The organism is Micromonospora sp. WMMD956 (assembly GCF_029626125.1).
In the GTDB taxonomy this organism is placed as follows: Bacteria; Actinomycetota; Actinomycetes; order Mycobacteriales; family Micromonosporaceae; genus Micromonospora; species Micromonospora carbonacea.
In genome coordinates this window covers 2647154-2875874 of the sequence record NZ_JARUBI010000005.1, presented here as the reverse complement: position 1 = coordinate 2875874, position 228721 = coordinate 2647154, and the positions used below count along the sequence as shown (strand labels likewise).

203 protein-coding genes, 4 tRNA genes, 3 pseudogenes and 1 riboswitch are annotated in these 228721 nt (G+C 74.0%); of the genes and pseudogenes, 82 read left to right on the top strand and 128 right to left on the bottom strand.

Translation table 11 applies throughout. From position 1 onward, the window contains the following. Positions 1–52 precede the first annotated feature (52 nt). Positions 53–487: a hypothetical protein gene (locus tag O7628_RS13250; protein ID WP_141723826.1), complete on the top strand. Its 435-nt coding sequence runs from the start codon at positions 53–55 to the stop codon at positions 485–487. A 42-nt stretch (positions 488–529) separates the two neighbouring features. Here O7628_RS13250 and O7628_RS13245 read toward each other — a convergent pair whose 3' ends face one another. Beyond that, the gene (locus O7628_RS13245) at positions 530–919 is read right to left on the bottom strand and encodes a hypothetical protein (RefSeq protein WP_074475577.1); all 390 of its coding nucleotides are present in this window, start codon (positions 917–919) and stop codon (positions 530–532) included. Between the two features lie 169 nt (positions 920–1088). Between O7628_RS13245 and O7628_RS13240 the strand changes: the two genes are divergently transcribed. Further along, entirely contained in the window at positions 1089–2432 is a 1344-nt protein-coding gene (locus O7628_RS13240) for an ABC transporter substrate-binding protein (protein WP_278130695.1), read from the top strand. Between the two features lie 90 nt (positions 2433–2522). Here O7628_RS13240 and O7628_RS13235 read toward each other — a convergent pair whose 3' ends face one another. Continuing rightward, the gene (locus O7628_RS13235; protein ID WP_278130693.1) at positions 2523–3266 is read right to left on the bottom strand and encodes an enoyl-CoA hydratase/isomerase family protein; all 744 of its coding nucleotides are present in this window, start codon (positions 3264–3266) and stop codon (positions 2523–2525) included. Continuing rightward, complete coding sequence (locus O7628_RS13230; RefSeq protein ID WP_278130691.1) at positions 3263–4120, bottom strand: 3-hydroxyacyl-CoA dehydrogenase family protein; 858 nt, start codon at positions 4118–4120, stop codon at positions 3263–3265. The genes O7628_RS13235 and O7628_RS13230 overlap by 4 nt, the downstream gene beginning before the upstream one ends. A gap of 161 nt (positions 4121–4281) precedes the next feature. On the opposite strand from O7628_RS13230, the gene O7628_RS13225 reads away from it, so the two are divergent. Next, positions 4282–4569: a hypothetical protein gene (locus tag O7628_RS13225; RefSeq protein ID WP_043961229.1), complete on the top strand. Its 288-nt coding sequence runs from the start codon at positions 4282–4284 to the stop codon at positions 4567–4569. Between the two features lie 60 nt (positions 4570–4629). On the opposite strand, the gene O7628_RS13220 is transcribed toward O7628_RS13225, so the two are convergent. Beyond that, positions 4630–5409, bottom strand: coding sequence for a methyltransferase domain-containing protein (locus O7628_RS13220; RefSeq protein WP_278130689.1), 780 nt, complete (start codon positions 5407–5409; stop codon positions 4630–4632). Between the two features lie 53 nt (positions 5410–5462). Between O7628_RS13220 and O7628_RS13215 the strand changes: the two genes are divergently transcribed. Next, positions 5463–5873: a PPOX class F420-dependent oxidoreductase gene (locus tag O7628_RS13215; protein ID WP_278130672.1), complete on the top strand. Its 411-nt coding sequence runs from the start codon at positions 5463–5465 to the stop codon at positions 5871–5873. A 72-nt stretch (positions 5874–5945) separates the two neighbouring features. Here the strand turns inward: O7628_RS13215 and O7628_RS13210 are convergent, their stop codons facing one another. Together O7628_RS13210 and O7628_RS13205 are read right to left on the bottom strand one after the other, a co-directional pair. Beyond that, positions 5946–6155, bottom strand: a complete 210-nt coding sequence (locus O7628_RS13210) for a BldC family transcriptional regulator (RefSeq protein ID WP_007073996.1) — start codon at positions 6153–6155, stop codon at positions 5946–5948. A 286-nt stretch (positions 6156–6441) separates the two neighbouring features. After that, positions 6442–7281 (bottom strand): hypothetical protein, encoded by an 840-nt coding sequence (locus O7628_RS13205; protein ID WP_278130669.1) that lies wholly within the window; start codon positions 7279–7281, stop codon positions 6442–6444. 206 nt (positions 7282–7487) lie between these two features. Between O7628_RS13205 and O7628_RS13200 the strand changes: the two genes are divergently transcribed. Both O7628_RS13200 and O7628_RS13195 read left to right on the top strand, forming a co-directional pair. Beyond that, positions 7488–8570: a Glu/Leu/Phe/Val dehydrogenase dimerization domain-containing protein gene (locus O7628_RS13200; RefSeq protein WP_278130667.1), complete on the top strand. Its 1083-nt coding sequence runs from the start codon at positions 7488–7490 to the stop codon at positions 8568–8570. A gap of 420 nt (positions 8571–8990) precedes the next feature. After that, positions 8991–9206 carry a DUF3073 domain-containing protein gene (locus O7628_RS13195; protein ID WP_036373645.1) on the top strand — a complete coding sequence of 72 codons (216 nt, stop codon included), beginning with the start codon at positions 8991–8993 and terminating at the stop codon, positions 9204–9206. 144 nt (positions 9207–9350) lie between these two features. Here O7628_RS13195 and amcA read toward each other — a convergent pair whose 3' ends face one another. The 5 genes from amcA to O7628_RS13170 form a co-directional block, all read right to left on the bottom strand. Beyond that, the gene (gene amcA / locus O7628_RS13190; RefSeq protein WP_074475586.1) at positions 9351–9587 is read right to left on the bottom strand and encodes a multiple cyclophane-containing RiPP AmcA; all 237 of its coding nucleotides are present in this window, start codon (positions 9585–9587) and stop codon (positions 9351–9353) included. Next, a complete protein-coding gene (amcB, locus tag O7628_RS13185; RefSeq protein WP_347405234.1) occupies positions 9556–10662 on the bottom strand; it encodes a cyclophane-forming radical SAM peptide maturase AmcB in 1107 nt (368 codons plus the stop codon). Before amcB ends, amcA begins: the two co-directional genes overlap by 32 nt. Positions 10663–10793: 131 nt before the next feature. Next, positions 10794–11948, bottom strand: a complete 1155-nt coding sequence (gene purM, locus O7628_RS13180; protein ID WP_074475588.1) for a phosphoribosylformylglycinamidine cyclo-ligase — start codon at positions 11946–11948, stop codon at positions 10794–10796. A gap of 65 nt (positions 11949–12013) precedes the next feature. Next, positions 12014–13552 carry an amidophosphoribosyltransferase gene (gene purF / locus O7628_RS13175; protein ID WP_278130659.1) on the bottom strand — a complete coding sequence of 513 codons (1539 nt, stop codon included), beginning with the start codon at positions 13550–13552 and terminating at the stop codon, positions 12014–12016. A 158-nt stretch (positions 13553–13710) separates the two neighbouring features. Beyond that, positions 13711–14076 carry a sterol carrier family protein gene (locus O7628_RS13170; RefSeq protein ID WP_043961208.1) on the bottom strand — a complete coding sequence of 122 codons (366 nt, stop codon included), beginning with the start codon at positions 14074–14076 and terminating at the stop codon, positions 13711–13713. A gap of 160 nt (positions 14077–14236) precedes the next feature. Between O7628_RS13170 and O7628_RS13165 the strand changes: the two genes are divergently transcribed. Continuing rightward, complete coding sequence (locus tag O7628_RS13165; RefSeq protein WP_278130655.1) at positions 14237–16432, top strand: carboxypeptidase regulatory-like domain-containing protein; 2196 nt, start codon at positions 14237–14239, stop codon at positions 16430–16432. 150 nt (positions 16433–16582) lie between these two features. Here O7628_RS13165 and O7628_RS13160 read toward each other — a convergent pair whose 3' ends face one another. The 4 genes from O7628_RS13160 to purS form a co-directional block, all read right to left on the bottom strand. Further along, positions 16583–17344, bottom strand: coding sequence for a 2-phosphosulfolactate phosphatase (locus O7628_RS13160; RefSeq protein WP_278130653.1), 762 nt, complete (start codon positions 17342–17344; stop codon positions 16583–16585). Between the two features lie 3 nt (positions 17345–17347). Beyond that, the gene (gene purL / locus O7628_RS13155) at positions 17348–20248 is read right to left on the bottom strand and encodes a phosphoribosylformylglycinamidine synthase subunit PurL (RefSeq protein WP_278130651.1); all 2901 of its coding nucleotides are present in this window, start codon (positions 20246–20248) and stop codon (positions 17348–17350) included. Positions 20249–20312: 64 nt separating this feature from the next. Beyond that, positions 20313–20996 (bottom strand): phosphoribosylformylglycinamidine synthase subunit PurQ, encoded by a 684-nt coding sequence (gene purQ / locus O7628_RS13150; protein ID WP_043961201.1) that lies wholly within the window; start codon positions 20994–20996, stop codon positions 20313–20315. After that, complete coding sequence (purS, locus tag O7628_RS13145; protein WP_043961200.1) at positions 20993–21256, bottom strand: phosphoribosylformylglycinamidine synthase subunit PurS; 264 nt, start codon at positions 21254–21256, stop codon at positions 20993–20995. The genes purQ and purS overlap by 4 nt, the downstream gene beginning before the upstream one ends. Positions 21257–21622: 366 nt before the next feature. On the opposite strand from purS, the gene O7628_RS13140 reads away from it, so the two are divergent. Next, positions 21623–22306 carry a DUF1986 domain-containing protein gene (locus O7628_RS13140; protein ID WP_278130648.1) on the top strand — a complete coding sequence of 228 codons (684 nt, stop codon included), beginning with the start codon at positions 21623–21625 and terminating at the stop codon, positions 22304–22306. A 24-nt stretch (positions 22307–22330) separates the two neighbouring features. Beyond that, positions 22331–22896 (top strand): annotated as a pseudogene (locus tag O7628_RS13135) (YbjQ family protein). Between the two features lie 149 nt (positions 22897–23045). Here O7628_RS13135 and purB read toward each other — a convergent pair. The 6 genes from purB to O7628_RS13105 all read right to left on the bottom strand — a co-directional run bounded on the left by purB (position 23046) and on the right by O7628_RS13105 (position 30778). Next, positions 23046–24470 (bottom strand): adenylosuccinate lyase, encoded by a 1425-nt coding sequence (purB, locus tag O7628_RS13130; protein ID WP_278130645.1) that lies wholly within the window; start codon positions 24468–24470, stop codon positions 23046–23048. Between the two features lie 84 nt (positions 24471–24554). Then, positions 24555–25220 (bottom strand): hypothetical protein, encoded by a 666-nt coding sequence (locus O7628_RS13125; protein ID WP_278130644.1) that lies wholly within the window; start codon positions 25218–25220, stop codon positions 24555–24557. Between the two features lie 76 nt (positions 25221–25296). Then, entirely contained in the window at positions 25297–25782 is a 486-nt protein-coding gene (locus tag O7628_RS13120) for a hypothetical protein (RefSeq protein WP_278130642.1), read from the bottom strand. A gap of 97 nt (positions 25783–25879) precedes the next feature. Beyond that, the gene (locus O7628_RS13115) at positions 25880–28264 is read right to left on the bottom strand and encodes a hypothetical protein (RefSeq protein ID WP_278130640.1); all 2385 of its coding nucleotides are present in this window, start codon (positions 28262–28264) and stop codon (positions 25880–25882) included. Beyond that, positions 28257–29312, bottom strand: a complete 1056-nt coding sequence (locus O7628_RS13110) for a glycosyltransferase family 2 protein (protein WP_278130638.1) — start codon at positions 29310–29312, stop codon at positions 28257–28259. The genes O7628_RS13115 and O7628_RS13110 overlap by 8 nt, the downstream gene beginning before the upstream one ends. A gap of 173 nt (positions 29313–29485) precedes the next feature. Next, complete coding sequence (locus O7628_RS13105) at positions 29486–30778, bottom strand: acetyl-CoA C-acetyltransferase (RefSeq protein ID WP_278130636.1); 1293 nt, start codon at positions 30776–30778, stop codon at positions 29486–29488. 56 nt (positions 30779–30834) lie between these two features. Between O7628_RS13105 and O7628_RS13100 the strand changes: the two genes are divergently transcribed. From O7628_RS13100 to O7628_RS13070, 7 genes are all read left to right on the top strand, one after another. Beyond that, positions 30835–32190 carry a 3-oxoacyl-ACP reductase gene (locus tag O7628_RS13100; protein ID WP_278130634.1) on the top strand — a complete coding sequence of 452 codons (1356 nt, stop codon included), beginning with the start codon at positions 30835–30837 and terminating at the stop codon, positions 32188–32190. Continuing rightward, positions 32190–33071 (top strand): MaoC/PaaZ C-terminal domain-containing protein, encoded by an 882-nt coding sequence (locus tag O7628_RS13095; RefSeq protein ID WP_278130633.1) that lies wholly within the window; start codon positions 32190–32192, stop codon positions 33069–33071. The genes O7628_RS13100 and O7628_RS13095 overlap by 1 nt, the downstream gene beginning before the upstream one ends. Positions 33072–33192: 121 nt before the next feature. Then, positions 33193–33945: an NUDIX domain-containing protein gene (locus tag O7628_RS13090; RefSeq protein ID WP_278130631.1), complete on the top strand. Its 753-nt coding sequence runs from the start codon at positions 33193–33195 to the stop codon at positions 33943–33945. After that, on the top strand, positions 33942–34928 hold the full coding sequence (locus tag O7628_RS13085) for a serine/threonine protein kinase (RefSeq protein WP_178062819.1): 987 nt from the start codon (positions 33942–33944) through the stop codon (positions 34926–34928). Before O7628_RS13090 ends, O7628_RS13085 begins: the two co-directional genes overlap by 4 nt. A 10-nt stretch (positions 34929–34938) precedes the next feature. Beyond that, positions 34939–35901: a hypothetical protein gene (locus tag O7628_RS13080; protein WP_278130629.1), complete on the top strand. Its 963-nt coding sequence runs from the start codon at positions 34939–34941 to the stop codon at positions 35899–35901. Beyond that, positions 35898–37151, top strand: coding sequence for an adenylosuccinate synthetase (locus O7628_RS13075; RefSeq protein WP_278130628.1), 1254 nt, complete (start codon positions 35898–35900; stop codon positions 37149–37151). The genes O7628_RS13080 and O7628_RS13075 overlap by 4 nt, the downstream gene beginning before the upstream one ends. A 42-nt stretch (positions 37152–37193) precedes the next feature. Then, on the top strand, positions 37194–37811 hold the full coding sequence (locus O7628_RS13070; RefSeq protein WP_278130625.1) for a DedA family protein: 618 nt from the start codon (positions 37194–37196) through the stop codon (positions 37809–37811). 72 nt (positions 37812–37883) lie between these two features. On the opposite strand, the gene O7628_RS13065 is transcribed toward O7628_RS13070, so the two are convergent. Together O7628_RS13065 and O7628_RS13060 are read right to left on the bottom strand one after the other, a co-directional pair. Then, entirely contained in the window at positions 37884–39110 is a 1227-nt protein-coding gene (locus tag O7628_RS13065; protein ID WP_278130623.1) for a hypothetical protein, read from the bottom strand. A gap of 94 nt (positions 39111–39204) precedes the next feature. After that, positions 39205–39840, bottom strand: coding sequence for a TetR/AcrR family transcriptional regulator (locus tag O7628_RS13060; protein ID WP_178062815.1), 636 nt, complete (start codon positions 39838–39840; stop codon positions 39205–39207). Positions 39841–39913: 73 nt separating this feature from the next. On the opposite strand from O7628_RS13060, the gene O7628_RS13055 reads away from it, so the two are divergent. From O7628_RS13055 to O7628_RS13045, 3 genes are all read left to right on the top strand, one after another. After that, positions 39914–40366, top strand: coding sequence for an SCP2 sterol-binding domain-containing protein (locus O7628_RS13055; RefSeq protein WP_278130622.1), 453 nt, complete (start codon positions 39914–39916; stop codon positions 40364–40366). 2 nt (positions 40367–40368) lie between these two features. Next, complete coding sequence (locus O7628_RS13050; RefSeq protein WP_278130620.1) at positions 40369–41583, top strand: acyl-CoA dehydrogenase family protein; 1215 nt, start codon at positions 40369–40371, stop codon at positions 41581–41583. Positions 41584–41718: 135 nt separating this feature from the next. Further along, a complete protein-coding gene (locus tag O7628_RS13045) occupies positions 41719–43281 on the top strand; it encodes an AMP-binding protein (RefSeq protein ID WP_278130618.1) in 1563 nt (520 codons plus the stop codon). On the opposite strand, the gene O7628_RS13040 is transcribed toward O7628_RS13045, so the two are convergent. The 4 genes from O7628_RS13040 to O7628_RS13025 form a co-directional block, all read right to left on the bottom strand. Beyond that, positions 43269–45020 (bottom strand): hypothetical protein, encoded by a 1752-nt coding sequence (locus O7628_RS13040; protein WP_278130616.1) that lies wholly within the window; start codon positions 45018–45020, stop codon positions 43269–43271. The two genes, O7628_RS13045 and O7628_RS13040, sit on opposite strands and share 13 nt — an antisense overlap. A gap of 92 nt (positions 45021–45112) precedes the next feature. Next, positions 45113–46363, bottom strand: coding sequence for a phosphoribosylamine--glycine ligase (gene purD / locus O7628_RS13035; protein WP_278130614.1), 1251 nt, complete (start codon positions 46361–46363; stop codon positions 45113–45115). 174 nt (positions 46364–46537) lie between these two features. Then, positions 46538–47596, bottom strand: a complete 1059-nt coding sequence (locus tag O7628_RS13030; RefSeq protein WP_278130612.1) for a type IV toxin-antitoxin system AbiEi family antitoxin domain-containing protein — start codon at positions 47594–47596, stop codon at positions 46538–46540. Positions 47597–47794: 198 nt separating this feature from the next. Beyond that, positions 47795–49084 carry an adenylosuccinate synthase gene (locus O7628_RS13025; protein ID WP_043961166.1) on the bottom strand — a complete coding sequence of 430 codons (1290 nt, stop codon included), beginning with the start codon at positions 49082–49084 and terminating at the stop codon, positions 47795–47797. A gap of 122 nt (positions 49085–49206) precedes the next feature. On the opposite strand from O7628_RS13025, the gene O7628_RS13020 reads away from it, so the two are divergent. Both O7628_RS13020 and O7628_RS13015 read left to right on the top strand, forming a co-directional pair. Next, complete coding sequence (locus O7628_RS13020) at positions 49207–50241, top strand: hypothetical protein (RefSeq protein WP_278130611.1); 1035 nt, start codon at positions 49207–49209, stop codon at positions 50239–50241. 528 nt (positions 50242–50769) lie between these two features. Beyond that, positions 50770–52764 carry a chromosome partitioning protein gene (locus O7628_RS13015; RefSeq protein WP_347405233.1) on the top strand — a complete coding sequence of 665 codons (1995 nt, stop codon included), beginning with the start codon at positions 50770–50772 and terminating at the stop codon, positions 52762–52764. 94 nt (positions 52765–52858) lie between these two features. Here O7628_RS13015 and O7628_RS13010 read toward each other — a convergent pair whose 3' ends face one another. Beyond that, complete coding sequence (locus O7628_RS13010) at positions 52859–53287, bottom strand: DUF3151 domain-containing protein (RefSeq protein ID WP_043961161.1); 429 nt, start codon at positions 53285–53287, stop codon at positions 52859–52861. Positions 53288–53612: 325 nt separating this feature from the next. Here O7628_RS13010 and O7628_RS13005 point away from each other — a divergent pair, with 325 nt between their 5' ends. Beyond that, complete coding sequence (locus O7628_RS13005; RefSeq protein WP_278130607.1) at positions 53613–54827, top strand: hypothetical protein; 1215 nt, start codon at positions 53613–53615, stop codon at positions 54825–54827. Positions 54828–54885: 58 nt separating this feature from the next. Here O7628_RS13005 and fbaA read toward each other — a convergent pair whose 3' ends face one another. Beyond that, positions 54886–55908 (bottom strand): class II fructose-bisphosphate aldolase, encoded by a 1023-nt coding sequence (gene fbaA, locus O7628_RS13000; RefSeq protein WP_007073962.1) that lies wholly within the window; start codon positions 55906–55908, stop codon positions 54886–54888. 176 nt (positions 55909–56084) lie between these two features. Further along, the gene (locus O7628_RS12995; protein ID WP_278130604.1) at positions 56085–56468 is read right to left on the bottom strand and encodes a phage holin family protein; all 384 of its coding nucleotides are present in this window, start codon (positions 56466–56468) and stop codon (positions 56085–56087) included. A gap of 128 nt (positions 56469–56596) precedes the next feature. On the opposite strand from O7628_RS12995, the gene O7628_RS12990 reads away from it, so the two are divergent. The 5 genes from O7628_RS12990 (at position 56597) to O7628_RS12970 (ending at position 63599) form a co-directional block, all read left to right on the top strand. Continuing rightward, positions 56597–56809, top strand: coding sequence for a hypothetical protein (locus O7628_RS12990; protein ID WP_178062806.1), 213 nt, complete (start codon positions 56597–56599; stop codon positions 56807–56809). 148 nt (positions 56810–56957) lie between these two features. Next, complete coding sequence (locus O7628_RS12985; protein ID WP_278130603.1) at positions 56958–58487, top strand: LPXTG cell wall anchor domain-containing protein; 1530 nt, start codon at positions 56958–56960, stop codon at positions 58485–58487. Positions 58488–58592: 105 nt separating this feature from the next. Continuing rightward, positions 58593–60107 carry a 3' terminal RNA ribose 2'-O-methyltransferase Hen1 gene (locus O7628_RS12980; protein WP_278130602.1) on the top strand — a complete coding sequence of 505 codons (1515 nt, stop codon included), beginning with the start codon at positions 58593–58595 and terminating at the stop codon, positions 60105–60107. Next, entirely contained in the window at positions 60104–62626 is a 2523-nt protein-coding gene (locus tag O7628_RS12975; protein ID WP_278130601.1) for a polynucleotide kinase-phosphatase, read from the top strand. The genes O7628_RS12980 and O7628_RS12975 overlap by 4 nt, the downstream gene beginning before the upstream one ends. A 97-nt stretch (positions 62627–62723) precedes the next feature. Further along, positions 62724–63599, top strand: coding sequence for a DedA family protein (locus tag O7628_RS12970; RefSeq protein ID WP_246384253.1), 876 nt, complete (start codon positions 62724–62726; stop codon positions 63597–63599). Between the two features lie 182 nt (positions 63600–63781). On the opposite strand, the gene O7628_RS12965 is transcribed toward O7628_RS12970, so the two are convergent. The 15 genes from O7628_RS12965 to O7628_RS12895 form a co-directional block, all read right to left on the bottom strand. Continuing rightward, positions 63782–64159: a metalloregulator ArsR/SmtB family transcription factor gene (locus O7628_RS12965; protein WP_007073957.1), complete on the bottom strand. Its 378-nt coding sequence runs from the start codon at positions 64157–64159 to the stop codon at positions 63782–63784. 57 nt (positions 64160–64216) lie between these two features. Next, positions 64217–64756 (bottom strand): orotate phosphoribosyltransferase, encoded by a 540-nt coding sequence (gene pyrE, locus O7628_RS12960; RefSeq protein ID WP_074475750.1) that lies wholly within the window; start codon positions 64754–64756, stop codon positions 64217–64219. 167 nt (positions 64757–64923) lie between these two features. After that, positions 64924–65733, bottom strand: coding sequence for an SDR family oxidoreductase (locus O7628_RS12955; protein ID WP_278130598.1), 810 nt, complete (start codon positions 65731–65733; stop codon positions 64924–64926). A gap of 9 nt (positions 65734–65742) precedes the next feature. After that, positions 65743–66354, bottom strand: coding sequence for a hypothetical protein (locus O7628_RS12950; protein WP_178062800.1), 612 nt, complete (start codon positions 66352–66354; stop codon positions 65743–65745). A 112-nt stretch (positions 66355–66466) separates the two neighbouring features. Further along, the gene (locus O7628_RS12945; RefSeq protein WP_278130595.1) at positions 66467–67372 is read right to left on the bottom strand and encodes a hypothetical protein; all 906 of its coding nucleotides are present in this window, start codon (positions 67370–67372) and stop codon (positions 66467–66469) included. A 119-nt stretch (positions 67373–67491) separates the two neighbouring features. Further along, entirely contained in the window at positions 67492–68475 is a 984-nt protein-coding gene (locus O7628_RS12940) for a hypothetical protein (protein ID WP_278136298.1), read from the bottom strand. Positions 68476–68515: 40 nt separating this feature from the next. Beyond that, positions 68516–70114: a polyamine aminopropyltransferase gene (locus O7628_RS12935; protein ID WP_278130594.1), complete on the bottom strand. Its 1599-nt coding sequence runs from the start codon at positions 70112–70114 to the stop codon at positions 68516–68518. Beyond that, positions 70111–70896, bottom strand: coding sequence for a hypothetical protein (locus tag O7628_RS12930; RefSeq protein WP_278130593.1), 786 nt, complete (start codon positions 70894–70896; stop codon positions 70111–70113). The genes O7628_RS12935 and O7628_RS12930 overlap by 4 nt, the downstream gene beginning before the upstream one ends. After that, positions 70896–71318 carry a DUF350 domain-containing protein gene (locus tag O7628_RS12925; RefSeq protein ID WP_229405662.1) on the bottom strand — a complete coding sequence of 141 codons (423 nt, stop codon included), beginning with the start codon at positions 71316–71318 and terminating at the stop codon, positions 70896–70898. The genes O7628_RS12930 and O7628_RS12925 overlap by 1 nt, the downstream gene beginning before the upstream one ends. A 34-nt stretch (positions 71319–71352) precedes the next feature. Next, positions 71353–71778, bottom strand: coding sequence for a DUF4247 domain-containing protein (locus O7628_RS12920; protein ID WP_278130591.1), 426 nt, complete (start codon positions 71776–71778; stop codon positions 71353–71355). After that, positions 71775–72278 (bottom strand): DUF2617 family protein, encoded by a 504-nt coding sequence (locus O7628_RS12915; protein WP_278130589.1) that lies wholly within the window; start codon positions 72276–72278, stop codon positions 71775–71777. The genes O7628_RS12920 and O7628_RS12915 overlap by 4 nt, the downstream gene beginning before the upstream one ends. A gap of 4 nt (positions 72279–72282) precedes the next feature. Beyond that, positions 72283–72915: a DUF4178 domain-containing protein gene (locus O7628_RS12910; RefSeq protein WP_074475629.1), complete on the bottom strand. Its 633-nt coding sequence runs from the start codon at positions 72913–72915 to the stop codon at positions 72283–72285. An 88-nt stretch (positions 72916–73003) separates the two neighbouring features. Then, positions 73004–73375, bottom strand: coding sequence for a hypothetical protein (locus tag O7628_RS12905; protein ID WP_278130587.1), 372 nt, complete (start codon positions 73373–73375; stop codon positions 73004–73006). Between the two features lie 82 nt (positions 73376–73457). Further along, entirely contained in the window at positions 73458–76049 is a 2592-nt protein-coding gene (gene clpB, locus O7628_RS12900; protein ID WP_278130585.1) for an ATP-dependent chaperone ClpB, read from the bottom strand. A gap of 192 nt (positions 76050–76241) precedes the next feature. Further along, positions 76242–77330 (bottom strand): hypothetical protein, encoded by a 1089-nt coding sequence (locus O7628_RS12895; protein WP_278130583.1) that lies wholly within the window; start codon positions 77328–77330, stop codon positions 76242–76244. Positions 77331–77361: 31 nt separating this feature from the next. Between O7628_RS12895 and O7628_RS12890 the strand changes: the two genes are divergently transcribed. The 3 genes from O7628_RS12890 (at position 77362) to O7628_RS12880 (ending at position 79700) form a co-directional block, all read left to right on the top strand. Further along, positions 77362–77862, top strand: a complete 501-nt coding sequence (locus O7628_RS12890) for a cation:proton antiporter regulatory subunit (RefSeq protein WP_043961139.1) — start codon at positions 77362–77364, stop codon at positions 77860–77862. A 7-nt stretch (positions 77863–77869) separates the two neighbouring features. Next, positions 77870–79078: a cation:proton antiporter gene (locus O7628_RS12885; protein WP_278130580.1), complete on the top strand. Its 1209-nt coding sequence runs from the start codon at positions 77870–77872 to the stop codon at positions 79076–79078. 190 nt (positions 79079–79268) lie between these two features. After that, on the top strand, positions 79269–79700 hold the full coding sequence (locus O7628_RS12880) for a hypothetical protein (protein ID WP_074475634.1): 432 nt from the start codon (positions 79269–79271) through the stop codon (positions 79698–79700). A 13-nt stretch (positions 79701–79713) separates the two neighbouring features. On the opposite strand, the gene O7628_RS12875 is transcribed toward O7628_RS12880, so the two are convergent. The 5 genes from O7628_RS12875 to dnaK all read right to left on the bottom strand — a co-directional run bounded on the left by O7628_RS12875 (position 79714) and on the right by dnaK (position 84424). Next, the gene (locus O7628_RS12875; protein WP_278130578.1) at positions 79714–79905 is read right to left on the bottom strand and encodes a hypothetical protein; all 192 of its coding nucleotides are present in this window, start codon (positions 79903–79905) and stop codon (positions 79714–79716) included. Between the two features lie 137 nt (positions 79906–80042). Further along, positions 80043–80477 carry a MerR family transcriptional regulator gene (locus tag O7628_RS12870; protein WP_043961133.1) on the bottom strand — a complete coding sequence of 145 codons (435 nt, stop codon included), beginning with the start codon at positions 80475–80477 and terminating at the stop codon, positions 80043–80045. A 32-nt stretch (positions 80478–80509) separates the two neighbouring features. Continuing rightward, positions 80510–81697 (bottom strand): molecular chaperone DnaJ, encoded by a 1188-nt coding sequence (gene dnaJ / locus O7628_RS12865; protein WP_178062789.1) that lies wholly within the window; start codon positions 81695–81697, stop codon positions 80510–80512. A gap of 79 nt (positions 81698–81776) precedes the next feature. Then, positions 81777–82520 carry a nucleotide exchange factor GrpE gene (grpE, locus tag O7628_RS12860; RefSeq protein WP_278130575.1) on the bottom strand — a complete coding sequence of 248 codons (744 nt, stop codon included), beginning with the start codon at positions 82518–82520 and terminating at the stop codon, positions 81777–81779. Between the two features lie 47 nt (positions 82521–82567). Beyond that, entirely contained in the window at positions 82568–84424 is a 1857-nt protein-coding gene (gene dnaK, locus O7628_RS12855) for a molecular chaperone DnaK (protein ID WP_074475639.1), read from the bottom strand. A gap of 212 nt (positions 84425–84636) precedes the next feature. Here dnaK and O7628_RS12850 point away from each other — a divergent pair, with 212 nt between their 5' ends. From O7628_RS12850 to O7628_RS12840, 3 genes are read left to right on the top strand one after another with little or no spacing between them, the layout of a single operon-like run. Continuing rightward, complete coding sequence (locus O7628_RS12850) at positions 84637–86484, top strand: GTPase domain-containing protein (RefSeq protein WP_278130571.1); 1848 nt, start codon at positions 84637–84639, stop codon at positions 86482–86484. Next, positions 86481–88169 (top strand): GTPase, encoded by a 1689-nt coding sequence (locus O7628_RS12845; protein ID WP_278130569.1) that lies wholly within the window; start codon positions 86481–86483, stop codon positions 88167–88169. Before O7628_RS12850 ends, O7628_RS12845 begins: the two co-directional genes overlap by 4 nt. 55 nt (positions 88170–88224) lie before the next feature. Next, the gene (locus tag O7628_RS12840) at positions 88225–89445 is read left to right on the top strand and encodes a hypothetical protein (protein ID WP_074475642.1); all 1221 of its coding nucleotides are present in this window, start codon (positions 88225–88227) and stop codon (positions 89443–89445) included. 99 nt (positions 89446–89544) lie between these two features. Here the strand turns inward: O7628_RS12840 and O7628_RS12835 are convergent, their stop codons facing one another. Next, positions 89545–90069, bottom strand: coding sequence for a phosphatase PAP2 family protein (locus O7628_RS12835; protein WP_278130566.1), 525 nt, complete (start codon positions 90067–90069; stop codon positions 89545–89547). A 316-nt stretch (positions 90070–90385) separates the two neighbouring features. After that, complete coding sequence (locus O7628_RS12830) at positions 90386–91297, bottom strand: hypothetical protein (RefSeq protein WP_278130565.1); 912 nt, start codon at positions 91295–91297, stop codon at positions 90386–90388. 509 nt (positions 91298–91806) lie between these two features. On the opposite strand from O7628_RS12830, the gene pdhA reads away from it, so the two are divergent. From pdhA to O7628_RS12800, 6 genes are all read left to right on the top strand, one after another. Next, complete coding sequence (gene pdhA, locus O7628_RS12825; RefSeq protein WP_074475645.1) at positions 91807–92994, top strand: pyruvate dehydrogenase (acetyl-transferring) E1 component subunit alpha; 1188 nt, start codon at positions 91807–91809, stop codon at positions 92992–92994. Next, a complete protein-coding gene (locus tag O7628_RS12820) occupies positions 92994–93983 on the top strand; it encodes an alpha-ketoacid dehydrogenase subunit beta (protein ID WP_278130561.1) in 990 nt (329 codons plus the stop codon). The genes pdhA and O7628_RS12820 overlap by 1 nt, the downstream gene beginning before the upstream one ends. Continuing rightward, positions 93980–95521, top strand: a complete 1542-nt coding sequence (locus tag O7628_RS12815; RefSeq protein ID WP_278130559.1) for a dihydrolipoamide acetyltransferase family protein — start codon at positions 93980–93982, stop codon at positions 95519–95521. The genes O7628_RS12820 and O7628_RS12815 overlap by 4 nt, the downstream gene beginning before the upstream one ends. 222 nt (positions 95522–95743) lie before the next feature. Further along, the gene (locus tag O7628_RS12810; RefSeq protein WP_165823299.1) at positions 95744–95881 is read left to right on the top strand and encodes a hypothetical protein; all 138 of its coding nucleotides are present in this window, start codon (positions 95744–95746) and stop codon (positions 95879–95881) included. 343 nt (positions 95882–96224) lie between these two features. Continuing rightward, positions 96225–99305, top strand: coding sequence for a hypothetical protein (locus O7628_RS12805; RefSeq protein ID WP_278130556.1), 3081 nt, complete (start codon positions 96225–96227; stop codon positions 99303–99305). A gap of 120 nt (positions 99306–99425) precedes the next feature. Continuing rightward, positions 99426–101258 carry an NHL domain-containing thioredoxin family protein gene (locus tag O7628_RS12800; RefSeq protein ID WP_278130554.1) on the top strand — a complete coding sequence of 611 codons (1833 nt, stop codon included), beginning with the start codon at positions 99426–99428 and terminating at the stop codon, positions 101256–101258. Positions 101259–101368: 110 nt separating this feature from the next. On the opposite strand, the gene O7628_RS12795 is transcribed toward O7628_RS12800, so the two are convergent. The 3 genes and pseudogenes from O7628_RS12795 to O7628_RS12785 form a co-directional block, all read right to left on the bottom strand. After that, entirely contained in the window at positions 101369–102118 is a 750-nt protein-coding gene (locus O7628_RS12795) for a 5-oxoprolinase subunit PxpA (protein ID WP_278130553.1), read from the bottom strand. Continuing rightward, positions 102102–103094, bottom strand: a pseudogene (locus tag O7628_RS12790) (biotin-dependent carboxyltransferase family protein); the annotation flags it as partial. The gene O7628_RS12795 and the pseudogene O7628_RS12790, both read right to left, overlap by 17 nt. Positions 103095–103126: 32 nt before the next feature. Beyond that, positions 103127–103789 (bottom strand): allophanate hydrolase subunit 1, encoded by a 663-nt coding sequence (locus tag O7628_RS12785; protein ID WP_278130550.1) that lies wholly within the window; start codon positions 103787–103789, stop codon positions 103127–103129. A gap of 106 nt (positions 103790–103895) precedes the next feature. Between O7628_RS12785 and O7628_RS12780 the strand changes: the two genes are divergently transcribed. Continuing rightward, positions 103896–104573, top strand: coding sequence for a hemolysin III family protein (locus O7628_RS12780; RefSeq protein ID WP_278130549.1), 678 nt, complete (start codon positions 103896–103898; stop codon positions 104571–104573). A 117-nt stretch (positions 104574–104690) separates the two neighbouring features. Here the strand turns inward: O7628_RS12780 and O7628_RS12775 are convergent, their stop codons facing one another. Next, positions 104691–104978: a DUF6458 family protein gene (locus O7628_RS12775; protein WP_074475652.1), complete on the bottom strand. Its 288-nt coding sequence runs from the start codon at positions 104976–104978 to the stop codon at positions 104691–104693. A 116-nt stretch (positions 104979–105094) separates the two neighbouring features. Here O7628_RS12775 and O7628_RS12770 point away from each other — a divergent pair, with 116 nt between their 5' ends. After that, positions 105095–105625 carry a histidine phosphatase family protein gene (locus tag O7628_RS12770; RefSeq protein WP_074475653.1) on the top strand — a complete coding sequence of 177 codons (531 nt, stop codon included), beginning with the start codon at positions 105095–105097 and terminating at the stop codon, positions 105623–105625. Between the two features lie 189 nt (positions 105626–105814). Here the strand turns inward: O7628_RS12770 and O7628_RS12765 are convergent, their stop codons facing one another. From O7628_RS12765 to O7628_RS12750, 4 genes are all read right to left on the bottom strand, one after another. Next, complete coding sequence (locus tag O7628_RS12765) at positions 105815–106084, bottom strand: DUF6458 family protein (RefSeq protein ID WP_043961115.1); 270 nt, start codon at positions 106082–106084, stop codon at positions 105815–105817. A 272-nt stretch (positions 106085–106356) separates the two neighbouring features. After that, positions 106357–108213 carry an acyl-CoA dehydrogenase gene (locus O7628_RS12760; protein WP_178062778.1) on the bottom strand — a complete coding sequence of 619 codons (1857 nt, stop codon included), beginning with the start codon at positions 108211–108213 and terminating at the stop codon, positions 106357–106359. A 194-nt stretch (positions 108214–108407) separates the two neighbouring features. Then, positions 108408–109535 (bottom strand): PP2C family protein-serine/threonine phosphatase, encoded by a 1128-nt coding sequence (locus tag O7628_RS12755; RefSeq protein WP_074475655.1) that lies wholly within the window; start codon positions 109533–109535, stop codon positions 108408–108410. 121 nt (positions 109536–109656) lie between these two features. After that, the gene (locus O7628_RS12750; protein WP_278130548.1) at positions 109657–110301 is read right to left on the bottom strand and encodes a septal ring lytic transglycosylase RlpA family protein; all 645 of its coding nucleotides are present in this window, start codon (positions 110299–110301) and stop codon (positions 109657–109659) included. A gap of 229 nt (positions 110302–110530) precedes the next feature. Here O7628_RS12750 and O7628_RS12745 point away from each other — a divergent pair, with 229 nt between their 5' ends. Both O7628_RS12745 and O7628_RS12740 read left to right on the top strand, forming a co-directional pair. Further along, positions 110531–111091, top strand: a complete 561-nt coding sequence (locus O7628_RS12745; protein WP_278130547.1) for a phosphoribosyltransferase family protein — start codon at positions 110531–110533, stop codon at positions 111089–111091. A 33-nt stretch (positions 111092–111124) separates the two neighbouring features. Further along, positions 111125–112195 (top strand): questin oxidase family protein, encoded by a 1071-nt coding sequence (locus tag O7628_RS12740; protein WP_278130546.1) that lies wholly within the window; start codon positions 111125–111127, stop codon positions 112193–112195. Between the two features lie 10 nt (positions 112196–112205). On the opposite strand, the gene O7628_RS12735 is transcribed toward O7628_RS12740, so the two are convergent. Further along, positions 112206–112373, bottom strand: a complete 168-nt coding sequence (locus O7628_RS12735) for a hypothetical protein (RefSeq protein ID WP_278130545.1) — start codon at positions 112371–112373, stop codon at positions 112206–112208. A gap of 117 nt (positions 112374–112490) precedes the next feature. On the opposite strand from O7628_RS12735, the gene O7628_RS12730 reads away from it, so the two are divergent. Then, entirely contained in the window at positions 112491–112880 is a 390-nt protein-coding gene (locus tag O7628_RS12730) for an ASCH domain-containing protein (protein WP_278130544.1), read from the top strand. 71 nt (positions 112881–112951) lie between these two features. Here O7628_RS12730 and O7628_RS12725 read toward each other — a convergent pair whose 3' ends face one another. Further along, positions 112952–113848, bottom strand: a complete 897-nt coding sequence (locus O7628_RS12725; RefSeq protein WP_278130543.1) for an LLM class flavin-dependent oxidoreductase — start codon at positions 113846–113848, stop codon at positions 112952–112954. A gap of 91 nt (positions 113849–113939) precedes the next feature. Between O7628_RS12725 and O7628_RS12720 the strand changes: the two genes are divergently transcribed. Continuing rightward, positions 113940–114578 carry an SAM-dependent methyltransferase gene (locus O7628_RS12720; protein WP_278130542.1) on the top strand — a complete coding sequence of 213 codons (639 nt, stop codon included), beginning with the start codon at positions 113940–113942 and terminating at the stop codon, positions 114576–114578. Positions 114579–114719: 141 nt separating this feature from the next. Here the strand turns inward: O7628_RS12720 and O7628_RS12715 are convergent. Then, a tRNA-Gly gene (locus tag O7628_RS12715) sits at positions 114720–114793 on the bottom strand. Between the two features lie 243 nt (positions 114794–115036). Here O7628_RS12715 and O7628_RS12710 point away from each other — a divergent pair. Then, complete coding sequence (locus O7628_RS12710) at positions 115037–116020, top strand: zinc metalloprotease (RefSeq protein ID WP_074475662.1); 984 nt, start codon at positions 115037–115039, stop codon at positions 116018–116020. 72 nt (positions 116021–116092) lie between these two features. Here O7628_RS12710 and O7628_RS12705 read toward each other — a convergent pair whose 3' ends face one another. After that, a complete protein-coding gene (locus O7628_RS12705; RefSeq protein WP_278130541.1) occupies positions 116093–116698 on the bottom strand; it encodes a pyridoxamine 5'-phosphate oxidase family protein in 606 nt (201 codons plus the stop codon). A 126-nt stretch (positions 116699–116824) separates the two neighbouring features. Here O7628_RS12705 and dcd point away from each other — a divergent pair, with 126 nt between their 5' ends. Beyond that, positions 116825–117403 carry a dCTP deaminase gene (gene dcd / locus O7628_RS12700; protein ID WP_074475664.1) on the top strand — a complete coding sequence of 193 codons (579 nt, stop codon included), beginning with the start codon at positions 116825–116827 and terminating at the stop codon, positions 117401–117403. 131 nt (positions 117404–117534) lie between these two features. Here the strand turns inward: dcd and O7628_RS12695 are convergent, their stop codons facing one another. The 6 genes from O7628_RS12695 to O7628_RS12670 all read right to left on the bottom strand — a co-directional run bounded on the left by O7628_RS12695 (position 117535) and on the right by O7628_RS12670 (position 125363). Next, entirely contained in the window at positions 117535–118575 is a 1041-nt protein-coding gene (locus O7628_RS12695) for an NlpC/P60 family protein (protein ID WP_074475665.1), read from the bottom strand. Between the two features lie 12 nt (positions 118576–118587). Continuing rightward, positions 118588–118728: riboswitch (cyclic di-AMP (ydaO/yuaA leader) on the bottom strand. Positions 118729–118941: 213 nt separating this feature from the next. Next, positions 118942–119958, bottom strand: coding sequence for a C40 family peptidase (locus tag O7628_RS12690; RefSeq protein WP_278130540.1), 1017 nt, complete (start codon positions 119956–119958; stop codon positions 118942–118944). A 209-nt stretch (positions 119959–120167) separates the two neighbouring features. Beyond that, complete coding sequence (locus O7628_RS12685) at positions 120168–121169, bottom strand: hemolysin family protein (RefSeq protein ID WP_074475666.1); 1002 nt, start codon at positions 121167–121169, stop codon at positions 120168–120170. Continuing rightward, positions 121162–122472: a hemolysin family protein gene (locus O7628_RS12680; protein ID WP_278136297.1), complete on the bottom strand. Its 1311-nt coding sequence runs from the start codon at positions 122470–122472 to the stop codon at positions 121162–121164. The genes O7628_RS12685 and O7628_RS12680 overlap by 8 nt, the downstream gene beginning before the upstream one ends. Positions 122473–122576: 104 nt before the next feature. Beyond that, entirely contained in the window at positions 122577–124772 is a 2196-nt protein-coding gene (locus O7628_RS12675; RefSeq protein ID WP_278130539.1) for a (Fe-S)-binding protein, read from the bottom strand. A 327-nt stretch (positions 124773–125099) separates the two neighbouring features. Beyond that, entirely contained in the window at positions 125100–125363 is a 264-nt protein-coding gene (locus O7628_RS12670) for a cell division protein CrgA (RefSeq protein ID WP_278130538.1), read from the bottom strand. A gap of 228 nt (positions 125364–125591) precedes the next feature. On the opposite strand from O7628_RS12670, the gene O7628_RS12665 reads away from it, so the two are divergent. The 4 genes from O7628_RS12665 to O7628_RS12650 all read left to right on the top strand — a co-directional run bounded on the left by O7628_RS12665 (position 125592) and on the right by O7628_RS12650 (position 129113). Next, complete coding sequence (locus O7628_RS12665; protein ID WP_074475669.1) at positions 125592–126398, top strand: DUF881 domain-containing protein; 807 nt, start codon at positions 125592–125594, stop codon at positions 126396–126398. 470 nt (positions 126399–126868) lie between these two features. Further along, positions 126869–128179: a class E sortase gene (locus O7628_RS12660; RefSeq protein ID WP_347405157.1), complete on the top strand. Its 1311-nt coding sequence runs from the start codon at positions 126869–126871 to the stop codon at positions 128177–128179. Positions 128180–128181: 2 nt separating this feature from the next. Then, positions 128182–128460, top strand: a complete 279-nt coding sequence (locus O7628_RS12655; RefSeq protein WP_278130536.1) for a hypothetical protein — start codon at positions 128182–128184, stop codon at positions 128458–128460. A gap of 2 nt (positions 128461–128462) precedes the next feature. Further along, positions 128463–129113, top strand: a complete 651-nt coding sequence (locus O7628_RS12650; RefSeq protein WP_278130535.1) for an aminodeoxychorismate/anthranilate synthase component II — start codon at positions 128463–128465, stop codon at positions 129111–129113. A gap of 20 nt (positions 129114–129133) precedes the next feature. On the opposite strand, the gene O7628_RS12645 is transcribed toward O7628_RS12650, so the two are convergent. Genes O7628_RS12645 through O7628_RS12610 form a run of 8 tightly spaced genes read right to left on the bottom strand, consistent with a single transcriptional unit; the run spans position 129134 to position 138568 of the window. Continuing rightward, positions 129134–129475, bottom strand: coding sequence for a hypothetical protein (locus tag O7628_RS12645; protein ID WP_278130534.1), 342 nt, complete (start codon positions 129473–129475; stop codon positions 129134–129136). A gap of 32 nt (positions 129476–129507) precedes the next feature. Beyond that, positions 129508–131325: a Stk1 family PASTA domain-containing Ser/Thr kinase gene (gene pknB / locus O7628_RS12640; protein WP_278130533.1), complete on the bottom strand. Its 1818-nt coding sequence runs from the start codon at positions 131323–131325 to the stop codon at positions 129508–129510. Beyond that, complete coding sequence (locus O7628_RS12635; protein WP_278130531.1) at positions 131322–132815, bottom strand: serine/threonine-protein kinase; 1494 nt, start codon at positions 132813–132815, stop codon at positions 131322–131324. Before O7628_RS12635 ends, pknB begins: the two co-directional genes overlap by 4 nt. A gap of 1 nt (position 132816) precedes the next feature. Continuing rightward, the gene (locus tag O7628_RS12630; protein WP_278130530.1) at positions 132817–134322 is read right to left on the bottom strand and encodes a penicillin-binding protein 2; all 1506 of its coding nucleotides are present in this window, start codon (positions 134320–134322) and stop codon (positions 132817–132819) included. After that, complete coding sequence (locus tag O7628_RS12625) at positions 134319–135812, bottom strand: FtsW/RodA/SpoVE family cell cycle protein (RefSeq protein WP_043961074.1); 1494 nt, start codon at positions 135810–135812, stop codon at positions 134319–134321. The genes O7628_RS12630 and O7628_RS12625 overlap by 4 nt, the downstream gene beginning before the upstream one ends. 30 nt (positions 135813–135842) lie before the next feature. Next, the gene (locus tag O7628_RS12620) at positions 135843–137276 is read right to left on the bottom strand and encodes a PP2C family serine/threonine-protein phosphatase (RefSeq protein ID WP_278130529.1); all 1434 of its coding nucleotides are present in this window, start codon (positions 137274–137276) and stop codon (positions 135843–135845) included. Next, positions 137273–137761, bottom strand: a complete 489-nt coding sequence (locus O7628_RS12615) for an FHA domain-containing protein (RefSeq protein WP_074475676.1) — start codon at positions 137759–137761, stop codon at positions 137273–137275. The genes O7628_RS12620 and O7628_RS12615 overlap by 4 nt, the downstream gene beginning before the upstream one ends. 6 nt (positions 137762–137767) lie before the next feature. Further along, positions 137768–138568 (bottom strand): DUF3662 and FHA domain-containing protein, encoded by an 801-nt coding sequence (locus tag O7628_RS12610; protein ID WP_043961072.1) that lies wholly within the window; start codon positions 138566–138568, stop codon positions 137768–137770. 207 nt (positions 138569–138775) lie between these two features. Here O7628_RS12610 and O7628_RS12605 point away from each other — a divergent pair. The 4 genes from O7628_RS12605 (at position 138776) to O7628_RS12590 (ending at position 141561) form a co-directional block, all read left to right on the top strand. After that, positions 138776–138861 (top strand) — tRNA-Leu (locus tag O7628_RS12605). Positions 138862–138988: 127 nt separating this feature from the next. Next, positions 138989–140062: an NAD-dependent epimerase/dehydratase family protein gene (locus O7628_RS12600; RefSeq protein ID WP_278130528.1), complete on the top strand. Its 1074-nt coding sequence runs from the start codon at positions 138989–138991 to the stop codon at positions 140060–140062. Beyond that, complete coding sequence (locus O7628_RS12595; protein ID WP_074475759.1) at positions 140059–140865, top strand: WecB/TagA/CpsF family glycosyltransferase; 807 nt, start codon at positions 140059–140061, stop codon at positions 140863–140865. Before O7628_RS12600 ends, O7628_RS12595 begins: the two co-directional genes overlap by 4 nt. 93 nt (positions 140866–140958) lie before the next feature. Continuing rightward, on the top strand, positions 140959–141561 hold the full coding sequence (locus O7628_RS12590; RefSeq protein WP_278130527.1) for a hypothetical protein: 603 nt from the start codon (positions 140959–140961) through the stop codon (positions 141559–141561). Here the strand turns inward: O7628_RS12590 and O7628_RS12585 are convergent. The 3 genes from O7628_RS12585 to O7628_RS12575 all read right to left on the bottom strand — a co-directional run bounded on the left by O7628_RS12585 (position 141526) and on the right by O7628_RS12575 (position 143209). Continuing rightward, positions 141526–141942, bottom strand: coding sequence for a hypothetical protein (locus O7628_RS12585; RefSeq protein ID WP_178062755.1), 417 nt, complete (start codon positions 141940–141942; stop codon positions 141526–141528). The genes O7628_RS12590 and O7628_RS12585 overlap by 36 nt on opposite strands. Positions 141943–142136: 194 nt before the next feature. After that, positions 142137–142358, bottom strand: coding sequence for a DUF397 domain-containing protein (locus tag O7628_RS12580; RefSeq protein ID WP_043961068.1), 222 nt, complete (start codon positions 142356–142358; stop codon positions 142137–142139). Beyond that, complete coding sequence (locus O7628_RS12575; RefSeq protein WP_074475679.1) at positions 142328–143209, bottom strand: helix-turn-helix transcriptional regulator; 882 nt, start codon at positions 143207–143209, stop codon at positions 142328–142330. Before O7628_RS12575 ends, O7628_RS12580 begins: the two co-directional genes overlap by 31 nt. 634 nt (positions 143210–143843) lie before the next feature. Between O7628_RS12575 and O7628_RS12570 the strand changes: the two genes are divergently transcribed. Then, positions 143844–144134 carry a hypothetical protein gene (locus O7628_RS12570; RefSeq protein ID WP_074475680.1) on the top strand — a complete coding sequence of 97 codons (291 nt, stop codon included), beginning with the start codon at positions 143844–143846 and terminating at the stop codon, positions 144132–144134. 101 nt (positions 144135–144235) lie between these two features. Next, positions 144236–144694: a hypothetical protein gene (locus tag O7628_RS12565; protein ID WP_278130526.1), complete on the top strand. Its 459-nt coding sequence runs from the start codon at positions 144236–144238 to the stop codon at positions 144692–144694. Positions 144695–144808: 114 nt separating this feature from the next. Here the strand turns inward: O7628_RS12565 and O7628_RS12560 are convergent, their stop codons facing one another. Both O7628_RS12560 and O7628_RS12555 read right to left on the bottom strand, forming a co-directional pair. After that, entirely contained in the window at positions 144809–145483 is a 675-nt protein-coding gene (locus O7628_RS12560; RefSeq protein ID WP_278130525.1) for a PASTA domain-containing protein, read from the bottom strand. A gap of 96 nt (positions 145484–145579) precedes the next feature. Further along, positions 145580–146272 (bottom strand): PASTA domain-containing protein, encoded by a 693-nt coding sequence (locus O7628_RS12555; RefSeq protein ID WP_278130524.1) that lies wholly within the window; start codon positions 146270–146272, stop codon positions 145580–145582. 111 nt (positions 146273–146383) lie between these two features. Here O7628_RS12555 and O7628_RS12550 point away from each other — a divergent pair, with 111 nt between their 5' ends. Further along, complete coding sequence (locus O7628_RS12550; protein WP_278130523.1) at positions 146384–147700, top strand: hypothetical protein; 1317 nt, start codon at positions 146384–146386, stop codon at positions 147698–147700. 87 nt (positions 147701–147787) lie between these two features. Here the strand turns inward: O7628_RS12550 and O7628_RS12545 are convergent, their stop codons facing one another. Together O7628_RS12545 and O7628_RS12540 are read right to left on the bottom strand one after the other, a co-directional pair. Beyond that, entirely contained in the window at positions 147788–149266 is a 1479-nt protein-coding gene (locus O7628_RS12545) for a glutamate--cysteine ligase (protein WP_278130522.1), read from the bottom strand. A 307-nt stretch (positions 149267–149573) separates the two neighbouring features. Beyond that, positions 149574–150155, bottom strand: a complete 582-nt coding sequence (locus O7628_RS12540) for a YceI family protein (RefSeq protein WP_074475686.1) — start codon at positions 150153–150155, stop codon at positions 149574–149576. A gap of 103 nt (positions 150156–150258) precedes the next feature. On the opposite strand from O7628_RS12540, the gene O7628_RS12535 reads away from it, so the two are divergent. Continuing rightward, the gene (locus O7628_RS12535) at positions 150259–150759 is read left to right on the top strand and encodes a MarR family winged helix-turn-helix transcriptional regulator (RefSeq protein WP_278130518.1); all 501 of its coding nucleotides are present in this window, start codon (positions 150259–150261) and stop codon (positions 150757–150759) included. Between the two features lie 234 nt (positions 150760–150993). Here the strand turns inward: O7628_RS12535 and O7628_RS12530 are convergent, their stop codons facing one another. The 3 genes from O7628_RS12530 to O7628_RS12520 all read right to left on the bottom strand — a co-directional run bounded on the left by O7628_RS12530 (position 150994) and on the right by O7628_RS12520 (position 156546). Then, entirely contained in the window at positions 150994–153645 is a 2652-nt protein-coding gene (locus O7628_RS12530) for a helix-turn-helix domain-containing protein (RefSeq protein WP_278130517.1), read from the bottom strand. Positions 153646–153803: 158 nt separating this feature from the next. After that, the gene (locus O7628_RS12525) at positions 153804–154958 is read right to left on the bottom strand and encodes an acyl-CoA dehydrogenase family protein (protein ID WP_278130516.1); all 1155 of its coding nucleotides are present in this window, start codon (positions 154956–154958) and stop codon (positions 153804–153806) included. Between the two features lie 55 nt (positions 154959–155013). After that, positions 155014–156546 carry an acyl-CoA carboxylase subunit beta gene (locus tag O7628_RS12520; protein WP_278130514.1) on the bottom strand — a complete coding sequence of 511 codons (1533 nt, stop codon included), beginning with the start codon at positions 156544–156546 and terminating at the stop codon, positions 155014–155016. Between the two features lie 215 nt (positions 156547–156761). Between O7628_RS12520 and O7628_RS12515 the strand changes: the two genes are divergently transcribed. Next, positions 156762–157331, top strand: coding sequence for a snapalysin family zinc-dependent metalloprotease (locus tag O7628_RS12515; RefSeq protein ID WP_074475690.1), 570 nt, complete (start codon positions 156762–156764; stop codon positions 157329–157331). Positions 157332–157438: 107 nt separating this feature from the next. On the opposite strand, the gene O7628_RS12510 is transcribed toward O7628_RS12515, so the two are convergent. The 4 genes from O7628_RS12510 to O7628_RS12495 form a co-directional block, all read right to left on the bottom strand. Further along, positions 157439–158359, bottom strand: a complete 921-nt coding sequence (locus tag O7628_RS12510; protein WP_278130511.1) for a hydroxymethylglutaryl-CoA lyase — start codon at positions 158357–158359, stop codon at positions 157439–157441. Positions 158360–158555: 196 nt separating this feature from the next. After that, positions 158556–159893 (bottom strand): biotin carboxylase N-terminal domain-containing protein, encoded by a 1338-nt coding sequence (locus O7628_RS12505; RefSeq protein WP_278130510.1) that lies wholly within the window; start codon positions 159891–159893, stop codon positions 158556–158558. A 242-nt stretch (positions 159894–160135) separates the two neighbouring features. Continuing rightward, a complete protein-coding gene (locus O7628_RS12500; protein ID WP_178062745.1) occupies positions 160136–160321 on the bottom strand; it encodes a DUF397 domain-containing protein in 186 nt (61 codons plus the stop codon). Then, positions 160318–161082, bottom strand: a complete 765-nt coding sequence (locus tag O7628_RS12495) for a DUF5753 domain-containing protein (protein ID WP_278130508.1) — start codon at positions 161080–161082, stop codon at positions 160318–160320. Before O7628_RS12495 ends, O7628_RS12500 begins: the two co-directional genes overlap by 4 nt. A 317-nt stretch (positions 161083–161399) precedes the next feature. Between O7628_RS12495 and O7628_RS12490 the strand changes: the two genes are divergently transcribed. Together O7628_RS12490 and O7628_RS12485 are read left to right on the top strand one after the other, a co-directional pair. Next, positions 161400–161717, top strand: a complete 318-nt coding sequence (locus tag O7628_RS12490; RefSeq protein WP_278130507.1) for a hypothetical protein — start codon at positions 161400–161402, stop codon at positions 161715–161717. A gap of 41 nt (positions 161718–161758) precedes the next feature. Continuing rightward, complete coding sequence (locus tag O7628_RS12485) at positions 161759–162022, top strand: hypothetical protein (protein ID WP_278136296.1); 264 nt, start codon at positions 161759–161761, stop codon at positions 162020–162022. A gap of 201 nt (positions 162023–162223) precedes the next feature. On the opposite strand, the gene O7628_RS12480 is transcribed toward O7628_RS12485, so the two are convergent. From O7628_RS12480 to O7628_RS12470, 3 genes are all read right to left on the bottom strand, one after another. Further along, positions 162224–162853: a TetR/AcrR family transcriptional regulator gene (locus O7628_RS12480; protein ID WP_278130506.1), complete on the bottom strand. Its 630-nt coding sequence runs from the start codon at positions 162851–162853 to the stop codon at positions 162224–162226. A gap of 191 nt (positions 162854–163044) precedes the next feature. After that, a complete protein-coding gene (locus O7628_RS12475) occupies positions 163045–165879 on the bottom strand; it encodes a hypothetical protein (protein WP_278130504.1) in 2835 nt (944 codons plus the stop codon). A gap of 9 nt (positions 165880–165888) precedes the next feature. Next, on the bottom strand, positions 165889–167676 hold the full coding sequence (locus O7628_RS12470; protein ID WP_278130502.1) for an HSP90 family protein: 1788 nt from the start codon (positions 167674–167676) through the stop codon (positions 165889–165891). Between the two features lie 480 nt (positions 167677–168156). On the opposite strand from O7628_RS12470, the gene O7628_RS12465 reads away from it, so the two are divergent. After that, entirely contained in the window at positions 168157–168546 is a 390-nt protein-coding gene (locus tag O7628_RS12465; protein WP_278130500.1) for a hypothetical protein, read from the top strand. An 84-nt stretch (positions 168547–168630) separates the two neighbouring features. Here the strand turns inward: O7628_RS12465 and O7628_RS12460 are convergent, their stop codons facing one another. The 4 genes from O7628_RS12460 to O7628_RS12445 form a co-directional block, all read right to left on the bottom strand. Then, positions 168631–170274, bottom strand: coding sequence for a hypothetical protein (locus O7628_RS12460; protein WP_278130498.1), 1644 nt, complete (start codon positions 170272–170274; stop codon positions 168631–168633). Positions 170275–170453: 179 nt separating this feature from the next. Continuing rightward, entirely contained in the window at positions 170454–171356 is a 903-nt protein-coding gene (locus tag O7628_RS12455; RefSeq protein ID WP_278130497.1) for a sulfurtransferase, read from the bottom strand. 106 nt (positions 171357–171462) lie between these two features. Beyond that, positions 171463–171909 (bottom strand): hypothetical protein, encoded by a 447-nt coding sequence (locus O7628_RS12450; RefSeq protein WP_278130495.1) that lies wholly within the window; start codon positions 171907–171909, stop codon positions 171463–171465. A 1-nt stretch (position 171910) separates the two neighbouring features. Then, a complete protein-coding gene (locus O7628_RS12445; protein WP_278130493.1) occupies positions 171911–172678 on the bottom strand; it encodes an SGNH/GDSL hydrolase family protein in 768 nt (255 codons plus the stop codon). Between the two features lie 218 nt (positions 172679–172896). On the opposite strand from O7628_RS12445, the gene O7628_RS12440 reads away from it, so the two are divergent. From O7628_RS12440 to O7628_RS12425, 4 genes are all read left to right on the top strand, one after another. Continuing rightward, on the top strand, positions 172897–174666 hold the full coding sequence (locus O7628_RS12440; protein WP_278130490.1) for a proline--tRNA ligase: 1770 nt from the start codon (positions 172897–172899) through the stop codon (positions 174664–174666). Positions 174667–174724: 58 nt separating this feature from the next. Continuing rightward, positions 174725–175150 carry a CBS domain-containing protein gene (locus O7628_RS12435; protein WP_074475706.1) on the top strand — a complete coding sequence of 142 codons (426 nt, stop codon included), beginning with the start codon at positions 174725–174727 and terminating at the stop codon, positions 175148–175150. Positions 175151–175268: 118 nt separating this feature from the next. Further along, positions 175269–175697, top strand: coding sequence for a SufE family protein (locus tag O7628_RS12430; RefSeq protein ID WP_074475707.1), 429 nt, complete (start codon positions 175269–175271; stop codon positions 175695–175697). A 20-nt stretch (positions 175698–175717) separates the two neighbouring features. Further along, entirely contained in the window at positions 175718–176344 is a 627-nt protein-coding gene (locus tag O7628_RS12425; RefSeq protein ID WP_278130486.1) for a DsbA family oxidoreductase, read from the top strand. A gap of 105 nt (positions 176345–176449) precedes the next feature. Here O7628_RS12425 and O7628_RS12420 read toward each other — a convergent pair whose 3' ends face one another. From O7628_RS12420 to O7628_RS12405, 4 genes are all read right to left on the bottom strand, one after another. Continuing rightward, positions 176450–177010 carry a YbaK/EbsC family protein gene (locus O7628_RS12420; protein ID WP_278136295.1) on the bottom strand — a complete coding sequence of 187 codons (561 nt, stop codon included), beginning with the start codon at positions 177008–177010 and terminating at the stop codon, positions 176450–176452. Between the two features lie 170 nt (positions 177011–177180). Then, positions 177181–177375 (bottom strand): hypothetical protein, encoded by a 195-nt coding sequence (locus O7628_RS12415; RefSeq protein WP_074475710.1) that lies wholly within the window; start codon positions 177373–177375, stop codon positions 177181–177183. Between the two features lie 153 nt (positions 177376–177528). Next, positions 177529–179094, bottom strand: coding sequence for an MFS transporter (locus O7628_RS12410; RefSeq protein WP_278130484.1), 1566 nt, complete (start codon positions 179092–179094; stop codon positions 177529–177531). A 269-nt stretch (positions 179095–179363) separates the two neighbouring features. After that, positions 179364–179624, bottom strand: a complete 261-nt coding sequence (locus tag O7628_RS12405; protein ID WP_176734916.1) for a hypothetical protein — start codon at positions 179622–179624, stop codon at positions 179364–179366. Between the two features lie 248 nt (positions 179625–179872). Here O7628_RS12405 and O7628_RS12400 point away from each other — a divergent pair, with 248 nt between their 5' ends. Continuing rightward, on the top strand, positions 179873–184351 hold the full coding sequence (locus O7628_RS12400) for an HAD-IC family P-type ATPase (RefSeq protein ID WP_278136294.1): 4479 nt from the start codon (positions 179873–179875) through the stop codon (positions 184349–184351). Here O7628_RS12400 and O7628_RS12395 read toward each other — a convergent pair whose 3' ends face one another. Then, positions 184352–184774, bottom strand: coding sequence for a CBS domain-containing protein (locus O7628_RS12395; protein WP_278130481.1), 423 nt, complete (start codon positions 184772–184774; stop codon positions 184352–184354). 144 nt (positions 184775–184918) lie between these two features. Next, entirely contained in the window at positions 184919–185884 is a 966-nt protein-coding gene (locus O7628_RS12390) for an L-threonylcarbamoyladenylate synthase (protein WP_278136293.1), read from the bottom strand. A 103-nt stretch (positions 185885–185987) separates the two neighbouring features. On the opposite strand from O7628_RS12390, the gene O7628_RS12385 reads away from it, so the two are divergent. Further along, complete coding sequence (locus tag O7628_RS12385; RefSeq protein ID WP_278130479.1) at positions 185988–186767, top strand: HAD family hydrolase; 780 nt, start codon at positions 185988–185990, stop codon at positions 186765–186767. A gap of 111 nt (positions 186768–186878) precedes the next feature. Here O7628_RS12385 and O7628_RS12380 read toward each other — a convergent pair. The 6 genes from O7628_RS12380 to gyrB all read right to left on the bottom strand — a co-directional run bounded on the left by O7628_RS12380 (position 186879) and on the right by gyrB (position 192917). Further along, a tRNA-Ala gene (locus O7628_RS12380) sits at positions 186879–186954 on the bottom strand. A 43-nt stretch (positions 186955–186997) separates the two neighbouring features. After that, complete coding sequence (locus O7628_RS12375) at positions 186998–187126, bottom strand: DLW-39 family protein (protein ID WP_232290182.1); 129 nt, start codon at positions 187124–187126, stop codon at positions 186998–187000. 43 nt (positions 187127–187169) lie between these two features. Next, positions 187170–187243, bottom strand: a tRNA-Ile gene (locus O7628_RS12370). Positions 187244–187394: 151 nt separating this feature from the next. Beyond that, a complete protein-coding gene (locus O7628_RS12365) occupies positions 187395–188315 on the bottom strand; it encodes a DUF3566 domain-containing protein (RefSeq protein WP_278130478.1) in 921 nt (306 codons plus the stop codon). 3 nt (positions 188316–188318) lie between these two features. Next, a complete protein-coding gene (gene gyrA, locus O7628_RS12360; protein ID WP_278130477.1) occupies positions 188319–190841 on the bottom strand; it encodes a DNA gyrase subunit A in 2523 nt (840 codons plus the stop codon). Positions 190842–190970: 129 nt separating this feature from the next. Then, the gene (gene gyrB / locus O7628_RS12355) at positions 190971–192917 is read right to left on the bottom strand and encodes a DNA topoisomerase (ATP-hydrolyzing) subunit B (RefSeq protein ID WP_074478270.1); all 1947 of its coding nucleotides are present in this window, start codon (positions 192915–192917) and stop codon (positions 190971–190973) included. A gap of 518 nt (positions 192918–193435) precedes the next feature. On the opposite strand from gyrB, the gene O7628_RS12350 reads away from it, so the two are divergent. Next, positions 193436–193990 (top strand): hypothetical protein, encoded by a 555-nt coding sequence (locus O7628_RS12350; RefSeq protein ID WP_074478268.1) that lies wholly within the window; start codon positions 193436–193438, stop codon positions 193988–193990. Positions 193991–194022: 32 nt separating this feature from the next. Here O7628_RS12350 and O7628_RS12345 read toward each other — a convergent pair whose 3' ends face one another. The 6 genes from O7628_RS12345 to O7628_RS12320 all read right to left on the bottom strand — a co-directional run bounded on the left by O7628_RS12345 (position 194023) and on the right by O7628_RS12320 (position 201094). Next, entirely contained in the window at positions 194023–194727 is a 705-nt protein-coding gene (locus tag O7628_RS12345; protein ID WP_278130475.1) for a DciA family protein, read from the bottom strand. Then, on the bottom strand, positions 194717–195850 hold the full coding sequence (gene recF / locus O7628_RS12340; protein ID WP_278130473.1) for a DNA replication/repair protein RecF: 1134 nt from the start codon (positions 195848–195850) through the stop codon (positions 194717–194719). Before recF ends, O7628_RS12345 begins: the two co-directional genes overlap by 11 nt. 16 nt (positions 195851–195866) lie before the next feature. Beyond that, positions 195867–196739 carry a phosphogluconate dehydrogenase (NAD(+)-dependent, decarboxylating) gene (gnd, locus tag O7628_RS12335; RefSeq protein ID WP_074478264.1) on the bottom strand — a complete coding sequence of 291 codons (873 nt, stop codon included), beginning with the start codon at positions 196737–196739 and terminating at the stop codon, positions 195867–195869. A 40-nt stretch (positions 196740–196779) separates the two neighbouring features. After that, positions 196780–197913 carry a DNA polymerase III subunit beta gene (gene dnaN / locus O7628_RS12330; protein WP_074478262.1) on the bottom strand — a complete coding sequence of 378 codons (1134 nt, stop codon included), beginning with the start codon at positions 197911–197913 and terminating at the stop codon, positions 196780–196782. Positions 197914–198793: 880 nt separating this feature from the next. Then, positions 198794–200689 (bottom strand): chromosomal replication initiator protein DnaA, encoded by a 1896-nt coding sequence (dnaA, locus tag O7628_RS12325; protein ID WP_278130470.1) that lies wholly within the window; start codon positions 200687–200689, stop codon positions 198794–198796. A 171-nt stretch (positions 200690–200860) separates the two neighbouring features. After that, a complete protein-coding gene (locus O7628_RS12320; RefSeq protein WP_141724021.1) occupies positions 200861–201094 on the bottom strand; it encodes a hypothetical protein in 234 nt (77 codons plus the stop codon). A 204-nt stretch (positions 201095–201298) separates the two neighbouring features. Here O7628_RS12320 and rpmH point away from each other — a divergent pair, with 204 nt between their 5' ends. From rpmH to O7628_RS12275, 9 genes and pseudogenes are all read left to right on the top strand, one after another. Next, on the top strand, positions 201299–201436 hold the full coding sequence (rpmH, locus tag O7628_RS12315) for a 50S ribosomal protein L34 (protein ID WP_117668129.1): 138 nt from the start codon (positions 201299–201301) through the stop codon (positions 201434–201436). A gap of 36 nt (positions 201437–201472) precedes the next feature. Continuing rightward, positions 201473–201889: a ribonuclease P protein component gene (gene rnpA / locus O7628_RS12310; protein ID WP_074478256.1), complete on the top strand. Its 417-nt coding sequence runs from the start codon at positions 201473–201475 to the stop codon at positions 201887–201889. Beyond that, the gene (gene yidD / locus O7628_RS12305; RefSeq protein WP_074478254.1) at positions 201886–202173 is read left to right on the top strand and encodes a membrane protein insertion efficiency factor YidD; all 288 of its coding nucleotides are present in this window, start codon (positions 201886–201888) and stop codon (positions 202171–202173) included. Before rnpA ends, yidD begins: the two co-directional genes overlap by 4 nt. Before the next feature lie 3 nt (positions 202174–202176). Next, positions 202177–203160: a membrane protein insertase YidC gene (yidC, locus tag O7628_RS12300; protein ID WP_074478252.1), complete on the top strand. Its 984-nt coding sequence runs from the start codon at positions 202177–202179 to the stop codon at positions 203158–203160. A gap of 213 nt (positions 203161–203373) precedes the next feature. Beyond that, on the top strand, positions 203374–203964 hold the full coding sequence (locus O7628_RS12295; RefSeq protein WP_178066987.1) for a R3H domain-containing nucleic acid-binding protein: 591 nt from the start codon (positions 203374–203376) through the stop codon (positions 203962–203964). Positions 203965–204163: 199 nt separating this feature from the next. After that, positions 204164–204877: a 16S rRNA (guanine(527)-N(7))-methyltransferase RsmG gene (gene rsmG, locus O7628_RS12290; protein ID WP_278136292.1), complete on the top strand. Its 714-nt coding sequence runs from the start codon at positions 204164–204166 to the stop codon at positions 204875–204877. A 264-nt stretch (positions 204878–205141) separates the two neighbouring features. Beyond that, positions 205142–206494, top strand: coding sequence for an AAA family ATPase (locus O7628_RS12285; RefSeq protein ID WP_278130460.1), 1353 nt, complete (start codon positions 205142–205144; stop codon positions 206492–206494). 30 nt (positions 206495–206524) lie between these two features. After that, entirely contained in the window at positions 206525–207556 is a 1032-nt protein-coding gene (locus O7628_RS12280) for a ParB/RepB/Spo0J family partition protein (RefSeq protein ID WP_278130459.1), read from the top strand. Positions 207557–209670: 2114 nt separating this feature from the next. Next, positions 209671–210267 (top strand): annotated as a pseudogene (locus O7628_RS12275) (hypothetical protein); the annotation flags it as partial. A gap of 151 nt (positions 210268–210418) precedes the next feature. On the opposite strand, the gene O7628_RS12270 reads toward O7628_RS12275, so the two are convergent. After that, positions 210419–211417, bottom strand: a complete 999-nt coding sequence (locus O7628_RS12270; RefSeq protein ID WP_278130457.1) for a D-alanine--D-alanine ligase — start codon at positions 211415–211417, stop codon at positions 210419–210421. Positions 211418–211424: 7 nt separating this feature from the next. Further along, on the bottom strand, positions 211425–212741 hold the full coding sequence (locus tag O7628_RS12265) for a PLP-dependent aminotransferase family protein (protein WP_074478244.1): 1317 nt from the start codon (positions 212739–212741) through the stop codon (positions 211425–211427). A 306-nt stretch (positions 212742–213047) separates the two neighbouring features. Here O7628_RS12265 and O7628_RS12260 point away from each other — a divergent pair, with 306 nt between their 5' ends. After that, a complete protein-coding gene (locus O7628_RS12260; protein WP_074478242.1) occupies positions 213048–213713 on the top strand; it encodes a GNAT family N-acetyltransferase in 666 nt (221 codons plus the stop codon). A gap of 4 nt (positions 213714–213717) precedes the next feature. On the opposite strand, the gene O7628_RS12255 is transcribed toward O7628_RS12260, so the two are convergent. The 7 genes from O7628_RS12255 to murJ form a co-directional block, all read right to left on the bottom strand. Next, the gene (locus tag O7628_RS12255) at positions 213718–214887 is read right to left on the bottom strand and encodes an N-acetylmuramoyl-L-alanine amidase (RefSeq protein WP_278130454.1); all 1170 of its coding nucleotides are present in this window, start codon (positions 214885–214887) and stop codon (positions 213718–213720) included. A gap of 148 nt (positions 214888–215035) precedes the next feature. Continuing rightward, positions 215036–215359 carry a thioredoxin gene (gene trxA / locus O7628_RS12250; protein WP_043960991.1) on the bottom strand — a complete coding sequence of 108 codons (324 nt, stop codon included), beginning with the start codon at positions 215357–215359 and terminating at the stop codon, positions 215036–215038. Positions 215360–215436: 77 nt separating this feature from the next. Further along, positions 215437–216390 carry a thioredoxin-disulfide reductase gene (gene trxB, locus O7628_RS12245; protein ID WP_278130452.1) on the bottom strand — a complete coding sequence of 318 codons (954 nt, stop codon included), beginning with the start codon at positions 216388–216390 and terminating at the stop codon, positions 215437–215439. A gap of 212 nt (positions 216391–216602) precedes the next feature. Then, a complete protein-coding gene (locus O7628_RS12240; RefSeq protein ID WP_278130450.1) occupies positions 216603–217571 on the bottom strand; it encodes a hypothetical protein in 969 nt (322 codons plus the stop codon). Next, on the bottom strand, positions 217568–218341 hold the full coding sequence (sigM, locus tag O7628_RS12235) for an RNA polymerase sigma factor SigM (RefSeq protein ID WP_278130448.1): 774 nt from the start codon (positions 218339–218341) through the stop codon (positions 217568–217570). The genes O7628_RS12240 and sigM overlap by 4 nt, the downstream gene beginning before the upstream one ends. A 43-nt stretch (positions 218342–218384) precedes the next feature. Further along, positions 218385–219989, bottom strand: a complete 1605-nt coding sequence (locus O7628_RS12230; RefSeq protein WP_278130446.1) for a protein kinase family protein — start codon at positions 219987–219989, stop codon at positions 218385–218387. Positions 219990–220489: 500 nt separating this feature from the next. Continuing rightward, positions 220490–222235, bottom strand: a complete 1746-nt coding sequence (gene murJ, locus O7628_RS12225) for a murein biosynthesis integral membrane protein MurJ (protein ID WP_278130444.1) — start codon at positions 222233–222235, stop codon at positions 220490–220492. Positions 222236–222361: 126 nt separating this feature from the next. Between murJ and O7628_RS12220 the strand changes: the two genes are divergently transcribed. After that, on the top strand, positions 222362–223822 hold the full coding sequence (locus tag O7628_RS12220) for a CCA tRNA nucleotidyltransferase (protein ID WP_278130442.1): 1461 nt from the start codon (positions 222362–222364) through the stop codon (positions 223820–223822). Between the two features lie 237 nt (positions 223823–224059). Then, complete coding sequence (locus O7628_RS12215) at positions 224060–226135, top strand: S8 family serine peptidase (protein WP_278130440.1); 2076 nt, start codon at positions 224060–224062, stop codon at positions 226133–226135. Between the two features lie 194 nt (positions 226136–226329). Here O7628_RS12215 and O7628_RS12210 read toward each other — a convergent pair whose 3' ends face one another. Both O7628_RS12210 and O7628_RS12205 read right to left on the bottom strand, forming a co-directional pair. Beyond that, positions 226330–227838: a flotillin family protein gene (locus tag O7628_RS12210; RefSeq protein ID WP_074478223.1), complete on the bottom strand. Its 1509-nt coding sequence runs from the start codon at positions 227836–227838 to the stop codon at positions 226330–226332. A 36-nt stretch (positions 227839–227874) separates the two neighbouring features. Beyond that, the gene (locus O7628_RS12205) at positions 227875–228420 is read right to left on the bottom strand and encodes a hypothetical protein (protein WP_074478222.1); all 546 of its coding nucleotides are present in this window, start codon (positions 228418–228420) and stop codon (positions 227875–227877) included. Positions 228421–228721: the final 301 nt, after the last annotated feature.

Sequence of the window (228721 nt, the reverse complement as noted above, 5' to 3'; positions counted from 1 at the left end):
CCGGTCGGTCGGCCGTCCCACCCGGACGGTCAACAACCCGTTGGAGGCACCCATGTCGTCCCCGGTCGTCCGCCTGCTGTCCACCTCGACGGCCGCGGCAGTGTCGGCGCTCGCCGTCGCCGCGCCCGCCGTCGCCGCCCCCGCCCAGCCGCTGGTGGCCGGCAACCTCGCCGGCACGTACGCCACCTGCTACGGCGGCGCCGTGCGCTCGTACTTCCAGACCGGAAGCTGGGGCGGCGAGGCCGGGACCTACCGGACCACCAGCCGCTGCGCGGACGTCAACGTCCGCAACGACAGCAGCTTCGGCACCCAGGCGTGCGTGGTCTTCGTCGACAAGACCAACAACTGCAACTACCTGACCTACCTCCCCGCGAAGTCGGGGTGGACGACGATCGCCACCAACGTCCGCGACGGGGTGAACTTCCGGGTCCGGTTCCAGAACCTGCGCTACGAGTACGAGCCGCTGGTCGCGTACCACGCGTTCTGACCGACGACGCCCGACGCCCGGCCCGCTGTCGGGTGTCGGGCGTCAGCCGGCCCGGCTGCGCAGGGTCGCCACCGTCGAGCCGGCGAGGGTCAGCAGGCAGTCCGGCAGCAGGCCGTCGGCGACCGCCGCGCCGAAGAGGGCCTCCCCCGTGTCGGCGTCGGCGTTGGCGTACGCGCTGACGAAGCGCGCCACCCAGCGGGTGTCGTAGCCGGCCTCGTCGATGCCGGGGAAGTCCAGCGCCGCGCCGCCGGAGGCGGGCACGTCCCCGACCATGGTGGCCGCGAGGCACCAGGCCACCCCGTACGCCCCGGCGAGGCCGGCCCGGTCGACCACCTTGTCGAAGGTGCCCACCACCGCGTCGCCGTCCCCGGCGAGGGCGGAGTGGAGCACGGCGGTCGCGTCGTCCAGCGTCTGCTGCGGTACGTCCGTCACCCGCCGAACTGTACGTCCGGTGGTCAAGCGGTGACCACCCGAGAGCGCGCGCCCGGTGACGGTCCGTGCGTCGCCGGGGCTAGCAGGGGTTTGACCCTGCTCCACGGTCCCGCCGATCAGCCAGGCACGCTAATGTGCGCAGCGGACCTTTCCCGGAGGAAGGACGACCATGCTCGTATCACCCGGCTCGCGCGTTGCCGCCCTGGCGGCGTGCGGGGCGCTGCTCCTCGTCGGCGCCGGCTGCGGCGCCGACAAGTCCGAGGAGGCGACCACCAACCCACAGGTCCGCCTCTACGGCAGCGACGGCAACATGACCAACGCGTACGCTGCGGAGTTCAAGGAGCGCGCCGATCTGCTCGACGGCATGAAGGGCACGACCCCGCTCACGCCGTTGCCGGAGGCCTTCAAGAACCGGCTCCGCGCCGTCGACCCGAAGCTGACGGACTACCTCTACTCCGCCGAGTCGTACGACGCCGTCATCATCAGCGCCCTGGCCGCGCAGCTGGCCGGCAGCACCGATCCGGCCGCGATCGCCAAGCAGATCGTCGGCGTCACCAACAACGGCGAGCGGTGCGAGAAGGCGGCGGACTGCCTGCGGCTGGCGCGGGACGGCCGGGACATCGAGTACCGGGGGGTGTCGCTCAACCGGGCCGGGTTCACCGACGCCGGCGAGCCGGCCACCGCCAGCTACGCCACGCTGACCTTCGGTGAGGAGAAGCTCGACGACGGCAAGACCGAGTTCGTCGGCGCCGGCGACGAGTCGGCGGCGAGCACCAAGAACCCGCCCCGGCCGCACCGGCAGCGCACCGGCAAGGCCCCCTCGGCGCCCCTGGTCCTCGGCGGCCTGCTGCCGCGCACCGGCGACCTGGCCATCGCGTATCCGCCGCTGGCCGCCGGGGCCGAGCTCGCCCTCAAGGAGATCAACGCCGCGGGCGGCGTGCTCGGCGAGGACGTGCGCTGGATCGACGGGGACGACGGCACGAACCCGGCCGTGGCGAAGGCGACCGTGGAGAAGCACATCGCCGACGGCGTGCACGTCATCATCGGCGCGGGCGCGTCGGGCATCTCCCGGGCCGTCCTGCCGGACGTGGTGGCCGCCGGCCTGGTCCTCTTCTCGCCGTCCAACACCGATGCCGGGCTGACCTCGATCGAGGACAAGGGGCTCTACTTCCGCACCGCCCCGCCGGACAGCCTCCAGGGGCGGGCCCTGGCCGACGTGATCCTGCGCGACGGACCGCACCGGATCGCCCTGGTCGCCCGGAAGGACTCCTACGGCGAGGGCCTCCAGGAGAACGTCCGCGCCGAGCTGGAGCGGGCCGGCATCGACGGCGACCGGGTGAAGCTGCTGACGTACGAGCCGCCGGCCGACGCGAAAGCCCCGCCGCCGGACTTCACCGCCGGGGCCCGCGAGATCAAGGAGTACGGCGCGGACGCCGTGCTGGTCATCGGCTTCGGCGAGTCCGCGCAGGTGATCCGGGCGCTGGCCGACTCCGGGATGCAGATCCGGCACTGACGGCCCCGGTCGAGCTGTTCGCGCGACGGCCGCCCCCGCAGGATCGCGGGGGCGGCCGTCGCGGTTGCGGCTCCGGTCGCACAGCGGCGGTCACCGGTCCCGGCGGCGCTCCAGGAACTCGGTCATCCGCCGCTGCTTCTCCTCGTCCTCGAACAGCACCGCCTGGCTGACCAGGTCGAGGTGCGGGTGGGCGGCCGGGGGCGCGTCCACGGCCAGCTTGGTCAGCCGCAGCGCCAGCGCGGACCCCTTCGCCATCTCGTCGATCAGCCCGTGCGCGGTGGGCAGCAGCTCGGCCGGCTCGTCGACCACCCGGTTGACCAGGCCGATCCGCAGCGCCTCGGCGGCGTCCACCCGGCGGCCGGTGAAGAGGAGCTCCTTGGCGAGGGCCTCGCCGACGAGCGCCGGCAGCCGGTGGGTCGCGCCCGCGCCGGCCAGGATGCCCAACCGCACCTCGGGCTGCCCGAACACCGCGCGGGCCGTGCACACCCGCAGGTCGCACGCGTACGCCAGCTCGGCCCCGCCGCCCAGCGCCGGCCCGTCCACGGCGGCGACGGTGGGCATCGGCAACGCCCGGACCCGGGCGAACACCGCCGAGTTGATCGCGGCGAGCGCGTCGAGCCGGCCGCGCTCGCGGAGCTGGCCGATGTCCGCCCCGCCCGCGAAGATCCCCTCGGTGCCGCCGGTGAGCAGCAGCAGCCGGGGCCGGGCCTCCAGCTCGGCGCAGACGGCGTGCAGCTCGGCGACCAGGTCGGCGTCGATCGCGTTGCGCTTCTCCGGCCGGTCGAGCGTCACCACGAGCCGGTCGGGGCGCTCCTCGACGCGCAGGCCGCTCACCGCCTGCCGCCCTCGTCCCAGTGGTAGAAGCCCTGCCCGGACTTCCGGCCCAGCTTCCCCTCGGCGACCATCTGCTCCAGCAGCGGCGGCGGCGCGAACCGGTCCCCGTACGCGGCCTGGAGGGTGCGGGCGATGTCGAGCCGGACGTCCAGCCCCACCAGGTCGGTCAGCTCCAGCGGGCCGACCGGGTGCCGATAGCCGAGCACCATGGCCTTGTCGATGTCGGCGGGGCTGGCCACCCCGTCGGCGACCATCCGGATCGCCTCCAGGCCCAGGGTCACCCCGAGCCGGGAGGTGGCGAAGCCGGGCATGTCGCGTACGACGACGGGGTCCTTGCCCAGCCGGCCGGCGAGCGCGACGGCCGCCGCGGTGGTCTCGTCGGCGGTGGCCGGGCCCACCACGACCTCCAGCAGCGCCATCGCCCAGACGGGGTTGAAGAAGTGCAGGCCGAGGAAGCGCTCGGGCCGGTCCAGCCCGGCGGCCAGCTCGGCGATGGCGATGCTGGACGTGTTGCTGCCGAGCAGCGCGGGGCGCAGGGCGGCGGCGTCGCGCAGCACCGCCCGTTTGAGGTCGAGCCGCTCGGGAACGGCCTCCACCACCACGTCCGGCTCGGCCGCGACCCCGCCGAGGGACGGGCGCAGCGTCAACCGGTCCCGGTTGGCCGCCGCCGCGTCGGCGGTGAGCTTCCCGCGCTGCACCGCCCGCTCCCACAGCTCGCCCAGCCGCTCCCCGGCGGCGGTGGCCCGGCCCGGGTCGACCTCCACCAGCTCGACGCGGTATCCCGCGCCGGCCGCCACGTAGGCGATGCCGAGGCCCATCGTGCCGGCCCCGACGACGACGAACCGACCGTTCATGACGTCTCCCCGCTCCGCCCGGCGCGCGGGGTCTCCGCCGCGCCGGGGCGCTCGCTGCACTGGCTCATGGGTGCGACCCTATGCAGCACCGCCACCCGGCGGATGCGTGGGGGCGCGTCGATCCGGGTAAGGACGGCCGTCAACCGAGGGAAGGACCCGACATGAGCCAGGCACCGGAGAGTGTGGAGACCAACGAGACCGTGGAGACCCGGGGCGACGAGCGGGTCGACCTGCTCCGCGCGGACACCAACAACGACGGCAAGACCGACGTCTGGGTGGTCGACACCGACGGTGACGGCCGGGCCGACCTGTTCCAGTTCGACACGGACGGCGACGGCAAGGTGGACATCACGATGGTCGACCTCGACGAGGACGGCACCCCCGACGAGGTCGTCGACGGCGACGGCGGCCTCCCGCCGGAGCAGCTCCCTCCGACCGTCCAGGTCTGACGTGCAAGGAGGGGCCCCTTGTTAACGCATTCTGTTGCACAGGGGGCCCCTGCAAACAGCTCAGCCCGTGAGCGTCAGCGTCGCCAGGTAGTACGGGGCGTCCCGGTCGTCCACGTCGGCGAGCCGCCACGGGGTGCCGCGCACGAGGTCGGCCAGCTCGGCCACCGAGCAGACCAGGTAGTCGAACCACTCGGTGCCCAGCTCGCGGTAACGCAGCCGCAGCCGGAGCTGGCCGCCGAGCCGGCCGAGCCGCCGGTTGCGCTCGTGGTAGCCGGTGTGCACGGGGTCGCTGGTGCCGTACGGGTCGGTGCCGTGGGCGATGACCTGCGCTCCGGGCCGGGCGAGCGCGGCCAGCGCGGCGAGGAACGCCGGCGCCCGGTCCCGCCCCTCGATCAGTCCGAGGTTGTTGCCGAGCAGCAGGAACGTGTCGTACCGCCGGCCGTCGGCGACGTGCTCGTCGACCGTGCCGTGCACCAGGTCGCGTACGCCGCGCCGCCGGCACACCTTCAGCGCGCCGAGCGAGGTGTCCAGCCCGGTCACGGGCACGCCGCGCTCCTGGAGCAGCAGCGCGATCCGGCCGGCGCCGACGCCGACGTCCAGCGTCTCGCCGCGCACCCGGTCCACGGCCCGGTGGTCGTACGGCTGCCAGTCCTCGGGCCCGGCCAGGTAGTGGGCGGCGGGGGCCCCGTTGATCAGGCCGTCGTCCCGCTCGATGACCTCGATGACCGGTCGGGGCAGTCGCCCTCCGGCCAGCGGCCGGGCGCCGACTCCGCGCTGCACGGCGAGCGCGTCGCGCAGCAGCTCGCCGAAGACGTCGCCGATCCTGGGTTCCCCGGTCACAAGGTTCACGCTATCCCCGCTGTCCCCGGGTCGCGCGGCCGTATCCTGGCGGCGTGACCACCTTGGACCGGCTGGGCGCCGAGAAGTACGTGCTGTTGACCACGTTCCGCAAGGACGGGCGGGCGGTGCCCACTCCGGTGTGGGTGGTCCGTGACGGTGACGCGCTGGCCGCGTGGACCGTCGCCGACTCGGGCAAGGTGAAGCGGATCCGGCGCAGCGGCGAGGTGACGGTCGCCCCGTGCGACGTGCGGGGCCGCCCGCACGGTGCGGCGGTGCCCGGCCGGGCGGCCATCTGCGACCCGGCGCAGACCCGCCGGATCCGCGAGTTGCTGAAGCAGAAGTACCGGCTGGTGGGCCGCCTCAGCCTGCTGGGCAGCCGGCTGCGCCGGGGGGAGGGCGGCACGGTGGGCATCCGGGTGGTTCTCACCGAGGGGGCCGGGCCGGGAGACGAGGGGCCCCGGTGAGGGGGCCGGACATGGATCAGGGGCGGCAGAATCGCTCTGCCACCCCTGATCCGTACGTCTGAAGGAACTGGCTCAGTCGCCTTGGCGTTGCTGGGGGATCTGCCCCTGCAGCAGGGCGCGAACCTCCGACTCGCGGTAACGGCGGTGGCCGCCCAGGGTGCGGATGGCGCTGAGCTTGCCAGCCTTGGCCCACCGGGTCACCGTCTTCGGGTCGACACGGAACATCGACGCCACCTCGGCCGGTGTGAGCAGCGGCTCCGGTTCGTGCGTTCGCGATGCCATATCGGTCACTCCTCCACAGGTATAGACATCGGCCGGGGTCCCGCCGGCCGACGCGTCTCCCATGGTCCGGCTAGTCCCCGATGTCCGACATGGGCCGAACGGCCGAAGGTCCCTAGACGGACGGATGAACCATGCCCGATTTATACGACTAATACACGCCAGAACCCACCTTATTTGGACTCATAATCACTGGTCGTGATGCTCCAACTACGAGAGCATCTCACCTTGGGAGCGCTTCCATGGGGGGTTTGCGCCCCCTTGCGGCGTTCTTTACCCAGGTCAGCGGCTAGTTGCACCGTTCGAGCAACTGGACCGCACGCCACCGCGCGACGAGCCGGTCGTACGCCGCCGACGCCTCGTCGGCCTCACCCTTGGACAGCCCGGCGAGACCGCCCGCGACGAGCGCCGGGGAGTCGTCCTCGGCGAGGGTCTCGTCGGAGAGCAACTGGACCAGGCCGCCGTAGTCCAGCTCCACCACCGAGCGCGGGTGGAACTCCTCCAGCCACCGCGCGGCCTCCTCGACCGCCTCCGTGATGGGCGCCTCGCCGACGGTCTTGCGCAGCACCGACAGCGCCCGCGACGACCGGCGGCGGGCCTTGGAGATCTCGGTGCGGTAGCGCAGCGCCCGCCGCCCGGGCCGGGTCACCAGGTCCCGCTCCTCGAAGTCGAACAGGACGAACCAGCGCAGCGGCACGCCCCACGTGGCGATCTGCTCGTGCACCCTCGGCACACCGTGCTCCAGCACCCGGGCCCCGCTGCGCCAGTCCTCCACGACCGCCTTGGCCTGCCCGGCCAGGATCGGCGGCACGAACGCGTCGGCCAGCACCGACGGCACGCCGTCGCGGGCGCTCAGCGCCGCCTCGGCCACCCGGATCCGCAGGTTCCACGGGCAGACCAGCAGGGCGTCGTCGACCTCCAGGACGTACGCCTCCTCGGGCAGGTCGGGCAGGCGGGTCCAGCCCGCGCCGAGCGCCTCGATGACCGCCGTGCGCTGCCGCAGGGGCCCCTCCGACGGAGCCACCGCCCGCCCCTGTTGCACGTAGCGCCGCCAGAAGGACTGGCGATCACGGTCGAAGGCGGTCAGCGGCTCGTACACCCGCAGGTACGAAGCGAAGAGCGACGGCACGGCGCGATCCTCCCACGAGACGGAACCCGGACGCCCGCAGCGCCCCCCGATCAGGCGCGCTGCCCGCCCGGACGCCCCTGGACGGGCACGCTGCGCACGACGGTACGGCGTCGGCCGGTACTAGGCTCGGCAGCACCGGCACCATCCCGCCGGACGCACCACCAGGTCCACGTCCCACAAGGACGCACACCGCACAGGAGTCAGCCATGGGCGTTTTCACCAGCCTCGACGACCCGTCCTCCACCGGCCACGAGCAGGTCGTGTTCTGCCAGGACACACAGACCGGCCTCCGCGCGATCATCGGCATCTACTCCACCGCGCTGGGCCCCGCGCTCGGCGGCACCCGCTTCTACCCGTACGCGAGCGAAGAGGCCGCGCTGGCCGACGTGCTCGACCTGTCGCGCGGCATGGCGTACAAGAACGCGCTCGCCGGGCTGGACCTGGGCGGCGGCAAGGCGGTCATCTGGGGCGACCCGGACCAGCTCAAGAGCGAGCCGCTGCTGCGCGCCTACGGCCGCTTCGTCGAGTCGCTCAACGGCCGCTACTACACCGCCTGCGACGTCGGCACGTACGTGGCGGACATGGACGTGATCGCCCGGGAGACCCGCTTCGTCACCGGCCGCAGCGTGGAGCACGGCGGTGCTGGCGACTCCTCGGTGCTGACCGCCTGGGGCGTCTTCCAGGGCATGCGGGCCGCCGCCGAGCACGTCTGGGGCGCGCCCACCCTCAACGGCAGGCGGGTCGGCGTGGCCGGGCTGGGCAAGGTCGGCAAGCACCTGACCCGACACCTGCTCGACGACCACGCCGAGGTGGTGGCGACCGACGTCGACCCCCGGGCGCGCGACTGGGTGCGCGCCAACCACCCGCAGGTCGAGCTGGTCGACGACGCCGCCGCGCTCGTCGCCGCCGACATCGACGTGTACGCCCCGTGCGCGCTGGGCGGCGCCCTGGACGACGACACGGTGCCGGCGCTGCGGGCGAAGGTGGTCGCCGGCGCGGCGAACAACCAGCTCGCCCACCCGGGCATCGAGAAGCTGCTCGCGGACCGGGGCGTCCTCTACGCCCCCGACTACGTGGTGAACGCGGGCGGGGTGATCCAGGTGGCCGACGAGATCGAGGGCTTCAACTTCGACCGGGCCCGGCTCCGGGCCACCCGCATCTACGACACGACCCGGCAGATCCTGCGGCTCGCCGACGACGAGGGGGTGCCCCCGGCGGTGGCGGCGGACCGGCTCGCCGAGCGCCGGATGGCGGAGGTCGGCCGGCTGCGGACGATCCACCTGAGGTGACGGCCACCGCGCGGCGCTGAGCCCGGCCCTGTGGTGGGCGCTGAGCGCGGGCCTGCGAGCTGGGTGCCGGCCCTGCTAGCTGAGCGCCGGCCTGCGAGCTGCGGCGAAGGTCACAGTCCGGCCCGGGGCGTGCCCGACCCCGGGTCGGGCGACCGGGCCGGGCCCGGGGGCGGGCGGCGTTAAGCTGGAAATCGGGGTGATTACTGCCCAACTGCCCGATGTCACGAGTGATCCGGCAGCGACCCCTTACCTCAGTACAATCGGTGACGGCCGGATGACTGCGACGCGCAGAGCCGGCCTGCGGTAACCCGAGGTGCCGAAGGGCGGCATCCCCATGTACCGTAAGAGCCACGAGAGATGCCTGACGTCATCGGGGCCCGCCTTCGGGCTGCCCCGAATTCTGTGCGAGGGGGTCGAGCCATGGGGCGCGGCCGTGCTAAGGCCAAGCAGACGAAGGTGGCCCGGGAGTTGAAGTACCACTCCCCGAACACCGACCTCACCGCCTTGCAGCGCGAACTGGCGGGTGCTGGTAAGTCGAACCACGACTTCGACGACGACTACAAAGAGTATGTCGACGACGACGACGAGGATCACGCGGACGAGGACCCGGACCCCTGGGTCCGTCCGACCCGTTGACCCCCGGGAGCAGCTGAGCACGCGGCAGTCCGCGTGCTTGCGTTTGTGCCCGTCCCGGGGCCGGCGACCAACCGATGATCAAGGATCTGTCCACCGGACCCCGTTCCGGGCGATCGGCAGGTCCTTGATCTCGGAGCCGTGTCCTCAGCGGGGCCGGTTGTTCCAGTTGTAGAACGTCGGGATGTTCTCGAAGTGGTTCCAGGCGCACACTGCGCCCGCGCCCTCTCCACCCGTCGCCTCCGACCGCAGCCGGCGCGCGTCCTCCGCCTCCTGGAGCAGCGCGGCGAGCCCGTCGGCAGCATCCCGCACCCGGTCGACGACCGGGCCCTCCGTGGCCCCTCCGACGCGCTCAGACCGCCGGTGTCCGGTGTTCTCGGGCATGGTCCAACACTCCCTCCAGTAAGCGGATCTTGCTGTTACGGCAGTGCTCGGTCTCCGTACCGTCGAAACGCCCCAGCTCGAAGTAACGGTTGGCGGCGTGCCCGCCCCCGCAGAACCCGAAGTACGGGCAGGACGCCCGGCACGCCTCCACGCCGGCCAGGAACTCACCCACCCAGCCGGTCGTCCGCTCCGCGCCGGCCACGATCTCGGCCAGCGGGGTCGTCAGCACGTTGCCGCTGCTGAAGTCGCCGTAGCGGGGGTCGGAGAAGCCGGCCAGCTCCGGGGAGAGCACGACCACAGAGCCGTCGTGGCCGACCGTGGGGATCGGGTCCAGCCGCCGGGGCAGCAGCCCGTCGACGCCGCCGTCGAGGACCGCCGCCGCGTACCGCAGCGACCACTCCACCTCGCGCAGGTGGATGCGGGGGTCCCGCCGCCAGGCGGCCACCAGTTCCGCCCAGAACGCGCGCACCCGGGCCGCCTCGTGGGCGTTGCTCCGGGTGTTGACCCCCTCCGTCTCCTCGATGTTGACGCCCAGCACCTCGCAGCCCAGGCCGAGGAAGTAGTCGTACAGCTCGGCGGCCCGGCCCGGATCCGGGTCGTTGACGACGGCCAGGGCCGAGAAGGGCAGCCCGTGCCGGCGCAGCGCCGCCACCCCGCGCATGATCCGGTCGTACGCCGGCCGGCCGGCCCGGGTGACCCGGTCGCCGTTGCGCCCGCGTGGCCCGTCCACGCTCACGCTGACCCGCACCCGGTGCGCGGCGAGGAACTCGCACCAGGCGTCGTCGATGAGGGTCGCGTTGGTCTGCACGTGGTGTTCGACCTCCGGGCCGAACGGGGCGATCAGCGCGGCGAGGTGCTCCCGGCCGGCGGCCAGGGGCTCCCCGCCGTGCCATACCACCGAGAAGCGGTCGGCCTCCGCCCAGCGGTTCACGGAGGCCGCCACCGCCTCGGCGACCGGGACCGGCATCCGCCGGTCGGCCGCCCGCATCGGGAGGTAGCAGTATGCGCAGTCGAGGTTGCACAGGGTCGTCGGCTGCATCACGACGTACGACGGGACCGGGGAGATCCCCCGCATCCCGCTCAACGGCCGTCCCCGAGCAGCCATCGCCCTCCTTCCCGACCCGAAGGGTGCCCCTCAGGCTAGGCGGCGACGGCCGCTCGGGTGAACCCCCGACCAGACGCCGAGCAAATCAATGAACCTCGATGTTAGCCCCGAGTGTGCTGGCCGACCATCTGCACCTTGCCGGTGCCCTCGATGATCTCGCCGGCCTGCCAGGCGTCCACGCCCCGCCCGGTCAGCGTGGCCAGCGCCCGGTCGGCGTCCTCGGCGGAGACGATCGCGAACATGCCGACGCCCATGTTGAACGTCGACTCCATCTCGTGGTCCTCGATCCGGCCCTTGGACTGGATCAGGTCGAAGATGGGCTGCGGCTTCCACGTGGAGCGGTTGACCACCGCGTCGACGTTCTCCGGCAGGATGCGCACCAGGTTGCCCGGGATGCCGCCACCGGTGACGTGCGCGATCGACCGCACCTCGGCCTCGGCGATCAGCTTGAGGCAGTCCTGAGCGTAGATCTTGGTCGGGGTGAGCAGCTCCTCGCCGAGGGTGCGCTGCCGGCCGAAGTCCTCGATCACGACGTCCAGGCGCATCCGGCCCGCGCCCAGCAGCACGTGCCGCACCAGCGAGTAGCCGTTGGAGTGCAGGCCCGACGAGCGCATCGCGATGACCACGTCACCGGTCTCCACCCGCTCCGGGTTGAGGATCTCGCTCTCCTCCACCACGCCGACGCCCGTGGCGGAGACGTCGTACTCGTCCGGGCGCAGCACGCCGGGGTGCTCGGCCGTCTCGCCGCCGAGCAGCGCGCAGCCCGCGTAGCGGCAGCCGTCGGCGATGCCCGCGCCGATCTCGGCCACCTTGTCGGGGACGACCTCACCGCAGGCGATGTAGTCGAGCAGGAACAGCGGCTCGGCCCCGCAGGCCACCAGGTCGTCGACGACCATGGCGACCAGGTCGATGCCGATCGTGTCGTGGATGTCGAGCTGCTGCGCGATCACCAGCTTGGTGCCCACCCCGTCCGTGGAGGACGCCAGGATCGGGTTCTTGTATTTCTTCGTGTCCAGCCGGAACAGGCCGGCGAAGCCGCCCAGGTCGCCCATGACCTCCGGGCGACGGGTCTGCTTGACCTTGGACTTGAGCAGCTCGACCGCGCGGTCGCCCGCCTCGATCGAGACGCCGGCGTCCGCGTACGAGACCGAGCGTTTGCGCGCCGGGCGGCCGTTGCCGGCCGTCCAGGGCTGGCGGTCGCCGCCAGCGCCGGTCGGGCTGCTTCCTGTGCCGCTGCGCTCGGAAACGTGCGTCACGGTTCTCCCCTTTTGCGGTTCTCGCGGGCTCCGGCGGTTGGCCGGTCGGCCCGCGTCGGGCGGTGCTACTGGCGGTGTACGGTCGCGCCGCCCGAAGTGGCGACGAGCGGTGGGACGGTGTGCTCGGGGGCGTCCGGGGCATCGGCGACCCGGCGTCCCACCCCTTCGAGCACGTGCTTGCCGATCAGGTTCCCGGCCGGCAGCTCGATCGGGTATTCCCCGTCGAAGCAGGCCCGGCAGAGCCGGGTCTTCGGCTGCTCGGTCGCGGCGATGAGGCCGGGAAGCGAAACATAACCCAGCGTGTCGGCGCCGATGGACCGCCGGATGCCCTCGTTGTCCAGCCCGTTGGCCAACAGCTCGGCCCGGGTGGCGAAGTCGATGCCGTAGAAACACGGCCAGTTGACCGGCGGGGAGGAGATCCGCACGTGGACCTCCAGCGCGCCCGCCTCGCGCAGCATCCGCACGATCGCCCGCTGGGTGTTGCCGCGCACGATCGAGTCGTCGACCACCACCAGCCGCTTGCCCCGCACGTTCTCCCGCAGCGGGTTGAGCTTCAGCCGGATGCCGAGCTGGCGCAGGGTCTGCGACGGCTGGATGAACGTCCGGCCGACGTAGGGGTTCTTCATCAGGCCGGCGCCGTAGGTGATGCCGGACTCCTCGGCGTAGCCGATGGCGGCCGGGGTGCCGGACTCCGGCACCGGGATGACCAGGTCGGCCTCGACCGGGTGCTCCTTGGCGAGCTGGCGGCCGATCTGCACCCGGGCGGCGTGCACGTTGCGCCCGGCGATGGTGGCGTCCGGGCGGGCGATGTAGACGTACTCGAAGAGGCAGCCCTTCGGCTCGGGCGCGGCGAACCGGGCCGAGCGCAGGCCGTTCTCGTCGATGGCGATCAACTCGCCCGGCTCCACCTCGCGGACCACGCTCGCGCCCACGATGTCGAGCGCGGCGGTCTCGCTCGCCACCACCCAGCCGCGCTCCAGCCGGCCGAGGACCAGCGGGCGCACGCCGTGCGGGTCGCGGGCCGCGTAGAGCGTCGACTCGTCCATGAAGACGAAGCTGAACGCCCCGCGCAGCTGGGGCAGCACCTCCAGCGCGGCTGCCTCGACCGAGAGATCCGGACGGCTGGCCAGCAGCATCGTGACCAGCGAGGTGTCGTTGGTCGAGCCGTCGGCGGCCAGGCCCCGCTCGGCCACCTCACGCTGCAACTCGGCGGTGTTGACCAGGTTGCCGTTGTGCGCCAGCGCGATGGTGGTGCCCGCGCTGGTGGACCGGATGGTCGGCTGGGCGTTCTCCCAGGTCGAGCCGCCCGTCGTCGAGTAGCGCGCGTGCCCGATCGCGAGGTGCCCGCGCAGGCTCGCCAGGGTCGGCTCGTCGAAGACCTGGGCCACCAGGCCGAGGTCCTTGTAGACCACCACACCGGAGCCGTCGCTGACGGCGATCCCGGCGGCCTCCTGGCCACGGTGCTGGAGGGCGTAGAGCCCGAAGTAGGTGAGGTTGGCGACCTCTTCCCCGGGCGCCCAGACGCCGAAGACGCCGCAGGCGTCCTGGGGGCCGGGTCGTTGGGGATCGAGATCGTGGCTCAGCCGGCCGTCGCCTCGGGGCACCTGCCGCTCCCTCATGCTGGTCGGGACTGGCCGGGCCGGACGGATGCGCTGGTCCGCGTTGCCCGGCCGGGACCACTGTCGTCGCCTGACAGTGTACGCGAATCGGTGTCAATACAGAAAGTCACGATTCGGCTCCTTTCCGTGACCACCCGGCCGGACTATTCGCCCAGGTGGAGCGGAAGGTGCGCGGAGAGGTCGGCGCGGACCCCGCTGACCCGGACACGACCCTCGGTGACCGCGTCCGCCCAGCTCCGCCGGCCCGTCGCCAGCTCCAGCCAGGTGGTCGGATCCAGCTCGACGACGTTCGGCGGGGTCCCCCGGGTGTGTCGGGGACCGGGAATGCACTGAACTGCACCGTAAGGTGGGACACGCACCTCCACCGATCGGCCGGGGGCACGCTCCGTGAGGGCGGTCAACAAGGCCCGGACCGCCTCCCGGAACACCAGCCGTTCGGGGGTGCGACCCTCGTCGAGCGCGGCGAGCGCCTCGGCGACCGCTGCGGACTTAATGTGCGGAGAGGACACGACGGGACGATACGACCCGGCTCCGGCGCTTTCGACGCTGGCCCTGGGTCGCGCCGATCCGGTCAGACAAGGCATAGTTGCCGACGGCGTATTCGTACCGTGATGATCCCCGGCCCGGCGCCCCGCCGGCGGAGGGAAGTCAGACCGGAAGGCGGTGGACGTGTCAACACACCGACGTGCCTGGCAGCAGCGGGCGGGTGTGGTCGTGGCGCTGGCAATCGGCGCCCTGCTCACCGTCCCCGCCACACCGGCCCTGGCCGCCGGGGTCACGGTCACGCCCGGCTCGATCAACCTGAACGCGGGCAGCGACGCCACCGTGAGCGTCAAGGTGACGCCCAGCGACGACGACGCGAGCGCCCAGATCAGCCTCACCGGGCTGCCGGCCGGCGTGAGCTGCACGGGCGGCTGCGGCCAGATCAGCTTCAACGGCCAGGCCCCGAGGACCCAGCTCCTGACGATCAAGGCCAGCGACAGCGCACCGGACGCCGGCGGGATCAACGTGACGGTCCAGGTGCAGCCCGACAAGTCGGACTCCACGACCGGCAGCTTCCAGCTCAACGTCAAGGGCAAGACCGCACCCACGACGCCCGCCCAGACGCAGACCGTCAAGTCGGTCTCCGGCAAGGTGGTCGCGGCGGCCAACGGCGAGGCGGTGCCGAACGCCGTCGTGATGCTCCAGGACAGCACCGGGGCGAAGTTCGAGACCACCAGCGACGGCAGCGGCAACTTCCGCTTCACCGGCAGCACCGACAAGCCCATCGTTCCCGGGCGGCTCAGCATCGGCGCGATCCAGGGCGAGGTCCGCGTCACGAAGTCCTTCACCGCCAGCGCCGGGCAGAGCATCAGCGGGCAGCGCCTCAGCCTCGCGATCAAGGTCGAGGTGAGCCCGAGCCCCAGCCCGTCGGCCAGCGAGGAGCCGCTGCCCTCCGACGAGGCCACCGACGACGCCGTCGAGGAGCCGACGGAGGCCGCCCCCGGTGCCGCGAACAACGCCGCCTCGACCGAGGAGGACAGCGGCATGTCGTGGCTGCTCATCCTGCTCGGCGGCCTGTTCGTGGCGGTCGGCGTCGGCACCATCGTGCTGCTCTGGATGAAGCGCCGGGAGAACGGCGACGACGTCGACGACGCCCCGAAGGGCGCCGCCGCGGCCGGCGCGATCCCGGCCGCCCGGGGGGCGTACGGCGGGACGGACGACCAGACCCGGGTGGTGAACCGGGTCGGCGCCGGGCCCGACCCGACGATGGTCGGCGGCACCTCGCTCAGTGACGCCCCGACGATGATGCACCGGCCGGTCGTCGACGACGTCCCGCCGGACCCCTACGGCGCTCCGCCGGCCCCGTACGGCGCGGGCGGCCAGCAGCAGGGCGGCTGGGGCGGCGGCGGTTACGGCGACGAGCCCCAGACCGGCGGCTACGGCGCGGCCGGCGGGTACGGCGCCGCGCCGGCCTCCGGTGGCGGCTACGGCAATCCCGGTGGCGGCTACGGTGCCGACGCGCCCGCCTCGGGCGGCGGCTACGGCAACGCCGGCGGCGGCTACGGTGCCGAGGCGCCCGCCTCGGGCGGCGGTTACGGCACTGCCCCGGCCTCCGGCGGCGGGTACGGCAGCGCGCCGGCCTCCGGCGGCGGCTACGGTTCCGCCCCGGCCTCCGGCGGCGGCTACGGCAGCGCGCCCGCCTCGGGCGGCGGCTACGGCAACGCCGGCGGCGGGTACGGCGCCGAGGCGCCGACCTCCTCCGGTGGCGGCTACGGCAACCGCGACTACGGCGCGCCCGCGCCGGCCGGCGGGTACCCCGGCCAGGGCGGTGGCGGCTACGGCGGCGAGCGCTACGACGAGCCGACCGGGCGGTACACCGGGGACACCGGTTCCTCCTACCCGCCGCCTGCGGCGGACCCGTACCCGACCAGCACCTACCAGCCGGAGCAGGGCCACGGCGGCTACGGCCAGCCGGAGCCCCCGCAGTACGGCGGCCGGAGCGGCGGCGAGCCCACCGGCGGCTACGGCGCGGCCGAGCCCACCGGCGGCTACGGCGGCGGCGGCTACGGCCAGCACAGCCAGCAGGGCGGCGGCTACGACGCCGGCCAGCAGCAGGGCGGCTACGACCAGCGTGGCGGATACGGCTCCGAGGGCTACGGCCAGCAGGGCGGGTACGGCCAACAGGGTGGCTACGGTCAGGAGCCCCCCCACCAGCGTGGCGGCTACGACGACCGTGGCTACGAGCAGCCCGGCGGCTACGACCAGCAGCAGCCCGGCGGCTACTACGGCGACCAGAACCAGCAGCCGGGCCGGGCCCGGCCCGACGGCCCGCCGCAGCAGCAGGACCGGGGCGGCCGCCGGCTGGACTGGCTGGACGACTGACCGACGCGGGCCGGCGGCCCGCACGACGCGACGACGAGGAGGGCGGCTACCCCGGGACGGGGCAGCCGCCCTCCTCGTGGCGACGCGTGAGCCGGGTCGGCTCCGCTCAGGACCGGAAGGCGGCTCCGCCCAGAGTCGGGCCGGCTCCGCTCAGAGCCGGGCGGCGGAGAAGACGCCCCGCCGCAACACAGGCACCACGCCCGAGACGCCGACCTGGACGGCCACCTCCACGTCCCCGCCGAAGCCGCCCTCGACGAGCTCCCGGCCGGAGACGCAGCCGCGCACGGCAGCCGGGACGTCCGGCGTCGCGGCGAGCGCGGCCAGCGCCATCGCCGCCTCCACCGACAGCCCGCCGGGGACACCGGAGAGCGCATCGAGCACGCACGCCGCCCCGAGCTGGTCCTCCACGCACGGGCGCAGGGAACCGTCCGGCCAGCGTTCCCCGGAGGCCACCACGCCGACCGGGGCGTCGATCGAGCCGTACCCCTGGTCGGTCAGCCAGCGCCCGACGGCGCGGGCGTTACGCAGGCATGCCGCGACCACCGGCAGGCCCGTGGCGCTGGCGGCGGCGCTGATCGCCGAGCCGTTCGGCGAGGGCAGCACCAGGTCGGCGACGGCCGGCGCGGTGCGCAGGGCCGCCGGTGAGAGCGACCACGGCTGTTCCGGGGTCGCCTGCCGGCGGCCCACGGCGGCGACCGCGCCGACCCGGCGGGCGTACTCGGCGGCCTGCTCGCCCCAGGGGAACGGATGCACCCGCATGCCCCTGGCGACCGCCACCTCCACGGTGGTGGTGAACGAGAGGACGTCCACCACCACCAGGACGGCGCAGACCCGGCCGAGTTCCGCCGCGCCGGCCAGTCCCCAGTCGAACCGGGCACCCGAGCCGGGCTGGGCGTGGACCGTCGCCGTCACACCTCAGCGCTGATCGGGCGCGGCGAAGCCGGAGCCGTCGGTCGGCTCTGCGCCGTCGGGCCGCTGCGGCTCAGGCCGGGCCTGCGGCGACCCGTCGTCGGCCGGCTGCGCCGCGTCGGCGACCGGGGCAGCCGCAGTGGCGGCAGCCGGCCCGCCGGGCGCGGGGTCCGTCTCCGCGTCGGCCGGGGCGGCCTGCGCGGCCGGTGCCCCGGCAGCCTGCGGGACGGGCGACGATGCCGCGTCGGCGGCCGGCGTCGCCGGGGCGGGCGGTGCCGGCGTCGCCACCGGGGCGGGCGGTGCCGCCGCGGCGGGCTCCGTCGCCGTCACCGGCGGGGCCGGTGCCTCGGCGGCGGGCGGCACCGGCGCAGCGGCGACCGGCACCGCAGCGGTGGCCCGTACGACCGGGACGACCGGCTCGGCCGGCTCCGCCCCGCCGAACAGGCGGGGCAGCGTGGCGCGGTGCGCGGCCGACAGCTCGTCCAGGCCGATCCGGAACTGGTCGCGCACCTCCAGCGCGCCGCCCGCCGGGTCGGTGACCCCGATGAACTCCCACGGCACCCCGCGCTCGGCGCAGAGGGCGGTGAACGCCTTCTCGTGGCCGCGCGGCACCGAGACCAGGACCCGCCCGGCCGACTCGCTGAACAGGAAGACGAACGGCATCGAGCCGCCGGCGAACTGCTCCGGCACCGCGATCACCGCGCCCACCCCGCGCCGCAGGCAGGACTCCACCAAACTCTGCGCGAGACCACCGTCGGAGAGGTCGTGCGCTGAGCTGAGGTGCCCGACGCGGGCCGCCTCGGCCAGCAGGTCGGCCAACTGCCGCTCGCGGCCCAGGTCGACGTGCGGCGGGATGCCGCCGAGGTGCTCGTGGGTCACCCAGGCCCACTCGGAACCGGAGAGCTCCACGTGCGTCTCGCCGAGCAGGAAGAGCTGGTCGTGGTCGCCGCCGCTGCGCGGGACGAAGCCCATCGGCACCCGGCTGGCCACGTCGTCCAGCACGCCGAGCACGCCCACCACCGGGGTGGGGTGGATCGCCGCCGCGCCGGTCTGGTTGTAGAAGCTGACGTTACCGCCGGTAACCGGGATGCCCAGCTCCAGGCAGCCGTCCGCCAGGCCGCGCACGGCCTCGGCGAACTGCCACATCACGCCCGGGTCCTCGGGCGAGCCGAAGTTGAGGCAGTTGGTCACGGCGATCGGCTTCGCGCCGGTCACGGCCACGTTCCGGTACGCCTCGGCCAGCGCCAGCTTGGTGCCGTGGTACGGGTCGAGGCGGGCGTACCGGCCGTTGCCGTCCAGCGACAGGGCGACGCCCAGGCCGGTGCGCTCGTCGATGCGGATCACGCCGGAGTCCTCCGGCTGGGCGAGCACGGTGTTGCCCAGCACGTACCGGTCGTACTGCTCGGTGACCCAGGTCTTGTCGGCGAGGTTCGGCGACGCGATCATGCGCAGCACGGTCTCGCGCAGGGCCTCCGGCGTCGACGGCCGGGGCAGCGTCTCGGCGCGGTCGGCCTGGAGCAGGATCAGGTCGGCCGGCTCGCGCATCGGGCGGGCGTAGACCGGACCGTCGTCGACCAGCGAACCCGGCGGGACGTCCACGACGAGCTGGTCGCGCCAGGTGATCACGAGGCGGCCGGGCCGCCCGTCCGGCGACGGCGCGGTGACCTCGCCGATCGCGGTGGCCCAGACGCCCCACTTCTCGGCGGTCTTGAGCACCGCCTCCAGCTTGTCCGGGGCGACGACCAGCAGCATCCGCTCCTGGGACTCGCTGGCCAGGATCTCCTGCGGCTCCATCGACGCCTCGCGCAGCGGGACCCGCTCCAGCCAGACCCGCATGCCGGTGCCGGCGGACGCCGCCGTCTCGGTGAGCGCGCAGGTCAGGCCCGCGCCGCCGAGGTCCTGGATGCCGACGACCAGCTCGGCGTCGTACAGCTCCAGGCACGCCTCGATCAGCAGCTTCTCCATGAACGGGTCGCCGACCTGCACGGACGGGCGGCGCTGCTCGCTGCCCTCGTCGAAGGTGGCGCTGGCCAGCACCGACACGCCGCCGATGCCGTCGCGGCCCGTGCGGGCGCCCATCAGCACCACGACGTTGCCGGGGCCGGTGGCCTCCTTCTTCTGCAGCCGGTCGACCCGCAGCACACCCAGGCAGAGCGCGTTGACCAGCGGGTTGCCCTGGTAGCAGGGGTCGAAGACGACCTCGCCGCCGATGTTGGGCAGGCCGAGGCAGTTGCCGTAGCCGCCGACGCCGGCCACCACGCCGGGCAGCACCCGGGCGGTGTCGGGGTGCTCGGCCGCGCCGAAGCGCAGCGGGTCCATGACGGCGACCGGGCGGGCACCCATGGCGAGGATGTCCCGGACGATGCCGCCGACGCCGGTCGCCGCGCCCTGGTACGGCTCGACGAAGCTCGGGTGGTTGTGCGACTCGACCTTGAAGGTCACGGCCAGCTCGTCGGAGACCTGGACCACACCGGCGTTCTCGCCGATGCCGGCCAGCAGCCGGTCGCTCGGCGGGGCCTTCTCGCCGAACTGGCGCAGGTGCACCTTGCTCGACTTGTAGGAGCAGTGCTCGCTCCACATGATCGAGTACATTGCCAGCTCGGCCTGGGTGGGCCGCCGGCCGAGGATCTGCCGGATCCGGTCGTACTCGTCGTCGCGGAGGCCCAGCTCGGCGTACGGCTGGAGCTCCTCGGGGGTCTCGGCGGCGCGCGGCACGGTGTCCAGGCCGTGCGCCCAGTCGGCGGCCGGGACGGGCCGGGACGACTCGGGGTGGACCGGCTCGCCGGGACGGGCGGCCGGGTCGACCGGGCCGGCCTGCGGCGCCACGGTGGCCGCGAAGGGCTCCGCCGGGACGGCCGGCTGGCCGCCCGGGGTCTCCCGTACCGCCGGGTCCGGATGGGTGGTCATGACCTCTCCTCGCTGCGCTCGCCGCCGCAGGGGCGGTGGAGCCGACCGTTGGTGCCGCGCACGGTCACGCCGGCGCCCCCACCAGGTGCTTGAGCACCGAGGTGAAGAAGCCGAGGCCGTCCAGGGAGGGGCCGGTGAGCGCCTCCACGGCGTGCTCGGGGTGCGGCATGATGCCGACCACGTTGCCGGCGGGGTTGGTGATGGCGGCGATGTCGCGCTGCGACCCGTTGGGGTTGCCGCCGACGTAGCGGGCGACGACCCGGCCCTCGGCCTCCAGCTGGTCCAGCGTGGCGGCGTCGGCGACGTAGCAGCCCTCGCCGTTCTTGACCGGGATGAGGATCTCCTGGCCGGCCTGGAAGGCGTTCGTCCACGCCGTGCCGGCCGCCTCGATCCGCAGGACCTGGTCGCGGTTGCGGAAGTGCAGGTGCTGGTTGCGGGTCAGCGCGCCGGGCAGCAGGTGGGCCTCGCAGAGGATCTGGAAGCCGTTGCAGATGCCGAGCACCGGCAGGCCGCCCCGGGCGGCGTCCACCAGGGTCTCCATCACCGGCGCGAACCGGGCGATGGCCCCGCAGCGCAGGTAGTCGCCGTAGGAGAAGCCGCCGGGGAGGACGACGGCGTCCACCCCGCGCAGGTCCGGGTCGCCGTGCCAGAGCCGGACCGGCTCGGCGCCGGCGATCCGGACGGCACGGGCCGCGTCCCCGTCGTCGAGCGAGCCGGGGAAGGTGACCACACCGACCCGGGCGGTCACGGGTGCGCGCCCGCGGTCTCGTCGGTCTCGACCAGGCGGACGGTGAAGTCCTCGATGACCGGGTTGGCGAGCAGCTTGTCGGCGATCTCCCGGGCCCGGTCCAGGTCCGGTTCACCGGTGAAGTCGATCTCGATCCGCCTGCCGATCCGGACAGAGGCGACGTCGCTGACGCCGAGCCGGGGCAGCGCGTTTGCGACGGCCTGGCCCTGAGGATCGAGGATCTCGGGCTTGAGCATGACGTCGACGACGACGCGAGGCACTGGGCACTCCTGACTGTGTACGCAGTTGGGTGCCGACCCACAACGGGCGAGCGCAGCCAGCCTACCTGGCAGATACCGCCTCAGCCGCACCGGCCGGGCGCGGTTCAGGCAGTGATCAACATAACCACCGGGACGCGGGGCCGTACCATGTCCGATCCCACGCGAAACGTCCCGGAGCAGGCGGTTCACCACGCCAGGGGTCGCCAAATTGTTACATCGGCTAGTCTCGATCGCAGCCTTGCCGCCAGAATCGGCCACCCCTAGTATCCATCGATACAGGTCAATGGAAGTCCTGGCGGGTGACCCCCGCGCCCGCCGGCACGACCGACCCGGCGACCCCGGGTCCTAGGCAAGGAGTACGTCCCCATGCGTATCCGTTCCCTGCTCGCCGTAGCCGGCGCCGCCCTGGCCGGCGTCCTCGGCGTCACCAGCGGCGCCACCGCCGCACCGGCCGGCCCCCAGCCCATCATCGGCGGCGGCACCGTCTCCTCCGCACCGTGGGCCGCCGCCGTCTTCAGCAACGGCTCCTTCACCTGCTCCGGCAGCGTGATCGCCTCGACGTGGGTGCTCACCGCCCGGCACTGCGTCAGCGGCACCATGTCCGTCCGGATCGGCAGCGTCTACTACGCCTCCGGCGGCACCACCCGCACCGTGAGCGCCTCGTACACCCGCTACGACCTGGCGCTGCTGCGGCTCTCCAGCGCGGTCAGCACCTCCACCGTCTCGCTGGCCAGCAGCAACCCGCCGGTCAACTCCACCAACACCATCTACGGCTGGGGCATGACCTGCTACAGCGGCTGCGGCGCGTCCAGCCAGCTCAAGACCGCCAGCGTGCGGGTGACCAGCACGAACGTCACCGACGCGTACGGCGGCCAGGCGATCCGGAGCACCGAGATCAACGGCAACGCGTGGCGGGGCGACTCGGGCGGCCCGCAGTTCTACAACGGCCAGCAGGTGGGCGTCGCCTCCACCGCCGACGGCGTGAGCATCCAGAACTACGGCAGTGTCGCGTACAACCGGGCCTGGATCACCTCCGTGGCCGGTGTCTGACGGTTAGCACCCGCCTCGGCGCGGATGGTCGGCCACGCGCCGACCGTCCGCGCCGACCCCTTTTGCAGCATCCGATCAGGTGACCACGGCCGACGAACCGTCGCCCGCCGGTGCGACAGCATCAGAACGTGCTGGTCGTGACGACGGATCAACTGCCCGGCTACGAGATCCGCCAGATCCTCGGCGAAGTGGTGTCCTCGATGGCCAGGACGCGCAACCCGTACCGCGAGGGGGTGAAGAACCTCCGGGGCGGCGCGTACGACCCCATGGCGCCGGACAACCTGACCCGCTGGCGTACGGACTCGGTGGCCCGCCTCGGCGAGGAGGCCCGCCGCCTCGGCGCGAACGCCGTGATCGGCATGCGCTTCGACAGCCGGGACTGCGGCGAGATGTGGATGGAGATCTGCGCGTACGGGACCGCGGTCATCGTGGCCGCCAAGACCCCGGACGTCATGCCCCCGGACCAGCCGACGATCGCCGCCGACACGGCCCACGACCCGGCGATCGCCGAGGCCCCGGGCGGCATCGCCGAACCGGCCAGCGCCCCCAACCTCTCCTCGGCCGCCGAAACCCCCACCCGCAACCCGTGACCCCCACCCACCCGGCCAAGGCCGACCGGGGTTCGGACCGGGGGTCGGGTCGGTGATCAAGAGAAAAGTGTCAGAGTTGATCTCCAGCATGACGCAAATCTCTTGATCACCAGGGCGAACTGGGGGGTGGGGGTGGGGTGGGGTGGGGGTCAGAGGATGGGGGGCGGGGTGTAGGTGGCCGCCCCGGGGTGGGTGAGGGCGATCTTCGCGATGCGGGTGGTCACCCGGTCGACCTGGGCGCCGGCGGTGCCAACGAAGGCGGTGCGGTCGGCGATCAGCGCGTCGATGTCGGCGCGGGACAGGCCCAGGCGCGGGTCGGCGGCGAGGCGGTCGAACAGGTCGTTCTCGGTGGCGCCCCGCTCCCGCATGGCCAGCGCCACGCCGACCGCGTGCTCCTTGATCGCCTCGTGCGCCGCCTCCCGGCCGACGCCCCGGCGCACCGCCGCGACCAGGATCTTCGTCGTGGCCAGGAAGGGCAGGAAGCGCTCCAGCTCCCGGTTGACCACCGCCGGGTACGCCCCGAACTCGTCCAGCACGGTGAGGAACGTCTGGAACAGCCCGTCGGCGGCGAAGAACGCGTCGGGCAGGGCGACCCGGCGCACCACGGAGCAGGAGACGTCGCCCTCGTTCCACTGGTCGCCGGCCAGCTCGCCGACCATCGACAGGTAACCCCGGATGATCACCGCGAAGCCGTTCACCCGCTCGCTGGACCGGGTGTTCATCTTGTGCGGCATCGCGCTGGAGCCCACCTGGCCGGGCTTGAACCCCTCGGTGGCCAGCTCCTGCCCGACCATCAGCCGGATCGTGGTGGCCAGCGACGACGGCGCGGCGGCGACCTGGGCCAGTGCGGCGAGCACGTCGAAGTCGAGCGAGCGCGGGTAGACCTGGCCGACGCTGTCCAGCACGCGGGCGAAGCCGAGGTGCTCGGCGACCCGGTGCTCCAGCTCGGCCACCTTGTCGGCGTCGCCGTCGAAGAGGTCGAGCTGGTCGGCGGCGGTGCCGACCGGGCCCTTGATCCCCCGCAGCGGATAGCGGGCGATCAGGTCCTCCAGCCGCTCGTACGCGATCAGCAGCTCCTCGGCGGCCGACGCGAAGCGCTTGCCCAGCGTGGTGGCCTGCGCGGCCACGTTGTGCGACCGGCCGGTCATGACCAGGCCGGAGTGCTCGTTGGCGAGCCGGGCGAGCCGGGCGAGGGTGGCCACCACCCGGTCCCGGACCAGCTCCAGCGACGCGCGGACCTGGAGCTGCTCGACGTTCTCGGTGAGGTCCCGGGAGGTCATCCCCTTGTGCACGTGCTCATGCCCGGCGAGCGCGCCGAACTCCTCGATGCGAGCCTTCACGTCGTGCCGGGTGACCCGCTCGCGCTCGGCGATCGAGGCCAGGTCGACGTCGTCGAGCACCCGCTCGTACGCCTCGACCACGCCGTCGGGGACGGCCACGCCGAGGTCGCGCTGGGCGCGGAGCACGGCGAGCCAGAGCCGCCGCTCCATCCGCACCTTCTCCTCCGGCGACCAGAGGGCGACCAGTTCGGGCGAGGCGTACCGGTGGGCGAGCACGTTCGGGATCGTCGTCACGTGCCCCATTCTCCCGTACGCCGGGACCGCCGCCCGAGCCAGCCCGCCCCTTCAGCCGGGGCGGGCCGGCGGTGACGTCGCTGGTCAGACGCGCGGGATGTCGTGCGCCTTCGCGGTCACCACGATGGTCTTCGACTGCTTGCCGTGCGCGTTGCGGACGGTCAGCGTGTAGGTGTGCTCCTGGACGTCGCCCTCGCCGCCGGAGCAGGGGAAGTTGACCGTCTCGCTGCCGGCCGGCGGGTAGTTGTCGCCGTACACGCCGGGGCCGTCGACCGAGAGGGCGACCGAGTCGACGTTGCCGGTCTTCCACTCCAGGACGACCGGGGTGCCGGCGATCGGGTTGACGTTGGTCCCGGCCGGGCAGGTCGGCTTCTGGGCGACCCGGAAGTATCCGATGGTGGGGCCGCTGGACTTCGTGCCGGATCCGCCGCCGCTGCTGCCGCCCGTCGACCCGCCGCCGGTGGACCCACCGCCCGTCGACCCGCCGCCGGTCGTGCCGCCGCCCGTGGACCCGCCGCCGGTCGTGCCGCTGCCTCCGTCGCCGTCGCCGGTGCCGGTGCCCGTACCGGTGCCGCCGGCGGTGACGGCCGAGGCCCGCGCGTCGCCGGGTGCCTCCGTCACGGTCGTCTTCGCGGTGGATCCCCCGGAACCCGTGGCGGTGGACGCGCAGCCGGCGGCGGCGAGCACGACGGCCAGGCCGAGGGCGACGGGGACGACGGGGACGGGGCGGAACAGGACTCGACCGGACATGGCCACTCCTCGACGGGTGCCGCCGGTGACGTCCGGGCGGGCTGGATCCACAGTAGGAACGCCCGGCAACCGGAGATCAATACGGCGCGGGCCGCCCCGTCAGCGCCGTGTAGAGGCCGGCGGCGGCCGCCTGCTCGGAGTCGTACGCCTGGCGGACGTCGTGCGTCCCGCGTTCGTACAGGCCGATCTCCCAGCGTCCGTCGGGCGAGCGGCGCAGGAACCAGAAGTCGGGCGGGACCGGCACGTGCTCGTGCACGCCCTCGATCTCGAAGGCGTCCGGGGACAACCCGGCCGCCAGCAGCGCGGCGCGTACGTGGTGCCGGTCCACACCCGACCTCCGTTCATCCGATTCATCGTCAGCAGACGGCCGGGACGCCGCCGTGCCGGAGCGGGGCGAGCCCTGGCGGCCCGGCCCCGGGCCCCAGAGGCCCCCGGCGGCGGACCGGTCGGCGACGAGCCGCGTGCCGTCGGCGTCGGTCGGGGCGGCCTGGGCCGCCACGGCGGGAAGCAGGGCCAGGGCCGCGCCGGAGAGCGCGGCCAGGGCCCAACGAGGAATTTTCACGTCGAACCCCCAGGAAAAGGACAGGAACTGCCCTCATCTTCTGGAGATCGGACCTGGGATGTGAGTTTTCGTGCTGTTTATACCGGTAAGGGGTTGGTCAGCGCAGCCGGTAGACGGTCACCGGGCCGGCGACGAACGCCGGTTCGGCGAGCCGGGCCAGCTCCGGCGACACCGGGCCGGCGGCCGGGTCGGCGAGCAGCCACCGCACGCCGTCCTCGCGGCGCGCCCGGTCCAGCTCCCCGGCGGTCGGCGCGGTGAACAGCCGCTCGTTGCGGGCGAACAGCTCCGGGTCGGGGGCGGGCTGCCGGGGGTAGGAGAAGCCGTCCCGGGCGTGCCCGGCCAGGGCCTCGTCGGTGTAGCCCCAGCTCTCCACGAGCGTGCGCCGGCCGCCCAGCCCGCTCACCCAGAAGGCCCGCGCGTCGCAGTGCGCGACGGTCCGCACCGGCCGGCAGTGCACGTTGGTGGCCACCACGTCCGCCGGGCCGGCGTGGGCGTCCAGCCAGAGGGCCGCCCGCGCCTCGTCCCGGGTGAGCGCCCAGGGACGTTCGGCGGCGGTGAGCACCCGGGGCGGGTCCCCGATCCGGCGCGCGGTCCACTCCAGGCCGCCGGCCACGCTCGCCCCGCACAGCGCGGCGACCACCCCGGCCACCGCCGTTCGGAGCAGCAGGACCGCCGGGAGCCGACCCCCGGGCGACGCCGGGCCCCGGGCGCGTCGGGCGCGCAGCGCGACGAGCAGGACGGCGAGCAGCGCGGCGACGCCGGCCAGCGCCAGCACCCGGCCCGCCGGCACGGCCATCGCCCACAGCCAGGCCCACCCGGTCCGCTCGGGCGGGGCCGGCGGGTCGAGCAGCCACTGGGCCGCCGCGCCCACGGTCGCGGCGACCGCCACGACCGGCCACCACGGGCGCGCCTCGGCCAGCAGCCACGCGGTCAGCAGCGCCCCGAGCGGGACCACCGCCAGGAAGAAGTAGAGCTGGCTGACCGACGGGTGGAAGAAGGACCAGGCGCCGCCCGCCCCGGCCAGCAGCGCCCCGGCCAGCAGCCACGCCGCCGGGTCACCCCGGGTGCCCCGGCGGGCCAGGAGCAGCACGCCGACGAACCGGGGCGCCTGGAGCGCCGACCACCAGCCCAGCACGGCGAGCGCGAAGATCCATCCGGACACGCCGGCCGCCGCGAGGCCCGGCGGCAGCAGGCCGCCCGCCGCGATGCCCCCGCCCGCGCCGACGGTCTCCCGCCACGGCGCGAGGAACCGCAGCACCCCGAACACCTGCGGGGAGAGCACCCCCGCGCCGCCCCCGGCGAACAGCCGGTATCCGACGGCCATCGCCGCGACCAGCACCGCGAGCAGCGTCACGACCGCCCACGGCACCCGGCGGGCCCGCCGGGCGACGACCACCCCGGCCAGCGCCACGCCGGCGATCAGCGGGGGCAGGCCGCTGGACTTGGCCCCGGCGACGGCCAGGCCCGCCGCCGGCACCAGCGCCCAGCCCCACCCGGGCCGCCGGCCGCGCACCACGTCCGCACAGACGCCGGTGAGCAGCAGGAGCAGGGGCAGCAGGTACGTCTGCGAGGGGCTCTCCACGGACAGCGGGAGGGTGCCGCTGGCCGTCGCGGCGGAGCCGAGGGAGAGCGACACCCCGAGGTACGCGGTCGCGGCGGCGACCGGCCCGGCCCACCAGCGCCCGCTGAGGTCCCGGGCCAGCCCGGCGGTGACGACGACCGCCGTCGCGGCGACCGGCACCAGCCACAGCCGGAGCAGGACCGTCGCCGGTTCCGTACCGGTGATCATGCTGGCGCTGGCCAGGTGCGCGTCGACCAGGTAGTGGTAGCGCAGCGGTTCCCCGGCCAGTTGCGGCAGCTCGAAGGGCATCGTCCGGGTCAGTTCGTGCACCAGCCCCAGGTGGTAGAGCAGGTCCTGGTAATAGACGTGGTCCACCGGCGGCAGCGGGTTCGCCCGCCAGCCCACGGCCGCCCAGGCCACGACGAGGACCAGCACCCCGGCGACCGCGAGCGTCCAGCGCAGCGGCAACGGCCGGGGGCTGGCGATCCGCCAGTGCCGGCGCAGCCGGGGCACCGCGACGAACAGCGTCAGCACCGGCACCGGCCACCAACGCAGCGCCGGCTGGGCGCCGGTGGCCGTGGCGAACGCCCAGGCGGCGAGTTCCAGCAGCAGGCCGACGGCGGCACCGTGGCCCAGGTCCTCCGGCAGGTTGCCCCGGCTGCCCCGCAGCGCCCGGTGCACGAGCGTGCCCGGCAGCACCAGGGCGAGAGCCCAATAGGCGACGTACCGGGCGACGTCGCCGCCCGGGGTGCCCGTCCACCACCAGCCGGCGACCAGCGCGCCGAGGACCGCCGACCAGGCGAGGGCCGCCGCGACCCGGCGGGCCGCCGCCGGGCCGCCCCGACCGGCAGGCGCGTCGCCTGGGGCGGGCGCGTCCGACGCCACCGGCGGGTCCTGCGTCAGCACCGCCGGTTCAGTCACCGGCCCGGCCAGCCGCCACCGCCACGGCCGGCGCGCCGGACGCCGGGCCGGCGGGCACCCCGCCGGAGCGGAAGGGTTCCCCGGCGGCGTCGAAGAGGGCCTCGGCGGAGTCGAAGCCGACGAGGTGGGTGGGCCGGTCCTGCACGGTGCGGTAGATCCGGCCGACGTACTCGCCGAGCAGCCCGAGGCAGATCAACTGGACGGCGCTGAACAGCAGCACCGCCACGAACAGCGAGGTCCAGCCCGGGATGGTCGCGCCGTCGGCGTACGCGACCAGGCCGAGGACGGCCAGCACCAGGCAGGCCGCGAAGCTGACCACGCCGAGCCAGGTGGCCAGCCGCAGCGGGGCGGCGGTGAAGTTCGCCGTGCTGTCCCAGGCCAGCGCGATCATCCGGCGCAGCGGGTACTTCGTCTCCCCGGCGGCCCGCGCCGCGCGGGAGTAGCGCACCTCGGCGGCGGCGAAGCCGAGCGAGGGCACCAGCAGCCGGTAGACCGGGGTGCGCTCGGGCAGCCGGCGCAGCACCTCCACCACGTCGCGGCTGACCAGCCGGAAGTCGCCCGCCTGCGCGGGCAGGTCCGCGCCGACGATGCGCCGCATCAGCCGGTAGTACAGGCCGGCGGTGCCGCGCTTGAACGGCGTGTCGGTGCTGCGGTCGGCGCGCACCCCGTACACGACGTCGACGCCCCGGTCGCGGGCGGCGGCCAGCATCTCGGGGATGACCTCGGGCGGGTCCTGGAGGTCGGCGTCGATGCTGACCACCCAGCGGCCCCGGGCCCGGTGCAGCCCGGCGGTGAGCGCGGCCTGGTGGCCGCTGTTGCGGCGCAGCCGGACCAGCCGGAGCTGGGGCCAGGACCGGGCGTGGTCGAGCAGCAGCCGGGCCGTGGCGTCGCGGCTGCCGTCGTCGACGGCGACCACCTCGTAGGTGGCGTCGGTGCGGTCGAGCACCGGCCGGAGCCGCTCGACGAACACCGCGACGACGTCCTGCTCGTTGTACATGGGGACGACCACGGACAGGTCCGGTGTCGCCCCGGCTGCGCTGATGTCCATCGCCGGCCACCCTGCCGGCCCGAGGCCACCACAGCCACACACCGAGTTGAACGCCCGGTGAACGTCGGCCGCCCGGCACCGGACGGCCGCACGGCGGCGGGTCAGCGCGGCGAGCTGCGGCGCGGCCCGGCGAGGCGGGGCGAGGCAGCGGGGCGAGGCGGCGGGGCCGGGCGTCAGCGTTCCAGGATCGCGGTGACCCCCTGGCCGCCGGCCGCGCAGATCGAGATGAGCCCCCGCCCGGAACCGGACTCGGCGAGCAGCTTGGCCAGCGTGGCGACGATCCGCCCGCCGGTGGCGGCGAACGGGTGGCCGGCGGCCAGGGACGAGCCGTTGACGTTGAGTTTGTCCCGGTCGATCGACCCGAGCGGGGCGTCCAGGCCGAGCCGGTCCTTGCAGAACTCCGGCGACTCCCAGGCGGCGAGGGTGGCCAGCACCTGCGAGGCGAACGCCTCGTGGATCTCGTAGTAGTCGAAGTCCTGCAACGTCAGCCCGGCGCGGGCCAGCATCCGGGGCACGGCGTAGGCCGGGGCCATCAGCAGCCCCTCGTCGCCGTGCACGAAATCGACGGCCGCCGTCTCCGACCAGGAGAACCAGGCGAGCACCGGCAGGTTGCGCTCGGCCGCCCACTGCTCGGAGGCGAGCAGCACCGTGGACGCGCCGTCGGTGAGCGGGGAGGAGTTGCCGGCGGTCATGGTCGCCTGTTCGGCGTCCGGGCCCCGGTGGCCGAAGACGGGCTTGAGCGAGCCCAGCTTCTCTGCGGTGGTGTCGGGGCGGAGGTTCTGGTCCCGGGTCAGCCCCAGGTAGGGGGTCAACAGGTCGTCGAAGAACCCCCGCTCGTACGCGGCGGCGAGCCGCTGGTGCGAGCGGAGCGCCAGCTCGTCCTGGGCCTGCCGGTCGACGTGCCAGCGCAGGGCGGTGCGGGCGGCGTGCTCGCCCATCGACAGCCCGGTGCGCGGCTCGGCGTTGCGCGGGATCTCCGGCTGGAACGGCTGGAGCGGACGCAGCTTCGCCGCGATCTTCAGCCGCTCGCCGAGGGTGCGGGCGGAGTTGAGCCGGAGCAGGGTGCGCCGCATTTCCTCGTTGACGGCCAGCGGGGCGTCGGAGGTGGTGTCGACGCCGCCGGCGATGCCGGCCTCGATCTGCCCGAGGGCGATCTTGTTGGCGACGAGGATCGCCGCCTCCAGGCCGGTGCCGCACGCCTGCTGGATGTCGTACGCCGGGGTGTGCGGGTCGAGCTTCGAGCCGAGCACCACCTCGCGGGTGAGGTTGAAGTCCCGGGAGTGCTTGAGCACCGCCCCGGCGACGACCTCGCCGACCCGCTGCCCGGCCAGCCCGAACCGCGCGACGAGCCCGTCGAGGGCCGCGCCGAGCATGTCGGAGTTCGAGGCGCTGGCATACCGCGAGTTGGACCGGGCGAAGGGGATGCGGTTGCCGCCGATGACCGCGACCCGCCGGATGCTCTGCACGATCCCGCCTCCGTTTCAGGGCTTGCCCACAACCTACTGGCCAGTAGGCTACGCCTATGACCGACAGGTACGCGAGCTTCGTCCGATCGGGGGCCGGCCGCGCGCTGGTCAAGCGCCTCGGGCTGCCCGACCCGCCACGACTGCGCCGGCACACCCCGGGGGACCCGCTGCTGACCGGGCCGGCCCTGCTCGGCGCGGCCACCGGCGGCCGGCTCGCCGGGCCGGTCGGCACGATCCTGACCGCCGCCGGGGTGGAGCTGCGCGAGCCGGCCACCGCCGACGCCCAGGAGCGCTTCGGCGCCCTGGTCTACGACGCCACGGGCATCACCGACTCCACCGGGCTGCGCCAGCTCTACGACTTCTTCCACCCGCGGGCCCGCGCGGTGCTGCCCGGCGGCCGGGTGATCGTGCTCGGCACCCCGCCCGACGAGTGCGGCACGCCGCGCGAGGCGACCGCCCAGCGGGCCCTGGAAGGGCTGACCCGCAGCATCGGCAAGGAGTTCGGCCGGGGCGTCACCGCCCAGCTCGTGCACGTCACGGCGCACGGGGACGCCGGCACGGCCACCGGCCTGGAGGCCACCCTGCGGTTCCTGCTCTCGGGCCGCTCGGCGTACGTCTCGGGGCAGGTGGTCCGGGTCGGCGCCGGCGCGGCCGAGCCGCCGGCCGACTGGGACCGGCCGCTCGACGGCCAGGTCGTCCTGGTCACCGGGGCGGCCCGGGGCATCGGCGCGGCCCTGGCCCGGGTGCTGGCCCGCGACGGCGCGCAGGTCGTCGCGCTCGACGTCCCGGCCGCCGGGGACGAGCTGGCCGCCGTCGCCAACGAGATCGGCGGGACCGCCGTGCAGCTCGACCTGACCGCCCCGGACGCGCCCGCCCGGCTCGCCGAGCATCTCGCGTCCCGGCACGGCCGGGTCGACGTGGTGGTGCACAACGCCGGCATCACCCGGGACCGGACGCTGGGCCGGATGGACGCCGACCGGTGGGACAGCGTCATCGACGTCAACCTGTCCAGCCAGGAACGCATCAACGACGTGCTGCTGGAGCGCGGGCTGATCCCGGCCGGCGGGCGGATCGTCTCGGTCTCCTCGATCGCCGGGATCGCCGGCAACCGGGGGCAGACCAACTACGCAACCTCGAAGGCGGGCGTGATCGGGCTGGTGCAGTCGCTCGCCCCGGCGCTGCGCGAGCGCGGGATCAGCGTCAACGCGGTCGCCCCCGGGTTCATCGAGACCCGGCTGACCGCCCGCATCCCGCTCGTCGTGCGGGAGGCGGGCCGGCGGATGAACAGCATGGCCCAGGGCGGCCTGCCCGTGGACGTCGCCGAGACGATCGGCTGGCTGGCCTGGCCGGCGAGCGGGGCGGTCAGCGGCAACGTCGTCCGGGTCTGCGGCCAGAGCCTGCTGGGGGCGTGATGGGCGGCGCGGACACGCAGGGCCGGGCCCTGCTGGAGCTGCCCCGGCTGCCGCAGGCCGGCCCGCTCTACCGGCGGGCGCTGCTCGGGGCGCTGCCCGGCCCGGGTCGCCGGCGCGGCGACGCGCTGCCGCAGGTCGAGCTGGCCGTCGCCGGGGTCACCGTCGACCGGGCGCACCTGGCCGACTACGACCGGGTCTGCGGGTTCCGGCTGGCCGACCGGCTCCCGGGGACGTACCCGCACGTGCTGGGGTTTCCGCTGGCGCTGCGGCTGATGACCGCGCCGCAGTTCCCGCTGCCGCTGGTCGGGCTGGTGCACGTGGCCAACCGGATCACCGTGCGCCGGCCGGTCGAGGCCGGCGAGACGCTGGACTTCCGCGCGTACGCCGAGCACCTGCGCCCGCACGAGCGGGGTCGGCAGGTCGACGTGGTGCTGGTCGGGGCGGTCGGCGGGGCGGAGGTATGGCGCGGCGTGTCGACGTACCTGGGCAGGGAGCGCACGGCCGGCGGCGGCGCGCGGCGCGACCGGGGCGAGCGGCCCGCCGCGCCGGCCGCCACCGCCTCCTGGCGGGTGCCGCCGAGGGTGGGCACGGACTACGCGCGGGTCTCCGGCGACCACAACCCGATCCACACGTCCCGGCTGGGGGCGCGGCTGTTCGGCTTCCCCCGCCCCATCGCGCACGGCATGTGGAGCAAGGCGCGCTGCCTGGCCGCGCTGGAGAGCCGGCTGCCGGAGGCGTACGCGGTCGAGGTGGCGTTCAAGCTGCCGGTGCCGCTGCCGTCCACGGTGGCCTTCACCGCCACCGCCGACGGCCCGGCCTGGGAGTTCGCCCTGCACGACGCGCGCAGCGGCAGGCCGCACCTGGCGGGCTCCGTGCGCTGACCGGGGTTCCCTGCGCTGATCTGCGACTCAGGATGATGTCTCGGCGCGAGGGCTTGGCATTCCCTCTTTCGTGCGCTAAGTTGTTCTCACGTTGAGATGTTCTCAGAGTGAGAGAGACGCCGTGAACGAGCAGGAGTTCCTCGCCGCCTACGACCCCCGGGCCTACCCGGCGGTCGCCGTCACCGTCGACGTGGTCGCCCTGACCGTCCGGTCCGACGCGCTGCACCTGCTCCTCGTCCGCCGGGGCGTGCCCCCGTTCGAGGGCCACTGGGCGCTGCCCGGCGGGTTCGTCCGCCCCGACGAGGACCTGGCGACCGGGGCGCGACGGGAGCTGGCCGAGGAGACCGGCCTCGGCGGCGAGCGGCTGCGCCGGGTCCACCTGGAGCAGCTCGCCAGCTACGGCGACCCCGACCGCGACCCCCGGATGCGGATCGTCTCGGTGGCCTACCTCGCGTTCGCCCCCGACCTGCCCGACCCGGCCGCCGGCAGCGACGCCGACGACGCGATCTGGCTGCCCGTGACCGCGCTGAGCAGCCGGCAGCTCGCCTTCGACCACGACCGGATCATCGACGACGGCCTGGAGCGGGCCCGGTCCAAGCTGGAATACACCCCGCTGGCCACCCGCTTCCTCGACACCGAGTTCACCATCAGCGAGCTGCGGGCCGTCTACGAGACCGTCTGGGGGCACCCTCTGCACCCCGGCAACTTCCACCGCAAGGTGCTCTCCGTGCCGGGCTTCGTCGACAGCACCGGCGCGAGCACCGAACGCGGCGGCACGCGCGGCGGCCCCCGCGCCAAGCTCTACCGGGCCGGCGACGCCCGGCTGCTGCACCCGGCGCTGCTGCGCCCCGCCCGGGAGGAGACGGTGCGGTGAACACCCACGAGGCGATCCGGCTGGTCACCGCCGCGCGCACCGACGCCGACCTGTTCGGCGTCGACCCGTCGGCCCACCGCTACCGCGAGCTGGTCGCGGCCCTGCACCCCGACCGGCTGGGCGCGCTCGACCCGGCCGTACGCGCCGCCGCCACCGACGCGTTCGTGCAGGTCACCAACCGGTGGCGGGCCGGGCGGGCCAGCGCCGACCCGATCGTCCTCGGCGGCCACCGGCTCGGCCCGCTCGCCCACACCGGCGACCTCGCCGACCTCTACGACGTCGGGTCGGACCGGCTGCTCAAGCTGCCCCGCGACCCCGCCGACAACGACCTCGTCGCCCGCGAGCAGCACGCGCTGCGCACCATCGCCGAACGCGGCGACCCCCGCTACCTGCCGTACGTGCCCCGGCTCGTCGACACCCTCCGGCACCGGGACCCGGCCACCGGGGCGGAACGGCGGATCAGCGTGCTGGCCACCGCGCCCGGCCTGCACAGCCTCGACGAGGTGCGCCGCGCGTACCCCGACGGGCTCGACGGACGGGACGCGGCCTGGATGTGGCGGCGGCTGCTGGTCGCCCTCGGCCTGGCCCACCGGGCCGGCATCGTGCACGGCGCGGTGCTGCCCCGGCACGTGCTGATCGAGCCCGACGGGCACGGCGTGGTGCTCGTCGACTGGTGCTTCTCCGCCGCCACCGGGAGCACGATCCCCGCGCTGGTGCCCGGCCACGAGGACTGGTACCCGCCGGAGGTCGCCGCCCGGCGGCCCTGCGGGCCCGGCACCGACCTGGCGATGGCCGCCACGTGCATGGCGTGGCTGATGGGCGACCGGGCCCCGCGCGAGCTGCGCGCCTTCGCCCACGGCTGCCGCCGCCCCGCGCTGGCGTCCCGACCCGACGACGCGTGGCGACTGCTACGCGAACTGGACGAGGTGCTCGAACGGCTCTACGGGCCGCGCACCTTCCGACCCTTCACCCTCAACCCCTAAGGAGGCTGCCATGGGCAGTGGAATGTGGTCCACCGACGTGTACGACGCCGCCGACCGGTACCGCCGGGCCACCGGCAAGAGCGCCTTCGCCTACAGCGACAGCGGGGCGCGCGAGGTGCACCCCGCGCTCGACCCGCGCGACGCGATGCGGGAGAGCCGCGACTCGGCCGAGCACCCGCAGTCGACGGCCATCACGGTGCTGTTCGACGTCACCGGCTCCATGCGGAACGTGCCCCGCACCCTCCAGGCCAAGCTGCCGCAGCTGCTCGGGCTCCTGCTCCGCCAGGGGTACGCCCGCGACCCGCAGATCATGTTCGGCGCGATCGGCGACGCCACCTGCGACCGGGTGCCGTTGCAGGTCGGGCAGTTCGAGTCGGACAACCGGATGGACGACGACCTCGGCCGGATCGTGCTGGAGGGCGGCGGCGGCGGCCAGATGACCGAGTCCTACGAGCTGGCCATGTACTTCATGGCCCGGCACACCGTCACCGACTGCTGGGAGAAGCGGGGCCGGCGCGGCTACCTGTTCATCATCGGCGACGAGCTGGCCTACCCCCGGGTCGACCGGCGGCAGGTGAGCCGGCTCATCGGCGACGACCTCCGCGAGGACGTGCCGCTGGCGCAGATCGTCGACGAGGTGACCCGGCGCTGGGACACCTACTACCTGCTTCCCGCCGGCAGCAGCTACGCGGGCAACACGAAGGTGCTGGACTTCTGGCGCGACCTGCTCGGGCAGAACGCCGTCGTGCTCGACGACCTCGACGCGGTGTGCGAGACCATCGCGCTCACCGTCGGCCTCGGGGAGCAGGCCGTCGACCTCGATCAGGGCATCGCCGACCTCAGGAAGGCCGGCTCGAAGGCCACCGGCACCGTGTCGAAGGCGCTGGCCCGCCTCGGCCGGGGCGCCCGCGACCAGGTGGCCACGCTGCCCGCCCCGTCGACGCCGCCCACCCGTGGGGTGACCCGGCTGTGAACCACGTGCTGGTGGTCGACCTCGGCTACGGCGACGCAGGCAAGGGCACCGTCGTGGACTGGCTCTGCGCCACCCGGCCCGTCCACACGGTGATCCGCTTCAACGGGGGCGCGCAGGCGGCGCACAACGTCGTCCTGCGCGACGGGCGGCACCACACGTTCGCGCAGTTCGGGGCGGGCACCTTCCGCCCCGGCGTGCGGACCCACCTGTCCCGGCACGTGGTGGTGGACCCGCTCGCCCTGGCCGCCGAGGCCGACCACCTCGCCACGGTGGGCGTGCCCGACGCGCTCGACCGGCTCACCGTCGACGGGGAGGCGCTGCTGGCCACCCCGTACCACCGGGCCGCCAACCGGGCCCGCGAGCTGGCCCGCGGGGCCGACCGGCACGGCTCCTGCGGGCTGGGGGTGGGCGAGGCCGTCGCGTACGGGCTCGCCCACCCCGACTCCGCGCCCCGGGTGGCGGACTGCCGCACCCCGGCCGTGCTGCGCCGCCGGCTGGCCGCCCTGCGCGACCGGCTCACCGCCGAACTCGGCCCGCTGGACGCCCCGCCCGTCGACGACTGCCTGCCCGCGTTCACCGCGTTCGCCGACCGGGTGGCGATCGTCGACCGGTCCCACCTCGCCGGGGTGCTGCGCGCCGGGACCTGCGTCTTCGAGGGTGCGCAGGGGGTGCTGCTCGACGAGTGGCACGGCTTCCACCCGTACACGACGTGGAGCACCACCACGTTCGCCAACGCCGAGGGGCTGCTCGCCGAGGCGGGGCTGGCCGGCACCGCCGAGCGGCTGGGCGTGCTGCGGATCACCACCACCCGGCACGGCCCCGGCCCGCTGGTCACCGAGGACCCGACGCTGCCGCTGGCCGACGCGCACAACGCGACCAACCCGTGGCAGGGCCGGTTCCGGTTCGGCCACTTCGACGCGGTCGCCCACCGGTACGCCCTCGCCGCGGCCGGCGGCGTCGACGGGCTCGCCCTCACCCACCTCGACCTGGCCCACCAGGGCCTGCGGATCTGCCGCCGCTACGACGGCACCGACCGGCTCGACCCCGGCCCGCCCGGCGACCTGGACCGCCAGGCCGCCCTCACCACCCGCCTGCTCGCGGCCCGCCCCGACTACGACGACGGCCCGCCGGCCGACTGGCCGGCGGCGGTCGAGGAGGCGCTGGGCGCGCCGGTGACGCTCACCTCCCACTCCCCCACCGCCGAGGGCAAGCGGGTAAGGAAGGGCACCTTGTTAACGCCTTTTGTATAGGAAGGGCCCCTTCCTAACGCCGCGACGGCAGAGCATGAGGGCATGCAGTCGGTCCTCGGCCTGCTCCACGACACGATCACCTCGCCGTGGGTGTACCTGGTGATCTTCGCGGTCACCGCCGTCGACGCCGTCTTCCCGGCGGTGCCCGGCGAGACGATCGTGGTGACCGCCGGGGTCTTCGCGGTCGGCGGGAAGCCGGACCTGACCATGGTGATCGTGCTCGCCGCGGGCGGCGCGCTGGCCGGCGACCACCTGTCGTACGCCATCGGCCGCCGCGGCGGCGCGCACCGGCTGGCCCGGTTGCCGGCGGACAGCCGGCGGCGCGCCGGGTCGGAGTGGGCCCGCCGGGCGGTCGACCGGCGCGGCGGCATGATGCTCACCACCGCCCGCTACGTCCCCGGCGGGCGCACGGCGGTGACCCTGACGATGGGCGCGGTCCGCTATCCGCTGCGGTCGTTCGTGCTCTTCGACGCGCTGGCCGCCGGCACCTGGGCGGCGTACTGCGGGCTGCTCGGCTACTTCGGCGGGCTGGCCTTCGAGCGGGAGCCCGTGCTGGGCATCCTGGCCGGGATCGGGCTGTCGGTCGCGATCACCGGCCTGCTGGAGGCCGCCCGCTGGTGTCGGCTCCGCGCCCGCCGCCGCGCCGCCGACCGGCGCTGAGCGACCCACCCGGCTGGCCGGGCCCTGACCGGCCTACGGCCCCGGCGGGTCGGAGGCCGGGGCCGTCGAGGGTCAGGTCGGAGTGCCTTCCAGGTAGGCCAGCATCGCCTCCCGGCTGCGCGGCAGGCCGTAGTCGCCGACGAGCAGGCTGAAGTTGCCGAACGTCGAGCCACCGATCAGCCACACCTCGGGCGACCGGGCCAGCACCTCGACGAGCCGACGCTGCCGGGGGGCCAGCGCCGCACACGGCACACCCCTGGCCAACCTGCCGTCGGGAAACGCCAGGCGCAGGGCCTCGGCCGTCACCGGCAACGTCTGCTCGCCGGTGACGGCGGGCAGCCGGTCGAGCAGCGCGTCGAACGCCCGATCGGTGTGCCGGGGGCCGAGCAGGCGCAGGGACAGCCCCGCGTACCCGTGGAGGTCGCCGTCGAGGAACGGCACCTCGGCCCCGTCGGCCGCCAACCGGTTTCCCGGACCGGCGGCCGTCCAGGCGAGCAGCTCGTCGACCGTCGCCTGGTCGGCGTCGACGCCGAGCACCCGGGCCCGGCCGACCGCGGCGGCCCAGCGGATCACCGGGCGCGGGTCGGTCAACAGGCCGGCGTCGGGCGCGGCGCCGAGCAACCCGGCCGCCACCAGGGCGGTCGCTGCCTCGTCCTCGTCCACCTGTGCCGCGGCTTCGGCCGCCGCGACGACCGCCGGGAGGCTGCCGGCCGCGTCCTCCGGGAACCAGGCGAGCGCGTACGCCGCCCCGGCGCGCAGCCCCGGGTCGTCGTCGGTGAGCAGGTCGCGGAACAGGGGCACGCCGGCCCGCACGGCGTCGTAGACGGCCAGCTCGACGTAGGCCCACAGCCGCTGCTGATCCGCCTCGTCGAGCGACTCCACGTACGCGTACTCGACGTGCTCCTTCTGGGTCTCGTCGTCGCCGTGCCACGGCGGCGGCTTGGCGGCGAGCAGCTCCCGCCCGCCGGCGGCGGCCCGGCGGAACTCGGCCACCGGGACGCCCTCGGGCAGCCACCGCTCGTCGTAGCCCACCGCGAGCGCCGTCACCAGGTAGAGCATCAGCTCCCGGTCGGGGGTGGCCGGGTCGGCGAGCAGTTCCAGCAGGAACGGCACGGCGTACGCCGACGCCTCGTAGCGGGAGCCCTGGTGGAAGATGTTGGCGTAGAGCGCGCCGAAGGCGGCCTGCCGCTCCTCCTCGGCGGGCGAGCGCAGGGCGCGGAGTTGGCCGGGCACGTCCCCGGCCGAGCCGTAGGCGTGGCCGAGCCGCCGCCAGTCGATGTCGTCGATTCCGTCGAACACGCGCCCATCCTCGCGAACCCCACCGACATTCCCTGGTCCGGCGGGTTAACAGGGGGCCCTTCCTATACGGAAAGCGTTAACAAGGTGCCCTTCCTTACCCCTCGGGGTGCCAGGTGAGGCCGCGCAGGAGCTGGTCGGCGCCGAGCCAGGCGACGTTCATCATCCGGGTGGCGGTCTTCTCCGGGTCGGCCTCCGGGTGGTCGGCGAGCCAGTCGCCCAGCGACTCGCTCGCGCCGACCAGGGCGTACGCGACGACCTCCAGGTCGGTGGCGCTCACCTCGCGACCTCGGGCGCGCAGCGCGTGGTCGAGCATCCCGGCGACCACCTCGACGAGCCGGGCCCGCATGGCGGCGAGTTCCCCGGCGAACGGCTGGGAGCCGCGGGCCTGCCGGTAGAGCACCGCCCAGCCGTCGCGGTGCGCCCCGACGAAGCCGAAGAACGCGCGCAGCCCGCGCCAGAGCCGCTCGTCGGCGTCGAGGTCGGGGGCGGCGGCCCCGGCGATCGCCTCCATCATGCGGGTGCCCTCGCGGTGCAGGCAGGCGACGAAGAGCTCCTCCTTGCTGCCCAGGTACGCGTACACCATGGGTTTGGAGATGCCGGCGTCCTCGGCGATCTCGTCCATGCTGGCCGCGTGGAAGCCGCGTCGGGAGAAGACCCGGACGGCCGCGTCGAGCATCTGCTGCTCGCGTACGGCCCGGGGGAGGCGCTTGAACGTGGGGGTGCCGGGCACCTTGCGAGCATACCTACTCGTGCGTAAGGTTACGCTAGAGTAACCACAGTCACCGCGCGAGAGGTTCCTTTCCATGACTGACTTCGACCCGGCCAACTTCGCCAACTACGGCCCCAAGGAGTTCGCCCAGCTGGTCAAGTCCACCCCTGACGACAAGATCGTCGAGGTGATGTCCGGCGATCTGCGCGGCAAGGTCCTGAGCGAGGTCTTCGGCCGGATGCCCACGCTGTTCCGCGCCGACCGGGCCGGCTCGACCAGCGCGGTGATCCACTGGGGCATCACCGGCCGCCCCGACGGCGGCACCGACACCTACGAGATCGTCGTCGCCGACGGCGCGTGCACGGTCAACGAAACCCCGCAGCACGACCCCAAGCTGAGCCTCACCATGGGCCCCCTGGAGTTCCTGAAGATCGTCTCCGGTGGCGCGAACCCGGTGATGATGTTCATGACCGGCAAGCTGAAGGCCAAGGGCGACCTCGGCCTCGCGGCCAACATCGCCAACCTGTTCGACATCCCCAAGGGCTGACGATGGCCGAGTTCTCGCTCGACCTGAACGAGGAACAGCGGGACCTGCGGGACTGGGTGCACGGCTTCGCCGCCGAGGTCGTGCGCCCGGCCGCCGCCGAGTGGGACGAGCGCGAGGAGACCCCCTGGCCCGTCATCGCCGAGGCGGCGAAGGTCGGGCTCTACGGCTTCGAGTTCCTCGCCACCTGCTGGGCCGACCCCACCGGCCTGTCCCTGCCGATCGCCAGCGAGGAGCTGTTCTGGGGCGACGCCGGCATCGGCCTGGGCATCTTCGGCACCTCGCTGGCCGTCGCCGCCATCTACGGCGCGGGCACCCCCGACCAGCTCGTCGAGTGGGTCCCCCAGTGCTTCGGCGACGCCGACTCCCCGGCCGTCGCGGCGTTCTGCACCACCGAGCCGGAGGCCGGCTCCGACGTCGGCGCGATGCGCACCCGGGCCGGCTACGACGAAGCCACCGACGAGTGGGTGCTGCGCGGGCAGAAGGCGTACGCCACCAACGGCGGGATCGCCGGGGTGCACGTCGTCACCGCCTCGGTCGACCCGACGCTCGGCTCGCGCGGGCAGGCCGCGTTCGTCGTACCCCCGGGCACCGCCGGGTTGAGCGCGACCCGGAAGCTGCGCAAGCTGGGGCTGCGCGCCTCGCACACGGCGGACGTCTTCCTCGACGACGTCCGGGTCCCCGGCCGCTGCCTGCTCGGCGGCAAGGAGGCCCTCGACGAGCGGCTGGCTCGCGCCCGATCCGGCCAGAAGGCCTCCGGCCAGGCCGCCATGCGCACGTTCGAGCTGTCCCGGCCGACGGTCGGCGCGCAGGCGCTCGGCGTGGCCCGCGCCGCCTACGAGTACGCGCTCGACTACGCCAAGGACCGGGTGCAGTTCGGTCGGCCGATCATCGAGAACCAGGCGGTCGCGTTCGCGCTGGCCGACATGAAGATGGAGATCGACGCCGCCCGGCTGCTGGTCTGGCGGGCCTCCTGGATGGGGCGCAACAACCGCCCGTTCACCGCCGGCGAGGGCTCGATGTCCAAGCTCAAGGCCGGCGAGGTGGCCGTGTCGGTCACCGAGAAGGCCGTGCAGCTGCTCGGCGGGGCCGGCTTCCTGCGGGACCACCCGGTCGAGCGCTGGTACCGGGACGCCAAGATCTACACCATCTTCGAGGGCACGTCGGAGATCCAACGGCTGGTGATCTCCCGCGCCATCTCCGGCGTCCACGTCCGCTGACCCGGGCCGGCCGGCTCGACCCCAGTCCCGACCCGGGCCGGCCGGCTCGACCCCACCCAGTCCCGACCCAGACCCGACCCGGTCCGCGCCGCACGGTCGCCGGGCGGGTCCCGCACGCCCGAGGGAGGCCCGCGGATGGATCTGACGTTCACCGTCGCCACGCTGACCCGGCGCGGGCTGCTCACCCCGGGCCAGCCGATCCGGGTCGCCGCCCAGCTCAACGCGCTGCGCCGGTGGGGCTGGAGCCTCGCCGGCGAGCTGCGCCAGGCCGCCGCCCGGGACCCGGGCCGCGCCGCCGTCGTCGACGAGCAGGGCGCCGAGCTGACGTACGGCGCCCTGCTCGACCGCGCCGAACGGCTGGCGAAGTCGCTGCGCGGCGGGCTCGGCGTGCACAGCGGGGACCGCATCGGGCTGCTCTGCCGCAACCACCACGGGCTGATCGAAGCCATGGTCGCGGCCACCCTGCTCGGCGCGGACGCGGTGCTGGTCAACACCGGGCTCTCGCCCGCGCAGCTCGCCACCGTCGCCGAGGAGCAACGGCTCAGGGTCCTCGTGCACGACGCCGAGTTCGCCGAGCGGACCCTCGGCCTCCCCGCCGACCTGCACCGGGTCGACGAGGCCCGGCTGGCGGAGCTGATCGCGGCGGCGCTGCCCGGCGACCTCCAGCCGCCGCCGCGCGAGGGCCGCACCATCGTGCTGACCTCAGGCACCACCGGCGCGCCCAAGGGGGCACGCCGGCCCACCCCGCACGGCTTCGGCCCGCTGGTCTCCATCATCGACCGCATCCCGCTGCGCGTCCGGGACACCGTGCTGATCGCCGCGCCGCTGTTCCACACCTGGGGGTACGCGGCCCTCCAGGTCTGCTTCGCCCTGCGGGCGACGATCGTGCTGCACCGACGCTTCGACCCGACCGCCACGCTCGACGCGCTCGTGGCGCGCCGCTGCGACGCCATGTTCGCCGTGCCGGTGATGGTGCAGCGGCTGATGGAGGTGCCGCCGCCCGAGCCGAGGCCGCCCCTGAAGGTGGTCGCCCTCAGCGGGTCGGCGCTGCCCGGCGGGCTCGCGCTGCGCTTCATGGACACCTACGGCGACGTCCTCTACAACCTGTACGGCTCGACCGAGGTGTCCTGGGCGTCCATCGCCGGCCCCGCCGAGCTGCGGGCCGCACCGACCACCGCCGGCCGCCCGCCGCACGGCACCCGGCTGCGCATCCTCGACGACGAGGGCCGACCGGTCCCCGCCGGCCGGGTCGGGCGGATCTTCGTCGGCAACGAGATGCTCTTCGAGGGCTACACCTCGGGTGCCGCCCGGGAGAGCCGGGACGGGCTGCTGGACACCGGCGACCTCGGCCGGGTCGACGCCGACGGGCTGCTCTTCGTCGACGGGCGGGCCGACGACATGATCGTCTCCGGCGGGGAGAACGTCTTCCCGTCCGAGGTGGAGGACCTGGTCGCCCGGCTGCCCCAGGTGCGCGAGGTGGCCGTGATCGGCGTGCCCGACGACGAGTACGGCCAGCGGCTCGCCGCGTTCCTCGCCCTGCACCCCGGCGAGACCCTCGACCCGGAGGCGGTCCGCGAGTACGTCCGGCACTACCTGGCCCGGTTCAGCGTCCCCCGCGACGTGGTCTTCGTGAAGTACCTGCCGCGCAACGCCACCGGCAAGGTGCTCACCCGCGAGCTGCGCCGCTACTTCGCCTGACCGGGCGACCGCTCGGCGATGAGTTCGTCCAGGGCAGCCGTGAGGTCGGTGCCGGTCGGCACGATGCGAACGTAGAGGCCGGTCAGTGCGCCGGCGAGTTGCGCGTTGAGGCCGCCCTGACCGATGCCGCCACGGTAGAGGTGCCGCTCGACGGCCACCACCGCGTGACCGTCCCGGATGAGCAGGTCCTCGACGCGGGTCGGCTTCATGGCGTTGACGAGATAGGTCCGAGGGTCCCGCGCATAGTCGATGATCTCCAGGCGCTCGCGGCCGAAGGCCCGGTCGAGCATCCGCTGCGCACCCCGCAACCGGGCCGCCCCGTGGCCGATGACGGCCCCCCGCGCGTCCGAACCACTCTCCGTGGTCCGGGCGATGGCGACCTTCGTCCGGGTGCCGACGACCCGCGCGACCTTCATGATCACGACTCGTCCCGAGCACAACTCGTCGACGAAGACCCCCAGGATTCGGGTCACCAGTTCGGGTGCCGTGGCGGACAGCACCAGCCGACCGTCTGGTCCCGGCCGCACATCGGTGACCATGGCGGTCACCCGGTCGCCGGCCGACCATTCGACCGGCTGTACTCCCTCGGGCAGGTCACCGTGGCGCGGACGGAACAGCAGGGCGGCGTGATTGCGGCCGCCATCGTCGACCGTGCAGGTGTAGCCAGCCGTCTCCACTCCGGTGACGCGTGCGGTGACCGTCGCGCCGACCTCCACCGCCGCGTCGTCGTCGAGGACGAAGCTGACCGCCTCGTCCGGGGCCGACTCGCGCGTCTCGGCCACCAACGCGACGGGTGCCAACTCCCACTGGGGACAACTCTTGCACCTGGCTCGGTTGTCGTCGGTGACCTGCACCGTGTCCGCCAGGGTGCTGTCCGGATACGCGCCCGACCACGGGCAGCGCCACTTCCCGGACTCGCCCTGGGAAAATCCGAGCCGCTGGAGAACGGACACGACATCCACCCGGTTGGCCTCGGCGATCCGCCGTAGCCGTGGCGAGACCTCTCGCGGTGCCACGACCGTCGCCGCGTCGGCCGCCGACCGACGCTGCTCCTCCTGATACCGTCGGGCGGCCTCGACGACCGCGTACAGGTCGATGCCCTGAAGTGGGTCGTCCTTCCTGGTCGGCACGGGCTCATGGCCGGTCGACAGGTGCGGGAAGCGCTCGCCCTTGGGACGCCTCCGGATCGCCGCCAACCGGACGAACGCCTCCACCGCCGGTCGGGTCCCAGCGGGCGCCACGAACCGCAACCGGTTGGCGTGCCTGATCACCGTCACCTGGTCGGGGTCGTTCCCTTCCAACGGGACCCAGGGGATGCCCTCCGGCGGCGGACCGCCCGCCTGGGCCCACGGAAGCCACTTGGGTGGGCGGCCCGCATCAGGCAGGTCACCGGTCGCCCAGTCCGGCCTGGAGAGTTCGAGCACCGTGCCGCCCGCGTAGACATCGACATGCCGGCCCGCGAGCCCGTACAGCGCCGCATAGAGCACGAGCGTCTCCCGCTCGCCGCCAGTGTCGTCGTTCGCGAGGAGGACCACCCGGGACTTGAAGTCCGCGCGTCCCAGGCCGCTCCGCTCCAACGCCTCGACCGCCCGACCGACCGGATCGTCGTCCCAACCGTCGCCGAGCCGGAGGTCGACCGTCTTCACGCCGTTCGGCGCCGCAGGGGCACCGGGACAGCGGATCGCGAGATCGTAGCCACTCAGCCCGCGAGACGCGCTCCCGATGAAGGCCATCGACAAAGGCTACTGCCGCAGAACGTCGCCACACGCATACGCGAACGTTCGCGCAGATTCCCGACATTCGGGTTGACCAGCGACCGAATGGCCCCCGGTCAGCCGGGGATCGTGATCCTGCCGTCGACGGCTGCGGCGGCGATGTCGGTGCGGTGGTGCGAGCCCGCCAACCCGATGCCGCCCACCAGCTCGTACGCGGCGTCGCGCGCGGCGGCGAGGGTGGGGCCGGTGGCCGTACCGCAGAGGACCCGGCCCCCGGCGGAGAGCAACGCGCCGTCGCCGGCCCGGCGGGCGGTGCCCGCGTGGATGACGCCCGGGCGGTCGGCGCCGGTGATCACGTCGCCGGTGCGCGGGGTGCCCGGGTAGTTGCCGGCGGCCACGACCACGGTCACCGCCGCGCCGTCGCGCCAACGCAGCGGCGGGTGGTCGGCCAGGGCGCCGGTGGCGGCGGCGTGCAGCAGGCCGCCGAGCGGCGTCTCCAGCAGCGCTAGCACGACCTGCGTCTCCGGGTCGCCGAAGCGGGCGTTGAACTCGATCACCCGGGGGCCGGCGGCGGTCATCGCCAGGCCGACGTAGAGCAGGCCGGCGAACGGGGTGCCCCGACGGCGCATCTCGGCCAGCGTGGGGTGGACGACGTCGGCCATCACCTCGTCGACGAGGCCGGGCGGGGCCCAGGGCAGCGGCGCGTACGCCCCCATGCCGCCGGTGTTCGGCCCGGCGTCGTCGTCGCCGACGCGCTTGAAGTCCTGCGCGGGCAGCAGCGGCAGCGCCGCCTCGCCGTCGGTGACCACGAAGAGGGAGACCTCGGGGCCCGCCAGGTATTCCTCGACGACGACCCGGCCACACTCGGCGGCGTGCGCCAGCGCGGCGGCCCGGTCGTCGGTGACGACGACGCCCTTGCCGGCGGCCAGCCCGTCGTTCTTCACCACGTACGGCGGGCCGAACTCGTCAAGCGCCCGCGCCGTGCCCTCCGGGTCGGTGCAGGTGTACGCGCGCGCGGTGGGCACCCCGGCGGCGGTCATCACGTCCTTGGCGAACGCCTTCGAGCCCTCCAGGCGGGCGGCCTCGGCGGACGGCCCGAACGCGGCGATGCCCTTGGCGCGTACGGCGTCGGCGACCCCGGCCACCAGCGGCGCCTCGGGGCCGATCACCACCAGGTCGACGCCGGTCTCCACGGCCAGCGCGGCCACGGCGGCAGGGTCGGCGGCGTCCACCGGCCGCAGCTCGGCGACCTCGGCGATCCCCGGATTACCCGGCGCCGCGATCAGCACCTCGACGGCCGGATCGGCTGCGAGCCCCAGGGCGAGCGCATGCTCCCGCCCGCCACCACCCAGAAGAAGTACGCGCACGCCCACGGACTCTACCCACCCCACCCTGTCCCCACCCTCTCCCCTCCCCGCCCCCTCCCCCTCTCCCCCTCCCCGCCCCCGCCCCCTCTCCGGTGATCAAGAGGTTTGCGTCAAGTTTGATCTTCGACGTGACCGATTTCTCTTGATCACCGACGGGAGGCGGGTGGGGGTGGGTCAGTGGGGGGTGGATAGGGCCTGGCGGACCTCCCAAGGGATGTAGTCCGGGTTCAGGGTGTCGGACCAGGTGAACCGGAGCACTCGCCACCCCGCGTTGACCAGGCGGTTCTGCCTTCTGCGGTCGGTCAGGAGCGCCTCCGGCGAGCTGTGCGGGCCGACCCCGTCGGCTTCGGCGATCAGCCGCGCGGCGCGCCAGCCCAGGTCACCGATGCCGAGGAGGTGACCGTCCCTGTCGCGTACCTGGAGTTGCAGCGTGTCCGGGGGGACGCCGCCGTCGGCGCACCTCAGCCGGGACCGGGTCTCCAACGGTGACTGCGCTCGACCGTCCGCCTCGCGCAGGTACCCCCGAGCGGCAACGGCACCACGTCGCCCCCGGATGAGCGCCCCTGCCGTGAACAGGTCGTCCGGGGTGAGAAGCCCTCGGTTCAGTGCCGAGTCGAGCACGGACACGGCCGGGTACCGGTCCTGCCGGAGGATCACGTCGGTCACGCTACGCAGGACAGAGGTCACGGGAATGCCGGCCACCCGGACGATGTCACCCGGAGCCGTGGTGAGCTGGTGCACCGTCAGGGCCGGATCGCTGTTCCGCTGCGGGCGGGGACGGTCCACCGGCACGGAGACGTGGACGGTGGAGCTGCGGCGCAGGCCGGCGATGCCGTGCAGCTCCAGTGCCGTGTCGAGCACCGCGAAGGCCCCCGGCCCGAGACTGGCCACCGCAGCACGGACCCGGGCCCGGGTCGGCACCGGACCGCCCGGGCCGACACCCAAACCACCCGAATCGCCCAGGCTGACCGGGCCGTTCAGGCCGCTCAGTCTGCTCGGGCCGAAAGCAGGACCGCTCGGGCTGCTCGGGCCGCTCGGGCTGCTCGGGCCGAAAGCAGGACCGCCCAGGCCGCCAGCGGGGGCGAAGCAGCCACGGGCCAGTCGCGTCCACCGGCCGGACCGCCAGAGCTGCCGGATCTGGTCCCTGCTCAGGCCGGCCGCCTGCGCTTGGGCGAGGGTGATCATGCCGTCCTGCTGGGCGGCGACCTGGTGGATGAGTTCGAACGGCGTCACCGCCCAACCTTGCCCTGCCCACCCCCAACCCCTCGACCCCTGTGGACAACCCTGTGAATATCGACGCCCACCACTCGGTGATCAAGAGAAATGCGTCACCGCAGAGATCAACGGTGACGCTTTTCTCTTGATCACCAACGAGGGGTCCCGGGCGGGCCCGGGGAGGGTGGTCAGGGGAGGGTGGTCAGGGGAGGGTGGTCAGGGGAGGAGGGGGTGGCGGGTGACGTTCTCCTCGCGGCCCGGGCCCACGCCCACCACGCTGACGCGGGTGCCGCAGAGCTCCTCGATGCGCGCGATGTAGCGGCGCGCGTTCTCCGGCAGCTCGTCCTCGGTCCGCGCCTTGGTGATGTCCTCCCACCAGCCGTCGTGCTCCTCGTAGATCGGAGTCGCGTGGTGGAAGTCGGTCTGCGTCATCGGCATGTCGTCGAAGCGCTCGCCGTTGATCTCGTAGCCGACGCAGAGCGGGACCTTCGGCAGGCCGGTGAGCACGTCCAGCTTGGTGATCACCAGGTCGGTGACGCCGTTGAGGCGGCAGGCGTACCGGGCGACGACGGCGTCGAACCAGCCGCAGCGGCGCTCCCGGCCGGTGGTCGTGCCGTACTCGTGGCCGACCTTGCGCAGGTGCTGCCCGTTGTCGTCGAACAGCTCGGTGGGGAACGGGCCGGAGCCCACCCGCGTCGTGTACGCCTTGCTCACCGCGATGACCTTGTTGATCGCGGTCGGCGGGATGCCCGCGCCCACGCACGCCCCGCCCGCCGTCGGGTTCGACGAGGTCACGAAGGGGTACGTGCCGTGGTCCATGTCGAGCATCGTGGCCTGGGCGCCCTCCAGCAGCACCGTCTCGCCCCGGTCCAGGGCGTCCCAGAGCATCACCCGGGTCTCGGCGATGTACGGCTTGAGCCGCTCGGCGTACGCCAGGTATTCCTCGACGGTCGCGTCGACGTCGATCGCCTTGCGGTTGTAGACCTTGAACAGGATCTGGTTCTTCTCGCGCAGGGCGAGTTCCAGCTTCTTGCGCAGGATGCCCGGGTCGAGCAGGTCCTGGAGCCGGATGCCCATCCGGGCGACCTTGTCGCCGTACGCCGGGCCGATGCCCCGGCCGGTGGTGCCGATCCGGGCGCTGCCCAGGTAGCGCTCGACCACCCGGTCCAGGGCCCGGTGGTGCGGCATGATCAGGTGCGCGTCGCCGGAGATGCGCAGCCGGGAGACGTCCACGCCGCGCTCGGCGAGGCCGTCGATCTCGGTGAGCAGCACCTTCGGGTCGACCACCACGCCGTTGCCGATGATGATCATCGCGCTCGGCGAGAGCGCGCCCGACGGCATCAGGTGCAGCGCGTACTTCTGCCCGTCCGGGGTGATCACCGTGTGGCCGGCGTTGTTGCCGCCGGAGTAGCGCACGACGTAGTCGACCCGCTCACCCAGCAGGTCGGTAACCTTGCCCTTGCCCTCGTCGCCCCACTGAGCGCCGATGAGCACGATCGCTGGCATCTTCTCCGCCTCCAGAAGGCTCGGGTGCCAGGTGGCGACCGGTAAGCGAGCCCGGGGTGTCAGGCTAACAAGAGGTCACGGCGGGACCGGCAGGGGTTCGTCGACAGGCAGGAGGCTCCTTCGTGTACGACGTGGTGCTGCTCACCCTCGGCTCGGGGCGGGACGCTCCCGGCGGGGCCTGCGGCAGCGGCGGAGCCTGCTGCGGCGACGGCGACGGCGGTGACGCGACGACCGGCGGCCGGGCGACCGGTGACGACGGTCACGCCCCCGCCGGACAGCACTGCGAGACCCCCCGGGTGCCGGTGCTGGCCTGCGCGGACGCCCTGACCGCCCGGGGCGCCCGGGTGGAGGCGGTCACCGCCCGCTCGGACGCGGAGATCGACGAGGTGCTCGCCCGGCTCGACGGCCCGCCCCGGCCCGACGGGCTCACCTGGCCCGACCCGGACTCGAAGACCCGGCTGGTCGTCGCCACGGCCAGCGACGGCCAGTTGCGCGCCGTCGTGCGCCGGCTCGTCCGGCGGTACGCCCCACCGCCCAGCCGCCGCCCGGCCGACCTGCCCGGCAACCGCACGGTGCCGGACCTGCCGCCGGTGGGCGTGCTCCCGCTCGACCCGGCCCGGGCCGGCGGGCAGCGTGACCTGGCCGCGCAGCTCGGCCTGCCGCGCGACCCGGCGGGGGTGGCCGCCGCGGTGCTGGACGGCACCGTCCGGCGGCTGGACCTGCTGCGCAACGACGGCGGCTCGGTGACCCTGGACGGCGCGCTGATCGGCGCCGCCGACGACGCCGGCCGGCCGCTGCACTGGCGGGGACGCGTCGAGGTGGACGACGCCGTGCTCTCGGCCGGCGACGACCCGCTGCTGGCCTGCGCGATCGGCAACGCGGCCGGGTACGCCCGGCTCGACGAGCTGCCGCTGCTCACCGCCGGCGACCCGACCGACGGGCTGGTCGAGGTGGCGGTGGCCGTTCCCGTGGTGACCCGCTCGACGTTGGGTAGGAAACGGGTGCGGTTCGAGGTACGCCGCGCGCGGGGGCGCGCGGTGGCCGTCGTGCCGCGTGACGAGCGGGTGCCGTACCTCGACGACGGGGTCGAGGGCGAACTGAGCCGGAAGCGGTCCTGGTGGGTCGAGCCCGCCGCCTGGGCGGTCTACACGGCCTGACCCGGCGCGCCTCCGGGTCGGCCGTCGGCACCACACCGGGTACGCCGGCGGAGACCGGCGTCGATCCTGGCGGCTCGGCTCCGGGGCCTATCCTCGGCAGGAGGAATTGGGAGGAACCGCGTGGACGACAACGCCGACCGGGTCCACGTGCCCGGCCAGCAGCCGGTGCCGGAGCGGGACATCGAGCCGCTCTGGCCGCCGGAAGCGACCGACCCCGGACGGGCCGGCTCCGCTCCGGCGTGGGCCACGACAACCGCGGCGGGTCCCGTGCCGTACCGGGAGGAGGCCGAGCCGTCGTTCGTCGCCTCCGACGTCTACCCGTCGCTGGGGGCCACGCCGGGCGCCTACGCGCCGCCCTCCTACCAGGGAGTCGGGTCGCCGGGCGAGGGGTTCGCGGCGACGGGCCCGGAGCAGGGCGGGCCGGGGCCGGGGCCGGGGCCGGACGCCTGGACGGCACACGGCATGGACAGGCCCGACACCTGGGCCGCACCCGGCACGGACGGGCGCGACGCCTGGACGGCACACGGCATGGACAGGCCCGACGCCTGGGCCGCGCCCGGCACGGACGGTCATGCGCCGGTGCCGGCGGAGACGGCCTGGGCACCGCCCGCCGTGGGCGGGGTGCCGGCTCCCCGGGCGGGGCAGCCGACGCCCGGCCCGGTCGACCTGCACCTGCCCTTCACCCTGGACCCGCAGGCAGTGCCGGGCCCGCTCCCGGGCGACTTGGGCGGGCCGCCGGACGACGCCGCGCTGTCGGAGCAGCCCACGGCCGCCGCGGGTCCTCCCGCCACCGACGGGACGACGGCCGCCGGGCCGGTCCCGGTGGCACCGGGCGTGACGGCGGTCGGGCCGATGGCGGCACCGGGCGTGCCGGCGGCCGGGGCCACCGCCACGAACAGCAACGGTGCGGCCGGCGGCGCGGAGGGGCCGGGCGGGGGGCGGGTGGCCGAGTCGCCGTGGGCGCTGCCGCCGCAGCGGCCCGCACCGTCGCGGGCGACCGGGGCGGAGGCGCGCCCGGCACCGCCGCAGCCGACCGAGACCGCGGCCCGTCCCGCACCGCCGGGTCCTGCCGACGGGGTGCCGCGCCCGGTCGAGGCGGTGCCGCCGCAGCCGGCCGACGAGATGCCGCGCCCGGTCGAGGCAGCGCCGCCGCAGCCGCCCGGGCCGTTCCCGCCGGTGATGAACCCGCCCGGGCCGTTGGCCCCCAGCCCGTACCCGCCGGCCGTCGCCGGGCCGGTCGAGCCGTACGCGGAGGGCTATCCGGCCACGGCCGGCGAGGCGTCGGCGGGGTGGGGTCCCGGGCCGCAGCAGCAGCCGCCCGGCCCGGCCCGGCCCGACGCAGCCCCGCCCGGCCCGAGGCGGCCCGGCCAGGGGCACCCCGACCAGGCCCACCCGGTTGCGGGGCAACCCGGGATCGGGCAGCCGGCCACGACGGGGTGGTACCCGCCGGGCTGGCCCCCGCAGCCGACGCCGCAGCAGCCCGCGACGGCCCGACAGCCGGTGGCACCGGTGCCGCAGCCGCCGTACCGGGAGGCCGACGGGGTGACCCGGGTGCCGCCGGGGTACCCGGAGCCGGCGTGGACGCCGGACACCGGGGTCGCGCCGACCGCCGAGGACTTCGCCCGCCGCCGACAGGTGCGCCCGGCCGACCCGGTGGCCACGATGGGCGTACGGGCGGTGGTGAACAAGACGGGGCTGATCAAGCTCGCGCCGGGGCGGCACGAGCAGGAGATGCGCCGCGACATCGAGATGGTGCGCCGCAACTTCGGTGGGCTGCGCCAGGTGACCGTGGTCAACCCGAAGGGCGGCGCGGGCAAGACCGTGGCCATCCTGCTGCTCGCCATGACCTTCGGCCAGAAGCGCGGCGGGTACGTGCTGGCCTGGGACAACAACGAGACTCAGGGCACCCTGGGGATGCGCGCCCAGCAGGACTTCCACTCCCGCACGGTGCGCGACATGCTGCGTGATCTCGGCCAGTTCCAGGGCGCGCACGGGCGGGTCGGCGACCTGTCGCAGTACGTCCGCTCGCAGGGCGAGGGCATGTTCGACGTGCTCGCCTCGGACGAGTCGGCCACCGGCGGGGAGATGCTCACCGCGTCGGCGTTCGCCGAGATCCGGGAGGTGGTCAGCCGGTTCTACAAGCTGATCTTCGTGGACACCGGAAACAACGTCCGGGCGCAGAACTGGCAGGCCGCGATGGACGCCACCGACCAGCTCGTGGTGACCATGTCGGCCCGTAACGACTCGGCGGAGACGGCCGCCCGGATGCTCGACCACCTGGAGCAGAGCGGCCGGCACCGGCTGGTCCGGCAGGCGGTGACGGTGGTGTCCATGCCGCCGTCGCGCAAGGAGATCGACCTGCCCGCCATCCAGGAGCACTTCGCGGCCCGGACCCGGGCGGTGCTGCTCGCCCCGTACGAGCGGTTGATCGACACCGGGGAGCCGATCCGGTACGGGCAGCTCTCGTCGGCCACCCGCGACGCCTGGCTGAAGATCGCCGCATCGGTGGCCGAGGGCCTCTGACCGGCACCCGGTTCCGACCGGCGCGGCGGCCCTGGCCAGCGCGGCGGCCGGTCCGATGGGTGTCGGACCGGCCGCCGCACCTGCTCGGGAGAGGTCAGGCGCTGGCCAGGGCGTCCCCGGCGGCCGGGTCGCAGTCGCGCAGGAACTGGGCGCAGCGCGCGGCCTCGTCCGCCTCGCCGATCTCGCCGGCGGCCCGGGAGAGCACGTAGAGGCAGCGCAGGAAGCCCCGGTTCGGCGCGTGCGACCAGGGCACCGGGCCGTGGCCCTTCCAGCCGCTGCGGCGCAACTGGTCGAGGCCCCGGTGGTATCCGGTCCGGGCGTAGGCGTACGCGGGGACGACCTGGCCGTCGGCCAGGGCCCGGCTCGCGAGCGCACCCCAGCCCGCACTGTAGGTCGGGAAGCGGGCCGCGACCTCGGCGTACGCCTCGTCGGTGCCGGCCTCCTTGGCGGCGGCCAAGGCGGTGTCGGCCTCGTCGTGGGCCGGCAGGAGGGTGGCCGGCGGCTCAGGCAACAGGTTCTGCATCGTCCCATTCAACCCGCTTCGCTCTGTGCCGCGCGAGGGGGTCCGCAGACCCGGCCACCTGAACGGTTGAGGCTTTCGTCACGCCTGTGGTCGTGGTGTCGACCCTGCGGTCCACGATGGCCGGACCTGCGGGCCGCCCCGGCCGGACCTGCGGTTCCCGGGGCCGGACCTGCGGCCCATGCCGGCGGATGGTGTTTTCCACTACAACTATTGGTCCGGAGCCTCCCCAGGACCCGGTTGGAGCAGGAGCCCGGTGGCCTCGCCACCGGGCTCCTGTGCGTACGCGATGGTTTGCGGGGTTGACCGGGGTGGGCAGGATGGCGTCGTGCCGACCCCACCTCCCGCGGACGTCATCTCCCCGCACGACACCAGCGCCACCGAGATCGAGACCCGCAGCGCGTTCGAACAGCGGCTGGCCGGCGGAAGCCTGGCCGGGCTCACCGTGCAGGGCCTGCGCCTCGACGTGGACCCGATCCCCGACCTGAGCGGGACGGAGGTGACGGGCACCCTCTTCGTCGGCTGCCGGTTCGCCTCCCGCGAGGTGGGCGCGGACCTGGTCCGGCGCGGCGCGAACGTGGTGCCGCCCTTCTCCGGGCTGCCGTACCCGACCCAGCCGTCGCACCTCTACACGCCAGAGGACCTGGCCGCCGGGTTCGCCGAGGGCGGCTTCGCCGGCATGTACGACACCCGGGTGTACGAGCACTTCCGGGCGCACGGCGGTGCGCTGCCGGACGTCAGGGAGGCGCTCGGTCAGCGGCTGCACGATCACGGCGTGGACAACGCGCTGGTCGACGCCACCCGCGCCTGGCTGGCCACGCACGGGCCGCAGTCCGTGGTGGGCGTGATGGGCGGGCACGCGGTGCGCCGGGGCAGCGTGCCGTACCGGATGGCCGCGGTGCTGGGCTGGGAGCTGGCGCGGGCCGACCGGCTGGTGGTGACCGGCGGCGGGCCGGGCGTGATGGAGGCGGCCAACCTGGGCGCGTACCTGTCGACCCGTCCGGCCGGGGAGCTGACGGCGGCGATCGACCTGCTCGCGACCGCGCCGGACTTCACCGACCACGACCGGTACACGTCCGCCGCCCTGGAGGTCCGGGTGCGGTACGCCCCGGCGGTGCCCCGGCAGCGCGACCCGGACCTCAACCTGGACCTGGGCTGGGCGCGGGCCGGCGGGCTGGCCATCCCCACCTGGCTGTACGGGCACGAGCCGGCGAACCTGTTCGCGGGGCGGATCGCGAAGTACTTCTCGAACGCCATCCGGGAGGACACGATCCTGCGGCTGGCCCGGGGCGGGATCGTCTTCGCGCCGGGCCGGGCCGGCACGGTGCAGGAGGTGTTCCAGGCGGCGACGAAGACGTACTACGGCACGGACGGGGCGAGCGGCGCGTACGTCTTCCTCGACCGGGCGTACTGGACGGCGGAGCTGCCGGTGGAGTCGCTGCTGCGCCCGCTGCTGGCCGCCTCGCCGTTCGGCGACCTGTCGGGCACGGTGCACCTCACCGACGACGTGCACGAGGCGGTCCGCGTCCTGACGGCGGGCTAGGCGCAAGGAAGGGCCCCTTGTTATCGCTTTGGCGATAACAAGGGGCCCTTCCTTGCATTTACTTGAGCTTGGTGCCGGTGCTACGCAGGTGCTCGCAGGCCTCGACGACGCGGGCGGCGAGCCCGGCCTCGGCGAGCTTGCCCCAGGTGCGCGGGTCGTACTGCTTCTTGTTGCCGACCTCGCCGTCGATCTTCAGCACGCCGTCGTAGTTGCGGAACATGTGGTCGGCGACGGGCCGGGTGAAGGCGTACTGGGTGTCGGTGTCGATGTTCATCTTCACCACGCCGTAGTCCAGCGCCTCGCGGATCTCGGACAGCAGCGAGCCGGAGCCGCCGTGGAAGACCAGGCTGAGCGGCTTCTCCTTGCCGTACTTGGCGGCGACGGCCTCCTGGATGTTGTTCAGGATCTCCGGGCGGAGCTTCACGTTGCCCGGCTTGTAGACGCCGTGCACGTTGCCGAAGGTCAGCGCCGCCATGTAGCGGCCCTTCTCGCCCAGGCCGAGCGCCTCGACCATGGCCAGGCCGTCCTCGACGGTGGTGTAGAGCTTGTCGTTGATGGCGTTCTCGACGCCGTCCTCCTCGCCACCGACGACGCCGACCTCGATCTCCAAAACGATCTTGGCCTCGGCGGCGCGGTCGAGCAGCTCGGCGGCGATCTCCAGGTTCTCCGCCACGGGCACGGCGGAGCCGTCCCACATGTGCGACTGGAACAGCGGCTCCTGGCCGGCGGCGACCCGCTCCTTGGAGATCTGCATCAGGGGCCGGACGAACTTGTCCAGCTTGTCCTTCGGGCAGTGGTCGGTGTGCAGCGCGACGTTGACCGGGTACTTCTTGGCGACCTCGTGCGCGTAGGCGGCGAACGCCACCGCGCCGGTGACCATGTCCTTCACGGACGGACCGGAGAGGTACTCCGCGCCGCCGGTGGAGACCTGGATGATGCCGTCGCTCTCCGCGTCGGCGAAGCCCTTGAGCGCCGCGTTCAGCGTCTGCGAGGACGTCACGTTGATCGCGGGGTACGCGTACCGGCCCGCCTTGGCGCGGTCCAGCATCTCCGCGTAGACCTCGGGGGAAGCGATGGGCATGTCGAACGCTCCTTACTTACCGCTGTCGGCCGTCACCGGCCGCTGTCTTCCGTGGGTGCGCCGGACCGCGCTGTCCTCCGCCGGAAGTATCCCGCAGGAGGTGGCCACGAGCGAAACCGGCCCGGGGCCGGCCCTTCCGCGGGCCGCCCGCCGGGCCCGGGACGACGGTCGGAGCCTCACCGTTCCGCCAGGCTGTCGGGCACCGCGACGCTGATCAGCCAGCTCACCACCGCCATGACGATGGCCCCCCAGAAGGCGGGCCAGAAACCCTCCACCCGGAACGGCAGGTCCAGCTGGCGGGCGATCCAGTCGGTCAACAGGAACAGCAGTGCGTTGACCACCAGCGCGAACAGCCCCAGGGTCAGCAGGTAGAAGACGCAGCCCACCACCTTGATCACGGGCTTGAGCACGGCGTTGACCACGCCGAAGATCAACGCCACCGCCACCAGGGTCAGTGCGGTGTTGCCACCGGTGCGCCCGCCCACCTCGACGCCGGGCACGATCAACGTGGTGATCCACAACGCGATCGCGGTGATCGCCAGCCGGATCAGGAAGCCCACGGCACCATCCTGGCACCGCCGGCCCGGTCCGGAGGGGGGAATCCACCGACTCGGCCACCCGCCGCCGAGCGGCGGCCCTGATCAGCCCGTACGGTGTGGGTAGCTTTCCGCCGAATCAGGGAGGGACGATGGGTCAGCCCGACGAGGACTTCACCCCGAGCGACCACCTCGCGCCGGAGGAGCGGGACCCGGAGGCCCCGGCGGCCGACGCCGTGGAGCAGGCCACCTCCACCGACCCGGCCGACGGCGAGGGCGAGCCGAGCCGGGGCCTGGAGGTCGGCGACTGGGACGCCATGGAACAGGCCCGCGTGGTCGCCGGCGACGAGGACGACTACCGCTGAGCCGGGTCACGGCCGCGGAACGTTGCGACTGACCCGGCCAACCGTTCCGCCCATTCGGCCGGAGATCCACGCAAGGGGTTGACCAGCCGCCTTGAAGGGTCTCTAAGCTCCACGGGCTCCACCTGTTTGCCACGGGGAGGAACCCTTCATGCTCATGTCCCCGATCCGGCGTTGCCTGGCCGGGCTCGGCGTCGCAGGCGTGCTCGTCGTCGCCTCCGCCACCCCCGCCCTCGCCGCGCCCACGGCCAACCTCGGTCTCTACGTCCAGGACGCCACCGTGGCCCCGGACTCGCCCGGCACGTCCCGCGGCCTGAGCATCTACACCGACCGCTCGACCGTGCTGCCCGATGTCACGGTGCGGTACGACTACCGCTCCCTGGCCGGCAGGGTCACCCTGACCGGTGGCGGGGGGAACGCGGAGTGCGCCGCGCCCGAGCCGGGCGTCCTGGTCTGCGCGGAGAAATCCGACATCCCGGTCGACGAGATCTACGGCGGGGGGACCCAGCCGGTGCGCATCGTCGTCACCGACAAGGCGGAGCCCGGCGACGCCGGCGACCTGAAGGTCAGCCTCCAGGTGGCCGGCAAGGATCGGGGCAGCTACACGTCCGGGCTCCGGGTCGGCGAGGGCGTCGACCTGGCCGGCGGGCCGGACAGCACGCTGGCCGCCAAGCCGGGTGGGAAGTTCGAGGCGCCGCTGACCGTGGTCAACGTCGGCACGAAGGCCGTCGAGGGCGTCGTCGCAGTCTTCGACCTCGACCACTCGATCCGGACCAGGGACCGGTTCAGCAACTGCCGCTACGCCGAGGACCACCTGATCGCCTGTCAGTTCGACGAGGAGATCCCGGCGGGCGAGGGACGCACCACCACGCTCGACTTCCACCTCGGCACGGACACCTACGCGCCGAGCAACCAGTACGGCAACGCCGTGTTCATGACGAACGGGGACTTCGAGGACCTGTTCGGCCAGCGCGAGGACGCCGGCGCCCTGGCGACCACGCGCGGCGGCGGGCCGAAGCTGACCCTGGCCGACGCACCGACGAAGACGGCGAGGGCCGCCCAGACCGACACCGAACCGGGCAACAACTACACCTCGTGGAGCATCAGGGTCTCCGGCACGAACGGCACCGACCTCCAGGCGATCGGCGACACGATGAAGGGCGAGGCCGGCGCGGTCGTCACCGCCACCGTCGGCTTCCGGAACAATGGTCCGGCGACCCTCGACAGGGTGAACAACGACCACGAGGCCGCCACCCACACGGGTGTCGAGCTGCCGCCGGGCACCACCGCCGTCGGGTTCCCCGACAACTGCTGGTTGCGATACGGCAGCACCCGCACGTACCTGTGCAGCTCGGAGATGCTCCTGGTGGTCGGCGAGACCTACACCCTGGAGTTCCGACTGCGCATCGACAAGGTCGTCCCGGACGCCCGCGGCGTCGTGCAGGTCAACGCAGAGTGCGAGTGCCCCGCCGGCGGCAGCTTCCAGGACGACATCAAGCCGGCCAACGACAAGGCCTGGCTCGTGGTCAACGCGGCCGGCAGCGGCGGCGGGGATGGCGGCTCGCTGCCGATCACCGGTTCCGCCACCGGCCTGATCGCCGGCATCGGCGGCCTGCTGCTCGTGGCCGGCATCGGCGGCTACCTGGTGGCCCGACGCCGCCGCACCCACTTCGTCGCCTGACAGAGACGGCCAGCACCAGGAAGGGTTTCCGGGGAGCCCCACCGCAACCCCGCACCAGACGAAAAGCGGACGACGCAAGATCGAGCCCCCTGACACCATGGGGCCGTGCTGCTCACCCTCACCACGACGCACCGCCCCGCCACCGACCTCGGCTACCTGCTCGTCAAGCATCCCGACCGGATGCACTCCTTCGAGCTGCCCGTCGGCGCGGCGCACGTGCTCTACCCCGAGGCCGACGAGCAGCGCTGCACGGCTGCCCTGATCGTCGACGTCGACCCGCTGCGGCTGGCCGGCGGGCAGGGCCGGGGCCGCCGGCAGGCGGCCACCCCGGACACCTTCACCCTCGGCCAGTACGTCAACGACCGGCCGTACGCCGCGTCGAGCCTGCTGGCCTCGGCGCTGGCCAAGGTGTTCCGCTCGGCCCTGCGCGGCGAGTCCCGGGACCGGCCGGAGCTGGCCGCCGCGCCGATCCCGCTCCAGGTGCGGGTCCCCGTGCTGCGCTGCCGGGGCGGCGGCGACCTGGCGGCCCGGGTGTTCGCCCCGCTGGGCTGGGCCGTGACGGCCGCCCCGATCCCGCTCGACGAGACGCACCCGCAGTGGGGCGACAGCCGGTACGTCGACCTGACGCTCACCGGCACGCTGCGGCTCGCCGACGCCCTCAACCACCTGTACGTGCTGCTGCCCGTCCTCGACGACGCGAAGCACTACTGGGTCGCCCCGGACGAGATCGACAAGCTGCTCCGGGCCGGTGCGGGCTGGCTCGCCGACCACCCGGAGCGGGCCACCATCACCCGCCGCTACCTGGCCCACCGCCGCGCCCTGGCGGGGGAGGCGATGGCCCGTCTCGCCGAGCAGCGGCTGGCCGACGAGCCGCCGGTCGACAGCGTGGCCGAGGAGGAGCGCGCGGAGGTCCCGCGCCGGCCGGCGCTGGCGCTGCGTCGCCGGGAGGCGGTGCTCGGCGCGCTCGCGGCCAGCGGGGCGACCCGGGTGCTGGACCTCGGCTGCGGTCCCGGCGCGCTGCTGTCCGCCCTGGTGGGCGACCGCCGGTTCACGGAGGTCGTCGGCACCGACGTGTCCGCCCACGCGCTGACGCTGGCGGCCCGCCGGCTGCGGCTGGACCGGCTGCCGGAGCGGCAGCGGGACCGGATCCGGCTGTGGCAGTCCGCCCTGACCTACCGGGACGACCGGCTGCGCGGTTACGACGCGGCGGTCCTGATGGAGGTGATCGAGCACGTCGACCCGCCGCGCCTGCCGGCGCTGGAGGACGCCGTGTTCGGCCACGCCCGGCCGGCGACGGTCGTGGTGACCACGCCGAACGTCGAGCACAACGTCCGCTACGAGGGGCTGGGCGCGGGCCGGTTCCGGCACGCCGACCACCGTTTCGAGTGGACCCGGGCCGAGTTCGCGGCCTGGGTGGACCGGGTCGCGGCGACGTACGGCTACACGGCGGAGGTCCGGGGCGTCGGCGACGACGACCCGGAGGTGGGCCCGCCCACCCAGCTCGCCGTGTTCCGCACCGCCGGGACGACGACCGCCGGGCCTGGGACGAACGCCGGACCGGGGACGAACGCCGGACCGGGGACGACCGCCGAGCCGACGACGAGGGAGGCCGCCCGATGATCGAGATTCCCGAGCTGGCCCTGGTGGCGCTGGTCGGCGTCTCCGGCTCCGGCAAGTCCACCTTCGCCCGGCGGCACTTCGCGCCGAGCCAGGTGCTCTCCTCCGACGCGTTCCGGGGCATGGTCGCCGACGACGAGAACGACCAGTCGGCCTCCGCCGACGCGTTCGACGCCCTGCACCACGTGGCGGGGATCCGGCTGCGGCGGGGCCTGCTCACCGTCGTGGACGCCACCAACCTCCAGCCGCACGCCCGCGCCGGGCTGGTGCGGGTGGCCCGGGAGCACGACGTGCTGCCGGTGGCGATCGTGCTGGACGTCCCGGAGGCGGTGGCGTGGGAGCGCACGCAGGGGCGGGCCGACCGCACCCACGGCCGGCAGGTGCTGACCCGGATGCAGCGGGACCTGCGGCAGTCGTACGGGCGGCTGGCCCGGGAGGGCTTCCGGAAGGTGCACGTGCTGCGCGGCGTCGACGAGATCGACGCGGCGCGGATCCGCTACGCGAAGCTGTTCAACGACCGGCGGGAGCTGACCGGCCCGTTCGACGTCGTCGGCGACGTCCACGGCTGCCGCGAGGAGCTGGAGGCGCTGCTGCTCCGGCTGGGCTGGGTGCTGCGCCGCGACGACGCGGGCCGCCCGGTGGACGCGGCGCACCCGGCCGGGCGTACCGCGGTCTTCGTGGGTGACCTGGTGGACCGCGGCCCGGACTCCCCCGGCGTGCTCCGCCTGGTGATGGGCATGGTGGCGGCCGGCCACGCGATCTGCGTGCCGGGCAACCACGAGCAGAAGCTGCTGCGCCGGCTGCGCGGCCGGGACGTGCGGCTCACGCACGGTCTGGCCGAGACGATGGCCCAGCTCGACAGGGAGGACCCGGCGTTCGTGGCCGAGGTCGCGACGTTCGTGGACGGCCTGGTCAGCCACTTCGTGCTCGACGGCGGCCGGCTGGTGGTCGCGCACGCCGGGCTCAAGGAGGAATACCACGGCCGCGCGTCGGGCCGGGTCCGCGCGTTCGCGCTGTACGGGGAGACCACGGGCGAGACCGACGAGTACGGCCTGCCGGTGCGCTACCCGTGGGCGCGCGACTACCGGGGCTCGGCCATGGTCGTGTACGGGCACACGCCCACCCCGACGCCGGAGTGGGTGAACAACACGATCTGCGTCGACACCGGCTGCGTGTTCGGCGGAAGGCTGACGGCGCTGCGGTACCCGGAGAAGGAGCTGGTCTCCGTCCCGGCGGTCAAGGAGTGGTACGCCCCGGTCCGCCCGCTGGTCGCGCCCGCCCCGGCCCGCCCCGACGCGGTGCTGGACCTGCGCGACGTGACCGGGCGGCGGCACGTCGAGCACGCGTACGGGACGCTGACCGTGCCGGCGGAGAACGCCGCCGCCGCGCTGGAGGTGATGAGCCGCTTCGCCGTGGACCCGCGCTGGCTGACCTGGCTACCGCCGACGATGGCGCCCTGCTCGACGGCGACGGCCGACGGGTTCCTGGAGCACCCGGCGCAGGCGTTCGCCGACTACCGGGCGGTCGGCGTCGACCGGGTGGTGTGCGAGGAGAAGCACATGGGCTCGCGGGCCGTGGTGCTGGTCTGCCGCGACCCGGCGGGCGGCCCGTTCGGGCCGGGCGGCGGGGTGGTGCACACCCGCACGGGCCGGCCGTTCTTCGGCCCGCCGCTGGACGGCGAGCTGCTCGGCCGGGTCCGGGCGGCGGTCGGCACGGCGGGGCTCTGGACCGAGCTGGACACCGACTGGCTGCTGCTCGACTGCGAGCTGCTGCCCTGGTCGGCGAAGGCGGGCGGGCTGATCCGCGATCAGTACGCGAGCGTGGGCGCGGCGGGTCGCGCGGCCCTGCCGGCGGTGCTGGCCACCCTGGACGCGGCGGCCGGGCGGGGGCTTCCGGTGGGCGACCTGCGGGCGCGGATGGCGGCCCGCCGGGCGGACGTCGAGGCGTACTCGGCGGCGTACCGGGCGTACGTGGGGCCGACGGACGGGCTGGCCGGGGTGACCCTCGCCCCGTTCGCGGTGCTCGCCTCGGCCGGGGCGAGCCACGTCGAGCGGGACCACGGCTGGCACCTGGACCTGGCCGACCGGTTGTGCGCGGCCGACCCGGAGCTGTTCACCGGCACCCGACGGCGGGTCGTCGACCTGGCCGACGCCGCGGCCGAGGCGGACGCGACCGACTGGTGGCTGGCGCTGACCGCCGCCGGCGGGGAGGGCATGGTCGTCAAGCCGTACGCGGGGCCGGCCGCCCGGTCGCCGAAGGGGTCGCTGCTCCAGCCGGGCATCAAGTGCCGGGGCCGGGAGTACCTGCGGATCATCTACGGCCCCGGTTACACCGAGCCGGAGCAGTTGGCCGCGCTGCGCCGCCGGTCGCTGGGGCGCAAGCGGGGGCTGGCCCTGCGCGAGCACGCGCTCGGCCTGGCGGCCCTGGCCGCGCTGGCGGACGGCGCTCCGTTGTGGCGTCGGCACGAGCTGGTCTTCGCCGTCCTGGCCTGCGAGTCGGAGCCGGTCGACCCCCGGCTGTGAGGCGGGACCGGGGCGGTCGGCCCGCGGCGACGCGGGCGGCGGCCGTCCCGGTCCGGGGCGGCGGGGGACGCGGCCGGTTCCGGGTTCGGTACCCTGTGTGGCCGTGGACACAGCAGAGAAGGCACGGGCGGTCTCCGAGACCGTCGCCCTGAACCCGCTCGATCCGAAGGATCTACTCCAGACCTTCGGGCTGATCGGCGTCTGGGTGATCCTGTTCGCCGAGACCGGGCTGCTCGTCGGCTTCTTCTTCCCCGGCGACTCGCTGCTGTTCCTGGCCGGCGTCGCCGCCTCGCCGGTGGCGGACGCGATCTTCGGCGACGGCACCCGGCTCTCCCTGGTCGGGCTGCTGATCGGGGGTCCGATCTGCGCGATCGTCGGTGCCCAGCTCGGGCACTGGCTCGGCGCGCGGTACGGCCGGCGCATGTTCGAGCGCCCCAACTCGCGGCTGTTCAAGCGGGAGTACGTGGAGAAGGCCGAGCACTACTTCCGGAAGTTCGGCCCGGCCAAGGCCGTGGTGCTGGCCCGGTTCATCCCGATCGTCCGCACGTTCCTCAACCCGGTCGCCGGGGTGCTCGGCATGCCGGCGAAGCAGTTCTTCCTGTGGAACGTCGTCGGGGCGATCCTGTGGGTGGACGGCATCCTGCTGATCGGCTACCTGCTCGCCGAGCAGATCTACAACGCGATCGGCGACAAGATCGACCGGTACATCCTGCCGGTGGTCGCGCTGATCATCCTGATCTCGGTGCTGCCGATCTTCTTCGAGTTCCTCCGCGACCGGCGGGCCCGCAAGCGGGGCGAGGTCATGACGGTGATCGCCGCCGCCAGCGCGGCCGGTGCCGTGGAGGCCGTCCGGGACGCGGTCGAGCACCACCACGACCACCACGCCCAGACCCCGCACGGCGGCGAGCAGGGGCAGCAGCCGCCGCAGCAACAGGGCGGCGGCCGGTGGCCGGAGCACGGCGAGGGCCGCTAAGGAAGAAGGCGTGCGTCGATGGCCGGCCCCGTCGAGACGGGACCGGCCATCGGTTCAAGCCGCAATGAAGAAACGAGGCGACTGCCGGTCACCCGGGCAGCCGGCACCGTCCGATGGTGACGCCACCCCTGGCACGCCACCAGATGCCGTCCTGAGGCGGGACGGCCGGAACGGAAACCTCGTCAGCGGGCCTTCTTGGTGGCCCGCTTACGCGGCGGGGTCAGCAGATCCGCGATCGTGGCGATCGCGGTCGGCACCAACCGGTAGTACGCCCAGACCCCGCGCTTCTCCCGCTCCAGCAAGCCGGCCTCGGTGAGGATACGCAGGTGGTGGCTGACCGTCGGCTGGGAGAGGCCGAGCGGCGCGGTCAGGTCGCACACGCACGCTTCGCCCTCGGGGGCCGACTGGATCAGGCTGAGCAGCCGCAGCCGGGCGGGGTCGGCAAGGGCCTTGAGGACCCCCGCCAGCCGCTCGGCGTCGGCGCGTTCGATCGGCTCGCCGGCAAGCGGCGAGATCTGAGGCATGGTCATTTCAGCCAACGCAGTTCCCACGTATTCCATCCTTCCACCAGCAGCATCGATCCGCCTGCATATCAGCAGATCCGAATCGGCAAACTTTTAGGCCACAAGGCCGAGGTCAGCCAACGTATAGGCCGCCCGATACGGCAGTCCGGCGGCTTCCACCGCGTCGCCGGCGCCACGATCAACAATAACCGCCACACCCACTACATCGGCTCCGGCCTCGCGCAGCGCCTCAACTGCGGTCAGCACGCTGCCACCCGTCGTCGACGTGTCCTCGACCGCCAGTACCCGTCGTCCGGCCACGTCCGGCCCCTCGATGCGGCGTTGCAGACCGTGGGCCTTACCCGCCTTACGGACGACGAACGCATCGAGCGACCGGTCGGTCGCCGACGCGGCGTGCAACATGGAGAGGGCCACCGGATCGGCGCCCAGGGTCAGGCCACCGACGGCGTCGTACTCCCAGTCGGCGGTCAGGTCGAGCAGCACCCGACCGACCAACGGAGCGGCCTGGTGATGGAGCGTGACACGTCGCAGATCGACGTACCAGTCCGCCTCCCGACCGGAGGAGAGCACCACCCGCCCATGGACCACAGCCAGGTCGATGATGAATTTACGCAGGTCGTCGTGGTCCCCCATGGCGATAGAGGGTACTGCGCAAGTCTGGGAGGTGTGTGTGGGGTCCACCCCGGTCAGCCCCACGGGCGACCGATGGTTGGCGATATTCCGCTACTCTGTGCGATCGATTTGCCGGGCCGGGTCGGCCGGGCCGCCGCCGAGCCGGCCTGCCGGCGCTGCGCCGCAGGTCAGCCGGGGTGGCGGTCGTCGCGGCCCCGGGTGTCCCGGGCGAACCGGCGCAGCAGCCCGCGTGGGGCGTGCCGCACCGCCGCGACGGCCAGCTTGTAACGCCGTGACGGGACGCTGACCGAGCGCCCTTTCCGCAGGTCACGCAGGGCTTCGTCGACGACCTGCTCGGCGCGCAGCCACATCAGGCGGGGCGTGCCGGACATGTCGATGCCGATCCGCTCGTGCGCGCCGGTGCGGGTGTAACCAGGGCAGAGGGCCATCACGCGTACGCCGCGCGGGCGGGTGGTGAGGTCGATGGACTCGCTGAAGGCCGTCACCCACGCCTTGCTCGCCGGATACGTCGATCCCGGCATCACGGGGCCGAAGCCGGCGACCGAAGAGACATTTATCACTGCCCCGTCACCCCGTCGGATCATCGGGCCGATCGCCGCGCGGGTCAGCCGCAGCACCGCGTGCACGTTGAGCCCCAGCAGGCGGGACTCGTCGTCCGGCGAGGACCGCAGGAACGGCTGGTTGAGGCTGATCCCGGCGTTGTTGACGAGCAGGTCGACCTGCCCGTCGCCGGTCAGCCGCCGTTCCACTTCGGCGCAGCCGTCGGCGGTGGACAGGTCCGCCGCGATCACCTCGACGGGGTGGCCGTACCGGCCCGTCAGCTCGGCGGCCTTCTCCGCGAGCCGGGCGGCGTCGCGTGCCACCAGCACCAGGGCCCAGCCGTCGGCGGCGAGCCGGCGGGCGAACTCCGCGCCGATGCCGGCCGTCGCGCCGGTGACCAGCGCCCGGCGTACGGCGGGAACCTGCTCTGACGTCACGGACGATCCTCAGCGGAACGGGTGGTGGGCGGTGGCGGGCGGCGCCGGCGCGGGGTGCCGCCGACGGAACCACGCGCTGGCGCTCGGCGAGACCAGCAACGCGGCTACCCCAAGGTAACCGAGCGCCTGGCCGACCGAAAGCGCGGCGTTGACCGCGAGCCAGAAGCCCGGATAGGCGTCGCCGACGAGGCCCAGCAGCTCGGCGGCGGACCGGCCGTCGGCGGACAGCCGCAGCGGCACGGCCCGCTGGCCGACCAGCGCCGTCACCGCGCAGCAGCCGAACAGCGCGCCCAGCCCGCAGACCGCCCAGGTCGCCACCCGGGCCCCGGGCCGGCCGGCGCGCAGCCCGGCCGCCAGGCCGACCAGCACGACGCCCACCAGGACCGTCACCACCGCCGAGGCGACCGTCGCGCCCCGCAGCAGGAGGACCACGTCGTCGACCTGCGTCGCGGCGGCCGACGTGCCGGCCGCCGCCGACCGGAACCGCTCGACGGTGCCGCCGAGGACGAGCAGCGCGGCGACCGCCGAGGCCACGGCACCGGCGGCCATCAGCACCAGCACCGTCGCCGCCAGCCCGACGGCTGCGGGGCGGCGGGCTGGCGCCTGATCGGGGTACGACACGACGAGGTCCCTCCGGTAGGCGTCCGGTTGGAACCTACTCGGAGGGACCGTCGGTGTCGCCGATATCCGGCGTCGCCCCGCCCGGCGGTCGCGGGCGGGGCGACGCCGACGCTCAGTCCGACGAAGAGGACGAGGACGAGCCGGAGTCCGACGAGCCGCCGGACGAGGAGCCGGAGTCCGAGGAGCCACCGGACGACCAGCCCGAGTCCGACGAGCCGGCGGAGGGCGACGGTCCGGGGTCGCCACCCTGGCCGGGCCCGTACGGGTCCGGCCGGTCGGACGCGGACGGCCCCGGCTGGTCCGGGTACGGCGGCTGGTCCGGGGTGGACGAGCCGTGGGTTCCGTGCGGGTACGTCGCGTGGCCGGGGGCGCCCGGGTAGCCCGGGGCCGGCGGGTAGCCGGGCTGCTGCGGGTACGCCGGGTAGGCGGCGCCCGGGACCGGCGGCTCCCAGCCCTGCTTCGGCTTGCGGAAGAACTCGTTCGCCTTCGGCAGGGCCAGCAGGATCAGCGCGGCCAGCACGGCGAGCAGGCCCACGACCCCGAGCAGCATGCTGACCGGGGTGTACCAGGAGGGCAGCGCCGCGTTCAGGCTGCGCTCGATCTCCTCGGCGCTCGGCGCGTCGCCGCCGGCCGACGGCCCGCCCATCGAGCCGGCCGCACCGTTGAGCAAGCTGCCGCCGACGCAGCAGAGCAGGATGCCGCCGAGCACCCAGGTGGTGATGCGGCTGCCGTTGCTGCCGCGGTTGTTGAAGATCCCGAGGACGACCAGGACCAGGGCGAGGACCAGCATCAGCACGGCGCTGCCGATGGCGAAGCCGACGACGAAGGTGCCCAGCCCCTCGGCCCCGCCCGTGGTGCCCTCGAACGCGTCCTCGAAGCCCTGCCGGAGCTTGCCGCTCACGGCGATCGTCGTGACGAGGTTGAACAGCTGGAGCAGCGCGAAGAACATGAGCAGGTAGGTGGAGATCGTCACGATGCCCGGACGGGCCCGCGACGGCGTGCTGTGGGTATCGACCATGACTTCTCCCTTCTAGATCACGACGTCACGGTATCGTCCGCAGTCCCGTGCCGCCCGTCGGCGAACCGCGCCGGGCCGCCCGTCGTGTCGACGGCCCGCCCGAACGGGCGCGGCGGGGGTCAGCCGGCCCGGGACAGCCGGCGGTGTTCGGCCGTCACCACGGCGAGCAGGAACAGGTCGAAGACCAGCGCGGCGACCGCCCCGAACTGGTTGACGGTGAAGTTGAAGATCTGCCCGAACAGCAGGTCGACCAGGATCGCCAGCTTGAACAGCCGGAACGCGCCGATCCGGTCCCGCCGCAGCCGGGCCGCCGCCGTGACGCTGAGCACCGCCGTGGCCAGCGCCGACGCCGACACGCCGAGCACCGCGCCCCACTCCCGCTCCTCGTCCAGCGCCCCGGTGACGCCGTCGACCGCCACCCCGACCACGGTCAGCGCCGGCTCCACCACGAGGTAGAGCACCACGAAGCGGACCACCCACCGCTGGTCGGTCAGCCCGACGGCGACCCGCCGGGCGCGGGCCAGCCAGGGCTGCCAGAACCGGGGCGGCGGCGGTTCCCGGCGGGGCACCGCGTCGAGCAGCGCGGCCACGGCGGCCTCGGTGCCCGCGCCGGAGCCCCGGGCCAGCCGCAGCACCTGCGCCCGCCGCCGGTCGGTGAGCCCGTCGATGAGGCCGCCGGCCACGGCGTCCAGGGCGTTCGCGGTGCGCTCCTCGGGGATCAGCCGGGTCCGCTCCCGGACCGCCTGCGTGATGACCACGAGCACCGCGAAGACGGCGTAGATGATGCCGGCGGCGGGGGCGTAGAAGTAGTCGGTGCGGGCCGTGACGAACTTGCCCACCTCGTCGATGAACAGGCCGAACCCGATCCCGCCGAGGATCGCGCCGGTCATCCGGGCCGCGCCGCCGAGGAAGACCAGCGCCACGCCGAGGCCGGCGGCCAGCAGCAGGCCGCCCCAGAGCACGTGCGCGATGTGCAGGCCGCCGCCGCCGAGTTGGGGATAGCCGGTGGCCCGCAGGAGCACCCGGGTCAGCAGCACGGCGGCCACCCCGGACAGCACGAACGCCTGGAGGTACGCCGCCGCGGCCAGCGCCCGGGGCGGCATCCAGTGACGACGCGACGGTCCGCGCACCATGGTCCCGACGCTAGTAGCCGCGCCACTCGACGCGGGCGTACTCCAGCACACGGGGTCGCAGCAGCGTGGAGGCGGGCACGTCGAGCCGGCCCCGGTCGGCGGGGAAGTTCGCGGCCGACGCCAGCGTGCCGGCGGTGAGGAAGCGCAGCCGGGGCGCGTCGGCCGGCAGCGCCAGCGGCGGCGGGGCGGCCCCGGGCGCGGCGAGCACGAACCCCCAGTCGCCGAAGCTGGGCACGTCGACGTGGTACGGCACGGTGGCGAAGCCGGCCTCGCGCACCGACGCCTCGATCGACCAGTACGACCGGGGCGCGAAGTACGGCGACCCGGACTGCACGACGAGCCGCCCGCCGTCGGCGAGCACGGCCCGGACCAGCGCGTAGAACTCCACGGTGTAAAGCTTGGCGGTGGCCGTCTCGTCGGGGTCGGGCAGGTCGGCGACGACCACGTCGAACCGGTCGGTGGCGGAGCGCAGCCAGCCGAACGCGTCGACGTTGACCACCCGCACCCGGGGGTCGGCGAACGCGTCGCCGTTCAGCTCGCGCAGCTGCGGTTCGCTGCGGGCCAGCGCCACCACGGCCGGGTCGAGGTCGACGACGGTCACCCGCCGCACGTCGGGGTAGCGCAGGATCTCCCGCACCGCGAGCCCGTCGCCGGCGCCGAGCACCAGCACCTCGCCGCGCGGGCCGTTCAGCACGGGATGCACGAGCGCCTCGTGGTAGCGGTACTCGTCGACGGAGCTGAACTGGAGGTCGCCGTTGAGGAACAGCCGCAGGTCGGTGTCGGAGTGGCCGACCTCCCGCACCGAGCGGGTCAGCACGATCTCCTGGTAGCGGCTGCGCTCGGCGTGCACCACCGGGTCGCGGTAGAGCTGCTGGCGGGCGGTCACCTCGAAGTCGGCGGCGGTGATCCAGGCGTACCCGAGGCAGAGCGCGACCACGACGGATCCCGCGCCGACGGCGACGCGCGCCCGGCGGCTCAGCTCCGCCCGGAACACGGTGCAGACCAGCGCCACGCCGGCCACCGCGTTCACCGCGCCGACCACCAGGGCACCCTTGAGCTGCCCGAAGACCGGGATCAGCAGGAACGGGAAGGCCAGCCCGCCGAGCAGCGCGCCGACGTAGTCGGCGGCGAACAGGTCGGCCACAGCGCTGCCGGCGGACTGTTCCCGGATGCGTTGCAGCATCACCATCAGCAGCGGGATCTCCGCGCCGATGAGCAGCCCGAGCACGAACGCGGTGCCGACCAGCGCCGGGCCGTACAGGTCGAGCCAGGCGAACGCGGCGTAGAGGCCGAGCACCGACAGCCCGCCGAGCAGGGCGAGGACCAGCTCGACCAGGGCGAACGCGGCGGCGGCCCGGGGCTGCAACGGCTTCGCGGCGAGCGCGCCGACGCCCATCGCGAAGACCATCACGCCGAGCACGATCGACGCCTGCCCGACGGTGTCGCCGATCAGGTAGCTGCCGAGCGCGACCAGGGCCAGCTCGTAGACCAGGCCGCAGGCGGCGCAGACGAAGACCGCGACCAGCACCGCCGAGCGGGCCAACCGCCAGCGCGGCCGGGCGGCGGCGGGGGCACCGCCGTCGACCGCCGCCGGCGTCTCGGTGGTCACGCCTTCCCCGGGGTACGCCCGGCGGACGCCGCCGCCCGCTGCCGGCCCCGCTGCACGAAGCCGACGGTGAACAGCAGCGCGGTGACCAGCAGCAGCCCGCCGGTGGCGAGCAGCCAGCCCCAGCGGTCCCGCCAGAAGTCGCTGCCGGCGTCGGGCAGCGGGGCTGCGGTCGCGCCGGGCTGCGCGGTGGGGGCGGCGGCCGGCGGCACCACGCCGGTCTCGGCGAGCAGCAGCGGCAGCGCCACGGCGGCCCGGCAGACCGCCCAACCGGGGTCGTCGACGAACACGTCCTCCACGAGGCCGAAGCGGGCGAGCCCGGTCTCGACGGCGTACAGGTCGGCGCGGTCGATGTCGGGCGAGCCGTTCACGTCGATGAGCGCGTAGTCGCTGCTCTCGCTGCTCTCCGACGTGTAGCGGACGTCGGCGGTCACCTCGACCCAGCGCGGGCAGGCCGGGTCGTCGACCACGGGGACCCCGTCGCCGAGGTTGGAGCCGACGCTGACCGGGTCGGAGGCGTACCAGCTCTCCAGCCGCCAGCCGTAGCAGATGCCCTGGCTGCCGGCGGCCTGGGCGAGGATCGGCACGGTGTCGGCCCGCTCGTCGGCCGCCGGGGCGGGGACGGTGGTGCCGCCGGAGTCGCCGTTGGTCACGCTGATGCCGATGCAGCCGCCGACGAGGACGACGGTCACCAGCGCGACGACCCAGCCGCTGGCGGCCGACGACTTCTTCGCCGCCGCCGGCTGGCCGGGCCGCCCGCCGCCCGGGTGCTTGCCGGCGGTCATCAGCTGATCGCGGCGGCGATGATCGCGCCGGTGGCCAGGTGCACGACGGCGGACACCCACACGGCGGGGTGCGGCTCCGGGTCGACCAGCAGCTCGCCGAGCCGCCCCGGGGTCACGGCGTCGAGCAGCAGGAACGCGGCGGCCATGATGACCAGCCCGACGATCCCGTACGCCGCCGCGCCGACGAGGCCGAGCACGAAGTCGTCCTCGCTGGCGACGATCGCGGCGACCACGATGGTGCCGACGCCGAGCAGGTTCGACGACAGCAGCAGGGCGGCGTTGCGGTTGCGCTCGGTCCAGATCAGCTCGTGCAGCTTGCCGGGGGTGGCCACGTCGACCAGCCCGTAGCCGACGCCCATCAGGACGACGCCGACCACGCCGTAGGCGAGGGTGACCAGCAGATCGGTGACGAGGTTCTGCAAGGGGGACACTCCAGGGTGAGGGGCGTTCGTCGGGCTACTTGCCGGTGCCGGGGCCGCCGCCCCGGACGGTGCTGCCGCGTCCCCAGCCCCAGTGCGACCCGACGGTCGAGTGGTAACGGGGGTAGGCGGTGGTCATGCGTTCGAGCAGGATCACCGAGCCGGCGGCGATCGGCAGGATCACCACCGAGTCGTCGTCGTAGCGCAGGTAGACGCCGCTGCCGTCGACGTACTGGTCGGCCGGCTGCCAGGCGTCGGTGACCTCCTTGGCGACCTGGCTGGGCGTCTTCGACGAGGTGTACGCCACGGCGTCCCGGCCGATGTCGCGGCTGGCCGCCCGGTTGTACCGGTCCTGCACGTAGCCGCGCGGGGAGAAGTTGCCGTAGAAGATCGCGAAGGCGGCGAGCAGCGCGCCGACCACGGCGACCGCCGCTCCCACCACGAACCAGCGTCGGTACGTCATAGGGACACCACCGTCTCGGTCAGGACCAGCTCGTTGGTCTGGGGGTACGCGTGCCAGGTGCGCCAGCCGACCGCCCCGTCCGGCGGGTCGGTGCGCACGGCGAGGGCGGTCACCGCGTCGGCGTCGCCGGGAAACACCCCGACCAGCGCGTACGGGTCACCGGCCAGCTCGGCGCGGAGCGCGGCGACCCGGGTGCTCAGCTCCGCCCCGGCCGGGCGCAGCACGGTGGCGGTGAACCGGTAGCCGTTCGCCTCGTCCAGCCGGGTCGCGGGCAGCTCGGGCGGGCGGCCGGGGAGGCAGGCGACGGTCTCGGTCAGCTCGGTGCCGGCCGCGCGCAGCACCACCTGGTGTGACGCGCCGAGCAGCCGCAGCCGCAGCCGGATCCCGGCGGGCAGGTCGAGGTCGAGCACGTGCAGCGCGGGGCGTTCGCCGTCGCCGAGGGCGAGGCTGAGGTCGGCGGCGCTGGTGTCGACGTACGGGGCGTCGAGGGTGACCAGCACGGGGTCAGCCCACCTTCGCCGGGCCGGACTGCGGGTAGATCATCACGTCGGAGCGGTGCAGCTCGTCGCCCCGGGCCACCTCCCACGCGGCGTTGCCGTATGCCTCGAAGGAGAGCCGCAGCTTCCCCGGCCCCCGGTAGTCGTGGTAGCGCATCGCGCCGGACGGGTCGAGGCCCGTGCTGCCGGTGGCGGTGAACCGCGCGTGCCCGGCCTCCTTGCTGACGTACCGGTGGCCGTCGAGGTCGATGCTCGGCGCGCCCGGGGTGATGGTGAGCGCCGGGTCGGTCGTCCAGAGCACCATGATCACGTCGGGGTCCTCCTCGACGGAGAGCCAGAGCTGACCGCCGGCCGCGTCGTCGAGCAGGTGCTCCGACCAGGTCCAGCTGCCCTCCTTGAGCAGCACGGAGCCGCGCACCCCGTACGAGGTGCCGCGGATCTCGACGATGTCGCCGGGGCTCAGCCGGCGCGGGTCGCCCCGCAGCGCGTCGGCGTCGCGGTCCCGGAACGGGTCCACCGGGCCGGGCCGCCCGCCCGTGCCCCTGCGGGAGCGCTGCATCGCCACCACGGCGACGACGATGCCGGCCACCGCGATGAGGCAGCCCAATCCCGTCACCAGATACGCCACCGAACCGTTCAACCCGATCGCCTCCCCCAGTCGCGTCGGCGGAGACGGTAACAACCCCGCGCACGTGGGGAAACCCGAGCACGACTGAGTAACTACTCAGTTACGAGCCGTCGTCGGCGCTGTTGAGCTGGGCGGCGGCGTAGTCACCGAGCCGGGTCCGGCCCATGATGCAGCCGGCGAAGGTGACGAGCTCGGCCCCGGAGCCGCGCAACCCCTCCCAGGCGGCACGGGCGGCGGCAGGGTCGACCCGCCCCAGCAGGGTCGCCGCGTACGCCCGACCGGCCGGCGAGCCGTGCGCGAGCAGCCAGTCGACCTTCCGCCGGGCCCGCCCCGGGTGCGCGTCGAGCTGCCGCTCGACCTCGAAGTACGCCTCGGTCTCCGGCAGCACCGTGCCGGCGAAGCCGACCCCGCCGAAGGCGAGCGTGTCGGTGTCCGCCAGCTTCCGCACGGCCGCGTCGAGCCGATCGCCCATCCCGAACCCCCTTGGAAGGAAGGGCCCCCTGTTAACGCAAAACGTTGTACAGGGGGCCCCTATTAACATTCACGCCAGCGGGTCAGGCCGCGGCGACCGTCAGGCCGTCCTTGCCGTCGGCCAGGTCGACCTGGACCGTGTCGCCGTCGCGGATCGCGCCGGACAGCAGCGCCCGGGCGAGCTGGTCGCCGATGGCGGACTGCACCAGCCGGCGCAGCGGGCGGGCACCGTAGATCGGGTCGTACCCGTGCTCGGCGAGCCAGCCCCGCGCGGCCTCGCTGACGTCCAGCGCCAGCCGGCGGTCGGCGAGCCGCTTCCGCATCCGGTCGAGCTGGATGTCGACGATGGCCCGCAGGTCGTCGCCCAGCAGCGCGGCGAAGACCACGATGTCGTCGAGCCGGTTGAGGAACTCCGGCTTGAAGTGCGACCGGACCACCGCGAGGACGCCCTCCCGGCGCTGCTCCTCGGCCAGCGTCAGGTCGCTGATCACCGACGAACCGAGGTTGGAGGTGAGGATCAGGATCGCGTTGCGGAAGTCCACCGTGCGGCCCTGGCCGTCGGTGAGCCGGCCGTCGTCGAGCACCTGGAGCAGCACGTCGAAGACGTCGGGGTGGGCCTTCTCGACCTCGTCGAGCAGGATCACCGAGTACGGCCGGCGGCGCACCGCCTCGGTGAGCTGGCCGCCCTCCTCGTAGCCGACGTAGCCGGGCGGGGCACCGACGAGCCGGGCGACGGAGTGCTTCTCGCCGTACTCGCTCATGTCGATGCGGACCATGGCCCGCTCGTCGTCGAAGAGGAACTCGGCGAGCGCCTTGGCCAGCTCGGTCTTGCCGACGCCGGTCGGGCCGAGGAAGAGGAAGCTGCCGGTGGGGCGGTCCGGGTCGGCGACGCCGGCCCGGGCGCGGCGCACCGCGTCGGAGACGGCCGAGACGGCCTCGGCCTGGCCGACCACGCGCGCGCCCAGCGACTCCTCCATCCGCAGCAGCTTGGCGGTCTCGCCTTCGAGGAGCCGGCCGGCGGGGATGCCCGTCCAGGAGGCGACGACGGCGGCGATGTCGTCCGCGCCGACCTCCTCCTTGAGCATCGCGCCGTCGGCCTGGAGCCGGGCCAGCTCCTCCTCGGCCTTCGCGAGGTCGGCCTTGAGCGCGGGGATACGGCCGTAGCGCAGCTCGGCGGCCCGCTCCAGCTCGCCGTCGCGCTCGGCCCGCTCGGCCTCGCCGCCGAGCCGCTCCAGCTCCTCCTTGGCGGTGGACAGCTTGGTGATGTGGCTCTTCTCCGTCTGCCAGCGCTCGGAGAGGGCGGTGAGCTGCTCGCGCTTGTCGGCCAGCTCCTTGCGCAGCCGGTCGAGGCGCTCGGCGGAGGCGGCGTCGGGCTCCTTGGCCAGCGCCATCTCCTCGATCTCCAACCGGCGCACGGCCCGCTCGATCTCGTCGACCTCGACCGGCCGGGAGTCGATCTCCATACGCAGCCGGGACGCGGACTCGTCGACCAGGTCGATCGCCTTGTCCGGCAGGAACCGGTCGGTGATGTAGCGGTCGGAGAGGGCGGCGGCGGCGACCAGGGCGGCGTCGGTGATGCGTACGCCGTGGTGCACCTCGTAGCGCTCCTTGAGCCCGCGCAGGATGCCGATGGTGTCCTCGATGGTCGGCTCGCCGACCAGCACCGGCTGGAAGCGGCGCTCCAGGGCCGGGTCCTTCTCGATGTGCTCGCGGTATTCGTCGAGGGTGGTCGCGCCGACCATCCGCAGCTCGCCGCGCGCGAGCATCGGCTTGAGCATGTTGCCGGCGTCCATCGAGCCCTCGCCCTTGCCCGCGCCGACGACGGTGTGCAGCTCGTCGAGGAACGTGATGACCTGGCCGTCGGAGTTCTTGATCTCCTCCAGCACGGACTTGAGGCGCTCCTCGAACTGGCCCCGGTATTGCGCGCCGGCCACCATCGCGCCGAGGTCGAGCGAGACCAGCTTCTTGTCGCGCAGCGACTCGGGCACGTCGCCGGCCACGATCCGCTGGGCGAGGCCCTCGACGATCGCGGTCTTGCCGACGCCGGGCTCGCCGATCAGCACCGGATTGTTCTTGGTACGCCGGGACAGCACCTGGATGACGCGGCGGATCTCGGAGTCCCGGCCGATCACCGGGTCGATCTTCCCGTCGCGGGCGCTGGCGGTCAGGTCGACGCCGTACTTGGCCAGGGCCTGATAGGTCTGCTCCGGGTCGGCGGTGGTGACCCGCCGGTCCCCGCCCCGGACGGTCGGGAACGCGGCGACCAGGCTCTCCTCGGTCGCACCGGCGTTGCGCAGCGCGGTGGCGACCGCGCCGCCGACCCGGGCCAGGCCGGCGAGCAGGTGCTCGGTCGAGGTGTACTCGTCGCCGAGCGGCCGGGCGATCTGCTCGGCGGCGCCGATGGCGTTGACGAACTCGCGGGCGAGCGTGGGCTCGGCGATGCTGGAGCCCCGGGCGGCCGGCAGGGCGTCGACGGCGCGCTGGGCGGCCCGGCGCAGCTCGGCGGGGTCGGCCCCGGCGGCGCGCAGCAGGCCGGCGGCGGTCGACCCCTCGGTGTCCAGCAGCGACAGCAGCAGGTGCCAGGGCTCCACGGTGGCGTGACCGCGCTGGTTCGCCAGCGCGACGGCACCGGTGATGGTCTCGCGGCTCTTGGTGGTGAGACGTTCCGTGTTCATGGGCTCCCCCGGATCGGCGTGTCCACTAGGAAGGACACAACCAGAGTTGAGCCTATTCCGCTCAACCTTGCCAGTGTGACCTGAGTCACTTCCAGCCTGTTTCGGTCGGGACGGCGGGACGGCGGGACGGCGGGACGGCGGGACGGTGGTGCGGCACGGACCGCCCGGCCCGCAGGCGCGCGGCACGCCCGCTCAGGCCGGGTCCAGCACCACGCGCACCCAGCGACGGTTGCCGACCGGCCCGGTGGCCAGCAGCACCTCGTCGGGGGCGCGGCCCACCAGCGTGCCGTCGGCCAGCAGGGTCAGGTAGTGCTTGGGGGCGACCGGCCAGTCGAGCCGGTCGTACCGGCCGTCGGCCACCACGCCCGCGCCGTCCGGGCCGTTGACGGCGAAGCGGCCAGTGGTCAGCGGCACCACGGAATCCGCCCGCAGGGGATGCCCGGCGGCGGGCACCGGCACCCACCGGCCGAGGTACCGCCAGAGCGCCGGGAAACCCGTCCGGTCGGGCGGCCAGCCGACCAGGCGTGCCTCGCCGTCCGGCCCGACCATCGGCCGCAGCACCCCGACCTCGCCGTCGGGCACCGGCACCGGGGTCCGCTGCCAGGTGCGCCCCCGGTCCGTCGAGACCGCCGCGTACGGCCTGCCGCCGTCGACGCCGGCCACCACCAGCAGGCCACGGGCCTCGACGACGCCGTGCAGGGGCCGCACGGGCGGCTGGGCGGGCAGGGGCGTCGCCCGCAGCCCCGCCCAGCGGACCACCCGGCCGGTGGCCTCGTCGATCTGGAACCGCCCCTGGGCGGCGCGCCAGGCGACGGGCTCCTGCCCTCCGGTGGTGTGCGCGAAGGTGCGCCCGCCGTCGGTGGAGGTGTACCAGCCGTGCGGCTCGGCGAGCAGCGCCAGCACCTCCGGGGCGGCGTAGAGCTGCGGGTTCTCGGCAACGAGGCGGGGGAGGACGAGCCGCCGCCAGGACCGGCCGCCGTCGACCGTGGCGTAGAGCACCGCCGGGCAGTCCCGCGCCGGGCAGCTGGAGAAGAGGGCGTACGCCTGCTCGGCGGTGACGAACTCGACGTACGGAGAGTCGTACCCCTTGCCGACCGGGACCCGGACCTCGCGCAACTCGACCTCGGGGGCCGGGGGCGACGGCGTCGGTGCGGTCGCGGGCGGCCGGGGCGACGGGGCCGCGCGGTCCGGCGGCGGGCGACGGACGTCGCCGATCGAGCAGCCGGTCAGCAGGGGCGTGAGCAGCAGCGCAACCATTCTGCGGCCGAACCGACGAGTCATCGGCCTACCCCCCAACCGGTAGCCTGACGCCGTGCGAGTACGTGTCGAACAGACTGCCCTACCCGGGATCGGAATGCGTCACGACCTGTTGACGGAATCCGGGCGCCGGCTTGGTGTGGTTTCCCACCGCAATGGCCGCCGCGACCTTGTCCTCTACGACCCCGATGATCCCGATTCCTGCCAGCACGACATACCGCTGACGGACGACGAGGCGGAGGCGCTGGCCGACATCCTGGGCGCGTCGCTGATGCTCGGCCAGCTCTCCGGGCTGCGCGAGCAGGCCGCCGGGCTGCTCACCGAGCAGATCGCCATCCCGGCCGGCTCCAAGTACGTCCACCGGCGGCTCGGCGACACGAAGGCCCGCACCCGGACCAGCGCCTCGATCGTCGCGGTGCTGCGCCAGGGCGAGGTGATCGTCTCGCCGGACCCGGCCTTCCGCTTCGACGCCGGTGACGTGGTGGTCGTGGTCGGCACCCGCAAGGGGCTCGACGGCGTGACCGCCATCCTCGCCGACAGCGACCCGGACGGCTGAGGCGCGGATGCACGAGGAAACCACGATTCTGCTCATCGAGGTCGGTGCGCTGCTGTTCCTGCTCGGGCTGCTGGGGCGGCTCGGGCGGCGGATCGGCCTCTCCCCCATTCCCCTCTACCTGCTCGCCGGGCTCGTCTTCGGCCACGGCGGCGTGCTGCCGCTGACCGCCAGCGAGGAGTTCTTCGCCGTCGGGGCGGAGATCGGCGTGATCCTGCTGCTGGTCATGCTCGGCCTGGAATACTCGGCCGCCGAGCTCGTCGGCAACCTGCGCTCGGCGGCCCCCGCCGGCCTGATCGACGGGGTGTTCAACGCCCTGCCCGGCGCGGCCTTCGCCTTCCTGCTCGGCTGGGACTGGGTGGCCGCGATCGTGCTGGCCGGCATCACCTGGGTCTCCTCCTCCGGCGTGATCGCCAAGGTGCTGGCCGACCTGGGCCGGCTCGGTAACCGGGAGACCCCGGTGGTGCTGTCGGTGCTGGTCATCGAGGACCTGGCGATGGCGCTCTACCTGCCGTTGCTCACCGCCGTGCTGGCCGGCACCGGCCTGCTCGGCGGCGGCATCGCGCTGGGCGTCGCCGTCGGCACCGTCATGCTGGTGCTCGTGGTGGCGATCCGGTACGGCCACCTGATCTCCTCCGCCATGTCGGCGAAGGACCCGGAGGCGCTGCTGCTCGGCGTGCTCGGGCTCACCCTGCTGGTCGCGGGCGTCGCGGCGAAGCTCCAGGTGTCGGCGGCGGTCGGCGCGTTCCTCGTCGGCATCGCCCTGTCCGGCCCGGTGGCGCACCACGCCACCGAGATGCTCTCCCCGCTGCGGGACCTGTTCGCCGCGGTGTTCTTCGTCTTCTTCGGCCTGGTCACCGACCCCCGGGACATCCCGCCCGTGCTGCTGCCGGCGCTCGCGCTGGCCGTGGTGACGATGGGGACGAAGACGCTGACCGGATACCTGGCCGCCCGGCGGGTGGGGATCAAGGAACCCGGCCGGTGGCGGGCCGGGCTGGCCCTGGTGCCGCGCGGCGAGTTCTCCATCGTCATCGCCGGGCTCGCCGTGGCCGCCGGCAGCGTCGAGCCGAAGCTGGCGGCGCTGGCCACCGCGTACGTGCTGATCACCGTGGTGACCGGGCCGATGCTGGCACGGCTGCCCGACTTCGCCTGGTTCAAGCTGTGGCTGCGGCAGCGGGCCGTCACCCAGCGCGCCGAGCCGCTGGTCACCACCGACTGAGCAGTCACTCAGTTCCGTCCGCCGGGGCGGGGTCGGCCGTACGGTCGGCCCCGCCCCGCGTCCATCGGATGCCGAATTGTGCTGGGAGCCCCTTCCCCCTGGTCGGCGCAGCGGGTTACCGTTTCGCCCCAGCAGCAAGGGTCCGTGGGTGGCCGGTCGGTCGCCCCGGGCGCGAGCGGAAGGTTGGCCGGTGAGCGTGCAGGACTCGACGTTCCACGGCTTCGCCAACCCCGTCGACCCGTCCCCGGCGGAGTTGCGGGCGTGGGCGTACCACCCCGACTCGGTGCCGTTGACGTCGATGCCGCCGGACTGGGACCTGCTGGTCTCCGGCGACCACCTGGTGCAGACCCTCTTCGAGCTGGCCATGGACCCGGCCTGCCCGGCCCGCCGGTTCGCGCTGCACTGCCTCTACATCTACGCCGCCGACGGCATCCGGACGAACTTCCGCGCCCACCCGAAACGCCGCTTCCGCAAGCTGGTCGAGCAGTCGGAGCGGACCGGCGACGAGATGATGCGGACGTGGGCGCACAACAGCCGCGTGCTGCTGGCCCGCCCCCACCTGTTCGTCTACCGGGACTGGTGCGAGGGCGGCCTGGTCCGCGAGAACCGCCGCATCGGCTGACGCCGGGGCCGCCTCAGGCGGCCGAGCCCCGGTCGGCACCATCGCCCCGCTCAGGACCGTCGCCCCGGTCGGCGAACCGGCCCTCCCGGACCTTGTCGGTGAACCGCCCCTCGGTGATCTTGTCGAACCGCTGTCGGGCGGACCTGGCGACCCGGTCGAGCCGCTCCTCCGCCTGCTGCGCCACCTTCTTGGCCTGTTCCGACATGGCTCCCCCTCGCCAGCGCGGTGGGCCCGGATCGCACGGGCCGGCCTGATTCGCAGGTTAGTGGAGCCGGCCCGGCCCGCGCCGGGGTTCCGGGAAGCGGACCGGGCCGTCGGGGCTCCGGCGGGGCGAGCGGCGGGTCAGCGGTCGCGCCGGGGACGCCAGACCACCAGGGCGGTGGAGGTGCGGTTGGTCGGCACCAGGTCGCTGCCCGGGAACCGGGCGAGGGACTCCAGCTCCGCCACCCGCCGGTACGCGGCGTCCAGCTCGGCCTCCAGCCGCGCGATCCGCTGCTGGGCCTGCTCCAGCAGGCGTTCCAGCCCGATGATCCGCTTGACGCCGGCGAGGTTGACCCCCTCGTCCTGGCTGAGCCGCTGCACCTCGCGCAGCAGCACCACGTCCCGGACGCTGTAACGACGCCCGCCACCGGCCGCCCGGCCGGCCTGCACCAGGCCGAGCCGGTCGTACTGGCGCAGGGTCTGGGGGTGCATCCCCGCCATCCGCGCCGCGACCGAGATCATCAGCACCTTGGCCTCGTAGGCAGGGTCACCCGAGCCGACGTGCTCTCCCGCCATCCCCGCTCACCTCCGCACACACTCCAGCAGGCTCAACTGAACCGACGCACCCGGGCGTCGAGATGTTCCCGGGCGGCCGGCGGGGTCTGCTCGGCGAACGCCTCCAGCGCCGCCCGCGCCTCGTCGGACACCCCGGCCGGCACCACCACGTCGAGGGTTACCAGCAGGTCACCGGCCTTTCCGTCGCGGCGCACGACGCCCTTGCCCCGGGCGCGCAGCACCCGGCCGCTCGGCGTGCCCGGCGGGACCCGCAGGGTCACCGTGCCGTCGAGCGTGGGCACCCGCAGGTCCGTGCCGAGCACGGCCTCCGGGAAGGTGATCGGCACGGTCAGGGTCAGGTCGTCCCCGGTGCGCCCGAACAGCTCGTCCGGCCGCACCTTCACGTGCACGTACAGGTCGCCGGCCGGGCCGCCGCGCTCGCCCGGCTCGCCGCGCCCGTTCAGCCGGATCCGCTGGCCGTCGGCCACCCCGGCGGGGAAGCGGACGTTCAGCGTGCGGGTCTTGGTGACCCCGCCGGTGCCGTGGCACTCCGGGCACTTCTCCTCGACGACCGTCCCCACGCCCTGACAGTTGCGGCACGGCTCGGAGAAGCTGAACGAACCCTGGTTGCGGTTGGTCACCCCGGCGCCGTGGCAGACCTGGCAGGTCACCGGCGAGGTGCCCGGCTTCGCCCCGCTGCCGGAGCACGTGTCGCAGACCCCGGGCGCGCGCAGGGTCAGCGGGAGGGTGACCCCGCGTACCGCGTCGCCGAAGTCGAGCGCCACCTCGGTCTCGATGTCCCGGCCCTTCGCCGGGCCGCGCGGGCGGGCCGGGCCGCCGGCACCGCCGCCGCCGGAGAAGATCGAGCTGAACAGGTCCTGGAAGCCGGCCCCGCCGAAGCGCCGGTCACCGCCGCCCGCCGCGCCGCCGAACAGGTCGGACACGTCGAACGGCTGCCCGCCGGGGCCGCCCGCGCCCCGGGCGTTGCGCCGGAACTGGCCGGAGCCGAACAGCGAGCGCATCTCGTCGTACTCGCGGCGCTTGGCCTCGTCGCCGAGCACCGCGTACGCCTCGGAGACGGCCTTGAACCGTTCCTCGGCCCCGGTGTCGCCCGGGTTGTGGTCCGGGTGCGACTCCCGGGCCAGTTTCCGGTACGACTTCTTGATCTCGTCCGAGGAGGCGGACTTCTGCACGCCCAGCGTGGCGTAGTAGTCCTTCTCGATCCAGTCCTTGGTACTCACCGGTCCACCCCCTTCCACGGGACGTACCCCGGACGTCCCGCCCGCCCGTTGCGGGCGGACGGGACGACACGGGTCGGCACTACTCCGGGTCGGCGACCGCGACCATGGCCGGCCGCAGCAGCCGCTCGCCGAGCTGGTAGCCCCGGCGCATGACCTGCACGCAGGTCGGCTCGGTCACGTCGGCGGACGTCTGGTGGGCCACCGCCTCGTGCCGGGTCGGGTCGAACGGGTCGCCCTGCTCGCCGAACGCCGACAGGCCGAACTTGCCCAGCGCGGTGGTGAGCTGCTCGGCGACGGTGCCGAACGGGCCCACCAGGTCGCCGTGCTCGCGGGCGCGGTCCAGGTCGTCGAGGATCGGCAGCAGCGCGGCGAGCACCGAGCCGGTCGCCTGTTCCTGGACGAGGCTGCGGTCCCGGTCGACCCGCTTGCGGTAGTTGGCGTACTCCGCCGTCACCCGTTGCAGGTCCCGGGTCCGCTCGTCCAGCTCGGCCCGCAGCGCCTCCAGCTCGGCGCCGAGCGGGGCCGCGGCGGGCGGCGCGCCGCCCTCGACGGGCTGGGCCGGGGCGTCGACGACGGGCGGCCCGTCGACCGACGCGGCCTCGACCTCGATCTCGTCGACCACGATCTCGGCGTCCTCCACCAGGCCCTCCGCCGGGGTGTCGGCCCCGGCGTCGGCCGCGGCGGGCACCTCGGACTTGCTGATCTTGCGATTGTCACGGATGACGACCCGCGGCTGCTCACCGGCGGACTGGCCGGCGGTCGCGGAGCCACCCGGCGTCGGCCCGGACTCCACCGGGTCGGCGGCTCGTGGCTTCTCCGTCATGCGGTTACCTCATCCCTTGGCCGTCGATACGTGTCCGAGGCGCATCGTCACTTCTTGTCCTCGTCCACGATCTCCGCGTCGACCACGTCGTCCGCGCCGCCGGCCTTCGCGCCGCCGGTCGCGCCGGCGCCCGGGCCGGCCGCCCCCGGCTGCTCGCCCTGCTCGGCCTGCTGCGACGCGTAGAGCAGCGAGCCGGCCTGCTGGGAGACCTGCGCAAGCTTCTCGTGGGCCGCCTTGATCTTGTCGATGTCCTGGCCGCCGAGCGCGCCGCGCAGCTCGCCGAGCGCCTCGTTGAGCTGCTCCCGGTTCTCGCCCGGCAGCTTGTCGCCGCTCTCGGCGAGGAACTTCTCGGTCTGCCACTGGAGCGCCTCGGCGAGGTTGCGGGTCTCCGCCTCCTCGCGGCGACGCTTGTCGTCCTCGGCGTGCTCCTCGGCGTCGCGGCGCATCCGCTCGATGTCGTCCTTCGGCAGCGAGGAGCCGCCGGTGATCGTCATCTTCTGCTCCTTGCCGGTGCCCAGGTCCTTCGCGTGCACGTTCACGATGCCGTTGGCGTCGATGTCGAACGTGACCTCGATCTGGGGCACGCCGCGCGGCGCGGGCGGGAGGCCGGTCAGCTCGAAGGTGCCGAGCTTCTTGTTGTAGGCCGCGATCTCGCGCTCGCCCTGGAACACCTGGATCAGCACCGACGGCTGGTTGTCGTCGGCGGTGGTGAAGACCTCGGAGCGCTTGGTCGGGATGGTGGTGTTGCGCTCGATGAGCTTGGTGAAGATGCCGCCCTTGGTCTCGATGCCCAGGCTCAGCGGGGTCACGTCGAGCAGCAGGACGTCCTTGACCTCGCCCTTGAGCACGCCGGCCTGGAGGGCGGCGCCGACGGCGACGACCTCGTCGGGGTTGACGCCCTTGTTGGGCTCCTTGCCGGTGAGCTGCTTGACCAGGTCGGTGACGGCCGGCATCCGGGTGGAGCCGCCGACGAGGATGACGTGGTCGACGTCGGCGACCTTGATCCCGGCGTCCTTCACGGCCTGCTCGAACGGGCCCTTGCAGCGGTCCAGCAGGTCCTGCGTCATCCGCTGGAACTCGGCGCGGCTAAGCGTCACGTCCAGGTGCAGCGGGCCGGCGGAGCCAGCCGTGATGTACGGCAGGTTGATGTTGGTCGTGGTGGCCGCCGACAGCTCGATCTTGGCCTTCTCGGCCGCCTCGCGCAGCCGCTGGAGGGCCATCTTGTCCTGGGCCAGGTCGATGCCGTGCTCGCCCCGGAAGGTCTTCACCAGGTGGTCGATGATCCGCTGGTCCCAGTCGTCGCCGCCGAGCTGGTTGTCGCCGCTGGTCGACTTGACCTCGACGACGCCCTCGGCCAGCTCCAGCAGCGACACGTCGAAGGTGCCGCCGCCGAGGTCGAAGACCAGGACGGTCTGCTCCTTGGAGCCCTTGTCCAGCCCGTACGCCAGGGCCGCCGCGGTCGGCTCGTTCACGATCCGCAGCACGTTGAAGCCGGCGATCTCGCCGGCTTCCTTGGTGGCCTGCCGCTGGCCGTCGTTGAAGTAGGCCGGGACGGTGATCACCGCGTCGGTGATCTGCTCGCCCAGGTACGCCTCGGCGTCCCGCTTGAGCTTCATCAGCGTCCGGGCCGAGATCTCCTGCGGGGTGTACTTCTTGCCGTCGATGTCGACGGTCCAGTTGGTGCCGATCTCCCGCTTGACCGACCGGATGGTCCGGTCCGGGTTCGTCACCGCCTGGCGCTTGGCGACCTCGCCGACGAGGACCTCCCCGTTGCGGGCGAACGCGACGATCGACGGGGTCGTCCGCGAGCCCTCAGCGTTCGCGATGACGGTGGGCTCACCGCCCTCGAGAACGCTGACGCAGGAGTTCGTCGTGCCGAGGTCGATACCGACCGCACGTGCCATCTTCGCTTCCTCGCTTCTTACGTTGGAGGCTTCTCGCGTCGGAGCAGGTGACGGGGGTTCTCCCGTCGCTCGCTCGCCACAAGTTGAGTGAACTTGACTCAATAGTGCCACGCGTACGGCGATCGTCAAGTCGAGTTGAGCCGACCCGACGCAACCTCGCGTTCGGGGGAGCCCGGTTGTCTTACCTTGCGTCGGTCGGGCACGCTTTAGCGGTGACGACGCACGGCGAGCCCGCCATCGATCCCGGTTCGCCCGCCGTCGCCGCCCGTACCGGCACGGGGGATGCCGGGAAGGACCCGTCCGGCCCTTCCGCGGACGGCCTGCCCGCCGCGCTCACCGCCCTGCGGGCCGCGATCGGCGCGGCCCGGTTCCCGCTCGCCCTGCCCTCGGCCGAGGCCGCCCGACAGCTCGGCGCGAGCCTCACCGCGCAGCTCGACGACTATCTCCTGCCCCGGCTCGCCCGGCTCGACGCGCCACTGCTCGTGGTCGTCGGCGGCTCCACCGGGGCCGGCAAGTCGACACTGGTCAACAGCCTCGTCCAGGCCCGGGTCAGCGCCGCCGGGGTGCTCCGGCCGACCACCCGCTCGCCGGTGCTCGTCTGCAACCCCGCCGACTCCGGCTGGTTCCGCCAGGGCGAGCTGCTGCCCGGCCTCACCCGCACCAACGAGCCGAGCGAGGACCCGGGCACCCTCCAGCTCGTCACCGCCCCGGCGCTCCCCGCCGGGCTGGCCTTCCTCGACGCCCCCGACATCGACTCCGTGGTCGACGCCAACCGCGCGCTCGCCGGCCAGCTCCTCGCCGCCGCCGACCTCTGGCTCTTCGTCACCACCGCCGCCCGCTACGCCGACGCGGTCCCTTGGGAGCTGCTGCACACGGCCCGGGCCCGGGGGGTGGTGATCGCCATGGTGCTCGACCGGGTGCCGGCGGAGGCCACCGACGAGGTGGCCGCCCACCTGGCCGAGATGCTCGCCGAACAGGGCCTCGGCGCGGCGCCCCTGTTCGTCCTCCCGGAGACCTGGGTCGACGGCCAGGGCCTGCTGCCCGACAAGGTCACCGACCCGCTGGGCGGCTGGTTCTCCCGGCTCGCCGCCGACGCCGGGGCACGCGCCGCCGTCGTCCGGCAGACCCTCGACGGCGCGCTCGCCGCGCTCGTCCCGGCCGTCGTGGGCCTGGCCGACGCCGCCGACGAGCAGGGGGACGCCGCCGACGCCCTCGACGACCGGGTCACCGCCGCCTACCAGGGGGCCGAGCGCACCGTGGAGCAGGGGCTGCGCGACGGCCGGCTGCTGCGCGGCGAGGTGCTCGCCCGGTGGCAGGAGTTCGTCGGCACCGGCGAGTTCTTCCGCACCCTGGAGGCCCGGATCGGCCGGTTGCGCGACCGGCTCCTGGCGGCGGTGACCGGCCGGCCCGCCCCCGCCACCGAGCTGCGCGACGCCATCGAGTCGCAGCTCGTCACGCTGCTGCGCGGGGTCGCCGCCGAGGCGGCCGAGAACACCTACACCGGGTGGCGGGCGCACCCCGCCGGGGCGGCCCTGCTCGAACCGCCGCTGGCCCATCCGGGCGCCGACTTCCCCGACCGCGCCGAACGGCTGGTCCGCGACTGGCAACGCGGGGTGCTGGAGCTGGTCCGGTCCGAGGGCGCCGACCGGCGGTTCGTCGCCCGCACCGCCGCGTACGCGGTCAACGCCACCGGGCTCGCCGTGATGATCGCCGTGTTCGCCTCGACCGCGTTCATCCCGACCGGGCTGGAGGTCGCCACGGGGGCCGGCACGACGGTCGCCGGGCAGGCCGTGCTCCAGGCGATCTTCGGCGACCAGGCCGTGCGTACGCTGGCCGCGAAGGCCCGGGGCGACCTGCTGGCGCGGGTCCGCGAGCTGCTCGACGCCGAGGCCACCCGGTTCCTGTCCCGCACGGCGACGGCCCGGCCGGCGGCGGACGCGGGGGACGCCCTGCGGGCGGCGGCCGAGCGGGTGGAGCAGGCCCGGCACCGCAGCGGCCTCGCGGCGGCCGGCGCGGCCGCCCTGCCCCCGGCCCTGGCCCCGGAGGGTGGGGCGCGGTGAGCCCGAACATCGTCGGCCGCGTACGCGAGGCCCTGCGCGGCGGCCAGCGGGTCGACCCGGACGCGCTGATCGCCCGCCTCGCCGCCGTCCGGCGGTTCCTCGAAGCGGCCGACGGCCAGCTCCCCGACACCCAGCTCGTGCCCGCGCACACCCTCGTCGAGCGCGCCGGCACCCGGCTCTCGCTCTCCCGCGACCACACCGTCGTCGCCCTCGCCGGCGCCACCGGCAGCGGCAAGTCGAGCCTGTTCAACGCGCTCGCCCGGTTCGAGTTGTCCCCCGTCGGGGTGCGCCGCCCCACCACCGGCGTGGCCCACGCCTGCGTCTGGGGCCCGCTCGACGGCGCGACCCGGCTGCTCGACTGGACCGGCGTGCTGCCCCGGCACCGGTTCGTCCGGGAGAGCGCGCTCGACGGCGACGACGAGTCGGCCCTGCACGGGCTGGTCCTGCTCGACCTGCCCGACTTCGACTCGGTGCAGCGGTCGCACCGGCTGGAGGTCGACCGGCTGCTCGGCCTGGTCGACCTGGTGATCTGGGTCGTCGACCCGCAGAAGTACGCCGACCGGGTCGTCCACTCCAGCTACCTGCGCGAGTTCCACCGGCACCGGGACGTGACGCTGGTCGTGCTGAACCAGGCCGACCGGCTGCCCCCGGCCGAGCTGCCCCGCGTCCTGGCCGACCTGCGCCGGCTGCTCGACGCCGACGGCCTGGACGGGGTGCCGCTGCTGGCCACCACCGCCGTCGACCCGGGCGGGATCACCGAGCTGCGGGCCACGCTGGAGCGCACGGTCGCCGAGCGGCAGGCCGCCCTGCTCCGCCTCGCCGGCGACGTGGACACGGTCGTCGCCGGGCTGGCGGAGCTGGTCGCCGCCGAGCCCCCGGCCGGCGTGCCGGACGCCGGGCCCGCCTCGGGGCTGAACCGGGCGCTGGCCGGGGCGGCCGGGGTGCCGGCGGTGGCCGAGGCGGTCGAGGGCGCCTACCGGCACCGGGCCGCCGCGAGCACCGGCTGGCCGCTGGTGCGCGGCTGGCGGCGGCTGCGCCCCGACCCGCTGCGCCGGCTGCACCTGCCCGGCCCGACCGGCGGCGGCGACGACCCGGCGGAGAGCCTGGTCGCCGCGACCTCCGTACCCGATCCGACCGCCGCACAGCGCTCGGCGCTGGGCCTGGCCGTGCGGGCGGTGGCCGACCGCGCCGGGGCCGACCTGCCCGACGCGTGGGCGACCGCCGTGACCACCGCCGCCCGGTCCCGGCTCGGCGACCTGCCGGACGCCCTGGACCGCGCGGTGGCGCAGACCGACCTCGGGCTGGACCGGCGGCCCGCCTGGTGGCGGATCGTCGGCGGGGTGCAGTGGCTGGTCACCCTCGCGGCCGTGGCCGGCCTCGGCTGGCTCGCGCTCGGCTACGCGCTGCGCGCCCTCGGCCTGCCCGCCCTGGACAATCCCCGCGTCGGCGAGGTGCCGCTGCCCACCGTGCTGCTGCTCGGCGGCCTGCTCGCCGGGCTGCTGGTGGCGGCCTCGACCAGGCCCGTGGTGCGGTGGGCGGCCCGCCGGGCGCGCGGCCGGGCCGAGAAGCGGCTCGCCCTCGCCGTCGGCGCGGTCGGGCAGGAGCACGTGGTGGAGCCGGTGCGGGCGGTGCTGGCCCGTCACGGGCAGGCGTGGCAGGCGTTGCGCGACGCCGCCGGCCGCTGACGACCGGCGTCTTTCTTCGCTGTTCGGGGACCGTCGGCGGGCGTAGGGTCGACGCATGGCCACGCCTCAGACCCCCTACGACGCGGTGCTGCACGCCGCACGCGACGTGACCAGGCTCGACACCGCCCTCGATGCCGAGATGCTCGGCGCGGCGCTGCTCGGCAGCGTCTACTCGGTCGCGGAGACCGACCGGGAAACGGCCGTCCGGGAGTTCGTCACGGGCTTCCTCGCCGCCACCTCCCGCCGCCGCACGGCCGCGGCGAGGACCATCCGCTCCGTCTTCGCCGCCCTGGTGCCCGACGCCGAGGGCGCGGCGAAGGTCAACCCCGGCACCCAGGCCCCGGCCTGGGCCGCGCACCTCGGGCGGGTGCGCCTCACCGGCACCTGGAGCTACGGCGACGTGTACGGCGACCAGACCTCCTACCTCGCCACGTTCGCCTACGACGACGCGGCCGGCGGCCCCGAGCACGCGCTGGTGGCCCTGGTCGACCACAACATCGGCATCACCAAGGACGTCTTCGTGGGCGGCCCTGCGGGACGCATCGTCGAGCAGGTCCGGGAGATGGTCGACGGCGACGAGCTGACGTGGTTCCGGGAGGAGGACCCGGCCCGGATGCACGGCGAGGTCGGCCGGCACCTGGCCGTCACCGACGACCTGGGCGAGCTGCCCGCCGAGGGGTCCCTCGCCACCGACCGGGCGCTTGCCGGTGCCCGGCTGGCGTTGCTGCCCCCGCCGGCCCCCGGGTCCACCCGGGACGCCGAGCCCCTCTCCGGCGACCAGCGCACGGAGCTGGTCCGGGCGTTCCTCGCCTCGCCCGAGGCCGCCCGCTACGACCTCGACCCGTCCGACGACGCGGGGCTGGCCTCGCTGCACTTCTGCCTCAGCCTGCTGCTCGACCACGCGGCGAGCTTCCCCGACGCCGACGCGCTGCGCTGGAGCCCCACGGTCGCCGAGCTGTTCCTGCTCGACTGGGTGCACCGGCGGGCCGTGCTCGACATGGACGACGCCGCGATGCTGCCCCGGGTGCTGCGCGGCTGGGCGGCGTACGCGGCCCGGCGCAAGGGGCTGCCGCAGGCGGCGGCGGAGCGCACCGACACGGCGGTCGAGGAGATGATCCCCGAGTTCGCCCGGCTCTACTCCACCGGTGAGCGCCGCAGCCCCGCCACGGCGGCGGTCGCTCAGCTGATGGCCGACGGGGTGGACCCGGACGACCCGGCCGCCCTCGACGCCTGGATCGAGGCGAACCGGCACCGGCTCGCCGACGACGGGGCCTGACCCGACGCGCCCCGGGCCCGACGCAGCCCGGCCCCGGTCGCAGCGCCCTGGCCGGGCCCGGCCCCGGTCGGGGGCCCGGCCGGGGCCGCGCGGGGGTGGTCAGGCCAGCGCGCCGTAGACGGCTCCGGCCACCAGCCCGCCGACGCTCCCGCCCACCAGCACCTGCGCCAGGGTGTGGGCCCGCAGCCGCACCCGCGACCAGCCGGCCAGCACCGGCACCGGTGCGGCGGCCACCAGCGGGGGGCCGAAGGTGAGCACCAGCACCACCACCGCGCCGGCGGCCACCGCCGTGTGGATCGACATCTTCCACCAGTGGCTGACGGTCACCGCCACCACGAGCCCCACGACGCCGGCCGCCACCAGCGCCAGCAGCGGCCGGGGCGCGCCGAACGCGGCCAGCAGGACCCAGCCGGCCGCCGCCGAGGCGAGCCCGAACAGCAGCGGCGTCCGGCGCTGTTCGCGTACGCCGACGTGGTGGTCGGTGAGCCGCCCACGGCGTACCCCGCCGACGATGTACGCGAACGGGATCCCGCTGGCGAAGACGGTGGCGAGCAGCCCCCAGGCCAGCCCGTGCGCTCCGCCGTCGCCGCCGAACCAGCCGACCAGCATGGTCAGCGTGGTCACCAGGACGGCGGGCGCGGTCAGCTCGGTGACCAGGCGGGCGACGCGCAGCCCCGGGCCGGGCGTGACGTGGCGGCGCTCCTGTCCCGCCGGGGGGCGATCCGGTCCGCTCAGCCCTGTCGCTCCCCGCCGTGCGGCCTCGGCCGCCGCCCGCCGCCGTGCAGCCGAGGCTGCCCGCCGGCCTGCGTTCTCGGCCGGGAGCCCGGGCCATGGTCACGCCCGATCCACGAAGCAGTGGCATCGGTCGCGCCACGAGGCCACTGCTTCCCGGATCGAGCGTGATCCTGACGAGTGCCGGGCCGGCCGGCGGTGAGGGGCCTCACCGGGCGGCGGGCGGGAGGGCGTCGCCGACGGCGGGCCCGGGAGAGCCGGTGGCGGTGGGCCGGGGCGGGACCGCCGGAGCCTGCGGAGCCGGGCTGGGGCGGCGGCCGGGCGCGGCGGCCGTCGGGCGACGCTGCGGGGGCGGGCCGGGCACCGCCCTGAGCGCGGCCGGGGCGGGTGCGCCACCCGTCGTCGGCCCGGGGTCCGGGGCGGGTTCCCCGGTCGCCGTCGGGTCGGGGCCGGCTGTCGGGTCGGGGCCGGCCGGCGGGTCCGCGCTCGCGGTCGGCTCGGTGCCCGAGGATGGTTCCGGCACCTGGGCCGAGGCGGAGAGGGTCGCCGTCGGCCCGGTCGGCGGGGTCGGCCCGGTCGGCGGGGTCGGTTCCCCGCTCGGGGCCGGCGCCGGGGAGGGGCGCGGCGTCGGGGTGGGGCTGGGGGTGACCGTCGGCGGCGGGGGCAGGGTCGGCACCCGCAGCGGCGGCGGGCGGTGGACCGCCTCGGGGTCCGACCGGTCGGGAGCGGCCGGCACGATCGGCGCGGGCGCGGGCGGCGGGAGACCCGGGCCCGGCAGCCCGGTCTGCGGCGTCGCCACCCGGCCCTTCGGGGTGGCGGGGGCGACCGCGGGTGGACCGGTCGCCGGCACGATCACCGGCCCGACCGAGCGCGTGGGGATGAACGGGGTGCTGCTGTCCGGGAGGGCGGTGCTGCCCACCGTGGCCGACCCGGTGCTAATGGCGGCGAGGATCGGCATCGAGGCGGTGCCGGCGAGCAGGGCGACGGTGAAGAGGTATCCGCGCCCGGGGCCGCCGGAGCCGGGGGCGCGGTGGACTCCCACGACCCGACGGTAGCCGCCCCCGGCCGCACGGTGCCGGCCGAGCAGCGGCACGGTGGGACCCTCGCCTGGCTGGGACACGCGCACTCCTCGTCCGTCGTCGGTCATCGATGCTGGCCGGTGAACCACCAAGGACCGAAACGGGCATAAACCCACTAAACGCCCACCGGCTCCATCAGCTTGACTCAGTGACGGCCAGTTCACCAGGAGCCACCGCGTGTCGACACACAAATTGTCCGGCCCGCCCCGGCGACTCACGGTCCTCGCCGGACAGAGGGCCCCACCAGCCACAAACCCGACAGCGCCCGGAATCCGGGGCGGGCGTACTGTGGGCGCGCTCACCTCCTCTGCCATGATTTGTGGCACGACGGCAACGCAGCCGCGACCTCCGCGCACCCTGCGGCAGGCGCGGTACGACGCCGGCGCTCCCGAACCGGGTTCGCACGGAATCCGGCTCACGCCGCGCGGCAACCCTCACCGGGGCTAGGCGCGGCCGCCAGGAACCAGCCCGGCACCAGCCGGGCGGGTGCACGCACTGCGCGGAGCGGGTCACCCCCGGTGCCGGCGCAGACCACGACAGGGAGAGACGGATGGCAAAGGGCGACCCCGGGGTCACCACCACCCGCGGCCGGCGAGCCGCACCCCGTGCCAAGCGAACGGCCGCGACGGCTGGCGGCGACCCGGAACTCGTGCAGCTGCTCACGCCCGCCGGAGAGCGCATCGAGAGCGCGTTCGGGCCGGACGGCACGGAGTACCGCGCCGACTTCACCGACGAGGAGTACCGCGGGCTCTACCGCGACCTCGTGCTGGTCCGCAAGCTCGACGCCGAGGCCACCGCCCTGCAACGGCAGGGCGAGCTGGGGCTGTGGGCCAGCCTGCTCGGCCAGGAGGCGGCGCAGGTCGGCTCCGGGCGGGCGCTGCGCCGGCAGGACATGGCCTTCCCGACCTACCGCGAGCACGGCGTGCTCTATTGCCGGGGCATCGACCCGATCATGCCGCTCGGCCTGTTCCGGGGCGTCGACCAGGGCGGCTGGGACCCGAACGAGTTCAAGTTCAACATGTACACGATCGTGATCGGGGCGCAGACCCTGCACGCGACCGGGTACGCGATGGGCGTCCACATGGACGGCAAGACCGGCGGCGACGACGGCGAGGCGGTGATCGCCTACTTCGGCGACGGCGCGACCAGCCAGGGCGACGTGAACGAGGCGTTCGTCTGGGCCAGCGTCTTCAACGCCCCGCTGGTGTTCTTCTGCCAGAACAACCAGTACGCCATCTCCGAGCCCCTGGAGCGGCAGACCCGCGTCCCGCTCTACCAGCGGGCGCGCGGCTTCGGCTTCCCCGGCGTACGGGTGGACGGCAACGACGTCCTCGCCTCGTACGCGGTGACCCGGCACGCGCTGGACAACGCGCGGCACGGCCAGGGCCCGAGCCTGATCGAGGCGTACACCTACCGGATGGGGGCGCACACCACCTCCGACGATCCGACCCGCTACCGGATCGCCAGCGAGGTCGAGGCCTGGCAGGCCAAGGACCCGATCGCCCGGATGAAGACGTTCCTGGAAAAGCAGAAGATCGCCGACGCGGCGTTCTTCGCCGAGGTCGATGAGCAGGCCCGCGCCGAGTCGGTGCACCTGCGCGAGCGGGTGCTCGCCATGCCCGACCCCGAGCCGGTCACGATGTTCGACCACGTCTACCCGCACGGGTCCCCGGAGCTCGACGAGCAGCGGGCGCAGTTCAGCCGCTACCTGGAGTCGTTCGAAGGGAGCGCCCACTGATGGCCACGGAGACGCTCACCCTCGGCAAGGCCCTCAACGCCGGCCTGCGCCGGGCCCTGGAGCACGACCAGAAGGTCGTCATCATGGGCGAGGACGTCGGCAAGCTCGGCGGCGTGTTCCGGATCACCGACGGCCTCCAGAAGGACTTCGGCGACCAGCGGGTGATCGACACCCCGCTCGCCGAGTCCGGCATCATCGGCACCGCGGTCGGCCTGGCCATCCGCGGCTTCCGCCCGGTCTGCGAGATCCAGTTCGACGGCTTCGTCTACCCCGCGTACGACCAGATCGTGTCGCAGGTGGCGAAGATGCACTACCGCTCGCAGGGCAAGGTGCGCATCCCGATGGTCATCCGGATCCCGTACGGGGGCGGCATCGGCGCGGTCGAGCACCACTCGGAGTCGCCGGAGGCGTACTTCGCGCACACTGCGGGCCTGAAGGTCGTGACCTGCGCCAACCCCCAGGACGCCTACTGGATGATCCAGCAGGCGGTCGCCTCGGACGACCCGATCGTCTTCCTGGAGCCGAAGCGGCGCTACTGGGAGAAGGGCCCGGTCGACCTGGAGGCCCCGCTGTCGGCGGCGTACCCGCTGCACTCGGCCCGGATCGCGCGGGCCGGCACGGACGCCACCGTCCTGGCGTACGGGCCGATGGTGCGGACCTGCCTGGACGCGGCGGCCGCCGCGGCCGAGGACGGTCGGGAGCTGGAGGTCGTCGACCTGCGCACGCTCTCCCCGCTGGACCTGACCGCCGTGTACGAGTCGGTGCGGCGCACCGGCCGGTGCGTGGTGGTGCACGAGGCCCCGGGCAACCTGGGCCTGGGCGCGGAGATCGCCGCCCGGGTCACCGAGGAGTGCTTCTACTCCCTGGAGGCCCCGGTGCTGCGGGTGACCGGCTTCGACACCCCCTACCCGGCGTCCCGGGTGGAGGAGGAGTACCTGCCGGACCTCGACCGGGTGCTCGACGCCGTCGACCGCGCCTTCGGGTGGTGAGCGGCGTGTCGCGGATCAAGGAGTTCAACCTGCCCGACCTGGGCGAGGGGCTGACCGAGGGCGAGATCCTCGCCTGGCTGGTCAAAGAGGGCGACACGATCGAGCTGAACCAGCCGATCGTGGAGGTGGAGACGGCGAAGGCGGCCGTCGAGATCCCCGCGAAGTGGGCCGGACAGGTGCGGTCGATCTTCCATCCGGAGGGGAGCACGGTCGAGGTCGGCACCCCGATCATCGCGATCGACACCGACCCGGGCGCGGGCCCGGTCGAGGCGTCGACGACGGGCGCGCCGTCCGCCGACCTGCCGGCCCCGTCGGCGGCCTCCCTCGCCGCCGTCGAGATCGCACCCGAGGAGGGCATGGTCGAGCCGGGGCTGATCGGCGGCGTGGCGCCGGGCGGGCGCACCGCCGTGCTGGTCGGCTACGGCCCGCGCAACGCGCCGGCCAAGCGCCGCCCGCGCAAGGGCGCGCCGCCGGAGCGGCCCGCCACCGCTCCGGCCGCCTCCGCCCCGGCGGCAGCCTCTGTCACTGCGGCGGCCCCTGTCGCTGGGGCGGCTCCTGTCGCTGGGGCGGCTCCTGTCGCTGCGGCGTCGGCACCCGTCGCACCGGCACCGGCGACGGCCGTGAACGGCAACGGGCGGCCCGGCGGGCTGGTGCTGGCCAAGCCGCCGGTGCGCAAGCTCGCCAAGGATCTCGGCGTCGACCTCGGCGCGCTGACCGGGTCGGGGCCGCTTGGCTCGATCACCCGGGAGGACGTACAGCGGGCGGCGAGCGGCACCGCGACGGCGGCCGGGCCGCCGACGGTCGCGGCGCCGGCCACGTCGGCCGCGTCGTTCGGCGCGGACCGCGAGCGGCGCATCCCCGTCAAGGGGGTACGCCGGCTCACCGCCGAGAACATGTCCCGCTCGGCCTTCACCGCGCCGCACGTGACGGAGTTCCTGACCGTCGACGTGACCCGGGCGATGAAGGCCCTGGACCGGCTTCGCGGCCGGCGGGAGTGGCGCGACGTGCGGGTCTCGCCGCTGCTGCTGGTCGCCAAGGCGGTGCTGCTGGCGGTGCGGCGGCACCCGATGGTCAACTCGACGTGGGCCGGCGACGAGATCGTCGTCAAGGAGTACGTCAACCTGGGCATCGCGGCGGCCACGGAGCGCGGCCTGATCGTGCCGAACGTCAAGGACGCCGGCCGGCTCACGCTGCGTGAGCTGGCGGACGCGCTGACCGACCTGGTGCAGACGGCGAAGGCCGGGCGGACGTCGCCGGCCGACATGTCCGGCGGCACCCTGACGATCACCAACGTCGGGGTGTTCGGGGTGGACACCGGCACGCCGATCCTGCCCCCGGGCGAGTCGGCGATCCTGGCCTTCGGCGCGGTCCGCGAGATGCCCTGGGTGCACAAGGGCAAGGTCCGCCCACGCCAGGTGACCACGCTGGGGCTCTCCTTCGACCACCGGATCATCGACGGCGAACTCGGCTCGAAGTTCCTCCGCGACATCGGGGACTTCCTGACCGACCCGGAGGCGGCGCTGCTCGCCTGGACCTGACGGGTCACGACACCGCAGCCACGGCCGGTGTGCCACGGGTGAACGCCCGGCACACCGGCCGTGGCCGTTGAAAGAAGAAAACGCCACCACAGCGCCCCGTTGACCTACGATCCTTAGGCAGGTGTCTCAGCTCACCTACTAATCGTTGGAAGTTCCGGGCTGGATGCGGTTCAATTGACTCATCAAGGGGTCGACAACCGAATAGCCAGGAGGAGAACCCAGATGAGCATGATCGAGCGAATCCGCAACCGCCGCGACGCCAACCGCCGGGCCCGCGCCATCGAGCACGCGCTGCGGTCCGCCAACTCGCCCGCGGTCCGCGAGGAGCTTCTCGCCATCGCCCAGCGTCACATGAGCTGACGCCCCACACTTTTCTCACCCTCCTCCAGTTCGACGACCCGCCCGGTTCACCCGGGCGGGTCGTCGGCGTTTCGGGCCTATTGACACCGGGATTCCGCCTCGCCGCACCGCCCGGTACGGTGGGGCTCGGTCGTCAACCGCCCGCCCGGACCCCGTCGCGCCGATAGAAGCTGCTCGACACCGTCCGGCGACGCGGAGTGACGGCCGGTGCTCCCCGGAGGCCGCGGGCGGCCACCGGATACGGTGCGGGGAGTCCCCACGGCCGGCACCGCCGGCCACACCGGCACCCACGCCGACGCACCGTCGGCATCGGCGGCCGACATGTGATGGAGGAGGCGCACCGATGACGTCCGAGGGCCCGCACCACCCCGGCCAGGAGCCGGACGAGGTGTCGCCGGGCACCGGCGCACCGGCGCCGTACGGCGTCGCCAACCCGGACCTGGGCTGGGCGCCCCCGCCCCCCACGGCCCGGCCGAACCCGCCCGCTCCCGCCTGGGCGACCCAGAACGACCAGCCGCCGACCGCCGCCTGGGGCACGCCCCCGCAGGGCGAGCAGCCACCGACCGCCGCATGGGGCGCGCCTCCCCACGGCGAGCAACCGCCGCCGGCCGCCTGGGGTGCCGGGCCGCAGGGCGACCAGCCGGCCACTCCCCACTGGGGCGCGGCACCGGGCGACCAACCACCGACCGCCGCTTGGGGCACGCCCCCGCAGGGCGAGCAGCCACCGACCGCCGCCTGGGGTGCCGCCCAGGTGCCGGCGCAGCAGCCGGAGCCGAACCGCCCGGCCGCCTGGGGTCCGCCGGCCGCGACGACGCAGCCCTCCTGGGAGCAGAACGAGCAGTCCGGGCCGGGCTGGCAGCAGCACGAGCGGGCACCGGACTGGCAGCAGAACGAGCCGGCCAGCCCCGGCCGAGCCGCCGTGAGCGCGCCGAACGGCGAGCCGGCCCAACCGGCCTGGGCCACGCAGCCCGAGCAGTCGGCCCCGGCCTGGGCCGGCGCGGCCGAGCAGCCGCCGGCCCCGTGGGGCCAGGCCGAGTCCGGCGCCCGGGGCGCCGCCCGCGTGCCCGGCCAGGCGACCCCGCCCCCGGACTGGGCCGCCGCGCAGGACGACCCCGCCCGCTCCGCCGGCTGGAACGGCGGCCAACAGGCCGACGGCCCCGCCGGCGGAGAAGGCTGGAACACCACGCCGCAGCAGGCCGACGACCCCGCCCGCTCCGGTGGCTGGCCACGGGCCGAGCAACCCGACGCCCCCGGCCAGGCGGGCCAGGCCACCCCGTCCGGGCAGCCCGGATTCGGCGGGCCGGCCGCGCAACCCACGTTCGACGGCGCGTCCGGGCAGCCCGGATTCGGCGGCCCGGTCGAGCAGCAGCCGCCGGCCCCGTGGGGCCAGGCCGAGCCCGGCGCCCGGGGCGCCGCCCGCGTGCCCGGCCAGGCGACCCCGCCCCCGGACTGGGCCGCCGCGCAGGACGACCCCGCCCGCTCCGGCGGGTGGGCGGCCACGGCGGTCCACGCCGACGATCAGCCGCAGCCGAACGCCTGGCCCGCCGCAGCCGACGAGTCGGGGCAGCCCGGCGCGTGGGGCGCGGCAGCGGTGCCGCAGCGGCAGGACGACCGGCCGGAGGTTCCCGACTGGGCGGCGGCCGAGCCGACCTCCGTCCCACCGGCGCGGGCCACCGCCACCGTCGGCACGGACGGGCCACCCGCCTGGGCGACGCCCGGCGAGAGCCCGCAGCGGCCCGGTGCCGACCGGGCCGACCGGCCGGTCATGCCGGATGTCGAGCCGTGGGCACCGGGCGAGGCGTGGGGGCGTACCGAGGCGGAGACCGCCGCGCCGCAGCAGGCCGGCAACGGCTGGGAGCCCGAGCGGTCCGAGGACCGCCCGCTCTACCAGCCCGCCCCCGGGCCGGGGATCTCACCGGCCAACGCCGTGCCGCTGCCGCCGCAGGAGCAGCGCGTGCCCGGTGCCAGCCTGGCCGCCCTGCCCCCGGCCGACTACGCCCCGCCGGCCCAGTTCCCACCGGCGATCGAACCTCCGGCGGCCGGCGATCCGTCGGGTCGGGAGGGCGCCCCGCCGCCGTACGCGCCCGACACGGGTGCCGGCTGGGGCCGCGCCGAGGAGCCGCACCCGCAGGGCACCCCGTTCGTGCCCGCCCCCCGGGTCTCGCCCGAGTCCGGGGCGGCCGCCCGGGCCGCCGTACCCCCGGCGGAGGCCGGGGAGGTCGGGGCCGGCGCGGTGGGCAGCGTCTCGGCGAGCGCCTCCGTGCCGATGGCCAGCCGGGTGGTCCCCCCCACCGACCAGGCGCTGCACCCCGGCGGCGCGGCCGCGCCGCAGCCCCGGGTGTACGGCCGGCCGGCCCGCCCGGAGCCGGCCGACGAGCCGGAGCCGGCCGACGAGAGCCCGTTCCGCCCCGAGCACAACCCGCCACCGTCGCGGTTCGACGAGCCGGGCCCGCAGGGTCGCTTCGACGATGCCCCGGGGCGGTTCGACGATGCCCCGGGGCGCTTCGAGGAGCCGGGTCGGTTCGACGAGCCGGGCCCGCAGCGGCGCTCCCCCGAACACGACCACCCGGGCGGGTTCGACGGGCACGACCAGCACCGCGGCTTCGACGGGCACGACCAGCACCGCGGCTTCGACGGGCACGACCAGCACCGCGGGTTCGACGACGTCGGTCCGCCGCAGCGCTTCGACGACCGGGGGCCACAGGCGGGGCAGCGCTTCGACGCCCCGGACCGGCAGGCCGGCCAGCCCCACGGCTTCGGCGACGGCCCGGCGGCCGGGGTGGCCGGCGCGGCGGCCCCGCCGACCTTCCCGCCCGGGGTGCCGTCCTTCGTGGACCCGCCGGCCAGCAACCGGCCCGTCAACGGCGTCCGCCCCCACGAGGGCGACCGACCGGGCGACCAGTTCGGCGGCCCGATGGGTGGGGCCACCGCCGGGCAGGGCACGATGCCCGGCCACGGTCCCGCCCCGTACGGCGAGCCGACCCAGGTCGGTTTCCCGGCGCAGGGGGCGCAGTCCGGCCCCGCCTGGGGCCAGGAGCCCGAGGAGCAGGGCCGGTTCGACGCGTTCAAGCCGGAGGCGGACGCGCCGAAGGCCGAGGCTCCGCCGCCGAAGGTCCGCAACGGCCGGGTGCTGGCCGCCGTGCTGGTGGCCGCCGTGCTGATCCTCGCGGTGCCGCTGGGGCTGCTCATGCTGCTCGGCAAGGTGGGCGGCGACAACACGAAGGCGTTCGACCCGGCCGTCGGCTCCTGCGTCAAGCAGTCGGGCGGCAACGCCACGGCGGCCACCTGCGGCGAGGCCGGATCGTTCACGATCGTGTCCAAGGTCGAGGCCAAGGAGAAGTGCGCCGACCCGGCCCAGCCGCACGTCGTCCTCCGTGGCGACGTGCCGAAGAAGGTGCTCTGCCTCAAGCCGGCCGCCAAGTAGCGACCCCCGGGGGCGGGGCCACGGACCATCGTGGCCCCGCCCCCGTCGTACGCCCAGGGTGTGACCGGGCCGCGCGGGGTGCCGGCCGGTCGGGGCCTCGCGGTCGGGCAGACTGGGAGCATGAGCGCACGAGTACGGGCTCCCGAGCTGCGCGGACGGGGCTGGCTGAACACCGGCGGGCGGGACCTGAAGCTGGCCGACCTGCGCGGCAAGATCGTGATTGCCGACTTCTGGACCTTCTGCTGCATCAACTGCCTGCACGTGCTCGACGAGTTGCGCCCCCTGGAGGAGAAGTACGCCGACGTGCTGGTCGTCGTCGGCATCCACTCGCCGAAGTTCGAGCACGAGAAGGACCCGGCCGCCGTCGCCGCCGCCGTCGAGCGGTACGGCGTGCACCACCCCGTCCTCGACGACCCCGAGCTGGACATGTGGCAGCAGTACGCGGCCCGCGCCTGGCCGACCCTCGCCGTGATCGACCCCGAGGGGTACGTGGTGGCCACGATGGCCGGCGAGGGTCACGCCGAGGGGCTGGCGCGGCTGGTCGACGAGCTGGTCGCCACCCACGAGGCGAAGGGCACCCTGCACCGGGGCGACGGCCCGTACGTGCCACCCGCCGAGCCGGAGACGGCCCTGCGCTTCCCCGGCAAGGCCCTCGCGCTCGACGGCGGGCACCTGCTGGTGTCGGACTCGGCCCGGCACTCCCTCGTCGAGCTGGCCCCCGACGGCGAGACGCTGGTGCGCCGGATCGGCGCGGGTGTCCGGGGGCGCGCGGACGGGCCGCCCGGCGTCGCCACCTTCTCCGAGCCACAGGGGCTCTGCCGGCTGCCGGAGCACGTGGCCGAGGTGGCCGGGTACGACGTGGTCGTCGCCGACACCGTCAACCACCTGCTGCGCGGGGTGCGGCTGGACACCGGCGAGGTGGTGACCGTCGCCGGCACCGGCCGGCAGTGGCGCTCCACGGTGGACGACCACGCGCACGACTCGCTCTCGGTCGACCTCTCCTCCCCCTGGGACCTGGCCTGGTACGACGACCGGGTGATCGTCGCGATGGCGGGCATCCACCAGCTCTGGTGGTTCGACCCCATCCGCCGCACGGCGGGCATGTACGCCGGCACGACGGTCGAGGCGCTGCGGGACGGGCCGCTGGCCGAGGCGTGGCTGGCGCAGCCGTCCGGCCTCTCGGTCTCGGCCGACGGCAGCCGGCTCTGGGTCGCCGACAGCGAGACCAGCGCCATCCGGTACGTCGAGAACGGCGTCCTGGGCACCGCCGTCGGGCAGGGCCTGTTCGACTTCGGTCACGTCGACGGCCCGGCCGACCGGGCGCTGCTCCAGCATCCGCTGGGGGTGTGCGCGCTGCCGGACGACTCGGTGCTGGTCGCCGACACGTACAACGGGGCGGTCCGCCGCTTCGACCCGGCCACGGGTCAGGTGTCGACGGTCGCCGACGGGCTCGCCGAGCCGAGCGACGTGGTGCTGACCGCCGACGGCGGGGTGCTGGTGGTCGAGTCGGCGGCGCACCGGCTGACCCGGCTGGCCCCGGGCGCGTTGTCGGCCGTGGGGGCGAGCACGGTCGACGGCCCGCGGCACCGCACGGAGCGGAAGCCGATGGAGGTGGCGGCGGGCGAGGTGACGCTTGAGGTGGTCTTCACCCCGGCGCCGGGGCAGAAGCTGGACGAGACGTACGGGCCGTCGACGCGGCTGGTGGTCTCGGCGTCGCCGCCGGAACTGCTGGCGGCGGGGGCGGGCACCGGCACGGAGCTGTCCCGCCGGTTGGTGGTCGACGGGTCGGTGGCCGGCGGGGTGCTCCAGGTGACCGCGCAGGCGGCGACGTGCGACGCCGACGTGGAGCACGCGGCCTGCCACCTGACCCGGCAGGACTGGGGGGTGCCGGTGCGGGTCGTCGAGGGCGGCCCGGCGCGGCTCCCGCTGGTCCTGCGCGGCCTGGACGCCTGACCGCCTGCGCCCCGCCGGCCGCCCTTGCGCGGCCCGCCCGCGCGCCGGCGCTGGGTGCGTTAGGAAGGGGCCCTTCCTATACAGAAGGCGTTAACAAGGTGCCCCTCCTTTCACGCGAACGGAGTGAGCGTGACCCCCGCGCCGAGGAGCGCGGCCCGCACCAGCTCGGCGGACGCCACCGCGCCCGGCGTGTCGCCGTGCAGGCAGATGGACTCGACGGGGCAGGGCACGACGGTGCCGTCGACGGCCACCACCGTCTGCTCGGTGGCCATCCGGACGGCCCGGGCGGCCACCTGCTCGGGGTCGGTGACCAGCGCGCCGGGGGCGGTGCGGGGCACCAGCGTGCCGTTGGGCAGGTAGCCCCGGTCGGCGAAGCCCTCGGCGATCACCCGCAGGCCGGCGCCGGTGGCGAGTTGGGCGAGCACCGAGCCGGGGGCGCAGAGCACCGGCAGGTCGCGGTCGTAGTCGTCGATGGCGGCGATCAGGGCGGCGGCCTGCGACTCGTCGGCAGACACGGCGTGGTAGAGCGCCCCGTGCGGCTTGAGGTAGCGGACCCGGATGCGGTAGGCCCGGCAGAACGCGTCGAGCGCGCCGAGCTGGTAGGTGGTCTCGTCGCGCAGGTCCCCGAACGCGTACGCGATGTGTCGGCGGCCGAAGCCGGCGAGGTCGCGGTAGCCGACCTGCGCCCCGACGGCGACCCCGCGCTCGGCGGCGGCGGCGCAGACCCGGCGCATGGTGGACGGGTCGCCGCCATGGAAGCCGCAGGCGACGTTGGCCGAGGTGATCAGGTCGAGCAGCGCCTCGTCGTCGCCGAGCCGCCAGATGCCGAATCCCTCGCCGAGGTCAGCGTTGAGGTCCATGGAACGTCACCGTAGTCCCCGGGCGGGCCTGCGCGAGCGGCGTCACGTCGTCCACCACCCCGACGACGGGGTAGCCGCCGGTGGTGGGATGGTCGGCGAGGAAGATCAGCGGCTGGCCGTCGGCGGGCACCTGCACCGCGCCGAGCACGAGGCCCTCGCTGGGCAGTTCCCCGGCGATCGCGCGGGGCAGCGGCGCGCCGGTCAGTCGCGCGCCGACGCGGTTGCTGACCGGGCTCACCGCGTACGGCGTGCCGAGCAGCCGGTCGAGCGCGGCCGGGGTGAACCAGTCGTCGCGGGGCCCGAGGCGCAGCCGGAGCCGCAGCAGCGGCGGGGCGGGCCGCCCGACGGTCGCGTCGACGGGGGCGGGTTCGCCGGCCGGGTCGCCGAGGGGCAGCACGTCGCCGTCGCGCAGTGGGGGCGGGCCGAGGCCGGAGAGGGTGTCGGTGGACCGGCTGCCGAGCACCGGCGGCACGGTGATCCCGCCCGCGACGGCGAGCCAGGTGCGCAGTCCGGTGCGGGCCGGGCCGATCCGCACGGTCGCCCCGGCGGGCACGGCCAGGGGACGGCCGACGTCTCCGGGCCGGTCGCCGGGGCGCACACCGGGGCGGGGGCCGGCCCGCCGCGCGTCGCCGGTGTTCGGGTCGCCGGTGTTCGGGGCGCCGGTGTTCGGGGCGCCGGTCCGCCCGCCGCCCGTCCGCCCGTCGCCCAGCCGTCCGTCGCCCAGCCGTCCGCGGCCGATCCACACGTCGGCGTCCGCGCCGGTGAGCGCGACCGTGCCGGCCCGGGTGAGGCGAAGCGTGCAGCCGGTGAGGGTGATCTCCAGGCCGGCGGCGTCCTCCGGGTTGCCGACGAGGCGGTTGGCCAGCCGCAGGGCGGCCGGGTCGAGCGCCCCCGACCGGGGGACGCCGAGGTGCGCCCAGCCGGGCCGGCCCTGGTCCTGCACGGTGGTGAGCGCCCCGGCCCGGAGCACCTCCAGCCGGCGCGCCGGGCCGGGACCGGGCGGGCGGGTCACGCGGTCGCCGCCAGGCGTACCCGGGTGCCGGGGGCGAGCCGGGCCGGCGGGTCGACGGTCACGTCGAACAGGGTGAGCCCGGTGCGCCCGACGAGCAGCCAGCCGCCGGGCGACGCGCCGGGGTAGATCCCGGCGTACGGGCCGGCGAGCGCGACCGAGCCGGCGGGGACCCGGGGGCGGGGGGTGGCGAGCCGGGGCACCGCCCACTCCGGCGGCAGCCCGGTCAGGTACGCGAACCCGGGCGCGAACCCGCAGAAGGCCACCCGGAACGGGGTGCCGGTGAGGCGGGCGATCACCTCGGGCACGGCCACGCCCCAGTGGCCGGCGACGACGGGCAGATCCGCTCCGTCGTACGTGACGGGGACCTCGACCTCGGCGGGCGGGGTGCCGCCGGTCGGCGTCGTGCCGGCGGCGGGGGTGTCGCCGGCGGGTCCCACCGGGTCGGCGGGGTAGGGCGTCCAGTGGGCCACGAGCGTGGCGGCCCGGTCGGGGTCGGGCACCCCGTCGAGCAGCACCGTACGGGCCGCCGGGACGATCTCGACCGCGGTCAGCTCGCCGGCGGCGCGGCGGCGCGTCAGCTCGGCGCGCCACGCCTCCACCTGGTCGGTGTCGTCGCAGTCGAGCAGCAGGGCGTGCGCGCCGACGGGCCGGATCCGCATCCCGCCATGATTCCCGACGGGTGGCTCCGGCAGGGCCACCGGACCCCTGGATCCGGTGACGATCGGCACTACTTGACGGTAACCTACGGTGCCGTAACCTAGGTGCGTGACGACCTCCGCACCGCTTCGACTCAAGCCGGTCGACATCGGGAAGCCGCGGATGCGCGGCTGGCTGCACACCTACGCGTTCTTCGCCGCGCTCGTCTGCGGCATCGTGCTCTGCGCCATCGCCGCCGGCCGCCCCGGCTGGTCCCCCCTGGCCAGTTGCCTCGTCTACAGCCTGACGGTCTGCGGCCTCTTCGGCACCAGCGCGCTCTACCACCGTCGGGTGTGGTCCGAGCACGGCTACCAGATCATGCGCCGGATGGACCACTCGATGATCTTCGTGTTCATCGCCGGCACGTACACCCCGTTCTGCGTCCTGCTGCTGGACGCCCGGCAGGCGACCACCATGCTCGCCCTGGTCTGGGGCGGCGCGCTGGGCGGGGTGGCCGTGAAACTGGTCTGGCCGCACGCGCCGCGCTGGGTCTCCGCACCGCTCTACCTGGCTCTCGGCTGGGTGTCGGTGGCGATGCTGCCGCAGATCCTGCACTCCGGCGGCGTGACCGCGCTGGTGCTGCTCGCCGTCGGCGGCGCGATCTACAGCGTCGGCGCCGTCTTCTACGCGTTGCGCCGGCCCAACCCGTGGCCCACCGTCTTCGGTCACCACGAGTTCTTCCACGCCTGCACGCTGGTGGCGGCGATCTGCCACCACATCGCGATCTACTTCGCCCTGTTCGCCTGAGCCCGCACCCCCGTCGACCCGCCCTGACCCCCTGCCCCGGGCACGCGCCGGGGGCCCGCGCCGTTGCGGGGCCCCCGGAGTCCTGGGCGGTCGCGGCCCGTGCGGGCCGGCGACCGGTCAGACCGTGCGACCAGGGCGGCGCACCTCGCGGTACTCCTGGACCACGGGCTCGCCCTGCACCGGCACGACCCGGTCGGCGACCACGCGGCTCTGCCGCACCGGCGTGGCGACCACCGTCCGGCGGCCCCGGTTCCAGAAGTAGAGCGTCGTGAGCAGGCTGACGACCCCGGCGAGCATCAGCACCCAGCCGACGACGCCGAGGTTCAGCCACCCCAGGTCGGCCTGCACGGCGAACGCGAAGATCGCACCCAGCGCGATGAGGAAGATACTGGCACCAATGCCCATTTTCGTCGCCTCCTTGGCTGTCAGCTGGCGCTGCTACCCGCCGCGGCCATGGATGAGGTTGCGGCACCCATCGACATACCCAGGCGCTCCGATCGTCAATCGGGCAAGCTGGGCCCATGACGGACGCCGGAGGGACGGAACGGACACTGGTGCTGCTGCGGCACGCCAAGGCGGAGGCGCCGGGGAACGGCCCGGACGTCCAGCGACCGCTGACCGCGCGGGGGCACGCCGACTCGGCCGCCGCCGGAGCCTGGCTGGCCCGGCACGACCTGCTGCCCGACGTGGTGCTCTGCTCGGCCGCGCGGCGCACCCGGCAGACCTGGCACGGCGTGCAGCTGGGCATGACCGGCTCGGCGGACGAGGCGGGGCCGGCCGGCCCCGCGCCGCAGGTGCGCTACGAGCCGGGCGCGTACGAGGCACGCCCGGCGGAGCTGTTGGCGCTGGTCCGGTCGGCCCCGGCGGAGGCGGCGACGGTGCTGCTGGTCGCCCACAACCCGGGCATCTCGCTGCTCTCGGCGCTGCTCGACCCGGAACGCGCGGACCAGGAGGGGCTGCGCACCACCGACCTGGTGGTGCACCGCGCACCGGTCCCCTGGGCCGAGCTGCGCCGCGCGGACATCGTGGCCCGCCACACCGCCCGCGCCTGAGGCGCAAGGAAGGGCCCCCTGTTAACGCTTTTCGTTGTACAGGGGACCCCTGTTAACACCTGCGAACGCCCGAGGTGCGCCCGCCCACGCCGGCGGGCGCGGGCGGGCGGGCGGCCGGCCCGGGCGGGCCGGGGCGGGCGGGCCGGGCCGGGGCGGGCGGGGCGGGCCGGGCCGGCGGGCCGGCGGGCCTCAGGAGGGTGGCGCCGTGGGCGGAGGCGGGTCGGGCGGAGGCGGCATCATCGCGGTCGGATGCGACAGCCTGTTCTCCTCCACGATCAGGGTGCGCGCCCGCTTGCGCCGGTCCTGCCAGAACCAGAGCGTGGTGAGCAGCACGGCCAACCCGGCCAGGATGAAGACCCAGCCGACCGCGCGCAGATCCACCCACCAGACGTTGGCCCGGATGGCGAAGGTCAGGATCGCGCCGATGGCGATGAGGAAGATTCCACTACCAATGCCCATGTGCGCTGCACCCCCACGTGCGGTGGCTCTGGGCGTTCACTGACGACGTCCGGGCCTCGGTTACCCAACCGACGGGGCAAGTACCCGGGATACGACCGGCGATGGGGGACACGCGGGACCGTTCGGCACGGGTCGCCGAAGCGGGGCAAGGCGGCGACGGGCGGCGAAGCGGGGCAGGACAGCGACCGGCGGCGAAAGAGGACGGGAGGGCGACGGCCGGCGAGTTGGGGGACTCGCCGGCCGTCTGGAGGCCGCTGTGGTGCGTCAGCGGCTCAGAACGCCTCCTCCGGGAGGTCCATCAGCTCCAGGTCGGTGTTCTCGATGATCCGCCGGTCGGCGCCGAGGCGGGGCAGCACCTCGCGGGCGAAGAACTTCGCGGCGGCCACCTTGCCGGTGTAGAACGCCTTGTCGGCGGCGGAGACCTCGCCGGCGAGGGCGCGCAGGGCGACGTCGGCCTGCCGCTGGAGCAGCCAGCCGACGACCAGGTCACCGATCGCCAGCAGGAACCGGCGGCTGCCGAGGCCCACCTTGTAGAGCGCCCGGGCGTCGCCGCCCTGCGCCTCGCCCAGCCAGCCGGTCAGCACGCCGAGGATGGTCTGCACCTCGGCGAGCGCCTTGCCGAGCGCCTGCCGTTCCTGCTTGAGCTGGCCGTTGCCGCCCTCGGAGGTGATGAATTCCTGGATCTCGCCGGCGACCGTCATGAGGGCCTTGCCGTTGTCCCGGACGATCTTGCGGAAGATCAGGTCGAGGCTCTGGATCGCGGTGGTGCCCTCGTACAGGGTGTCGATCTTGGCGTCCCGGACGTACTGCTCCAGCGGGTAGTCCTGGAGGAAGCCGGAGCCGCCGAAGGTCTGTAGCGCCTCGTGACCCAGCATCTCGTACGCCCGCTCGGAGCCGACGCCCTTGACCAGCGGCAGCAGCAGGTCGTTGACCCGCTTGGCGATCTTCGTCGCCTGCTCGTCGCCGGCCGCCTCGGCGATGGCGACCTGGTCCTGCCAGGAGGCGGTGTAGCAGACCAGGGCGCGCAGGCCCTCGGCGTACGACTTCTGGAGCATCAGCGAGCGGCGCACGTCGGGGTGGTGGGTGATGGTGACCCTGGGCGCGGTCTTGTCGGCCTGCTGGACGAGGTCGGCGCCCTGGACGCGGTTCTTGGCGTATTCGAGGGCGTTGAGGTAGCCGGTGGAGAGGGTGGCGATGGCCTTGGTGCCGACCATCATCCGGGCGTACTCAATGATCATGAACATCTGCCGGATGCCGTCGTGCTTGTCGCCGAGCAGCCAGCCCTTCGCCGGCACGCCGTGCTCGCCGAAGGTCATCTCGCAGGTGTTGGAGACCTTGATGCCCATCTTGTGCTCGACGTTGGTGGCGTAGACGCCGTTGCGCTCGCCCAGCTCGCCGGTCTCCGGGTCGAAGTGGAACTTCGGCACGACGAAGAGCGACAGGCCCTTGGTGCCGGGGCCGCCGACACCCTCGACGCCGACCGGGCGGGCCAGCACGTAGTGCACGATGTTGTCGCTGAGGTCGTGCTCGCCGGAGGTGATGAACCGCTTCACGCCCTCGATGTGCCACGAGCCGTCCGGCTGCGGGATCGCCCGGGTGCGGCCGGCGCCCACGTCGGAGCCCGCGTCGGGCTCGGTGAGCACCATCGTGGAGCCCCACTGCTTGTCGATGAAGAGCTTGGCCCACTTCTTCTGGCTCTCGGTGCCCTCGACGTGCAGCACGTGCGCGAAGGACGGGCCGGAGGCGTACATCCAGACGGGGGCGTTCGCTCCGAGCACCAGCTCGGCGAGGGACCACCAGAGGGCGCGCGGGGCGTTGGTGCCGTCGAGCGCCGGCGGGAGGTCGAGCCGCCAGAACTCGGACTCCATGAACGCCCGGTACGACTTCTTGAACGGCTCCGGCAGCGGCGCGGTGTGCGTGGCCGGGTCGAAGACCGGGGGGTTGCGGTCGCTGTCCGAGTAGCTCGCCGCGAGGTCCTCGCGGGCGAGGCGGTCCACCTCGACGAGGAAGCTGCGCGCGGTGTCGACGTCAAGATCCGAGTACGGCTCCTGGCCGAACGCCCGGTCCGCCCCGAAGACCTCGAAGAGGTTGAACTCAAGGTCCCGGAGGTTGCTCTTGTAGTGGGTCATGCTCGCTGGCCCCGCTTCCCGGACAGGTGTTACCGATCAGTAACCCCGACTGTATTACTCGCGGGTAGGCAGCGACAAGCTCAACATGGAAGTGACGGCGATTACACACCCGCGCTTTGGCCGTCCCGGGCCTTCGGCGGGAGCGGGCCGGAAGCGGCGAGGCGCGGGCGGGACGGAGCGGCGAGGAGGTCGGCTCAGCCCTCGGCCGCGCCGACCTCCCAGCTCGGCACGGGGGCGGTCACCCCGCCGCTGTGGCCGGCGTACTCCATCAGGACCAGGGCGATGTCGTCGTCGAGCCGGCCGTGCACCCACTCGACCAGGGCGGTCTCCAGCGAGGCCAGCCCGTCGCCGACCGTGCCGTGGCCGAGCAGCCGCCAGGCCCGGTCGGCCGTCGGGAAGAACTCGCCGTCCCGGCGCGCCTCGCCGAGGCCGTCGGTGAACAGCAGCAGCCGGTCGCCCGGCTCCAGGCGCTCGACCCGGGGCCGCACGACCGGCATGAAGCCCAGCGGCGGCGCGGGCGCGGGCGGTTCGAGGGGGATCACCGCGCCCCGGCGCAGCAGCAGCGGCGACGGGTGGCCGCAGTTGACGATGGTGAGGGTGCCGCCCCGCTCCTCGACCAGGGCGGCGGTGACGAAGTCCTCGTCGCCGACGTTGCGGGCCACCGCCCGGTCCAGGTCGGCGACCACCGCCCGCAGGTCGGCCCGCTCGTACGCGACGTGCCGGTACGAGCCCAGCACGATGCTCGCCAGCCGCACGGCGTCCAGCCCCTTGCCGCGCACGTCACCGATGATCATGCGGACGCCGTACGGGGTGTCGATCGCCTCGTACAGGTCGCCGCCGATCTCGGCCGTCGCCGTCGAGGAGATGTAGCGTCCCGCCACCGCCAGGGTCCCCACCTGCGGGCCGAGCGGACGCAGCACCGCCTGCTGGGCCACCGCCGCCAGCTTGGACAGCTCGGCGATCTGCTCGGCCTGCCGCTGCCGCACGGCGGCCACCGCCGCCGCGATGCCGGTGGCGAGCGCGATGCCGGCCACGTTGACGGCGGTGACCAGCGACGTCCTCGGCTCGGCGAGGGCGAAGGCGGACCCGATCGCGGTCGCGGCGGCACCCACCCCCAGCACCACCCGCCAGGAGGCGAGCGCCGCGGCGAGGAACGGGGCGGCGACCATCAGCGCCACGTAGTGCGCCCAGCGACCGTCCGCCAGCTCGACGCCGGAGATGATCGCGAGCAGGACGAGGGCCGCGCCGAGGCCGGCGCGGGATCCGGGGCTCAGCGGGCCGCGGCCCGACTGGAAGGCATGCATGCGTACGAGGGACAGCATGCCTGATGGACGTGAACCGGTGAATGAGCCTGGCCCGTCGGCCGAGGATGTTCTGCCCGGCCGGGTCTCCGGCGGCGGCCGGTCCGGCCCCGGTCGCGCCGCCCCGCCCGAGGTCATCGGATCAGCCCAGGACCTCGTACTTCACGGTCAGCGCGCCGACGTCGACGGAGGCGATGGCCGCGAACGCGGCCCGGGACAGGTCGAGGCAGCGGCCGTCGATGAAGGGTCCCCGGTCGTTGATCCGGACGGTGACCGACTTGCCGTTGGCCGGGTTGCTCACCCGGACCATGGTGTCGAACGGCAGGGTCTTGTGGGCGGCGGTCAGGGCGCTCGGGTCGAAGCTCTCCCCGTTGGCGGTGAGCTGCCCCTCGTCGTAGAAGGACGCCCCGCACGAGCCGCTGTCGACGACGTTGCGGGTGGGCGTGGGCTTCTTGGTGGTGGCGGCCGGCTTCGGCGCGGCGGTGCGCGGCCTGCTCCGCGAGGCGGCCTGGCTCCGGGTGGCCTTCGGGCTGGCCGTGACCGTCGGCGACGGGCTGGGGCTGGGCGGGACGCTGGCGCTCGGGCTGGGCGACGCCGAGGGCGTGGCCGCGGTGGTGGGGGCACTCACCGGGACGTCGGCGACGGTCGGCTGCGGGGCCGCCTCACCGGAGGTCAGGCTCACCGCGCCGACGGTGCCACCGACGGCGAGCGCGACGCCTACCGCCGCGGTGGCCGCGATCCCGGCCGGCGAGGAGAACAATCGGGTACGGGAGTGCCTACCAACCACGGGCCCGGTCCTTTCGTCGTGGCTAACGAAGTCGTTGTTCAGGGCGAAGTCCTGGAGAACAAACCGGCCCGGACCGTAACGAGAGAAGCACTTCCGAAGTCAACGTGATCATGGCGCTATGGTGGCATTTGCTCGCATACGTGTGGCCGATCATCCGAGGCGGCGTGGCCCGCTCGGCCCCGGGTGGGCCGGACCACACCGGGCGTCGATCTGACGCAGGATGGTCGGCATGCCCGCTGAGCTGAGCGAACGCCTCGTCGAGCTGTTCCGGTGGGTCGACCCCGGCCCGCAGAGCACCCACCTGGTCAGCGACGTCTCCGGCTGGTGGCGCGACCCGGCGGTGCTGGCGGGGCTCGGGCCCGCCCTGGCCGCCCCGTTCCGGGACGCCCGACCGACCGTGGTGCTCGCCCCCGCCGTGACCGGGCTGCTGCTCGGCCCGCTCGCCGCGACCGCCCTCGGGGTCGGCTTCGCGCCCGCGCACAAGGCAGGGGACGGGAGGCTGCCCGCCGGGGCGACGACCTGGGCGCAGAGCCCGCCGGACTTCCGGGGCCGCCGGGTCGACCTGGGCGTCCGGGACCGGCACCTCGGCCCCGGCGACCGGGTGCTGGTGGTCGACGACTGGGTGGCCACCGCCGCCCAGCTGCATGCCCTGTACGCGATCTGCGCCGCCCGGGGCGCCGAGGTCCTCGGCACCTCCGCCGTGGTGGTCGACTGCCCGCCCGCGCTCGCCGCCGAGCTGCGGATACACGGCCTGGTCGAGGGTGCCCGGCTGGCCGCGCCCGAGAGTTGACTTAAACCAAACTTCACGTCGCACGATCGGGGCATGGACGACGGAATCCTGGACGAGGCGTACCGGCGGTTGCACCGCACCGGCCCGGAGTTCGAGGGCTGGCTCTCCAACCACGGCCCGATGGCGGTCGAGGCGCTGGCCCGGCACGGGCACGACGCCAAGGTGCACCGCTGGCTGGACGCCTACCTGCGGCGGCTCGACGAGCTGCCGCGCGGCCTCCGGCCGATCGACGACTGGCGGGTCGCCCTCGGCGACCCGAAGCGGGCCGGCGACTGGCTCGCCCACTTCGACCGGGAACTGCGCGAACGGCCCTGGCGGGACATCCTCGGCACCTGGTGGCCCCGGCTGCTGCCGGGCATCGCCGCCGGGGCCACCCACGGCGTCATCCGGGTCGGGCACGCCGTGCGGGCGCTGCGGGCCGACGAGACCAGCCCGGACCGGCGCACCGAACTCGGCCAGGCCCTCGCCTACTGGGCCGCGCGCTGGCAGCCGGTACCTGGCGCGTCCCTGCCGCCGGCGGCGCCTCCCGTCGGGAAGAGCGGGATGTCCGGCGAGAACGGCGAGAACTGCGAGACCGGGGTGGCGGCCGCGCTGGCCGGGCTGCCCCGCATCGCCGACCGCACCGGCGGCATCCGCGAGCGGCTGGGCCGGCTGCCGGACGTACCCGGATGGGGGTCGTCGCTCGCGGCGCTGCGCCCCGCGCGGACCCCGGCGGAGGCGCAGCGGGGGCTCGCCGAGCTGGCGCACCGGGCGGGCCTCGACTACCTCCGGTACGGGCAGGCGGAACCCGTCATGCTGGTGCACGCGGTGACCGCGCCGACGGCGGTGCTGCGTACGCTGCCGGAGCTGGACCCCGGGCTCTGGGCGTCGAGCCTCGCCGCGGCCTGGTCCGCGACGGCGGCCGTCACCGCCGTGTACGCCTCCCCGACCGGCGTCGCCCCACCGGCCGTCGCCCCCGGCACCCCGGCGGAGGTCTTCGCCCGCGCGGCCCGGCACGGCGACGAGCACGTGGTGAAGCTCGCCGACGCGGTGCTGGACGCCCACGCGACGACGGGGGACGAGCGGGTGCTCGCCGCGGCCGGCTACGCGGCGCAGCTCATCTGAACGGGGCGGCTCAGTCGCCCGAGCCGGCTCCGCCGAGGAACTCCTCCACGGCGGTGCAGACCATGCCCAGCACCTCCGCCGAGCGGGCCAGCGGGCCGGGCACCAGCAACGAGTGGTCGGCCCCGTCGACCTCCAGCACGTGCGGGCTGAGCCGGCGGGCCTGGGTGCCGTCCCACATGGCATCGGCGGTGCCGCCGACCAGCAGGAACGGCGCGGTCGCGCGGGTCGCCGGTGCCGCGCGCCCCGCGCCCGAATCCGGCGGCGGGGCGCGGCCGGGCCGCGTAGCCTCGGCGGGATGTGGGCCCGGATCGACGGACTGCGCAGCCTCGCCCTCGGCACCCCCGGCGAGCTGCGGGCGAGACTCAACTCCCTGGTGCTGGCCGGGGCCAAGACGGCGACCGCCGGCCTGACCGACGAGTACGCCGAGGAGGGCGAGGAACTGGAGCACGTCGGCGAGCGGCTCGCCCTCGTCGACGACCACGACGCGCCCGTCGGAACCGTCGAGGTGACCGGCGTCGACGTGGTGCGCTTCGCCGACGTGCCGTGGGACTTCGCCCGCGCCGAAGGGGAGGGCGACCGGTCGATCGAGGAGTGGCGGGCCGGACACGCCGCCTACTGGGCGCGGGTCGGCACCCCCGTCACCGACGACAGCCGGATCGTCTGCGTGCGCTTCCGCCTCGGGTAAGGAAGGGCCCCCTGTTAACGCATACGGTCGAGAAGGGTCCCCTTCTCACACCCTCACCACCCGGCGACGGGTTAGCGGCCAGCCGGCGTCAGGCGACGCAGCTCCGGCAGGAGGCGGGTGGCCGCGTCCACCAGGACGGCCTCGTCCCCGGCGTACCAACTGCTGGCCCGGGGCCAGTGCGTCACCACGTCGGTGAAGCCGAGCGCGGCGGCCCGCCCGACCTGCTCGGCGAGGAAGTCCGCGCTGCGCAGCGAGAACGCCGGGGCGGAGTCGAGCGACAGGTAGCGGTCCAGAGTGGCCGGGTCGCGGCCGGCCTCGACCAGCGCCCGGTCCATCCGGGCGGCGAGGTCGGCCACCGTGCCCCACCACTGCTCCACGTCGTCGCCGCCCGTGCCGGTGGTGACCCAGCCCTGCCCGAACCGGGCCACCAGCCGCATCGAGCGGGGGCCGTTGGCGGCCATCACGAACGGCACCCGGGGAGACTGCACGCAGCCCGGGTTGCTGCGGGCGTCCACGGCGGCGAACCAGTCGCCACGCCAGGTGGTGCCGTCCTCGCGCAGGATCAGGTCGAGCAGCTCGACGAACTCGGCGAGCCGGTCGACGCGCTGGCGGGGCGGCAGCGTCTCCCCGCCCAGCACGGCCGAGTCGAAACCGATGCCGCCCGCGCCGACGCCGAGCAGGAACCGGCCGCCGGAGATGTCGTCGAGGGCGGTGACCTGCCGGGCGAAGGCCGCCGGGTGGCGGAAGTTCGGCGAGGCCACGAGGGTGCCGAGCCCGATCCGGGAGGTCACGCCTGCGGCGGCGGTCAGCGTGGTCATCGAGTCGAACCAGGGCCCGTCGACCAGGTCCCGCCAGCCCAGGTGGTCGTACGTCCAGGCGTGGTCGAAGCCCCACTCCTCCGCCTGCCGCCAGCGACGCTGCGACTGCGCCCAACGCTGGTCCGGAAGGATCACGATGCCAATCCGCATGAACGTCAGCGTACGACCCGGCCGGCCGCGGACGCCGCGCCCCGGCGCGGGCCTGCTGCCGACCGGGCGGCAGGCTGGCAGGCTCGACGGCATGACGACCGGGACCGACTGGCGGGCGTGGCACGAGCCGTACGCCGACGAGGACTCGCCGCTGTCCCGCCGGCTGCGGCTGGTGCGCGGGGCGATCACCTCATGGCTGGACGAGCGCCCCGGCGAGTCGCTGAGGGTCGTCAGCGCCTGCGCGGGCCAGGGACACGACCTGGTCGGTGCGCTGGCTGGCCGGGCCGATGCGGCCCGCGTCCGCGCCACGCTCCTGGAGTACGACCCGGGCAACGTCGCCGTCGCCCGGGCAGCCGCCGCCCGGGCCGGCCTCGCAAACGTCACCGTCCGGCGGGCGGACGCGGGCCGACTCTCGTCGTACGCGGGCTCGGTGCCCGCCGACCTGGTGCTGATGGCGGGCGTCTTCGGCAACATCGACGACCATGACGTACGCCGAACCGTGGCCGCCCTGCCGCAGCTCTGCGCGGCCGGTGCCACGGTGATCTGGACGCGGACCCGGCGCGCCCCCGACCTGACCCCGGCGCTGCGGGGCTGGCTGCGGGACTCCGGTTTCGCCGAGCGGGCGTTCCACGCGCCGGACGGGGTGCTCTTCTCGGTCGGCGTGAACCGGTTCACGGGCACACCCCGACCGCTGACCGCCGCAGCGACGCTGTTCACGTTCGTCCGGTAGCCATGATCGACTCCATGTCGGCGATGTGGCGGTGTCCCGGTGGCCAGGACACAGCGATGTCGCCGACATGAAGCGATGTTGCCGCCCGGAACGTCGAAGGCCCCGGCTCCGGACTCGCGTCCTGACCAGGGCCTTCGTGCGTGGAGCGGGTGACGGGAATCGAACCCGCACTGTCAGCTTGGGAAGCTGATGTTCTGCCATTGAACTACACCCGCAGGCGGACCCACTGTACCCGACGCCGTCGCCGCCTGCACCCAGGCACCCCCTCACGTGCTCCACCAGCCCGACCACGCCGACACCCCGGCGACCAAGATCCGCAGGCCATCGACGGTGCGCAGGATTTTCATCGCGGCAACATATGCCCATTCTCAAATCTCTCGATCGGTTGTAACGTCTCCCGCACGTTCAAGCCACGGCGCGACACACCCCCTGCCGCGCCGCCAGAAAGAGGTGGGCCCATGGGACTCCGTCCCAACCTGCTGACCCGGCGCACTGCCGGCGTCGCGTCGACGACCCTCGCGCTCCTGCTCAGCACCGCCGCCGTGGGTGTCGTCCCGGCCGCTTCGGCCTTCTCCGCCGCACCGGCCGACGCGTGCGCCGAGCCGGCCGACGTCCACTCGGACGCCCGGGTGAAGGCCGGCGCGCACGCCAAGCAGGAGCCGAACGAACTGACCGCCAAGGAGACCCGCGAGCGGGAGGCCGACCTCGCCGCCGCCCTGCGTGAGCGGGCCAACTTCCGGACCGGTGCCGGCGCCGCCGCGCTCGCCGCCGTGACCATCCCGGTCGTCGTGCACGTCATCCAGGAGGACGGCACCCGGGCCGGCGGCAACATCCCGGACTCGATGATCAACTCGCAGATCAGCGTGTTGAACGAGGCCTACAGCGGTGGCACCGGCGGCGCGGCCACCGCCTTCAGCTTCCAGCTCCAGAAGATCAACCGGGTCACCAACCCGGCGTGGTACCCGATCGTGCAGGGCTCCTCGGCCGAGCGTTCGATGAAGACCTCGCTGCGCGAGGGCGGCAAGAACACGCTCAACGTCTACCTCGGCGAACTGAGCGACGACCTGCTCGGCTGGGCCACCTTCCCGAAGCGCCGGCTGGACAGCATGGACGGCGTCGTCGTGCTGACCGAGTCGCTGCCGGGCGGCACCGCCACCAACTACAACCAGGGCGACACCGGCACCCACGAGGTCGGCCACTGGCTGAACCTCTACCACACCTTCCAGGGCGGCTGCCGGGGCTCCGGCGACGGCGTGAGCGACACCCCGGCCGAGGCCGAGCCGGCGTACCAGTGCCCGACCGGGCGGGACACCTGCACCGCGGCCGGGCTGGACCCGATCACCAACTTCATGGACTACACCTACGACACGTGCATGTACCAGTTCACCGCCGGCCAGGCGGAGCGGATGCTGACCGCGTGGAACGCGTACCGCGCGGCCTGACGTACCCCTGCTGCTGATCGCCCCGGTGCCGGCTCCGTCTCCCGACGGGCCGGCACCGGCGTCTGTGGGGGGTCAGGCCGCCGCACGATGGGCGCCGCGCCCGTCGAGGGCCGACCGCCGATCCGGTACGCCCACCGCGCCCCCGCCCGGGGCGGCGCTCGCGGCGTCGGTGGTGGTGGTGGTGCCGGCGCTCGCGGCTCCGGCGGCTCCGGGGTCGAGCCAGACCTGCACGGCGGGCCGGTCGGTCGCCTCGCCGGGGCGGACGGCGCCGACGTCGCCGCGCCGGGCCAGCATCGCCACGTCGACGGTGAACTCGAAGAGCCGCCAGTCCACCTGCGGCGCGGCCCGCCCGATCTCGGCGAGCCGGGCCACCCGGGCCTGGTCGGTCACCGGCCGGGCATGCCCGGCCACGTACGCCTCGTCGTCGCTGTCCTCCGGCGGGAAGGAGTGCAGCGCGTAGCGGCCGTCGCGTTCGAGGTCGCGCCGCTTCGGCGAGTCGACGACGAAGCAGAAGAGCCCCTCGTCGGTGATCACCGGGGAGACCGGGTGCACCCGGGGCCCGCCGTCGGCGCGGACGGTGGCCAGGTAGCCGAAGCCCGGCCCGTACTGCTGCATGAGATGACGGATCCCGTCGGCGAGTCGTGGCTCGTCAGCGGCGAATTCGGACCAGGAAGCCATGCCCGCATTCTATCGAACACCTGTACGACACGCGAAGCGCGACGCGCGGGTCGGGCATCCGATTCGCAGGCCCGCTGACCAGCCCCGCTGACCGGTCCCACCAACGCACCTCGCTATGGTGTTGCGATGCTGCTCTCCGACCGCGACCTCGTCGCCGAGCTGAAGGCCGGCACGCTCGCGCTGGAGCCGTTCGAGCCGACCCTGGTGCAGCCGTCGAGCATCGACGTACGCCTCGACAAGCTCTTCCGGGTCTTCAACAACCACCTCTACACGCACATCGACCCGTCCGTGCAGCAGGACGACCTGACCTCCATGATCGAGGTGCCCGACGGCGAGCCGTTCGTGCTGCACCCCGGCGAGTTCGTGCTCGCCTCCACGCTGGAGGTGATCTCGCTCGGCGACCAGCTCGCCGGCCGGCTGGAGGGCAAGAGCTCGCTGGGCCGGCTGGGGCTGCTCACCCACTCCACGGCCGGCTTCATCGACCCGGGCTTCACCGGCCACGTCACGCTGGAGCTGTCCAACGTGGCGAACCTGCCGATCACGCTCTGGCCGGGCATGAAGATCGGCCAGCTCTGCATCTTCCGGCTGTCGTCGCCGGCCGAGCACCCGTACGGTTCGGCGGTCTACGGCTCGCGCTACCAGGGCCAGCGCGGCCCGACCCCGAGCCGCTCCTGGCGCAACTGGCGCACCTGGCCGCCCCGCTGATGCCGCCCCGCTGACCCTCCTGCTGCTGTGCTGCTGCGGTGGGCGGCGGCGCGTCACGCCGCCCTCGCCAGGGTGTGAGAAGGGGCCCCTTCTCGACCGTATGCGTTAAGAAGGGGCCCTTCCTTGCCTCCTCAGGAGGGGCGGCCGTAGCTGTGGATCGGGCCGTCGTCGACGCGCTTCATCTTCACCGGGACGCCGGCCCGGGAGGCGTGCACCACCCAGCCCCCGCCCACGTACATGCCGACGTGGTGCAGGTCGGAGTAGTAGAAGACCAGGTCACCGGGGCGCAGGTCGGCGCGGCTGACCCGGGCGGTCACCGACCGCTGCTGGGCCGCGTTGTGCGGCAGCGAGACGCCGGCCTTCGCCCACGAGGCCAGCATCAGCCCCGAGCAGTCGTACGAGTTCGGGCCCTCCGCGCCCCAGACGTAGGGCTTGCCGATCTGGGCGCAGGCGAACTTCACCGCCGTCCCCGCGCCGCCACCCGGGTAGGACGCCGGGCAGGGGGCGGGCTTCAGGGGGCCGCCGCCTCCGTTGCCGTACACCTTCAGCCGCAGCTTCTGTAGGCGGTCGATCTCGGCGTTGATCTGCTTCTTCTTCGCGGCGAGCTGGGCCTCGGTGCGGGTGAGCTGGACGACCATCTCGTCGAGGGGCCGCTTCTTCGCGGCCAGCTCGTCGCGGAGGTCGACGACCGCCTGGACGTCGTGCTGCTGGCGCTGGGCGAACCGGTCGAGCAGCTCCAGTTGCCCCATCATCTGACTGGGCGTGCGGCTGCCGAGCAGGGCGTTGACCACCGACAGGTTGTCGCCCTTGTACGCCTCGGCGGCGAGGCCGCCGACCTTCTTCAGCGCCTCGTCCACCTGGCGCTGGAGCGGCCCGATCTGCGCGGCGAGCGCGTCGGCCTGCTTGCGCTTGGCGGCGAGGTCCTGCCGGGTGGCGTTGTGCCGCTCGATGATCGGTTCGAGCTTGTTCCAGTCCTCGTCGATCTGCCGCTCGATCTCGGCGACCGAGGGGTCGGCGTGGGCCACGGTCGGTGCGCCGGTCAGGACGACGGCGACGCCGACCAGTGCGGCGAGGACGGTGGTGCAGCGTGACCAGCGGATACGCGGCGCAGCCGGCATCCGGTCGGCGTCGGCCGACCGGCGTGACGGGCGCCGCGGGGCATGGAGTGCCACCGGGCTCCGTTCTCCTTCTTCCTCTACCGCCTACCGGGTTAGCTGACGGGTTCGGGCGGGAAGGGAGAGCGCCCTACCGCAGCGCCGCTGCGGATTCACCCCGGCGTACCTGGGTCCCCGGCTCGCCCGGAGGCGACTCGGCGGTGTCGCACCGTCACCGCCCGGCTGGGCGGTGCAGCTACCGGCCGACAATTGGCCAGAGTAGAGACGATCACCGTCGATCCGCAACCCGACCGGCCGTGACACTCCGTACAGGCCCGTGGCCGCCGTCGATGTCCGCCGCACGCCGAAGGCCCCCGGTCGGGTGACCGGGGGCCTTCGGGTGGTGCTGCGCGGCGCGGCCTTCGCGGGGGCCTGGCCGGGCGATCAGGTGATTCGGCGGAAGCCGGCGATCGGCATGGTGTTGATGCTGCTCACGTTGACCGGCTTGCCGGCGCGGGGCGCGTGCACCATCAGGCCGTTGCCGATGTAGAGGCCGACGTGGTGCAGGTCGCTGAAGAAGAACACCAGGTCACCGGGTTGGGCCTCGGAGCGCGACACCAGCTTGCCCCGCTTCCACTGGTCGCCCGTGAAGTGCGGCAGGTAGATCCCGGCGGCCTTGTAGGCGTACAGGGTCAGGCCGGAGCAGTCGAACGTGTCCGGTCCGGCGGTGTTGAAAACGTACGGGTCGCCGACCTGGGCGCAGGCGGTCTTGATGGCGGTGCGGGCATCCGAATTGATCACGCCGGTGATGGTCGGGCACCCCTGGACGGACACCACGGTCTTCGGCATCGACGCCTGGAGGCGCTTAATCTCGGCGTTGATGTGCTTCTTCTTCGCCGCCAGATCCTTGGTCTGCTTCTCCTGGGTGGCGATGAGCGTGTCGAGCTTCTGCTTCTCGGTGTCGTACTTCGCCCGGACGGCGAGCACGCCCTCGACCTGCTTGCGCTCCTGCGCGGCCAGCCGGTCCAGGATGGTCAGCTGCTCGGCGAGGGTGCCCGGCTTGGTGCTGACCAGCAGCGCGCCGATGTCCTGCGACGGACCCGAGATGTAGTAGCGGGAGGCGAGGTCGCCGACGCGGTTCATCGCCAGCTCGGTCTCCAGCGCCAGCGGCTGGATCTTCTTCTCCAGCGCCTTCGCCTTCTCCCGATTCGCCTTCAGCTGCACAGACACCTTGTTGTACTGCTCGATGGTGGGCTCAAGCTGCTCCCACTGCTTGTCGATCTGCGCCTCGATCTCGTCCACCGACGGCTCGGCGTACGCGGGCGCGGTCAGTGTCCCGGCGCCGACGGCGACCGCCGCGACCAGGGTGAGCAGGCGGCGTGCGAAACGGCGGGCACCACCCGGGCGAGCGGTTGACCGTTCCGGGGCATGACGATGAGGGGGCATGGTTGCCACCGGCACCGACTCCTTCGCAACCGACCGCCGGGCGCCTCGCGAGAGGGAAGATCGAGGCAGACGACCCACAGCGGTCAGCGCCTCACATTAGGGGAGTCCCGCGCGAGGAATCAAGGCGGGTCCGCACACCGTGACGCCCCGCAAACCGTTCCTGCACAACGGGTGTGGGCGGCGCTGCGGCGACGGAGACGACAGGCACGGTGGCGGCCCGGCCGTCAGCCGACGATGGCGGTCAGCACGTCGTCGAGGGTCACCACCCCGAGCGGGCGGCGGCCGTCGCTCACCAGCACCATGTGCCGTCGCTCGCGGCGCATCGACAGCAGCAGGTCGGCCAGCGTACGGTCCGGCGGCACCACGGCCAGCGGATGGTAGACCCCGGCCGGCACGGGGGCGCGGCGCTCCGCGCCCGCGTACCCGAGGACGTCCTTGACGTGCACGAAGCCGAGCACCCGGCGGGTGGCGCGCTGCACCACCGGGAACCGGGACCGGCCGGTGCGGGTGGCCAGCACCTCCAGCGAGGCCGGTGACACGTCCTCGGCCACTGTGGTCACCGTCGACCAGGGTTGCAGGGCGTCCGCCGCCGTGCGGGTGTGCAGCGCGAGCGCCCCGGTGATCCGGGCGTGCTCCTCGGCGTCGAGCAGGCCCTCCGTCCGCGCCTGCGACACGAGACCGGCCAGCTCCTCGGCGGTGAACACCGTCTTGACCGCGTCCGTCGCCTCGACCCGCCAGATCCGCAGCACCTGCCGCGACGCCCACTTCATGGCCAGCAGCAGCGGCTTGGTCGCCGTGCAGAACGCCAGCATCGCCGGCCCCAGCCAGAGCGCCGACGGCTCCGGCCCGGCCAGGGTGATGTTCTTCGGCACCATCTCGCCGACCACGGTGTGCAGGAAGACCACCACGCCGAGGGCGATCAGGAACGCCACCGGGTGCACGGCGCCGTCGGGCAGGCCCAGCGCGTGGAAGAGGGGCTCGATCAGGTGGGCCAGCGCCGGTTCGGCGATCGCGCCGAGGCCCAGCGAGCAGATGGTGATGCCGAGCTGCGCCCCGGCGATCATCAGCGGGATCTGGTTCATCGCCGACAGCGCCCAGCGGGCCCGCTTCGAGCCGGCCGCCAGCGGTTCGATCACCGTCCGCCGGGAGGCGATCAGCGCGAACTCGCTGCCGACGAAGAACGCGTTGCCGAGCAGCAGCAGCACGGTTACCAGCAGTTCAGGCATCGTCCCCGGGCTCCTCCGGGCGCAGCACCCGCACCTGCTCGATCCGGTGCCGCTCCACCTCGACCACGGTGAACTCGTACCCGCCCTCCTCGACCGTCTCGCCGGCCACCGGGATGTGCCCGAGCCGGGCCATCAGGAAGCCGCCGAGCGTCTCGTAGGGGCCCTCGGGCAGCCGGAAGCCGGTCTGCTCGACCAGCTCGTCCTCGCGGAGCACCCCGTCGACCAGGACGGTCCGCTCGCCGCCGGGCACGGTCAGCTCGACCGGCCCGCCGTCGTCGACCGCGTCCGGGTCGAACTCGTCGGCGATCTCCCCGACCAGCTCCTCCACCAGGTCCTCCACGGTCACCACGCCGTCGGTGCCGCCGTACTCGTCGACGACGATGGCCAGGTCCGCGCCGGCCGCCTTGAGGGCGGCCAGGACGCCGTCGAGGTCGAGGCTCTCCGGCACGTACACGGGCTCGCGGGCGACCGACGCGACGGTCGTCCGGGCTCGGTTCGCCAGCGGCACGCCCAGCGCGTCCGGCACCGCAGCGACGCCGGTGACCAGGTCGAGGGTCTCCTCGAAGACGGGGAACCTGGTCCGCCCGGTGTGCTGGGCGAGGGTCAGCAGCTCGGCGACGCTCGCCGTGGCCCGCAGCGCGATCACGTCCACCCGGGGGGTCATCGCCTCGGCCGCCCGCTTGTCGCCGAAGCGGATGGTGCGGCGCAGCAGCATCGCGGTGTCCGGCGGGAGCGCGCCGGCGCGGGCCGAGATCGCGGCCAGCAGGCCCAACTCCTCGGGGGACCGGGCGCTGGCCAGCTCCTCCTGCGGTTCCACCCCGAGCCGCCGGACCAGCGTGTTCGCCGAGTTGTTCAGCCCCCGGATCAGCCACCCGAACGTCCGGGAGAAGCCGCGCATCCCCCGGGCGGTGGCCAGCGCGGCGGGCATCGGCCGGGCCAGCGCCAGGTTCTTCGGCACCAGCTCGCCGAAGAGCATGGACAGCAGGGTCGCCAGGGCCAGGGCGAGGAACGGGGTGAACCGGTCGGCCGCCGGCCCCAGCGGGTGCAGCGCCGGGGCGAACAGCCGGGCCAGCGCCGGTTCGGCCAGATACCCGGTGAGCAGGGCGGTGATGGTGATGCCGAGCTGCGCGCCGGAGAGCTGGAAGGACAGCTCGTGCAGCGCGCGGCGGACCGTCCTGGCCGCGCCGTCGCCGGCGGCGGCCCGTCGGTCGATCTCCGGCCGGTCCACCGTGACCAGGGCGAACTCGGCCGCTACGAAGAACGCGTTGCCCGCGGTCAGCAGCACGAAGCCGACCAGGGGCAACACCGTGGCAACCAGAAGACTGTCGATGATCGGTTCACCTCGGCAGGATTGTTCCACGACGGGCCGGGCCGCACATCACTACGCGCGGCACCGGCCTCGTCGGGTCAGCTGCCGGAGGTGGCGGTCTCCTTCTCGCCGGCGGCATCGGCCGGCTTGAGGGAGCGGAGCAGCACGCTGGCGACGTCGACCACCTCGACCTGCTCGCCGGCCCCCTTGCCGTTGACCCCGTCGTTGAGCATCGTCGAGCAGAACGGGCAGCCGACGGCGATGGTCCGCGCCCCGGTGGACATGGCCTCCTCGACCCGGTCCACGTTGATCCGCTTGCCGATCTTCTCCTCCATCCACATCCGGGCGCCGCCGGCGCCGCAGCAGAAGGAGCGCTCGCTGTTGCGCGGCATCTCGGTGATCCCGCCCGCGACGGACTCGCCCAGCACCTCGCGGGGGGCGGCGAAGACCCGGTTGTGCCGGCCCAGGTAGCACGGGTCGTGGTAGGTGAGGCCGCCGTCGACCGGCTGCACCGGGGTGAGCCTGCCGGCGCTGACCAGGTGGGCCAGGAGCTGCGTGTGGTGGACCACCTCGAACTCGCCGCCGAGCTGCCCGTACTCGTTGCCGAGGGTGTTGAAGCAGTGCGGGCAGGTCGCGACGATCTTGCGCTTGCTCAGCTCCCGGCCGTCGAACGCCTCGTTCAGCGTCTCGACGTTCTGCTGGGCGAGCATCTGGAAGACGAACTCGTTGCCGATCCGGCGGGCCGGGTCGCCGGTGCAGGTCTCGCCCTCGCCGAGGATGGCGAAGGAGACGCCGGCCTCGTTGAGCAGCGTGGCGACCGCCCGGGTGGTCTTCTTCGCCCGGTCCTCGAACGCGCCGGCGCAGCCGACCCAGAAGAGGTATTCGAAGTCGTCGACCTCGCCGACGCGCGGCACCTCGAAGCCGAGGCCCTTGGTCCAGTCCTCGCGGGTGTTCTGCGGGGCGCCCCAGGGGTTGCCCTTGTTCTCCAGGTTGCGCAGCATGACGCCGGCCTCGGACGGGAAGCTCGACTCGATCAGCACCTGGTAGCGGCGCATGTCGACGATGTGGTCGACGTGCTCGATGTCGACGGGGCACTGCTCGACGCACGCGCCGCAGGTGGTGCAGGACCAGAGCACGTCCGGGTCGATGACGCCGCCGTCCTCGGCACCGCCGATCAGCGGCTTCTCGGCCTCGGCGAGCGCCAGCACGTCCATGTGGGCGAGCTGGGCGGCGGTGGCCTTCTCCTCGCCGGTGAGGTCCTTGCCGCCGCCGGCCAGCAGGTACGGGGCCTTGGCGTACGCGTGGTCGCGCAGGCTGAGCACGAGCAGCTTCGGCGACAGCGGCTTGCCGGTGTTCCAGGCCGGGCACTGCGACTGGCACCGCCCGCACTCGGTGCAGGTGCTGAAGTCGAGCAGGCCCTTCCAGGTGAACTGCTCGATTTGGGCGACACCGAACTGGTCCTTCTCGGGGTCGGCCTCCTCGAAGTCGAGGGGCTTGCCCTGGCTCATCATGGGCCGCAGCGCGCCGAGCCCGGACCCGGGCCGGCCCGGGTCGCGCTTGAAGAAGATGTTGAAGAAGGCGAGGAACCGGTGCCAGGCGACGCCCATGGTCACGTTGAGCGCGATGACGATCAGCCAGGTCATCGAGATGGCGATCTTGATGAGGGCGGCGATGCTGACGCCGGCCGACCAGTCGGGCAGCAGCGCGCCGACGGCGTGGCTGACCGGGGTGGCCCACAGCGGGTACTCGAAGTGGTCGGTGGCCACCTTGAAGCCCCGGATCACGAAGCCCATGATCAGCACGGCGAGGACGACGGCCTCGACGAAGTAGCCCTGCCACATGGTCGAGCCGGTGAACCGGGACCGGCCGCCCGGCCGGGTGGGCCGGTTGCGGACCCGGATCGCGATCAGCACCACGATGCCGACCGTGCCGAGCACCGCGATCAGCTCGGTGACCAGGCCGTAGACCGCCAGGCCGCCGATCAGCGGCAGGCCGCCGGTCGGGGAGACGACCTCGAAGTACGCCTCCAGGACCAGCAGCGACAGCACGATGAAGCCGACCATGACGAACCAGTGCGCCGCGCCGACCACGCTCCAGCGCAGCATCCTGGTGTGACCGGCGGTCTCGGCCAGCATCGTCTTCGTGCGGGTGCCCCGGTCGCCGAACCGTTCCGGGTCGGGCTGACCCAGCCGGACGACTGCCACGATCTTCATGACCGCGCGTACCGCAAGCCACACCGCCACGGCGGTGATGGCGGCCGCGAGGATCGTGGTGACGATCTGGACGCTGCCCATCGAGTTGGCCTCCCGGTCTGCTGCCTGTCGAGCGGCTCGGCGGCCGGCCGGGTCAGGGGCGCGACCGGCGCTGCGCCTTCGTCGCACCCCGACCGGACCGGTCGATGACCTCGTCCCGCTCGGTCATGCAGTGCAGCCTACGCGAGAGTTACCCAGCAGTAACGTGAGTCATCTCGCAGCCGAGCCGCGCCGCCCTGCGGACACCATAGGGTGCCCGACGCCGAAACGCCGGGCAGGGGCTCGGCGGGGTGACGTGGAGCGCGCCACAAGGGCAGGCCGGGCGGGTCGAACGCCGCCCGGCCGGCAGGTGACGGCCGGGTCCGCCGGTCAGCGCCAGCGGGAGAGCAGGACCAGGGAGGCGACCATAGCGCCGAAGCCCACCGCGAGGTTCCAGTAACCCCACGACATCACCGGGTATTCCTGCTCGGAGAGGTAGTAGATCACCAGCCAGGCGATGCCGCTCACGATCAGCGCGACCGCCGTGACCGGCAGCCAGACCGGGCTAGGCTTGCGCGTCGCCGCCGTCGCCGTCGGACGCACGTCCGTCGGCGGGGTGTACACCTTCTTCTTGCGGACCTGAGACTTGGGCACGACGCTCTCCAGAGGGGTGACGACCTCGTCCGGCCTGACAACCGGGCGCGGGGGCGACGGTCCATGGCCAATAATGTTCGACAGCTAGCGTAGTCCGGATGACCCGTTCAGGCCATGAATGGGGTCAGGCCGATGCATGGAGTGACCGAAAAAGGCGGGACTGTTCGGGTCGCCGCACCGGCCCGCGTCGTCGCGGGCCGACACGAGACGACGCGGAAGGAGCGCTCGGTGGAGTACACGTCAGGCGCGGCCTCCTGGCAGAAGGTCCTCCGCCGGGCGGTCGCCGGCCTCCTGCCCCGGCGTCCCCGGCAGCGGCGGCCGGGCTGGTCGATCGGCGTGCCGCTGATCGCCGCCGCGGCCGGGCTGCTGTTCACCACCACCGCGACGACCGCCGGCGGCACCGCGCTGCGTGAGGACCGCCGGCCCCAGCTCACCCAGCTCATCGAGGACCGCCGCACGCAGGTCGCCGCGAGCGAGCGCCGGGCCGCCCAGCTCCGGGCCGAGGTCGAGGACGAGACGGCCACCCTGGCCGATTCCGACGGCCCGATCAGGGAGCAGCGGGACCGCGCCGCCGCCAGCCGGCAGGACGCCGGGTTCACCGCGCTCACCGGCGTGGGCGTCACGGTCGAGCTGAACGACGCCGTCCGGCGGGCGGACCAGGAGCTGCCCGACGGGGCCACCAACGACGACCTGGTCGTCCACCAGCAGGACGTGCAGGCCGTCGTGAACGCGCTCTGGGCCGGCGGCGCGGAGGCGATGTCAATCATGAACGTCCGCGTCCTCGCCACCAGCGCGGTACGCTGCGTAGGTAACACCCTGCTGCTCCATGGGCGGGTGTACTCCCCTCCATTCAAGATCGTTGCAATCGGCGACCCCGCTGCGCTCCGGCAGGCCCTCGCCGCGTCTGAGGGAGTGCAGATGTTCAAGGGCGCGGTCAACGACTTCCAGCTGGGCTACCGGGAGACCGTCTCGACGGTCACGGTGCCGGCGTTCGAGGACTCGACAGCCCTACGCTCGGCGACGGTGCCCCGGTGACCCGGAGGCCGGACGACGGCTGGGACGGCCGGCACCAGGACCGGCAAGGGGATGACACCGCCTTCCTCCCCAGGCTCGACCGCGCCGGTCCGGCCGACCCGGGCGCCGCCATCCGTCACCAGGCCGCCCCCGGCCCGGCGACCCCCGGCCCGGCGACCGCCGATCCTGCGGGCCCGGTCCACGCGGAGCGGCCCGGCCCGACCGGCCCCTGGCCCACCCCGGTGCTGACGCCCCGCCCGGCGACGCCCCATGTCCACCGGCCGACGCCTCACGTCCACCGGCCGACGCCTCACGTCCACCAGCCGGCGACGGCCGACCGGGTGCCCACCGAGGCGGCTCCGCCCCCGGCCGGGCCCCGCACCGCCCAGGAGCGGCCCGCGCCGGCAACGGACCCCGGGCCCGCCCCCGACTGGTTCGCCAGCGCCCCGCAACGACCCGCGGCCGGGCCACCGGCCCCGGCACCTCCCCCGATGGGCACGCCCCCGCAGGCCACGCCCGCCCGGCCACCCGTGGACGTCCCGGCCCGCCGGCCGGCCGAGTTCGGGCCGCCACCCCGCCCGGCGCACGACGCCGACGGTCCGACGGCCTTCCTCCCCCCCGTCGAGGCACGCGCCGCCGACCGGTCCGGGGCACCCCGTGGGGCCGGCTTCCCGGGCACCGTGCCGCCCGACGCGGTCCACCGCACCCCTGCCGACCGTCGCCCCGGCCCGGTGCCGACCGCCACGGGCCACCCCGGCACCCCGCCCACGGGCCACCGCCCCGGCGTTCCGCCGACCGGCCCGGCCGACCGGCCCGGCCCGGTGTCGCCCGCTCCGGTGCCCCCCGGCGCGGGGCGTCCGGTCCCGCCGGGCGGCACCGGTCACCCCGCCGACCCGGCGGCCACCGCCGTCATCCCGGCCGTGCCCCCTCGGCCTCCGGCCCCCGACGCGACCGCGCTGATGGGCGCGGTGCCGCGCCTGCCCGACAGCGGCGACGAGGCCGCCACCGGCGCGGAGCCGGCCGAGCCGCCCCGCCCACGCCGGGGCGAGCGGGTGGTCCAGCTCCGGGCCGAGCAGACCGACGAGGGCTACAAGAGCGTCTACTCCGACCTGACCCGGCCGACGTTCTGGAGCCGGCTGCGCACCGGGGTACGGTTCACCGGCGAGCTGCTGATCACCTTCGGCCTGGTGGTGCTCCTCTTCGCCGGCTACGAGGTGTGGGGCAAGTCGGCCATCGTCGACGCCCACCAGAACGACCTCAGCAACCAGCTCGCCCAGGCGTGGGGCCCCACCGGCGATCCGACCGTGGCACCCAGCGCCAGCGCGTCGACGAAGGCCAAGCCGCCGGCGCACGGCAAGCCGCTCGCCGGGCTCTACATCCCGAAGCTCGAGAAGAACTGGGTCGTGGTCGAGGGGGTCACCCAGCAGGACATCCGCTACGCCCCGGGCCACTACCCGGACAGCGCGATGCCCGGCGAGGTGGGCAACTTCTCCGTCGCCGGCCACCGCAACCGGGCGACCTTCTGGCGGCTCGACGAGCTCGACCCCGGCGACGCGATCGTCGTCGAGGGCAAGACCGAGTGGTACGTCTACCAGGTCTACAAGTCGCGCATCGTCAAGCCCAACCAGGTCGAGGTCGTCGCCCCGGTGCCGATGGAGCCGGACGCGAAGCCGACGAAGAAGGTGCTCACCCTGACCACCTGCAATCCGAAGTTCGACAACTACCAGCGCCTGATCGTGCACGCCGAGCTGACCCGTACGCAGCCCAAGTCGGCGGGCCGACCGGCGGAGCTGGAGGGCTGACGATGTATGCCTGGATCTGGCGCAAGCTGCCGCTGGGCGTGCCCGGCAAGCTGATCGGCTCGCTGCTGCTCGCCGCCGCCACGGTGGCCCTGCTCTGGTACGTGGTCTTCCCGTGGGCGGAGCCGCTGCTCCCCTTCGACGACGTCCAGGTCACCCAGGACTCCGGGGTGCCGGGCGGCGGCCCGGGCGTGGACGGCGACGCCCCGCCGGCCGGCGACGAGCACGACCTGCCGTACGACACCGAGCAGAACAACACCCCGCCCCCCTCTCCGAGCAGGTGACGATGCGCGTCCTGGTGATCGACAACTACGACTCGTTCGTGTTCAACCTGGTGCAGTACCTCGGTCAGCTCGGGGTGGACTGCGAGGTGCGGCGCAACGACGAGATCGACGTCGCGGACGTGGGGCGGGTCGGCGCGGCCGGCGTCCTGCTCTCTCCGGGGCCGGGCAGCCCCGACCGCGCCGGCATCTGCCTCGACGTCATCCACCGGTACGCGGGCGAGCTGCCGATCTTCGGCGTCTGCCTGGGCCACCAGGCCATCGGCGAGGCGTTCGGGGCCACCGTGACCCGCGCCCCCGAGCTGCTGCACGGCAAGACCTCCGAGGTCAGCCACCACGGCGTCGGGGTGCTCGCCGGCCTGCCGGACCCGTTCACCGCCACCCGCTACCACTCCCTCGCCGTGCTGCCCGAGACCCTGCCCGAGGAGCTGGAGGTCACCGGCTGGACGGGCTCCGGGGTGGTCATGGCGATGCGGCACCGCACCCTGCCGATCGAGGGCGTCCAGTTTCACCCGGAGTCGGTGCTGACCGAAGGCGGTCACCTGATGCTGGCGAACTGGCTCGCCGCGTGTGGCCACCCGGCGGCACTGGAACGCGCCCCGGCGCTGGCCGCCGAGGTGGATGCGCGCCGCCGGGCCGCCTTCGCCCCGGTGTGACGGCCTCGTGGGTCGTACCGTCAGTGCTCGTCGCCCCGCCGACGGGCACGCGCGGTCAGCAGGGTGACGGCCAGGACCGTCAACGAGACGACGCCGACGGCCTGGCCGATCCGGTCGATGCGCTCCGAGTTGCAGGCCCGGTACGCCTTCTCCCAGTAGTCCCCGTCCGAGGGGCCCCGCCAGCGGTCCAGGTCGGTCTGTAGCGTGTTGCCGCAGCTCTGCCGCTCGTGGTCACCCGGGCCGAGGATGCGGATCGGCACGATCAGCAGGAGCGCCACCGCTGCCGCCCCGAGCCACGCGACCCGGGCCGGCGTCACCCAGGTGCGCGCCCTCGATCCGCTCCGTGTGCTTCCGATCTCCATCGGCCAGATGGTAGGACACCCGTCGGCCGGCGTCAGTCCTGGTTGGGGCGCACCGGCGGGGTCGGGAAGGGGAAGCCGCCGCCGTTGCCACCGCCGTCCTCGGTCGGGGTGGGCGTGGGCGTGGTCGGGCCGCCCGTCGGCTCGGTCGGGTCGGGGGTGGGCTCGGGGATGTCGACCTCGATGGTGACCCGCTTGCCCCGCTCCAGCTCCGTGCCGCCCCGGGGGTTCTGGCCGGACACCTTGCCGGCCTGGTCGGCGGGGACCTCGTCGCCGTCGACGATCTGCACCACGTACCCGGCCTGCTCCAGCTCGCGCTTGGCGTCGTTGGCCGAGGAGCCGACGACGTTCGGCACCTGCCGGACGTTGCCCCGGGAGACCTCCAGGGTCACGGTGCTCTCCTCCGCGACCTTGGTTCCGGACTTCGGGGAGACGTTCGTGACGATCCCCTCCGGCGAGGAGCTGCTGACCTCCTTCTTCACCACCTTGAGCTTGAGGGCCTTGAGCTGCGGCTCGACGTTGTCGAACTGGGAGCCGACCAGCCCGTTGGGGATCGTCACCTCCGGTTTGCCGGAGCAGAGCTGGATGGTGACGCCCCGGCCCTTCTCCAGCTGGGTGGTCGGCGGTGGCTGCTGCGCCGCGACGGTGTCCTTCTTGCAGGTGCTGTTGGCGATCGGGTCGCCGACGGCGGGGACGAGGCCGGCCTGTTCGAGCTGGGCCACTGCCGCCGCCTGGGTCTGCCCCGTCAGGTCGGGGACGGGGATCTTCTCGGTGCCGCTCCCGTTCATCAGGAAGGCGGTGATCAGGGCGATGATCGCGAGCACGCCGAGCGCGGCGAAGGTGGCGATCACCCAGGAGGAGGCCCGGCGCTGGCGCGGGTCGCCGACCCGGGCGGGCGGCTGCTGCCGGGTGGCCGCGCCACCGACGACCTGGGTCGGGTAGCCCGACCCGGCGGCCGACATCGGCGCGGTCTCGGCCTCCCGCATCACCGGGGTGGCGAGCACCGGCCGGCCCGCCGCCGCGCGGAGCAGGTCGGCCCGCATCTCGCCGGCGCTCTGGTAGCGGTTGAGGGGGTTCTTCGACAGCGCCTTGAGCACGATCGCGTCGACCGCGGGGTTGACGTCGGGGTTGATGTCGCTCGGCGTCGGCGGGGCCTCCCGCACGTGCTGGTACGCCACGCTGACCGGGCTGTCCCCGACGAACGGCGGGTGGCCGCAGAGCAGCTCGAACAGCACGCAGCCGCCGGCGTACACGTCGGAGCGGGCGTCGACCGCCTCGCCGCGCGCCTGCTCGGGTGAGAGGTATTGCGCCGTGCCGATGACCGCGCTGGTCTGCGTCATCGTGGTCGCGCCGGACGCCAGGGCCCGCGCGATGCCGAAGTCCATCACCTTGACCTGGCCGGTCTGGGTGAGCATCACGTTGCCGGGCTTGATGTCGCGGTGGATGATCCCGTGCCGGTGGCTGAACTCCAGCGCGGCGCACATGTCGGCGCAGATCTCCAGCGCCCGGCGCGGCTGGAGCCGCCCCTCGACGCCGAGCACCTCCTTGAGGGTCCGCCCGTTGACGAACTCCATCACGATGAACGGCAGCGTCTCGCCGGTGGGCCCCGTCTCCTCGCCGGTGTCGTAGACCGCGACGATGGCCGGGTGGTTGAGCGAGGCGGCGTTCTGCGCCTCGCGGCGGAACCGCATCTGGAAGGTGGCGTCGCGGGCCAGGTCGGCACGGAGCATCTTGATCGCGACGTCCCGACCGAGCCGGAGGTCACGGCCGCGGTGCACCTCGGCCATGCCGCCGTAGCCGAGCAGCTCGCCGACCTGATACCTGCCACCGAGCAGGCGGGCCTGCGCTGTCATCGCGTCTGTCGTCCTTCGCTCGTGGTCGTCTCGCCGCCGCCCGGCAGGAGTGGTCGTTCCACCCGACGGTACGGCGTCCCGGACGGATCGTCGCGCCCACCGGCCTGCACCGCGCCGGACGCCACGACCCGGGTGCCGGACCCGCCGGGGTCCCCGGCGGCAGTGTTCTTCCGCAGGTTGTAGGAAACCACGCCGGAGCAGAGCAGAACCAGGGTGGCCACCAGGATGAACAGCCAGACCGCTCCTGACCTGGACTGCTGCGGCGGGGCCGGGGGCGGGCCGGGCGGGCGGGCGTACGCGAGGGGGTTGGCCTGGCGGACCGGGACCGGCGGCGGCACGGTCGCCGCGCCGCGCGGGTAGGCCGGCGGGTTGGCCACCGGCGGGTGGGGCGGCTGGTGCACCACCGGCGGGCGGGGCTGGTGGGTGACCGGGGGCTGGTGGGTGACCGGGGGTCGGGGCGCCGCCACGGGGGGCCGCTGCTGCGGCGGGGCCGACGCCGGGACCGGACGCTGCTGCGGCGGGCCGGAGGTCGGCACCGGGCGCTGCGCCACCGCGGGCGGCCGGGGCTGCTGCCGGGAGGCGGGGGGCACCTGGGCGCGCGCCTGCGGGCCGGCCGGGGACGCCGGTGCGGCGGAGACCTGCCCGACGTGGCCGCCGCCCCGGGACTGCTGCCCGAGCGCGAGCTTCGCCTGGCGGGCCACCCCGGCGAGCGCGGCGGCGCTGGGCCAGCGGGCGGCCGGGTCCTTCGCCATGGCCCGCTCGACGATCGCCCGGACCGGGGGCGGGATGTCCGCCGGCAACGGCCGGGGGGTGTCCCGGACGTGCTTCATGGCGATCTCCAGCGGGTTGTCGCCCTCGAACGGCCGCCGCCCGGCGAGGCACTGGTAGGCGACCACGCCCAGGGCGTAGACGTCGGAGGCGGGCGTCGCCACCGCGCCGGTGGCCTGCTCGGGGGAGATGTAGGAGGCGGTGCCGAGCACCGAGCCGGCGGCGGTGAGCTGGGCGACCAGCTCCGACCGGGCGATGCCGAAGTCGGTCAGCACGAGGGTGCCGTTGGGCCGGACCAGCAGGTTTCCGGGCTTCACGTCGCGGTGCACGATGCCTTTGCAGTGCGCCGCGTGCAGCGCGTCGGCGGCCTGGGCGAGCAGGGCCATGGTGCGCGCCGGGGTGAGCCGGCCGACCCGCCCCAGCGTCGAGGAGAGCGCGTCGCCCTCGATGTATTCCATCACCAGGAAGGCGATCTGTTGGTCGTGGCCGAAGTCGTAGACGTCGACCACGCCGGGGTGGTTGATCGTGGCCATGGTGCGGGCCTCGCCGCGGAAGCGCTCGGCGAAGTCGGGGTCGTCGAGCAGCGCCGGGAGCAGGCTCTTCACGGCGACCGTGCGGCCGAGCACCTGGTCGGTGCCGCGCCACACGTCGCCCATGCCGCCGCTGGCGATCCGCTCGTCGAGTCGGTAGCGGTTGCCGAGCTGGACCCCGGGGCTGAGCATGTCAGCGCCCCCCGGAGTCGGCGGCCGCCGCCTGCATGATCTTGCCGGCGATCCGGGCCGCCTCGGCGCTGCCGCCGCTGCCCGCCTCCTCCAGCACCACACACACGGCGGAGACCGGGGTGCCCTTCGAATCCAGGGCGAAGCCGATGAACCAGCCGTGGTCGGGGGTCTGCGGGCCCGACTGGGCCGTGCCGGTCTTGCCGCCGACGGTGTAGCCGTTGAACTTCGCGTTGCGGCCGGTGCCGTTCTCCACCACGCTCACCATCATGTCGCGCAGGTCCGACGAGACCTGCCCGCTGACCGGCTGGCGCAGCTCGCGCGGCTTGGCCGTGTAGTAGCTGGTGGTGCGGTCCGGCGCGAGGAGCTGCCGCACCAGGTAGGGGCGCATCTGGCTGCCGCCGTTGGCGACCGCCCCGGCGATCAGGGCCCCCTGGAGCGGGGTCATCTTGACGTCGCGCTGGCCGATGGAGGACTGGGCCAGCGCGGCCGGGTCGGTGCTGCCGTCGGGGCCCTGCATGGCCCCGGTGCGGCTGGCCGCCACCGGCAGCCCGTCCTCGCCGAGCTGGCCGACGGTCAGGTCGTCCTGCTCGAACCCGAACTGCCGGGCCTTCTCCTTCACCTTGTCCGCGCCGAGCTCCACGCCGAGCTTGGCGAAGCCCGTGTTGCAGGACTCGGTGACCGCGCTGATCAGGGTCACCTCGGACTCGGGGCAGATCGACGGCACCGCGTTGCGGATCGGGGTGCCCGACGTCGGCGGGGTGTAGCTGGGGCCCGCCGGGATCTGGGTGTTCTTGCCGATGCCGTTCTCCAGCGCGGCGGCGGCCACCACGATCTTGAAGGTGGAGCCCGGGGGCAGCACCTCCGACAGCGCCCGGTTCTTCAGCGGGCCGCCCTCCGCGCTCTCCAGCTTGTTGTACGCCGCCGTCGCCTCGTCCGTGTCGTGGCTGGCCAGCGGGTTCGGGTCGAAGCTGGGCATGGAGACCAGCGCCTGCACCGCCCCGGTACGCGGGTCGAACGCGATCGCCGCGCCCTTCTTCGCCCCGACCTGGTTGTTGGACAGCCCGTTGAACGCGGCGTCCTGGGCCCGCTTGGAGAGGGTCAGCAGCACGTTGCCGCCGCCGGTCTCGTCGCCGGTGAACATGTCCTTGATCCGGTTGGCGATCAGCGCGTCGCTGGTGCCGGCGAGGAAGTCGTTCTCGACCCGCTCGATGCCGGTGTCGCCGAGGTTGACCGGCTTGTAGCCGAGGACGTGCGCGTATTTCTCCCCGCCGGGGTAGGTGCGCAGGAACCGCAGCTTGCCGCCGGTCTCCTTGCTGGTGGCGAGCGCCGTGCCGCCGGCCTCGATGTTGCCGCGCTTGCGCTCGTACTCGGCCACCTGGACCCGGCCGTTGTAGTCGCTGTTGCGGTATTCGTCGGCCTTGTAGGCCTGGATCCAGTTCAGGTTCGCGAAGAGCAGACCGAACAGGACCATCGCGACGACACCGACGCGGCGCAGGGGTGCGTTCACGGCCGGATCACCTCCGTGGGGGCACCGTGCAACTGCTCGGGTGGGCCGCCCCCGGGTCGGGCCGCCGGGCCGCCGCCACCGGTCACCGGGCGGCGGGCCGCGTCGGAGACCCGCAGCAGCACCGCGATGAGCAGCCAGTTCGCCATCAGCGACGAGCCACCGGCGGAGAGGAACGGGGTGGTCTGACCGGTCAGCGGGATGAGCTTGCTGATCCCGCCGACGATCACGAAGACCTGGAGGCCGAGGGTGAAGGCGAGGCCGCCGGCGAGCAGCTTGCCGAACGAGTCCCGCACGGCGAGCGCGGCCCGCAGGCCCCGCTCCACGATGAGCAGGTAGACCACCAGCAGCGCGGAGAGGCCGAACAGCCCGATCTCCTCGCCGATGCCGGCGAAGATGAAGTCGTTCTGCACCTCGGGGATCTCCAGCGGCTCGCCGCCGCCCGGCCCCGCGCCGAACAGGCCGCCGCTGCCCAGCGCCAGCAGGCCCTGGACGAGCTGGTAGCCGTCCTGGTAGGGGTCGGCGAACGGGTCCAGCCAGATCTGCGCCCGCAGGTGGAAGTTGGCGAACGGCCCGCCGACGACGCCGCCCAGCACGTACGCGAGGTAGGCGCCGCCGAAGAACAGGATCAGGCCGATGAGCAGCCAGCTCACCCGTTCGGTGGCGATGTAGAGCGTCACCACGAACATGCCGAAGTAGAGCAGCGAGGTGCCCAGGTCCTTCTCGAAGACGAGGACCAGCACGCTCAGCGCCCAGACCGCGAGCACCGGCCCCAGGTCCCGCCCGCGCGGGAAGTCGATGCCGAGGAACCGGTGGCTGGCCAGCGACAGCACCTCGCGCTTGCGGACCAGGTAGTAGGCGAAGAAGGCGAGCAGCGCGAGCTTGGCGAACTCGCCCGGCTGGATCTGCCCCACCCCGGGCACGATGATCCAGAGCTTCGCGCCGTAGATCTCCGAGTATTTCGCCGGCAGCACCGCCGGGATCATCACCAGCACGATGCCGGCGAGACCCAGGGTGTACGCGTACCGGGAGACCGACCGGTGGTCGCGCATGAGCGCCAGCAGGCCGGCGGCGAGCATCACCGACGCCAGCGTCCAGGCGAACTGCCGGCCGCCGTTGCCGGCGAAGATCGCCAGCGACTCCCGGTCGGCGGGGGCGGCCCGGGCCAGGTCGAGCCGGCGCAGGAAGCCCACCCCGATGCCGTTGAGCAGCGCCACCGCCGGCAGCAGGGCCGGGTCGGCGTAGGGGGCCAGGAACCGGATGACGACGTGCAGGGCGAGGAAGACGCCCGCCAGCACGGCGGTGGGGACCCAGAAGTCCGGGGTGACCGTGTCGAGCACGGTCGCCTCCACCGTCGCGCCGTACGCGGCGACGATCACCAGGGCCAGCAGCAGCAACGACAGTTCGGCGTTGCGCCGCGACCGGGCCAGGCGTACGCCGGGCTGCTCGCCCGTCGTCGCGGGCGAGGCGGCCGGTGCGGCGGCTGCGGTCACGGAGATGTCCTCGGTTTTCTCAGTCGACGCTCACTCCGGCGACCGGCACCCGGCCGGGTCGGCCGGCGGAACCGTGTCGGAGGGCAGCACGTCGGGCGTCTCGGTGGGCGCGGGGGTCGGGGTGGCGACGGGCCGGGGACTGCCGGAGGCCGTGCGGGTCGCCCCCGGCCGGTCCGGGGACCTCGTGGGCTCCGGCGTCGGGGCCAGGGTCGGCGTCGGGGTCAGGGTCGGCGTCGGCTGGCAGATCGGCTTGAGGTTGGGGTTCAGCGGGTCGTCGCTGGTCAGCTCGGCCAGCCGGCGCTCGGCGTCGGGCTCGTCGCGGGCCGGGATGCCCTGCTTGACCTGCTCCTGGGCGGCGAGGGTGAGGTCGTCGAGCCGGGCGGGGCTGACGGAGTGCTCGGCGGAGAGGTCGAGGCCGGCGATCTGCCCCTGCACGCCCCGGAACACGGCCACCCGGCCGTCCTCGGTCGCGCCGACGTAGTACTGCCGCTGCGTGTACGTCCACCCGCCGACGAGCGCGCCGCCGAGGATGACCAGCAGGGCGAGGGTCATCGCCGCGGTGCGCAGCGGGCGGCGCTTCGGGCGGTCGTCGTCGCCGTCGTCGTCGGCCGGCTCCTCGGGGGCGGGCGGCCGGGGGGCGGAGAGCGCGGAGGCGCGCGCGGCGGGGGTGGAGACGTCGGCGGAGGTGGCCATGCCCCGGTCCCGGGCGGCGGCGCCGCCGACGATCGGGCTCGCCTCGACGATGTCCCGGTCGGTGGCGTCGGCGATGATCACCGTGATGTTGTCCGGGCCGCCGCCGCGCAGCGCGAGCTGGACGAGCCGCTCGACGCACTGCTGCGGATCGGTGTATTCCCGCATGGTGTCGGCGATGGTCTCGGCGCTCACCACGCCGGAGAGGCCGTCGCTGCAGATCAGGTAGCGGTCGCCGGGGAGCACCTGCCGGACGCTGTATTCCGGGTCGATGTCGCGGCCGTCGAGCGCCCGGGTGAGCAGCGAGCGCTGGGGGTGGCTGCTCGCCTCCTCGGCGCTGATCCGGCCCTCGTCGACGAGCATCTGGACGTAGGTGTCGTCTTTGGTGATCTGCGCGAACTCGCCGTTGCGCAGGAGATAGGCCCGCGAGTCGCCGATGTGGACCATGCCGAGCTTGGTGCCGGAGAAGAGGGTCGCGGTCAGCGTGGTGCCCATCCCCTCCAGCTGCGGGTTGGCGTCCACGGTGTCGCGGAGCTGCTGGTTGGCGGTGCCCACGGCCGAACGCAGCGCGTCGACCAGGGCGTCACCGGGGACGTCCTCGTCGAGCGGCGCCATGGCACCGATGACGATGTTGCTGGCGACGTCACCGGCGGCCATGCCGCCCATGCCGTCGGCTACGGCGAGAAGCCGCGGCCCGGCGTAGACGGAATCCTGGTTACCGTCTCGGATCAGACCGCGGTCGCTGTGGGCCGCATAGCGCAGGGTCAGAGTCATGGCCGTAATTCGAGAGAGGTGCGCCCGATGCGGATCGGCACGCCGAGGGGGACGGGGGTTGGTCCGGTGACCTTAGCGCGATCGAGGTAGGTGCCGTTAGTCGATCCGAGGTCCTCGACGAACCACTGCCCGTCGCGGGGCACGAGCCGGGCGTGTCGCGCCGAGGCGTAGTCGTCGGTGATGACGAGGGTCGAATCCTCGGCCCGGCCGATGGTGATCTGCGCCTCGCCCAGGGTGATCCGGGTGCCGGCGAGCTGACCGGCGGTCACCACCAGCTGGTGCGCGGCCCTGCCCCGCTTCGCCTTGGCCGGCTTGGCCTGCGGCTGACCGGTCGAGGCGCCCACGGCCCGGGGCGCGGCCACCAGCCGGCCCGACCGGGCGCCGGCGAACAGGTCCCGGCGGATGACGCCGACCACCGTGAACACGAAGATCCACAGCAGGATCAGGAACCCGAACCGGGCGACGGTGATGACGAGTTCCGGCAAGGCGGATCAGCCGTCCACGCGGAAGGTCAGGGTGGTCGTGCCGAGCTGGATCATGTCGCCGGGGTTGAGCGCGACGGCGGAGACCCGCTGGCCGTTGACCATCGTGCCGTTCGTCGAGCCGAGGTCGGTCAGCACGACCTGACCACCGTCGAAGTCCAGCCGGGCGTGTCGGCGGGAGATCCCGACGTCGGGCAGGCGCAGGTTGGCCTGGTCGCCCCGGCCGATCACGGTCGAGCCCATCTGGAGCGGGTAGGTGCGGCCGTCGCCCGAGACCAGCCGGACGTTGCGCCCGCCGCCGTGCCCCGGCGGGGGGCCGTAGCCGCCGCCCTGGTCGTACGCCGGGTAGGCGGGGCCGGCGTCGTAGCCGCCCTGGTCGTAGCCCGGCGCGGAGACCGGCGCCACGTCGCCGCCGGTGTAGACCTCGGCGGTGACCCGGAACATGCCGGTGTCGAGGCCCTCGCCGCGCTCGATCTCGACGATCACGTCGCCGTAGACCGTCCAGGCCTGCTCGCCGATGAACTCCGCCTGCGACTGGGCCAGCTCCTGGGCCAGCGCGGCGGCGTAGGGTGCCAGGCGGTTGTGGTCGTAGGGCGAGAGATCGATCACGTAGCGGTTGGGCACCAACGTGCGCCCGCCGGCCAGGATCGCCTTGTGCGCCTCGGCCTCCCGCTGCATGGCGTTGAGGATCTCCACGGGGTGCACCACCCCTTTGAAGACCTTGGCGAAGGCTCCCTCCACCAGGCCTTCCAGACGCTTCTCGAAGCGTTGCAGCACGCTCACCGGCTCCTCCTCGGGTCCCGAGGACATGATGGTATCCGGCCGGCGCGCGCGCAGCTCACACGCCGCTCGGCCGGCCGTCGCCGGCCCGTTCGAACGGGCCCTTTCCCGCGTGCTACAGTTTCGTCCGCCACGAACGGTAACCGGTCGCGGCGCAGGCCAGGGACACCGTAGGATGTGCCGGGCCGCTGGGGACAGCGGGTCCGGGGCAGGCTAAAGTGTTCCCGGTCAAGCCACGGGGAAGTGGCGGAATGGCAGACGCGCACGGTTCAGGTCCGTGTGCCCGAAAGGGCGTGGGGGTTCAACTCCCCCCTTCCCCACCAGAGCGAGGGCTCCGCACGACGCGGGGCCCTTTCGCCGTTCCATGGGCTCGGCGTCCCATCCGGCGGGTGCCGGACGTCACGCTATGCTCCGATCGTTTCCCTGCCTCCGATGGACCAGGAGTGGCGTGTGAGTGTCGCGTTGGTGACCGGGTCGGGCGGCCTGATCGGTTCCGAGGCGGTCCGGCACTTCGCCGGCCTCGGTCTCGACGTCGTCGGCATCGACAACGACATGCGGCAGGAGTTCTTCGGCGCCGAGGCGTCGACCGCGTGGAACGTCCGGCGGCTGGCCGAGGAGCTCGGCGGGGCGTACGCGCACCACAGCATCGACATCCGCGACCGCGACTCGCTGGCGAAGCTCTTCACCCGGTACGGCCGTGACATCGCCGTGGTGATCCACACCGCCGCGCAGCCGTCGCACGACTGGGCGGTGCGGGACCCGTTCACCGACTTCGACGTCAACGCCGGCGGCACCCTCAACGTGTTGCAGAACGTGCGCGAGCACTGCATCGAGGCGCCGGTGATCCACTGCTCGACCAACAAGGTCTACGGCGACCGCCCCAACAGCCTCCCGCTTGTCGAGCTGGAGTCCCGCTGGGAGATCGAGCCGGGGCACCCGTACGCGCAGGGCATCCGCGAGGACATGTCGATCGACGCCTGCCTGCACTCGGTCTTCGGCGCGTCGAAGGTCGCCGCCGACGTGATGGTGCAGGAATACGGCCGCTACTTCGGCATGCGCACCGCCTGCTTCCGGGGCGGCACGCTGACCGGCCCGGCGCACTCGGCGACCGAGCTGCACGGCTTCCTGGGGTACGTGATGCGCGCCAACATGGAGCGCCGCACCTACAAGATCTTCGGCTACCAGGGCAAGCAGGTCCGGGACGCGATCCACAGCTCGGACGTGGTGTCGGCGTTCGAGGCGTTCTTCCGCGACCCGCGCTCGGCGGCCGTCTACAACCTGGGCGGCGGCCGGCACTCCAACACCTCCAACCGGGAGGCGTTCGCCCTGGCCGAGCAGATCACCGGCCAGGAGATGATCACCGAGTACGTCGAGGCGAACCGGATCGGCGACCACAAGTGGTGGATCGGCTCCAACGAGGCGTTCCAGGCCGACTACCCGGGCTGGAAGCAGGTCTACGACGTGCCGATGATCATGCGTGAGATCTACGAGGCCAACGTGGACAAGTGGGTGCCCGGGGCATGACCGACGGCAGCAAGCGCAACGTTCTCGGCGTCCTCGTCGACGCCACCGACTACGCCACCGCGACCGAGCGGGTGGTGGCGGCGGCGCACGAGCGGCGTCCGCTGGCGCTCACCGCGCTCGCCGTGCACGGGGTGATGACCGGGGTGCTCGACCCGGCCCACAACGCCCGGCTCAACTCGTTCGACGTGGTCACCCCGGACGGGCAGCCGGTGCGCTGGGCGCTCAACCTGCTGCACCACGCCAACCTGGCCGACCGGGTCTACGGCCCGCTGCTGACCCTGCACGTGCTGCGCCGCTTCGCCGAGGAGGGCCTTCCGGTCTACCTGTACGGCTCGACGGAGGAGACGCTGGCGCGGCTGATCCCCGCCCTGGAGCGGATGTTCCCGGCGCTGAAGATCGCCGGGGTGGAGCCGTCGAAGTTCCGCGCCGTGCAGCCCGGCGAGGACGCCGAGATCGCCGACCGGATCCGGTCCAGCGGGGCCAGGCTCGTCCTGGTCGGGCTCGGCTGCCCCCGGCAGGAGGTCTTCACCTACGCGATGCGTCCGCTGCTGGACATGCCGATGATGGCCGTCGGGGCGGCTTTCGACTACCACGCGGGGCTGCTGCGCAACCCGCCGCCGTGGATGCAGCGGGCCGGCCTGGAGTGGTTCTGGCGGCTCGGCCTGGAGCCGAAGCGCCTGTGGCGGCGGTACGTCGTCCTCAACCCGGCGTACCTGGCCCGGCTGGCGGCGCAGAAGACCGGCCTGTGGAAGGCGAAGCCGCCCACTCCGGCCACCGAGCGCCCCGCCACCTTCGCCGTCTAGACCGCCCCGCGCGACCCCTACGGGGCGGGGCTGCGGGACGAACAGGGGGCCGACCCGGATTCGGCGGGCGTCGAACTGGGCAAGGCTGACGGCATGGACGGGCATCTCATCGTGCTGTTGCCGATCGCCGGCGTGTGGCTGGCCGCGGGTCTCCTCGCGGAGCGGCTGCCCCGGCCGCACCACGCCCGCCCGCTGCGCCGGCGTACCGGATGGTTGCTCGCCCTGACGGCGACCGGCCTCGGCCTGACGGCGGCCGTGCTCGCCGCCGGGCTGACCAGCGCCGGCACCGGCACGGTCGACCGGGCCGCCGCCGGCCTGGCCCTGGCGGCCACCCCGGCGCTGCTGGTGGCGGTCGTCACGGCCCGCCGGGTGCGCCGGCTCTGGGCCGCTGCGGGGGCGTTCGCCGCCGCGCCGGAGACGCCGGCCCCGCACGGGCTGCGCGCCGCCGCGGCGCACCCGCTGATCGGCCTGCCGCTACAGGTCACCGGCCTGGCCACCGTGCCGGCGGTGCTGTCGGCCAGCGGCCTCGACCTCTTCGCCGGGCCCGGCGCCACCGGTGCCGCCGTCACCGTGGCCGCGCTGGGCGTCGCCGCGATCGGGATACGCCACGCGCTGCGCCACAGCCGCCTCGCCGAGCGGTCGCTGACCCGCCGCCCCGGGTCAGCGCGAGCGGCCAGCGCTGCCCTGCACGTATAGCAGCTCCAGGATCGACCGGGTGGCCTCGAACCAGCGGTCGAGCCAGCCGGGCGGCGGCACGCTGCCCCGGGGGGGCAGCTCCAGCAGCAGCCCGCGCAGCAGCGGGTGGTCGACCAGGGAGTCGGTGCCCGAGGAGCCGGTCGACCAGCCCGACGGCGGGAACGACGGCTCGGTCAGCGGGTTCGGGTCCAGCGACGGCAGCGACAGCGGCGGGCCCACCTGGTCGAGGGCGGTCGAGCCGTCGTCCCGGGCGCCGATCTCGGAATCGGTGGAGACCACCTCCGTCAGGACGGTGTCCCGGCGGGCCCCGCGGTATTTCCCGCCGAACCGCTCCGGCTTGCCCGGACCGTTGGTGAGGTTCTCTGAACCGATCGTCGTCATCGTCTCGCCTGCCTCGCTCGGGTGCCGATCCGGGTGGCCGTTGCCGATCCGGTAGCTGGTCCGGGGTCGTCGACCAGCGCCGTCCCGACGGGTTCAACGACCAGGGCCGACGGTGGAAACGCGACGGGCGCGACCCCCGCCCCGGCCACGTTGCCGGAAGAAGGGTCGCGCCCGTCGTGTCTAGGGGTCAGCGATCAGTCCCGGAGGAACGCGCCGTCCCTGGCCCCGGCGACGAAGGCGTGCCAGCCCGCCGGAGCGAAGACCAGGTTGGGACCGCTCTTGTCCTTCGAGTCCCGTACCCCGACCGCCCCGGTCACGTACGCCACCTCCACGCAGTTGTCACAGTTCGGCCCGCTCTTCGAGCTCTTGAACCACGTCGCCCGCGTCAGGTCCCCACGGAACCCCTTGGTCGCCATTTCCACAACGGCTCCTCTGCCAGTTTTGCGATTTGTGCGATGGATTCCTCCGGGCGAATGGCCGCTGCTCGAACATGATCGAAGATGAAGCTGTACTTCTGTAGCTCGTCGCTCTTCTCCAGGAAGAGCCCACCCGTGGCGTTCTCCGCGTACACGACATCCGGATCATTGGCTTCTGGGAAGCTGAGGATGGTGAAGGTGCCGTCCATGCCGGCGTGCGCCCCGACCGAGAACGGCAGGATCTGAAGCGTCACGTTCGGCAACTCCGCCACCTCCACCAGCCGCTTGAGCTGAGCACGCATCACTGCGTCGCCGCCCACCGGCCGGCTCAGCACCGCCTCATCGAGCACCACCCACAGATCGACCGGATCGTCCTGGGTCAACAACGACTGACGATCCAATCGGACACGCACCCGTTGCTGAACCTGTTCGGTGGTGAAGTCCGGGCGGGCGGCCCGGATCATCGCCGAGGCGTACTCCTCGGTCTCCAGCAGGCCCGGGACGACCTGCTGCTCGTACTGCCGGATGGAGCTGGCCGCCGACTCCAGGCCGACGTACGCACCCACCAGCACCGTGCTGTAGGGGTGCCACCACCCCTTCTGCCGGGCCTCCCGGGCGATCTGCACCAGCTCGTCGCTCTCCGCGCCGGACACCCCGTAGATCAGCAGCATGTCGCGGACGTCGCGCGGGGTGGCCGTGGTGTGACCGGTCTCGATTCTGGAGATCTTCGACGCCGAGCACTCCAGTCGCTCGGCCACCACCTCGATGGTGATGCGCGCGGCGTCGCGGTGCCGGCGCAATTCTGCTCCGAGCCGGCGACGGCGGATGGTCGGGCTGCGCCGCTCGCTCACGACGCCCCCCGGCGACCCGTCGGGTCGAATCGCTCGCTGCTCGCCCTCACCCGGTTACCTCCGGTCGATCGCGCCAGGGGTCGACGCCCGCCGGGGGCGCGACCGTCGAAACGGCGGGCGAGCGTTCGCGGCAGGGGTGATGGTGCCGGTCGTCGACCGGCCGCGACGGGCGAAACCGGCGTCCAGTGTGCCGGTCCGGGGACAGCGGCATCAAGCGTCTATTTCCGCGAGCCGCTCACGTATCGGCAAAAGTCGACATGCAACTTGCATGAGGCACGCCACTCATGCAATCTGTCCGTAGGGCTCGAATCACTCAGCGTTCCGGTCGGCCGCCGGGGCGGGACGACCCACCGACGGGTGGGGCGTCCGGCCGAGGGATACCAGCCCGGCACCGCACGACAGGTCCGCTCCGGGCGAGAGCCCCGCTGCCGCACGTCAGGTTGACTGCGACGGCGGGCGCGGCGACCGGGAGCGGCGGGGTGCTGGTCGGGTCGTGGCACGCCACCAACGCGCCCGGCCCGACCAGCACCACCAGCGCCGCCGGTTCACGAGGCACAACCCCGTCACCAGGCGAGACATCCCCCGAAACACCAGCCACCGGCATGCCCGCCGGCCGATCTCCCAGGAGACCTCTGTGCTTCCCCGCTCAGGTGACGTGCTGCACGTGACGCGCGCGGCGAGTGTCCAGTTCCTCAAACCGATCATGTTCCGCGTGATCCGGGTGCTCGACTGGCCCACCTACGACGGATGGATGTGGCTCGACGGCTACGAGCTGAACGCGGCGGGGGACGCGGTCAGCAGGCGTTCGATCTACGTGCAGGCCGAGGGGCTGCGCCAGCTCCGGGTCGCCGCACAACCCCGGCAGCGCACCGTCCCCGTCCGGCCGCGCCGGCCCGTGGTGCGTACCCCGGCCCGGGTCGGCTGACCAGCCGAAACCCGTCCCGGTGGGCGTGCCACCGCCATAGAATCGGTACGCCCACCCCGGCGATCGTCTCCACCCCGCGCGTCCCGGACCCTGAACCTGGGATGGTCATGGTCATACTGCCCGCCGCGCGGCGGCACCACAGGTCCCGTACCGTCTACGCCTTCGGGCTGCTGGCGCTCCTCGGCGCCGCCACCACCCTCGGGGTGGTGGTCCGCTACCCGGCCCTGTCGGCCACCGAGCTGGCCACGCCGGTCCCCGCGCCGGAGATCACCGTCGTCGACGGGGAGCCCGAGCCGGACTGGGCCGACCCCGTGGATCCCCCGGCCGTGCCGGGCCCGATCGGCACGGAAGCGGGCGCGCCGGGCGTGCCGACCGGTCCACCGGCCGGCGCGGGGGCCGGCGTCGGAACGGACCCGGTGGTCCAGGCCGGGCGGGCCCCCGCCGGGCCCGCTTCCCTGCGGAACGAGACGAGCCGCTCGCTGTTCTGGTCCGGCCTCCTCGGGCTCGCCATCTCCCTGGCCGGCCTGGGACTGGTCGGCACCAGACGCCGCAGGTGGTGACCGGCACCGCGCCCGGAGCGGGGTGCCGACGCCGGACGCCGGGGGTGGTGACCGGCACCGCGCCCGGAGCGGGGTGCCGACGCCGGACGCCGGGGGTGGTGACCGGCGTCGCCGTCAGGGGGTCGGGGTCGCCGTGGCCGTCGGGGCCGCCGCGCTGCTCGTCGGCGTCGGTGTCGCGGCGACCACCAGGGTGACCTGCGCGCCGGCCGGCACCAGCTCGCCCGCCGCCGGGTCCGTCTCCAGCACCGTGCCGGCCGGCCGGTCCGACTCGCGGGTCTCGACCCGGTGGTCGACCCCGATCCGGTCCAGGATCCGCTCGGCCGTCGCCCGGGGCAGCCCCACCAGCGGCGGCATCGGCACCCCGGCCGGGGTCGTCGCCGGTGGCGTCGTGGCCGGGGCTGAGGACGGCCCACCCGTCGTCGCCTCGGTCGTCGGCGCCCCGGTCGTCGGCGGCGCCGAGGTCGGGCCCGCCGACGGCGTCTGCCCGGGGTCGGTGTCGCCGCCGGTCGACAGGGCCAGCCAGAAGCCGACGCCCAGCAGGCCGAGCAGCAGCAGCGCCACGACACCCAGCAGGATCGGCGTCCACCAGCGCCGGCCGGGCTGCTCCTCGGCGTACCACTCGCCGGTCGGGGGCCCGTAGTCCGCCGGTCGAGGCGGCGGCACCCCGGCCCGACCGGACCACACCTCCCCGCCGGCCGGCTTCGACCGGGCGTCGTCACCGGGCTTCGGCAGCGGCCGGGTCTGGTCACCGGCGTCGTCGGGGGGCGGGTCCTGGCGGTCGTCGCTCATGGCACGTCCTCTCCCACACCGGGCGGGTGGCTGGCCCTCCCATCCACGCTAACCGCTGTGGGCCAGCGCGGCCGGTACCGGCACGGCGAGCCGCCGTCACGGGGTGGGCGGCGGCTCCGCACTCGGCTCGTCGGGCTCCGCGCCGCAGGTCAGGGCCACCTTGTCGTTCCAGTGCGCCGTGCTGTCGGCCGCCGGCGCCTGGGCCGTGACGACGCCGGTCCGACCCGTCGGATAGCCGGGGTAGAGGCCCTCCTCGACCAGGTCCTCGGCCGCGTCGTCGCAGTCGTCGCCGACCAGGTCAGGGACGCTGACCTCGGGTGCGGGCCCGGCGACGTACAACGCGACGGTCGTTCCCCGCGACACGGGGGAGCCGACGGGCGGGTCGGCGCTCCGCACGTCCCGCCCCGACCCGGTGCCGAAGACCAGCCGCCAGCCCAGCCGCAGGTCCCGCAGCTCGTCCCGCGCGTCCTCGAAGTCCGTGCCGACCACCGGCGGGACGGTCAGCCCGGTGGAGCGGGTGGGCGCGGTGGTCCGGGTCGCCGGCGCGGTCGTCCGGGCCGGCGACGCCGGGGTCTCGGACGGGGACGCCGTGGCCGAGACGCCGGGCTGCGCGGCCGACGGGCCGGGCGAGGCGTCGTCCTCCCCCGCCAGCAGCCAGCCACCGGCCGCGCCGACCAGCGCGAGGAGCGCGACAGCCAGGCTGCCGCCCAGCACCTTGGCCGACCGGCCGGAGCCCGGCGGGTCGACCTCGTCGGGGTACGCCTCCCCTGCGGTGTTCCCGTCCGTCATAGCGTCCACCACCTCATCACCGGCGACCGTACCCGCGTCGCGCCGGGTGCCCAGGCCCGAGTTCGGTGCCACGACTCGCCGGTCCGACCACGGGAGGTTACGCTGCCCGGCATGGCCAGACGGGGCTGGGGAGGATCGATCGCCACCGCGATCGGTGTCGCTGCCGGCGCGGGCGCCGCCCAACTGGGCTTCGGCTACGGGCTGGGCATCATCAACTGGTCGGCGTCGGGCGTCGGCGCGGGCGAGGCGGCGTGGGTGGCGAGCCTCGCCTGGGCGACCTGGATCTCGGCCACCTCGACGATCACGGGCGCGGTCTGCGCCCAGCGGCTGCGGCGTCCCGTCGCCCGGGGCGAGGACCCGGCCGCGACCGGCCCGGCCGACGCCCCGACCGATGCGGCCCCGACCGGCGACCCCACGGCCACCGACGCCCCGACCGACGGCCCCACGACCACCGACCCCCCGACCGACGACGCCCCCGCCGACGACCCCGCAGCTGACGACTCCGCGATCGACGCGGGGCCCGCCGCCGATCCGGAGCCGGCGGCCCCGGGGCCGGACGTGGTCGACGCCGCCGACCGGGCCGCCGGCCCGGAGCCGACCGACCCGCCCCGCCCGGCGGGAGCGGTCGCGCTGGCGCTGGCCGCTGCGGTGGGCGCGCTGGTCACCGTGCTGCTGGTCGCCGTGCCGGCGCGGATGGCGGAGGTGCCCGGCGTCGCCGCGCCGCAGGCCACGGCCGCCGGGTACGCCGGGATGGGCCTGTTCCTCGGGCTGCTGGTGGCGGTCTGGGCGCTGCGCTCGCCCGCTGCGGCGGCCAACGTGATCGCCACGGTCGGCTGGCTCTGGCTCCTCGCCGTGGTCGCCGTGGTGGACGGGGTGCTCGCCGGGCGCGGGCTGACCACCGCCCAGCTCGGGATCTGGCAGCTCAGCGCCGACCGGCCCGGCTTCTGGATCCGGGACTGGTTCTACTGGCCCGGCGCGGCGCTGGCGCTCGGCTCGGCGCTGCTGATCGGGGCGCTGGCCGCGCGGCACGCGGCCCGGTCGGCGGAGCAGCGGCTCGGGGCGGCGGCCTCCGGCGGGGCCGGTCCGGTCCTCGTCGCGCTGGCGTACCTGCTGGTCGTGCCCGGCCTGGCCACGCTCGGCCGGGAGCAGGTGTCGGCGCACCTCGTCGCCCCGTACGCCGTGGTGCTGGGCCTGGCCGGCTCGGTGCTGACGGCGGCGCTCGCCCAGCGCTCCGCGAACCGCCGCAGCGCCCGCCGCGACCGTGGCGGGCCGGCGGACGGTCCCGCGCGGCCGACGGCGGGCGGACGCGGCTCCGCCGGGCCGGCGGCGCTGCCCCGGCAGCGTTCCGCAGCGGCCGGGGAGCCGACGGCGACGACCGCTCCCGGGTCGGTCACGCCGCCCGGCGCGGAGGCCGACCAGCCGGCGTGACCGACCCGGCGCGGCGGCCGACCAGCCGACCGACCCGGCGCGGCGGCCCGACGTCGTGCTCCGGGCCGCCCGGCGGGGTGGGACCCGTCAGTCGACCGGCCAGGTGTGCACCGGTTCGTTCTTGCGCTGCAACTCCGCGTAGCGCTGCACCATGTGGTGCAGGGCCGTGTCGCGGTCCATGCCCCGGTGGCGTTCGGCCGCCCAGACCGTCTCGGTCTGCCAGACCGCGCCGTTGCGGCCGGTGCGGCAACGCTGCTCGATGATGCCGAGCAGGCGGTCGCGCTCGGCGGGCGCGACGCCGAAGCGGTCCAGCCCGGTGGCCGCCGTCGGCAGCAGGGTGTCGAGCACCAGCCTGGTCACCGGCACGTCCCCGAGGCGCGGCCAGTGCAGGACCGCGTCCATCCCACGCCGGGCGGCGGCGTGGAAGTTCTCCTCGGCCGAGCTGAAGGTGAGCTGGCTCCAGATCGGCCGGTCCGCCTCGGCCAGGCCCCGGGCCAGGCCGAAGTAGAAGGCGGCGTTCGCGAGCATGTCGACCACGGTCGGGCCGGCGGGCAGCACCCGGTTCTCCACGCGCAGGTGCGGCCGACCGTCCATGATGTCGTAGACGGGCCGGTTCCAGCGGTAGACCGTGCCGTTGTGCAACCGGAGCTCCGCCAGCTCGGGCACGCCACCGGCGTGCAGGACCTCGACCGGGTCCTCGTCCCCGCAGATCGGCAGCAGCGGCGGGAAGTAGCGGACGTTCTCCTCGAACAGGTCGAAGATCGAGGTGATCCAGCGCTCGCCGAACCAGACCCGGGGGCGTACGCCCTGGGCCTTCAGCTCGTCGGGGCGGGTGTCGGTGGCCTGCTGGAACAGGGCGATCCGGGTCTCGGCCCAGAGCTGCCGGCCGTACAGGTAGGGGGAGTTCGCCCCGACGGCGACCTGCACCCCCGCGATGGCCTGGGAGGCGTTCCAGTAGTCGGCGAAGCTGTCCGGGGCGACCTGGAGGTGGAACTGGAGGCTCGTGCAGGCGGCCTCCGGCGCGATGGAGTCGGTGTGCGTCTGGAGCCGCTCGACGCCCCGGATGTCCAGCTCGATGGCCTCGCCCCGCGCGCCGACGATCTGGTCGTTGAGCACCCGGTACCGGGCGGCGGTGGAGAGGTTGTCGGCCACCAGGTGCCGCTCGGTCAGCGTGGGCAGGATGCCGACGAGGACGATCCGCGCGTCGGACGGGGCCGCCCGCGCGTCGGCCCGGTCCAGGCTGCTGCGCAGGTCGCGCTCGTAGTCGGCGAAGCCGGTGCCCCCGATGAGCCGGGGCTCGGCGTTCAGCTCCAGGTTGAACCGCCCCAGCTCGGTCTGGAAGAGCGGGTCGGCGATGTCGGCGAGGATCTCGTCGTTGCGCATCGCCGGCTCGGCGGCCGGGTCCACCAGGTTGAGCTCGATCTCCAGCCCGGTCATCGGCCGGTCGGCGTCGAAGCCGAAGTCGTCCAGCATCAACGCGAAGACGTCCAGGCACCTCCGGACCTTCTGCCGGTAGTGGAGCCTGTCCTCTCGGGAGAAGGCGCCCTGCTCGACGTCCCTGCCCATGTGTCCTCCCGGCGCGAGGCGCGGCGGGGCATGCCGCCCGCAGCGCACATTGTGAACCTTCTACGGTAAAAGCGCCCCCCGCGCCGGGCCAGAGGTCGACGCCGGACGGTCACCCCGGTGGCGGCCGCGACCGGCCCGGAACGCGCTCCCGACCGCCTCTCTACCCAGGTGACGGCACGCGCCACCGCCCCCGCCGAGGGGCCGACCGTGACAATTCGCACGCTCCCATTGGGAGGACCGCGGCGGGACGACTGCGGGCCCGCGTCGACTGGTGCGACGCGGGCCCGGGTCTCGGGGAGCGGGGCGGTCAGCCCTGGCGGACGCCCTCGCCCTCGATCTCGATCTTGATCTTCTTGCCGACCAGCACGCCGCCCGTCTCCAGGGCGACGTTCCAGGTCAGGCCGAAGTCCTCGCGGTCGATCTCGGTGCTGGCGGAGAAGCCGAAGATGTCCTGGCCGAACGGGCTGCGGCCGACGCCCTCGAACTCGACCTCCAGCTCCACCGCGCGCGTCACGCCCTTGATGGTCAGCTCACCGGTGAGGACGAACTCGTTGCCGTCGCGGGACTTGACGCCCGTGCTGCGGTACTCCAGGGTCGGGAAGGCCTCGACGTCCAGGAACTCGGGGCTGCGCAGGTGGGCGTCCCGGTCGGCCTGGGCGGTGCTGATGCTGGCGGCCTGGATGGTCGCGGAGACCGACGACTGCATCGGGTCCTCGGCGATCGTGATGGTGGCGCTCGCGTCGGCGAACTCGCCGCGCACCTTGCTGACCATCATGTGCCGGGCGACGAAGCCGACCCGCTTGTGGGCGACGTCCAGCAGGTAGGTGCCGGCCGCCGGGATCGTGAGGCCCTCCCACTCGCGGGTAACCGATCCGTTGCTGCTGGTCATGGTGCTGTCCTCCAGGAGAGAGTTCGTTAAGTGCCCCAACGACTGACGGAGCAACTATAGACAGAGCAATATTCCGTGTGTCAAGTATTGCTATGATGAACTCGTGGACCAGAACGTGTTCGACGACCCCCGGATCACCGCCGTCGGTCTCCTCGTCGAGGCGCACGCCGGGCTGTCGGCCCGGTTCGCCGCCCAGTTCGAGGAGCACGGGCTCTCTCCGGTCGAGTTCGAGGTGCTCACCCGCCTCGCCCGCTCGCCCGGCAACCAGCTGCGCATGACCGACCTCGCCGCGCAGACCTCGCTCTCCACCAGCGGCGTGACCCGGGTGGTCGACCGGATGGAACGCGACGGCCTGCTCTGCCGCCGGGCCTGCCCATCGGACCGACGCAGCTCGTACGCGGTGGTCACCGCCGCCGGGTTGCAGCGCCTGGACCAGACCCTCCCCGGGCACCTGAAGATCATCGAGGAGTGGTTCACCGGCCAGCTGGAGCCGGAGGAGCTGCGCGCCCTCCTTCACGGCCTCCGGCGCGTACGCGACGCGGTGCATCCGGGCGCGACCGCCGGCAGCACCGATCCGGTCCCGCCGGAGGCCACCCCCTCCTGACACCCGGCGGGCGGGACCTGCACGTCGACGGGCCCGGCCGCACCGAGGGGGAGGGGCACCGGCAGAAAGACCGGCAGAACCGCCCCACCAGCGGCAACAAACGGCATTAAGCGGACAAATCTCCCCGCCGGGAGTGGCTACTGTTCTCTCAGCGGGGGCGCACCGGGGGGTGCCGGCGCGGGCGATGAGCGAGGGGTAAAACCAGGGGGCTTCTTCGCTCGCGCCGCCCCCGCGTCAACATCTCCGGGCGGGCCCGGTCGGCTCCGGCCGACCGGGCCGCCGCAGTGGAGCCAGCACCTCGGCCTCCCGGGGCAGCAGGCTGATCCCGCTCCGCCGACAGGCGGCGTCGAGACGGTCGAGCACGGCCGCGTCCCGGGTGCTCGCCGCCAGCCCGACGAGCGCCTCCACCAGGTCCCGCCGGTCCTGGCCGGCGACGGTGCCCTCCGCCGCGGCGGCGAACCACTCGGCCGCCAGCTCACGATCGGCCCGGTGCAGGGCGATGTTCGCCTCGATGAGCGCGCAGATCCCGTCCTCGAACCGGGACTCGCCCGGCCGGCCGCCCAGCAGCTCGGTGCCGAGCGCCGCGTCACCCGCCGCGCAGGTGCGCAGCCCCGCCAGCACCTCGGCCGCCTCGTCGGGCCGCCCGTCCTGGGCCAGCGCCAGGCCGATCGTGCCGAGGGCCCGCCGCCGGTGCCCCGGGTCGCCGACCTCCACCAGCCCGGCGGCCACCCGGCGGCCCTGCTCCACGGCGTCGGCGTACCGGCCCTCCAGGCGGGTGACCTCGGCCAGGTCGGCCCGCGCCAGCAGGCGCAGCCGCCGGTCGCCGGACTGGGCGGCCAACCGGTCCATGGCCGCCAGGCGACGCCGCGCCCCGGCCAGGTCGCCCACCCGGATGTCGTGCCAGGCGAGGCTGTGCTGCGCCACGGCCATGTCGCGCAGCCGCCCGTGCCGGGTGGCCAGGGCGAGGACGGCGGCGGCCTGGTCGCGCGCCTCGTCGTGGCCCCCGGTCGCGCCCAGCAGGGCGCAGAGCACCGCCCGCGCCTCCAGCTCCCCGGCCACGTCGCCGGCCCGGTGCAGGATGGCCCAGGCGTCGCGAGCCGCCGCCAGCTCCTGCTCCGCCGCGCCGTGCTCGACGGCGAGCCGGGCCGCGCCCAGCACCGCCCGGGCGCGCAACCCCGGATCGGCGGCGGCGGTACGCGGGTCGGCCAGCAGCCGCCGCAGCCACTGCCGCCCGACGACGTCCCGGCCCCGGAACCGCCACCAGCGGGCCAGCCCGACGGCCAGCCGGAGCGCCGTCGTCGGGTCGTCGACGGCGGCGTGGGCCAGCGCGGCGGTGATGTCGCCGGTCGCCTCGTCGAGGCGGCGCACGGCCGAGGTCAGCAGCGGGCCGGCCAGGTCGGGAGCGGTCCGGGCCACCAGCCGCGCGAAGACCTCGGCGTGCCGCCGCCGGACGTCGTGCCGTTCCCCGGCGCCGATCTTCCGCTCGGTGGCGAACTCCCGGACCGCGTCGAGCAGCCGGAACCGGAACGGGCCGGTCCCCCGCACGCTCAGCAGGCCGAGCTGGAGAAACCGGTCCAGCAGCGGCACCGGATCGATCGAGACAGTTCCCTCCGGGTCGGCGTCGTCGGCCAGCATCTCCTCGGCCAGCTCCACCGACCAACGGTTGCGGAACACGGAGAGCCGACGCAGGGCGGCCCGCTCGTCCGGGGCGAGGAGGCGGTAGCTGGCCGCCACCGCGTCCCGCAGGGTGACCGTCGCCCCGCCTCCCGGCGTCCACCCGGGGTCGGGCCGCTGGGCCGGCGAGGTGGCAAGGTCGAGGACGCGGTCGCCGTACCGGTCGAGCAGCTCGTTGAGGTCGAGGATGCGCCCCCGGGCGGCCATCAGCTCGATGGCGAGGGGCAGCCCACCCAGCCGGCGGGCCAGCGCGGCGAGGGCCGGCAGCTCGTCCGGGTCCGGCGGCTCCCGCCGCACCCGGGCCAGCCGCGCCGTGAACAGCGCCACCGCCGGATAGCCGGCCAGCACGTCCGGCCCGGCCGGGTCGAGCTCGGGCGGCGGCACGTCCAGCGGCGGCACGGGCCAGACCCGCTCGCCGGGCACGCCGACCGGGTGCCGCCCGGTGACCAGCACCCGCAGCGTGGGCACCGCCCCCGCGAGCCGGTGCAGCGCCCCGGCCACCGGGTCGGGCGCCCGCTCCACCGCGTCGATCAGCAGCAGCGCCGGGCGGGCCGCCAGTTGCACCGCGAGGTCGGAGGCGCGGGCCGCGCCGAAGGCCGCCGCCGCTGCGGAGAGCACGTCGGCCGGGTCCGAGCCCTCCCCGACGAGCACCCCGGCGACCTCGCGGGGAGCCCGCCCGGCGACGGCGTGGGCGACCGCCAGGGCCAGCGCCGTCTTGCCCACGCCGGCCAGCCCGACGAGGCTGACCACGGGCGGGCCGTGGTCGGCGGTGAGCAGCTCGACGAGCTCGGCGACGTCCCGCTCCCGGCCGATCAGCGCGACGGGGGGCGGGAGCGCGATCGGCGTACCCCCGGGGTGGGCGGCCGACGACGGCCCGACGCCGACCGGGTGGGGGACCGACGGCGGCGGGGCGGCGGGTGGCTCGTCGGCCGCGCGGGCGGGGTCGGCCGGCGTCGTCCCCCGGGCGGCGGCGACGAACGCCGCCCGGGCGGGCCCGGCGAGGCCGAGTGCGCCGGCCAGCAGGTCGACGGTGGTCCGCTGCGGCCGCGCGGACCGGCCCCGCTCCAGGTCGCGGACCGTCCGCACCCCGACCCCCGCGCGGGCGGCCAGGTCGGACTGGGTGAGGCCGGCGGCGTGCCGGTGCGCGCGCAGCAGGGCGGACAGTCCGGTACGACCGTCCGCGCCCGGCGGACGGCCATGATCGGGAGCCATGGGCAGGAAGGGTACGGATCGGGTGTGACTGTCGTCAGCCAACCGTCGCCCTGCCGACGCTGACCGGCACAAATATCCGACAGCGCCCCGCCCGGGAGCTTACCGGCGTGAGAAGGGGACCCTTCTCTACCTCAGGCGTTAATAGGGGGCCCTTCCTTTCACAGGCCGAGGTCGCGGGCGATGATCATGCGCTGGACCTCGCTGGTGCCCTCGCCGATCTCCAGGATCTTCGAGTCGCGCCAGAACCGGGCCACCGGGTATTCGTTCATGAAGCCGTAGCCGCCGTGGATCTGGGTCGCCTCCCGGGCGTTGTCGACGGCGACCGTGCTGGCGTGCAGCTTGGCGATCGCCGCCTGCCGCTTGAACGGCTCGCCGGCCAGCATCCGGGCGGCCGCGTCGTAGTAGGCCAGGCGGGCGGTGTGCGCCTTCAGCTCCATGTCGGCGATCTTGAACTGGATGGCCTGGTAGTTGCCGATCGGCTGGCCGAACGCCTGGCGCTGGCTCGCATACTTGATCGACTCGTCCACGCAGCCCTGGGCGAGGCCGACGGCCAGGGCGGCGATGGCGATGCGGCCCTCGTCGAGGATGCGCAGGAACTGGGCGAAGCCCCGGCCGCGCTCGCCGAGCAGGTTGGCCGCCGGCACCCGGCAGTCGTCGAAGGTCAGCTCGTGGGTGTCCGAGGCGGTCCAGCCGACCTTCGAGTAGCCCGGGGCGACCGTGAACCCGGGGGTGCCGGACGGGACGATGATCGTGGACAGCTCCTTGCTGCCGTCCGGCCGGGTGCCGGTGACGGCGGTGACCGTGACCAGCGCGGTGATGTCGGTGCCCGAGTTGGTGATGAACGCCTTCGAGCCGTTGATCACCCACTCGTCGGTGGACTCGTCGAGGACGGCCCGGGTCCGGGTGCCGCCCGCGTCCGAGCCGGTGCCGGGCTCGGTGAGGCCGAAGCCCGCGAGCGCCTCGCCGCTGAGCAGCCTCGGCAGCCACCGCTCCCGCTGCTCGGCCGTGCCGAAGCGGAAGATCGGCATCGCGCCGAGGGAGACCGCCGCCTCCAGGGTGATCGCCACGCTGGAGTCGACCCGCGCCAGCTCCTCCAGGGCCAGGCAGAGCGCGAAGTAGTCGCCGCCCATGCCGCCGTGCTCCTCGGGGAAGGGCAGACCGAACAGGCCCATCTTGCCCATCTGCCGGATCACCTCGTACGGGAAGGTGTGCTTCTCGTAGTGCTCGGCGATGACCGGGGCGACCACCTCGCGGGCGAAGTCCCGCACGCTGGACCGCAGCGCCTCTTGCTCCTCGGTGAGCCGGAAGTCCATCGGTTCCTCCTGTACGCAGTCCTCCGCCGGGCGCTCGTGACGCCGACGGGGTGGGTCAGACCGGGGTGACGCCGTGCCGGCGGCGGGAGAAGCTCCGGTCCTTGGTGCGGGCGGCGGCGTAGCGGCGGACCAGCTCGGCGCGCAGGTCGTGCGGCTCGACGATCGCGTCGACCACCAGCTCGCTGGCCAGGCGGACGACGTCGATGTCGCGCTCGTACTCGGCGCGCCTGGCGGCGACGAAGGCGGCCCGTTCCGCCTCGTCGGCGATGGCCGCGATCTTGTTGGCGTAGACGGCGTTGACGGCTGCCTCGGCCCCCATCACCGCGATCTTCGCGGTGGGCAGGGCGATCGTCGCGTCGGGCTCGAAGCCGGGACCGGCCATCGCGTAGAGGCCCGCGCCGTACGCCTTGCGGACCACCACGCAGATCTTCGGCACCGTCGCCTCGGAGATCGCCGTGATCATCTTGGCCCCGTGCCGGATGATGCCCTGCTTCTCCACCGCGCTGCCCACCATGAACCCGGGCACGTCGGACAGGAACAGCAGCGGGACGTTGAACGCGTCGCAGAGCTGCACGAACCGGGTCGCCTTGTCGGCCGAGTCGACGAAGAGCACGCCGCCCTTGAACATCGAGTTGTTGCCGACGACGCCGACGACCTCGCCGTCGAGCCGGCCGAAGCCGATGGTCAGCTCCCGGGCCCAGAGCGCCTGGATCTCGAAGAAGCTGCCGTCGTCGAGCAGGCCCTTGACGTACCGGCGCATGTCGAACGCCTGCCGCTCGCTGGCCGGCACGAGCGCGGCCAGGTCGGCCTTGGCCGGCGCGGGGGTCGCCTCGGCGGCCGGCGGCGGCTGGGTCCAGTTGGCCGGCAGGTAGGACAGGTAGCGGCGGACCACGTCGAGCGCCTCGGCCTCGGTCTTGCAGAGGAAGTGCCCGACGCCGGACTCGGCGCAGTGCACGCGCGCCCCGCCCATCGCCTCCAGGGTGGTCTTCTCGCCGGTCACCATCTCGACCATCCGGTCGGAGCCGAGGTACATGCTGGCGTTGCCGTCGACCATCGCCACCACGTCGCAGAAGGCCGGGATGTAGGCCCCGCCGGCCGCGCTCGGCCCGAACAGCGCGCAGACCTGGGGGATGGAGCCGGAGGCGCGGACCTGGTTCCAGAAGATCTTCCCGGCGCCGCGTCGGCCGGGGAACAGGTCGACCTGGTCGGTGATGCGCGCGCCGGCCGAGTCGACCAGGTAGACCATCGGCACGCCGGTCGAGTAGGCGCGCTCGATGATCCGGATGATCTTTTCGACGGTACGCGCGCCCCAGCTGCCCGCCTTGACCGTGGAGTCGTTGGCCATCAGGCAGACCGGCCGGCCGTCGATGGCGGCGGTGCCGGTGACGACGCCGTCGGCGGGCAGGCCGTCGGCCAGGGCGTTCGCGTAGAGGCCGTCCTCGACGAACGAGCCCTCGTCGACCAGGAGCGCCACCCGCTCGCGGGCGAAGAGCTTGCCCTTGGCCGAGTTGGCCGCGTGGTATTTGTCCGCACCGCCGGCCCTCGCGCGCTTGCGCAGCTGCTCCAGTGCCTCACCGTCGAGCGTCACGCCGACTCCCCATCGCCGCCACCGCGCCGGCCGCCGCACGGGCACGCCGGCCACCCTGAACGATCGTTAGGTTAGCTCATCCGCCGCCCGATCGGCGACCCCGGGGCGCACCCGACGCCGGCGCGCCACGAATCGACCGATCGTGATCCAAATATTGAAATGCGTAGATGATTCTCGTTAGGCTCCCGTCACCCCCTCCCGGATTGGAGTCAGCGATGGCCTCACGAATCAGCCGGACCCTGGTCGCGATGCTCGCCACGGCCGGTGCGACCCTCGGCGTCACCCTCGCCAACCCGTCGCCCGCGTCCGCTGCCATGACCATCTGCTACAACACCAGCCAGGCCCCGAGCTACGCCAGCATCGCCAACCAGGCCGCCACGATCTGGAACAACGCCACGTCGAACCTGACGCTGACCGCGAACTGCGGCACCAACCTCCGGATCTACCAGATCACCGGCGGCGGCTCGTACGCCGTGCGGACCAGCCTCGGCAACGGGCGGGTCTACATCGACACCCAGCAGGCCGCCCAGTACAGCCCGCTGCGGATCATGACCCACGAGATCGGGCACATCCTCGGCCTGCCCGACAACTACAACGGCAACTGCGCGATCCTGATGTCCGGCGGCAGCGCCGGCACGAGCTGCACCAACCCGTACCCGAGCAGCGCCGAGGCGAGCCGGGTGACCAGCCTGTTCGCCGGCACCCGCAGCACCGAGCGGGGCACGGACAGCGGGTCGACCGTCTTCCAGGACAGCTGGCCGGCCGCGCTCGCCCCGGTGAGCTGACCGAGCGGGAACACCGGAGGGGCCGGCACACCGCCGGCCCCTCCGCCGCGTCTCCCGGCCCTCCGCCGCGTCTCCCGGCCTCTTCGCCCGGTCGGGCGGGCAGGGCGTCAGGCCGGCAGGGGCGTCAGCCGGGTGCGCGGGCCCGCCCGCAGGACGCCGGAGGGCAGCTTCTTGCCGAGCAGCTCCTCGGCCAGCTCCGCCACCTCGACCAGGGCCGCCAGGTCGATGCCGGTGTCGATGCCCATGTCGTGCAGCATGTGCACCGCCTCCTCGGTGGCCAGGTTGCCGCTGGCCCCCGGCGCGTACGGGCAGCCGCCGAGGCCGCCGACGCTGGCGTCGAACTCGGTCACCCCCAGCTCCAGCGCCGTCAGCAGGTTGGCCAGCGCCGTGCCCCGGGTGTTGTGGAAGTGCAGCAGCACGGGGACGTGCGCGTTGCGGTCGCGTACCGCGCTGATCAGCTCGCGGACCCGGCGCGGCGTGCCCATGCCCGTGGTGTCGCCGAACGCGACCCGGTCCGCGCCGTCGCGGACCACCCGGTCGACGATGGCGGCGACCCGCGCCGGGTCGACGTCCCCCTCGTACGGGCAGCCGAAGCTGGTCGCCACGATCACCTCGGCCGTGGCCCCGGCACCGTGCAGCAGGTCGATCAGCTCGGCGATGTCGTCGAGCGACTCGGCGGTGGACCGGTTGACGTTGCGCCGGTTGTGCGTGTCGCTGGCCGAGACCACCACCTCGATCTCGGTGAACCCGGCCGCCAGGGCCCGCTGCGCGCCCCGGGTGTTCGGCACCAGCGCCGAGTAGCGCACCCCGTCGGCCTTCGCCGCCCGCCGCCACACCTCGTCCGCGTCGGCCATCTGCGGGATCGCCCTGGGGTGCACGAACGACACCGCCTCGATGCGGCGCACGCCGGTGCCGGAGAGCGCGTCGAGCAGCCGCACCTTGGCATCGGTCGGGATGGGCTCCTCGTTCTGGAGCCCGTCGCGCGGCCCGACCTCCCGGATCGAGACCGCCGCTGGCATCTGGCTCATGGTCACCTCGCTGTGACGTCGGGCCGCCGGTGGTGCCGCACGCGCCGCCGCCCCTCGTGAGGGCGGCCGACGGGACGAAGCCGGACGACCAATGGTCCCTCCAGACAACCAGAACCCCGCGCCCCGCCGCCAGGCCGCCCCGCCCCTGGCCGGGCGGCGGGGCGGGGCGGTCAACAGCGGCGATCAACAGCGGCGGTCAGCGCATGCGGGAGACGATGCCCGTGTCGTAGTCGCCGGAGAGGAACTCGTCGTTCTCCAACAGCTCGGCGAAGAACGGCAGGTTGCACTTGGGGCCGGCCACCTCGAACGCGGCGACCGCCGCGCGGGCCCGCTCGATCGCCTCCGCCCGGTCGCGGCCGTCGACGATCAGCTTGGCCAGCAGGCTGTCGTAGAACGGGGTGACCGTGTTGCCGTCGACGTAGCCGGAGTCGACCCGCACGCCCTCGCCGGCCGGCTCGCGCCACGTCGTGATCACGCCGGGGCCGGGCAGGAAGCGCTTCGGGTCCTCGGCGTTGATCCGCAGCTCGATGGCGTGACCGCGCGGGGCGAGCGCGTCCGGGTCGAACGTCGGCGCGAGGCCGGCGGCGACCCGGAGCTGCTCCTCCACCAGGTCCACGCCGTAGACCAGCTCGGTGACGGGGTGCTCGACCTGGAGGCGGGTGTTCATCTCCAGGAAGAAGAACTCCTGCGTGGCGGGGTCGAAGAGACACTCCACCGTGCCCGCGTTGCGGTAGCCCACCGCCTCGCCGGCCCGCACGGCGGCGGCCAGGAGGCGGGCGCGCAGCTCCGGCGAGACCGCCGGGGACGGGGACTCCTCGACGAGCTTCTGGTTGCGGCGCTGCACCGAGCACTCCCGCTCGCCGAGCGCCACCACCCGGCCGTCGGCCAGCCCGAGGATCTGCACCTCGACGTGGCGTACCCGGGGGAAGTAGCGCTCGATCAACACCGACCCGTCGCCGAACATCCGCGCGGCGAACGCGCGCACCTTGTCGTACTCGCTGCGCAGCGCCGCCTCGTCGGCGGCCACGCCCATGCCCATGCCGCCGCCGCCCGCTGCGGCCTTGACCATCACCGGGTAGCCGATCTCGGCCGCGGCGGCGACCGCCGCGTCCAGGTCGGCGGCCGGTTCGGTGGTGCCGGGGGCGACCGGCACCCCGGCCGCCGCCATCAGGTTCCGGGCGTTGATCTTGTCGCCCATCGCGGAGATCGCGTCCGCGCCGGGCCCGACCCAGATCAGCCCACTGCTCTCGACGGTACGGGCGAAGTCGGCGTTCTCCGACAGGAAGCCGTAACCGGGGTGGATCGCCTGCGCGCCGGTCGACTTGGCGGCGGCGAGGATGGCCTCGACGTTGCGGTAGCTCTGGGCCGGGTTCGCCGGTCCCACACAGACGGCCTCGTCGGCCTCGGTCACGAACGGCAGGCCGGCGTCGGCCTCCGAGTGGACAGCGATCGCGCGGATGCCGAGCCGGTTCGCGGTTCGGATGATCCGACGGGCGATCTCGCCGCGGTTGGCCACCAGCAGCGATTCGATCATGTTCTCCTCCAGCGTCCAGGGGTGGGGACGATGCCAGGGAACCATGGGTGACGGAGCGTCCACGAGTCAAGCGCGTGGCGGCGGGGCGGGTTCAGCCGCCCGTGTCGAGCTGCTGCGGACACAGCACAGGCCCTCGGCGGATGCGAGGGCCTGCGGGTCGACGGGGTTGCGGGCGGAAGGACTGCGGGTGGAGGTGCTGTAGGCGGGAGGGCTGTGGGGCGAAGGGCCGCCGGGTGAGCGGGTCAGGCGACGCGCTTCGCCAGCGTGAGGAAGCCGCGCCAGGAGGCCGGCGAGAAGGAGAGGGTGCCGCCGTCGCGGTCCTTCGTGTCGCGGACGAGGACGACGCCGGGCAGGTTGTCGGCGACCTCGACGCAGTTGCCGCCGTTGCCGCCGCTGCGGGTGCTCTTGCGCCACTGCGCGCCGGTCATGTCCATGCTGCTGCCGCCTCCCTCAGGAGATCCAGGGACTGCGACCGCGACAGGGCCTCACCCCGGATCCGCTCCCACCGTCGTTCGAGCGTAGCAAGTTGGGCGGCCTGATCGATGATCTGCGCCTGGGCCTGACTGTCCACGTGGGCCACCCGCGTCCCGCCGGGAAGCTCGGCGATCGTGAAGGGGCCGTCGAGCCCCGGATAGGTCGGGGCGTCGCGGGGGACGATGTGCAGTTGGACGGCCGGCAGCTCCGCGCAGGTCACCAGGCGGGCGAGCTGGGCGGCCATGATCGACCGCCCGCCGGCCGGCACCCGGCGGATCACCTGCTCGTCGATGACGACGACGGTCATGGGTGCCCGGTCGCAGGTGAGGATCGCCTGCCGGGCGATGCGGGCCACCACCAGGTCGTCGACCTCGGCCGGCGACAGGGGCTGCCCGTGGAACGTGGCGCGGGCGTACGCTTCGGTCTGCAACAGGCCCGGCACCCAGGCCAACTCGAAGGCGCGCATGGCGACCGCCTCGCGCTCGATGTCGACCCACGGCCGGAACCACACCGGCTCGCGGCGCAGGGCATCCGGCCAGAGGTCTGCCACATCCTTGCCGAGGATCCTCGCGACTTCGCCACGATGCCGGGTCTGCGGAATGCGCCCGGGGTTCGCCCAGCGGGCAACGGTCTTCGGGTGGAGCCCTATGCGACCTGCCAAGCTCTCGGCGGTCTCCGACGCCTCGGCGAGGGCCGTGACGAACGCATGATTCATGCCTGAGTCCCTTCAGGAACCTACGGAACGTCCGAAGGAAATCATCTAACGCTGTGTGATTGCGCCGCAACCCTGGGCAGGCTGTCATCGGGACGGCGTGGGTCGGGAGGGCGGAGAAGCCCCCGCCCGCGTTCGTCGAGGGGGCCGCCCGGCCGGTCCTGCGCACCAGGCGCGGGCGGTCCCCTCTCCACCGGCTACGGACAGGGGAAGCAGATGCCGAACCGAGCAGGACCACCGCGCCGACGACCGCCGGGGCCGGGAGGCGGCGGTGACCGGCAGGCGGCGGGGCCGGAAGGCGGCGGGGCCGGAAGGCTGCGGTGACCGGCCGGTCGATCGCTCCGGGCGACGTGCTGCGCCTGACCCGCGCCGCGAGCCCGCAGTTCGTCGAGCCGATCACCGTGCGGGTCATCCGCGAGGTGCCGGACCGGCACACCTACCACGGCTGGACGTGGATCGAGGCGTACGAGTTGGACGCCCGGGGCGACGCCGTCGCCAAGCGCGAGCTGTTCGTGCTGCGCGAGGGGTTGCACCGACTCGCCGGGACTCCGCGGCAGGCCCCGCCGGCCCGGGGCACGAACCCGGCCCTGCGGCAGGCCGCGCCCGCCCGAGGCACGAGCCCGGCCCGGGTGCGCTGATGTCCCGCCCGGGTCCCCCGGTGCCCCGCGCTCGTGCCGTGATGCCCCGCCGGCACCTACCGATGCGCCCCGCCTGGCTCTGCCGGGTCTGCGCCGCTCAGTGGCCCTGCCCGGCCGCGCGGCTCGACCTGCCCGTCGAGTTCCACGGCCACAGCGTCGCGCTCGCGTTCTACCTGGCCGCCGCGATGCGGGACGCCATGGACGACACGTACCGGCTCGGCGGCCGGCCCGACAGGGCGACGATGCACGCCCGCTTCCTCGGCTGGCTCTCCCCGACCCGCCCTCACCGGACCGAGCGCCACTGACCGTCCGGGGCGATGAGGCCAGGGCTGGTGTCGACATACTCGACATACCGGGCGACGCAGGCAGAAGATCGTGCTCGATCCTGGAAAGAGTGGCATCCGCCGGGGAACGACATCACTGTTTCCCTGATCGAGCACGATCTTGTCCCGGTCGAGCCCGGCGCGGAGCGACTTGTCCCGGTCGAGCCCGGGTGGGGCAGGGGCTCAGGCGTCGGCGTCGGCCTCGGCGAGGAGGGCGGCCAGCGTGGCGGCGCGCAGCAGCGCGGCCCGCCGCTGCCGATCCACCTCGCCGCCGAGGAACGGCGTCGAGTTCATCAGGCCGAACGCCGCGTGCGCCAGCACCCGCGCCTCGCCGTCGGGCAGGCCCGGGTGCAGCGCGGTCAGCACCGTCACCCACTGCTCCACGTAGAGCCGCTGGAGGCGGCGGATGCGGCGGCGCGGCTCGTCGGGCAGCCGGTCCAGCTCGTGCAGGTGCAGGGCGATCACGGCCGGGTTGGCCAACGCGAACTCGACGTGGAAGTCGATCAGCGACTCCAGCGCCGCGCGCGGATCGGCGGAATGGCCGGTGACCCGTTCCCGCCCGCCGTCGAGCAGCCCCTCGCTGACCGGGATCAGCGCGGCGGCCAGCATCGCCTCCTTGCCGGCGAAGTGGTGGTAGAGGGCAGGGCCGGTGACGCCCGCCGCCGCGCCGATGTCGTCCATCGACACGCCGTGGTAGCCCCGGGCGGCGAAGAGCCCGACCGCGATCTCCAGGATCTCGTCCCGCCGCGACCGTCTCCTGCCAGTGCCCGCCACGCCGCTCGCCGCTCCCCGTGCCCGCTGTTCCACCGTCACCCGGCAAGCCTAGACCCGCCCGGACGCCTAGGTTACCCGCCGGTCGGCCCCCGCCAGCCGTGGTCGCACCATCAGTCGTCGTCGACTCGTCAATCGTCGTCGCCCAGGCAGCCGCAGCCGTCGTCGGCCCGTCAGTCGTCGTCGCCCGTCACCCGTGCCGTCAGGCCCCGTCAGTCGTGCCGTCGGCCCCGTCAGTCGTCGTCGCCCAGGCCGTGCTCCGCCCGGACCGCCTCCGCCTCGTCCGGGCGGCCCAGCTCGTCGAGCACCCGGGCGAGCAGCCACGCCGCCTGGGACGCCGGCCGGGAGCCCGGGGGCAGGCCGCCGAGCACCTCCCGCAGGCGCGGCTCCGCCTCGCCCGGCCGGCCCGCGCGCATCAGCAGCTCGCCACCGAGCAGCTCCACCCGGGCCGCCTCGCCGAACGCCTCGATCGACCGCAGCCGGGCCGGCACCCCGGCCAGCCGGTCCAGCCCGTCGTCCGGCCGGTCGTCGGCGGCCAGCACCCGGGCACCGACCTCCGCCGCGAGCGCCGCCTCGTACGTCACCACCGGCGGCACCTCCGGCCGACCGGTCAGCGCGGCGGCGAGCCCGTCCACCACCCCGACGGCACGCACCGCCGCCGGCACGTCCCCGGACCAGTTCAGGGCGTCGGCCTCTCGGCGGCGGGCGCGCAGCTCGTCGACCGGCGCGCCGGCCAGCCGGTAGGCGGTGGCCGCCTCGGCGAACCGCTGCGCGGCCAGCGCGTCCCGGTCGGCGTCGTAGAGCAGGCCCCCGGCCTCCTCCAGCACCTGCGCCCGGTGCGGCAGGTTGTCGGGGCCGTCGAGGTTGCGGGCGAGCTGGTCCAGCAGGGCCAGCGCCGGCTCCAGCTCACCGAGGTCGACGTAGATCCCGGCCAGCAGGTGCCGGCAGCGGTCCGCCTCGGCCTGCGCCCCGAGCCGGTCCAGCCCGAGCACCGCCTCCTCCGCCACCTCGGCCGCCTCCGCCGGCCGCCCGGCCGCCCGGTAGGCGTTCGCCAGCTCCCAGCGCAGGAAGGCGTCCCCGTCGGCGCCCTGCTCCACGCAGAGGGTCACCGCCTCGGCGAAGTCCTCCACCGCCTCGGCCGCCCGGTCCGCGCCCAGCAGGGCCCGCGCCCGGAACACCCGCACCGGCAGCCGGGCCTGCGCCGGGGCCGTCTCCAGCGCCTCGTCGCAGGCGGCCACCCGCTCGGCCGGGTCGTCCGTCGCCCGCGCGTACGCCAGGGTGGCGGCGGTGACCAGCTCGCCCACGCCCACCTCGCGGGTGAGCCGGCGGGCCAGCTCGGCCGCCGCCCGGAACTCCTCCGGCCGCTCCAGCTCCTCCAGCACGTGCGCGCGGTGCAGCGCCACCCGGGCGGCCAGCCACGGGTCGACGTCGGCCTCGGCCGCCGCCCGGTCGGCGGCGGCCAGCGCCTCCTCCCAGCGCTGGAGGTGCGCCAGGGCGAGGGCGAGCCGGTCGTGCGCGGCGGCCCGCTCCCGGGCGTCGCCGTGCCCGGCGAGGAAGTCGGCGGCGTCCCGCGCCAGCGCCAGCCCCTCCTCGCCGTCGCCGGTGAGGCAGAGCAGCGCGCCGAGCCGGCCGGCGACCACCTGCTCCCGCACCGGGTCCGGCAGTTCCCGGTACGCGGCCAGCGCCGCCCGGTTCGCCTCCTGCGCCGCCTGCGGGCCGTCGGCGTCGGTCAGCTCGCCGGCCCGCAGCTCCAGCCGTCGCGCCGCCGTCCGGGGCGGCTGCCCGGTCGCCCCGAACCGCTCGTCGTAGGCGGCCAGCGCGGCGGCGAAGCCCGCCCGGTCGTGCGTACGCCAGCGCTCGTCGGCCAGGTCGAGCAGCTCGTCGGCGGTGGCCCCGGCCGGCACGGTGGCCGCCGGGGCCGGCGTCGCCGGCGGCTCGGGCCGGCGGCTCGGGCGGCGGCGGAGGCTGGCCGACAGCGGCAGGTGCTCGCCGTCGGGGGCGGCGGCCAGCCGCCGGGCGATCCACTCCGACTGGTGGGTCGTGCCGTTGCGGGCGTCGAACCGCGCGGCGAGCGCGGTCGCCGTGTCGGTCAGCTCGGCGGCGAGCGCGGCGGCGGACACCTCGCCCGCCGGCCGGTCGCCGGCCGCCCGCCGGTGCAGGGTGACGTCGCCGGCTGCGGCGGCGCGGCGCAGCGCGGCGGCAGCGGTGGCCGCGAAGTGCATCGCGGCGGCCGGGGTGGGCGCGCGGTCCAGCCAGTCGAGGTGCCGCTCGACGATCTCCACGGCCCGCGCCTCGTTGCCGGTCAGCGTGCAGAACTCGACGTGGTCGCCGATGTCCCACAGGTCCGACAGGTTGCCCCGCAGCCGCCGGTACGCCTCCCGGTGCGCGTCCCGCGCCGCGTCGCCCCGCCCCGAACGGAGGTAGGGCAGCAGCAGCGCGGTGAGGATCGCCTGCGGCTGCTCCGTGCAGGTCAGCCGGCCGGCGAGGACCGGCTCGGCCACCGCCACCGCCTCGTCGTGCCGGCCCGCGTGGGCCAGGTGGGCGACCTGGGTGGTGGGATCGCAGCCGGCGCAGTCGGACAGCTCGTCGCGCGGGGCGGTCAGCCACTCCTGGTACCACCGCTGCGCGGCCTCGGCGTCGCCCACGTGGTCGGCGACCAGGTAGCGGTGCTTGTGCACGGCCTGGAGGCTGTGCCCCGCGTTGGCGTACCGGCGCTGCATGTCGTCGAGCACCGCGTACGTGCGGTCCAGCGGCAGCTCGGGGAACTTCAGCATCGCGTTGACCATGTACTTGAAGTGCCAGAGGAGCTGGTGGGCGTAGCGCTCGTGGTAGGGCTGCGGGTCCCGGTCGAACTCGGCCAGGCACCAGGAGAAGGTGACGAAGGACTTCGCCGGCTCGCCGCCGTAGACGTACGCGGTGGTGGCGTGCATCCGCACCGCGAACGCCAGGTGCCGGTCGTCGCCGGTGTCGGCGCGGCGCAGCAGCTGCTCCAGGGCGGCCGTGCGCCCGGCGCCGTACGGCATGTCGCTGCTGTCGTGCAGCATCCGCCACAGCTCGTCGTCACTCATCGATGCCACTCACTCCCGTCCCGGTACGGCCCGGCCGAGCAGGCCGAGGAAGGAACTGTTCAGCAGCGCGGCGTCGGCCGCGCGGATCGGGTGGTGCCCGAGCAGCAGGGCCTGCCCGTACAGCGCCTCGACGGCGAGCCCGACCAGCTCCGGGTCGTCGAGGGTGGTGACCCGGCGGACCAGTGGGTTGCGGTGGTTGAGCACGAGCTGCGGGCGGTCCGGCGGGGCGGACGCGGCGAGCGCGTCGAGCACCCCGCCCCACAGCTCGTCGGCGGCGTCCCGGGTCGCGGCGAGCTGGTCGTTGAACGCCGCCGACCGGCTGACCAGGTAGAGCGCGGGCAGCGACACCGGGTCGTACGCCCGCACCACCACCTCGCAGCCGAGCCGCTCCAGGGCCCGCTGCGCCGCGGCGAGGAACGGCCGCAGCGTCAACTCGACGGCCGGGTCGACGGCGTCGAAGCGGGTGGTCAGGTCGCTCGGTTCCAGCCGCTCGATGAGCACCGACCGGTCCACCGTCGGCAGCCGCTCGATCAGCTCCGTGTCGTAGGTGTAGCCCGCGTTGACCACCGCCAGGTCCTGCGCGGCGGCGACGGCGGCGAGCTGGCGGAACTCGTCCAGGCTGGCCGCGTACCGGAGCACGCCGTGGCGTTGCCGGAACTCGGCCAGGGTGAGGGTGCCGACGTTGGTCTCCATCGGCCACCACCGGTCGACCAGGCGGAGCATCTCGTCGTCGTGCACGGCGAGCGCCTTCACGCCGAGGTGGTGCACCTGGAGGAACTCGCCGAGCCGGCGCGGGTCGTGCCGGGCCAGCCGGACCAGCCAGCCGCGCACCTGCTCGCCGAGGGCCTCCCGGGTGGCGGTGAGCAGGGCGTCCTCGTAGAGCGCCTCGCGGCTGGCGGTGGGCCGCAGCTCCCCGGCGTCGATCACGCAGTGGGCGAAGAACGCCCAGTCGGGCAGCAGCCCGTCGGCGTGCTCGGTGAGCAGCATCCGCTTGAGGTAGACCCGGTGGCCGGCGCGGGCCGCCGGGTTCACCGGGGTCGGCAGGATGAACGCGACGCCGGTCAGGCCGGCCTCGGGCACCGACAGCGGCACCACGTCGAACGGGTCGACGCCGAGGAGCTGCCGGGCGTAGCGGGTCAGGGCCGGCCGGTCGACGCCCGTGCCCGGCGCGGTCGGCCAGGGCGGCCCGCCGGTGGTGGTGACCGTGTCGCCGACCCGCACGGTGACCGGCAGCAGCGACCCGTAGAGCCGGGCCAGCTCGGTGACGGTCGCGGTGGCGAACCACTGGTCGGCGTCGCGGCGCGGGACCAGCGTCACCGTCGTCCCGATCTCCGCGCGCTGCTGGGCCGCCGGGGCGACCTCGACGGCGTACCGGCCGTCGGCGTAGCCCGTCCAGAGCACCGTCGGCTCGTCGGCGTGCCGGGTGACCACCCGGATCTCGTCGGCCACCAGGAAGCAGGAGAGCAGCCCGATGCCGAACTGGCCGAGGAACTCGTGCCGGGAGAAGCCCAGCTCGTCGCGCTTGGAGCTGCGGCCGATGGTCGCCAGCAGCTCGTGCACCTGCGCCTCGGTGAGGCCGATGCCGGTGTCGTGCACCCGCAGCGTCCCGTCGCCGGTCAGCTCGGGCGGAAAGATCCGCACCAGGGCCGGGGCGTCGGGCTCGCCCGCCCGGCGCGCGGTGATCGCGTCGACGGCGTTCTGCATCAGCTCACGGACGTAGACCCGTGGGCTGCCGTACAGGTGATGACTGAGCAGGTCGACCACACCCCGGAGGTCGACCTGGAAGGTGCGGTCCAACGCTGCTGCTCCCCGGTCCGATGCCGGCGCCCACCGTACCGGTGATCACTGACGCCCGGCTGCCCCCGTTCGCCCGGAACTTGACCCTCGACCCGGTGACCCGTACCGCTCCCCTTCGCCCTCTCCACCCTCCTGCTCCTCCGCCTGCCGGGTTCGCCGCCCACCCCCAAGCGGCGATCTTGCACTTCCGGCCCCGGCGAATCCCCGCAAGCCGGGCGCAAGAGGGGCCGCAAGTGCAAGATCGCGCAGGAGGCTTTGGTGGGGGTGCGGTGGGTGGTAGGGATCCTGTCTCGGGTGGGTCGTCGGGATCGCCGCACTGACGAATCTGGCGATCGGCCGCCCGTCGCCTGCGGGGAGTCGACCCCGGCTCCCCCCGGTGATCGGCGGACACCCGGCCGGGCGGCCCCTAGCCTGAAGCCCAGAGGGGGCGGAGCCGACGGCCGGGCCGGGGCCCTCGGGAACGGCCGGACGGGGGGCACGGTGGTCGACGGCGGCACGAACGAGCGCCCGCTGGTGCTGGCGGGGATCCTGCTCGGCGGGGCGGGCGTCTTCGACGTGCTGGCCGGCGTCGGCGACCTCGTCGGCGACCCGTACGTCTCCATCGAGGGCGGCGCGATATACCACTACGACGTCACCGGCTGGGCCTGGGCGAGCCTCGCCGCCGGGGTGCTGCTGGTGGTGGCGGGGGCGCTCGTCCCGCTGGGCCGGCGCTGGTCCGCCCGGCTCGCGTTGTTCGCCGTCGCCGCAGCCGTCGCGACGCACCTGCTGATCCTGACCTACCACCCGCTCCGGGTGCTGATCGTCCTCGGGCTGGCCCTGGCCGCCGCCCGCCTGGTGCTGCGGCACCGGCGCTCGCCGACGCGCGCCTGACCACCGCACCGGCTCATCGGGGCGGCCGGGCCCGAGCAGGGCCAGCCGGGCCCGAGCAGGGCCAGCCGGGCCCGAGCACCGGCGCTACCCGGGTTCCCGGGTCGGCTGGCAGACCTTGCCGGTCAGCGCCGGGTCCGGCTGCTCGCTCTCCTCCCACACCGGGTTGGCCGAGATCGCCAGCGGGGGCGCCTGCCAGGCGGCCCCGAGCCGCTGGAACAGGGAATACTCCCGCCGGGTCCGCTGGACCGGCTCGCCGCTGAGGAAGTTGACCAGTCGGTCCTGGACGAGGGACCGGTTGAGCAGGCCGCCGTGCACGCCCGGGGTCTGGAAGACCGGGATGCCGGTGTAGTCGCCCGGCGGCGCCTCGGCGGCCGTCGTGTACGGCAGGAAGGCGACCATCCGCACGCCGGGCACCGGGCACATGAGCTGGTTGCGGTAGAACGGCGCGTCGTCGAGCAGCGACCGGATGAACGGCTCGTCCGGCCCGTCGCCGGGCGCGCCGGCCAGCCGTCCCAGCCCGAACATGGCCCGCAGCGTCCAGCCGGTGACCACGCCCCACCCGTGCTCCCGCCCCCGCGGCGGGTAGTAGGCCCGGCCGGCGTTGATCAGCGGACTGAACATGACGAGCGCGTCCACCGCCGGATGGGGCCGCCGGGCGAGGTAGGCGCGGGCCACGATCGCCCCCTCGCTCTCCCCGACCAGGGCCACCTTCCGGCCGGTACGCCGGTGCAGCCGCTCCACCTGCGCGGCGAGCAGCCCGACGCTGTCCGCCACCGAGATGGTGGTGTCCTGCGGCCGGTAGGGCAGGGGACGGCCGTCGGGGCCCAGCCCCCGATAGGAGAACCGTTCCACCCTCGGGTCGCGCGGCGGCTCGCCCCCGTACGCCGAGCCGTAGCCGGCCAGCACCACCACCGCCTCGGTGACCCCCGCCGGCAGCGGCCGGGTGAGCAGCACGTCCTCGGTGCGCAACTGGTTGCCGGGCACCGTGCTGACCAGCGACGGGATCAGCAGCGGCACGACGAGCGCCAGCAGCGCCGCGATCGGGGCCACCGGCACCCGGGCCCACCGCAGCCGGGGCGCGAGCACCGCCGCCCGTACCGTCCGGTTCCACAGCACGCCGTTGAGCACGCCCGCCGCCGCTGCCACCGGCACCGTCCACCAGCCGGGCACGCTCCACGCCACCGCCCCGGCCATCGTGAGCACCACGAAGTTCAGCAGCGTCCACCCCACCAGGGACAGCGAGGGCAACCCCCGCCACCACGGCCCGACTGCGGCGGCCCGTTGCAGGAACGGCGCGAGCAGGAACATCGGCAGCAGGGACGCGAGCAGCACCCAGGACAGCGCCACCACCGACGCGGCCACCGAGATCACCGCCCACGGCACGACGAGGACCGTTACCGCCACGGAGATGCCGACGTTGCGCTTCAAAAGCTGGCGTACGGGCGGCCGGGGCACCTCGACCGGCCAGGCCAGCGCGACGAGGACGGTGGTCAGCGCGCCCCGGGTGAGCGCCACGTAGACCAGCCAGAGGACGAACTCCGGCCACCACTGGTGGTAGACGAACAGCCACCGCAGGTCGTGGTACGTGTCGTACGGCCAGACCGCACTCACCTGGGGCGCGATCCCCTCGGCCGCCACGAAGCCCATGGCGACCAGGACGGTGGCCTCGACCGCCGGGAACACGGCGGTCAGCACGAGCAGCGTGACGAGCCTGCGATCCAGGGTCAACCCGGCCTCCTCGCCACCGTCGCGGATCCTGCTCCTCTCGCAGGTTCCACCGGTGGCGGGCCCGGTGTCGGCGCATCCGGCACATTGCCCACCGCAGGACCCGACCGGGCCGTCGCCGGCCCCGTCCCGGCCGCTGGTCCTGGCCGGGACGGGATGGCGGGTCGCGCCCCGGCGGCAGGTCAGCCGGCCAGGCCGCCCGGCTGGTCGCCCTTCACGACGGGGGCCCGCACCAGGTTGCCCCACTCGGTCCACGAGCCGTCGTAGTTGCGCACCTGCGGGTAGCCGAGCAGGTGGTGCAGCACGAACCAGGTGTGGCTGGACCGCTCGCCGATCCGGCAGTACGCCACCACGTCGTCGGACGGGCTCAGCCCGAGCTGGTCGGCGTAGATGGCCCGCAGCTCGTCGGCCGACTTGAAGGTGCCGTCGTCGTTCGCCGCCGACTTCCACGGCTTGCTCACCGCGCCCGGGATGTGCCCGCCGCGCAGCGCGCCCTCCTGCGGATAGTCCGGCATGTGCAGCATCTCGCCCGTGTACTCGCCCGGCGAGCGCACGTCCACCAGCGGCCGGCCGGCGGCGACGTGCGCCATCACCTGCTCCCGGTACGCCCGGATCGGCGCGTCGTTGCGCTCCGGCACCGGGTACGCGGCGCGCGGCCGGGTGACCTTCTCCCGGGTCAGCTCCCGCCCCTCGGCGACCCACTTCTGCCGGCCGCCGTCGAGCAGCCGCACGTCGGCGTGGCCGAAGAGCGAGAAGACCCAGAGCGCGTACGCCGCCCACCAGTTGAAGTTGTCGCCGTAGAAGACGACCGTGTCGTCGCGGCCGATGCCCTTGGCGGCGCACAGCTCGGCGAAGGCGGCCGCGTCCAGGTAGTCCCGGGTCACCTGGTCGTTGAGCTCGGTGTGCCAGTCGACCTTCACGGCGCCCGGGATGTGCCCGGTGTCGTAGAGCAGCACGTCCTCGTCGGACTCGACCACGACGAGGCCCTCCTCGCCGAGGTGCTCGGCGAGCCAGTCGGTGGTGACGAGCCGCTGCGGGTCGGCGTACGACTGGAGGCGGGGGTTCGGATCACTCGGCACAGGCATGACCCCCAAGGTACGCCGCCACCGGGCCGGCGGGGCGGGGTCGGGCGGTCGGGCGGTCGCGTGGTCGCGTGGTCGGAGGCGGCAGGGCGGTCCGGCCGTCGAGCGGTCAGGCGCGGCGGTGCACGAGGCGGCCGGCGACCACCGTGGCGAGGCAGCTCCCGTCGTCGGCGAAGACGGCCAGGTCGGCCCGGCCGCCGGCAGCCAGCTCGGGCGGGCGTGCGGACGCGAGCAGCGTGACCCCGTTGCGGGCGGCGGCGGCCCGCACCCCGGGGTCGGTCACCTGGTCGGCGAGCGCCGCGGCGGCCCCGAGCCGGAACAGGGCGTGCACCCGTTCGCGCGGGGTCGGTGCGGGCGGCAGCGGCCCGTCGTGCACCAGCGCCGGCCCGAGCACGCCGGCCCACCGCCGCACCCGCACCCCCGGGTACGCGGCCGTCAGCTCGCCCGCCGACGCCACCGCCTCGATCCGGTCCCCCGTCACCAGCACCGCGCCCTCGACGACCGGCCGGTCGTCGAGGGTGCGCCGCAGCAGCGGCGCGGCGTGGATGGTCCGCACGTCAGTCGGCGACCGGGCCGAGCACGGGCCGCTTCGCGGTGACGGTGTCGCCGGACGAGCGGCCGGTGAGCCGGCGCTTGACCCACGGGGCCAGATGCTGACCCGCCCAGCGCAGGTCGGCGGCGCGGGCGGCCAGCCACGGCGTCGGCGCGGGGTGCGGCGGGACCAGCAGCCAGTCCTCGTCGCAGCCGACGCCGAGGGCGCTCAGCACGTGCGCGGCGACCCGCCGGTGCCCCGCCGCCGACAGGTGCAGCCGGTCGGCGCTCCACAGCAGCGGGTTTCCGAAGGCGTCGTCGGCGTAGAGGTCGACCATGATCGCGCCGTGCCGCTCGGCGGTCTCCCCGACTGCCCGGTTGAGCACGTTCACCCGGGGCGCGACGAGCCGCTGCCCGGGCAGCCGGGCCATCAGGTCGGCGAACCGGAACAGCACCACGTCCGCGCCCCCGGAACGGAGCTGCCGGACCACGTCGTCGAAGCGGGCGATCAGCGCGTCGGGGTCGAAGGCGCGGCGCAGCACGTCGTTGCCGCCGGCCGCGAAGCTGATCAGGTCGGGCTTCATCGCCAGCGCCGCCGGCACCTGCTCGGCCACCACGTTGGGGAAGAGCCGGCCCCGGATCGCCAGGTTCGCGTACCGGAAGTCGGGGCCGACCTCGGCGGCGAGCCGGGTGGCCACCAGGTCCGCCCAGCCCCGGTAGGTGCCGTCCGGGTACGCGTCGTCCATGCCCTCGGTGAAGCTGTCCCCCACCGCCACGAAACTGCGCCAGCCCACCGAACCCTCCGCCTCGCCAGCAAGGAAGGGCCCCCGGTTAACGCCTACGGTTGTAAAGGGGCCCCTGCTCAACGTCAGACAGTCTGGCACCGGCCACCCCCGCACATCGTCCCGGCGCCGGGAACGTGAGGGAGTTCATCGACCGCGAGGACGCCTCCGGTCGGCCGCGCCGGTAAACCGCGTCGCTCGGCCGGTCACCGCGGCCGTACGCTGCGCTGATGTTGTTGCGCATGTCGACCCTGCTGCTCCGGACCCTGCGCGAGGACCCGGCGGACGCGGAGGTGCCGAGCCACCGGCTCCTGCTGCGCGCCGGCTACGTCCGTCGCGCCGCCCCGGGCGGCTACACCTGGCTGCCGCTGGGCAAGCTGGTGCTGGACCGGGTCACCGAGATCGTCCGCGGCGAGATGACGGCCATCGGCGACCAGGAGGTGCACTTCCCGGCGCTGCTGCCGGCCGAGCCCTACCGCGCCAGCGGCCGGTGGACCGAGTACGGCGACGACATCTTCACCCTCGCCGACCGCCGCGGCGCGGAGCACCTGCTCGCCCCGACCCACGAGGAGCTGGCCGCGCTGCTGGTGAAGGACCTGTTCACCTCCTACCGGGACTTCCCGGTGACGCTGTTCCAGGTGCAGACGAAGTTCCGCGACGAGGCCCGCCCCCGCGCCGGGCTGCTGCGCGGGCGCGAGTTCCTGATGAAGGACGCGTACTCGTTCGACCTGGACGACGCCGGGCTCCAGGCCGCCTACGAGCGGCACCGGGCGGCGTACCGGCGGATCTTCGACCGGCTCGGGCTGGAGTACACGGTGGTCCGCGCGACGTCCGGGGCGATGGGCGGGTCGGCGTCGGAGGAGTTCCTGGCCGCCACGGACGTCGGCGAGGACACCTTCGTCGGCTGCACCGCCTGCGACCACGCCGCCAACACCGAGGCGGTCGTCACCCGGCCCCCGGCGGCCGGCGGCCCCGACGCGCACCCGGCGTCGGCCGTGCACGACACCCCCGAGACGCCGACCATCGCCGCGCTGGTGGACCTGGCGAACGCCCGCCGGCTCGCCGGCCGCGCCGACTGGACGGCCGCCGACACCCTGAAGAACGTCGTGCTGACCGTACGTCGGCCGGGCGCGACCGAGACCGAGCTGCTGGTGGTGGGCCTGCCCGGGGACCGCGAGGTGGACCTGAAGCGGGTCGGGGCGGCGCTCGCCCCGGCCACCGTGGCGGTCTTCGACGACTGGACCGCCCACCCGGAGCTGATACGCGGGTACATCGGGCCGCAGCGGCTGGCCGGGCTCGGCATCCGCTATCTCGTCGATCCCCGGGTGGTCCCCGGGACGGCCTGGCTGACCGGGGCCAACGAGCCGGGCCGGCACGCCACCGACGTGGTCTGCGGCCGGGACTTCACCCCGGACGGGACCGTCGAGGCGGCCGAGGTGCGCGCGGGCGACCCGTGCCCCGCCTGCGCCTCCGGCACCGTGACCATGCGGCGCGGGATCGAGATCGGGCACATCTTCCAGCTCGGCCGGCGCTACACGGACGCGTTCGCCGTCGACGTGCTCGGCCCGGCCGGCAAGCCGGTCCGCCCCACCATGGGCTGCTACGGCATCGGGGTGTCCCGGGCGGTCGCCGCGATCGCCGAGCAGCACCACGACGACCGGGGCCTGGTGTGGCCGGCGGCGGTCGCCCCGTGCGACGTACACCTGGTGGCGGCGGGGAAGGGGCCGCAGCTCGACGCGGCGCTGGAGCTGGGCGGACGCCTCGCCACCGCCGGCCTGCGGGTGCTGGTCGACGACCGCACGCACGTCTCCGCCGGGGTGAAGTTCACCGACGCCGAGCTGATCGGCGTCCCGCGCGCCGTCGTGGTCGGCCGCCGCCTCGCCGACGGGTACGTCGAGCTGCGCGACCGGGCCACCGGCGAGCGGACCGAGCTGCCGCTGGCGGGGCTGGTCGACCGGCTGCGCGACGAGGCGCTACGCGCCCGGGGCGAGCTGGTGTAGCGGGCGGCGCACTGGGTACCGGTTACCGATCGGCACAGGTGTGTATTCGGAGGCTCCCATGACCGGTTACCGGGTCAGCGACGTGATGACCAGGCAGGTGGTCTACCTGCCCGCGGAGACCACCCTGGACGAGGCGGCCAGGGTGATGAAGGAGGCGGACATCGGCGACGTGGTGGTCACCGACGGCGCGAGCCTCGCCGGCATGCTGACCGACCGCGACATCGTGGTCCGGGCGGTGGCCGAGCGCAGCGACCCGGCCACCACCACGATCGGTTCCGTCATCACCCGGGAGGTGGTGATGATCGAGCAGCACGCGACCGCCGGGGAGGCGGCGGCGCTGATGCGGGAACGCGGCATCCGCCGCATCCTCGTGTGCGACGGCGAACGCAAGCTCGTCGGCATCGTCTCCCTCGGCGACCTGGCCATGCAGCTCGACCCCAACTCGGCGCTGAGCGAGATCAGCGAGCAGGCCCCGACCGTGTGAAAGGAGGGGCCCCCTGTTAACGCCTCCGGTAGAGCAGGGGCCCCTTCTTAACCACCGTCGGGCTGCCGCCGATACCACCGTCGGGCTGCCGTCGCCCGACCGTCGGTAGCCTGAACGGATGCCCGAGATGCCGACCAAGCTGGCCGAGATCGTCGACGAGTTCGCCGCAGCCCCCCGCGACGTGGTGCTGGAGATGCTGCTGGAATACTCCGACGTCATCCCGCCGCTGCCCGAGGAACTCGCCGGCCGGGAGGGCATGGAGCAGGTTCCCGAGTGCCAGACCGCGTTCTTCCTGCGCGCCGAGGTCAACCCGGACCGGACGGTGACCACCTGGTTCGACTGCCCGCCGGAGGCACCGACGACGCGCGCCTTCGCCGGCATCCTCGCCGAGGGGCTGGCGGGGGCGAGCGCCGCCGAGGTGCTCGCCGTGCCGGACGACCTCTACCAGCGGATGGGGCTGGCGCAGGCGATCAGCCCGCTGCGGGTCCGGGGCGGCACGGCCATCCTGGCCCGGCTCAAGCGCCAGGTCCGGGAACAGATCTCCTGATCGACGGGTTGTCGCTGGTCATGGAGATCGAGATCTACGCCGACGTCGTCTGCCCCTGGTGCTGGATCGGCAAGCGCCGGCTGGAACAGGCACTGGAGTCGTACGACGGTGAGGTGACCGTCCGGTACCGGCCGTTCCAGCTCGACCCGTCGCCGGTTTCCGAGCCGAAGCCGCTGGTGGAGGCGCTGGCCGCGAAGTTCGGTGGCCGCGAACGGGCCGAGGGCATGGCCGCCCAGGTGACCCGGGTCGCCGCCGGCGTGGGGATCGACATGCGCTTCGACCGGGCGGTGCACGCCAACACCTTCGAGGCGCACCGGCTGATCCGGTTCGCCGCCGAGCGGGGCCGCTCCGCCGAGCTGGTCGAGGCGCTCTACCGGGCGCACTTCGCCGACGGTGTCGACATCGGCTCGCGGGACGCCCTGGTGAAACTGGCCACCGCGGTGGGCCTGGACGAGGTCGAGGCCCGGGACTACCTGGAGTCCAACCTCGGCCGCCGCGAGGTGGCCGCCGACCTGGCCGCCGCGCGCGAGCTCGGCGTCTCCAGCGTGCCGACCTTCGTGCTGGCCGGGAAGTACGCCGTCACCGGCGCCCAGGAGCCGGAGACCCTGCTCGCCGCCCTGCGCGAGGTCCAACAGCGCGAAGCCTGACGCGCAGGGCCACGACCCGGGCGGCCAACGATCGGCGTCGACCTCGTTCCACGTGAAACGACATCGAGCTACGCCGTGGGCTGAGCACGAGGCCCCACCCGGCCTCTACGCCGTGGGCTGGGCGGGCCTGGCCAGCCCCTCCACCACCCGGGCACCGGGGAGCGCGCCGAGCGCCGGCCCGGGCAGGGCGATCTTGCTGTGCCGCACGCCGGAGCCGACGATCACGTACGGAGCGGCGACCACCCGCGCGTCGACCAGGATCGGCCAGTCCCCGGGCAGCCCGATCGGGGTGATCCCGCCGTACTCCATGCCCGTCAGCTCCACCGCCTCGGCCATCGGGGCGAAGCTCGCCTTGCGTACGTCCAGCGCCCTGCGGGCCACCCCGTTGACGTCGGCGCGGGTGGTGGCGAGGACGATGCAGGCGGCGTACCGGATCTCGCTCCCGCGCTTCCCGGCGATCACGACGCAGTTGGCCGACACCTCCAGCCCCACCCCGTACGCGGCGCAGAACGCGGCGGTGTCAGCGAGGTCCGCGTCGATCGGCGCGACCAGCACCTGATCGACGTCCACCGGCGCGTCGGCGGGCCACTGCCCGAGCGCGGCGGCCACTGGGGATGCCAGCAGGTCCGGTCGGCTCCGGGCGGGCTCGGTCTTCAGCGTTCCCATCACGGCTGTGATCCTCGCACCCCACGACGCCACCCGCCCGTGGGACCGCCCACCACAGGTGTTACCACCTCGGGGCCGGCCCAGCCCCGTGCCCGGGCCGGCCCCGAGGTGCGTCCCCCGCCCCGCCGGGGGAGTCGTCCGGCCCCGCCCCCGTGGGGACCGGCGTCGGGTCAGCCGTTCGCGACGAACGGGTTCTCCCGGACGAACGTCCGGTCCTGCGCGGCGGCGACCTCCTGGGAGCGCAGCAGGCCGGGCCGGCGGGCCTCCAGGTCTTCGAGGGCATGCCGTACGGCGAGCCGGATCACCCCGTAGAGGAAGACGAAGCCGGCGACGTAGAGGATCACGGTGGAGACGAGGACCAACATGGCGACACGGTAGGCAGACGTCGAACGGGGGGACTTCTCATCTACGGTCGGTTCCCCCGTACGTGGCGGCGAGGTGGTCCGCCCAGGTTCCGGGTGCCCGTCGGGGTCGCGGCGGTGGCGGGGCCGCCCGCCGGGCGGCTCGCCGCCCGGGGCTCACGGCAGGGCGCGCGCCGCCGGCCCCGCCGGAACGACCCGGCCGGCGAGCAGGACGCCCAGCCCCGCCAGGGCCGCCGCCAGGACCAGGGTCGCCGCGTAGCTCGACCGGCCGGGATGGGCGCTCGCCGCGAGCACCGCACCGGTCAGCGCCAGCACGGTCGCCGCGAACAGCGAGTCGCCCAGTTGCAGGGAGGAGCTGTTGCGGCCCTGCTCGCCCGGGGCGGACAGCTCCAGGGTGAGCACCGACAACGACGGGTAGAGCAGCCCCATCCCGAGCCCGGCGGCGGCCCAGCCGAGCACGCACACCGCCAGCGGCACCGCCGGCCACACCGCGAGCGCCACCGTGGCGGTCCCGCCGGTGATGCACGCCAGCCCGGCGCGCACCAGCGTGGCGGACGACCGGGGCGCGAGCCGGCCCCGCAGCCCGGGCAGGAGACCGCGCCGGGCGACCGGTGCCGTGACAGGCGCTGCGGAGCCGGGCGCGGACGCCGCGGAGCCGGGCGCGGACTTTGCGGAGCCGGGCGCGGGCAGCCGGCCCTGCAACCAGGAGCCGGCCGACCAGGAGAGCGCGCCCACGGTCAGGACCAGGCCCGCGCCGGTCGGCGTGAGCCCGCGCTCCCGGGAGAGCATCAGCGGGATCACCACCTCCGCGCCGGCGAACGCGGCCGAGGCCAGCCCGCGCAGCCCCACCACCGTGGGCAGGCCCCGCCCGGCCCGCAGGAAACCGGCCGGCAGCAGGCGTGGGGCGCAGCAGAGCAGGCCCGCCAGCGCGGCACCGACCAGGCCGACCGCGAGCACGCCGCGCTGCTGCCCCCCGTAGTGCAGCAGTGCGGCGCTCGCCCCCGCCCCGAAGGCCCAGCCGACCCGGGCCCCCGCGCCGGTCGACGGGCGGGCGACGGCGGAGGGGCTGTCGACCGTCGACGGGCGGGTGACGGCGGACGGTGCGAGGCTGCGCAGGCCCGGCTGGACGAGCAGCAGCGCCGGCACCGCCACCGCCGGCACCGCCAGGAAGACCCATCGCCAGCCGAGGTGCTCGACGACGAGCCCGGCGATCGCCGGCCCGACCAGCGACGGAACCACCCACGCGGCCGCGAACGCGGCGAAGATGCGCCGGTGCAGCGCCTCCGGGTACGCCCGCCCCACCACCACGTAGAGGGCCACCGACAGCAGGCCCGAGCCGAAACCCTGCACCATCCGGCCCGCCACGAGCACGCCCATCGTCGACGTGGTGCCGGCGATGAGCAGCCCGGCCACGAACCAGGCCACCCCGTGCCACACCGGTGCCCGGGGGCCGCGCGCGTCGCACCACACCCCGGAGACCACCATCCCCACCACGCCCGAGGCGAAGGTGCCGCCGAACGCGAGCCCGTAGAGGGACAGCCCGTCGAGGCTGCGGGCGACGGTCGGCATGGCGGTGCCGACGGCCAGCGCCTCGAAGGCCAGCAGCGACACCAGGGCCACCACGCCCACCGTCATGGCGCGCAGCGCGGGGGCGAACAGGTGCCCCGGGGCGGCCGGGGGCGCGAGGGCGGTCACCGCCGGCCGGCCGTGCGGAAGACCCACGCCGGTGGCGCGACCGGAGGCTTCCGCCGCCGATCGCCGGCCGGTCGTTCCCGGCTCGCCTCGATCCTCAGCAGTTCGATGAGCATGCGCCCAGCCTGCGACCTCAACCCGGATTCAGGTCAAGCCGGACGTGACCGGGCTCTCACACCCCGCGAGCGGTCCACGCCACGAAGGGCGGCACCCGGGAACACGAGCGGCCCACCGGGAGGACGTCGCACGGACCCCCGGGCAGGGCGTCATGCGGCCCCCGGGCGGGGGCGGCGCGCGGATCAGGCGGACTCCAGCGCCTCCCCGACGCCCTTCGCCAGCCCGGACAGGTGCTGGTCGGCGAGCAGGTGCCCGGCGGTGATGACCAGCGCGAGCGGCCACTCGATGACCTGGAGCGCGGCGAGCACCCCGAGGCCGGCGTAGTAGGCGATCTTGTCGGGCGGCGGCACGGCCACCTCGCCCAGCATCGGCACCTCCACCCGGCGGCTGTACGTCCGCACCATCTCGTGCGCCCCGCTGAGGTGTCGCGTGATCGTGCTCATCCCGGCCTCCCCTGTGTCGTCCGCGCTGGCCATGACCCCAGCCGCGTTCCACCGTCGGCCGCGTCCATGCCAGTGGCGGAGGAACTTCTCCGGCAACCGCCGAGAAATTCCCGGACGAAGGGGGCATGACGCCCGTGCGGGCGGGAAGTCAGCCCGCCGGGACCGAGCGTGGGAGGCGAGATGGCGTACGGCGGGAGCAGCGGCGGCACCGGGAGAGCCGGCCGGCGGCGCTCCGGCCGTACCGCTCGATGACCTCGCTGGGCCGGCTCGCCGGCCGCCTCCTGCCGTCGGTGACGATGCCCCTGGTCGGCGACGCGACCCGGACGGTGCCGCACCTGGTGGGTGACGCGTCCCGCAGCGTCGGCGGCACCGCGACCCGGCTGGCCCGGGCGGCCGGCCTGACCAGTCGCCGGGTCTGGTCCCGGCCGGGCCGCCACCACATCGAGGTGCACGGCGTCGGCCAGGACGGCGGGGACCGGCTCGCCCGCCAGGTGGAACGCACACTGGAACGGCTGCCCGGGGTCGCCTGGGCCCGGGTGAACTCGCCCTCCGGCCGGGTGGTCGTGGCCGTCGAGGAACCGGAGCCGAAGCTGCGCGACCTCATCACCACGATCGCCCGCTGCGAACGCACCTGCGACCACGAGCCCGACCCGGAGATCCCACCCCCGCACCCGCCCGAGGACGGGCCGCGCACCCCCCGCACCCTCGGCGCGCTCGCCTCGGACGCGCTCGGCCTGACCATCTCGGCGGCCACCCGGATCCTGCCGTTCACCCCGGTCCCGGGCGAGGTGTCCGGCCTGCTCACCGCCGTCGACCTGCACCCCAGGCTGCACGCCCTCGCCGGGCGGGGACTGCGCGCCGACCCGCGCGCCGACATCCTCTTCCCGCTCGCCGAGGCGGTCGTGCAGGGCCTCACCGGCGGCTGGGCCGGGATCGTGCTGGACGGCGCGCAGCGCGTCGTGCAGTGGGGCGAGGCCCACGCGCAGCTCAGGGCCTGGGCGAAGGCGGAGCCCCGGCTCACCGGCGACCCTGACCGGGCCGTCGCCCGGGTCCCGACGGCCGAACGCCCGAACGCGAAGCCGGACGGGCCCGCCGAGCGCTTCGTCGCCCGGATGCTGGCGGCGGGCACGGCGGCCGGGGCGGCGGCGGTGCCGGTGCTCGGGGGCAAGCGGGCCGCCGCGCTCGGGCTCTCCAGCCTGCCCAAGGCCCCGGGCAGCGGCCGCGAGGGGTACGCCGCCCAACTCGGCCGCATGCTCGCCCGGCGCGGCGTGATCGCCATGGACCGCAGCGTGCTGCGGGAACTCGACCGGATCGACACGGTGGTGCTGGACGCCGCCGTGCTCGGCTCGCAGCGGGCCGTCCTCGCCGACCTCGCCCCGCTGTCCGGGGCGGACACCGGGCAGGTGGCCGCCCGCGCCTTCGCGCTGTTCGACCCGGCCGCCCCCGGTCAGGTGCGGCGGGCCGACGGGTGGCGGCTCGGCCCGCTGGACGCCGTCGACGCGACCGACCCGGGCGACACCGACGACAGCCGGCGGCTGCGCTCCGGCGGCGGCACACTGCTCGGCCTCGCCGAGGCGGACCGCCTCGTCGCGCTGCTCCGGGTGGAACCGGAGCCCGCCCCCGGCGTGGACGCCCTGCCCACCGCCGCCCGGCAGGCCGGCCTGCGGCTGGTGGTCGCCGGAGACGACGACGGCCGGTACGCCTTCGCCGACGCCGTCCTGCCCGGCGGCCCGCGGACCGTCGACACCGTGCGCCAGTTGCAGCGCGACGGCGCGGTGGTGCTGCTGCTCTCCGCCGACCGGGCGGCGCTGGGTGCGTCGGACTGCGGGCTCGGGGTGGCCGGGCCCGACGACCTGCCGCCGTGGGGGGCGCACCTGCTGGTGGGCACCGACCTGCGGGTCGCCGCCCTGATCATCGAGGCGGTGGGGGTGGCCCACCGGATGACCGCGCAGAACATCCGGCTGTCCCTGGCCGGCACCGGGCTCGGCGCGCTCGGCGCGTTCACCGCCGACCCCCGGCAGCTCCCGGGCCGGACGCTGGCCGCCGTGAACGGGGCCGCCGCCCTGGCCTTCCTCAACGGCGTGTGGCGGGCGGGCCGGCTGCCGGACCGGGCCGACAGCGCGCCGCCGGCCCCGACCGCGTGGCACCTGATGCCGGCCGACGCGGTGCTCCACCAGCTCGGCACCGGCCCCGCCGGCCTCGACGACGCCGAGGCGCAACGCCGCCTGGCCGGCCGCACCGGGGACACGCCGGGCCAGTCCGGGCTGCTGCGCGCGTTCGTCGACGAGTTGGCCAACCCGCTCACCCCCGTGCTCGCCGCCGGCGCGGTGCTCTCCGCGAGCTTCGGCTCGCTCGTCGACGCGGCCCTCGTCGGCGGGGTGGTCGGCGGGTCCGCTCTGGTCGGGGCCGTCCACCAGCGCAACACCGAACGGTCGCTGGCCGAGCTGCTGTCCCGTTCGGCGGTCACCGCCCTGGTCCGCCGGGGCGGCACGGAACGGACGGTCGCCGCCGAGGAACTGGTCCCCGGTGACGTGATCGTCCTCGGGCCTGGCGACGCCGTGCCGGCCGACTGCCGGCTGCTCGCCACGGACGGGCTGGAGGCGGACGAGTCGTCGCTGACCGGCGAGTCGCTGCCGGTGGGCAAGTCCACCGACCCGGTGGTCGCCGCCGCCGTCGCCGACCGGCGTTCCATGCTGTACGAGGGCACCACCGTCGCCACCGGCCACGGCACCGCCGTCGTCGTCGCCACCGGCGCGGACACCGAGGCGGGACGCAGCCTCGCGCTGGCCCGGCAGTCGCCTCCGGCCAGCGGGGTGGAGGCCCGGCTCGGCAACCTCACCAAGTCGGCCGTCCCGTTGGCCGCCGGGTCGGCGGTGGCGGTGGCCGGGGCGGGACTGTTGCGCGGCGTACCCCTGGCGGAGACGGCGGCGACCGCCGCGAACCTGGCGGTGGCGTCGGTGCCGGAGGGCCTGCCGTTCCTGGTCAGCGCCGCCCAGCTCGCCGCCGCCCGGCGGCTGGCCGAGCACGGCGCGCTGGTCCGCAACCCCCGCACCATCGAGGCGTTGGGCCGCGTCGACGTGCTGTGCTTCGACAAGACCGGCACCCTCACCGAGGGCAAGCTGCTGCTCGTCGGCGTCGGCGACGGCAGCGGCACCCGGTACGCCGCGCCGGAGGCGCTGGACGGGCCGCTGCGGACGACCCTGGCCGCCGCGCTGCGCGCCACCCCGGCCGGCGACCCCGACGAGCTGCCCCAGCAGACCGACCGGGCGGTACGCCGGGGCGCGGCGGCGGCCGGCGTCGACGAGCGGACCGGCGCCGACGGCTGGCAGGCGGCGGGGGGCCTGCCGTTCGAGCCGTCGCGGGGCTACCACGCCACCGTCGGGCGGACCGGCGGCGGGCTGCTGCTCAGCGTCAAGGGTGCCCCGGAGACGGTGGTGCCCCGGTGCGCCGCCCGGCGCGCCGCCGACGGGCACGACCGGCCGCTGGACGACGCCGGCCGGGCCGAGCTGCACCGGATGCTCGCCGAGCGGGCCGGCGCCGGGCACCGCGTCCTGGCCGTTGCCGAGCGTCCCGTCACCGCCGAGGCGGTGACCGACGACGACGTGACCGGCCTCGTCTTCGTCGGCCTGCTGGCGATCGCCGACGGGGTACGCGAGTCCGCCGCGCCCGCCGTCCGCCGGATCCGGCAGGCCGGCGTGCACACCATCATGATCACCGGGGACCACCCGGCGACGGCCGAGGCGATCGCCGCCACCATCAGCCCCGACCACGGCGAGCAGCGGGTGGCCACCGCCACCGACCTGGACCGGCTCGACGACGACGCGCTCGCCGAACGGCTGACCCGCACCGACGTGGTGGCCCGCTGCACCCCCGCCCACAAGGTACGCATCATCCAGGCGTTGCAGCGCAACGGCCGGACCGTGGCGATGACCGGCGACGGGGCCAACGACGCCCCGGCGATCCGGCTCGCCGACGTCGGCATCGCCCTCGGCCAGCGGGGCACCCCCGCCGCCCGCGCCGCCGCCGACCTGGTGGTCACCGACGACCGGCTGGAGACCATCATCGCCACCCTCGTCGAGGGACGGGCCATGTGGTCCTCCGTCCGGCACGCGCTGAGCATCCTCGTCGGCGGCAACCTCGGCGAGATCGCGTTCAGCGTACTGAGCGCGGCCAGCACCGGCCGGTCCGCGCTCAACGGCCGGCAGTTGCTCCTGGTCAACCTGCTCACCGACCTGGCGCCGGCGCTGGCCATCGCGGTCCGGCCACCCGCCGACGGCCACGCCGACCACCTGCTGCGGGAGGGTCCGGACAGCTCGCTCGGCGAGACGCTGACCCGGGAGATCGCGCTGCGGGCGGCGTCCACCACGCTGGGCGCGACGGTGGGCTGGACGCTCGCCCGGTACACGGGGCGACGACGGCGGGCCGGCACGGTCGCGCTCGCCTCGCTCGTCGGCACCCAGCTCGGGCAGACGGTGCTGGCCGGCGGCACCAGCCCCACGGTGCTCGTGTCGACCGCCGCCTCCGTCGGGGCGCTGGTGCTCGTGGTGCAGACGCCGGGGGTCAGCCAGTTCTTCGGCTGCACCCCGCTCGGGCCGGTCGGCTGGAGCATCGCGGCGGGCTCGGCGCTCGGCGCGACCCTGGCCAACGGCACCCTCACCCGCCTGCTGAGTAAGGAAGGGCCCCTTGTTAACGCCTCCGGTCGAGAAGGGTCCCCTTCTCACACCTGATCACAGCGTGCGCTCGGAGATGGCCTCGATCAGATCGCCCACCGCCCCCTCGGGCAGCGCCCGGGCCACGTCGGCGACGGCGACGATGCCGACGAGGTCGTGGCCGTCGACGACCGGCAGCCGGCGCACCCGGTGCCGACCCATCGTGCGCAGGACCTCCGCAGCGTCGTCGTCGGCGTCGATCGTCACCGCCTCGCCCTGGGCCAGCTCGCCCGCCGTCACCATGGCCGGGTCCCGGCCCTCGGCCAGCACCTTCACCACGATGTCCCGATCGGTCAGCATGCCCGTGAGCCGGTTGTCGTCGCCGCGGATCGGCAGCGCGCCCACGCCCAGCCGGGCCATCTGCCGGGCGGCCGTCCGGAGGTCGTCCTGCTCGCTGACGCAGGTCACGTCGCTGGTCATGATGTCGCGTGCGGTCGGCATCGGCACGCACCTCACTTCCGGGAGGGTGTCCAGGGGTCGCCGCCGCTTCTCCTACCCCGGCCCCGCCGGCCCATGCGCGACCCGACCGCCGCGCCGGCCCATGCGCGACCCGACCACCGCGAGGGCCCGCCCGACCGCCCCGCGTCAGCCGTCCGACCGCCAGGTCGCCGCCGCCCGACCCAACCGGTCGTTGACCGCCCGCCCCACCCCGACGTCCGGCACCCGCTCCGCGACGATCTCCGCCACCCCGGCCGCGTCGAGCCGGTGCAGCGCGTCGAAGAGCCGGGCCGCCGCCACCGTCAGGTCACCCCCGGGCGACAGCACCTCGACCGCCGCCCAGTCGCCGCCCGCCGGCCGCTCCCGGAAGGCCAGCAGACCCCGCCGGGCACCGTCGCCGGCCGCCGGCTCCGCGCCGTCCACCACCCGCAACGGGGTACGCGGGGCGTAGTGCGCGGCCAGCGTCCCGGGTGCCACCGGCTTGCCGGAACTGCCCGGGCGTACGGTCACCGGGCCCACCGCCTCGACCAGGGTCTCCACCGGCAGCGCGCCGAGACGCAACACCACCGGCCGCCCGCCCCGGGCGTCCACGATGGTCGACTCGATGCCGCAGCGCGTCGGCCCGCCGTCGAGCACCACGTCGACCGCGCCGCCCAGCCCGGCCACCACGTGCTCGGCGCGGGTGGGGCTGAGCTGCCCGAACCGGTTGGCGCTCGGCGCGGCCACCGGCACTCCCGCCGCCGCGATCAGCGCCCGTGCGGACGCCTCGTCCGGCACCCGCACGGCCATCGACTCCAGCCCCGAGGTGACGATCGGCGGGATCGCGGCGGGACGGTCCACGATCAGCGTCAGCGGCCCCGGCCAGAACCGCTCGGCCAGCGCCGCCACGGCTCCGGGCACCGGCCCCACCAGCCCGGCCAGGTCGGCCGCGTCGGCGAGGTGGGTGATCAGCGGATCGAAGCTCGGCCGCTGCTTCGCCTCGAAGATCCGGGCCGCCGCGCGGGCGTCGAGGGCGTTCGCGCCCAGCCCGTAGACGGTCTCGGTGGGAAACGCCACCAGCCCCCCGGCCCGCAGGACCGAGGCCGCCTCGGCGATGCCGCTCTCGACGGGCAGGACGCGCGGGGATCCGGTGCTCACCCCCCGACGCTAACCTGCCCGTCCCGGGGGCGGCGGCTCGCCCCTTCTCCTCTCCCCGCCGGTACGAAAGGATGCGGGCATGCTCCGGACACCGCGTGCGCTCCTGCTCGACTTCGGTGGGGTCCTCGCGGACGCGCCGTCACCACCACCGGACCCGCCCGAGCTGGTCCAGCGGCTGTTCCGGCTCGTCGACGGCGCGGTCCCCGCCGAGCAGATCGCCCGCGACCTGACGGACGGCGCCCACGCGTACGGGCGGTGGCGCGACGAGGAGAGCGCCGCGGAGCACCCCGTCGAGCTGGGCCACCGGCAGGTGTGGGCCAGGTTCGTCACCGGCGGCTGGCCGGCACCGGCCCGGGCCGCCGTCGACCGGGAGGCGACCCCGCTGGCGTACGCCTGGACGTGGCACCCCGAGTGGGACGTGCGCCCCGGCATTCCCGCGGCCCTCGCCGCCGCCACGCACGCCGGCCTCCCGCTCGCGGTCGTCAGCAACACCACCTGCGGTGCCGCCCCCCGCGACTTCCTGGCCGCCGCCGGCCTCGGCGCGCTGTTCACCGCGCAGCTCTACAGCGACGAGGCGGGGGTGCGTAAGCCGAACCCGGAGCTGGCCCGGCTCGCCGCCCGGGCGCTCGGCGTGCCGGTCGCCGACTGCTGGTTCGTCGGCGACAGCCGGCACCGCGACGTCGCCTGCGCCCGCCGCGCCGGAGCCGGGGCGGCGGTGCTGATGCGCTCGCCGCGCACCGACCGCGAGGAGCCCCTGCCCGAGCTCGCCCCGGACGCCGTGGTCGAGGACGGCCACGGCCTGCTGGCCCTACTCCGCGCTTGCGAGGTCACCGAACGGCCGGATGACCGCCCTCGTTGAAGACGCCGACACGCCTCGTCACCGCGGGGCGGGGGCTCGCCGCTGGACGGCTTGAAACGCTGGGCTGTACGGATGGCTGCACTCGGGGTCGGAACCAACCGAGGAAAGTGCTGGTGGAGCCCAGGGGACTCGAACCCCTAACCCCTGCCTTGCAAAGGCAGTGCTCTGCCAGTTGAGCTAGGGCCCCGAGGGCGGGCGGAACCGCCCGGAGCTGGCAGTCGAAGAGACGGTCAGCGCAGGTCGGGCGCGGTGGTCGCCTCGTGCCACAGGGCCCGCTCGTCGTTGGAGGCCTTGACCTTCCGAACGACCAGGGCAGCCACACCGACGACGCCGGCCAGAATCAGAAGCTTCTTGAACATGGGGCGACCCCTTGCGCTCGACAGCCGTCGGAACGATGTGCGGTGGGGCTAGCTGGAATCGAACCAGCGACCTCAGAGTTATCAGCTCTGCGCTCTAACCGACTGAGCTATAGCCCCGCGTGGCGACGGCCAAGGTTAACGCATCCGCCCGCCGCGCCCCAAATCGGGGGCCGCCGAGCAGCACGCGCCCCGCCGTACCCCCGAAACTACCCGGACGCACGACGCCGGGGCGACCGCTTTACGCGGTGCGCCCCGGCGTCGGACGCGGTCAGTCCCGCTCGGCGAGCGTCAGCTCGATCCCGCCGACCAGGTCGGCGCAGACGTTGTAGACGAACGCGCCGAGAGTCGCCAGCGCGGTGAACAACACGACGTTGACCAGGCCGATCAGGGCGGAACTCAGGATCACGCCCTTGGCGGTGATCTGGAAGGTGCTGCTGCCCTGCCCGCCGGCGGCCACCAGGTCGGTCAGGCTGTCGTTGACGCTCTGGAACACGCCCATCGCGTCGAGCGCCAGGTAGAGCACCGACGTGGCCACGACCACCACGATGAACAGCACGACGGAGACGGCGAACGCGAACTTCATCACGGACCACGGGTCGATCCGCTTGAGGTTCAGCCGGGCCCGGCGGGGCCCGCGCGACGCGGCCGAGCTGACCGACGTACGCGCCGCGCGCACCGCGTCACCCACACGGGCGGCCCCGACGGCCGACGCACCGGCCACCCCCGGCGGCAGCCCGCCCCCGGTGGCGGGACGACCGAGGCCGGCCGGCCGGGCGCCGTCCGGCTGCGGCTTCGTGGTGGTGGTGGTGCCGCCCCCGATGCGCGGCAGGGTGCCCGTGACGGCGCTGCTGCCGGCCGCCGGCTGCCCGCCGCCGGTCCTGATCGGCTGGGTTGTCGCCGGGCGGGCCGCACTGCCCGCCGCCACGGCCGGAGCCGCCGCGGAGGTGGGCGCGTCGATGCCGGATGTCTCGGTCTTGTCGCTCGCCCCCGAATCGTCGCCGGGTGAGTCCGGCGGCGGCGCCATACCGGGCGCCCGGGTGAACTTCGGGGCAGGCGCGTCGGCGGGGACGGTTGCCCGGCCCACGGCCGCGCGGCCGGTCGCTGGTGCGCCGCCCTTCGCGGCGGCCTCCTCGTCGACCGGGTTGGCCGAGGTCCCCTTGTTCCCCGACTTCGCCTGTGTCTCCGTCATCAACTAGTCCTGTTCGTCAGGCTCGTCGGCATTGCGAGCAATCGCCACGATAGTCACGCCGTCCGGGAGGTCCATCAGCTTGACCCCCATTGTGTTCCGGTCACGCGTACGGCGTACAGGCTTCACCGGAGTCCGGATGACGCCACCGTTGCTCGTGATCGCGAACAGCTCGTCGTCCGGGTGGATCACCACAGCGCCGACCAGACCACCGCGGCGCTCGGTGATCTTCGCAGTCAGCACGCCCTTACCTCCCCGGCCCTGCACCGGGTATTCCTCGATCGGGGTACGTTTCGCGTATCCCCCGTTCGTGGCCACCAGGACGTCCAGCCCTTCGCGGACCACCTCCATGGCCAGCAGGACGTCGTCGTCGCTGAACCGCATGCCGATCACGCCCGACGTGGCCCGGCCCATCGGCCGCAGCGCCTCGTCCGTGGCGTTGAAGCGGATCGCCTGCGCGTTCTTCGACACCAGCAGCAGATCGTCGGACGGGGCGACGAGGGCAGCACCGACCAGCTCGTCCTCATCGCGCAGGTTGATCGCGATGACTCCGCCGGAACGGTTGGAGTCGAACTCCTCGAGCCGCGTCTTCTTCACCAGGCCGTTCTTCGTGGCCAGTACCAGGTAGGGGGCCACCTGGTAGTTCGGGATTTCGATGATCTGCGCGATCTGCTCGTCCGCTTGGAACGCGAGCAGATTGGCCACGTGTTGGCCCTTGGCTACCCTACTGGCTTCCGGAAGCTCGTACGCCTTGGCCCGGTACACCCGGCCCTTGTTCGTGAAGAACAGGATCCAGTCGTGCGTCGAGCACACGAAGAAGTGGCTGACGATGTCGTCCTGCCGCAGCGTGGCCCCGCTGACGCCCTTGCCGCCGCGCCGCTGCGAGCGGTACAGGTCGACCTTCGTCCGCTTCGCGTATCCCGTCCGGGTGATCGTGACCACCACGTCCTCGCGGGCGATCAGGTCCTCCATCGAGACCTCGCCGTCGAACGGCACGATCTTCGTACGCCGCTCGTCGCCCCACTTCGCGACGATCTCGCCCAGCTCCTCCGAGACGATCCGCCGCTGCCGCTCCGGCTTGGCCAGGATGTCCTTCAGGTCGGCGATCTCCAGCTCCAGCTTCGCCAGGTCGTCGAGGATCCGCTGCCGCTCCAGGGCCGCCAGCCGGCGCAGCTGCATGTCCAGGATCGCGGTCGCCTGGATCTCGTCGATCTCCAGCAGCCGGATCAGGCCCTGCCGGGCGTCCTCCACCGTCGGCGACCGCCGGATCAGGGCGATCACCTCGTCCAGGGCGTCCAGCGCCTTGCTCAGACCGCGCAGGATGTGCGCCCGTTCCTCGGCCTTGCGCAGCCGGAACGCCGTCCGTCGCCGGATCACCTCGATCTGGTGCTCGACGTAGTAGCGCAGGAACTGGGCCAGGTTGAGCGTGCGCGGCACCCCGTCGACCAGCGCCAGCATGTTCGCGCCGAACGTCTCCTGGAGCTGGGTGTGCTTGTAGAGGTTGTTCAGCACCACCTTGGCGACCGCGTCGCGCTTGAGCACGAGCACGATCCGCATGCCCGTACGCCCGGAGGACTCGTCCCGGATGTCGGCGATGCCGGCGAGCTTGCCCTCCTTGATCAGCTCCGCGATCCGCTCGGCCAGGTTGTCCGGGTTCACCTGGTAGGGCAGCTCGCTGACCACCAGCGCCGGACGGCCCCGCTTGTCCTCCTCGACCTCCACCACGGCCCGCATCCGGATCGACCCACGACCCGTGCGGTACGCGTCCTGGATCGCCTGGGTGCCCACGATCAGACCGTGGGTCGGGAAGTCAGGACCCTTGACGATCTCGATGAGCGCGTCGAGGGTCGTCGCCTCGTCGACGTCCGGGTTCTCCAGGCACCACTGCACCGCCGCGCCGATCTCGCGCAGGTTGTGCGGCGGGATCTTCGTGGCCATGCCGACCGCGATGCCCTCGGAGCCGTTGATCAGCAGGTTCGGGATACGCGACGGCAGGATGGTGGGCTCCTTGGCCCGGCCGTCGTAGTTGTCCTGGAGGTCGACGGTGTCCTCGTCGATGTCCCGCAGCATCTCCATCGCCAGCGGGTCGAGCTTGCACTCCGTGTAGCGCATGGCGGCGGCAGGATCGTTTCCGGGCGAGCCGAAGTTGCCGTTGCCGTCGACCAGCGGGTAGCGCAGCGACCAGGGCTGCGCCATCCGGACCAGCGCGTCGTAGATCGCCGAGTCGCCGTGCGGGTGGAACTGGCCCATCACGTCGCCGACGACGCGGGAGCACTTCACGTAGCCGCGGTCCGGCCGGTAGCCGGAGTCGAACATGGCGTAGAGGATCTTGCGGTGGACCGGCTTGAGCCCGTCCCGGACGTCCGGCAGCGCCCGCCCGACGATGACGCTCATGGCGTAGTCGAGGTAGGAGCGCTGCATCTCCACCTCAAGGCCGACCGGCTCGATCCGGTCGTGCGCCACGACTGCGGCGGCGGGGGTCTCGGGGACCTCGGGCTCGCTCGGGGTGGACTCGGGGGAATCGGTCACTGTTAACCCTTATCAGAATCAGAGTCGGTTTCGTGCTGTGGATAACCGCTGTGGAAACCGGCCGAGCTGTGGATAACTCTGTGGATCGGCGGGCCGCCGGTGGACGGCCGGGCGGGCCCGCCGGCTCCGTCAGATGTCCAGGAAGCGGACGTCCTTGGCGTTGCGCTGGATGAACGAGCGGCGCGCCTCGACGTCCTCACCCATCAGCACGCTGAACAGTTCGTCGGCCACCGCCGCGTCGTCGAGCGTGACCTGACGCAGGGTGCGGGTCGCCGGGTTCATCGTGGTCTCCCAGAGCTCGGGGTAGTTCATCTCGCCGAGGCCCTTGAAGCGCTGGATGTCGTCCGGCTTGGCGTTGGGCTTCTTCTGCTGGCGCAGCGCGATCAGCCCGTCGCGTTCGCGGTCGGAGTACGCGTACTGCGCGTCGTCGCCCTTCTTGTTCCACTTGATCTTGTAGAGCGGCGGGGCGGCCAGGTAGACGTGGCCCAGCTCGACCAGGGGCCGCATGAAGCGGAACAGCAGGGTGAGCAGCAGCGTCTGGATGTGCTGGCCGTCGACGTCGGCGTCGGCCATCAGCACCACCTTGTGGTAGCGCAGCTTCTCCATGTCGAAGTCGTCGTGGATGCCGGTGCCCAGCGCGGTGATCAGCGCCTGGACCTCGTTGTTCTTCAGCACCCGGTCGATCCGGGCCTTCTCCACGTTGAGGATCTTGCCGCGGATCGGCAGGATCGCCTGGGTGCGCGGGTCGCGGCCCTGCTTGGCCGAGCCGCCGGCCGAGTCGCCCTCGACGATGAAGACCTCGGACTCGCGCGGGTCGGTGGACTGGCAGTCGGCGAGCTTGCCCGGCATCGAGCCGGACTCCAGCAGCGACTTGCGGCGGGCCAGCTTGCGCGCCTGCTGGGCGGCGATGCGGGCGCGGGCGGCCTGGGACGCCTTGGTGATGATGATCTTCGCCTCGGCGGGGTTCCGGTCGAACCAGTCGACCAGCCACTCGTTGCAGACCCGCTGCACGAAGCTCTTCACCGGGGTGTTGCCGAGCTTGGTCTTGGTCTGGCCCTCGAACTGCGGGTTCGCCAGCTTGACCGAGATGATCGCGGCGAGGCCCTCGCGGATGTCCTCCCCGGAGAGCTTCTCGTCGCCCTTGAGCAGCTTCTTGTCCGCTCCGTAGCGGTTGACCACGCTGGTCAGCGCCGCGCGGAAGCCCTCCTCGTGGGTGCCGCCCTCGTGCGTGTTGATCGTGTTGGCGAAGGTGTAGACCGACTCGCCGTACGACTCGTTCCACTGCATCGCGATCTCGACCGACATGCCCTCCTCCTCGGCCCCGAACTCGACCACCGTCTTGTGGATCGGGGTCTTCGAGGCGTTGAGGTGCCGGACGAAGTCGGCGATGCCGCCCTTGTAGCAGAAGGTGACCTCGCGGGTCTTGCCCTCCTCGCCCTCGGGGACCCGCTCGTCGAGCAGGTGGATGGTGAGGCCCCGGTTGAGGAAGGCCATCTCCTGGAGGCGGCGGTAGATGGTCTGGAAGTCGAAGTCGACGGTCTCGAAGACGTCGGCGTCGGGCCAGAAGGCGACGGCCGAGCCGGTGCGGTCGGTGGTCTCGCCCTTCTCCAGCGGCGACGGCTTGGAGTTGGCGTACTGCTGCCGCCAGACGAAACCGGACTTGTGGATCTCCACCGCCATCTTCGTGGAGAGGGCGTTGACGACGGAGACGCCGACGCCGTGCAGACCGCCGGAGACCGCGTACGCCTTGCCGTCGAACTTGCCGCCGGCGTGCAGCACGGTGAGCGCGACCTCGACGCCGGGCTTCTTCAACTTGGGGTGCAGGTCGACCGGGAAGCCACGCCCGTTGTCGGTGACCCGGACCCCGCCGTCGGCCAGCAGCACCACGTCGATGGTGTCGCAGTGGCCGGCGAGCGCCTCGTCGACCGCGTTGTCGACGACCTCCCACACCAGGTGGTGCAGACCACGCTCGCCGGTCGACCCGATGTACATGCCCGGCCGCTTGCGAACCGCCTCCAGCCCTTCGAGGACGGTGATCGACTCGGCGCCGTACTCCTGCTTGTCCTGCGCTGCCACCCTCGGCCACTTTCTCGCGCCGCCGCGCCGCAAGCGGCGAGTCGGGCGCGGGTTCGGCGGACAGGACGCGACGTCGGCGCGCGGACCGGCACCGGGCGTGAACCGGGGCACGGGCCGGAGCGCCGGTCGCCGCGGATGCCCGCGGATCGCGATCGGCTCGACCCGACGTGGGACAATTGATCTCGGGCCCGGTGGGCCCGTGTCCGTCGCACCGTGTCGGGTCTTCGTCTCGCCCTCAATCTTACTGTGCGCAGACGACAGAACCGCCACTCGGCACCCCTTCGCGGCGGCTGAGAACTCCGTAGCCGGCCGATCCGCGCCACCCGCGACTCCCCCTACACGCGAGCCCCGGATCGGGTGGCGGCGCCGCCGCCGGGACGCGGGGGGTCGGGGTCGCGGCGGGAGGGACGGTGGGCGTAGGTTTGCGGCGCCCAGCGTGGCTGGTCTTGATCTTTTCCGGTCGGAACCGGACGATCGACCCGAACGCTTCGACACGTGCTCTCAAGGGGTGACGCCAGATGGGGCTGGACAACGTCGCGGTGCACTGGCCGCGGACCGGCCGCTTCTACGATCCGGTCGCACCGGCCGAGTTCGTCGACTTCGGCGAGATCGTCGACCTGCCGCGGATCTCCGCGCCGACGGCGGCCCTCGCCGAACACATCGCCAAGACCGGCACGGTCCGGGCGACCGCGTACACGGAGCTGGTCGACCTGCTGCTCGGGCTGGAGAATGTGCTCTACGCCACGGAGGCCGCCGCCGAGGACGAGGACCCGGTGATCGACCCGGACGGCTGCGCCTGGATCGCCGGCGGGATCGAGCGCTTCGTGGCCGGGCACCGGCCGCACGGGGAGACGGTCACCTTCGACTCGGTCAGCACCGTGCTGCGCGGGCTGCTCGGCGACGGCCGCCTCGCCGAGCAGCAGTTGCGCTGGCTCGACACCCGCCTCGACGCCCTGCGGGACGAAAACGGCGACCCGCCGCAGTGGGACTTCACCTGTGCCGAGCTGGGCGTGCTCGCGGCCTTCTACCGCCGCTGCGCCGACCGGGGCTTCGCCGTCTACGCCGACGCCTGACCCGCCCGGTGCCCGTCGGGCGGCCCGGGGCGTCAGCCGTACGTGTCGCGGGGGCCCCGGCCCCGCACGCGGCGCGGCCCCCGGGACCAGGACGGCGCGGCCGGCCCGTGGATGTGCAGCTTGCGCACCACGTTGTGGCCCACCTCGCTGGCGATCTGCCGCAGCAGGGAGGCGGCGAGCAGCCGCAGCTGGGTCGCCCACGCGGTGGACCGGGCCTCGACGGTCAGCTCGCCGTCCTCCAGCTTGACCGGGCGGCTGTTCTGGGCCACCTCGGGGCCGACGACCCGCTCCCACGCGCCGAACACGGTCGCCTCGGCGGCCGGCTGTTCCCAGCCGCGCGCCTTCATCAGCCGGCCCAGCACGACGCCCAGCGGCTGCGGGTCGCGGGGGTCCGGACCGGGCCCGGAGTAGCCGCGTAGCCGCCGGCCGCCCTCGCCGTCGCCGGAAACGACGCTGCGCCGGCGGGTCTTGGCCGCCGCCTCGCGGCGGGCCCGCGCGGCGTCCAGGACCGCCCGGGCCAGCTCCGGTCCCGCCGGCCCGCCGGCCGCGTCGCCGCCGCCCTCGGCGGCCGGGTCGGCGGGCCGTCCCGCCCCGTCGGCCGCCCGGCCTGCGCTGCCGGCCGCCCGGCCTGCGCCGCGTGCGCCGCCGCCCCGGGCTGCGGCGTCCCGACCGCCCGGCCCGACAGCGGGGGTACGCGGCCCGAGCCGGGCCGGCGGCAGCTCCTGCTCATCCGGCACGGCGCACCTCCCCCTCCCCGACCGAGTAGCGGACGCCGTGCAGGCCGGCCGGCACGTCGTCGTCGACGGCGCAGGTCACCAGCAGTTGGCTCGCCCCGCCGACCAGCCCCGCCAGCCGCTCGCGGCGGCCCGCGTCGAGCTCGGCGAAGACGTCGTCGAGCACCAGCACGGGCTCGATGCCGTCGGAGCGGAGCAGGTCGTATCCGGCCAGTCGCAGGGCCAGGGCGAACGACCAGGACTCGCCGTGGCTTGCGTATCCCTTGGCGGGCAGCGGGCCGAGGGTGAGGGCCAGGTCGTCGCGGTGCGGGCCGACGAGCGTGGTGCCGCGCTCCACCTCGGCGGACCGGGCCTCGGCCAGCGCCGCGAGCAGCGTCTCGGCCAGCGCCGCCCGGTCCGCCACCGGGTCGGCCAGCTCCACCGACGGCCGGTACGCGATCCCCGCCGCGCCCTTGCCGGCGGCGACCGCGTCGTAGGCCTTGGTGACGTGCGGGCCGAGCGCGGCGACGAGTTCCAGCCTGCCGGCGAGCAGTTCGGCACCGTGCCGGGCGAGGTGGGTGTCCCAGACGGCGAGGGTGGACAGGTCGCCGCCGCGCGACCCGCCGGTCTTCCGGGCCAGGTACGCGGTGCGCAGCAGGGCGTTGCGCTGCTTGACGACCCGCTCGTAGTCGGCGCGTACCCCGGCGTACCGGGGTTGGCGGCTGACCAGCAGGTCGTCGAGGTAGCGGCGGCGTTCCCCCGGGTCGCCGCGGACGAGTTCCAGGTCCTCCGGGGCGAACAGCACCAGTCGCAGCGCGCCGAGGACGTCGCGGGCCCGCCGGGCCGGTGAACGGCCCAACCGCGCCCGGTTGGCCTTGCCGGGGACGATCTCCAGCTCGACCAGCAGCTCCCGCCCGTCGTGCGCCACCGCGCAGCGGATCACGGCCGAGGTGGCCCCCAGCCGCACCAGCGGGGCGTCCGTGGCGACCCGGTGCGAGCCCAGGGTCGCCACGTAGCCGAGCGCCTCGACGAGGTTGGTCTTGCCGGTGCCGTTGGCGCCGACCAGGACGTTGGGGCCGGGTTCGAGGTCGACGGCGACCCGCTCGTAGGAGCGGAAGTCGACCAGTTCGAGCCGGCGGACGTACACGGGTGGTGGACGCCGCTCAGCGCTTGTGGACGGCGTGGCCGCCGAACTGCTGGCGCAAGGCGGCGACCGCCTTCATGGCGGGGGAGTCCTCCTGCCGGGAGGTGAACCGGGCGAACAGCGAGGCGGCGATGACGTTCAGCGGCACGGCCAGGCGGATGGCCTCGTCGACCGTCCACCGGCCCTCGCCGGTGTCCTCCGTGTAGCCGCTGAGGTCGGACAGGTCCGGGTCCTCGTCGAGGGCCCGGTCGAGCAGGTCGAGCAGCCAGGACTGGACGACGGTGCCCTCGCGCCAGGACTTGAACACGCCCGGCACGTTGGTGACCAGCTCGGACTTGGTCAGCAGCTCGTAGCCCTCGGCGTAGGCGTGCATGAGGCCGTACTCGATGCCGTTGTGCACCATCTTGGCGTAGTGGCCGGCGCCGACGGGGCCGGCGTGCACGAAGCCGTGCTCGCCGGCCGGCTTGAGCGCCTCGAAGATCGGCATCAGCCGGTGGACGTGCTCCTGCGCGCCGCCGACCATCAGGGCGTAGCCGTTCTCCTTGCCCCAGACCCCGCCGGAGACGCCGACGTCGAGGTATCCGATGCCGCGGGTGGCGAGGCGCTCGGCCCGGGGGGCGTCGTCGCTGAACCGGGAGTTGCCGCCGTCGATGATGAGGTCGCCGTCGCCGAGGTGCTCGGCGACGGCGTCGATGGTGGTGTCGGTGACGCCGGCGGGGACCATCACCCAGACGGCCCGGGGGCCGTCGAGCTTCTCGGCCAGCTCGGCCAGGCTCGTGACGTCGCTGCGGTCGGCGTTGCGGTCGTAGCCGACCACCTCGTGACCGGCGGCGCGCAGCCGCTCGCGCATGTTGCCGCCCATGCGGCCGAGTCCTACGAGGCCGAGCTGCATGTGTTCCTACCTCCGCTGCGTCCGGGTCGGGTGTGCGCGATCAGCGGGAGACGCGGATCGGCATGATGAGGTACCGGTACCCGGGGATGACCTCGCCATCCTCGCCTGCGGGGGAAATCACCGCCGGCTTGAAGGCGTCGACGAACGCGAGCTGCGCGAACTGGGCTCCCAGGTTGGCGAGCCCGTCGATGAGGTACTGCGGATTGAAGCCGATGGTCAGGGGGTCGCCGGTGAAGGTGGCCTCCATGGCCTCGCTGGCCCGAGCCTCCTCGGTGCCGCCCGCCTCCACCACGAGGCCGTCGCTGCTGAAGCTGAGCAGCACGGGGGTGGTGCGCTCGGCGACCAGCGCCACCCGCTTGACGACCTCGATGAGGGTGCTCACGGCGAGGCGGGCCTCGGCGTTGTGGCTGGCGGGGAAGAGCGACCGCACCGGCGGGTAGTTGGCGCCGTCGAGCAGCCGGCTGGTGGTGCGCCGGGTGCCGCCGGAGAAGCCGATCATGCCCTCGCCGGCGGCCCCCTGGGAGAGGGCCATCGTCACGTGGCCGCCGAGCGGGCCGAGGGCCTTGGCGGTGTCGTGCAGGGTGCGCGCCGGCACCAGGGCGTTGACGCTCACGTCCGGGTCGTCCGGGTGCCACTCCATCTCGCGCAGGGCGAGGCGGTAGCGGTCGGTGGCTAGCATGGCCAGGTTGCCACCGGAGAGCTCGATGCGGACGCCGGTCATCATCGGCAGCGTCTCGTCCCGACCGGCGGCGACGGCGACCTGGGCGACGGCGGCGGCGAACGCGGCCGCGTCGACCGTGCCGGTGCTCTCCGGCATCTCGGGCAGGGCGGGATAGTCCTCCACCGGCATGGTGGGCAGGGTGAACCGGGCGCTGCCGCAGACCAGTTCGAGGTGCGCGCCGACCGCGGCGATGTCCACCGGCTTCGCCGGGAGCGCCTTGGTGATCTCGGCGAGCAGCCGGCCGGAGACCAGGGCGGCCCCGTCGGCGTCGCCCTGCACCTCGACGGTCACCTGGCTGGAGACCTCGTAGTCGAAGCCGGAGACCTGCAGGTTGCCGTCGGTCACCCGGAGCATCACGCCGGCCAGGACTGGCACGGACGGCCGGTTGGGCAGGCTCTTCGCGGTCCACGCCACGGCCTCGGCGAGCGCGTCGCGCTCCACTCGGAACTTCATCAATGCCTCCGCGTCGACGTCAGCGACAACTCTCTCATGCCGACCGCTGCCCACCGTCCCGCCCGACTGTGCGGGTTCCCATCGCACCTTAGGGCGCGCGGGCATCGGCTGTGCGCCCGACCCCGTGGATCGGGCCGGTGCCGGAGCGACCGTCTCCGGCCGTTCCGGCCCCATCCACAGGAAGTCCAACGGTGATGATTGGTTTTTGTTCTCTTAGAAGAACAAACTCATCGTCTTCGTAGCACCTGTGCAAACTGTGGAAAACCCGCGTCTGCGCAGGTCAGACACGTTATCCACCGGTGGTTAGCCTGTGGAGAACCCGGGGGGAAACCCGGCCGGTCGTCCACAGGCCCGCCGATCCACCGAGTTGTCCACCGCCGTCCACCGGTTATCCACCGGTTATCCACCGACTTTCTCCCCAGTCCTGTGGACGGGCCGTAACGGTCTTCACGTCGTTGTCCCCAGAACCTTCAACAGGAAGCCCACAGCCCTCCGCCCGCCTGTGGGCGACGGGCGTCGTCGTCCACAGCCGTCCACAGGCGTCCACAGGACCGTCCCCAGGGTTTGTCCACAGCCTGTGGGTAACCGAGGTCGGACCGTGCGTAGTTTTCCACCGCCGGTGGACAACCGCCTGTGGACAGCGTGTGGAAACTGTGGACGGGCATGCGCCGATCCTGGGGCCTGAACCGGGTCGAGGGTCAACACGAGGCGTCCCGGCACGCCTGTGGACGACGGCTCCGGGGGCGGGAAGTGACCGGCGTCACGTCGACCCGGGTGGTCGGGCGCGGGGGTCGACGCCGCCCCGGAATGCGAGAACGCCCGGCCGTGGTCGGCCGGGCGTCGGTCGCCGCTGCGGGCGAGGGCGTGGTGGGCGTACGCCTCAGGTGGTCTGCTTGATCCGGTTGGTCAGCTCGGCGATCTGGTTGTAGAGCGAGCGGCGCTCCGCCATCTGCTGACGGATCTTGCGGTCGGCGTGCATGACGGTCGTGTGGTCCCGACCGCCGAACGCCTGCCCGATCCGGGGCAGCGACAGGTCGGTCAGCTCCCGGCACAGGTACATGGCGACCTGGCGGGCGTTGACCAGCACCCGGGAGCGGGAGTGGCCGCGCAGGTCCTCCAGGCTGACCCCGAAGTAGTCGGCGGTGGAGACCATGATCTGGTCGGCGGTGATCTCGGGGCCGGCGCCGTCGGGGATGAAGTCCCGCAGCACCTCCTCGGCCAGCGACAGCTCGACGGTGGACCGGGTGAGGCTGGCGAACGCGGTGACCCGGATCAGCGCCCCCTCCAGCTCCCGGATCGAGTTCGACACCCGGGACGCGATGAACTCCAGCACGTCCGGCGGCGCGTAGAGCCGCTCCTGGGCCGCCTTCTTCTGCAGGATCGCGATCCGGGTCTCCAGGTCGGGCGGCTGGATGTCGGCCAGCAGCCCCCACTCGAACCGGGTGCGCAGCCGGTCCTCCAGCGTCGCGAGCTGCTTCGGCGAGCGGTCGGAGGTGACGACGATCTGCTTGTTGGCGTTGTGCAGCGTGTTGAAGGTGTGGAAGAACTCCTCCTGGGTCCGCTCGCGGTTCTCCAGGAACTGGATGTCGTCGATCAGCAGGATGTCGACGTCGCGGTAGCGGCGCTGGAACGCGCTCGTCTTGTCGTCGCGGACCGAGTTGATGAAGTCGTTGGTGAACTCCTCGGTCGAGACGTACCGGACCGAGCGGGCGTTGCCGAGCGTCGTGGCGTAGTGGCCGATGGCGTGCAGCAGGTGTGTCTTGCCCAGCCCCGAGCTGCCGTAGATGAACAGCGGGTTGTACGCCTTCGCCGGCGACTCGGCGACCGCGACGGACGCGGCGTGCGCGAACCGGTTGGACGAGCCGATGACGAACGTCTCGAACATGTACTTCGGGTTGAGCCGGTTCCCCCCGGTCTCCGTCCCGCCGGGCAGCCGCCGGTCGTCCCGGCCGCCCGGACGGTGATCCATGCCACTGCGACCCGGTCCGCTGTCGGTGCCGCCGTCGCGCGGCAGCCGCTGGGGCCCCGGCCCGGCGGCCGCCGGGTACCGCACGTCGTAGGGCCGGGCGCCGCCGCCGACGTCGAGCCGGGGCCGCTCCTCGAAGCCGCGGCGGTCGGCGCCGGGCAGCAGCGGTTCGGCGAAGGCGTCGCCGAACAGGGGCTCCTGGGCGTCGCGGGCGGCCGGCACGAGCCCGGGGCGGTGCCCCTCGTCGGCGGGGACCGGCCCCGCCTGCCCGGGCTCCGCGTCTCCGGGCCCGGGATGCCCGGGGGCGTCGCCCTGACCCGGGCGGGGTGGCCGCGCGTGGTCGACGCCCGACTCGTCGTGACCGGGGTGGGCCGGGGCGGGAAAGCCGAGCGCCGGCCCACCCCGGCCCGCGCCGGGCTCGTCGTAGCCCCGGGGGTCGAACGCCGGCGGGGCGGCGAAGCCGACGGACCCGTCGAGGGCGGGCTGTTCGCCCGGACCGGCGTCCGGGGTGCTGCGGTACACGGTGCCGGCGGGGCGGCCCGAGGGGTCCTCGGCGACCCGGACGGTCACCGCCACCTGGATCGGGCGGCCCAGCCGCCGGGTCAGCGCCTCGGTGATGGCCGGGCGCAGCCGGGACTCGATCACGTCGCGGGTGAAGGCGTCGGGCACGGAGAGCAGGGCGGTGTCCTCGACGATCGCGCGGAGCCGGGTGAGCCGCAGGTACGCGCGTTGCTGCGCGGAGATGATCTCGTCGGCGAGTTCGTCCGTGGTCGCCGTCCACACCGCGGCTAGGTCGGTCGTACCGGCCACCGTCGTGCCACCCCCCTCGCTTCTGCTCCCGACCGCCGCGGTGGTCCAGCCGGACGACTCACCGGCCGTCGTCCACAAGTTATCCACAGCCTGTGTGTACTGACCGATTGTGGCCCCCCGCCCGAAGCGGGTGGGACCTGCCCCCTGTCTGAACGGGCGCTGAAGCGGGTTTCACCGTGCCGAACGATTCACTGCCTGGTCGGGTCTTGCCCGAGTCCGGTCCTGCTCGACGACGACCGTCTCGCCCGACGACGGGAACGGGGCGACGACGCCGACCGCAAACGCGCACGCTAACAGCGCGGGGCCGGGGCCATCAACCGTCGACGCGGTGGCGCCCTTGGCGACATCAGTGAAAAGCAGCGCTTCGGTCGTGGTCAGGGGCGTTGCGGGATGTTTGACGCTCACTACCCCGCTGCGTAGGCTGGAACGGCTGCTCTGCCGCCCTCTGCTAGGGTGGTGCGTGCTTGCTGTCCGCGGTCGCCTGCCCCGCATCGTCGAGGTCCCGCGCCGCCGGGCAGCACCGATCGGGGGCCACCGCCGAGGTGGCCTGGACCACCACACGACCCCGGCGGTCCTGCGCCCGGGGCGTACGAAAACGGAGAGCCTGACGTGAGCAAGCGCACCTACCAGCCGAACAACCGCCGGCGCGCGAAGACCCACGGCTTCCGGCTGCGCATGCGCACCCGGGCCGGCCGCGCCATCATCTCGACCCGTCGCTCCAAGGGCCGCACCCGCCTGTCGGCCTGAGGCCGACCGAGGCCGGTCCGGGGGACGTGGGCAGTCGTGCTGGCCGCCGCGCAACGACTGCGGCGCAGCAGTGACTTCGCCGCAGCGGTCCGGGCTGGTCGCCGGGCGGGCCGTGGCGTGCTCGTCGTCCACCTGACCCTGCCCGGCACATCGGGGACACCGACGGACGTCTCGCCGGAGCCGGCGCGGACCACCGCTGCGGAGCACACCGCCGCAGCGACCCGCGCCGGCTTCGTCGTGTCCAAGGCCGTCGGCCCGGCCGTGGTCCGTAACGCGGTCCGGCGTCGGTTGCGGCACCTGGTCCGCGAGCGGCTCGCGGCCCTGCCCGAGGGCAGCACCCTGGTCGTACGGGCACTCCCGGCCGCGGCCGAGGCCTCCTACCCCCGGCTCGGGGCCGACCTCGACGCGGCGATCGCCGCAGCCCGCGCCCCCCGAGGGCGGCGGCCCCGATGAGCAGCGATTCCACCGCTTCGCGGCCGACGGGCTTGGGTGCCCGGGTGCTGACCGGCCCCATCGTCGCGTACCGTCGTTGGATAAGCCCGGCGCTGCCGGCCCGCTGTCGGTTCTACCCGTCGTGCAGTGCGTACGCCCTTGAGGCCGTGGCCCGGCACGGCGCGATCCGGGGGGTCGGCCTGACGGTCCGACGGTTGTTGCGCTGCCACCCCTTTCACCCTGGTGGACACGACCCGGTGCCCGAGCCGGGCGGTCGCCGCCGTGCCGAAGTGACTGGAGCCTGAGAATTGTTCAGTCTGGACTGGATCTACTACGCGATCTCGTGGATCCTGCTGACCTGGCACTCGGCCTGGGACGCCATCGGAGTGCCGGTCGACGCGGTGATCGGGACGAACTGGGCCTGGATCCTGGCCATCGTCTTCCTGGTGGTCACCGTCCGGGTGATCCTGTTCCCGGTCTTCGTCAAGCAGATCAAGTCCCAGCGGGCCATGCAGGCGCTCCAGCCCAAGGTGAAGGAGCTCCAGGAGAAGCACAAGGGTGACCGGGAGACGCTCCAGAAGGAGATGATGGAGCTCTACCGGAAGGAAAAGGCCAACCCGCTCATGGGCTGCCTTCCGATGTTCCTCCAGATCCCGGTCTTCCTCGGCCTCTTCCACGTGCTGCGCCGCCTCGACCCCGCCAAGGTCAACAAGACGCTCTACGGCTGGACGGTCGAGCAGTTCGACAGCGCCTCCAGCGCCAAGCTCTTCACCGCGCCGATCGCCGGCAAGTTCGGCTCGACGGCCGACGAGCTGGCCCGCCTCGGGGCCAACGGCACCACCGTGAAGGTGATCGCCGGCATCCTGGTCCTGGTGATGATGGGCACCACCTACCTCACCAGCCGCCAGATGATCCTCAAGACCGGCTGGGCGGAGGACCCGCAGCAGAAGATGGTGCAGCGTCTGATGCTCTACGGCATCCCGCTGTCGCTGCTCGTCTCCGGCGCGATCTTCCCGATCGGTGTGATCATCTACTGGGTCACGAACAACCTCTTCACCCTCGGCCAGCAGCAGTGGGTGCTGCGCAAGTACCCGCCGCCGCCCACCCCGGGCCGCACCGGCGTCAAGTCCACCAGCCCGGTCCAGCCGGCCAAGACCGCCGGCCTGTTCGGTCGCAAGGCCGCCCCCGCCCCGGTCAAGCAGGCCCCGGCGACGCCGAAGGTCGCCGGCCCGAAGCCGGGCGCCAAGCCGGTCAACCCGAAGAAGAGCGGCCCGGCCAAGCGCCAGGGCTGACGCCTCCCCCGTCCGCGCCGGCCGCCCGGCGCGGACGGGACCGGGCCCTGGCCGCCGTCCGTGGGGCAGCGCCGGGCCCGACCCACCGCGCGCAGCGCGGCCGCGGGCGACAGCCGCCCGTACAGACGTGCCCGTGGGCACCGGCGACCTCCCGCCGGCCCCGGGGAACCAGCGGACCCGACGGTCCGGCCGAGCGAGTACGGAGATGAGACCGTGACCGAGACCAGCATCCCCAGCGCTGACAAGTCAGTGGACGAGGAGAGCGCGCCGATCGAGGCCACCGACGACACCGAGGAGGAGGCCGAGACCGGGGCCGCCCCCCGGGAGAAGAAGGCGCCGGCCGAGAGCGAGCTGTTCCGGCAGAGCGAGATCGCCGCCGACTACGTCGAGGGGCTGCTCGACATCCTCGACTACGACGGGGACATCGACGAGCTGGTGTCCGGTGGGCGTCCGGTGGTCGAGGTCGTCGGCGGCCGGTTGCAGAACCTGGTCGGGCAGCGCGGGGCCACCCTGGAGGCGCTCCAGGAGCTGGCCCGGCTGGCGGTGTTCCGGCAGACCGGGACCCCGAGCCGGCTGCTGCTCGACGTCGGCGGATACCGCGCCACCCGGCGCAAGGAGCTCGCCGCCGTCGCCAAGAACGCGGTGGAGAAGGTCAAGGAGTACGGGGAGCCGGTGCGGCTCGAACCGATGTCCGCCTTCGAGCGTAAGTGCGTCCACGACGTCGTCAACGCGATGAGCGGCGTGGAGAGCGAGTCCGAGGGCGTCGAGCCGAACCGTCGCATCGTCGTCCGGCCCGCGGACTGACCGGGTGACCCACGACGACACCACGGCTGACACCGTGTCCGGCCCGGGCGGCACGCCGCCCGGGCCGTCGCCTGCCCGGCCCGGGTCGGCCGACGAGGTGCCCCGCGCCGAGGCCGCGCCGTCCGGCGTGACCGCACCGGTCCCTGGGGACGATTCGCCCCACCCGACCGGAGAGGCACCGGATCCGGCAGCCGCGACGCTGCCGCCGGAGCTGGCGGAAGCCGCCCGTGTCCTCTTCGGCGACCGGCTCGACCTCGCCGCCGCGTACGCGGAGGTGCTCGCCACCGACGGGGTGGTCCGCGGCCTGATCGGGCCCCGGGAGGCGCCACGGATCTGGGACCGGCACCTGCTCAACTGCGCCGCGGTGGCGGAACGGATCCCGCCGGACGCGTCGGTGCTCGACGTCGGCTCGGGTGCGGGCCTGCCCGGGCTGGTGTTGGCCATCGCGCGGCCCGACCTGACGGTCACCCTGGTCGAGCCGCTGGCCCGCCGCACCTCGTTCCTCGTCGAGGTGGTCGAGGAGTTGGGGCTGGCGAAGACGGTCCGCGTCTTCCGGGGGCGGGCCGAGGAGGCGGCGACCGGCTCCACCGGGGTCGGTCCCTTCAGCGCGGACGTCGTGACCGCCCGCGCCGTCGCCCCGCTCGACCGCCTCGCCGCGTGGTGCCTGCCGCTGACCGTGCGCGGGGGGCGGCTGGTGGCCATGAAGGGCATGTCCGCCGCCGAGGAGATCGCGGAACACGCCGAGGCCGTCGCGAAGCTGGGCGGCGGCGAGCCGAGCGTGCAGCTCTGCGGGGTCGGCGTGATCGAGCCGCCGGCGACGGTGGTGGAGATCGTGCGTGAGCGGGTGGTGAACCAGCCCCGCGTCAAGTCGGCGGCGAAGCGTTCGCGCGGCGGGCGTCGCCGGGGCCGCTGAGCCCGCTTCCTCCCCTCGGTCGGCTTCCCACCGCAGCTCGGGTCGTTGATCCGGGTGCGGATACGCGCGGCCGGGAAAACCCGGCGTGGACCGGCCGCGCCCGTCCGCCGTAGGCTGACCGCGCGTCGATAGTGTGGAGCGGACGCCATCTGGCCGCCAGGGGGTCCCGGCCGCTCCCGCCGGGCCGTAGGCTCCGTGATGCGAATGAGCGTGGCCAAGACGACGGGGTGCGGACCGACCATCCGGAGCGGGTAGGGATGACAGGTGCATGACGACGGCAGGTACGACGATCCACGGGTGAACGGGCGCGGAGAACGGTCCGCAGTTGGCCCTGTTTCACGTGAAACAGGCGCGCCTGGCTGGCCCGGTGACCCGTACGGGGCTGCGGCATATCCGCACGGCAGCGACCCCGTTCCCCGCGTCGACGCCCCGCCAGCCGGCCCCGGCGCGGGAGGCGGTGCCGCCTCGCAGGCGGAGGCGACCGGGACGGTCTACGGCAGGGCCGATCAACCCGGCGACGCTCCGGAGGCCGACCGTCCCGATCCCGGGTTCTCCGCTCACGTCGGGTCGACACCCCGGCCCGCCGCCGTCCTGCCCCAACAGTCCGCACCGCACGTGGTGCCCGGCGCGACCCCGAGGGCCGCCGTTCCAGTCGACACGCCGGCGTCGCCGGGCGGAGCCTATGGCGCCGAACCGGCCGATGCCGCGTACGTTTCACGTGAAACCCCGACGCGCGAAGAGGATGACCCACCGTTGGCTATGGAGGCAATGCGCGCCGTGCAGATCCTTAATCCGAGTGGCGAGGTGACCATGCCGCGTCCGGAGCGGACCCGGGTGATGTGCGTCGCCAACCAGAAGGGCGGCGTGGGGAAGACCACGACCACGGTGAACCTGGCGGTGGCGCTCGCCCTGCACGGCAACCGGGTCCTCGTGGTCGACCTCGACCCGCAGGGCAACGCGTCGACCGGGCTGAACGTCCCGCACCACACCGGGGTACCGGACGTCTACGACTGCCTGATCAACAGCGTTCCCCTGGAGGAGGTGGCCCAGGGCGTCGAGGGCATCCCCAACCTGTGGTGCGTGCCGGCCACGATCGACCTGGCGGGCGCGGAGATCGAGCTGGTGTCGGTCGTCGCCCGTGAGTCGCGGCTGTCCCGGGCGATCGAGGCGTACCCCGGCCACTTCGACTACGTCTTCATCGACTGCCCGCCCTCGCTGGGCCTGCTCACCGTCAACGCGCTGGTGGCCGCGCAGGAGGTGCTCATCCCCATCCAGTGCGAGTACTACGCGCTGGAAGGGCTGAACCAGCTGATCAACAACATCAACCTGGTCCGGAAGCACCTCAACCCCAGGCTCGACGTCTCCACCATCCTGCTCACCATGTACGACCGGCGGACGCGGCTGGCCGACGCGGTGGAGCAGGACGTCCGGAACCACTTCGGCGACAAGGTCCTCCAGGCGGTGATTCCCCGCAACGTCAGGGTCTCCGAGGCACCGAGCTACGGCCAGTCGGTCATGACCTACGATCCCGGATCACGGGGGGCGACGAGTTACTTCGAAGCCGCCCAGGAGATCGCCGAGCGTGGGGTCAAGGAGCCGGTGAGCCGGAATGCGTAGTGGTGCGGACAAGTCGCTGGGAGGCATCGTATGAAGAACCGTCCTCGGGGCGGTCTGGGTCGAGGGCTCGGGGCACTGATCCCCACCGGCCCGGTCCAGCCCGTCGAGACGACGACGGCGATGCCCGAAGACGACGAGGCATTCGTCCCGGCCTCGGCACCGGCCCCGGTGATGACGCCGGCCGACGTCGAAGTCGCCGCGGCCATGCCGCTGTCCGAGCCGCAACTCAGCCCGGTGCCCGGTGCCCGATTCGCCGAGGTGCCGGTCGACGCGATCGTCCCTAACCCGAAGCAACCCCGCCAGGTCTTCGACGAGGACGCCCTGGAGGAGCTGAAGACCTCCATCCAGGAGGTCGGCTTCCTCCAGCCGATCGTGGTGCGGGCCCTGGACGGCGAGAAATACGAGCTCGTCATGGGCGAGCGCCGGTGGCGGGCCGCGCAGGCGGTCGGTCGGGAGAACATTCCCGCCATCGTCCGGGACACCCGTGACGACGCCATGCTCCGGGACGCGCTGCTGGAGAACATCCACCGGGCCAACCTCAACCCGCTGGAGGAGGCCGCCGCATACCAGCAACTGCTGGAGGAGTTCGGCGCGACCCACGAGGAACTGGCCCGCCGGATCGGCCGGAGCCGCCCGCAGATCTCCAACACCATCCGGCTGCTGAACCTGCCCGCGCAGGTGCAGCGGCGCGTCGCCGCCGGGCTGCTCTCCGCTGGCCACGCCCGCGCGCTGCTGAGCCTGGACGAGGCGCAGGCACAGGAGCAACTCGCGGCGCGCATCGTCGCCGAAGGGCTCTCCGTCCGCTCGACCGAGGAGATCGTCGCGCTGGCCCTGGCGGACGGGCCGGCGAAGGCCCCGGCCGCGAAGCGGCGGACCACGGCGCACGCCCCGGCCCTCACGGACCTCGCGGACCGGCTCTCCGACCGGTTCGACACCCGGGTGAAGGTGGACATCGGCCGGAGCAAGGGCAAGATCACCATCGAGTTCGCCACGGTCGACGACCTGGAGCGAATCGTCGGCATCATCGGGGTCGGCCAGGAGGAGGAGACCCCCGAGGACTGAGCCGCCCCTGCCCGCCCCGTCGGCCGCGCCGTCCCACCCGGGACGACGCGGCCGACGCGTCTCGGGCGACTGCGCCGGGCAGGGCTGCCGTCGGGGCGGGCGGACCGCCGGGCCGCGCTGCCCAGGCCGCGCTGCGGGACACCGCCGCGACGAGCGCGTAGGCGGCGGTGCGGAACGCCCCGGCCGTCCTGCGGAGCGACGCCTCCCGGCGGGGCGTCCCCCGCATCGGCGGGTGCCAGGCGACCCGGGCATCTTGCTGGGGCGGTGAAGGGCCCGCCCACCCTCGCCCCGGCCCTTCCTCCGGTGCGGCGAGGTCCGCGCGTCGCGGTTGCCGGCGCGTTCCACGTGAAACCTTCCGGCCGTCGGCGGGCGGGCTCGGTCCCACGATGCCAGGAGACGAGACAGGCCCGGCCGGCGATCGGCTCCGGCTCATGGGGTACGGCCCCAGCGTTGGCGACGGTCGTTGGCGATAGGCGAGCCGGTGCGCCGCTCGGCCGGCCCTGGATCGGCCTGTCGGCGACATGGGGGTGTCCCGAGGCCCCGGACACCGCAACGTCGCCGAGAGGACGGCGGGCCGCCGGACGACCCCGGACGCCACCCGCAGCGCGCTCGCCCAGCCCGCACCGGACGCCACCCGCGGCGCCGCTCCGCCGGGTCCCGGAGCCAGGCACCGGGTCCGGGCCGGCCCGGGGTCGGACACCGCCTCCCGGACGCGGTGTCCCGGCTCTGCCCCGCCGGTGGACTCCGAATGGCCGCCCAGCCAGCGCGCGCACCCGTTTGCCTCGGTCCTGCCGCCCGCTGGTTCCACGTGAAACGGGCCTCTGCCGCTCCGGGGACTCGGTGCCGCAGGTGGGGCCTACGGTCGCCGCAGGCGCAAGGAGAACGTCGACGGTGGTGATCCGTGACGGCGCCTGGCTCCGGGCCCCCTCTGCTCGGGTGAGCCGTCCGACTCGTCCAGCGCCGGAAGGCGACGCAGGGGCGGCGACCCCGGCCGTACGGGGCGAAGCGCCGCCTCCGTTTCACGTGGAACCGAGAGCCGGAAGACCTCACCGTCGAGATCGCCGACGCGCAGCACGCCAGACCCAGGGTCGCGCCCCGAGGTCGGCTCCGGCAGCGCTGTCCGCCCACCGGAGTCCACGGGTCCGGACGCATCCGATGCGCAGGCACACAGGCGGCCGGGGGCGCAGGGCCCAGAGCAGCGCGATGCCGCGGGGCCGGAGGGCGGAGGGCAGCGCACAGGGGTGGGCCAAGGCCGGCACCCGTGAGGCGGCAGACCCCAGACGGTCGTCACGCCGTCGTGGGCTGCGTCCCCACCCCGGGGCACCCGGCTGGTCGGTTCGGACCCGCACGGCCCTCTCAGCCGGCTGGCCCGATCTCTCCCATACGATCGCGCCGCGCCGGGTCGTTCGCCGCCGCACCCACGGCGCTCTCTCCGCCCGCCCAGCGGTCCCCGGCGGGCCCGCCGTACCCGACGACGCCGTACCCGACGATGACGAGTTCCCACTGACCCGACGACCACTGAAGGAAGGTCGAGCACCCAGATCGGGCACCGGCGCCGTCGCCTGGCACCTGTTCGGCCGGACGCCCACGGAGAGCCGGGGCCGTCAACACCGCCGGACGACCGGCCGGCTCTCCGTGGCGTCCGGCGCGTCGGCCGGCGCAGCAGACGCGGCCCGGCACCCCTGCGGCGGCGAAAGGACGGCGTCGTCCGGCCCGGAAGACGGCGGCGATCGGGATCATGTTCGGGCGCTCAGGCAGCGACCCACAGGCCACCGGCTCGTTAGGAACGAGGGAGACAAGAGGCTGTGCACAACTCTCGCCGAACGGCGTGGAGTTATCCACAGCGGTTTTCCACAGCCCCACCCCGTTTCACGTGAAACCCCGCGTGAAACGCGTTGTCAGCCTGTGGACGACGGGTAGTGGCGACCGCCTCGGCGGCCTGTGGATAACGTGTGGACAACGGTGGGGGACACGCCCGGGACGGACCTGCGCGGGGCCGCGGCGGCTGCCTCGCCCGCCGGTTGCCACCGGGTCCGACGAGGGGCCGGGCCGCCCCTGGACGCTGGACGAATCAGGTAGGGACAGGGCCCGTCTGCTCGGTTAGGGTCAGCGTCGTGCACGACACCCCTCCCGCAGTCCCCGACTTCACCTCCTGGCCCTCCTTCCCCTTCGAGGGCGACCTTCGGGTCAAGCACCTTGACGACCCCGTCCCGGTGGAACCTCCGCGCAAGGGCGAGGGGAACCGGGAGTGCACGGCCTGCGCCGCGCCCGACGACGCGTACATCTGGGTCGGCGAGCGGTGGCGTGTCCGCGCCATGGACCGGCCCACCGGGCTGCCGATGGTGCTGATTCTGGAGTCCCGCTCCCACCTGGACCTGGGCGACCTGCCCAATCTGCTCGCCGCCGAGCTGGGCGTGATGACGGTGCGGCTGGAGAAGGCCATCCGCTCGCTCGACGGCGTCGCCCGCGTCCACGTGAACCGGTGGGGCGACGGCTCGGCCCACCTGCACCTGTGGTTCCTTGCCCGGCCGTACGGGCGGCTCCAGTTGCGGGGCACGTTCCTGTCGCTGTGGGACTCCATCCTCCCGCCCATCTCCGAGCAGCAGTGGCGGGAGAACCTGGCCATGGTGGCCGCCTGGCTGGCGGAGTTCGGTGGCCGGCCGCTGGCCGAGCCGCCGCGCATCCAGTGGCAGGCGCCGTCGAGCATCGGCACCCAGGCGTCCCCCGACCCGGTGGGCGAGGACGACGGCGTCGGCGTGATCGAGGCCGCCGAGGAGATCCCGGAGCCGGTGGACGGACCGACCGACGCCGCCCGGTAGCCCGGAGACAGCAGGGGCGGGCGGCGTCGGAGGCGGAGACCGGTCAGCCGCGCCGGGCGGCGGCCCGGGTGACCAGGGAGCCGATCAACCGGCCGAAGTCCAGCCCGGCGGCCTGGACGGCGAGCGGCAGCAGCGACGTCTCCGTCATGCCCGGCGAGACGTTGACCTCCAGCACGTGCGGCCGGCCCTCGGTGTCCACGATCAGGTCGACCCGGGACAGGTCGCGCAGTCCCAGCGCCGTGTGGGCCGCCACGGCCACCTGGGCCACGGTGGCGGCGACCTCCGGGTCGAGCCGCGCGGGGGTGTGCCAGGTGGTCCGGCCCGCGGTGTACCGGGCGGCATAGTCGTACACGCCGTTGCGGGGGACGATCTCCACAGCGGGCAGCGCCTGCGGGCCCTCCCCGAGGTCGACCACCGACACCGCCACGTCCATGCCGGAGACGTACCGCTCGACCAGCGCCGTCGAGTCGTACGCGAAACAACCGACCATCGCAGCCGGCAGCGCCGCGGCGTCCCGGACCACGGCGGCGCCCAGGCCGGAACCGCCCTGCGCCGGCTTCACCATCAGCGGCAGCCCGAGGCGGTCGACGATGCGGTCCAGCACCGCCACCGCGCCCAGCTCGGAGAAGCGGTCGTGCGGCAGGGCCACCCAGTCCGGGGTGGGCAGGCCGGCCTCGCGGAGCACCGCCTTCGCCGACGGCTTGTCCCAGGCGACGCGGGACGCCCGGGCGTCGCAGCCGACGTACGGGACGTCGCACAGGTCGAGCACGCCGCGCAGCGAACCGTCCTCGCCGGTCGCGCCGTGCAGCGCGATCACCACGGCGTCCGGCGGGTCGGCGACCAGGGCCGGCAGCAGGGCCACGTCGGCGTCCCGCAGCTCCGCCTCCACCCCGACGGCGCGGAGCGCGTCCAGCACCCGGCGACCGGAACGGAGCGAGACGTCCCGCTCGTAGGAGAGTCCACCGGCGAGCACCAGAACGTGCAGGTCGGTGGTGCTGGCGGGGTCGGTCACGGTGATTCGCTCGGCAGGGATCGCAGCCATGCCGGAATCATGCCAAGTCGGGTCCCGGGGTGTCCGCGCCGGCCTGCCCCCGCCGCGAACCGGGACGACCGACGGTGTTCCCGAAGACCCGGCGCATCGCGATCTCCTGCTCCATCACGCCGGCCAGCCGGCGCACCCCCTCCCGGATCCGCTCGGGCGTGGGGAAGGAGTAGTTGAGCCGCATGTTGCCGGTGCCGGTGCCGTCGGCGTAGAAGCCGGTGCCCGGCACGTACGCGACCCGGGCCGCGATCGAGCGCGGCACCATCGCCTTGGCGTCCAGGCCGTCGGGCAGGCTCGCCCAGACGAAGAGGCCGCCGGTGGGCCTGGTCCAGGTGGTGCCCGCCGGCATCAGGTCCTCCAGCGCGGTCAGCAGGGCGTCGCGGCGCTCCCGGTAGACCTCCCGGTATGCCTTGAGCTGCTCGCGCCACGGCATCGTCCGCAGGTAGGTCGAGACGGCGGCCTGGGCGAACCCGCTGGGGCAGAGGATGTTGGCCTCGCTGGCGATGACCAGCTTGTCGCGGACCGCGTGCGGGGCCAGGATCCAGCCGACCCGCAGCCCCGGGGCGAACGTCTTGGAGAAGGTGCTGAGGTAGAAGACGCCGTCGCGCCGCCGGGCCCGCAGCGGCAGCGGCGCGTCACCCTCGAAACCGAGCTGCCCGTACGGGTCGTCCTCGATCACCAGCAGGCCCGCGCGCTCGCAGATGTCGAGGACCCGTTCGCGTCGTTCCTCGCTGAGCGTCACGCCCATCGGGTTCTGGTAGGTCGGGATGGTGTAGAGGAACTTCACCCGTCGCCCGGCCCGGGCCAGCTCGGCGACCGCCGTCTCCAGCGCCTCCGGGATCAGCCCGTCGTCGTCCATCGGCACGTGCACGACCTGGGCCTGGGCGGCCTGGAACACCCCGAGCGCGCCGACGTAGGTCGGCCCCTCGGCGAGCACCACGTCACCCGGGTCCAGGAAGAGGCGGGCCACCAGGTCGAGCGCCTGCTGCCCGCCGACGGTCACCACCACGTCCTCGGGGGAGGCCCCGCACGACGCGTCGATGCCGGAGAGGGCCATCACCTCGCAGATCCGCTCGCGCAGCTCCAGGGAGCCCTGCCCGATGCCGTACTGGAGGGTGGTGACGCCGTGCTCGGAGCCGAGCCGGCCGAGCATCTCGCCCACCGCGTCCAGCGGCAGCGCGGCGATGTACGGCGCGCCGCCGGCGAGGGAGACCACCTCGGGCCGGCTTGCCACCGCGAACAGCGCGCGGATCTCCGAGGCGGTCATGCCCCGGACGCGCCGGGCGTACCGGTCGGTGTAGTCGTCGAGCGTCGTGCCGGTCATGACATCACCTCGATCGCGTGTCGGGCGGCTCCCGCCCCCCGGGGGTACCCGGGACACCGCAGACCATGGCGGCACGGGACGCAGACCACCGATGGTAGTCCCTCCCCGCCCGGACGGGCCGATCCATTTACCGGCCGTCCACATCCCGGACCGGCCGCGCGGCGGAGCGGCAGGCCCGGATGGGCGGTGCGGGGTGTTTCGCGCATCCCCTCCCATACCGTCGTCCGGCGGCGTACGATCGCTCGTCGGAGGTACCGAAGGCGGCGGCGTCGATCTCGCCTCCGAGCCTATTTTGGGGATGCGCCGATGTCGCGACGTCTGGTCAGTTTGACCCTCGACACCCTGGAGGACCTGCCCCGGCCGTGCCGGCAGTGCGTCCACTGGGAGCTTGATCCGGTTTCGGCCGACCGGGCGTGCGCCGCCGGCGACCCGGGGCTGGAGAAGGAGGCCTGGGTCTCGCAGACACTGCTGGAGTGGGGCTCCTGCGGCAAGCTCGCGTACGTCGACGGCATGCCCGCCGGGTTCGTGATGTACGCCCCGCCCGCCTACGTGCCCCGGTCGATGGCGTTCCCCACCTCCCCGGTCTCCGCCGACGCGGCGCTGCTGATGACCGCGCACGTGGTCGCGCCCTTCGCGGGCGGCGGGCTCGGCCGGATGCTGGTGCAGGGCGTCGCCCGGGACCTCACGAAGCGCGGCATCAAGGCGATCGAGGCGTTCGGCGACGCGAAGTTCGGCGACGAGGGCGACCCGGCGGGCGGCTGCGTGGCCCCCGCCGACTTCTTCCTGTCGGTGGGCTTCAAGACGGTCCGTCAGCATCCCCGCTTCCCCCGGCTGCGGCTGGAGCTGCGCACCGCGCTGAGCTGGAAGTCCGACGTCGAGTACGCCCTGGAGAAGCTGCTCGGCTCGATGAGCCCGGAGACCCTGCTCCGGCCGGTCCGACCCGCCCCGGCGACCCGCTCCACCGGCGGCTGACGGCTCAGTTCGCGCCCACCCGGCGGCCTGCGGCGACCGCCGCGCGCAGCGCGCTGACGTCGATCGAGCCGGTGGGCACGTCCCGTTCGATCGGGAAGTACATGCGCTGGACGGCGGCGACGATCGCCTCGACCAGCCGGTCCCGGAACCGGGGGTCGACCAGCCGTGCCCGGTCGGTGGGCGACGTCAGGTAGCCCACCTCCACCCGCACCGCCGGCATCCGGGTCAGCCGCAGCAGCTCCCACGTCTTGGCGTGCGTACGGCAGTCCCGCAGGCCGGTGCGCGCCACGATCTCCCGCTGCACCAGCCCGGCCAGCCGCTCGCCGGTCGCCGAGGTGACCCCGTTGCCGGTGCCGTAGTGGTAGGTGGCGACCCCCTCGGCCTCCGGGTTGGCGTGCCCGTCGGTGTGCAGCGAGATGAACACGTCGGCGCCGAGGGAGTTGGCCAGGTGCGCCCGCTCGGCGTCCGGCAGGCAGCTCTGCGGCGTCGGGCCCCGGGTGAGCTGCACCCGCACGCCGGCCGCCGCGAGTCGCCCCTCCAACCGGCTGGCCAGGTCGTGCACCAGGTCGGCCTCGGTCCAGCGCAGCGGGCCGTCCGGCACCACCACCCCGGGATCGGTGCCGCCGTGCCCCGGGTCGACGACCACGGTCCGGCCGACGAGGGTCGGGCCGGCCTGCCGGATCGCGTCGGACTCGCGCAGCCACTGCGGCCGCCCGCCCACCACCTTCCGCCCCAGCCTGCGCAGCGTCCCCATGGTCTGCGGGCCGCAGGAGCCGTCCGGCTTGAGCCCCATCTCGCGCTGGAACTGGGCCACCGCCCGCGAGGTGCGTACGCCGTAGATGGCGTCGGCGCGTCCCACGTCGTACCCCATCTCCAGCAGGCGTTCCTGGAGCGACCGGACGTCCTCGCCGGTCAGCGGCTCCGGCACCGCGTGGTAGAGGGTGCGCGCGCCGAGCCGCCAGCGGGCGGCGTCCAGGGCGCGCCAGGTCTCCGCGCCGACCCGCCCGTCGACGCTGAGGCCCCGGGACTGCTGAAACGCCCGCACGGCGCGTTCGGTGTCGGCGTCGAACTCGTCGCCGGCCGGGAGCCCGGTCGCGAGCAGGTCGAGACCGGTCAGGACGGCGCGGATCTCGCGCACCGCCGGTCCGCGGTCACCGGGTCGGATCGGACGCACGCTCGCCCCCTTCGCAGGGTCGCCGGCCGGCGGCTCCCGGGTTGAGGCTATGCGGTCGGGCGGGCCGAGGTGGCGGTGTCCGCGCAGGTCACGGCCGGGAAACGCGAAACCCCGCGCCCAACGGACGCGGGGTTTCGCACGGCGGCTGTCAGAGCGCGGACTGGATCAGCTTGACCAGCTCGCCCTTCGGCTTGGCGCCGGCGATCGACTGGACCGGCTCGCCGTTCTTGAACACGGTCAGGGTCGGCACCGACATCACCCGGTACGCGCGCGCGGTCTCCGGGTTCTCGTCGATGTTGAGCTTGACGATGCTGACCTGGTCGCCCATCTCGCCGGCGATCTCCTCAAGCAGTGGCGAGACCTTGCGGCACGGGCCGCACCACTCCGCCCAGAAGTCGACGAGCACCGGCTTGTCGGACTTGAGCACGTCGACGGCGAAGCTCGCGTCGGTGACCGCCTTTGTCGCTCCCACTATGACCCTCCTACGGTCTTGCGATGTGTTCCTTCAGTCGTTTCGGTGCGCCGCCCGGGAAGCCCGGGGCACGGCGCTCAGCCTTCGAGCGTGGCGATGAAGCGCTCGGCGTCGAGGGCGGCGGCGCAGCCGGTGCCGGCCGCGGTGATGGCCTGCCGGTAGGTGTGGTCCACCACGTCACCGGCGGCGAACACGCCCGGGACGCTGGTGCGGGTGCTGGGGGCCTGCACCTTCACGTAGCCCTCGTCGTCCAGCTCCACCTGGCCCCGGAAGAGCTCGCTGCGCGGGTCGTGGCCGATCGCCACGAAGACGCCGGTGACGTCGAGGACCTTGCTCTCCCCGGTGTGCACGTTGCGGACGCGGACGCCGGTGACCTTGCCGTCGTCGCCGAGGACCTCCTCGACCACGCTGTTCCACTCGACCTTGATCTTCTCGTTGCCCAGCGCCCGCTCGGCCATGATCTTGCTGGCGCGGAACGAGTCGCGCCGGTGGATGATGGTGACCGACTCGGCGAACCGGGTGAGGAAGCTGGCCTCCTCCATCGCCGAGTCGCCGCCGCCGACGACCACGATGTGCTGGTTGCGGAAGAAGAAGCCGTCACACGTGGCGCAGGACGACACGCCGTGGCCGAGGTATTCCTGCTCGCCCGGCACGCCCAGCGGACGCCAGGCGGAGCCGGTGGAGAGGATGACCGCCTTCGCCCGGTAGGCCGTCTCGCCGACCCACACGGTGCTCACCGCGGCGGAGCCGATCTTGCCGGTGTCGGTCAGCTCGACCCGGGTCACGTCGTCGGTGAGGAACTCGGCGCCGAACCGCTCGGCCTGCTTGCGCATGTTGTCCATCAGCTCGGGGCCGAGGATGCCGTCGGCGAAACCGGGGAAGTTTTCCACCTCGGTGGTCGTCATCAGCGCGCCGCCGGACTGCACGCCCTCGATGACCAGGGGCTTGAGGTTGGCGCGCGCGGCATAGACCGCCGCCGTGTAACCGGCCGGCCCGGAGCCGATGATGATCAGGTTGCGGACCTCGTCCACTGCCGTCTCCCGATGTGTGTGGTCGCCATCGGCACGCGCACCGATGCCGGTCGGAGCGTCGACGCCGCGCGGACGCCGACTACTGACTTGCAGAACGTCATCGTACGAAGTGGGGATTCCCGAGCCGGTCATCCGGTGGGTCACGTCACGTGGAAGAACGGCAGAGGTGAATCAGGCGCAGCCGGTGGAGGCCCGCCGGGCCGGCGGCGGCCTCACCCTACCCGCGTCCGGTAGCGGGTGTCGGCACCGGACCCGGGCACCCCGCACTCGGGGCCGCTCACCCACGCCCAGCGCTCCCCGGACGGGTCGACGAAGCGCACTACCAGCGCCGGCGCGCCCTGGAAGCGCGCATAGTCGACGAGGTCGACGGTGAGCGGACCGGCACCGTGCTCGGCGCTGACCGCGGTGAGGCAGTCGGCCAGGGCGCCGGTGCCGGTGAGCCGGCCCAGGCCGCCGACGGCCGGCAGCCGTTCGCCGTCGTCGCCCCCGGCCGGCGCGTCCGGCCCCGCCCCGAACGACCTCGGCGGCTCGCTGGCGGGAGACAACCGGCCGCCGGCGGCCAGGGACTCCGGCGTCCAGTCGGTGCCCGAGCGTCGTGGCGTGCCGGCGAGGGTGAACCCGCCGCCGCCCGACTCCGCCTGCGCGTTGACCGCCCGGTCGGCCGCGCCGCCGCTCTGGTCGCTGCCGCCGACCACCTGGTTGAGCCCGAATCCGACGGCGACGACCGAGGCCGCGGCCAGGGCCACCGGCCCGGCGAGCCGCGCCCACCGTCGCCCGCGACCGCCGGGGCGGCCGGTCGTCGGGCCGGGACCACCGGCGGGCCGCCGCGTGCCCCCGGTGGGCTGGGCGGGCACCCGGCCGAGCCGGGCCTGGTCGGCGAGGCCCGCCCGGTCGGGCTGGTCGGCGGCACCGGCGGGCGTGCCGGGGCCGGCGCCGGCCAGCGCGGCGGTGATCCGGTCGGCGACGACCGGCGGCATCTGTGGTGCCGGCCCGGCCCAGGCCGCGAGGGCGTCGCCGACCGGGGCCAGGGCCGCCGCCAGCGCGTCGTGGGCCCCGGCCCAGGCCGGGTCCTCCGCGACGAGCCGCGCCACGACCGCCTCGTCGGGGGTGCCGTCCAACGCGCCGCCGAGGTAGTCGGCGAGCAGGTCGAGGTCGACCTCCCTGAACCCCCCGGCAGTCACGAGTCCTCCTGGTTGGCGACGCGCCGGGAGCGTCCCGACCCTGATCGGACGCCGTCGGTCGACCGGGGGTTCCCCTGGGTGACGGCCGGCACGTCCGGGCCGTCGGCACCGGCGCGCGGCGAGGCCAGCCGCACGGCCGGGCCCTGCTGTCGACCCGCCCCCGCGGCGTCGCCCGCCGGGGTGTCGGGCAGCGCGCCCGTACGCAGGTGCCCGAGCGCCACGGCGAGCCGGGCCCGGCCCCGGGCGCAGCGGCTCTTGACCGTGCCCTCGGCGACGTCGAGGATGCGGGCCACCTCGGCCACCGGGTAGCCCTGCACGTCCACGAGGATCAGCGCCGCCCGCTGCTCGACGGGCAGCTCGGCGAGCGCCTGCCGGACCACCAGGGCGGTGTCGTGGTCCTGGACGGGGGCGGCGGGCTCCGCGCCGCCGGTCGACGGGTGGCCGTCGACGCCGTGCGTGCCGTCGGGCAGCGGGACGGTCGGGTGCGCCTGCCGACGGCGGATCCGGTCGAGGCAGGCGTTCACCACGATCCGGTGCAGCCAGGTGGTCACCGCCGAGTCGCCCCGGAACCGGGCCGCCGCCCGGTGGGCGGACAGCAGCGCGTCCTGGAGGGCGTCGGCGGCCTCCTCGCGGTCGCCGAGGGTCCGCAGAGCCACGGCCCAGAGCCGGTCCCGGTGCCGGCGGAACAGCTCGGTGAAGGCGTCCCGGTCACCGGCGACGTGGGCGCGCAGCAGGTCGGCGTCGCTGGCGCGCTCGTCGTGACCGTCCATCACCGCGCCCGATCGCTGCGGTGCCCCGTCACCGGGCCCCGGTTCACGACCCCTGGACCGTGATCTCCTGGACGCCGATCTGGTAGCCCCGGTCGTTCGGGGGCAGCTCGGTGATCCAGAACAGCAGGTAGCGGTACTTCGCGTCGGCGTCGAAACCGTTGAAGGTCATCGTGGTGCCGTCGTGCTGCTCGAAGGGCTGCCCGATCGGGTTCTTCTTGTAGTTGTTGAAGAGCTCCTTGTCGCCCGACGAAGTGGGCGGCGGGTCGACGGTGCCCGCGAAGAGCTGGGCGGAGGCGCCGGTCGCGGAGAGGCTCACCTGCACCGACTTGACGGTGCGCTCCTCGCCGAGGTCGATCCAGACGCCCATGCCGCTCTTGGTGTTGCCGAAGTTCGACCGGGTGTAGGTGTCGGTGTCCCAGCCCTTGTCCGCATCGCCGTCGATCACCTTCTCGGCGCCGCCCAGCTCGTCGCGGAGCTTGCTGTCCGGGTCGACGATGCGGACCTCGGTCACCGACAGCTTGCGTACGGCGGCGGCGGGGGTGGCCTCGGTGGCCGGGGCGCTGCTGGACGGCCGGGCCACCGGCTCGGTCTGCGGCGTGTCCTCGTCGTTGCCGAGGACGCTGATGCCGATGAGCAGGCCGACGAGGGCGACTGCCAGGAGGCCGGCGATGCCGACGGCGACCTTCCGCCCGGCGACCGAGGCCAGCGGCGACGGCTCCTCGCCGTTGTCGGCGGCGAACCGCAGCGGGCCGGTGGGCTCCAGGTAGGTGTCGTCCTCGACCGGGATGTCCAGGCGGGCCAACTCGGCCGAGAGCACGTCCGACGGCGGCGGGGCGATGCCGGCGTCGAGCAGGTCCATGGTGAGGTCGTCGAGGTAGGCAGGCACGCCGGCCCGGACCTGGCGGGGCGCGGCGATCGCGCCGCTGGCGTCGCGGACGGCGTCGGGGATCGCGGCCCGGCCGTGGCCGGCGGTGGCGCCGTGCAGCGGGGCCTCGGCGTGCGGCCAGTGCCCGGTGAGGGCGAAGTAGAGGATGCCGCCGATCGCGCGGACGTCGTTCTCCTGGCTGTCCGCGCCATCGGTGCGGGCGTCGGCCAGGACCACGCGGCCCTCGTCGCTGATCATGACGGTGCCGGGGTGCACGTTGCCGTGCACCATGCCGGTGGCGTGCACGGCCGCCAGGGCGCTGGCCACGGCGTTGCCGACCGCGGTCGTCCGGCCCGGGTCGAGGGGGCCGTCGGCCACCATCTCCCGCAGGGACCGCCCGTCGACCCACTCGCGGACCACGTACGCCCGCTCGGCCTCGTCGATCGCGTCGTACACGCCGACCAGGTTGGGGTGGATCACCCGGCTGGCCGCGACGGCCGCCTGGAGCATCTCGGTGGCCGAGTCGCCGCCCGGGTAGCGCAGCACGACCGCGACCGGGCGGCGCAGCACCACGTCGACCCCGCGCCAGACCAGCCGGCCCGCGCTGTCGTTGTTGATGTGCTCGACCAGCTCGTACCGCTCGGCGAGGATCTCACCGGCCGTGGGAGCACCGAAGGTCATGATCGGCGGAGCGCTCTCCTCCGCCTGCTGACCCTCGCCGACCTGGGTCACCCGTCCTCCCTCGGTGATCGTGTCGATCGATGGACCCGCGCTGCTGGGCATCTGGCTTCCCGCTCTGCCTGTTGAGGAACCGGCCGACGGTCTCGACGCGGAGCGCCGGGGGTCAGCCGTACCCGTCGAGAGCGACCTTACCCGGGTTGCCGGCCTCCCCGACATGTCATCTTCCCGGCGTACCCGGCTGAGGTGCCGGGAGTGGCCGCGCCTGTCCGGTTACGACCGTTGTCGGCCGCGTTGCTGGCACATGTACTAGCCAATCTAGAGGTTGACGGCAAGTAGTCGTTGCAGGGGCCACGCCGGTGTGGCGTCCGGGTGGTGACGGGGGATTCCCCGCCGAACGGCCCGCCATGCTCAGCCTTACGGTTGGTTGTCCACAGGCACTTACGGCTGCTGACCGGCGAATCGCTGAGTTATCCACAGGGCTGTCCCCAGCCTGGTGATCCTCGATCACGCTCCGTGTCTGCCGGTCGGAGCGCCCGACGCGACGGGGGGCGTCGGCCGGTCGGAGAGGCCCGAGTCGGCGGGCCCGGTCGGCGGGGCGGCGGTCAGCGGCCGAGGCGGCGGCGGACCATCCCGACCACCTCGGTGATCTCGCCGATCCGCAGGACCATGGCCAGCCCGAGGTACGTCCCGACGATCACCGCCCCACCGAGGACCAGCCGGAACACGGCCTGCGGCCAGCTCAGCGTGTCGCCGCCGGGCAACAGGTTCACCACCAGCAGGCCGACCAGCGCGGCGCCGAGCGCGGCCACCACGACCTTGCCGAGCGTACGCATGATCGCGCCCAGCCCGATCCGGCCGACCCGGGGCCGCAGCAGCAGCGCGGAGAACACGGCGGCGGCCAGGTAGGAGACCGCGTTGCCGATCATCATCCCTGCCGCCGCGAAGGTGGCGGAGAAGGCGGCGAACAGCCCGATCTGCACGCCGATCCGCAGCGCCACCACCGGGATGTTGATCAGGGCCGGGGTGCGGGTGTCCGGGAGCGCGTAGAAGGCGAAGGTGAACAACTGGCTGACCGCGAACGGGACCAGCGCCAGCGCCGCCACCAGCAGCACCAGCGAGGTGGCGGTGGCGTTCTCGTCGCTGAACGCCCCGTAGCGGAACAGCGTCACCGACAGCGGGCCGGCGAGCACCGCGTAGCAGACCGCGATGGGGGCGAGCACCGCCGTGACCGTGCGGGTGCCCCGGGACAGGTCGGCGGCGAGGTCGGCGTACCGGCCGTCGGCGGCGGCGGCGCTCATCCGGGGCATCAGCGCCGTGATGATCGACACCGCGATGATGCCGTGCGCCATCATCAGCAGCAGGAAGACGTTGTTGTAGATCAGCGGGCCGGCGGCGTTCTCCCGGCCGGCGCGGTTGAGCAGGTTGAACAGGACGATCAGGCCGATCTGGCTGACCGCCACGTAGCAGAACATCCACGCGCCGAGCCGTCCCAGCTCGCCCAGGCCCAGGGCCCGGAAGTCGAACCGCAGCCGCCAGCGGAACCCGACCTTGCGCAGGGCCGGCAGCAGCCCGGCCGCCTGGATCGCCACCCCGAGCAGGGTGCCGCCGCCGATCAGCAGGATCCGCCCGGTGGTCATCTGCTCCGGCTCGACGATCTCCGCGCCGAAGATGGCGATGTAGAGGCCGGCGGTGGCGATCACCACGATGTTGTTCAGGATCGGCGCCCACATCGGGGCGGCGAAGTGCCCCCGGGTGTTGAGCACCGCGCTGATCAGCGCGCTGAGGCCGGTGAAGAAGATCATCGGCAGCATCAGGTACGACAGGTCGGTGACCAGCGACTGGTAGTCGCCGCTGGACTTGTCGCTCGCGTACAGCGAGGTCAGCAGCCCCGCGCCCAGGACGGCCAGCAGCGCCGCGACGGCCAGGGTGAGCACCGCGAGCGTCAGCAGCCGCTGCGAGTACGCCTGCCCCTGGTCCGCGTCGGCCTTGCGGCGGCGCACCAGCACCGGGATCAGGACGCTGGTGAGGATGCCGCCGAGCAGGAACTCGTAGACCATCCCGGGCAGGATCTGCGCCGTGGTGTACGCGTCGCCGACCAGCGCCCCGCCCAGCGCGGCGGTCAGCGCCAGCGTGCGCAGGAAGCCCGTGCCCCGGCTGACCAGGCTGCCGATCGCCATCACCGCGCTGTTCGTCGCGGCGCTGGCCTCGGCGACCTGCTCCTGCGGCGGCGCGGTCGACTCGATCGCGGGCTGGTTCAGCGGCTCCGCCGAGATGAAGGTGGCGTCGTCGCCGGGGGGCCGGCCGCCGCCCTGCGCGGCGTTCGCGCTGCGGTAGAGACCGCCGCTCATCTCCAGCCTCCCAGGGGTACGTCGGAGCCGGGCACCGGCCCGCACACCATGACCATAGTCAACACCTGCTGCCTACCCGCGCCCGGCGGATCAGGCCCCCGACCCGACCGATAGGCTGGCGATCCCATGTCCGAAGCCTCCGCACCCCACGCCGCCGACCGCCGCGAACTCACCGCCGCGCAGCGCAACGCCGTCGCCGAACTGCTCCGCGTCTCGCCGGTCGCCGACGAGTTGGGCCGCCGGTTCGCCGACGCCGGCCACGAGCTGCACCTGGTGGGCGGATCGGTGCGCGACGCCCTGCTCGGCCGCCTCGGCGACGACCTCGACTTCTGCACCGACGCCCACCCCGACCAGACCCTGCGGGTCGTCAAGGGCTGGGCCGAGTCGATCTGGGAGACCGGGCGCGAGTTCGGCACCATCGGCTGCCAGCGCGACGGGCTGCGGCTGGAGATCACGACCTTCCGCGCCGAGGCGTACGACCAGGTCAGCCGCAACCCGGTCGTGGAGTACGGCACCAGCCTCACCGAGGACCTCAGGCGGCGCGACTTCACCATCAACGCGATGGCGGTGAGCCTGCCCGCGCACCGGTTCACCGACCCGCACGGCGGCCTCGACGACCTCGCCGCCCGGGTGATCCGCACCCCCGGCACCCCCGCCGAGTCCTTCGGCGACGACCCGCTGCGGATGCTGCGCGCCGCCCGGTTCGCCGCCCAGCTCCGCTTCGCGGTGCACCCCGACGTGCGTGCCGCGATGACCAGCATGGCCGCCGACCTGGACCGGATCACCGCCGAGCGGATCCGCGACGAGTTCACCAAGCTGCTCTGCGGCGCGGACCCGATCACCGGCCTGCGGCTGCTGGTCGACACCGGCCTGGCCGACCGCTTCCTGCCCGAGCTGACCGGGCTGAAGCTGGAGATCGACGAGCACGCCCAGCACAAGGACGTCTACGAGCACACGCTCACCGTGGTCGCCAACGCCGTGTCGTACGAGACCGACGGGTGCGACTTCGTCCTGCGGATGGCCGCGCTGATGCACGACGTCGGCAAGCCGGCCACCAAGGCCGTCGGGTCGGACGGCCGGGTCAGCTTCCACCACCACGAGGTCGTCGGCGCCCGGCTGACCAAGGCCCGGATGAAGGCCATGCGCTACCCGAAGGACGTCACGGCCCAGGTGGTCAAGCTGGTGGGCCTGCACCTGCGCTTCTACGGGTACGGCCGGGGCGAGTGGACGGACTCGGCGGTGCGCCGCTACGCCACCGACGCCGGTGACCTGCTGGCCCGCCTGCACAAGCTGACCCGTTCGGACTGCACCACCCGCAACCGGCGCAAGGCGGCGGCCCTCGCGGCCGACTACGACGCGCTGGAGGAGCGGATCGCCCGGATCGCCGCCGAGGAGGACCTCGCCCGGGTCCGCCCCGACCTCGACGGGAACGCCATCATGGAGCTGCTCGGCGTGCCGCCGGGGCCGGTCGTGGGCCGGGCCTGGAAGCACCTCAAGGAGCTGCGTCTGGAGCGCGGCCCGCTGGACCGCGACGAGGCCGAGGCGGAGCTGCTGCGCTGGGCCCGCGAACAGGGCATCGGCGGCTGATCACGGGGGCCTGCGGACCTGGGGCCCGCCGGCGTGGCCTGTCGGGAAACTGACGACGCGACGGTAGCGTATCGACCGATCGGCTGAGGTAATTCCGTTCGACCAACGTCCATGATGATGCAACATCATCGCGGCCTCCTGTCCATTTCAGTGTGAGGCCGGATTCATTGTTCTCGGCCGTCCGAGGCGGACGGTCGATGCTGCAACGGGGAGATCTCTTTGACACGTCGTGGCGTAATGCGCCGCTCTGCGGTGGCCGGGCTCGCCCTCGCCTCCGCGACCTCCATCGCCCTCGCCACCACCACCGGCGCGGCGATGGCCGACCCGACCCCCCAGCCCGGCCCGGATGCGGCCGGCGTGGCGGCGTCCAGCCTGGACGCCGCCGGCAACCCGGTGCGGCCGAACCTGACCGCGCCGAAGCGGTCGCAGGCGCGTGACGCCTCGACCAAGGGCGTCGTGCCGGGCCGCTACATCGTCAAGCTCAAGAACGGCAAGGCCAGCGCGAGCACCACCCGCAGCACCGTCAAGGCCCTGTCCAAGGCCAACGGCGGCACGGTGCGCAAGGTCTTCACCGGCGCCCTGCGCGGCTACTCCGCCCAGCTCACCCCCGCCCAGGCGAAGCGGCTGGCGGCCGACCCGGACGTCGCGTACGTCGAGCCGGTGCGCAAGGTCTCGGCGAGCGGCACCCAGACCAACCCGCCCTCGTGGGGCCTGGACCGGATCGACCAGACCACCCCGGCGCTGAGCAAGTCCTACACGTACCCGTCGTCGAGCGGCGTCACCGCGTACATCATCGACAGCGGCATCAACGTCAACCACCAGGACTTCGGCGGCCGGGCCAGCTCCGGGTTCGACGCGGTCGACGGCGGCGACGCCGCCGACTGCAACGGCCACGGCACGCACGTGGCGGGCACCGTGGGCGGCACGACCTACGGCGTCGCCAAGGACGTCGACCTGGTCGCGGTGCGCGTGCTCGACTGCTCGGGCTACGGCACGACCGAGGGGGTCGTCGCCGGGATCGACTGGGTGACCACCAACGCCCAGAAGCCGGCGGTGGCGAACATGAGCCTCGGCGGTGACGTCGACCCGGTGCTGGACGACGCGATCGCCACCTCCATCGGCGAGGGCATCACCTACGTCGTCGCCGCCGGCAACGAGGCCGACGACGCCTGCTTGCACTCGCCGGCCCGCGCGCCGGCCGCCATCACCGTCGGCGCCACCGACCGGGTCGACATGATGGCCGGCTTCTCCAACTACGGGACCTGCCTGGACACGTTCGCCCCCGGCGTCGGCATCACCTCGGCGTGGATCGGCGGCACCACCGCGACGCAGACCATCAACGGGACGTCGATGGCCGCGCCGCACGTGGCCGGCATCGCCGCCCAGCTGCTCGCGCAGAACCCGGGCTGGAGCCCGCAGCAGGTGCGCAACGCCGTCGTCACCAACGGCGTCTCCGGCGCGGTGCTCGGCCCGGCGGGCAGCATCGACCGGCTCGCGCACGTGGGCGCGGCCCCGGTGGCGCGCACCAACGTCGGCCTGCGGGCCCGGGTCAACGACTCCCTCGTCGTGGCCGAGAGCGGCGGCTCCAAGCCGCTCATCGCCCGTAGCTGGCAGCTCGGCGGGTGGGAGAAGTTCGACGTCGTCTCCGTCAGCAGCGGGGTGGTCGCCCTCAAGTCGAAGGCCAACGGCAAGTACGTCGCGGCCGACGGCAGCGGCAGCAAGCCGCTGATCGCCAAGAGCACCGCGATCGGCGCGTGGGAGAAGTTCGCGCTCGTCAACAACACCGACGGCAGCATCAGCCTCAAGGCGCAGGTCAACGGCAAGTACGTGGCCGCCGACGGCGCGGGCAGCAAGCCGCTGCTTGCCAAGAGCGCCAGCATCGGTGCCTGGGAGAAGTTCGACTTCGAGGCGCCCAACCCGATCGTCAGCGTGAAGGCCAAGGCGAACGGCAAGTTCGTGGCGGCCGACGGCAGCGGCAGCAAGCCGCTGCTGGCCCGCAGCACCTCGGTCGGCTCCTGGGAGAAGTACGAGCTGGTCGACCTCGGCTACGGCTGGGTCGCCTTCCGCGCGCTGGTCAACAACAAGTACGTGACGGCGCAGAGCGGCGGCTCCCAGCCGCTGCTGGCGAAGGCCGGCGCGATCAGCGACTGGGAGGCGTTCTTCGTCGGGTGGCACCACCCGGACGGCACCGTCCACCTGTACGCGAACGCGAACAGCAAGATCGTCAAGGCCGACAGCGGCGGCAGCAAGCCGCTGATCGCCAAGAGCACCTCGGTCGGCTCGTGGGAGCAGTTCACCATCGGCCTCGCCTGACCGGCCCCGCACCACATCCGACGCCCGTCGGCACCGCCCCCACCGGGGTGGTCCGGCGGGCGTCGGCCGTTGCCCCGCGAGCCGGACACCCGTACCCCTCCGGATGCCGGAACCCGCCGGGTGCCCGTACCCGAAAGCGAAGCCGGCCGGGCCCACGACGGGCCCGGCCGGCAACGGGTCGCCGGACGAGAGGGTCAGCGGTCGACGGCGGTGCCGTCCACGGTGGCCGCCTCGGAGCCGTTGCGCGCCGCGCCGAGCTTGGCGAGCAGGCCGGCCAGGTCGATGCCCGTCAGGTCGGTGCCGAGCTGGAGGCCCTGCGCCACGTTGCTCGCCACCGACTTCGTCAGCGTCGACGCCCCGTCGGTGGAGATGACGGTCATCTTGTCGATCGCGCCGATCGGCGCGCTGGCGGCCTCGACCACCTGCGGCAGCACCCGGACGAGCAGGTCCAGCACGGCAGCCTCCCCGTACGCGGCGAACGCCTCGGCCTTGCGGGCCATCGCGTCGGCCTCGGCCTGGCCCTTGGCCAGGATGGCCGCAGCCTCCGCCTGGCCCTCCCGCTCGACGGCCTCGGCGATCGCGGACCGCCGGCGCTGCTCGGCCTCGCCCTCCTTGGCGCCCTCGATGGCGTTCGCCTCGGCCAGCGCGGCCCGGCGGGCCCGCTCGCCCTCACCGGTGAGCCGGGACTGCTCGGCGGCGGCCTGCGCGGCGGCGATGGTGGCCTGGCGCTGCGCGTCGGCGTTGAGCACCGCCGCGTTACGGGCCGCCTCGGCCTCCTGCTCCACCTTGTACCGGGCGGCGTCGGCCGGCTTGCGCACCTCGGTGTCGAGCTGGCGCTGCTTCAGCTCGGCGTTGCGCTCGGCCACCTTCTGCTGCTCGGAGAGGATCGCCTGGTCCCGCTCGGCCTGGGCGAGCGGCCCAGCCGCCGCCGACTTCGCCTTCGCCGCGTCGATCTCCGCCTGGATGGCGGCCTGCTTGAGCGACAGGTTCCGGTTGGCCTCGGCGATGGCCTCCTCGGCGAGCAGCCGCTCCTGCTCGGCCTGCTGCCGGGCCCGGGCCTCGGCGATCGCCGCGTCCTTGAGCACCCGGGCCGCCTCCGGCCGCCCCAGGTCCTGGAGGTACGAGCCCTCCGCCACGATGTCCTGGAGCTGGAAGGTGTCCAGCACCAACCCCTGGTTGGTCATCGAGTGCTCGGCCTCCTCGGCGACCGCGCTGGCGAACGCGGCCCGGTCCCGGATGACCTCCTCGACGGTGAGCCGGCCGACGATCGAGCGCAGCGCGCCGGCCAGCACCTCACGGGTGAAGTTGTCGATCTCGTCCTGCTGGTGCAGGAAGCGCTGGGCGGCGGCGCGGATCGCGTCCTCGGTGCCGCCGACCTTGACGATGGCGACGCCGTGCAGGTCTGCCCGGATGCCCTGCTTGCTGACCGCGCCCTTGATGCCGACGTCGATGCGACGGCTGGACAGGTCCAGCGACTGGATCTTCTGCACCACGGGCAGCACGAACACCGACGCGCCGAGGACGACCTTCTGCCCGGAGTTGTCGGTGGACCGGCCGCCGTCGGCGGTCTGCGTGGTCCGGCCCTTGCGGCCGGTGACGATGAACGCCTCGTTGGGCCCGGCGACCTTGATCCGGGACAGCACGAACAGGATGAGCACGACGACGAGGAGTACCGCGCCGCCGATGGCGATGAGAAGGGGCATGCGACTTCCGCTCTGCGACAGGGGAGGGTGGTGGGGTCAGTAGGTTTCGACGTGCACGCTGGTCTCGCTCAGGGCTTCGACCACGAAGATCTGCTCGCCCATCCCGATCGGCCGGTCGGCACGGGCGTTGAGCTTGACCGGCTGGCCGGCGACCCGGACCCGGACCTCGCCGTAGCCGTCCACGGGGATCGGGGTCACGACGAGGCCGAGCGCGCCGACGAGGTGGTGGCGGGTGGGCGTGGGGTCGGTGCGCATGGTGCGGGCCGCCCGGCTCAGTCGGGCCGCGACCCACGCCGTGGGCACCGCCGCGACCGCGCCGCCGGCCGCCGCCGCCGCGACCATCCCGGGGGTACGCGCACCGAGCAGCTCGTTGACGATCGCCGCGCCGAAACCGAACGCGCCGGCGAACCCGGCGACCGCCTCCAGGGACACCGGCCCGTCGGCGCCGGGATGGGCGAAGTGGAACAGCTCGGTGCCGAGCAGGGCCAGCGCCAGCACGCCGACGCCCGCCCCGCCGATGATCAGGAAAATGAGCGTTCCGGTGGCCACGACCTGCACGGTAGCCGCCCTGTGCAAGGTCATCCGGCGTGCCGGGGCCCGGTGAACCGGTGCGACGGCGCTCTTCCGGCCCACCGGTCCGGCCGGAACCGGCGGCGGTGTCCGGCGGCGTCGGAGACGCCGAGGCCAATCACACCCAAAGCACCTTCCGCTGCGATACCGCGTAAACCAGCCTTCCTGGATCTGCAATTCCCGGCGGTGCCGGGAGTTGACCATATGGTGCTGCGGGTAAACCCTTGCCATCGCTGGGAGTTCCTACTTAACATATTGACACTCTCGAATTTAATCGATCAAGAGTGAGATTCTTCTGATTCGAAACCCTGAC

Excerpts from the sequence above, each read along its gene's own strand:
- O7628_RS13015 (WP_347405233.1), top strand. The coding sequence starts at position 50,770 with ATGGACAGGCCCGACGCCTGGGCCGCGCCCGGCACGGACGGTCATGCG.
- O7628_RS12530 (WP_278130517.1), bottom strand. The coding sequence starts at position 153,645 with ATGGCTCCCGATCATGGCCGTCCGCCGGGCGCGGACGGTCGTACCGGA.
- O7628_RS12795 (WP_278130553.1), bottom strand. The coding sequence starts at position 102,118 with ATGGACCTCAACGCTGACCTCGGCGAGGGATTCGGCATCTGGCGGCTC.
- O7628_RS12740 (WP_278130546.1), top strand. The coding sequence starts at position 111,125 with ATGGACGACGGAATCCTGGACGAGGCGTACCGGCGGTTGCACCGCACC.
- O7628_RS12895 (WP_278130583.1), bottom strand. The coding sequence starts at position 77,330 with ATGACTCGTCGGTTCGGCCGCAGAATGGTTGCGCTGCTGCTCACGCCC.
- O7628_RS12965 (WP_007073957.1), bottom strand. The coding sequence starts at position 64,159 with ATGGAATACGTGGGAACTGCGTTGGCTGAAATGACCATGCCTCAGATC.
- O7628_RS12975 (WP_278130601.1), top strand. The coding sequence starts at position 60,104 with ATGATCGAGATTCCCGAGCTGGCCCTGGTGGCGCTGGTCGGCGTCTCC.
- O7628_RS12945 (WP_278130595.1), bottom strand. The coding sequence starts at position 67,372 with ATGGTCGATACCCACAGCACGCCGTCGCGGGCCCGTCCGGGCATCGTG.
- O7628_RS13250 (WP_141723826.1), top strand. The coding sequence starts at position 53 with ATGTCGTCCCCGGTCGTCCGCCTGCTGTCCACCTCGACGGCCGCGGCA.
- O7628_RS12755 (WP_074475655.1), bottom strand. The coding sequence starts at position 109,535 with ATGCTGTCCCTCGTACGCATGCATGCCTTCCAGTCGGGCCGCGGCCCG.
- O7628_RS13230 (WP_278130691.1), bottom strand. The coding sequence starts at position 4,120 with ATGAACGGTCGGTTCGTCGTCGTCGGGGCCGGCACGATGGGCCTCGGC.
- O7628_RS12395 (WP_278130481.1), bottom strand. The coding sequence starts at position 184,774 with ATGCCGACCGCACGCGACATCATGACCAGCGACGTGACCTGCGTCAGC.
- O7628_RS12555 (WP_278130524.1), bottom strand. The coding sequence starts at position 146,272 with ATGACGGACGGGAACACCGCAGGGGAGGCGTACCCCGACGAGGTCGAC.
- O7628_RS13050 (WP_278130620.1), top strand. The coding sequence starts at position 40,369 with ATGGCCGAGTTCTCGCTCGACCTGAACGAGGAACAGCGGGACCTGCGG.
- O7628_RS12430 (WP_074475707.1), top strand. The coding sequence starts at position 175,269 with ATGCCCGAGATGCCGACCAAGCTGGCCGAGATCGTCGACGAGTTCGCC.
- O7628_RS13110 (WP_278130638.1), bottom strand. The coding sequence starts at position 29,312 with ATGGACATCAGCGCAGCCGGGGCGACACCGGACCTGTCCGTGGTCGTC.
- O7628_RS12875 (WP_278130578.1), bottom strand. The coding sequence starts at position 79,905 with ATGTCGGAACAGGCCAAGAAGGTGGCGCAGCAGGCGGAGGAGCGGCTC.
- O7628_RS12435 (WP_074475706.1), top strand. The coding sequence starts at position 174,725 with ATGACCGGTTACCGGGTCAGCGACGTGATGACCAGGCAGGTGGTCTAC.
- O7628_RS13025 (WP_043961166.1), bottom strand. The coding sequence starts at position 49,084 with ATGCCAGCGATCGTGCTCATCGGCGCTCAGTGGGGCGACGAGGGCAAG.
- O7628_RS12210 (WP_074478223.1), bottom strand. The coding sequence starts at position 227,838 with ATGCCCCTTCTCATCGCCATCGGCGGCGCGGTACTCCTCGTCGTCGTG.
- O7628_RS12385 (WP_278130479.1), top strand. The coding sequence starts at position 185,988 with ATGCTCCGGACACCGCGTGCGCTCCTGCTCGACTTCGGTGGGGTCCTC.
- O7628_RS12485 (WP_278136296.1), top strand. The coding sequence starts at position 161,759 with ATGCCCCGCCGGCACCTACCGATGCGCCCCGCCTGGCTCTGCCGGGTC.
- O7628_RS13200 (WP_278130667.1), top strand. The coding sequence starts at position 7,488 with ATGGGCGTTTTCACCAGCCTCGACGACCCGTCCTCCACCGGCCACGAG.
- O7628_RS13010 (WP_043961161.1), bottom strand. The coding sequence starts at position 53,287 with ATGCAGAACCTGTTGCCTGAGCCGCCGGCCACCCTCCTGCCGGCCCAC.
- yidD (WP_074478254.1), top strand. The coding sequence starts at position 201,886 with ATGAGCAGCGATTCCACCGCTTCGCGGCCGACGGGCTTGGGTGCCCGG.
- O7628_RS12560 (WP_278130525.1), bottom strand. The coding sequence starts at position 145,483 with ATGAGCGACGACCGCCAGGACCCGCCCCCCGACGACGCCGGTGACCAG.
- O7628_RS12775 (WP_074475652.1), bottom strand. The coding sequence starts at position 104,978 with ATGGGCATTGGTGCCAGTATCTTCCTCATCGCGCTGGGTGCGATCTTC.
- O7628_RS13100 (WP_278130634.1), top strand. The coding sequence starts at position 30,835 with ATGACCGACAGGTACGCGAGCTTCGTCCGATCGGGGGCCGGCCGCGCG.
- O7628_RS12515 (WP_074475690.1), top strand. The coding sequence starts at position 156,762 with ATGGCCTCACGAATCAGCCGGACCCTGGTCGCGATGCTCGCCACGGCC.
- O7628_RS12770 (WP_074475653.1), top strand. The coding sequence starts at position 105,095 with ATGACGGACGCCGGAGGGACGGAACGGACACTGGTGCTGCTGCGGCAC.
- O7628_RS13070 (WP_278130625.1), top strand. The coding sequence starts at position 37,194 with ATGCAGTCGGTCCTCGGCCTGCTCCACGACACGATCACCTCGCCGTGG.
- murJ (WP_278130444.1), bottom strand. The coding sequence starts at position 222,235 with ATGAGCGGCGGTCTCTACCGCAGCGCGAACGCCGCGCAGGGCGGCGGC.
- O7628_RS12595 (WP_074475759.1), top strand. The coding sequence starts at position 140,059 with ATGACCGACGGCAGCAAGCGCAACGTTCTCGGCGTCCTCGTCGACGCC.
- grpE (WP_278130575.1), bottom strand. The coding sequence starts at position 82,520 with ATGACGGAGAAGCCACGAGCCGCCGACCCGGTGGAGTCCGGGCCGACG.
- O7628_RS12930 (WP_278130593.1), bottom strand. The coding sequence starts at position 70,896 with ATGACCGCCGGCAAGCACCCGGGCGGCGGGCGGCCCGGCCAGCCGGCG.
- O7628_RS12505 (WP_278130510.1), bottom strand. The coding sequence starts at position 159,893 with ATGATCGAATCGCTGCTGGTGGCCAACCGCGGCGAGATCGCCCGTCGG.
- O7628_RS12745 (WP_278130547.1), top strand. The coding sequence starts at position 110,531 with ATGCCCGCTGAGCTGAGCGAACGCCTCGTCGAGCTGTTCCGGTGGGTC.
- fbaA (WP_007073962.1), bottom strand. The coding sequence starts at position 55,908 with ATGCCCATCGCTTCCCCCGAGGTCTACGCGGAGATGCTGGACCGCGCC.
- dnaK (WP_074475639.1), bottom strand. The coding sequence starts at position 84,424 with ATGGCACGTGCGGTCGGTATCGACCTCGGCACGACGAACTCCTGCGTC.
- O7628_RS12650 (WP_278130535.1), top strand. The coding sequence starts at position 128,463 with ATGCGCGTCCTGGTGATCGACAACTACGACTCGTTCGTGTTCAACCTG.
- O7628_RS12220 (WP_278130442.1), top strand. The coding sequence starts at position 222,362 with ATGTCCGAAGCCTCCGCACCCCACGCCGCCGACCGCCGCGAACTCACC.
- O7628_RS12280 (WP_278130459.1), top strand. The coding sequence starts at position 206,525 with ATGAAGAACCGTCCTCGGGGCGGTCTGGGTCGAGGGCTCGGGGCACTG.
- gnd (WP_074478264.1), bottom strand. The coding sequence starts at position 196,739 with ATGCAGCTCGGCCTCGTAGGACTCGGCCGCATGGGCGGCAACATGCGC.
- O7628_RS12260 (WP_074478242.1), top strand. The coding sequence starts at position 213,048 with ATGTCGCGACGTCTGGTCAGTTTGACCCTCGACACCCTGGAGGACCTG.
- O7628_RS13195 (WP_036373645.1), top strand. The coding sequence starts at position 8,991 with ATGGGGCGCGGCCGTGCTAAGGCCAAGCAGACGAAGGTGGCCCGGGAG.
- O7628_RS13045 (WP_278130618.1), top strand. The coding sequence starts at position 41,719 with ATGGATCTGACGTTCACCGTCGCCACGCTGACCCGGCGCGGGCTGCTC.
- O7628_RS12420 (WP_278136295.1), bottom strand. The coding sequence starts at position 177,010 with ATGGGAACGCTGAAGACCGAGCCCGCCCGGAGCCGACCGGACCTGCTG.
- O7628_RS12400 (WP_278136294.1), top strand. The coding sequence starts at position 179,873 with ATGACCTCGCTGGGCCGGCTCGCCGGCCGCCTCCTGCCGTCGGTGACG.
- O7628_RS12500 (WP_178062745.1), bottom strand. The coding sequence starts at position 160,321 with ATGACCGGCGCGCAGTGGCGCAAGAGCACCCGCAGCGGCGGCAACGGC.
- O7628_RS12565 (WP_278130526.1), top strand. The coding sequence starts at position 144,236 with ATGGTCATGGTCATACTGCCCGCCGCGCGGCGGCACCACAGGTCCCGT.
- O7628_RS12550 (WP_278130523.1), top strand. The coding sequence starts at position 146,384 with ATGGCCAGACGGGGCTGGGGAGGATCGATCGCCACCGCGATCGGTGTC.
- O7628_RS13225 (WP_043961229.1), top strand. The coding sequence starts at position 4,282 with ATGAGCCAGGCACCGGAGAGTGTGGAGACCAACGAGACCGTGGAGACC.
- O7628_RS12545 (WP_278130522.1), bottom strand. The coding sequence starts at position 149,266 with ATGGGCAGGGACGTCGAGCAGGGCGCCTTCTCCCGAGAGGACAGGCTC.
- O7628_RS12540 (WP_074475686.1), bottom strand. The coding sequence starts at position 150,155 with ATGACCAGCAGCAACGGATCGGTTACCCGCGAGTGGGAGGGCCTCACG.
- O7628_RS12810 (WP_165823299.1), top strand. The coding sequence starts at position 95,744 with ATGAGCATGATCGAGCGAATCCGCAACCGCCGCGACGCCAACCGCCGG.
- O7628_RS12940 (WP_278136298.1), bottom strand. The coding sequence starts at position 68,475 with ATGCCGCCCCGGGCGCTGGCCGCGGCGGCGTACCTCCAGGCGTTCGTG.
- O7628_RS12590 (WP_278130527.1), top strand. The coding sequence starts at position 140,959 with ATGGACGGGCATCTCATCGTGCTGTTGCCGATCGCCGGCGTGTGGCTG.
- O7628_RS12730 (WP_278130544.1), top strand. The coding sequence starts at position 112,491 with ATGTGGGCCCGGATCGACGGACTGCGCAGCCTCGCCCTCGGCACCCCC.
- O7628_RS12610 (WP_043961072.1), bottom strand. The coding sequence starts at position 138,568 with ATGTCCTCGGGACCCGAGGAGGAGCCGGTGAGCGTGCTGCAACGCTTC.
- O7628_RS13055 (WP_278130622.1), top strand. The coding sequence starts at position 39,914 with ATGACTGACTTCGACCCGGCCAACTTCGCCAACTACGGCCCCAAGGAG.
- O7628_RS12265 (WP_074478244.1), bottom strand. The coding sequence starts at position 212,741 with ATGACCGGCACGACGCTCGACGACTACACCGACCGGTACGCCCGGCGC.
- O7628_RS12720 (WP_278130542.1), top strand. The coding sequence starts at position 113,940 with ATGACGACCGGGACCGACTGGCGGGCGTGGCACGAGCCGTACGCCGAC.
- O7628_RS12760 (WP_178062778.1), bottom strand. The coding sequence starts at position 108,213 with ATGACCCACTACAAGAGCAACCTCCGGGACCTTGAGTTCAACCTCTTC.
- O7628_RS12800 (WP_278130554.1), top strand. The coding sequence starts at position 99,426 with ATGAGCGCACGAGTACGGGCTCCCGAGCTGCGCGGACGGGGCTGGCTG.
- O7628_RS12440 (WP_278130490.1), top strand. The coding sequence starts at position 172,897 with ATGTTGTTGCGCATGTCGACCCTGCTGCTCCGGACCCTGCGCGAGGAC.
- O7628_RS13240 (WP_278130695.1), top strand. The coding sequence starts at position 1,089 with ATGCTCGTATCACCCGGCTCGCGCGTTGCCGCCCTGGCGGCGTGCGGG.
- O7628_RS13095 (WP_278130633.1), top strand. The coding sequence starts at position 32,190 with ATGGGCGGCGCGGACACGCAGGGCCGGGCCCTGCTGGAGCTGCCCCGG.
- O7628_RS12425 (WP_278130486.1), top strand. The coding sequence starts at position 175,718 with ATGGAGATCGAGATCTACGCCGACGTCGTCTGCCCCTGGTGCTGGATC.
- O7628_RS12455 (WP_278130497.1), bottom strand. The coding sequence starts at position 171,356 with ATGCCTGTGCCGAGTGATCCGAACCCCCGCCTCCAGTCGTACGCCGAC.
- O7628_RS12675 (WP_278130539.1), bottom strand. The coding sequence starts at position 124,772 with ATGGGCAGCGTCCAGATCGTCACCACGATCCTCGCGGCCGCCATCACC.
- O7628_RS12735 (WP_278130545.1), bottom strand. The coding sequence starts at position 112,373 with ATGTGGGACGGCACCCAGGCCCGCCGGCTCAGCCCGCACGTGCTGGAG.
- dnaN (WP_074478262.1), bottom strand. The coding sequence starts at position 197,913 with ATGAAGTTCCGAGTGGAGCGCGACGCGCTCGCCGAGGCCGTGGCGTGG.
- O7628_RS12350 (WP_074478268.1), top strand. The coding sequence starts at position 193,436 with ATGGGGCTGGACAACGTCGCGGTGCACTGGCCGCGGACCGGCCGCTTC.
- O7628_RS12820 (WP_278130561.1), top strand. The coding sequence starts at position 92,994 with ATGGCCACGGAGACGCTCACCCTCGGCAAGGCCCTCAACGCCGGCCTG.
- O7628_RS12405 (WP_176734916.1), bottom strand. The coding sequence starts at position 179,624 with ATGAGCACGATCACGCGACACCTCAGCGGGGCGCACGAGATGGTGCGG.
- O7628_RS12580 (WP_043961068.1), bottom strand. The coding sequence starts at position 142,358 with ATGGCGACCAAGGGGTTCCGTGGGGACCTGACGCGGGCGACGTGGTTC.
- amcB (WP_347405234.1), bottom strand. The coding sequence starts at position 10,662 with ATGCGGGGGATCTCCCCGGTCCCGTCGTACGTCGTGATGCAGCCGACG.
- sigM (WP_278130448.1), bottom strand. The coding sequence starts at position 218,341 with ATGGACGGTCACGACGAGCGCGCCAGCGACGCCGACCTGCTGCGCGCC.
- O7628_RS12205 (WP_074478222.1), bottom strand. The coding sequence starts at position 228,420 with ATGACCTTGCACAGGGCGGCTACCGTGCAGGTCGTGGCCACCGGAACG.
- O7628_RS12990 (WP_178062806.1), top strand. The coding sequence starts at position 56,597 with ATGGGTCAGCCCGACGAGGACTTCACCCCGAGCGACCACCTCGCGCCG.
- O7628_RS12525 (WP_278130516.1), bottom strand. The coding sequence starts at position 154,958 with ATGGACTTCCGGCTCACCGAGGAGCAAGAGGCGCTGCGGTCCAGCGTG.
- O7628_RS12685 (WP_074475666.1), bottom strand. The coding sequence starts at position 121,169 with ATGCCTGAACTGCTGGTAACCGTGCTGCTGCTGCTCGGCAACGCGTTC.
- O7628_RS12510 (WP_278130511.1), bottom strand. The coding sequence starts at position 158,359 with ATGAGCCAGATGCCAGCGGCGGTCTCGATCCGGGAGGTCGGGCCGCGC.
- O7628_RS12660 (WP_347405157.1), top strand. The coding sequence starts at position 126,869 with ATGGGCACGCCCCCGCAGGCCACGCCCGCCCGGCCACCCGTGGACGTC.
- pyrE (WP_074475750.1), bottom strand. The coding sequence starts at position 64,756 with ATGGGGGACCACGACGACCTGCGTAAATTCATCATCGACCTGGCTGTG.
- amcA (WP_074475586.1), bottom strand. The coding sequence starts at position 9,587 with ATGCCCGAGAACACCGGACACCGGCGGTCTGAGCGCGTCGGAGGGGCC.
- clpB (WP_278130585.1), bottom strand. The coding sequence starts at position 76,049 with ATGAACACGGAACGTCTCACCACCAAGAGCCGCGAGACCATCACCGGT.
- O7628_RS12905 (WP_278130587.1), bottom strand. The coding sequence starts at position 73,375 with ATGGGCGATCGGCTCGACGCGGCCGTGCGGAAGCTGGCGGACACCGAC.
- O7628_RS12870 (WP_043961133.1), bottom strand. The coding sequence starts at position 80,477 with ATGGCGGGAGAGCACGTCGGCTCGGGTGACCCTGCCTACGAGGCCAAG.
- O7628_RS12840 (WP_074475642.1), top strand. The coding sequence starts at position 88,225 with ATGGCCACGCCTCAGACCCCCTACGACGCGGTGCTGCACGCCGCACGC.
- O7628_RS12375 (WP_232290182.1), bottom strand. The coding sequence starts at position 187,126 with ATGTTCAAGAAGCTTCTGATTCTGGCCGGCGTCGTCGGTGTGGCTGCC.
- O7628_RS12920 (WP_278130591.1), bottom strand. The coding sequence starts at position 71,778 with ATGACGTACCGACGCTGGTTCGTGGTGGGAGCGGCGGTCGCCGTGGTC.
- O7628_RS12645 (WP_278130534.1), bottom strand. The coding sequence starts at position 129,475 with ATGGAGATCGGAAGCACACGGAGCGGATCGAGGGCGCGCACCTGGGTG.
- O7628_RS12270 (WP_278130457.1), bottom strand. The coding sequence starts at position 211,417 with ATGGCTGCGATCCCTGCCGAGCGAATCACCGTGACCGACCCCGCCAGC.
- O7628_RS12475 (WP_278130504.1), bottom strand. The coding sequence starts at position 165,879 with ATGAGTGACGACGAGCTGTGGCGGATGCTGCACGACAGCAGCGACATG.
- O7628_RS12215 (WP_278130440.1), top strand. The coding sequence starts at position 224,060 with ATGCGCCGCTCTGCGGTGGCCGGGCTCGCCCTCGCCTCCGCGACCTCC.
- O7628_RS13080 (WP_278130629.1), top strand. The coding sequence starts at position 34,939 with ATGGGCAGTGGAATGTGGTCCACCGACGTGTACGACGCCGCCGACCGG.
- O7628_RS12725 (WP_278130543.1), bottom strand. The coding sequence starts at position 113,848 with ATGCGGATTGGCATCGTGATCCTTCCGGACCAGCGTTGGGCGCAGTCG.
- O7628_RS12655 (WP_278130536.1), top strand. The coding sequence starts at position 128,182 with ATGTATGCCTGGATCTGGCGCAAGCTGCCGCTGGGCGTGCCCGGCAAG.
- O7628_RS13125 (WP_278130644.1), bottom strand. The coding sequence starts at position 25,220 with ATGTCCGGTCGAGTCCTGTTCCGCCCCGTCCCCGTCGTCCCCGTCGCC.
- O7628_RS12710 (WP_074475662.1), top strand. The coding sequence starts at position 115,037 with ATGGGACTCCGTCCCAACCTGCTGACCCGGCGCACTGCCGGCGTCGCG.
- O7628_RS12585 (WP_178062755.1), bottom strand. The coding sequence starts at position 141,942 with ATGACGACGATCGGTTCAGAGAACCTCACCAACGGTCCGGGCAAGCCG.
- O7628_RS12365 (WP_278130478.1), bottom strand. The coding sequence starts at position 188,315 with ATGACGGAGACACAGGCGAAGTCGGGGAACAAGGGGACCTCGGCCAAC.
- O7628_RS12635 (WP_278130531.1), bottom strand. The coding sequence starts at position 132,815 with ATGCTCAGCCCCGGGGTCCAGCTCGGCAACCGCTACCGACTCGACGAG.
- O7628_RS12785 (WP_278130550.1), bottom strand. The coding sequence starts at position 103,789 with ATGCGGATCCGGCCCGTCGGCGCGCACGCCCTGCTGCTCGACTGCGAC.
- O7628_RS12985 (WP_278130603.1), top strand. The coding sequence starts at position 56,958 with ATGCTCATGTCCCCGATCCGGCGTTGCCTGGCCGGGCTCGGCGTCGCA.
- O7628_RS12415 (WP_074475710.1), bottom strand. The coding sequence starts at position 177,375 with ATGTTGGTCCTCGTCTCCACCGTGATCCTCTACGTCGCCGGCTTCGTC.
- O7628_RS13210 (WP_007073996.1), bottom strand. The coding sequence starts at position 6,155 with ATGGCATCGCGAACGCACGAACCGGAGCCGCTGCTCACACCGGCCGAG.
- O7628_RS12230 (WP_278130446.1), bottom strand. The coding sequence starts at position 219,989 with ATGCCCAGCAGCGCGGGTCCATCGATCGACACGATCACCGAGGGAGGA.
- O7628_RS12620 (WP_278130529.1), bottom strand. The coding sequence starts at position 137,276 with ATGACTCTGACCCTGCGCTATGCGGCCCACAGCGACCGCGGTCTGATC.
- pknB (WP_278130533.1), bottom strand. The coding sequence starts at position 131,325 with ATGACAGCGCAGGCCCGCCTGCTCGGTGGCAGGTATCAGGTCGGCGAG.
- dcd (WP_074475664.1), top strand. The coding sequence starts at position 116,825 with ATGCTGCTCTCCGACCGCGACCTCGTCGCCGAGCTGAAGGCCGGCACG.
- O7628_RS12705 (WP_278130541.1), bottom strand. The coding sequence starts at position 116,698 with ATGGCTTCCTGGTCCGAATTCGCCGCTGACGAGCCACGACTCGCCGAC.
- pdhA (WP_074475645.1), top strand. The coding sequence starts at position 91,807 with ATGGCAAAGGGCGACCCCGGGGTCACCACCACCCGCGGCCGGCGAGCC.
- O7628_RS12495 (WP_278130508.1), bottom strand. The coding sequence starts at position 161,082 with ATGAATCATGCGTTCGTCACGGCCCTCGCCGAGGCGTCGGAGACCGCC.
- O7628_RS12805 (WP_278130556.1), top strand. The coding sequence starts at position 96,225 with ATGACGTCCGAGGGCCCGCACCACCCCGGCCAGGAGCCGGACGAGGTG.
- O7628_RS12885 (WP_278130580.1), top strand. The coding sequence starts at position 77,870 with ATGCACGAGGAAACCACGATTCTGCTCATCGAGGTCGGTGCGCTGCTG.
- purL (WP_278130651.1), bottom strand. The coding sequence starts at position 20,248 with ATGACCACCCATCCGGACCCGGCGGTACGGGAGACCCCGGGCGGCCAG.
- O7628_RS13140 (WP_278130648.1), top strand. The coding sequence starts at position 21,623 with ATGCGTATCCGTTCCCTGCTCGCCGTAGCCGGCGCCGCCCTGGCCGGC.
- O7628_RS12765 (WP_043961115.1), bottom strand. The coding sequence starts at position 106,084 with ATGGGCATTGGTAGTGGAATCTTCCTCATCGCCATCGGCGCGATCCTG.